This is a genomic window from Chryseobacterium sp. CBSDS_008 (assembly GCF_049959325.1).
Taxonomy (GTDB): Bacteria; Bacteroidota; Bacteroidia; order Flavobacteriales; family Weeksellaceae; genus Chryseobacterium.
The window spans coordinates 1499457-1730142 of the sequence record NZ_CP188202.1 but is presented as its reverse complement, the minus strand read 5'-3'; the positions used below and the strand labels follow the sequence as shown (position 1 = coordinate 1730142).

Below are 230686 nucleotides of genomic sequence, written 5' to 3'. Positions count from 1 at the left end.
TTGCCTGATGAATATTAATTTCTGCAATATCTCCCAATATAACAATACGGTTGCCGTTATTGCTGATCACGAGGTTTTTAAGCTGGTTTTCATTTCGGATCTGAGCATCAGTAAGGGTAAGATAAAGGTATCTGAAATCAGAAGAATATCCGTTTGATTTAATAAAGTTTGTTGTATTAATGGCTTGTTCAACTGTTGCTGAAGTGATTCCCAAACGGGCCATCATCTGCTGGTTCATCAAAACCCGGAATTCCTTATCCTGGCCGCCAATTACCTTTATTTCACTTACACCGGGAACCTGAGAGAGAAAAGGCTTAATGGTATACAGAGCAAGCTGTTTAAGTGCAATAGGATCTTTGATGTCAGAATTCAAAGAATAGCCAATTACCGGAAGAATAGACGGGTTCATTTTTTCTACCGTAATATTGGTCTCCGGAGGCAGCTGATTTCTGACCTCATTAATACTGCTTTCTACCTGTTGTTTCGCGAGGTCTACATTCACCTTCCAGGACATGAAGGCAGAAATTTCGCAACTTCCCCTGCTGGTAGTACTTTTAAGAATCTCTAAACCAGGTACTTTTTTTATAGTGTTTTCCAATACTTTAGTTACTCCTACAGTCATCTGGCTGATAGGCTGCTGGCCCACATCCGCAATAACCTTTATTTTCGGAAAAGTAACCCGTGGAAATAAAGCAGACTGTATCTGGGTATAAGAGTAAATACCTCCTGTAAGGATCAGAAAAATCAGAATCAGCAGGGGACTTCTGTAGGTTACAAAGAATGATTTTTTCATCTGATTAAGGATTTTTGATTTTTACAGTCGCAGTATCGCTCAACCCGAAGTTTCCGGAAATAATAACTCTGTCTTTTGCTGTAAGATTTCCTGATTTGATCTGAATATATTTGTCTGTTTCAGCTCCTTTTACAACAGGTATTTTTACAGCGGTTGTATCATTCGTCATTTTCATCACCCAGAAAGAAGATTGGGTTTCATCACTCAATATTGCCATTTTGGGAACTGACAAACCGTATGCTGTTGTTTTGGAAAAAGTGACCGTTCCAATCAGATTTTCCGGAATACGGCTGCTTCCTGGTACATGGAGTAGGACTTTTACGGTCTGCGATACAGGATCTACCGAAGGCATTACTTTGGCGATTTTGGCAGGCAGGCTGTTTCCATCCGGTAATTTTACCGATAAGGAATTCTGATTTTTTATCAGTTGCAGGTATTCATAAGGAACATCCACAACAAATCCGAAGCTGGAAGCATCCGTAACGGTTGCAAGGATTTCACCATCCTGTACATAATCTCCAATCTGATGATTGAGCATGACCACATATCCTGTTGCCGGGCTTACCACTGTTGTTGTTCCATTGAATCTGAAGGATTTATCCAGCGTATTAATGGTATTTCCTAAAGCCCTGGCTTCTTTAGTCTGCAATCCGAAAAGTACAGATCCCCGGCTTATCCGGTCACCAGGCCTTACATTCATACTGGTGATATAACCTGTACTGTTGGCTTTTGCATCCGATTTCAAAAGGTAAGTTGCAGCAGCATTCAGGGTGACCTCATTATGAAGCTGAATGGTATCGGAAGGGTAGGCAACAGCTACTTCTGTTTTCGGATTTGCTGCGGGTTTTGTTTCTCCGGGAGCGGTAGTGTTCTTACAACTGAATGTAAGGATGCTCACAGAGATCAGATAAAATAACTGTTTCATGGCTATTGGATAATTAGATATTGCATCTGGTTCTGCAGATTGAATAAAGTCGCATTGTACTGAATAATATTACCTTTAAGGCTTAGTAAATTATTAATGGATAAAATAAAATCCACCATTCTTATATCTCCGGTCGGAAGCTGCTTGGCATTGGCTTCAACCAAGGTTCTGGCATAATTGATCTGCTGGTTGGCCATTTCTAACATTTTATGGTATTGCTCCATCTGGTTTTGGATTTGAAAAATTTGTTGCTGATATTGCCGTTTGGTCTGTTCCAGATACTTTTGGCGGGTTTGCAGGGCGAGTTGATTCTGCTGCAGGAGCATTTTTTTCTGGTGACCGTTATAAATCGGAATAGAAACTCCCACACCCATTCCCAATCCGAAGTTTCTGTAAGGGGTCTGTATCAATGAAGATTGATATCCTCCATCAGAAAATCCGGTAATCTTTGGCCTGTAATTGTATTGGATAATCTCACTGTCATTTTTGATTTTCATACTGTCGGCTTCAAAAATCCGGGTATACACACTTTGTTTAAAATCTGTAGCAAAGAGGACTTTATCAAAGCTTGGAGCGTCCAGAGGAGGAAAACGGGTATCCACAATGCCGGACAGATAATTCAGCAGCGCATAATTGCTTTGCCATTCAGCCTGTTGTTGCTGTAGTGTGAGTTCATTTTGTTGTAAGGTGACTTTAAAAGTCAGATAGTCGGTTTGCTTAAAGACAGATTGCCGGGTTAATTTTTTTAAAATCATATCCTCCTGATTGAGCAAGCCAATGATTTCCCGGCTCAATTCATATTTTTGCTGGCTGGTATAGGTGGCAATGTATTGATCTGTGATCTGCTTATTTAAAGTTTGAATACTAAGATTTTTTTGTGCCAGAATCTGGGCGATACCTGCATCATAAGCTTTTAACCTTGTATTGAGATTATTCCGGCTGATAAATTCTTTCACCACTTTTACCCCCGCAAAGAGCGATTGCCCGTTCGTCAGGGCATTGTCATATCCCCAGCCACTAATGTTTGGAGCGTATCCTGCATTGGCTTCTCCGGTGACTATAAAGCCATAGGCGGCTCTTAATTTTGCGCTGTCAATTTTATTGGAAATCACCTGATTATTATAGTCATTCAGCAAAGGACTGTTGGCTTGCGCTGTGGTAGTAAAATAGGAAAGCGTATACTTTGTTTGTGCTTTTACTGAAGAACAAAGGAATAGAGTGATCAGAACGATAAACCATTGCGCAGGATAGGTGTGGGTTGTGTTCATACAGGCTATTTCAAATTATTAAGTCAAAGATGGTATACAAATCTGTTGAAATTCTGAATTTTTTAAGCTGAATAGCCTTTTTATAAAATAAATTATAACTAAAAAACCGGCTGTTTAAGCCGGTTCTTTCAATATTCTGTCTATCTACGATTAATCTTTTTGTATCTTAATAAAATTACCTTTGGAGTCAAAGAGTGCATTTCCTGCCTTTACTTCTGCTTCATATACTATAGAACCATCTGCTTTTGTGATCTTGGCTGCTTCTTTGACTGTTCCTAACTGGTGCTGTGCAACATATTTGGAGACCGCTGCGGGAAGCTTGTCCACTGCAATTTCTGTTTCACTTTCTTCCAATACGCCTGCCGGAGTATATAATTCGCTTACCTGAATTCCGTTTTGCTTGAATCCGGCTTCGTATTTGCCTGCCTCTTTTTCCCATTTTGCCTTACCATTGGGGTGCCTTTTTTGAAAAGCTTTTTCTACAGCTATGGGAATTTTAATATTTCCTCCCTTTTTTTTTTTTTCTTGTGCAAATACCATTGAACCGAATCCTGTCGCCAGCAGCACTATTAAAGTTGTGATTTTCATTGTACACATTTTTTAAATTAACCAGGGTAAAGGTGGGAAGGTATTCTGTAGAGATCCTGAATTTTTTTAAATAGCTGAAAAATTCCCTTACAAATTGGCTGCCTTACTTAAAATAAATAGTAAAGATATGTTGCTGCTGGGCAAAATGATATTGGATTTTATAATCATACAAGTCACATATTTTTTTGCTTATTTCCAATCCTAATCCAGTGCTGCTGGTGTTTTCTGATTGTTTTTTAAACCGTTGGAACAAATCTTTTTCATCCAGCTTTTCTTTTGCAGGATTGGCAATTGTAAGCTTTTGCTGCGATGTTTTTATAGAAATTACTTGGTTGTTTTTAGAATGTCTTATAGCATTTGATAAAATATTTCCAATCAGGATATCAATGAGTATGGGATTGGCCGTCACTTTAATCTCACCAGCCCATCGGATGTCCCACTGGATATTTTTCTGCTGTGCAGGCTCGTCATATTGATCCAGCAGTTTTTGAACTCTGTCCCCGATCTTTAGCTTTTCAATATCCGGAAACTGATTGTTTTCAATTTTGGTCAATAACAAGAGGGTACGGTTGAGTCGTTGTATTTTATTTCCGGCCATGGAAATGTCCTCAATTAAATCTGCCTGTTCTTGGGAGATCGGAATTGTCTGCATGAGTAATTCTACTTTGCTTTGCAGGACAGCTATGGGAGTCTGCAGCTCATGGGATGCATTTTCTGTAAATTCCTTCTGGGTTTTATAAAGCTTTCGGTTGCGTTTTGTAAGGGTTTTAATAGAATTCCCCAGGTTTTTAAACTCTTCAATATGAGTAGGTATGAATTGAATGGCTTCATTACTGTCTACCCGGTAACGATTCAATTTATCAACAATATCATTAAAGGGTTTCCAGAGTTTTTTAGAGAGCTGAAAATTAATAACCATAAGACCCGTCAACAGAAATAGAACCAATCCTGATTGCAGTGCCAATATACTGTTCAGCAGGTCTTCATCTTCTATCATGGATTTTTGAATCCTGATCTCATAAGGCTTACCATTCACAACGGTATTGGAAAGCAAAATCCGGTGCATGACCGTTTCATTGTCATCCGGAATAAAGACGGGCTGGCTGTATATGGAATCAAATACGTTAGGATTATGGCTTGGCCGGACAACAATATTGTTTTCAAAAGAAATAAAATGATCAGGTATTGTTGTTGCTAGCTTTTTTGTAATCCATGTTTTCTGGTGATTCATATTTTCGTCCAGACTTTTCAGCATCAGATATTGCAAAGAGAAATAAAATGCAGGAATAGCTATTAATAAAATAAGAATGGCATAGATGATATATCGGCGCGATATGTAATTGATTAGCTTCACTTAATATTCTATTTTATATCCCATTCCATACACAGATTTAATATAATCATTGCAACCTGCAGCGGTTAGTTTCTTTTTCAGATTTTTAATATGTGCATAGATGAAATCATAGTTGTCATAAATATCGGCATTTTCACCAGAGATATGCTCTGCAATTGCTGTTTTAGAAAGAACTCTGTTTTTATTGATAGTAAAATAGAGTAACAGATCATATTCTTTCCTGGTTACCTCCACAATTCGGCCATTTACAATTACCGTCTTAGCTACTGTGTCTATGGTCATTTCATGAAATACCAGAATATTACCACCATTAAACCTTCTGCGGCGAATTACTGCAGCAATACGTGCACTTAGTTCTGATAAATGAAAAGGTTTTGGGATATAATCATCGGCTCCCAATTGCAATCCGGCTATTTTATCATCAACAGAATCTTTAGCAGAAATAATAATTACACCATCTGTCTTATGATCTTCTTTCAATGCTTTTAAAACATTAAGCCCATTACCGTCAGGCAATGAAATATCAAGCAGAATACAGTCATAATCATAAGAACCAATCTTTTCAAGGGCTACCTTAAAACTGGGCGCAACTTCACAAAGATAATTTTCCTGTTTTAAATAAGTGACAATACTTTTACTCAATGCAGTTTCATCTTCGATAATGAGTATTTTCATTCTGTATTTTTATTTAAAATTAAAACTAAAATCTGAACAAAAACTGAATTTATTAAATTAATATGTTTCAGAACAGAAATGAATTTTTATAATAACGCCGTTAAATACATACAGATAAATTTTATATATTAGAGCTGGCTTCTTTTCGATATACCAATCAACTTTATCCAGCATTAACAATGGAAAAAATCATATTTGCTTTAATCTGTTTACTCTTCCTGACAAGTTGTAAAAAGGAACAGGCGATAGAATTGCAGGATTTTAACTTTAATAATAAGACAGCAACCTATTTTTCACATAAAGATAAGTACAAAACGTATGACAATTATTACCAGATAAAATCTGAGGTTATAGGCGTTGATACTATTTATGACGGAGAGTTTATTGGAAGCGAAAAACCAATACGGATTGAATACAGGCAGGAAATTTTTTCTAATAAAGATGTTCTGGCGAGGTTTGATGATTTTGACTTTAATGCGATTAATTTCGCGACCACTGTTGATGGTAAGATGATGGTTTTTAATGCTGTTGCAGGGGAGATCTCCTTAAAAGAAACTAAAAAATTTATAGCATTATTGGATGAGAAATACGGGAAGTCAAAAATTAGCCAAGAAGCTTTTATCAAACCTTATGATATTTATACCTGGCGTTTAGTAGACCGGATAATTAAATATTGTGTAGTTCCTGACGATGAAAGCAATACATTAAGAATTGAAGCCGGCCAGACAAATAAAAGCACTGATAACGGAAAAAAGAAATCTCACATAAAGGCTTTCCTTTATATTGTAAAAAATGAGTATGCGAACCAGATCATAGGTAAGATGAGTTCCGGTGATCTTCTGTATTGCAGATAATCCGGGTGATCAGAGAAAATTTTAGTCCCGATGACCATCTTGCCAAACACAATATGATTAATGAAAGAAACTTCTTGCTGGAATATATTTAACTTCTCTGATAAAAACTAAATAATGACTACAATTGATAAAAACATTTGCCGGTACTTTATATTCATACTCATTTCAGTCCCGGTGATCCTATTGGCCCAAAATAATAAAAGCAAAGACCACTTTATGTATCAGGTCAGAGAAGAGCATGGAGACTTAAATAATGACGGCCAAATGGATAAAATCACTGTAAAAATGGACACAGTGGACGAAACGAGACCATTAAGATTAGAGATTTTTCTGTCTCAACCCAACGGGAAGCTGGCATTGGCCGTATCTTCAACAAAGATTATCGAACCCCAGTATCCGGTTGAAAACCAGGGGAAATTTAATGGATATCAAATTCCTGATTTCTTTATTGAAAAAGGGATCTTAATAATGTGGAGTGAAATTAAAGGCGGAAATATTGCATACGACTTCAAATATAACAATGGCAATTTTGAATTAATTCATGTCGATAAGCTCACTAATAATGCAACCAAAGGTTATACCGATGAAAAGACAATATTTACAGAAACTAAATTTGATCTGGTCACCGGGATCAGAACCGAAACTGATGAAATATCAGGTTCAGCCAAAGCATTGAAAGTAAGAAGAAAAAGAGTTTTAATAAGACCCCTGCCCAAAATACAAGATTTTAAATTTTCTGATAAAGAATTATATTAAAAAGTGAATAGCTAATATGGGGTTGGCGAATAAACAGAAATCCCGACGTTACAGATCATTACGCTGGCCGCCATACAACTGAAGTGCAGATGAAATTAAAAGTTACATTTTCGGCGGCCATGACACCGGATGTTTCCCAATTAATTGGTCAGGGCAACGTATTGATTGATCCTGGTCGGGTTTTCGGCTTCAGAAATCAGGAATTGAGCAACGTCGGCTCTTGAGATCTTATTAACTTTCATTCCCTTTTGAAGTCCGGTTATAGCTCTAAAAGTAGAGGTAGGACTTCCGTTGGTAAGCATTCCCGGCCTTATGATTTCCCATTTTACAGCACTTTTTGTGATGATCTCTTCCATGTTTGTTTTATCACTATACTGTTCTTTGAGAAATAAAGAAATCACGGTCTTCATAAAAAAGCTTACATATTTTTTACTTTCTCCGGCCCCAAAACCTGTAATGACCAACACTGGCGAAGTGAAATTCAGTTCAAAACTAACTTGTATAAGTGTTTTGGCTATATCTGAAAATAAAGTAACCCCTTTCTTGTTTTTTGTTCCAACGGTTATAAGCACAGCGTCTGACCCTTTTATTGCATTTTTCAAATCTACTGTTGACGTTGCGCTGCCATTGATTTTAATAAGGTTTGGATGGTCAGGGATATGATCGGTATTTCGGGATAATGCCGTAACGTGATGTCCTTTCTGAAGCGCCAGCTCAACAGCTTCCAGCCCAATACCTGCTGCGGCTCCTATAATTGCTATATTCATTTTAATTTATGGATTTAATTTGAAGGTATTTTTCTGTAATATTCTGTTGTGCAACAAGCAGGCTTTCGCTTCCCCATTTCCAGGGCGTTCCATCTGTGGTCAGGATTGCTGCACCCGCTTCTTTGGCTATCAGTAAGCCTGCAATCCAATTATAGGTATCCAGATCTTCCTGAACAAACAAGTCAATTCTACCAGCACCTATATAAGCCAGTTGAAGGCCGTGTGGACCGTAATTTCTGACAATTCCAAAATTCTGAATCAATTTAGTAGCTGTAGTTCCTATTTTTTCATTGAGATTATTACCGGATTTATCCTGATGTCCATACTCAAGAACGGCTAGCATAACTGACATATCTGTTTTATGGCTGATTTCAAGTGGTTTTCCATTCATAAAAGCGCCCTTACCATCCTGTGCCCAAAACATTTCATTGGCCAACGGATCAAAAATTACGGAAAACACAGGTTTGCCATTGCGGATAAGTGCCAGATTTATTGTCCAGCCTGCAATATGCTGAAGGTATTGTATAGCTCCGTCCATAGCATCACAAAGCCAGTATTCTTGTTTTTCTGCCGGGTTTCTTTGCGAATCGGTATCAAATTCGTCGCCAATGTGCCAGGAAATATCCGGATAGTGATTTGATAGATCTTCTTTTAAGGAGCTCATGCACAATGTATCGATTTCTTCTAATTGTTTTACAAGCTCATCCATAGTCTGCGGAACTGCATTTTGCTTATAATCTCTTAAAAAAGAATTTCCTGCTTTTCGTACTGCATCAATAATAATTGGAATGTTGATTTCGTTTTGCATAACATTATATTTTAATTACTATGCAAAATTAGTCAGCTATCGGTCTTAATTGTAGTTTAAATGAAGGGAAGCATAGTCCTAATCACGGAATTTTTTCCGGAATTCAAGAGGAGTAAGGTTAGTTACTTTTTTAAAGAGTTTCCCAAAGTACACAGGTTCATCATAACCAACTTCATAAGCAATTTCCTTTACGCTGTTATCGGTAAAGTATAGCAATCTTTTAGCTTCCAGTATCGATGCTTGCTGAATATGAACGGAAACCGGACTTCCTGTCAATGATTTTACCGTATCATTTAAATGTGCCACGGAAATATTGATAGCCGAGGCATATTGTGCAGGCTGTTTCCAGGTTTTAAAATGCTCCTTTATCAGCTTTATAAAAGTGTCCTTAATGATAATGCTGCGATTTTCTCTGGACTTTTCAAGAGGTAATTTAGAAACCAGCTCCCCTGCAATTAAGCTTAAAAGGGCATTTAATAAGAAATGTATACTTTTTTGAGTATAGTTATTTGTGTTTTCAAGCTGCACTTTTTCAAGTAAGTCCATCAAAACTTTAAGCTGCTGAAAAAAAGAAGATTCTTTTTGGACCAAATAGGGATTATTGATTTTATCTTCTAAAAGCTGCAGTGTTTCCTTACCGATCAGTGACGGATCAAAGCTGATCATCCATCCGTCTGGATCAGTCGCTTCAATCATATGATGTACTTCTTCCGGAAAGACGCAAAGTAACACTGGTCCGGTGCACTCAATAATTTCAAAATCAATATTTAATTTAAACTTGCCGTTTATGGCAAACATCAGTTGACAATGATCATCGCGGTGAGGCCTGGATACATCATGATTCTCTTTGTCTTTATCCATCATGTTCGCAATAATAATTCCTGCCTTTGCAGAAGATGGGAGTTCGAATTGGCTGATTGTATGGGTATGATTTTTCAAAATGATGATTGGAGTATTTACAGATGTTGGGCCGTTCACTGCAAACAAAAATAAAGATAAAAACTCTTACATATTGATATTTCCGTGAGTAAACGCTTTATTTTGATGCATGCATGATGACAAATGATTATCTCCCTAAAGTTTAAATAATTTCAGGCGTTAAATTTAAAAAATGTTAAAAGTTTTTAACCGAATGATTATTCGATTATATTTGTACCGTGAGATTAAAGGATAACAATAAGGAATTGATTATACGGCAGGAAGCCGTTAAGATGATCGTCAACAGCGGTTTTGATGGATTCAGCATGCAGAAACTGGCAAAAAAAGCTAAGATATCACCTTCTACTATCTATGTTTACTTTAAAAACCGTGAAGATCTGGTGAATCAGCTTTATATTGATGTGCATAACAAATTTGAAAAGGATGCATTGATCGGATTTGATGCTCAATTAACATTTGAAGAAGGGCTATGGCTTCAATGGAAAAACCGGCTTGAAAATATTTTGCGGAATCCTTTGGAATATCGCTTCCATGAACAGTTCAGGAATTCCCCGCTCATCAGCTTTCACGGGATGAAGCAAACTGTTTTCAGGAAAACAATGAATGATTTTGTCAAAACCGCAGTGAAGCGTAAGGAGATACCGGATTTGCCTGTTGAAGTATTTTGGACGGTTGCTTACGGGCCGTTTTACATGCTCGTTAAATTCCATCTTGATCAGGCTACGATGGCCGGAAAACCATTTTCGCTTACTGTCGAAAATTTACGTCAAACTTTTGAGCTTGTTGTAAAAGCACTGCGCGTATAAAATTTTTTAACTTTTAATCGAATGAATGTTCGATATTAATAACTTTAAACTAAGATAATGACCATTAATCACTTAAACCTCGTCGTTACCGATGTAATGAATTCGGTTCTTTTTTTTGAAAAATATTTTGGCTTCACTTGTGAAATCGTAAAAGGAGAGCATATAATTGCTGTATTAAGAAACAATGAAAATTTTACACTTGTCCTTATGAGCAGTAAAAATGGAGATACCGTTTATCCAAAAGATTTCCATATCGGCTTTATTTTAGATAGCCCGGATGAGGTAGATCATCTCCATCATAAATTAATTGAAGGGGGCATAGCAATAGGCCAGTCACCCAGAAAAATCAGGAACAGCTATGCTTTCTACTTCTGGTTCGATAACATATTTATTGAAGTAGGACATTACCTTGCATCTTAACACAGGCCGAAAAGCAGAAAAAGCGTTACCAAATTTCTATTCCCTTGATATCCAGATTGGCGGAATCATTTTTGTTGCAGTTCCACGCTTGTTTAAATTCCCTTAATTGTGTCAATGGGCCATTTATCCTGAATCTGAAAGGCACATGAGGGTTGGTTAGTAGTTCATTACGCAAAGCCTCAGTACTGATATTGCCATGCCACATTTGGGCCCATCCTAAAAAGAAACGTTGCTGCCAGGTGAAACCGTTAATGGGTGCAGGCTGCTTTTTTTTATCATAACTTTTTTTAAGTGCATGATAAGCCAGAGTAAGGCCGCCAAGATCTGCTATGTTTTCGCTTATGGTGAGTTGTCCGTTAATGTGTAATCCCGGCTGCCCTTCCATTTGGTTAAAATAATCAATATATTGTTTTGTGAGGTTTTCAAAATTACGTCTGTCTGTTGCCGTCCACCAGTTATTTAAATTACCAGACGCGTCGAACTTCGAACCTCTGTCATCAAAAGCATGGGTTATTTCATGCCCTATCGCTGCAATTATGGCACCATAATTTATAGCATCATCTGCTTTATGATTATAAAAAGGAGGCTGGAGAATACCCGCAGGGAAACAAGCACTGTTGGTATATTGATCGTAAAATGCATCCACGGTTTGCGGTGTTGCATGCCATTCGCCTTTATCAACGGGCCTGTCAATTTTATTGATGTTTTCATTATGATGAAAAACTGCAGCAGAAATAACATTGTCTATCAAACGTAATGGCTGTATGGAGATCCCCGAATAGTCGGGCCATTTTTCCGGATAGCCGATCTTAAAGGTCATGGCGTTTAATTTTTTGTGTGCCGACGCTTTGGTACTGTTACTCATCCAGCTTAAGCTGTCTATACGCTGGTGATAAACCCATCGTACATTTTCAATCATTTCACTTACCTTTTGTTTATCCTGCTTAAGGAAATACTTTTGAACAAAAAGTTTACCTAAAGGCATACCCAGTGCTTGCTCTAACTCTTTAATTGCCGTGTCTGTGCGGCCTTTTTGTTCTTTTTTTCCAGCCATTACCGTTCCGAAAAAAGCAAAGTGAGGGTTGCTGTATTTCTGCGGAAGGTAAGGTGCAAAACGGGATAGAAGCTGCCACCGGGTGTATAATTTTAATAGAGCTAACGGGGTTTTATACAGGAGAGTTGCTAAATTGCTCATGTACGCCCGGTCTTCAATAATAACAGTCTGGGTATTAATTCCCTGTGCTTTTAAAAACGCATCCCAGCTAAATTGTGGCGCTATGCGGCTGAGTTCCGGGACAGACATCTTATTATAGGTTTTTATCTGATCGCGCAGCATCAGGCTGGATAGCTGTAAACGAGCTACACTTTGTTCCAATTCGTAAATTGTGGTACCTGGAGAGGCATCTTTAAAGCCTGCGCTTTTGCCCATCATGTCTATGTGCCGGATCATTTTGTCTTTTAGAGTGGTGTTTTTAGGTTCATTTAGCGCATAATAGCTTTTATCACCTAAAGTTAATCCGCCTTGCCCTAACGAAAGGATATTCATTTCGTTGTTATGAGCATCGGCTTCTACCTTATAACTGATAAAAGTGGGTACACCAAGCTTTTGAAGTTCCCCAGTGATGTTTATCCACTCGGTATAATTTTTAACATGATCAATTCGGTCAAAATAGTTGTCAAGCGGTGAAAGTCCTAATTTTTCTATGGTGGCTGTATCCATATAAGATCTGTAAAAATCAGCTATCTGCTGTGATTCTGAACCTGACTTGAGGGTAGGCAGTTTACTTATGCTGTCTACAATATTTTGCATTTTCGCTTTATTGTCCCGATCAAGAATTTCAAAGGCGCCCCATCTGCTTTCAGTAGCAGGAAGCGGGTTTTTCTTCTTCCAGTTACCATTAGCAAAGCCATCAAAATCTGTACATGGGCTTTTAGTAGAATCAATATTGCTGTTATCAAAACCTGAATTATTGAAAACCGAACTCATGTTCGCCTTCTTTTCACCTTTACAAGAAAAAAGTATCGTTATAATAATTAAAAGTGCCGGCAACTTATGGTTTTTCATACTAAAGAATATAATTATTCAGGCATTTGGTTAAAAGGTTTAGAGGAGTGAGGAAATTTACCATACTCAATTTGCTTTATCATTTAATGATGTACTGGTTTATAGATCATTGGATGAATTCTTAAAATTAAAAAAAATTATGTAAGCCATTGATAAAATTTTATACCGGAATGTAAACTTGCTTTACGATCAGCATTTCATCTTGCCAGATTGGATTGTATTTTCTGTAAATATTATTCGCCAAACGGCTTAATTTTTGCAATTTTTTTAATCACCAAAATATTAATCCTTTAAAACATCAAATCATGGCAGACAACAAAACAAAAAAAGGTATATCCGACAGAAACAAGGTAAGCGGATCAGAGAATTACGAAATTCAATATTTTAAAGACAAAATGGGAGTCTCGTCACAAGCAGTTACCGGTGCGATTCGGGCAACAGGCTCCAATGACCGCAAAGTGCTTGAAAAGTATCTTAAAGACCGCCACGGCAGGTAAGGTATCCTCAGTATAATTTCTGAACTTTAAAAGGTAAAACAATGGGCTTATCTAAATATCGCGAAAAGCGTTCCGCAGAAAAGACCCCTGAACCGTTTGGCGGCAAGCCGGGCGGAAAGGAGTTACGATTCGTTGTGCAGAAACATGATGCTTCACATTTGCATTATGATTTTCGTCTGGAAATGGATGGCGTACTAAAAAGTTGGGCAGTTCCCAAAGGCCCGTCTCTTGACCCGGATATCAAGCGTCTTGCCATGATGGTTGAGGACCATCCGTATGATTACCGTAGTTTTGAAGGTGTCATTCCCAAAGGGCAGTACGGTGGAGGCACCGTTATCGTTTGGGATGAGGGAACCTATGAACCCGTAGATTTTGAAGGCGGAGCTATTGCCAAGATGGAAAAAAGCCTCCTTCATCAGCTCTATTCAGGAAAAATAAAATTTAAGCTCAACGGCAGTAAGCTCAAAGGGGAGTTTGTTCTTGTTAAGGCACATGGCCGCGGCGAAAATGGCTGGCTGTTATTTAAGCTTGATGATAAATATGCCACCAAGGATGATGTTACGCTTAAAGATAAATCCGTTATTTCAAAAAAGACCATTGCCCAGATGGAGCAGGCTCCGGATAGGGTGTATGGCAAAAATATAATCAAAAAGAACACCACAGTAAAGGATAAAAAGGCCACCGTAAAAGAAGCAGCAGAAATTATAACAGATCAATTGCAGGCTGTTCCAGCAGACGGGACTAAAGCATCAAAAAAAATTAGTGATATACTTAAAAAAGCCCCTAAACAAGCTTTTTACACAGGCGTTGAGCCGATGCTCGCCACCCTTGTGAATAAGCCTTTCGATGATGATGGATGGATATATGAGGTAAAATGGGATGGGTACCGGGCAGTCGCTTTTATGAAGGATGGAAAGGTAGAGCTGAAATCCCGGAATGATAAAAGCTTTAATGAAAAGTTTTATCCGATCTACGATACTTTAAAAGATATGAATCTTGATGCCATATTAGATGGCGAAATCGTTGTACTTGGGAAAAACGGGATGGCCAATTTCGGCTCACTCCAAAACTGGCGCAGTGAAGCGGACGGCGACCTTGTATATTATGTATTTGATATTTTATGGTATAAAGGCAAGGATCTTACAGAATTACCACTTTGTGAGCGTAAAGCAATACTGAAAGAAGTCCTGCCTCAAAACAATAGCATACTGATAAGTGAACATTTTGAAACTTCAGGGATTGCCTTTTTGGAAGAGGCTAAAAAGCTTGGCCTGGAGGGCATCATGGCCAAACGCAAGGATAGTATATACCATACCCATAACCGGTCACGCGATTGGCTCAAAATAAAAGCCAATAAACGGCAGGAAGTAGTGATTGGAGGTTATACCCTTAACGACGATTCCGGCAAACTCTTTAGTAGTATCCTCGTAGGCGTCTATGAAGGTAAAAAGCTGATCTATACCGGTAAAGTTGGTACGGGATTTAATGGTAAGATGCAGAAAGAAATGATGGAACTTTTTAAACCTTTAATGATCAAAAAAGCTCCATTCGCAGAGGAACCTGATGTTAATAAACCTTCACGGTTCAGACCCAATCCACCACATGCGACCGTAACATGGCTTAAGCCCGAACTTGTATGTGAAGTAAGCTTTACTGAACTGACAAGTGACGGAATAATGCGGCATCCATCATTTGAGGGGATGCGGGAAGATAAGAATCCCAAAAAGGTAGTCCTTGAAAATGAAGAGCCTGCCGAGGAGATTGTGAAGGAGGATACTTCATCAAACATCATCCATTCGCGTGCAGAAAGTAGCAGAAAGACCTTATTAAACCCTAAAGATAAAACTCAGGTCAGAAAGATCAATAAGCATGAGCTTAAGTTTTCTAACCTCGATAAAATATTCTGGCCCAGGGAAAAGATCACGAAAAGAGATTTGATCAACTATTATTATCAGGCAGCACCATTTATCTTACCCTACCTTAAAGGGCGGCCACAGAGCATGAACCGATTTCCAAACGGAATAGAAGGTGAAGGTTTTTATTTCAAAAATGTCACTGATACAGCTCCTGATTGGGCTGATACTTACCTGTATCACAGTGAAACTGATGATAAAGACCGGCACTACCTTGTTGGAAAAGATGAGGCTACATTGCTTTACATGGCCAATCTTGGCTGTATTGAAATGAATCCATGGAACAGCACGGTCAAAAAGCCCGACCATCCAACTTATTGCATCATAGATTTGGATCCGGATAAGAATTCCTTTGACCAGGTCATTGAGGCAGCGCAGGTCACGAAACAGATTCTTGATGACATGGGGGTGCCGAGCTATTGCAAGACCAGCGGCTCAACAGGTCTTCATATTTATATTCCATTGGCTAATAAATATACCTATGAACAGTGTAAGGAATTTGCACGGGTTGTTGTAACACTGGTGCATCGCGAGCTTCCTGACTATACCAGCTTGGAAAGGGCTGTTAAAGACCGCAAGGGGAAAATGTACCTGGATTTTCTGCAAAACAGGCCGCATGCTACCATCGCTTCGGTATATTCCGTCCGACCAAAACCAGGAGCAACAGTCTCTATGCCCCTTCACTGGGATGAAGTTAAAAAAGGATTAAAAATGACAGATTTTCATATCTTCAATGCCATTGAACGCATGAGTAGTGAAGGTGATATTTTTAAGCCGGTGCTTGGTAAAGGTATTGATCTTAAAAAGGTAATTGATAAATATGCCAGTCAATAAGTTCCAAATTAATTTTTTGAAAGATTATTAAAAACAAAATAAAATAAAAAATTATGAACGTAAAGAGAATTTTTGGCACACTATTAACCGTTCTGGGAATTGGTGGCCTTATTTATGTGGGAAACGGTCTCATCAATAAAGGTGTAGGCACCATGTCTCTTATTGTTGTGGGAGTCATTGGTATAGTTTTCTTTATCGCGGGAATCAGTTTGGTCAAAAATACCAAAGATGAAAGCTGAAAAAAGCTGGCGTTAGGGGTGAAGGGTTTTTTAACCATTTATATTGGATAAGGGTAGTAATACGAAGGTATGAACTTTCGTTTAGTGCCCTGGATACCTCATTGCTTAAGACGGTTGGAGGGTAATCTTTTAGTTGTTGAACTTATATCTTATTTATTTTAATAGTGAATGGCCAACAGTAAAAAATCAATTTACAGTGCACTGGCTGCAAACCTGCTGATTGCATTAACCAAGTTTATTGCGGGAGCATTTACAAACAGTTCTTCGATGATCTCCGAGGGGATCCATTCAACGGTGGACACTACTAACCAGTTGTTACTTTTATATGGATTGAAGAGAAGTAAAAAAGCAGCTGATCAGTCCCATCCTTTCGGATATGGGAAGGAGCTGTATTTTTGGTCTTTTATCGTTTCTATCTTAATATTTGGATTGGGAGGTGCTTTGTCCATTTATCAGGGAATTGCTCACATTATTGAGCCTGAACTGATGAAAGATCCATTCTGGAACTATATTGTTTTGTTTCTTTCACTCATTTTCGAAGGGACTTCTTTGTTTATCGCCGTAAAAGAATTCAATAAAGTCCGTCATGGACTTGGTTGGTGGGACGCGATTATAAAAAGCAAAGATCCCTCAAGTTTTCTTGTTGTTTTTGAAGACGGTGCCGCAGTGGCAGGCTTGATCATTGTAATGATATTGATGTGGTTTAGCCATCAGCTGCAAATTCCGGAATTGGATGGGCTTGCTTCGGTGATTGTTGGATTGCTGCTGGTTTTTGTTTCGTTTATACTGGCAAGAGAAAGCAGGAGCTTATTGATGGGGGAGGGTATTGCGCCAGAAACCAGAGAAAAAATTGCACAGCTGGCAGAAAAGGATGTTGCTGTAGTGAAAACAAAAAACATCCTGTCAACTTACCAGTCGCCAGAGGAAGTGGTATTGATGCTCATTATTGATTTTGAAGAACATCTCGATACTGAAGAAATCACAGAGGCAATACGCCGGATTCGTACGGATATAAAGAATGAATTCAAGTTCGTTCATTTTGTGATTATACAGCCAGAATAAATACCAAAATAATCAATGTTTATTGACATATAAAGTATTGTACCCATCAGGTGAAGTGATCTTCATCATTGCGGTTTAATATGATTTTCAGAATCTTATAGCATCACTGGAAATAACCCATCATGCAGGTCCAATTGAGATCATATTTCATACACTCTACCATTGCCCTCCATTTTTGGGTGGGGGATCATTTATGATGGCAGTTGTACTTTTTAAAAAAGAATGGTTTGCAATGCATATTTTATTGTATCTACAGGATGTAAGTAATATATCTATTAGGATAGAAAAGAAAACTATGATGATCTTTCTCATATGTATTATTTTGAATTCTTTATTAAACTTCCATTTTTAAGACAATAGGTTTTTCATTTACTGGTTGATAATCTTCATTTATTTTTTCAAAAGTTTCTTTACATGATAAAGTTTAATTGTTTATTATATTTCCTCTTAAGGCTATAATTTGTCATTACTCTGATTTAAAATTTATAACAAAGTATATCAATTAATGGGGATTTATAAACATAACTTATATACATAACAATTAATGCAATATTTGCTATGGTAGTATTTTTTAATAAATGAATACTTGTTAATTGGAAAATGGAAATAATTGAGAAATTGAATATTAGCAATAAAATAATTGGCATTTCTCCAATACGGAGAAAATATGGAATAAGCAATAAACAATAAGAGCTTAAAACGATTATAAATTTTGATAAAAAATGTAGTATATATGGAAAACTGTACAGTTTTTCATAAATAAAAGTATTATAAAAATAAGATTTACCTAAGAAAATATCATTAATCTTAGTACTTAATAATAACAGTATTACCAAAATAAAAAGGAAAAAATTCTGCTGTACAAAAAATGAAAGAATCCAAAAGAGAAAAAAAAGGGATAATGATTTATTACTAATGCTAACGCTAAGTAAAAAAAGATCTTTTTTTAGGTAACTAATTAAAGATAAATCTGTTTGATCAATATTAGGTATGCTTTCAATTGAAAAATCATTATTTTGAATATCTTTTGAAGACGTTCTATTAGAATAAACTGAATCATCAATAGTTGTGAAACTTCTTTTAATCCTAATAAAGGACAGAAGATAAGTAGTAACGAGAGCGAAAATTATTACTAATAATTTATAAAAGGTAAAGTTTGGTTTTATAAAATGTTTTACTGTTATTAGATTTAAGACTTTTTCTTTAGAAATAAAACCAATTGCAAAGGTTTTCACAGGAACATTTAGGCTCTTATAGAAAAGAAAAAGTTCTGAATTGCCTGTAATGTATAAAAGTTTATCATCATAAATAATAAGTAGTATAAAAATGGAGTAATAAATAAAATATTTGAGATACTTATTATCTAAAAAATATTCTATAAAATAACAAAGTGTAGAAACAATTAATAAAAATGGAATACAAAAGTATAAAATAGGTGTAATAAATAATACAATATTAATATTTTGAATATTTGCTAAGATCAATGATAAATTTAATACTAAAAGCAACAATAATGAAATTAGATATATTGCTGAAATTTTGTATAAGTTTTTTAAAAAAGGATGTAATGGAGATAAATCTTCATTAATATAGTAACCGGCAACAATATCTTTTTCTTTATCTCCTGCTATGATAAAAAAAAGCAATAAATAAATAATTAGATTACAGAAAACACCTGAAAGATTACCAATCCAATACTCATTACTAACAATTGACGAATTATTGCAATAAAAAGTAACGTAATTTGAATTTTCATTAGGAATTAAAAAAAAGCCTAATATGAGTAATAATATAACACATAATAAAAATGTTTTTTTATTAATTAAGTGTCTGAAATAGATTGTGGTTAATTGTAAAAAAGAAAACAGCATTTAAAAAATATTTTTTTATATCTAAATTTTTCATATTCGCTATACTTTCATTTAATGAAACATTACCGTCTTTCATTACTATGACTTTATCACAATACTTAATAGCCTCATCTATTAAATGGGTTGAAAATATAACGATCGTATTAACGCTTATACTTTTAGCAGTTGATATAACCTATCCCGTTCTATTTCATCTAAATTGTTAGTAGGTTCATCCAATATCAATAATTTTGGATTGTTTATAATTGAAATAATGATTGATACTCGTTGTTGTATTCCTCCAGATAAGTTTTGAACTCTAATATTTTTGAATTGAAGTATACTAAAGGATTCTAAAAGTAAATCTATTTTTGCTTCTATTTCTTTTTTTTTAGCCCCTTTTAGAAGCCCAAAATACATAATATTTTGATAAACGGTTAAGTCTAAATATAAATTAGGCTGTTGGGGCATAAATCCTATATCGTTTTTTATTTGGCGATTTTTTTTTACACTTATCTGATTATACTGATAAATACCGGAAGTTGGAGACGTTAGTGTACTCAACAGCCTTAAAATGGTAGTCTTTCCAGATCCATTACTGCCTACTAATATGTGAAGTCCATGTGATAGTTTAAAAGAAATATTATTTAATATTTTATTATCTTTTATTTTATATGAGATATTATTTAGTTCAATGTTTGTCATTAAATCTATATTTTTTTAAAGGTTTAAAATCAATATTTACATAGTTGCCCCAGGCTATATAGTTTAATAAAATCATTATAGTTCCAAATGTGTAAAATTGCATTGTAATAGCTATCATCAGATGTAACATAATAATACAGTAAAAAGTAAAAATTCTTGTTTGTTTTATATTTATTAATACAGAATATGATGTCTGTAGTAATACTACAAATAAACTGGAAAATAAATAAAACACTGAAGGTAAATTTTTAAAATTAATATGCTCTGCAAAGTAAAGATGTGAGATTTTCCAAAAGGCACTTCCATTGATCCAATCAACACCAAATAGTTTTCCAAGCCCTGCAAAAAAATAAATTATACATAAATGTATTTGTGTTAATCGCTGTATGAAAGATTTTAAAATAATATTGTTTTTCCCTGCATATGAAAAAAAGACAGTACCATCAATTCCTTTTTTATTTTTGATAAATCCTTACTCGGTCTATATGTTAATTCGTAAAAAAAAAACGATTTGCTGTGATTTGCGAGAATATTACTGATGAAAAATTTACTAAAATTATAGTGATAATTTTCAGTGTACCTTTATGAATATTATTCATGGTTCTATCTTTTGTGTTTCTTTAATATTTCTTGTAACCCTTATTACGAGAGGTATAAAAGTAATACATTATTTCATAGTTGCAAGAAATAATTTCATTATCTTTAAAATTTTTGAGTCATTTATTGATATCTAAACTTATGGATTAAAATTTTTCTATTTTTGATTTTAATTACATGCTGTTTGTTAATCAAAAAATAAAATAATCATATTTTTCAAAGTTGTTTTCCATTTGAAGTACTATCAGAAACTTTACGCTTAAAATAGTTATGTATAGAGGAATCAACTAAATCACCAATAATTTCATTGGTAAAATTTAAATAGGATATATTCTTTAAATACTTGCTTCCAACTGATCTTAAATCCTGCAAAACAGGCTGAGATATGTAATCTACTGGGACAGTAAGTTGAAAACAAATTGCTGTCACTCCGATTGAACTTGGGTCGTTAGTAATTGTTGTAAATTTTTGTAAATCAATTAATTATGGAGAAAACTGAAGCAGTAAAGTTCCTAATAAAGCTAATCTCTGCCTGATAATTGCTATTGTCAAGTTTACTAATTTTTGAATCAATAATAAATTCCTATTTGGATTTACGAAGTTTTTCCTCCTTAACCTTTTTCTTATAATCCCTTTGATTACAGGTGAATGTTTTAGCTACGAATGTCTGATTACAATAGCTACAATGCGATTAATTCTGATACTACTGCTCATTGTCTACTTTCCGATTAAGATCATTTCAGTAAACAATAATATCACCAAAGGATTTCCCGCTGGTTCTATAAATTATACCATCTTGAATAAATCTGGTGATTAGTGATGAATTCTTTAAATTTATAGGAAGTATTGCCATTTCATTTTCAAAAATCCAATAATCTGGATCCTTCCAATTACTCGGATGTATTTTGGTGATCATTGCTACACTTACCCGCGTATTCTGACCTTTGTCATTTCTACCTATTAAAAAAAATCCGTCATGCTCCCGAAATTTCTGAAATGCATTTTGGTTGGTATTAGTTACATCTTGAAATTATACGCGCGGCAGCACCTAAACGTTGCCTTCACTTCGTAAGCTGCGTTGTTGGCAATCCATCGGTACCTATAATTACGATTATTTGAAATCAATCACTGCTAATATAAAATCTCAAAAAGATCTTTCGTCCATCTAATTGTAACAGATCTTGTTCTGCCATTTTCTTGATCGTTATGATTACCGTTTCAACTCTCAATCCAGTTAAATTAGCAATTTGTTGTCTTGTGTATGGTATACACCCTCAGAATTTTTTAAGTGTTGTGGGGTTCTCTATTTAAGCCCAATGAGCAATCCTGTAGTGATTTTACTACTTGAACTTCCGTTTTCCACTACAAAGAAACTTTTAGCACCACTATAAATTTGCAGTATACAAAAGAGAATAATTAAGTAGAAATAAAATATTACTGCCATGACAAAACAAATCTTAATCTCAGCCTTAACTATTGGAGCAATCATATTAGGAACTAATAATGTTCAAGCTCAAAATACAACTGCGACCACAACGGTAAACATTACCCTGAACGATGTCATCTCTATTGACGCAGGAAGTACTGCAATAGGTAATACAGTTGACTTTAACTATGTTACTGCAGCAGACTATAATTCTGAACAAACAGTTACTAAAGCCAACTCTTTAAAAGTTACATCCACGAAGAACTTTAATGTAAAAGTAAAAGCAGGGGGTGCTAATTTTATGAATGGAACCAGCCTGATTCCTGTGAATGTTTTGACAATCAAACCTTCTACCACTGCCGGAAGTATGGGCGGAACAAAAACCGCTGTAATTTTATCTGCAGCGGATCAAACTTTAGTAGCTAATGCTCCGCTTGGAAGCGCATTAACATTGAATCTGGACTACATGATTCCAGCGGCGAAATCATCATCTTCTGATATCTTAGGTAAGCCAGCCGGAACTTATACTCAAACAGTAACTTATACAGCAACAGCTTTATAAATAAATTTTCATATTAATATTTTGTGATTTGGTGTTTCGAAGGCTTCCTACGGGGGCCTTTGATTTTGTATGTATTGTACCGATATAGATAAATTCAAAATCCGGGAATAAAGTCTCTGTCAGCTGTAAGGTAGAATCTATGTTTGGAAAGGCAAATTTTCAAATACAAGGTGTAAATTTTTTTTTTAATTCCTACTTTTATAAAACTAATCAATTATGGAAACGAAAGATTATTTTCAAGCCTTATTAAGGCAATGTCTTTACGTATTCCAACGCTGTACATTGCTCATTTTCCAATATCTTCTGACAAATTTCTAAATTAATTTGCTAATATTATAAAATGACCTATTTTTAGTATTTTATTTCAAAAATACTATTCAATGCCGAAAAAAATTATAAGAAATCTTCAGATTGGTGTAGTGATTTCTTTGATACTTCTGATTGCTAGTTCTATAGCATCTTACATAAGCATACATAAGCAGATGGAGAATAGGGAAGAGTTCCTAAAAAGCAAGGAATCTATAAGCTTGGCAAAAGATATCCTAAATACTCTTTTAGATGCTGAAACTGGAAATAGGGGATATCAGCTTACCGGCCGGGAGAATTTTCTTGAACCTTTTAATAATAGTAGAAATGAATATCCGCAGTTTGTTTCTCACAAAGATAGACTTAATCTTAGAGATAAAGATCAGATTAATATCCTAAATGAACTGCTGCACACTTCAGAAATGATGATGAAAGAATATGCCTTGCTTATTGAGAATCGTAGAAAGGGAATATTAATGAGTCCGGAAGAACTTTTACAAAATAAGGAGGCTATGGACAGATGCCGTAGGCTTGTTCAGAAATTTGTAAAACATGAGGAAGTTCAGCTTGCCATAAAAAATGAAGATATGAACAAATCTTCCAACTGGACTGTTTTGTTCATCATTTTTTCTTCCATTGCAGCCATTGGTGTAACCGTTTTTGTTTATTTACAACTAAAATCTGACCTTATTCGTCGTGGTAAGTTAGAAAAAGATCTGTTTTATACTAAGGAAATGCTTGAGGAAACAGGTTCAGTAGCCCAGGTGGGAGGTTGGGAAGTCAATATGAAGACAGGAAAGATCTTCTGGTCTCAAAGTACAAGAGAAATTCACAAATTAAAAGATGGTCTCCAGCCTACTTTTGAAAATGCCTTAGGATTTTACAAAGGAGAAAGTGGAGAAAGAATAAAATACCTGTTTAACAGAGCAGTACAACAAGGAATTCCTTTTGATGAGGAGCTTCAGCTTTTACGGAATGATGGAGTTACAACTTGGGTAAGGGTAAAAGGTATTCCTGAATTTGAAGATGATATCTGCAAAAGGGTTTTCGGAATTATTCAGGACATTGACGCATTCAAAAAAATGTTTCTAGAGGTTTCTCGGAAGGAGGCAATAATGCAATCTTTTGTCACTGATGTTCCTGTTCCTTTGGCCATGTTTGATAAAGACCTTAACTATATTGCTGTAAGCAGCAGCTGGAGAGAGGAATTTAGTATGAATAATGTAGATCTTATCGGCAATAATTTATTCACGGTATCACCTAATATTCCTGAGGAAGTAAAAGATATCTATGATAATGCGCTGTTGGGAAAAACGTATATCAACGGTGACTTTACGCTAAAAGTGAAAGGAAAAGGAGAAATTCAGCATTACGACCTTAAAGTTGGACCATGGTATCTTACAAAAGATGAAGTAGGGGGTGTCATTATTTCCATACAGAATATTTCAAATGCTGTAAAGATAAATGAAGAATTGAAAAATGCAAAAGAAACAGCAGATATTGCCAGCAAAGCAAAATCCGAATTTCTGGCCAATATGAGTCATGAGATCAGAACTCCTTTAAACGGAGTTATAGGTTTTTCAGACCTTCTCCTCACGACACCGCTGAACGAAACACAGACGCAATATCTGAATTACATCAATGAGTCAGGGGAAAATCTGCTTAGCATCATCAATGATATATTGGATTTTTCTAAAATAGAATCCGGAAAAATGGAGCTTTTGATTGAAAAATGTGATGTTTATGATATGTTAAGCCAGGTTATAAATGTGATCATTTATCAGTCCCAGAAAAAAGATATCGAACTTCTTCTCAATATTGAGCCAGGCCTTCCAAAAATACTTTTTATGGATGAAGCAAGGTTAAAGCAGATCTTGATCAATCTTCTGGGGAATGCTGTGAAATTCACAGAAAAGGGAGAGATTGAACTAAAAGTAGAGAAGTTGTATATGAATGATCATACTATCGCTTTGCGCTTCTCAGTAAGAGATACAGGGATTGGGATCCCTGTTGAGAAACAGAAATACATTTTTAATGCCTTTACCCAGGAAAACAGTTCCATCAGTAAACGATATGGCGGCACGGGTCTGGGGCTTACTATCTCCAACAATATCCTGGGATATATGGGAAGCCATTTGTCACTGAGCAGCACAAAGGAAAAAGGGTCTGTATTTTTCTTTGACATTGAGATTCCTTACGAAATCCATCAACTGAGAGAGGAGGAGGACATAACTATTAAAACGGCCTTAGTGGTTGATGATAATGAAAATAACAGGATTATTCTGGAGCACATGCTTACCTACAAAAATATCAAATCTACCTTGGCTTCTAATGGGATGGAAGCCTTAGAGATCCTGTTGAAAGGTGAGAGGTTCGATGTGATCCTGATGGATTATCATATGCCCGTTATGTCCGGATTGGAAACAATAAATAAAATAACAGAGCTGTTCAATCAGCGGAAAGAAACTTCACCATTTATAGTACTTTCTTCTTCTTCTGAAGAACTGGGAATACTTAGTTCAATTAGGAAAATAGAAAATGCACATTTACTTTTGAAACCCATCAAATCACATGATCTATACAAAACTTTAAAAAAGGTAGACCAAAGTTATACAGTAGAAATTAGTAAGGATCATTCTGAGAAAGTTTCGCATGTATTTGCCTCGGAATTAGAAGTGCTTTTGGTTGATGATAACGTAGTGAATATGGTTCTGAATAATAGAATAATGAAATCTCTTGCTCCGAGTATGCATCTAACGGAAGCAGTCAATGGGCTGCAGGCTTTGGAAGAATGCAGGAAAAAACAGTTTTCCATTATCATGATGGATGTACAGATGCCGATAATGAGCGGTATTGAGGCAACACAACATATTAGAATGCTGCCGGGATATGAAAGTATACCTATAATAGGCATTACGGCCGGAAATGTACTAGGTGAAAAAGAAAATTGCCTTGAGGCCGGAATGAACGATTTTCTTCCTAAACCTGTAAAGCAGGCAGATCTTCTTGAAGTACTCAAAAAGTATATTAGTGTTTAGAATCTATGAAAAAGGGATCAATTTTTTGTTAATATTCGGAGACACTATATTTTAAATGTACCAGATATAACCTTTATCTAAAACGATAATTTTAATACAGGGTATGTGTACCTTTGTTTAACTGAATCGTTCATTCCACTGTAAAATCTTGAAAAATTGACTAGTTAATTCTGTTTCAAATTGATCACCCCACTCTGGTGAATCTGGCCATAGTAAAAACTCAAGTAAGGTTACAAGTAAACAACTCGGCTTATCCCGTAATACGATCAAGAAATATATAAGTCTTTTCATGAGCATCGTTTTACTTACGAAGAACTATCAGAGCTTAGCTCAGAAGACATAGAAGATTTATTTGAGACTACTGCTTTAGAACCACCTGATGGAAAGGAACTAATCCTAGAAAATTACTTCCTCTATGTACCAAGGCGCTGAAGAAAACAGGTTACGTTATATGCTCTGAGAAGAATACCGGGAAAAATATCCTGACAGGTATTGTTACTCACAATTCTACCATTGCATTTAGATAAAATATCCAGTATTAATATTTATAAAGATCTTCTTACTAATTTCATAAACATTAAATGAGTAGATTATAGTATATTATTATCTAAATTTCTCCCATTCAAATTCAATTTAATTTTTTCTGAAGCCTCTTTTGTTAACTTATCAACAATTCTCACATAGACCTCTGTGGTTTTAACATCTTTATGGCCTAATAATTTTGAGGCCGTGTAGAGTTACATTCAGCGTCAACCATTTTTTTGCAATTCATTTTTAAAAAGATAGGGCCGGTGCGAATCATCCATAAAAGTCTATAACAATTCCATTTTCTTTTGCTCAAATTTTGTGCTTTAATGTAAAAGGGACAAGAAAAGGGACAAAAATTCTAACATTAGAAACTTAATATTCCCGTAAGTTACATTAAATCAGAGTGTTATAAAAATAACTTCTAAAACAGTAACTTGTTGTATATCAATTGTTTGTAAATTCTATTTCCCGATACAGATAGTTTCTTCTCTCTGTTTATGGGATGTTATAAGTATTTAGTATCCAATTTGTAAAAATCCATTATCTCATTGTAAGTATTTCACCTGATTCTCTACTACGTTTTAAGTATTTAAAATCATATACTATTTCCTCCCAATTGTTATTTTTAACTTTTAAATAAAAATCTTTAAACTCAAATTTCAAAGGAGTTTTCTCATCATCTATATCAATAAGAATCAATTCTTCAAAATTTTCTACGCTATCAAAAATATCTTCAATTGTTTTTATATGAATTTTTCCAACATCATTATCCATACCCCTCTCAATAATTGATTTAATAAAAAACTCAACATTATCATTATCATTCAATACGTCAATAATTTTCTCTTTTACTACATCATATATAGTAAAAACTTTAAATCCATTATCAAGGCTGAGCTTCTTACATAGTTTAAATAATGTCCAAAAACTGTTATTTAAAACAGTAGTTTCATCTAAATATTTTAAAATATAAGATTTCAAAATATTATTTATTTCATCTGTACTTAAAACAAATCTTAATTCTTCTCTAAATGAATTAGAATTTATTGCTGACAGCGTCTGTGATTCAAATATATAAGGATATACAGCGCTGTTGAATAAATTTAAAATAAATTCCTTGAATTCATTTTCATTACGATATAAATCAGTAATTTTTGTATCACCTTCATAGGATTGAATTTTGTATTTAAATCTTTGAAAATCAAAGCCTACTTTTTGAGAATCATTAAAATGAGAATTAGAATGTACCAATTGTATAATTGACTTCATAGTATTTTCAAATTCAACTCTATTTTTGTATTCAATATTACCTAATAAGCGAAAAAGTAAATCTCTTTCCTTTCCTATGTTAATCCATTCATTAATAATTTTTCCTCTCTCTATTTCTGTAGAATTTAACATTTTATAAAATTGTTTTTCAGAAATATTTCCTTTAAAAATTGTTTGTGAAAAATACCTTTCGAATTTATATGTATAAGAAACAGATAGTTTATCATCATCATATTTAGAGGTTAAAAAATTAATTCCTGTTTTATCATATATCCCAAACAGATTTAATAGCAGTAATCTAATCTTTCTTTTCTCTATTTCTATTATATTATTCTCAATACAATATTTCTCTAAAATATTCCATATTACAGTTTCTTTAAATTGAGCTTTTTTCTTTTCAATGAATTTAGATGTGTCTTTTTCATCCATAAATTCTTCGAAAGAGCTTTTCTCTTCTAATTCTCTAAAATATAATCTATTGGATCTTTCTCTTAGTAAGCTATCTTTTTTAGAATACAATAATTTATACAAATACGGATACTTCAATTTTAACAATTCGATATAAAATAAATCGGTGAAATTTATCTCATCAAAAAAACCGTTAAAGTTTATGTAAATAGAATTAACTAACTTTTTTATTTCTCTTATATTACTTATCCAATCATTGAAATTATTAGATACGTTTTCATAATCAAATAGATCAGAATTATCCATACCAATATCTAATGCATAATCAATTTGTTCTTTGTAATCTAAACCTATTTTTTCTACCAATTTTAATCTGAAAATTTCTTTAAGAATATTTCTATCAAAATATGGAAGAGTTAGCTCTGTATTTATAATTTTATCTAAATAATTTACGGAAGCGTACTCATTTATGCCATTGATACTACCAACAACATATTCTCTATCATAAGCCATAATAAAATATGTCCTTTGAAAATTAGCAGTATTTCTTATCAATTTCAATAATTGAAAAATCTCTTCATTGTCTAATCTGTCAATATCATCTACAAAAACAACTATTTTTTTATTCAATAATTTTATTTTGTTGTTGATATTATTGAATAAAGTTTCTAAAGATTTTTCTCTGTAAAAAATATTCTTTATCGTTTTCAAAACAGAATTATCTGTTGCATTAACTAATTCTTCGGAATATTGATAAACTTCATTTGAAATATTATTTTCTGTAAGTGATTCAGATAAAGAATTAAAGAAATCCTTTATCAAAACTTTTTTATCAAATCCCATCCACGGATTAAAATCTACTATAATTTTATCTGAATTCTCTTTTAATTCACTTTTCACCATTTCTAAAATAGTAGATTTACCATTTCCCCATTCACTATTTATTCCAATGGTATAAGAAGTTTCAAAACTATTTTTGTCAATTATATCTTTAATTTTTTCGACAGTTTTAGAAAACAGATTATCTAATTCATCATCATTTCTGTTCTTAATCGGAGAATCTTCTTCCAATGTGTTTCCCTCTTTATTTTTTTTAACATCAAAATATTTTAAATAAGTTCCTAAATAAATTAAGACGATTAAAAAAACAACATCAAAATACACCAATTGAGGTAATGATTCAAAATTTAAAAATTCAAAATGATTATTTATAAATCTTTGGTAGTAATAAAATCCACCAATTAGCAACAATAAAAGTGTTATCCTTTTATTCGGAATTAATTTTATTACTATTAAAATGGAGATTATTACTAACCCTATAATCAAAAAATCTAAAGTGTATGAATTTTTGACATCATTAATTTTAGAATTTTCAATAATATAATCGATGGTTGCTTCCAACAAAGGTGTAAATATTATGATTGAAATTAAACTTACAATAATAAAAAGGATGTCTTTAACTGTTATTTTTTTACTCATAGAATTATATTAAATTTTCTTCGATAAATTCTAATACCTCATAAGTAATTTTTCTAACTTCTATATATTCTTCGCTACCCTTATTAGCAAAAGGAAGTTCTTCGCATCTTTTATAAAAATCTTTTAACTCTTTCTTTTGTTCTGAATCTTTAACTAATGGGATTATATTTCGTAATACTGAAGATAATTTATTATGTAAATGATTGCTCATCAAATCATCAGCAGTTTTTAACTGAGAATAATATTCTTTAATTGTCATATATTGATTTTTACCAAATTTAACTAAAAAAGTCCTCTTATTAAAGAAGACTTTTCCACATTAAAATAGTAAACAATTTAATCAATCTATGATTTCATTTATACTAAAAGTGGTGTTTTCAAGATTTCTAATAACTTTATTCTCACCAACTACAAACGATATATTCATAACATTTCTATCAATTTTAAATGTTTTATATTCTGTTGATTTTACGATTTTCTGTGATTTTTCGTTTAGTAAATATTTTTTCAATTCTTCAAAGTATACTGCTGATTTAGACTTTTCCTTTTCAAAAGAAATTTTCCCTGCTGGTGATGAAGCGTAACGACTTACATCAATTTGTTCAATCAAAATATTTTCTTTATTTTTTTTTACTTTAACATTTATTTTTTTATAGTTAGAAGAACTTTTTATAGAAATTTTAAATGGGTAATAATATGGAATATTTATTTTCTGTTTTTCATTAATAACAAATCCTTTTTCATTAAGTAAAAAACTTTTCAAATTTATTTCTTTACTCTCATTATTTTTCTTATTAAATACACCAACGATTTTACCGAATGAATCCACTTCAAATAACAATGGATATACTAAATCAACAGGTTGTTCATTTCCAAATTCTAAAGACATTACACTGATAATTGACTCAATATCTTTTTGAAGACTACTACTGTCAATAACCATTAATTCTGGTCTGTTTACTAATTCATTTAAAAAAAATAACTCATTATTGGAAATTTTATTTTGGATTTCTTTAAGTTCGTTCAATTTATTTAGTTTCCATTCTTTTTCACGTTTGATACTCAAAATTACGTTATAATATTCAATCAATTTTTCTACATTAGTATTCTTCATTCCCATACTCAGATATTGTTGTTTATCCAAACCTCCACTAACATTGTGAATACTTTCAAAAAATGAATTTTGTAATAATTCATCATTACAAATATTTTTTACCGCTTCGTCCATAGTGTGGGGATCACTAATTCCAATTCTTTTCAATGTTATATTCATTAACGCAAAGAAACTATTCGTTCCATAGAAATAATGATACTTTGCATTTATACAAAAATCATTTCTAACCTCTTTATCTAAAGTTTGCGATTTTATTAATATCGTATTTAATAAAATGTAGATTCCTAAAAAAAGTAATTTTGTTTTCATTTTATATTTCAGTTTTCAATTTTAAAGACTTTTTTTCAACATTCCTTACTGAAAACCATAATCTGATATAAAAACAAAAAACAGGCTTGAGACATTATCTCTACCTGTTTTTGAGGTGGTCGAATACCTATCCACAAAGTAAAGCAACGCTCAAGCCATAGCCTGAACATTTCGCTTAACTTAATTCTGTGGATATTCTGAATTTTCGACCTTTCAAAAACAGATTTCAGTTCGCTAAATGTATTTTTTAATATGTAATTATCTTATTTCTTTCTAATAGTATAATGGTTTTGTGTGGTAAATCTAAAACTTTTGTAGAAGTCTTACAACATATATATGTTCTATTTTAGTTCAAATTGATTTTAAGATTGTTCTCCGTTCGATATTTCTTTTAACGATAATATATTCAGATTTTATTATTAAGTGTTGTGAACATTATTTAAAATTTCTTCTACAAAGAAAAACCTTAGCTTTTAAAATTAAGCTAAGGTTTAAAATTAGTTCGTTTTCTGGATTGAGTTTAACACAGTCATCATTGCTAATATGAGAATATCTTTTTCTCTCTCAGTTTTTAAACTTCCAATGAAATCAGTATATTTTGTCGGAAAAGTTTTACTTAAATCGTCATAATACTGTTGGAAAATCTCATCATCAAAGGTAATATCTTTAGCCATTAATTTTAATGGTTCAGATTTGTTTTCAACTTTTTTTTGTGTTGCCAACCTTTCTTTAACAACTTTATTTAAACGATTTTTCCAATTACCAAATTTATCTGAATTTTTCTCATAGGAGTTTTTAATAGTCAGTGTAATTTCGTATTCGTCAAAATCTTCTTCCACAAATCTGCTAAGGCAAAATTCTAAAGTATCTGATTCTTCAATACCGTGGTTAGAACAGTTCAAACTAAATAGTTTAATAAAATTATTTCTATTACCAATTTTATATTTCTGTCTCTTCTCTGTAAATTCAATCATTTCTTGCATTTCCAAAGCAAAAATATCTTCGTTTCCAATAACAGTATTTACATTGCTTATCTCTTCAAAACTAAAAATTTCAGACTTTTTATTATAATAAATTTCAGGATCAAAAGAATAAAAACACAATCGGGATACATCACATGTTGATGTGTCGAATTCTACATCAAGTTTTTCCTCATAATAATTAACCAATTTTTTATATAGTTCAGTATGTTTGTCTACATCTTTATTATTAGTTTCAATAATTATTTTCATTCCTCCAGAAGGTGATCGAAACGCAACCTTTGTGTATAGAATATTTTTAACTTTTTCAAAAATTATTTGATACGTTTCTTCATCTTTAATTCCATCAATATCAAGAACCATCCAACCGTGGTAAATTCTTAAATTCTCAATTTTCCTACCGAATTTTGAAAACATCCCACTAATTATAAAAGTGGGAATTTTATTTTTTAAATTCTTTGTCTCTTCGGTTTTCCCCTCCTTGTCAAACAGTTTTATATATGGTATAATAGCTCTATGATAAGTACCGGTTTTAATGTCGTTTACAATCTCGTCTAAATGCGTATATCTACTACATCTAAAATCCTCATAAAAATTAAACTTCAAATTCTCCATTTTTTCGAAATCTTAAAGTTCAACATTGATGCTACTTCTCTCGCTTTTTCTACACTACTTCTACGTTTTGATAATAGATACTCATCTAAATCTGAGATTTCAAAATACAGTTTCCCTCCGTTTGGTCGGTGAGATGGAAACACCCCTTTACCTGCTTTTCTTCTCACAGTTATTACACTTAACCCCAAATAGAACGCTGCTTCTTTTGTCGTTAACATTCTTTTTTTGAAGAAATCTAAAATTTCTTCACATTCATTTTTATTACTCATAATTCTAATGATTTTTAAAATTTTGAGCAATTTAAATTTGTGAAATGAACGTGTAATGCACGGTTTGTGCATTAGAAAATCTTTGAAAAAATATCTTCTATTTTTTGATATATTTTATTTGTTCTATTCGGTTTAAAATTATTTTCTTTCAAACGTCTAATAGAACGTGGAATACTATTACTATAATTAAACCCAGTTTCATTTTCATTTTCGGGTTCAAAACATCTTCCAATTTTTTCCGTAAGTAAAGAGATTGTGCTATTGTTCAAATATGTATCAGAAAATCCACATATATTTTTTAGAAAAATTACTAAACTATCCCAATCAATTCCTTTTGTTGATAATGGTAACCACACAATTTTATTTTTAATTTCCTTCAAAGAAGTTTCAGTAAAAATCAGTTTAAAATCTTCAAAATTCATTTTCTGAATAATATTTTCTTCTTCTAATAAAGATTGTATATTCCTTAATTTTGGAATATCATAAGTTGAGTTGAAAGTTTTGTTTTCAGAAAAAACCTCATCAACTGAAATTTCTTTTTTATTTTGTGATTTAAGAAATATCAGATACTTTATGTAATCATACACATAAGACAGTTCAATAGCGAAATATTGTAGTGTTGTAGGAATTACAACATCAATAAAGTTTAAATCTGAGAAAACATTAGGTTCTCTTTCTTTAAACTTTATGTAGTTATATACATCTACACTAACTCCTGTTTCCTTAATTCTATCTTTTGTTGAATTTTCTTCAAATCTTATAAACTTTTCACGACTGACATTTGATTCAAAAAAACGTTTTGTAAGTTGTTCAAAAGGAACTGTTTCAAAATTATATTTCTTCGGATTATTACAGTATTCCTCATAACATTCTTCAATAATAAAGTTTAAATATTGTAGTTTCTCCGTTTTATGTTCTGGAATTAGAGATATAACAGGATTTACTTCCTCATTGTTCTCATTATAGATTGTGAATTCATATTGAAGTTTAAACAGAGAAAGATTATTATTTTTCCAAAATAATAATTTCTCTCCGTAATCTTCAATTTCACAAAATTTATTTTCAATAGATTTAATATAATCTTTAGTCTGTGGTTTACTATTTACTAATTTTAACCAAACTGCTCCTCTATCAAATCTAAGTTTTGATTCTAAATATTGCTGTTCTTCAAAAGAATCCATTAAATTGTATTTCTACAAATATAAATCAGGAATTTTAGATACTGCGTCTATTTTCTTTTTATCAATTACTTTTCCATAGATTTCTGTGGTTTTCAGATGTCGGTGTCCTAACAGTTTACTAACGGTGTAAATATCTGTATTCATTGTTAGTTGTAGTGTAGCAAATGTATGTCGTGAACTGTGATAAGTAATGTGTTTATCAATTCCTGCGTCCTTTACCCATTTGTGTAATTTTTTGTTGTGGTAGGCACTGTACGTTAAATTCTCAAACAATAATACATCATCATCTTTTCTTTCTCCAAGAAGTTTTACAGCCTGTTCACTTATCGGAAGATTCTCTACTGCTTTAGTTTTCTGTTGTGTATATTTTAAAATCCAACCATTTTCAGAATCGTAGTAGAGATTTTTCCACTTCAAAGATTTCACATCAGAAAATCTCAATCCTGTAAGTGAACTAAAAATAAATGATTGTTTCAAAATGGGTATTTCACAATCTGTTTTTACTAACTTTTGTAATTCTTCCAAAGTAAGATACTCTCTATTGGTTTCTTTCTCCTTTATCGTTTTAACTCTTAATATTGGATTCTCAGAAATCATTTTATTTCTATGAGCTTCTTTCAACGCCGTTCTTACCTTATTGAAGTATGATAACGCCGTATTCTGTGATAATCTTCCTCCGTTATTTGAAATTTTTTCTTTCAAAAGATATTCTTTAAAATTCTCTAAGAATGTTTCATCTATTTTGGAAATCTGAATATCTACCCCTTTACAAAAAACGGTTAAATGTTTCAATGTACTAAACCAATTTCCGTGTGTCCCTTTTGAATCATATTTCTTTTCAACCAATTCATTAAAGTAGTTCAGAAATCCAATCTTACCACTCACACTACTTACAAATCCATGTTTTCTCGAATTAAATTCCAACACCTTTTGTGCTTTTATTGATTCAGCAAGTTGCCAAGTTTCCTTGTTGTGGTCTTTTTCTATTATATTCTTAGGTTTATCATAAAGATATAAACTTAACCAATCTGTTAGTCTTTTTTTGTTTTCATCAATATAAAGTAAGTACAGACTGTTCATTTTTACACGTCCTTTCTCAATACTTTTTTTACTTAATTGCCCCTCTCTTGTTCTTAAATAAACTCTCATTTTCTTAGGTTTTGTTACGAATTATGATGTAACATTCCCCCTATGCCAGTTCGGAGACAACAGTAAACGTGCGGTATCAACCTAATTACATAGATTTGTAAATTATTAGTTCACTTTCTATTAGTGAAACTAACCACATTCTAACAGCTGTTAAGTGGGTGTGGTTTGTATTGATTACTTACCTAATTTTAAACACAAAAAAATCCAAACTTATCGTTTGGATTCTCTTTACATTGTTAAATAAATTTTCGACCACCTCAATTGTAAGGTGGTGTAAAGTCCTTACTTTTATTTTTAAATTACAACAATTCTGTAAACTTATTTTTCTCTTTGTTCTCCACATTAAATGAATCTTCGATATAAATTTCATCGTAATTGTATTTTCATCATCGAGAACACATCTAATTTTTTGTTCTATATTATCATTTGATATTTATTATAGTTGATAAAATTGAAAATCAACTACTAAATTTTAAACCTCATAGCAGTAAACTCCTATTCGTATTAAAATCTACTACTTAATTTTCTTTAACCTCCCTAAAAATTAGTGATTTTCGGCTGAATTCCTTTTTTTATCTATGTTATTTGTTGTATTTACTACTATTTTACTGTTTAAATTCACTACTACTACTACTACTACTACTACTACTACTACTACGTATAAAATATCCTCTTTATAATATCTCCTATATTATATATAACATATACTTATATAATATATTCATATTCAATGGTATATATTATATACATATACGCAACTACATTTAACAAAGAATAATTAAGTTAACAACCAACTCAACCAACTATTAAGAAAATAACAGTTAAACACCATTTACGGTTTTTAAAGAAGTTACAACATATTAAATGTGTTCATCTGTATAATTCCATTAAAAATACATTTAAAACCATTTATGAGTTTATAACATTGTAAAATTTGAATGTTTGAAGAATTATCTCAACTGATATTACTCAATTCTGATTTCAAAAGAAAATATTTCTTCCCTACACGGATTGTTTTTAGTTCTCCGTTTTTAATCAATTTTCTGATTGTAGATTCAGAGATATTCATTAACAAACAAACTTCCTTTATAGTGAGATATATTTTCTTCTGAACATCTTCAATAGAAACCACTTTTAGTTGTTTCAGTTTTACCTCCGTTTGGAATTCCTCTTTTGATTTTCGTATTTTTTCTTCCTTTACTTTTTTCTTATAATCTTTTTGATTACAACTGTGAGTACAATACTTTGTAGAGAATGTTTTAGCAATGAATTTCTCTTTACAGAAGATACAAATCTTCTCAATCCTAATGTTACTGCTCATTTGATACTTTCCGATTTTCTATATGTTAATAATCTCTCCCTGTATTTAGCGGTATTTGCGTGTATCTACGATTATTTACCTTTTAAATTTCTCTTAGAGTATCCTAAAATTCATTTTTTTAGAGATTAAAAACAACGGAGTATCACATTTAGTGGTATAAAATATGTCAACAAATGTCAGAAAATGTCAATTAACACTTTCTGTTTTTCCTTTATTAATGCGGGTTGTATTATTGTATTATGATGATTAGAAATCAGCGATTACTTTCCAATGCAAAACTTAGAGAAAATATTTCCCAGCACCTCGTCATTGGTCACTTCCCCGGAAATTTCTCCGAGATGTTCCAGGGCGTTTCTAAGCTCATATGCCAGTAATTCCGTAGAGATCTGGAAAGAGATCGCTTCTTTTACTTTATGAACGGCATCCAGAGACTTTTTCAGAGCTTCGAAGTGACGTTGATTGGTGATGACAACATTATTTTCTTCTGATTTTAAATGCTCAACATAAGATGAAAGTTCATTGGTAAGATCCTGGATATTTTGGTTTTCAACTGCAGAAATCTTAATGAAATCAAACTCGTGAGAAATGGCATTTCTAAAGATGCCCTCTACCGATTCGTATTTTGTAGGAGTAACTTCATCTATTTTTGTAGCACAGATGATCAGTTTAAGATCTTCTCTCAAAAGAGACCGGATCATTTCAATGTCTTCAGAAAAGTTTTCTGTAGCAGCATCTGCCAGATAAACCAGAATATGGGCATTTTCTACTTTTTCTTTAGCCTTCTTTACCCCAATGGCTTCAATTTCATCCACCGTTTCACGAAGTCCGGCAGTGTCAATCAGCCGGAAGGCGTGTCCTTTAATATGGAGCACTTCCTCAATCGTATCTCTTGTGGTTCCTGCAATATTGCTTACAATCGCCCTTTCTTCCTTCAGAAGAGAATTCAAAAGAGTAGATTTTCCGGCATTTGGTTTTCCGATGATGGCAACGGCAGTTCCGTTTTTTATGGCATTTCCGTATTGGAAACTTTCAATCAGGGAGTTTAATTTTAATTCAATTTTATCCAGTAATCCGGTCAGAGCAGTTCTGTCTGCAAACTCTACATCTTCCTCAGCAAAATCAAGCTCCAGCTCAATTAAAGAAACGAAATTTAAAAGATCAGTTCTTAACAGAGATATTTCATTGGTAATTCCTCCTTTCAGTTGATTGATGGCAACCTTTCTTGAAGCTTCATTCTCAGAAGCAATCACATCTGCAATTGCTTCTGCCTGCGAAAGGTCAATTCTTCCGTTGATAAAGGCGCGGAGTGTAAATTCTCCTGCTTTGGCCATTCTCGCTCCGTTTTTAATAAGAGTTTCCAGAATACGTTTTCCGATATGTGGAGACCCGTGAAAAGCAATCTCTACAGAATTTTCGGTAGTGAAACTTTTCGGTGCCAGAAAGATGGAAAGCATTACTTCATCAATAGCCTCTTCCTCATCCATAAAATAACCGTAATGAATGGTATGGGACTTCTGTTTTGCCAGGTTTTTAGCCGGAAAATTTTTCTGAACTACAGATAAAGCCTCATTTCCTGAAACTCTGATGATGCCTAAAGCACCTATTCCATTGGCCGTAGCCAGTGCACATATCGTATCGTTATTCATGCTGCAAATTTACGGTTTTTAATATAAATTCTCATTGAGGTCTGTTATTCAGATTATCTATCGTTTCATCATTTGGATATTTGTACTGTCAATAGGAATGCTCTAAAATGCATTCTTTTATTAAACTATACTTTAATTATTTAGGAAAAGTAATATTTGAATTTAAATAATATGAAATAATTGTTTTAAAATAAAACTACATTTTTAAGTTGTAACAATCTGTTATATAGTATTTTAATTCTGTTTTCGAGGGTGTTGGAAAATACACGGTATGGTGAAGCATTCTGTAATTTTATGAAAATTAAACACATATTTGGTATGTTAATTGTTGCATAGTCGTTCCGTGATATTGAAAATTTAAATATTTTTTATTTAATTAATAATAATCTGTTAAAATATTGTAAATGTACATGAATAATTTATTTTTTTTAAATTTTAATAAAAAAATGGCTTTTTTATTAATGCTTGCCCTGGGTGCTGTGGCCTATGCCCAGTGTATTCCTTATACGGGGCAGGCCATGACAAGTGGAAATACCTATTGTCTAAACGGAACGCTGAGTGTAAGTACGAATATTAGCATTCCGAACGGAGCAGCACTTATCATTCAATCCGGACAGCTGCAGTCTAATAGTATTCAGGTTGATGGGGTTTTAGAAATTGGGGATGGAGCAAGTGTTCAGTCTACAGGGACTGTAAAAGTAGGATCTTTCGGCTCTCAGAAAAATTCAAAAATTAAGCTGGGAACCAAATCATTCTTATCGTTGGTGGGCTCGGTAATTCAGGAAGATCCAACCTTTGGCGGCTTTTTTCCGGGAACAACTTCGGTGATCGAGATGGGAACAAGCAGCGTAGTGGAGATATGCGGAACGTTTACCCAGCAGTCTACCACCTATCCGTCAGTTGAATATGTAGGCGTTCCTACCGGTAAGGCTTACTGTATCGCCAAAGCAGATGTAAGTGGAGGAGGGGGTGCTTCCATTATCAGTGATGACAGTCAGATCGTAACTATTGCTATGGGAACTGTGACAGGTTTGGGAATGGGAAATTCCAGCTTCTGCGGACCGAATGCAACAAAAGCAATGTGCCCGTCTCTCTGGCCTGAAGGCTTGTCGGAAGATAAAACAAGCTGTGGGAACGCTCCGGTAATCATTGATGATATCGACGGAGTATGTACTAAGCCTGCAACTCCCGGAACCCCTGACGGATATACCAGGTTTGGAATTACTGTACAGCAGAAAAGCAATGCATGGCCGGAAAATATCCCTAACGGATTTTTAGCCATGGAATCAAAGAATAAAGGATTTGTTATTACCAGAGTTCAGCATGTCAGTCAGACGCCGCAACCCGGGGATGCCATTGCAGATCCGAAGGAAGGAATGCTTCTTTATGATATTCAGGATAAATGCATAAAGCTTTACAACGGAACTGAATGGAAATGTGTACAAAAAAGCTGTAATGATTAATATAACCGTAAATAGTATGAAAAATATAAAAAATATAAGTATAGCAGCGGCTCTGTTTGTTTTTAATTCATTTTTTGCCCAGGTTGCGATTGGCAAACAGGTAGTGGATGGAACCAGTACTGTCCTGGATTTTGATAATATATCCGGAAATACAAAAGGACTGATTCTTCCGGCTACCTCAGGGCTGCCCACAGGATCTTTGGTGAACGGAACATTCATCTTTGATAAGACAGACAATATCGTGAAAGTATATGAGAATGATACTTGGAAATCCTTATCAGAGGCTGGGAATTCAACTGCGGTTATTGTCAACAATTCCGCGGAGTCGGGTAAAGGAGTGATTATGGGAGAACCTTCAAGTACTGCAGATGGAGTGCTGGTTCTGGAATCTCAGAATAAAGCAATGATTCTTCCAAAAGTGGCAGCACCACATCTTAACGTTAAAAATCCTTATCCGGGTATGATCTGCTATGATACATCCAGTAAAACGCTGGCTGTATTTGATGGCTCAGTCTGGAATTACTGGAAATAGTTAAAATAATAAAAAGAGGCTGTCTCAGAAACCAGATTCAGCTTTTGTTATTGGCTTCGTCGAATCTTCGATTTCTGATGCGGTAAGAATCTTATTGATAATTAATTATAGCAGGTTCTTCACTGCATTCCTGTGCTCAGAATGACACTTTTGAGATAGCCTCTTTTTTATTTCCTGTTTTAAACAATCTGAGCACTTTCCTTAATGCTGTTCATTACAAAAATACTCTTGGTCTGGCCAATTCCTTCAATTTCTGATAGTTTGTTCACAAAAAACTCATGGAACTCATCCATATTGGGAGCCAGGATCTTCAGCATAAAATCAAAATCACCACTGATGTTGTAAAACTCTACAACTTCCTTCAGTTTCCCAACTTCCTCAATGAATTTTCCCGCCGTTTTTTTGTTATGAACATTTAAAGCGATCATACAGATCACCATCATTCCCTTATTGACTTTTTTACGGTCTACCACAGCAGTATATTCTTTAATGATTCCCTGTTTTTCCATACGCTTGATGCGTTCGTGGGTAGGTGTGGGACTCAAATTGATTCTTGCCGAAATATCACGGACACTCATCTTGGCGTCTTTCTGCAGAAGACGGAGAATAGATAAGTCTTTTTCATCGGGGATATAATTTTCAGTTGCCATTTTGTTCTGTTTTTATAGATTGATGTAGGGTGAATCAGGTATATTGTTCTTTTATTTATTGTAATTTTTTTATATCGTTCCAAATTTAAGGTTTAATTTTTATATATGTTCTGTTAATTTTAATTTTGCAGGAAATTTGAAATATGGATACAAGGAAGAATGTAATATTAATTTTAGCATCGGTAGGAACATTTGTGGAGGCTTTGGATATTGCCATTATTAATTTAACAATTCCTTCTATTCAGCAGCAGTTTCAGATTGGAGCAGAGACGGTTCAGTGGCTGCAGACACTGTATGTGCTTTTCTTTGGCGGTTTTCTGATCATTGGCGGGAAACTTTCGGACCAGATCGGAAGAAAGAAAATGTTTTTACTCGGAGCGCTGATTTTTATGATGACTTCATTGGGTGCAGGATTGTCCCACAACTTTGAGGTGCTGGCAATATTCCGGGCTTTGCAGGGGTTGGGTGCTGCATTGGTAATGCCGTCAGCATTATCTATTGTAACGAATACATTCAGAGAAGAGCAGGAAAGAAACCGCGCTATCGGAATTTTCAGTTCGTTTGCTGCAATCGGTTCCGGAAGTGGCCTTTCAGTAGGAGGTATTATCAGTACTTACCTTAGCTGGCACTGGGTTTTCCTGATTAATGTACCCGTTCTTCTCATCACATTGATGCTGTCATATTATTATCTGCCTGCAGATGAGAAAAATGAAACGGCACAGAAAACAGATGTGGTTTCAGGAATATTGATGGTATCCGGGCTTTTAACCCTGACTTACGGAACCCATGAATTGCTTCATATTAAAGAACAGCCTTTCCTGGTAGCAGGCTCTTTAATTCTGGCATTAGTACTTCTTGTTATGGTGTATTACCGCTTGAAAGCAGTTGCGGAGCCTTTGGTAGATTTAAAACTGTTTAAACACATGTCTTTAGTGATTTCCAATGCGGCATTCTTTACTTTGGGAGCCTTTTTTATCGGGTTTTTATTCCTGATTTCACTGATGCTTCAGAAAGATATGGGGTACAGTGCAGCTTCTGCAGGATTAATGCTTGTTCCGTTCAGTATCATATCTGCTTTAACGGCAAAATTCATTCTGCCGCAGGTCTCAAAACGCCTGGGTTCTTCTCAGATGGGTATTGCAGGATGGTCATTCATGCTGGTAGGCGGATTATTATTGCTGATCTCTGTATATACCGGGCATCCGCTGACAATGGTTTTATTGGGAGCGGCATGCATTTCGGGAATAGGAATGACGTTTTGTTTTACCGCGCTTTCAGTAATGGGAATCCAGGATGTAGAACCCTCAAACTACGGATTGGCATCAAGCTTGAGCTCTACAAGCTACTTTTTGGGTGCCGGAATTGGGCTTTCATTTATGACCTTGATGAGCCAGGTTTTTCCCTCAGAATTTTCCGTGGGAAGCCTGAATCTGATAATCTTGATCAGTTACGCTTTGTTGGCGCTCGGCATGTTATTCTATTTTATATTGAAAAGCTTAAAAATAAATAATGCAGAAGTTGCTGTTTCATAATAAACAGTCTTAAAAATATACAAACTATATGGTGAAAGAACCGGTGCTTAGGTGTCGGTTCTTTTTTTTGGTTTTTTTTTACCCGAAATGATAAGGTAAAATTGAATCTGCTTCGTCTGTAATGATGAATCAGGTTTTTAATCCATTATCATTATGAAGACAAATATACAGGAGGGAATCATTCTTATTCCGGATTTCAGCGGATTTACCGAATTTGTATTCAATACAAAATTGTATACAGGTGAGTATATTGTGCGGCAATTATTGTCTACTCTGATTGATGTGAACGATCAGTACTTTGAAATTTCCGAGATTGAGGGAGATGCCATTTTATTTTACCGTTATGATAAAAATCCGTCCTACCAGAGTATTTCGAAAATACTATGGAAAATGAGAAGCGCCTTCAACAGAAAAATAGAGGAGCTGAGTAAGAGTTTAAGCACAAAAATTGATCTGGCTCTCAAGTTTATTGTTCATTATGGCTCTTTTTCGCAATACAATATTGGAAATTTCAGAAAACTCTATGGAAAAACGATTGTGGAAGCCCACCAGCTATTGAAAAACGGCGTGGCAGAACAGCCTTCCTATGCCTTGTTCAGTCATTCTTTTCTGGAAAGCAGTAAAAGACAGAAATCTGATTTTAATCAAGACCCGTTTCATCTTCCTGAAGTAGGTGTTATTCATTATTTTGAAAATGCAAACTAGTATATATTTAATCCTTGTAAATTTGCTATTGCTATCGGACCCGGGTGAAATCCGGTTTTTTTTATTGAAGTTCTCTTTTGAAACCTGATGATGATCAATTTGTTTTCAGATACTGTAAATAAAAGCTTCAGGTACTAACGATGAATTTTAAAGTTTTTCTGTAAAAAAAATAAATTACGGATGCAGAGTGTTTTTAAGAATAATTGGGATCAAAGTGATTTATTTTATCTTGCTTTATTGAAAAATGTGTAGTGTTTTTTAATTTATGTTTGAAAATCGTTCAGGTTATCTTATTGTGAACTAGGTGTTTATTTTATTTTTTTAAATTTTTGATGTAACAAATATGTGAATATAGTGGTCTTATAGAAAAACTATAATTCACATGAAAACAATTATATTTCCAATAGCAATAGTAGCAGGCTCACTAGCAATGGCCCAACAGGCCGCAACGCCGGCTGCAAAAGATACTGTAAAAGGAAATGCAAAAGAAATAGAAGCGGTTACGCTGGTTGCCAGAAAACCGACAGTAGAATCCAAAGTAGACAGAACGGTATTTAATGTAGCGAATAGTGCAATTCTGGCAGGAAATACAACATGGGATGTGCTTAGAATGACACCGTTGGTGAGCATTGATAATAATGATGAGGTAAAAGCTGAAGGACAGATGGTTACGGTGTATATCAATGACAGAAAGTCTGTTTTTACAGGGAAGGAGTTGAAAGAGTATCTTAAAACAATTCCCGCCGATAACCTGATGAAGATTGAAGTGATTACCAGCCCGTCTTCCCGTTATGAAACTTCTGGTTCCGTAATCAATATTGTCCTTAAAAAAAGGGATGATGAAGGATTGAAAGGAAGCATCTCTCTGAACAACAGACAGAGCACCAAAAATTCACAATACACGAATTTTAACCTGAATTACCATAAGAAAAAATTTACCCAGACTTTTATAGGAGGGTATAATAACGGAAATTACGTTCAGAAGATGCAGACCTGGGATAACCGGTATGAAGGGAATAAGCTTACCCAATTCAATCTGGAAAATATCATGAGAAATGAAAGTCCCTCCCTTTCTTCTACTTCGGAGTTTGAAATCAATGATAAAAATAATTTCGGACTTGTTTTGGAATATTCACAGAACAGGAGTTTACTTTCAGCAGAATCTGAAGGAATGACTTCAAAAGACGGAGATCCCGGTGAATCTTTCCGCCAGAGCCAAAACAACTGGGGATTCAGCCGAAATCTGGGTACTAACGCTTTCTATAAATATTATGATAAAGAAAAGAATACAATTTTAGATATTAATATAGGAACCAATTACTCCGGTAATAACAATGATAATTTAATTGATAAGCAAATTGATAAACAGGGAATAAAGACAGATCAGCAGCTTGGAGTGATCAGTTCAAATCAGATGCGTAATTATTACCTGAAAATTGATTATACACAGTCTTTGGGTAAGTCGGGCGGTACTATGGAAGTAGGTGGTAAAACAGAAATTAACAATCATGTTATCCCCAACAGCCTTTATGGATTCAGTATTAATGATCCTGCATCTGAATATTATAATCTATCTAAAAACGACAGATTTCACTATGAAGATAAGCTGAGCTCTTTATATGCCAACTACAGCAAAACTTTTTTTGAAAAGCTGGAAACCAGAATCGGAATCCGTTACGAATATATTGATTATAAAGTAAGACAGGATGTGGCAGGTACAGAAAGAAGAGATTCTTACGGAACTTTTCTTCCCAATCTATTGCTGAAATACAATTTTTCAGAGAAATTTGATCTGAGTCTTACCTATAACCGAAGCATCTGGAGACCATGGTATTCTGAATTTAATCCTTTCCTGATGCCTGAAATTAACGGGACATACTCCAGAGGAAATCTTTATCTGAATCCGAATCCCAATGACCGGCTTTATCTGAAGTTAGGAATTCTGAAGAAGTACTTTATTTCTGCAAGATATATGCACACGAATCAGGATTATTGGACGACTTACGTAACGGAAAACGGAAGGACGGTTTCGTTACCTGGAAACTTCGACGGGAAGGTTGAAAAATACTACCTTTTTGCCAACACGAATCAGAACTTCCTGAAAAATAAACTGAACGTGAATGCCGGATTTGGATGGTACTATATTAATAATAAAGATTTTAATGAGAAAAATAAGTTGGGGGGCAAAGATTATGTCAGTTACTGGGGAGCTTCCGCAAATGTCTCTTACACGAATCTGTTCAATAAAAACATTAATATAAGTGCATGGATGGAGCTTGCCAATCAGAATAACGGAAACTCTTATGCGAATAATACCAACGTATTTCATAATATTTCAGTCACCAAAATATTTCCGAAAACCCAGATGGAGCTGAGCATGCAGCTGATGAACATCTTTAAAAGACCTTATGGTGATAACACCACGTATAGTCCGGACGGAACGTTCAGAGAGTATTCAAAATGGGACTGGTACGGTGTTTCTCTTACTTTTGTAAAACGTTTTGGGAATCAGAAGGTAAAAGAAAATACAAAAACCGATGTAGAGAAAAATGGCGGCGGCGGAAAGTAATTCAAGATTTGTTAGATAAAATAAAAGCAGGTTTCAAATTGAAATCTGCTTTTTTTAGCTTGAGTTCGGAAGTGAAAAGATCCATCTTTAATATTTGTCTTAAAAAAATCTGTGTAATCTCTGTGATCTGTGGGAAAAAAGAATAAATTTTTAACGCAAAGTTTTTATCTGAATTTCTTATTATTTTAAGACAGCAAAGGTTTGAATCAATGAAATTGATTCTTTCTAAGCGTGCGTACAATCAGAGCCTTTCTTAAGTAACAAAGTTGCTTTCATAGCTCCCTAAAAATATTACTTTTTTATTTAAACTTTGCGTTAGAAAAACTTGAACGGATTTAGCAGCTCTCAAGAAATCTGGAAGTAATAAAAAACAGACCCCAATTCGGGATCTGTTTAATTCAACCAAATAAATTATTAAAATATGAGATATTCTTTTTTGAGCGGATACTCTCAAATTGAATTTCCCATTTATTTAAGGGTAAATTTCACTTTCGTTTTAATAGCATCGGAAGAATTTCCAATCAGCGCTTCAAAATCTCCCGGTTCAGCGACCCAATCGTGTTTTTGAGCATCAAAATAGCTTAAAGCCGTTTTATCAATGGTGAAAGTCACTTCTTTTTGCTCTCCAGGATTCAGATACACTTTTTCAAAACCCTTCAGCTCTTTGGCAGGACGCGGAACCGATGATTTTACATCACTGATATAAAGCTGCGCCACTTCAGCACCTGCTTTTTTACCTGTATTTTTAACGGTTACAGTAAAGGTAATTTTACCATCCTGTGAAATCGTGGTCTGGTCTGCTTTTGCTTTTCCGAATTCAAAAGTGGTATAGCTCAATCCATGTCCGAAACTGAACAGCGGCTTTATATTTTTGGTATCATGCCAGCGGTAACCTACAAAAATGCCTTCGTTGTAAGTGATATTGATAGGGTTTTTCTGGTCTTTCCCTTTTCCTGCTGCCAGTTCATCCTTCTGTCCCGGATATTCTCCCAGCTGATGAGCTGAATTGTCCTCAAGCTTTACAGGAAACGTAAACGGAAGTTTTCCTGAAGGATTGGCGTCTCCTGCTAAAATGGCGGCAATGGAATTTCCGGCTTCAGAACCAAGATACCAGGCCTGTACAACCGTTGGGACCTCTTTAATCCACGGCATTGCCACAGCATTTCCGGAAACCAGAACAACGGCAAGATTTTTATTGGCTTTCGCAAGAGAAGAGATTACATGATCCTGATTATATGGAAGTCCGTAGCTTTTTCTGTCGTTTCCTTCACTGTCCTGGAAATCTGCTTTATTCAGTCCGCCTACGAAAATTACATAATCTGATTTTTTAGCCAATTCTACAGCTTCATTCAGTAATTCGGCTTCAGAACGGTTATCTTTTAAATCCTGTCCGGATTTTACTCCGTTGTATTCACCTCCGATATCACCCACATACCCTCTCGCATACTGTACGTCCGCCTGTTTTCCGAATCTGGATTTGATTCCGTCTAAAGGAAGCGTTTCATATTTTACTTTTAATGATGAAGAACCTCCGCCAACAGTCATTATTTTGATGGCATTTTCTCCGATAACGGCTATCTTTTTAGCCTTATTAATATCAATCGGAAGAACATTCCCCTGGTTTTTTAATAAAACGATTCCTTCTTCTCCGATTTCTTTGGCAACCGCCTTATGCTCTTCAGAAGCAATATTTCCGAAAGGCTTGTTGCGGTTCATCGTAGTTTTATAAGCAAGACGAAGCAGTCTTGTTACTTTATCATCAAGTTCTTTGGTTCCTACTTTTCCTGCTTTAATCAGATCAAGGTAAGGTTTTGCCAGATAATAATTGTCATAGGCATTTTTCGTTCCTGCAGAAAGTCCGTTCGTCCATGATCCGAATTCAAGGTCAAGGCCGTTATGAATAGCCTGTTCCGTATTGTTTACAGCACCCCAGTCGGATACTACTACGCCTTTATAGTTCCATTCTTTCTTTAAGATATCATTTAAAAGATACTGGTTCTGGCTGGCATACTGACCTTTGTACATATCATATGCTCCCATGATCGTCCATGAATCTCCCTCTGTTACCGCTGCTTTGAAAGGTGGAAGATAAATTTCATAAAGCGCTCTGTCATCCACATTCACATTACTGGTATGACGGAACATTTCCTGATTGTTTAAAGCATAATGTTTCACAGAAGTTGCCACACCGTTCGATTGTACCCCTTTGATATAGGGCACTACCATTTTTGAAGTCAGATAAGGATCTTCACCCATGTATTCAAAATTTCTTCCGTTCAATGGAGTTCTGTAAATATTCACTCCAGGTCCCAGAAGGATATCTTTTTTTCTGTAGCGGGCTTCTTCACCCAGAGCTTTACCATAGTTCCATGACATTTTTTTGTTCCAGGTTGCAGATAAAGCAGTCAGGGCAGGGTAGGCGATAATAGAATCGTTGGTCCATCCGGCCTGATCCCATTCGTCCCACATTACTTCAGGACGTACCCCGTGCGGGCCATCTGTGGTCCAGAATTCAGGAATTCCTAATCTTGGAACCCCCGGAGAACTGAATTTCGACTGTGCGTGAAGCATAGCTACTTTTTCTTCCAGTGTCATTCTTGATAATGCATCCTGAATACGCTGTTCTACAGGTTTGGATTCATCTAAATAAACGGGTATGGTAGTATTGGTCTGAGCCATATAAGAAGCAGAAATAAAGATGAATAAACTTATAATGACGGTTTTCTTTAACATAATGCCTTTCTGTTTGATTAAAAACAAAAGTAAAGAAAATTTTTATTATCTCAAATTGAGAAAATAAAAATTTAGCAAATAAAAAACTGCCTGATTATTTACAGACAGCTCATTATTCAATTTTTTATTTATAATGAAGAAAAAATAAAGAGAATCTTACGGTGAAAAGTAAAACTCCGAATCCCGAAATCCCGTATCTCAAAATCCTGAACCCCGGAACTCAAATTCTTTCACTCTAAAACTCTCAAGCCCTCCAACTCATCAGTTCCATCCTTTCACAGCACCTCCTTTGAAGATTTCTTTGGCTTTCTTTTCCACTTCCGGAGACTGATAGGCTTTTACAAAGTTTTTTACCTTCTGGCTGTTTTTATTATCCTGTCTGGCAACCACCAGGTTCACATACGGGGAGTCTTTATCTTCAATTAGGATACCCTGTTTTTCCGAGTCTAATCCTGCCTGAGCTGCAAAATTGTTATTGATAATCCCAACCACAACGTCTCTGTCTTCCAAAACCCTTGGAATCTGGGCTCCTTCAATTTCCATGATTTTAAGCTGCTTCGGGTTTTCTGTAATATCCGTTACTTTGGGTAGAAGTCCGACACCGTCTTTCAATTTCAACAAACCACTTTTCTGCAGAAGAAGTAAAGAACGTCCTCCGTTGGTAGGGTCATTGGGAATAACCACTGTGTTGCCTTCCTGCAGCTGACTGATATTTTTAATCTTTTTTGAATAGGCTATAATAGGGTAGACAAATGTATTTCCTACAGGAACAAGATTGTAACCTCTCTGCTTGGACTGTTCTGTTAAATAAGGAAGATGCTGAAAGGCATTGGCATCAATATCTCCGTTAGTCAATGCTTCATTGGGAACGACATAATCGTTGAAAGGGATCAATTCCACTTCCAGATTGTATTTTTCTTTAGCCACTTTTTTTGCCACTTCGGCAATTTCCTGCTCCGGGCCATACGTAATTCCTACACGGATAAAGTTCGGATCATCCTTTCTTCCCGAACAGGAACTGAAAAGCAATATCCCCGCAGCCAATAAACCAAAAATCTTTATTTTTTTCATTCTATTTTTTATTTTAAATGGTATTAAGGTAAAAGATAAATGAACTCTCATACGCTCAAACCCTCAAACCCTCCAACACATTTTCTCTCCAACCCAACTACCTGTGATCAAATCTTTTTGACAACCTGTCGCCCATAAACTGTATGATAAATACCAGAAGCACAAGTAAAATTAAAACCGTATTCATAATGACAATATCATACCCGATATATCCGTACTGGTAACCTACCTGTCCAAGTCCTCCGGCACCTACAGCACCACCCATCGCTGAATATCCTACAAGGGTGATCAGGGTAATGGCTGCATTGTTGATTAAAGAAGGAAGTGCTTCAGGAAGCAAAACCTTTCTGATAATCTGTAATGGAGAAGCTCCCAGAGCTCTTGCCGTTTCTATAAGACCATGAGGAACCTCAATAAGGCTGTTTTCCACAAGTCTTGCAATAAACGGAGCCGCACCCACACTTAACGGAACCAAAGCAGCATTTACTCCGATAGAAGTTCCTGCCAGAATCCTGGTGAAAGGAATCATCCATACGATCAGGATAATAAAGGGAATTGCACGGAAAATATTAACAAGAATAGACAATCCTCTATGATAGGAAGTATTTTCCAGCAGCTGGCCTTTTCTGGTTAAAAACAGCATGATTCCTACCGGAAGGCCCAGTACAAATCCAAAAAATCCGGATAAAAATGTCATATAAACCGTTTCCCAGGTTCCTTTTGCCAAAAGGGCAATTACCGCATCACTAAGCATATCCTTTTACTGTATTTTGAATTTTATTTTGATTGAAATAATAGATCACCTGTTGGTTTTCTTCCGCTTCACCCTGAAGCTGCAGCAGAAGTTTACCGAAATTGGAGTTTCCGAAATACTCTACATCTGCCTTTAAAAGTTTATAAGGGATTTTATATTGGTTATAAAGTGCTGAAAGAATCTGTTCAACATTGATGTTTTCGTTAAGCTCTATTTCGACCAGCGGAAATAAACCGTCTTTGGGTTCTTTCTGCAGTCTGCTAATGAATTCCTGTGGTAGGGTCATGATATCTGAATTGATGAACTGGCGGATGATCGGGTTTTCTTTGTCCGAAATAATCTCGCTTACAGTTCCTTTTGTTAATAATTTTCCTTTGTCGATCACAGCAACATGGTTGCAGACCGCTTTGATGACTTCCATTTCGTGGGTGATTAAAAGGATGGTAATCCCCAGTCTCTGATTGATATCTCTTAAAAGCTGCAGGATAGACTGCGTTGTAGCCGGATCCAGTGCGCTCGTTGCTTCATCGCAAAGCAAGAGGTGAGGATCATTAGCCAGAGCCCTTGCAATGGCTACCCTTTGTTTTTGTCCTCCTGAAAGGCTCTTTGGATAATCGTTGGCCTTATCTTCAAGTCCCACGATTTTCAATAATTCGTTGACTTTTCTGCTGATTTCGTCTTTGCTGGTATCATCCAGTTCCAGAGGAAGGGCTACATTATCAAAAACAGTTCTTGAAGAAAGAAGATTGAAATGCTGGAAGATCATTCCTATTTTTTTACGCTCCTGAGCCAGTTGTTGGGAATTAAGTCTGGTAAAATCTTTTCCGTTAATAATAATATGTCCTTCATCCGGTCTTTCCAATAGATTTACTGTACGGATCAGGGTACTTTTTCCAGCCCCCGAAAATCCTATAATTCCTACGATATCTCCTTTATCTATGGTAAGGCTCACCTTATCCAGTGCTTTGAAAGACTGCTTTTTCTGATGAAATGTTTTTGAAATGTTTCTGATTTCTATCATTCTGATTTTATATACTTTTTAAATAGGCTGATAGCGTCTGCCTGTTCTGTTAAAAAATCTTCTTACTCTTCTGATTTTGACCTTGGACCGTTTTGAAAGTCTGAAATACTTGGTGACATTGGTTAGAAGTACTCCCAGCAATATGATGAATAAACCATACAGCTGACCTCCATTGATGCTTTGGTGGGCAACCATCCAGCCTGCGATCACCGTTACAATAGGGTTGATGTAGGTGTGGGTGCTTACCAGAGCAGCGGGTTTTACGGACAGAAGCCAAATGTACGACAAATAAGCGACTATCGATCCAAAGAAGATCAAAAATAGAACCCCAAACCATGCCGATAACGGAACCGAAGAAACTGAAAAACCAGTCCATTCTTTTCTGAAAAAGGCAATTAGAAAAGCTGCTAATCCTGCTACTATAAGCTGCTGGGCAATATTCATGAAAGTAGATTGTGAAGCCGGATTTTTCTTTGAATATAAAGAACCCAATACCCATGCAATAGAACTGAGTCCCAACACTACAAATGCAGTAATACGCAGATTTTCATTAGCAATTGCATGAGCAGCATTCGAATGTACACTTCCTTTTAGAAACATAATCAATCCTGCAAAACCAATAACCAATCCTATCGGAATAAATTTATCCGAAAAATAATATTTCCAGTTCTTTTTGTCAATTGCAATGAACCAGAATGGTCCTGTTGCAATAGAAATTGCTGCCTCAGAAGCCGTTACATATTGTTCGCCCCAGGCTACAAGCCCGGTTCCGCCGGTAAGAATAAGAATGCCGGTAATTGCATTTTTCTTCCAGTTGATCAGCGAATTTGCTTTTTCTCCTTTAGACAGAAGATACCCGATCATCAGAATTCCGGCAACCAGAAATCTCAACCCCGAAAGAATGAATGGCGGAAAACCTTTTAAGCCAAATGAAATAGCTAAAAACGTAATTCCCCATATCACATAGATGTTTGTAAACGCCAATGGAATCAACCATTTGTTTTTAGAATTGCTCATTTTTATTTTTTAATGTTGTTGTGTCCAATGAAAAAGGCTCTACCGTGTGGTAAAGCCTTTAATAAATATGTCTAAATAAAAGTAAGGTCAACCACAGTATTCTTGATGCACAGGCATACAGATATCCTTCATCATATTTTTGATGGTATGTTTCTTCATTGAACTATTTCTTAATTCTGCCTTCATTTGCTTTATTTCCTGAATACGTTTGCAAATATATAATATAATTTTAATTAGTCTACTAAAAAAGTAGACTTTTTGAATATTAAATTATCGTTAATGATTCAATGTATTGTAAATCATTTTGTTATGTGTTTTGTTTTTTTATTGGTTTAAAACCTATTATCTGTTTTTATACTTTTTAATTTAAATAATAAAGAAATTGTATCGTGATTGAGGTTGTGAAAAAGGTAAAATAAGTTTAGTTTTTTGAGAATTGTGTAAAGTTGGGTTGGAGAGTCTTGCCTGAAACGGAGCTTTTACATTTATTAAACTAGTTAAATGCACAGGATTTCTGCTCACTGTAATTTAGCATCAAAATTAAAAGACATGAACAATAGAATATTAGGTCTGCATCATATTACTGCTATTGCAGACAACGCCAAAAGAAATTTAGGTTTTTACACCAAAGTTTTAGGAGTAAGACTCGTAAAGAAAACCGTGAATTTTGATGATCCGGGAACGTATCACTTCTATTTTGGAAATGAAACCGGAACTCCGGGAACCATTCTTACTTTCTTTCCATGGGAAGGAATAGGAAAAGGAAGCAATGGAAGCGGAATGGCCACTCACATCGGATATTCAGTACCGAAAGGAAGCCTTGAATTCTGGAGAAACCATTTACAAAACTTAAATGTAGCTACAGAAGAAGGGGAAATATTTGGAGAAAAAATGATTTCGTTTAAAGATCCGGACGGTCTTCAGTTACAGTTGATAGAACCATCCGGTGAAGACAACAGAAAAGTATGGACAACAGATGATATCAAGGATGAAAGTGCATTAAGAGGTTTTCACAATGTCACTTTAACCTTAAAAAAAGCAGATCCTACCATCAAAGTTCTGACAGATATTTTAGGATATGATTTCAAAAAGCAGGATGGAGAAAGATACAGACTGGCAACAGATGCCATTGATACCGCTAATATTGTTGATATTATTGAAAACGATGCAATTCCTGCCGGAAGAAATGCAGCGGGAACCAATCACCATATTGCATTCAGAGTAAAAGATGATAATGTTTTGATGGAATATCGTGAGAAAGCTTTATCTGCTGGATTAAGTATCACTCCAAAGATCAACAGAGATTATTTTTACTCACTCTATTTCCGTGAACCGGGCGGTGTTTTATTTGAAATAGCAACCGATAATCCGGGATTCACTGTGGATGAACCTCTGAATGAGTTGGGAACAAACCTGAAACTTCCCGTTCAATACGAAGGAATGCGTGAGAAAATAGAAGGAGTTTTACCGAACTTATCATAGATCATCGGCCATATTTTATAAAGATGCTAATTTTGAATAAAGATTTAAATGTAAAGAATTAAAAGTATGTAAACTTGTTTTAGATAATTATACCAGAGCGCTTCATCGAAACAACTTGTTGATTCAAATCTTAGCCAGCTTACAATATGCTTGATTATCATGAAAACTTTACGTTTAAAAAAATACTATTAAAAAAAATAAAAATGGAAAGAACAGAAATAGTTTTAGCAGGAAGAAAAGGAGAAATTCAACTTTTCTCAAACAATCATAAAGCAGGTAAAATGGACATCTCAGTAATAGGAAAAAAACTGACTGTTTACCATACCGAAGTAAATCCTGAATACGAAGGAAAAGGCTTTGCCAAAATTTTACTGGAAAGGCTGGTTTCCTACGCAAGAGAAAATGATTTAAAAATTCTCCCGCTGTGTCCGTATGTTCACGCTCAGTTCAAACGTCATCCGGAAGAATACAATGATGTGTGGTTGAAGGAAGAGCTATAGTGAGTTTGAGAGTCCGAGGGTGAGAGGGTTTGAGAGTCTTGGGCTAAAAAATAGAAATGAAAGACAAAAGATAAATAAAGCTGTTTCCAGACTTATCAACTCGAATCCCGAATCTCGAAATCTCGCCTCCCATCATAATAACCAATTAAAAATTTCAACACAATGAAACTTATCACAGGACTGCATCACGTAACGGCAATTACCGGCAATGCACAGGAAAATATAGACTTTTATACCGGCGTTTTGGGACTTCGTTTAGTCAAAAAAACGGTCAATTTTGATTACTCGGATGTTTATCATTTTTATTTCGGTGACGAATATGGTACACCGGGAACCATTATGACTACTTTTCCTTATGGTAAAGATCTGATCAATGGCAGACATGGAAAAGGAATGCTCAATACCACTGCTTTTTCAGTTTCTTTAGATGCTTTGGATTATTGGATGAACCGCCTTGAGCAGTTTAATATTCCTTTCAAACAGCCGCAACAAAGATTTTCTGATGAGGTTTTCATTTATCTTGAAGATTTTGATGGGTTGGGACTGGAATTGGTTTTTAACGATAAAGACGAAAGAAAAGGATATTACAACGGCTTTATTCCTAAAGATTATGCCATAAAAGGAATCCATCACGTAGAAATCTGGCAGGATGCTTACGAAAGAACAGCAGCTCTTCTGACCACTCAGATGGATCATCAAGTAATTAAAGAAAGTCCGGACAGACTGAGATTAGGAACAGAAAATGTGCCGGGGAAATATGTAGATCTGCTTTCTATTCCTAACGCCTTGAAAGGATTAGCCGGAAGAGGAACTGTTCATCATGTAGCGTTTGCCACTCCGGATGCGGAATCCCAGCTCGAAATGGTAAAAAGATTAAATGCATACGGACTGGAGCATACAGAAGTGAAAGACAGAAAATATTTTACTTCCGTATATTTTAAAGAGCCTGGAGGTGTTTTGTTTGAAATTGCAACTTCCGGTCCCGGGTTCGATGCAGACGAAGAAGCTGCATTTTTAGGAGAAAATCTAATGTTGCCGCTGCAGTTTGAAAAAAGAAGAGAACGTTTGAATGAAGTTCTTCCCAAAATTGATTATCCAACAGAAAAATTCAGATAAAAATAATGAGTCATATTGTCAATATAAAAACAGCAGGTATACCGTTAAATCATGCAGAAAAAGCTTTGATCATGGTTCACGGACGGGGTGGAAGTGCTCAGGATATCCTGAGTTTATCCCAGCATCTGAATGTAAAGGACTATGCCCTGCTAGCGCCACAAGCTCTGAACCATACCTGGTATCCCTATTCGTTTATGGCACCGGTGGATCAGAACGAGCCCTGGCTGTCATCAGCCCTTGAAATGGTTGAAGAAACAGTGCAAGCTGCTGTAAAAGCCGGAATTAACCCTGAAAATATATACTTTTTCGGATTTTCCCAGGGAGCGTGTCTTACCTTAGAGTTTTTAGCCCGAAATGCTCAGAATTTTGGTGGAGCGGCGGCTATTATTGGCGGTGTGATAGGAGATAAGATCAACCGTGAAAATTACAAAGGTGACTTTGCGGGAACACCAATCTTCTTGGGAACCAGTAATCCGGATTTTCATGTACCTGTAGAAAGAGTATATGCTACAGCCAATATTTTAAGGGAAATGAATGCAGATGTAACAGAAAAAGTATATGCCAATTTCGGACACTCTATTAACGAGGAAGAAATTGAAATAGCTAATACACTGATATTTAAACAGGGTAATATAACCGTAAAAGCCACAAAAGGTTTATAAGTTAATATCAAACTTTTGAGAAAAATGCTTAGTTATAAAAGGTAATAAACATTCAATAGAGCGGGCTTCAGCCCGCTTAAAAAATTAAATATTCCACTGGCTTCAGCCAAACTATACTATCCGTAATCTTATAGAATAAAGAGCTAAAAACCTTTTATTTCAAAAAATTAAATCAACAGTCAATAAACGTTGAACAAAATGAAACCATTACATTTTTTAGTCATTGGAAAAAATCAGGAAATTCTCAATACGTTAAAAAGAATTATAGAGAATAACGAAGGTTGGGCTGCAGAAATACAAAGTGATGAAAATTTCTGCTATGAATACATAAAAAATAATACTGTAGATATTGTTCTTTTAAGCTCCGGCTTAGAAGATGATTTTGAGAAAGATATAAAAATATTTTGTGCCGGTTTAGACAAAGATGTTAAAGTAATCGACCATTATGGAGGAGGAAGCGGACTTTTAAAGAACGAAGTTTACAGTCTTTTTGCTAATTTGCAGGGGTAAACCTGACATCATGTTCGAAAATATCCTCAAAAACATTACACGATTTATCTCAATCACTTCGGAAGAAGAAAAAACTTTTACCGGTCTGCTGGCCTGCCAGTCGTTTCCTAAGAAAACAGTTTTACTGAGAGAAGGAGAAATCTGCCAGTTTGAAGGCTATATTCACAAAGGATGTATAAGAATGTATTGTCTGGATGATGACGGCACAGAAGTCACTCTTCTGTTTGCTATTGAAGATTGGTGGATCAGTGATATCGCATCATTTCAGGAGCAGAAACCCTCGAAAGTATATATTGAAACGCTGGAAGATTCGGAAATCTACATGCTGAATCCTGCGACAAAAGAAAAACTACTGCATGAGGTCCCAAAATTCGAGAGGGTTTTCAGAATGTTAGTTCAACGGAATCTAGCTACTCTGCAAGGCAGATTGGTAGACACAATTTCCAAAACTGCCACAGACAGATACCTTGAATTTATCAAAGTATATCCTTCAATTCCCCAAAGAGTAGCACAGTATTATATTGCCTCCTATCTTGGCGTTTCAAAAGAATTTGTAAGTACCATCAGAAAACGTCTTGCTTCAAAGGAGAAATAGCCCTTTATACGACCTGGCAGAACATTCACATGACCTAAGAAAAATAATTTATAAACCTTCATTCTATAACAGGGTATAAGTATTGACCTGAGAAAATGGAGCGGAAGTTTCCAAGTCTTGAATTTTTGGTTCATTTTGCTTCAAGGCAAAAGAACAAGAAAATATTTACTCATTATAATTAAATCATAACCACATTCCCGGATACAAAAGTATCCGGCATTTTTTTTCTGCAAAGTCATTTATTAAACTAGTTAAATGTGCAGGGTTTCCGGTCTTTCTAAATTTGTCCTATCAAACAAGAACAAATAACAATCTGATATGGACAGAAAAGATTTTTTAAAGAAAGGATTATTGGGAACAGGAATGTTTGTAGCATCAGCTTCTCTGGCGAGTGCTATGAAAAATGACATCGATGAGATCGAACCACTAGAACCGATCGGATACAATCATCTTCCCAATACAGAATCAAAAATAAAAGAAAACTCCGTCATTCACAGGGCAGACTCAAGAGGAAAAGCAGATCATGGATGGCTGTTGAGCCAGCATACTTTCAGTTTTGCCAATTATTACAATCCAGAAAGAATGCATTTCGGAGTATTAAGAGTTCTGAATGACGATAAAGTGGAAGCCGGAAGGGGCTTTGGAACACATCCTCACGACAATATGGAGATCATCAGTATTCCTTTGGAAGGAGACCTTGAACATAAGGACAGCATGGGAAACACAGCGGTGATCAGAAGCGGCGATATTCAGGTGATGAGCGCAGGAACCGGAATCATGCACAGTGAGTTTAATAAAAACAGTGACAGGCTGGTGAAATTCCTTCAGATCTGGATTTATCCGAAAAAAAGAAACGTGACACCAAGATATGACCAGATTACTTTAGACAAAACAAAAAGTCACAATCAGTTTCTACAGATTCTTTCTCCCAATGCTGATGACGAAGGGGTATGGATCCATCAGGATGCATGGTTTCATCTGGGAACTTTTGATAAAAATAAAGAAACCCATTATCAAATCAGAAAAAAAGGAAACGGAATCTATGCTTTCATCCTTAAAGGAAGCGCAGAAATGGGTGGCGAAATTTTAAAAGAACGGGATGGATTCGGAGTTTGGGATATTCGGGAAATTAATATCAAAGCACTTACAGAAAGTACAGAAATCCTTTTGATGGAAGTACCTATGACCCTTTAAGAATAATTTAAAAACCTAAAAAGTATAAAATCATGAAAATCCTAAGCAAATTATATATCACTGTCGGGCTGCTGTTCACAACATTGAGTTTCTCACAAACTACAACAGCCATCGGAACTTCCAAAAACTGGGGAACCGTAGACGGAATCTCCATGGTAGGATTGGTACAGGGACCTTCCACTGCTGATACCCAGCTTCAGGTAGCCTGTGTTTTCGAATATACAGAAGGCGACATCTTCAATGCTCAGGCATTACCGGCAAAACTGAATGGGTTGGTTCACCTTGATGAGGCTTTAAAGGGAGAACTGACCAATATCAGAAAAACAGGACAGTTCCAGGGACATTCTTTAGAAACCATTTTAATTACGCCTCCTGCAGGATCAATGTCTGCAAAGAAATTATTATTGATCGGTTTAGGGAATCGTAACAAATTCACTCCTGATTTAATGAATTCCGTAGGAGAAGTGGCAGCCCGTGAAGCGATGAGATTAGGCGTTACCAATTTTGCCTTTGCCAGCGACCTGAAAGATGCCGGAATAGATTCACCAACCGCTTTAATCGCCGGAAACGTAGTAAGAGGAATTGTTCATGCGAACCGTTCTGAAAATTACCTGAAAGAACATAAATTATCCACCACCAAAAAATTGGAAAAAGTATATCTTCTGGCTGGTCCTGCCTTCTTTGAAACCGCAGGCGGAGGAATTGCCGATGCCATTTCAGAAGTACAAAAAAAATAATGACCTAGTTTCATTACATTGTTGATCCGGCTTCCTTTTTTAAGGGGGCTTTTTGTATGAAATATTTGATTACGATCAAATATTTAACAAGTAATTTATTTTTAAAACACAGGTTATTGTATTTTATTATTTATTTGAAGAAGCAAAGAAACGCAGCTAGGTCGATAACGAAGTTAAAGGATAATCCACAAGCTTAGAAAAAATCAATGAAATTGATTCCATCTTTAGATTAGAATTTTAAAACAACATATTAAACTTTGCGTTTAAATAAATTGATTGAATAGATTGTAATACTTTCCATCTTCAGATTACAAAATGTAATTTCCTTTCTTTCAACTTTAAGCCCTCAACCTTTATCTGAATTTGCAATGTCAAAAAAAATCCCGATTTTTGCACTCCTTCAATAAACCCGAGTTCATGAAATTATGTATTGCCGAGAAACCCAGTGTTGCCAGAGATATCGCCAAAGTATTGGGCGCTACCACGCCTAAACAAGGCTATATGGAAGGGAACGGCTATTGCGTGACATGGACGTTCGGGCACCTTTGTACCCTGAAAGAACCGCACGACTACGGTCCGCAGTTCAAATCCTGGAACCTTTTTTCACTGCCGATTATTCCTGCCAGTTTTGGAATCAAGCTGATCCCCAATAAAGGCGTTGAAAATCAGTTTAAAGTCATTGAAAGATTAGTTGAGGAATGTGATGAGGTCATCAACTGTGGGGATGCCGGGCAGGAGGGAGAGCTCATTCAGCGCTGGGTATTGCAGAAGGCAAAATGCAACAAACCTGTTCAGCGTTTATGGATTTCTTCATTGACGGAAGATGCCATTAAAGAAGGTTTTGCGAGCTTAAAGCCTGCAGAAGATTATAAAAATCTGTACCTGGCCGGAAATGCCAGAGCCATAGGGGATTGGTTGTTGGGGATCAATGCGACCAGACTTTTTACGAAGAAATTCGGAGGAAATAAAGCCGTTCTTTCCATTGGAAGGGTGCAAACCCCCACATTGGCGATGCTGGTACAGCGTCAGAAAGAAATTGATGCTTTCACCACGGAAGAATATTGGGAATTGAAAACCAGGTATCGTGACGTGATTTTCAATGCAGCAATTGACCGTTTAAAAACATTGGAGCGTGCTGAAAAAGGCTTGGAATACCTTAAAGTAAACCCCTTTGAGATTGTTTCTTTCGAAATTAAAGAAGGAAAAGAAAAAAATCCACGGCTTTTCGATTTGACCGGACTTCAGGTAGAAGCCAATAAAAAATATGGATATTCGGCAGAAAATACGCTGAATTATGTTCAAAGTCTTTATGAAAAAAAGCACGTAACTTATCCTCGTGTTGATACCACCTATCTATCCGAAAGTTTATATCCGAAAATAACAGGAATTCTTCAGAAAATGTACCCGTATCAGGATCTGATTGCTCCATTACTGGAAGCTCCGATTCCAAAATCAAAGGCTGTTTTCGATGATGCAAAAGTAACTGATCACCATGCGATCATTCCTACGGAAATTCCACCTTCTCAGAATCTGAGCAGGGAAGAAAAGCTGATTTATGACCTGATTGCCAAACGTTTCATTGCCGTATTCTATCCGGAATGTAAAATTTCCAATACTTTGGTAGAAGGAAAAGTAGGAACCATACCTTTCAAAACCAGCGGAAGACAGGTTCTTGAAGCAGGATGGAGAGCCGTTTATGCGAAGGAGCCCAAAGAAGAAACCACCGATAAGGAAAAAGAAAAAGAGGAAGAACAAACCATTCCTGAATTTATTGTAGGAGAAACCGGACCACACGATCCGATGATTCACCAGGGAAAAACAACACCTCCGAAGCCCTACACCGAAGCAACATTGTTAAGAGCGATGGAAACTGCCGGAAAGCAGGTAGAAGATGAAGAACTGAGGGAAATGCTGAAGAACAACGGGATTGGAAGACCATCCACCCGTGCGAATATCATCGAAACGCTTTTCAAAAGAAAATACATCGAGAAGAAAAGAAAAAATCTGATCGCTACCCAAACCGGGATCCAGCTGATAGATACCATCGAAGACGAGCTTTTAAAAAGCCCGGAGCTGACCGGTGAATGGGAATCCAAACTTCGTAAAATCGAAAAAGGAGAGTACGAAGCCAATCTTTTCAAGGAAGAACTGATCCAGATGGTCACAGAACTTACGGAAAAAGTAGTGTATGGAAAAGGAAAAGTGATTACCCTCCAGGAAGAAGTAAAAGAAGAAGCGAAGGAAAAGAAAAAAAGAGAACCTGCACAGAAAAAAGAGCTTCAGTCCTGGGAAGAAACAAAATGCCCGAAATGTAAAGAACACAACCTGATCAAAGGAAAAACAGCGGTAGGATGTTCCGATTTCAAGAACTGCGGCTTCAAAATTACCTTTGAAATATTTGGTAAAAAATTATCGGATAAACAGCTTTTAGACCTGGTTTTAAAAGGGAAAACATCTAAGTTGAAAGGTTTTACCACACATCCGGAAGAGCTTACAGAAGGGATTCTCTCCTTAACCGATGATTTTCAGGTATCGCTTTCTTAATTGACTTGGATAAAATTTTTTTTAAATATCAAACATTGCACATCCAGATATTGATCCTGCTAAACAAACGTACACCAGCAATCTTATAGGTTTCTAAAACCTATAAGGTTTGGCTCAGCCTATAAAAATTTTCCTCTTTTCATTCATTACTATTTAAATCAATCTTTAAATTTACACGCAAATTCAAAAAGTAATGACTCCAGAGAAAAGAAAACTCATCGAAGACAGCTTCAACCGTTCGGAAACCCTGAAATTCTATAATGCAGAACTGCTGGAAGCAGAAACCGGTTTTATATCTATGAAGATTCCCAAAATGGAAATGATGACCAGAAAGGCAGGAATGTTCAACGGAGCAATGATTGCTTCCTTAGTGGATGTTTCTTCAGGATATGCTGCCGTGAGCCACTATCCGGAAGACTGTTATGTGGTAACAGTTGAATTGAAGGTGAATTACCTGCGTCCTGCGATGGGAGATGCTTTGGTTTCAAAATCCTATGTTATCAAAGGCGGAGGAAAGATCATTGTGGTAAGAACAGAAATCTATGTTCAGACCGAAGGCTCTGATTCCGAAAGTCATGTGGCGACTTCATTGGTAACCATGATGAAAATAAAATAGGAATTTCAGGGACATAAAAGACGAAATATTCCTTCAATAAAGGGTTTCAGAGATTTCTTTTTCCCGGAATGGAATGGCTTTTGCTCCACAAACCCCATAAACATTAAAAAATATTACAATGAACTTAATTATCCGATTATTTATCACGGCAATTGTCGCTTATCTTTTAACCAAAATCTTACCGGGTGTACATTTTGAAGGATTTTCCTCCGCCATTATTTTTGCTATCGTGCTAGGGGTTCTTAACATATTTGTAAAGCCTATCTTAAGTCTTTTTGGTCTTCCTTTAACTATTCTTACCTTAGGGTTTTTTGCCCTGGTAATCAATGCCGGAATTATCCTGATTGCAGACTATTTCATAGACAGCATGGTAGTAGATGGATTCTGGTGGGCATTTATCTTTAGTATATTATTATCAATCGTAACTTCCCTTGCGAACTCAATGTTCTCAGATGGAGAGTAAAATATAAATAACGATCTTATACAATAGGCTGCCCAAACGGGCAGCCTATTCTTTTTTTTAACAGTTCTTTTTAATCCATTTTATACAGTCTTCATAAGTCAGTATCTGGTTGTCTGTTCTCATGTAAGGGGCATTAATCGGTTCATTTTCTGCAATCTTGGCCATGATCTGTTCAAGAGTTCTGCCTGCAAAGTTGACTCTCGTTTCCTTTATAGATCCATATTTGAAATGACCTTCATGGACATGCCAAAGATTGGGCGCGCCTGCGTCTACACGCGTTGCTTTAAAATCGCCTGTGTCTGGTGTACTCATAATGTAAAATTTTAATTAGGTTGTTATTGATTATATCGGACGTCTGATATTGTAAATTTCAGTATTTGAGATAAGCAGAGTAACAGAGAAAATCCCCATATTTAAAAAGTAGGTGTTTTCCCCGAAGAAGCTTATCTATGAAAAAAGAATTTTAATGTTAATTCTTTCGTCCGTTTTTATTTTAAATATTAACTTTGGCAATCTTTGAATGTAATAAAAGGATGCTATGAAATCAGCAGATTCCGTACATCCGTTAAAAAATGAATATCAACATATGAAACTTAAGTACAGTCTGCTGGCTTTGGCAGCTCCGCTTTTAATGAATGCACAACAAGTAATGACGCCTGAAATTCTTTGGACTTTGAAAAAAGTTGGGGTACAGGCAGTTTCACCGGATCAGGGTTCCCTTATCTATAAAGTAGGGCAGGTTGATCTTAAAACAGAAAAAACAAAAAACGAGAACTATTTTCTGAATGTCCTTAACCATCAGTCTTCCAAAATTGATTTCGGGAAAAAAGCCCTTATTCAGTGGGATAAAAACGGAATCTATGCTCAGGAAGGGGACAAGATTTATCTTTCTAAAGATGCCGGAAAAATCTGGACAGAATTTTATACCATCGGTGAAGCTGATAATGTTGTAATTTCTCCGGACGGGAAGAAAATTGCTTTCAGTAAGCAGGTGCTGGTAGAAAAAGTAATGGGGAAAGATAAATTCAGTGATACTCCCAAAACCACCGCTCAGGTATACACAGACCTGAACCACAGACACTGGGATTATTTCAATGAAGGAAAATATAACCATGTATTTGTGGTGAATACTTCTGACAAAGCAGAATCTGCAAAAGACCTGCTGGAAGGAAAAACATGGGATTCTCCTCAGAGACCTTTCGGGGGTGCTGAAGATTTTATCTGGAGCCCGGATTCTGCACAGCTTTTATATGTTACAAAACCTAAAAGTGGCAGAGAGTACGCTACAAGTACCAATACGGATATCTTTGCGTATGATTTGGCATCAGGAACAACCAAAAACCTTACAGAATCAAACAAAGGATATGATATAAACCCAAAATTCAGCCCGGACGGAAAATCTCTGATCTGGCAGAGTATGGCCAGAGACGGATATGAAGCCGATAAAAATGATGTGAAAATCCTGGACTGGAAATCAGGGAAGACTACTAATCTCACTGCAGGTTGGGATGAAAGTGTTTCGGGAGATGTGCTTTGGGGAGCAGATTCAAAAACAATCTACTTTACAGCAGCATTCAGAGGAACAAAGCAACTTTTCGCCTTGGATTCAAAATCAGCAAAAGTACAGCAGATTACTAAAGGAGATTTTGATGTCAACGAAATCTTTACAGACAATAAAGCTTCTCTTTTAGTAGGAAGAACAGACATAAACCATGCAACAGAACTATTCTCTGTAAACGTTAAAAACGGAGAAATGAAGCAGGTGACTGATGCCAATAAAGACACATATGCGAAGCTGGCTCAGGGGAAATCTGAACTTAAAATGGTGAAAACTTCAGACGGTAAGGAAATGGGAGTGTGGTTCCACTATCCACCCAACTTTGACCCTAACAAAAAATATCCTACTTTGGTATACTGCCAGGGTGGCCCACAGTCTGCATTAACACAGTACTTCAGTGTCAGATGGAACTTCGCCCTGATGACAGCCAACGATTATATCGTGGTAGCACCCAACAGAAGAGGGATGCCGGGCTGGGGAACAAAATGGAATGAAGATATCTCAAGAGACTGGGGCGGACAGCCGATGCGAGATTATCTGGCAGCAACAGACTTTGCGAAAACGTTGCCTTATGTAGACGGTGACAGAGTAGCAGCTGTAGGAGCGAGTTATGGAGGATACAGCGTATTTATGCTGGCAGGAATCCATGAAAACAGATTCAAAACATTCATTGCTCATGACGGGTTATTTGATATGAAATCCTGGTACCTGACTACCGAAGAACTTTGGTTTGCCAACTGGGATCTTGGTTCTCCATGGGAAAAGCCGCTTCCAAAAGCATATACGGAATTCAACCCAAGCAATTTTGTAGATAAATGGAATAAGCCAATCATGATTGTTCAGGGAGGAATTGACTTCCGTGTTCCTTACGAGCAGGGGCAGGAGGCTTTCCAGGCTGCTAAATTAAGAGGATTAAAATCTAAACTGGTTTACTTTCCGAACGAAAACCACTGGGTACTTCATCCGCAAAACGGATTGGTATGGCAGAGAGAATTCTTCGACTGGCTGAAGGAAACATTGTAAGACAAATAATATAAAATATCAATAGGAACGGGCTTTATTTAGCCCGTTTTTTTATCATGGATAATCCAACGGCTTTAGCCAACATAGTTAGGGTTAAGAAAATTAAAATTCAGGCTATTGGAAGCTGGAAGGGGGAGGCTGGAATTTACTGTAGCCTTAACATTTTAGAGGTTACCCTATTCATGATATCATTGTTTGAAAGATGAAAATATGGAAAACCTGTTTTCATAACCTCCATAACTTCCTTCTTCAAGCTCCCGGCTTCCAGCCTGATTAAAATAAATAAAATCAATATATTTGAATATGCAAAACCGTATTTCTTCATTTTCACCGATTATTGATGCGCAATCTGAAATTTTAATTTTAGGGTCAATTCCCGGCGTGAAATCATTGGAGAAACAACAGTATTATGCCCATCCACAAAACAAATTCTGGAAAATCATTTTTGAATTGCTGAATGAAGAATTCACTGATGATTATACTCAAAGAATAGAAACCATAAAGAAACATCACATTGCTCTTTGGGACGTCATCGATTCCTGCGAGAGAAAAGGCAGTCTGGATTCCGAAATCAGAAATGAAGAAGCCAATCAGATCGCCGAACTGCTGGAAGAACACCCGAATATCAAAGCCCTGTTTTGTAATGGAGGAAAGTCGTATAAAAACTTACAGAAACTCCTTGGGAAAAATCATAAACTACCCATTTTTCTTTTGCCTTCTACAAGTCCGCTTCATACCGTTTCTTTTGAAAAGAAATTGGAAGAATGGAAGAAGATTCTGGAGTTTTTGGTTTGAGTTTTGTGATTCGTAATTCAGATTAGTGAGTTTGAGAGTTTGAGAGCTGGAGAGTTTGAGAGTGGGAGTTGTAAGGGAATAGATTCCTGCGGAATGGGCAGTTGTGACATTTTATTTATCTATGCACTTTGCCATTCTGCAGGAATCTAAATAAGAATCATAGGGGCTTAGAATCATTTACCTTCTAAATATTCCCTCAGGCCCTTCAATAATTCCAGCTGGTTTTTTGTTCTGTCCAGATTGTGTTCAGGATATTGGGTAGAATAATAAACACTTCCATTCAGATAATCGGTTAAAAAACGAATCTCCTGGATATAAATAGCGACTTGTGCGGCATAATCAAGGTTCCCGGATTCCTCCGGAGTCAGTTTTTCTTTTAGATAAACCAGGAAACCTTCTTTTACAGCCTTATACATTTCAGGGTTGAAATTGTTTTGGGCCCTTCCGTCATCTTCACTTGTTGTATTGGTATAAGACTGGATCATCGTTCCAAAATCATACAAAATTGTAGAAATCATTATGGTATCCAGATCAATTACAGCGAGTGGATTGTGATTTTGATCAAAGAGGATATTGCTGATTTTTACATCTGCATGGATAATTCTTTTGGGAATCTGATTGCTTTTCTCCATTTTGATCCATTGCTCAGGCAAGGACAGAAGCTGGTTGGTGATTTCTATTTCAGCTTTTGCATTTTCTCTTACATGAGGAGCTGCATTTTTTAATGCGTCTTTATAATCTGCGATCCTTTTCTCAAAATCGAGGAAATTGGGAAGGGAATCTTCAATAGCCGGCAGCTTTTCAGTATTTACAGTGGCAAGGAAATAGCTGAAGGTCCTAGCGGCTTCAAAAGCTGTCTGCAGCGATGGAACAGTAAGAAAAGTAACACTGTTTTCTATGAAGCTTAGCATGCGCCATGGCTGATTGTCTTTATCTTTTACCAAAAGCTTATTGGCGAGAGACGGGATGGGCTCTATAATTTGAAACTGATAATTATTTGACCTGAGAAGTTCATTAATCATTAAATGATTGTTGATGATAACCTCCGGTTGTTTGAAAACATGATAATTGATCTTTTGCAGGATAAATTTTTTGCCCTGATCTTTATCTTCCAGAAGATAAGTTGTATTGATCAATCCGTCTGTAATAGGAGTGAGCTCATAATTTTCTGTATTGATAAATTCAGTAACAATATCGTTTAGCGCCATAAATTTTCCGGGTATCTGTTGTTTTTAATCTCTGAAATCAGAAAATCCTTAATCTCTTTCTTGTCATCGGCATAGGTAACTCCCATCCATTGGGCAGGAGACGCTTTTACCTTTACTCTTACTCTTTCCTCGTCCACCATTCTCTGCACAGCGGAAGGAATATAAAACTCCTGATTCGGCAGAGGATTTGATTCAATAAAATCATAGAAATAAGCTTCCAGATAGCAGAAGATGTGGGGATGGAAAATAAAAAAGTTCATCGATACCAGGCTGTCAGGATCTAATTTTATATTTTCTCCGTTTTCAATATAAACAATAGAGTTATTTATTTTTTGAATGGATGTTTGTTCTACCACCTTGATCAGATAATTTTCTGAGTCCAGCGTACAGATCCCCCGGGCTACTGCTCCGTTTTCACTCAATGTTGTGCCCACAGGATAGGCAATCATCCCTAGTTGTGTATCTGTAATATGGTGATGGTCAATTTCATGGGCAGCCAGCTGATAAGCTTCTTTTCCATAAAAATCATCCGCATTGATCATGACAAAGGGCTCCTGTATTGAATATTTGGTACAAAGCACAGCATGAGCGGTTCCCCATGGTTTTTCACGATCGGGATGATCAAATCCTTCCAGCGGAACAGGAATGCTGTTGATTTCCTGATATACCCAGTGCAGTTCAAAATTTTTAGCTTTTGAAATGGTATTGAGTCTCTCAATATAACTTTCAGGAATCAGTTTGTTGACAATAATAACCACTTTCTGAAAACCGGCTTCCAGGGAATCAAAGATAGAATACTCAAGAATCGGCGAGCCGTTATCGAGTATGCCATCTACCTGCTTGAGACCTTTGTACCTGCTTCCTAATCCGCCTGCTAATATGAGTAATGTCTTCTTAGAGCTCATCGGTCATTCCAAATACGGGTTTACGGGTTTTCCATTTTCCATTGGTAAAATCAGGGATATCAACTACCTGGCCGCCTTTGGCAATAGATTCTTCACTCAGTGGCGTAATAGAGTACCATAACGCAAGATCATACACATCCATCGGGAATTCTATATTTCGTTTAATACATTCAATAAAAGTATTCATCACAAAGAAATCCATTCCGCCATGTCCGGCTCCTGCAGCAGTGGTTTCAAACTTCTTCCACATCGGATGATCGTGTTCCTGCATCCATTTTTCAGTATTGTCCCAACGGTGGGTATGGTTCATTGTTTTTTCAAAATAAATATGACCCTGGTTGAAATCTCCCCATCCGAAATCCTGCCACAATCCTTCAGTTCCCTGAACCCTGAAGCCCAGATCATAAGGTCTCTGTAAACTGGTATCATGAGTAAGAAGAATGGTTTCCCCATTGGCACAGGCAATCTGTGTTGTTACCACATCTCCCTGGTTGAATTTTACTTTGGCACTTGGGTGGTTTTCCCCCCCTTTAGGATGTTCAACGATATATTTGTGAAGTCCTACAGATTTTGATGAGAATGAAGACAGTCTTGTTAAGCGGTTTCCTCTGTTGATGTCCATCATCATAGCAACCGGACCTAATCCGTGTGTAGGATAAAGCTCCCCGTTACGTTTTACATAATGCTCGGTTCTCCATTTTGCTTCACTGAATCCTTTTTCTCCGAATTCAGCCCCGGAATTGTAAGGAGTAACCCCGTCATTGAAAAGGACACCTCTCAGATCATGCTGATAACCGCCTCTTCCGTGTACCAGTTCTCCGAACATCCCTTTACGGACCATATTCAGAATGGCCATAATGTCTCTTCGGTAACATACATTCTCCATCATAAAGATAGGAACTTTTGTTTCCTCATATACCTTTACAAATTCCCAGCAGTCCTGGAGTTTTATCGCTCCGGCAACTTCCATGCCCACAATTTTTTTAGCGCGCATCGCTTCCACACCCTGTGTAAGGTGCCATTCCCATGGAGTGGCAATCACAACAGCATCTATTGTTTTTAATTTTAAAAGATTCCGATAGTCATGCTCTCCATTGGAAAACTCCTGAGCAGCCGGTTTATTGTTGTCTTTTAAGATTTTTTGAGAAGCGGAAAGCATTCTTTTCTCCGGATCTGCAAATGCTACAATCTCTACATCGTTCCGTTTTGCCAGTAATTTTACATGTTCCTGTCCACGAAGACCGACACCGATAAAACCGACGCGGACCTTTTTATCTGTTTTAAAATCATTTGTATAGGCAAATAAAGAATTGGGTAAAACCAGTGCCCCAAAGCTTGCTAACGCTGCCGTCTTAATAAAGTTTCTGCGGGAATTGCTATTGTCCATCTATTTTTTTTCTTAAATATATTAAAACTTTTGTAAATCCCGATAAAGTGATGGATAATCGGGGAGCGAGGTGAGAGAACTGGTTTGTAAGAATTTGAGGGTTATAAATTTTAAAGTTGAATGGTTTTGGATTTATTGAAATATAGGCTGATAATTTTCACTCTTTTGCCTTATTTTTTTCATTAATTTTTTTTGCCTATCTGTTTGTTATCTGTATGAAAATTATTGATTGATCCATGCTTTTCTTAAAGCTATTTGTTTTGAATCGGGATTGGGCAGAGAAGTTACTTTTCCGGTCGCTTCATCATAGTTGAAACCTGTTTTTTCCAGATATACTTTCAAGGGAATAGGTTGGGTGCCTTCTATAAAGTCGCTGAAAAATGTACGTATTTCAGGATAGGTCATTTGGGTATTTCATCAAACAGATCATCATCATTGAAATATTTGCCTTCTCCGTATTTTTTCATAAGCTGAAGCATGAGATCCTGAGTTCCCATTTTCCCGTTAGAAAGTTCTCTTAATCTGATGCCCAGGCATAACCCGAGTAATGCTCCCTTCATATAAAAATTCATATACTGATCCTGTCTTTCCATTGCATTTTTGCTTATTTCTGTAAAAGACAGTTTATTGTCAAACTCTTTCATACCCTTTATTTTTTCTTCCAGGCTTTTTTCAAAATCTTCCAGACTGATCATTTTTTGTTTGATAGGCATATGAATGGTAGCATACTCTGTCATACCTTCATACAGCCATAGATGTTTAGACATGACAGGGTTCAGGAAATCATAATGCTGAATTTCTCCTGAATGAATATTGAGAGGGGTAACAATATGAAAAAATTCATGAGAAGCCACTCTGTTTAAGGCATGCGGCAGAAATTTCATATTTCCGGAACGGTACAGGCACCATCCAGCTGTTTTTATCCAGACGTTCAGTGAAGACTTTTTTACCGTTTTTATCAGTCGCAGTGAAATCAGAAACATATTGTCCGAAGTTCATAGCCTGATAAAATCCGGGTACCAGTTTGGGAATAATAAATTTGCCCTGTTTAAGATTATTCTTTGGGGGCGAAAAAGATACCCGGACTTCATCATCAGACATATGAAGAAGATCTACAGCATATTCGTAATTTTTCTTTGAAGTTTGGGCAATCATTACGTTAGGTAGTGTAATGATTACGATAAATAGCTTTATAAGAGTATTCATGGCTGCAAATTTTAATTATTACGAATATTTAAATCACTTCTAAGTTTTATCGGCTTTATTTTTCCATATAGTACACCTCTTCATAAGGCTGGATCAGTACCCATCCATGCCCTGAGAACTTCATCTGGAATTCCTCACCGCTTCCTCTGCCGATAAGGCTTTTGAAAGAAATATTGGTTTTCAGCTCCGGCTTTAGGTTTCCGGACCATGCAACTGTAGCATTGGGATCTGTGAAAACAGGGGTGTCAGGAGTAACCAAAAGGGTAAGCGGATCTCCGTGAGTGGTAATCGCAATATGTCCCGTTCCCGAAAGCTTTACCTGAAAAAGCCCTCCGGACATCATTCCGGCAATACTTTTCAGCATGGTGATATCACTTTTTACGCTTTGTTCATGTGCAAGAACATCATTTCCATTTACACAAACCGCCTCATTATTAAGATATAAAATACGGACTTTCTTCCCGGAATCGGCGACATATAACTTTCCGGTTCCTTCCGCTTTCATCAGCTTACTTCCTTCGCCGCTGATTGCTTTCTTCAAAAGATTTCCAATTCCGCCGGACAGCATTCCCTGTCTCTCAAAATTGATATTCCCCACATAGCTTACCATGCTTCCTCTTTTTGTCCATACAGCCTGGTTATTAAGGTTGATTTCCAGCAGATGTTTCGTTTCCAGTTCAAAATAATCTCTTTGTTGCGGATTTTCTTTTGTTTCGTTGATAAATGCTTCTATCGAATATTTACTCATAATTATATTTTTTTAATGTGTTGGTCTTATTTTAGTTTGTATATTCCATGTGGATTTTAATTTATTCAAAAATAATATTTTTACCCTTAAAAATCCCCGTAAAATCACGGTTTTATATTTCATTGTAAATAATACTTGACAAAGGGGTATTCAATGTCGTATATTTGCACTCCGAAAATTACACCTTGTAATTTCAATAATTTTTAAACCGTAATTTAAAAAATGAAAACATCAGATTTTAATTTTGATCTTCCTGCGGAATTATTAGCAGAACACCCATCAGAGCACAGAGATGAAGCGAGATTAATGGTACTTGACAGAAAAACTCAAACTATCGAGCACAAATTATTCAAGGATGTAGTGGATTACTTTGATGAAAATGATTTATTCATCTTCAACAATACGAAAGTTTTCCCTGCCCGTCTTTACGGAAATAAAGAAAAAACAGGTGCTAAAATTGAAGTTTTCTTATTAAGAGAGCTTGATAAAGAAACAAGAGTTTGGGACGTTTTGGTAGATCCTGCAAGAAAAATCAGAATTGGTAACAAATTATTCTTCACGGAAGATGAGTCTTTGGTAGCGGAAGTTATTGATAACACGACTTCAAGAGGAAGAACATTAAGATTCTTATTCGACGGGTCTTATGAAGAATTCAGATCGAAATTAAAAGAATTGGGAGAAACGCCGCTTCCAAAATATATCAAAAGAGCTGTTGAGCCGGAAGATGCAGAACGATATCAGACAATTTATGCAAAAATAGAAGGAGCAGTGGCTGCCCCTACAGCAGGTCTTCACTTCTCAAAGCATCTGATGAAGAGATTGGAGATCAAAGGGATCAATTTTGCTGAAGTAACCCTTCACGTAGGATTGGGAACGTTTAACCCGATTGAGGTAGAAGATCTATCTAAGCACAAAATGGAATCTGAAGAGATCATCATCGATGAGAAAAATGCTGACATTATTAATAAAGCAGTAGAATCTCACAGAAGAGTTTGTGCAGTAGGTACTACTACCATGAGAGCATTGGAAACTTCTGTTTCTTCAAACAAAAAAATCTCTGCTTTCAACGGATGGACAAACAAATTTATTTATCCGCCTCACGATTTCGGAGTTGCTAACTCAATGATCACCAACTTCCATACACCGAAGTCTACTCTAATTATGATGATCGCCGCATTTGCCGGAAGAGATTTCATAATGCATGCTTATGAAGAAGCCGTAAAGGAAAAGTATAAATTCTACTCTTACGGAGATGCAATGTTAATTCTATAAAAAAGATAATAGGTAAAAGGTGGCAGATAGTAGTTATCCGCCACCTGCCATCTATAATCTGCAACCTTACAATGAAAGATATCCGTACATTATCACTAGACCAGCTTAAAGAATACTTTATGTCTTTAGGAGAAAAGCCGTTTCGGGCGAAGCAGGTCTATGACTGGCTATGGAGTAAAAACCTCCATTCGATTGACGAAATGACGAATCTTTCAAAATCTCTTCGTGAGAAAATTTCGGAAGAATATACCATTAATCCTGTTTCCGTAGATCTTCTTCAAAAAAGTTCTGACGGAACCATCAAAAACGGCGTGAAACTTCATGACGGACTGATGGTGGAATCTGTTCTTATTCCTACAGAAACAAGAACTACGGCCTGTGTCTCTTCGCAGGTAGGATGCTCACTGAACTGCGAATTCTGCGCTACAGCAAGACTGAAAAGGATGAGAAACCTTGAAGTAGCCGAAATTGTAGACCAGGTTGCCCTGATTGACAGCCAAAGCAGAATGTATTTCGACAGACCGCTTTCCAATATCGTATTTATGGGAATGGGAGAGCCGATGATGAATTACAAAAACGTAGTGGAAGCCATCAAAAAAATTACCCAGCCGGAAGGTTTGGGAATGTCACCAAGAAGAATTACCGTTTCTACATCCGGTATTCCTAAGATGATCAAAATGCTTGCGGATGACGAACTGCGTGTGAAGCTGGCTTTATCCCTTCACTCTGCTATCGAGTCCAAGCGTAATGAGATTATGCCTTTCTCTGATAAATTCCCATTAACGGATATTATGGAGGCTCTTCAGTACTGGTACCAAAAGACAGGTTCTGTAATCACTTTTGAATACTGCGTATGGAAAGGAATCAATGACGGAGATGAAGATATCAAAGCTTTAATTAAATACTGTAAACAGGTTCCTTCAAAAGTAAATCTGATTCAATACAATCCGATAGGAGACGGAAAATATGACCAGTGCAACAAACAGGCGGAAGAAAACTATATCCGTCAGCTTGAAAACGCAGGGGTAACTGTAATGGTCAGAAGAAGCCGTGGAGGTGATATTGACGCTGCCTGCGGGCAATTAGCCAACAAAACTACAGATTAAAATTTCCTTAAAAAAAGCCTAAAGCTTTCTTAAAAAATAGGTTAAAACCCTACCTTTGCACAAATTATTTTGTGATGATGGATTTTCTTATGAGCGAGGACGGGCTGGAAAATGTGTATGCATGGGCTATTCCGTTGCATGCTGCTGTTATTTTAGCTGAAATGATTTACAGCCACGTTTCAGAAGCTAAGTTGTATAGTGGAAAAGATCTTGCTACCAATGTTTATCTTGCATTGATGAACTTTGGCCTTGACCTTATCATGAAGGCCTTTGCTATGGGAGTGATGTTTTTCTTTTATCACCACAGGATTTTTTCATGGGACCTTAGTATCTGGTATTTACTGGCTTGTTTTGTAATCACAGACTTTGCTTACTATGTACTGCATTATGTAGACCACCGTTCCAGGGCATTCTGGGCCGTTCATATTACCCATCACAGCTCAGAATATTTTAACCTGACAACAGGCTTCAGAAGTCCTGTATTACAGCCTCTTTACAGGTATTTATACTTTTCGCCGCTTGCATTTTTAGGATTCAATCCGTGGCATATTATGGTAGCTTATGCAATCGGGCAGGTGTATGGAACATGGGTGCACACCCAAACAGTGAAGAGCATGGGGTTTTTGGAATATATTCTGGTAACTCCTTCCCATCACCGTGTACATCATGCATGTAATGTGAAATATCTCGATAAAAATATGGGTATGTGTCTCATTATCTGGGATAAAATATTTGGAACCTTTCAGAAAGAAGATCCAAACGTACCCGTAAAATATGGGATCTATCCAAAAATGCCGGATAACAGACCCGATACTGTTCTTTTTTATGAATGGAGAAAAATCTGGAAAGACCTTAAACAGCCGGGACTAAAGTTCACGGACAGAATTAATTATATTTTCAATTCACCGGGATGGAGACATGACGGAACCGGAAAAACGGTAAGACAATACCAGAAAGAGTATTTTGCCAGACAGGCACAAAAGAAAGAACAACAGCAAAATCAGAAAGAGCAGAAAACGGCTTAACTTCTGATTTAAAATCAATAGAAATCTGAGGGAAAGCGGGCTATTTTAGCTCGTTTTTCTGTTGTAAGAAGATGATAGCAGAAGCTGAAAGTAAAAAGGTAAAAGAGCCATGTAATTTACAAATAAAAGCTCTCACCCTCAAACTCTCAAATCCTCAAACCCTCAAACTCTCAAATGCTCTCACCCTCAAACTCACCAACTCATTATAAAACCTTACTTTTGTCTCATGAAAAAATTCCTTCTGATTGTTTCTCTTATCACCGCTCAATCTGTATTTTCACAGCAGGCCGACTTTCTGAAAATAAAAAAATACAGGATTAATTATCTGAGTGATAAAATTGAAGAAACCTCCGGACTGGATATTTTAAACGGAAAGCTGTATACATTCAATGATAGCGGAAATCCGGCTGAGATTTTTGAAATTGATAAAAAGAGTGGCGAAGTTATCAGAACACTGAAAACCAATTTAATCAATACAGATTGGGAAGCTTTGGCTAATGATGGCGAAAATTTTTATATAGGAGATTTTGGAAATAATACAGGAACAAGAAAGGATCTGATGATTTACAAAGTTCCATACGGGCGTCTTGATACATCTAATGCCATTAAAATTCCCGGTTCAGAAAGGGCTTTTGATGGAACTAAAATTCTATTTTATTATCCCGAGCAGACTGAATTTATTTCTAAAAACACAAAGAACGACTTCGATGCGGAAGCCATGATCTATTTGAATGGAAAGCTGCATATATTTACCAAAGAATGGGCTTCGAAAGCAACCTCTCATTATATTGTAGATCCTGAAATTTCAGAACTTCAAAAAGCAGAAAAAAAAGAATCCTATAAAACCCATTTTGTAGTTACAGATGCTTCTTATTTTGATAAAAAGCTTTATCTGATAGGGTATACCAAGAAAACAGAAATCTTTTTAGATGTCTTCACTGAAACAGAACCTGGACTGTTTTTCAAAGAAAACCCCAAACATTATTACCTTGGAACCGCACTTTCATTATCACAGATTGAAGGTATAAGTGTGGACGAAACAGGAATTTATATTTCAGGAGAAAAATTCCAATCTCCGTTGGGAAGTACAAAACCTTCATTTTATTTTATCCCGAAAGATCAACTCAAAGATTAATTTTATCTTAAAATTGACCGAAAAAAATTATCTTTGTGAGAATTAATAATTATTCACCCAGCATCGCAGATTGTGGCAAACATTGTAGAAGAGATTAAACGACCGATCAATGATGAAATGAAGCTTTTTGAACAGAAGTTTTATGAATCAATGCAGAGTAAAGTAGCTTTATTGGATAAAGTAACCCGTTTTATTGTTACCACCAAAGGAAAGCAGATGCGTCCTATGTTTGTATTTCTTTGTGCCAAACTGGTGGGTGAAGTAACAGAAAAGACCTACCGCGGTGCTTCTATGATTGAGTTGATCCATACCGCAACTCTGGTGCATGATGATGTGGTGGATGAAAGTTTTAAACGTCGTAATTTCTTTTCAATCAATGCTTTGTGGAAAAATAAAATTGCGGTTTTGGTAGGGGATTATCTGCTGTCAAAATCTGTATTATTATCTACCGACCATAAAGACTATGACCTGCTTGGAGTGATTTCAAGAACAATTCGTGAAATGTCCGAAGGAGAACTTCTGCAGCTGGAAAAAGCCAGAAAACTGGATATCACTGAAGATGTTTATTATGAAATCATCCGTCAGAAGACCGCTACTCTGATTGCTGCCTGCTGTGAAATCGGTGTTCTTTCCAACAACGCGGATGAAGCCCTTGCCAAGAAGATGATGGATTTCGGAACCTTTACAGGAATGGCATTTCAGATCAAGGATGACCTTTTTGATTATTTAAGTTCAAACGTGATCGGAAAGCCTGTAGGAATTGATATTAAGGAACAGAAAATGACCCTGCCTTTAATTCATACCCTGAAAATAGCCGCCGAAAAAGACAGAAAATACTATTTCGAAACCATAAAACGTTATAATAACAATCCCAAACGTGTAAAAGAACTCATAGAGTTTGTGAAAAGTTCAGGTGGGTTGGAATATGCCATTACGGTCATGAAAGATTTCCATCAGAAGGCGAAAAATATTCTGAATGAATTTCCTGATTCTGAAGCTAGAACATCATTATATAATATGCTGGATTATGTCATTGAGCGAAAATTCTGATATACACACCCTTTTTAGCAGTTCTGCTTTTTTTGTTCTCTTATTTAATCGGATATAGAGTCCCTATTATTGGAGAGATGAAGCTATCTTTCAGTAATTCAATGAGTTGTGATTAGTTTTTTTTGTGTTAGTAAATTACTGTAAACTAATATTTTGCATAATTCAAGTAAAGTGCTTGTTAACAATTCATTGGGTTTCAAAATAATTGTTGTTAATTTGTCGTTACAAAAAACAACAAATAATGAAAAAAACTAACAAATTGGCAGTTATTTTTGCCGTCGGTTTAAGTTCCGGTATGTTTTCGCAAGTTGGAATAAACACCCAAAATCCCCAGACAACTTTTCATATAGATGGAAGCAAAGACAATCCTGTCACTGGTGCTCCTTCTGTGGTTCAGCAAGCTAATGATTTTGTAGTAACACAACAGGCTAATGTTGGGATAGGAGTAGCTGCTCCAACAGAAAAACTGGATATAGCTTCAGGTAATGTGCGCATTCGTGATATTAACTCAAATGTGGGTGTCGGAGGAACAGACAGGATCGTTGTAGCTAATGCCAGCGGTATTCTGAAGACTATAGATTTTACGGCGTATTCACTGTTTCATACGCGTTTAGCAGCTAACCAGAACGTCAGTGGTTCTATAATTACCACTTTATTATTCGTTACACCGATAGCTACTTCTCCTTTCTATTCCTATGATACCGGAACTGGTGTGATGACCTTCAATCAGCCTGGTAATTATCTGATTACATTACAAGCTAGCTTCACTGGTATGGCGGCAGGGGCTCAGCTGCTTTTAGGAATAAGGTCGGTACCTGATGCTAATTATTTGGGAAGGGCCAGCCACTATAATGCTGTAGCTCCCGCGGTAGGTGTTGGAGAGCTGATGAGTTATACAACTGTAATTGTTGTTCCCTCAGAGGGATATCAGATCCGTTTTACAGCATTTGCAAACCAAAATGCTACGGTTTTAGCTACAGAAACAGGATCTACAGGAAGTGGGAATGTTACCAATGTAACTGTTCAGAAGATCTAATTCTATCTTTACTCTAATTAAGACTAAAGTGTTTTGTATATGTTTTCGGGAAACAGGAAATGTATACAGAACACTTTCTCTTTTTATATCCAGAATCTCATATTAATTTAGGCTAAAAAATAGAAAATAGCTCTTTAATGAATTCTCGGGTTTTTATACGATTATCCTTATATATTTCCCTAAAATAGGCAATTCTGTGAAAATTTTAAATTAAATGATTTTCAGGGTTACAATAATAACGGCCAGAACTATACAAAATAAAGCGATTAAAAATAAATAATCCGCAATGTTCTCAAACGTGTATTCCCGCTTTATATTTCTTGTTCTGATGGCCAAAAAAGAAAAGAAGCAGCTGCAGGCAAAAAGAATACATGCAAATCCTGCAAATTCATCCAGATATGTATGCTGACTGATCTTAGTGATTTTCAATGAGGTAATAATAACCAATGAAAACCCTAAAAGATTGCTTGAAGCATTCAGAATATGAGGTGACTTTTTTTCCATCTTTTACAGTTTTTATCAAAATAAAGCACAATTTTTTTTATTATCAAATTTTTAAAAAAGATTATTAAAAATTAAAATTAATTTAAAAAGTGTATATTAGCAAAATACTTGAAGATTAAAAAACTTTTTTACTTAGCTATGCAAACAACCTACATTGAAACACAGCAAATATCCTTTCAAGATTTTAAAAATCAGATACTTGAAGATTACAGGTTAGGAAGGATTTCCCGTGAAATGTCTTATCTCGGAAGGAGAGAAGTACTCACTGGAAAAGCTAAATTCGGAATTTTTGGGGATGGAAAAGAACTTCCTCAGCTTGCCATGGCGAAAGTTTTCAGAAATGGAGACTTCCGTTCAGGATATTACAGGGATCAGACTTTTGCATTGGCAATAGAGGCCTTAACAGTAGAAAGTTTCTTTGCACAAATGTATGCCGATACAAGCGTGGAAAGAGAGCCTGCTTCAGCGGGAAGACAGATGAACGGGCATTTCGCAACAAGAAGTTTAAATGAAGACGGAAGCTGGAAAGATTTGACAGCTCAGAAAAATATTTCTTCCGATATTTCTCCTACAGCCGGGCAGATGCCGAGATTATTAGGATTGGCTCAGGCTTCAACTATCTATAAAAGTGTAAAATTTGACGGATCAGAAAAATTCTCAAAAGAAGGAAACGAAATTGCTTTCGGGACAATCGGGGATGCTTCTACAGCAGAAGGACATTTCTGGGAAACATTGAATGCAGCATGTGCTCTTCAGGTTCCTATGATTGTTTCTATCTGGGATGACGGATACGGAATTTCAGTTCCTACAAAAAATCAGAGAGCCAAAGCTGACATCAGTGAAATGCTAAGCGGTTTCCAGAGAAAAGAAGGCGAGAATCAGGGATGCGAGATTATCCAGGTAAAAGCCTGGGATTATCCGGCATTATTAGAAGCCTATGCAAAGGCTGAACATTTTGCAAGAACAGAAAGTGTGCCGGTGGTAGTGCATGTGGTTGATGTTACCCAGCCTCAGGGACATTCTACATCCGGATCTCACGAAAGATATAAAAACGAAGAACGTCTGGCCTGGGAAGCTGAATATGACGGACTGGCAAAATTCAAAGAATGGATTCTGAACTATTCTATCGAAATTGATGGCCAGGAAGAAGTAATTGCTACTGCTGAAGAGCTGGAAGCTATTGATGAGGAAGCGAAAAAGACAGCTAAAGCAGGACAGAAAGCAGCCTGGGAAAACTATCAGAAAACAATCTCAGAACTTATTCAGTCTATTTTACCTTTAGTGGAAAACATTAAGGGGCAGAATGCTGAAGTGGAAACATATATTGCTCAGTTCAATAAACTGGTTTCAAAAGCTAAGAAAGATATCTTCCATTTGGTAAGAAAGGCTTTACTGGCTACAAGAGGTACAAACTCAGCAGAAAGAACTCAGCTGATGCAGAAATACAATGAAGTAGCTGCTGTTGAAAAAGATAATTATTCTTCTCATTTATACTCTCAGTCTCTATGGAAAGCTGAAAACATCGAGGAAATTAAACCTGTTTATTCTGACAGTTCAGAAGAGGTGGACGGAAGAGTGGTTATCAGAAACAATTTTGATAAAATATTTGAAAAATATCCTGAAACCTTAATCTTTGGAGAAGATACCGGAAACATCGGTGACGTAAACCAGGGATTGGAAGGAATGCAGGAAAAATACGGTGCTTTACGTATCGCTGATACAGGAATCCGTGAAGCAACGATTCTTGGACAGGGAATTGGTATGGCCATGAGAGGTTTGAGACCAATCGCTGAAATCCAGTACTTAGATTATGTTCTTTACTGTTTACAGGGAATGAGTGATGACCTGGCAACGGTACATTACAGAACCAAAGGAGGTCAGAAAGCTCCGTTGATCATCAGAACAAGAGGCCACAGACTAGAAGGGATCTGGCATTCGGGTTCTCCAATGGCGGGTATTCTTAACCTTTCAAAAGGTATTTTGGTATTGGTGCCTAGAAACCTTATGAAAGCTGCAGGATTTTATAATACGATGCTTCAGGCGGATGAGCCTGCAATTATTGTAGAATGTCTGAACGGTTACAGGTTAAAAGAAAAACAACCGGATAACTTAGGTGAGTTCACAGTTCCTGTAGGAAAAATTGAAGTTACGAAAGAAGGAAAAGACGTTACTTTGGTTACTTACGGCTCTACCTGGAGAATAGTAATGGAAGCTGCCACTGAATTGGAAAAACTGGGGATTTCTGCAGAAGTAATTGATATTCAGTCATTGATTCCTTTTGACTTATCCCACGAAATTGCTGAAAGTGTTAAGAAAACCAACAGATTGGTAGTGATTGACGAAGATGTGGAAGGAGGAACTACAGGGTTCATCTTACAGCAGATCCTTGAAAAGCAGAAGGCATTCAGATATCTGGATTCAGACCCGCTGACAATCGCTGCAAATGACCACAGACCTGCCTATGCAAGTGATGGTGATTACTTCAGTAAGCCGTCTGCAGACGATATGGTAGAAAAGATCTATGCTATGTTTAACGAAACAAACCCTCAGAAATATCCTGCGATATTCTAATTGGGATTTAAATAAATTTTGAAACCGCTTCCTTTTGGGAGCGGTTTTTTGTTTATATTACTTGAATCCTTCAGTGATAAACCATGAAAATTAGACTCTTATATTTGATCTTAATACTAATAATTATAGGTTGTAAGAAAGCGAATAAAAAAGAAGTTTTACTGGCAGACAGAGAAGCTCCTTTAGGCTGGATTTATTTGAAAATGTATGATGATAAAAGTTTTGAATTCATTTCTCAGGGAATTATGCGGGATAAAGATGTGTACAGCGGAAGTTATAGATTAAAAAATGATACCCTTTATTTTAAATACAAAGATTCAATTCCTAAAGCAGGTTCAAAAGCTGTGATAGAGAAAGAGTGGGTGAATTATGTTAATGGCAGTTATCCTGAAAGTGTTCAGATAAAGCTAATAAAGTGACCATCAAATAACAATCTTTTGTATTTTCTTACTTTCCATAATCATTTTACAATCCTTCTCTTTTTCAGGATCATAAACATGATATTTCGTTTCCCATTCTTCTAATTGGTACAAAATAGGCAACAAGGCCAATCCTTTTTCTGTAAGAGAATATTCTACTCGGGGAGGAAGTTCCTTAAACTCTTCACGGATGACCAGTCCATCGGCTTCCATTTCTCTCAGCTGATCAGTTAATACCTTTCTGGAAATGACATTAATGCGTACTGCCAGTTCCCCAAAACGTAACTTTCTGTCTTTAATGACCAGCACAATAATAGGCTTCCATTTGCTTCCCAAAGCGGCCATGGCCTTGCCCAGAGGACAGCTGTATTGCATTAATTCATTCTTTTTCATAAGGAGAAATTTATTTTAAATAATCGCATGAAATTAGAATTTCATACGTTACTTTGATGTTACTAATGTAAGTTACTGCGAAGTTACCACTATTTTTTTAATAAAAGATACAAAAATGAACTATTATTAGTTACTTTGTGTAACAATTATAAAATATAAATTTAAATATGAGCACATCATCATTATTTAAACCGTTTCAATATAAAAATTTACAGCTTAAAAATAGAATTGTAATGGCTCCAATGACCAGAGCACAGTCTGACAATGGAGTACCTACACAGAGTATTGCAGACTATTACGGAAGAAGAGCTGCTTCAGAAGTAGGATTGATCCTTTCTGAAGGAACTGTGATCAACAGACCGGGATCAAAAAATATGCAGAATATTCCAGATTTCTATGGAACAGAAGCTTTAAACGGATGGAAAAACGTCATTGATACCGTTCATCAGAATGGTGGCAAAATGGGACCTCAGATCTGGCACGTTGGAGACACAAGAACATCAGAAGATTATCCTTTGGTTCCTATGGAAAAAGCTTCAACGATGACCATTGAAGATATTCAGGATACGATTGCGCAGTTTGCAGCATCTGCAAAATCAGCGAAAGATCTTGGCTTCGACTGTATTGAAATTCATGGGGCTCACGGCTATCTTATCGATCAGTTTTTCTGGGAAGTAACCAATACAAGAACTGACGAATACGGCGGTAAAACACTAAAAGAAAGAAGCAGGTTTGCTGTGGAAGTAGTAAAAGCAATCAGAGCAGCAGTAGGAGAGGACTTTACGATTATTATCCGCCTTTCCCAATGGAAGCAGCAGGATTATAAAACCAGGCTGGCATTCACTCCAAACGAAATGGAAGACTGGTTATTACCATTAAAAGAAGCTGGTGTGGATATTTTCCACTGCTCACAACGTCGTTTCTGGGAACCGGAATTTGAAGGTTCAGATTTAAATTTTGCAGGATGGGCAAAAAAAATTACCGGGCAGCCAACCATTACCGTAGGGTCTGTAGGATTGAACGGGGATTTCCTTAATGCGTTTGCAGGGCAGGGAACTGAGAAATCAGACCTTACAGAGCTGATCAGAAGACTCGATAATGAAGAATTTGATCTGGTTGCCGTAGGAAGAGCTATTCTTCAGGATTATCAGTGGGTACAGAAGATCAAAGAAGGAAATACAGAAGCTCTTCTTGACTTTTCAGCAGAAAGTATGGGCGTTTTATTTTAATATCATAATGAATCCTGAATTTGCTTCTCTGTCAATTTTTAACAGTATATTGTATTCTTGCGAAGCAAAATTGACTATTCAGCCTGGTATTAAATCAGCATAATTCACTTTATTTTATATTTAATTTTCACCTATTTATTAAAGAACCGGCTTTCAGGATTTCCTGAAAGCCGGTTTTGTAAGTTTAAGGACATCCCACAGAATCGGGTACACATTTCCAACGTGGAGGAACGCCATTACTGCCAGGGATATAGCAAGCAGTACTTCCTTGTGGACATTCAGGTGCATTTCCACCATTAATTTTTTTGAGTTCTGATTTTGATAATTTTCTTGAATTTTTCATATGTAATAATTTGTCGATTCATACAAATATAATATTTTTTGAAAATGAAACAATACTTAATATTTAAATGTGAATGTATTATATAAAATAGCGGTATAAAACAACCCCGCTTCCGGAATTTCCAGGAGCGGGGTTTAACAGATTTAAATATCTAAAACTGCCGTTAAACCGGCAGAAATGATTTCTTTATCTTATAAACCAATATTTTTAGCTGGCTTCAATTGTTTTAAGATGCTTTTCGGAATGGCATTTTTGTGAACAAGAATGGCTGTTGATTTGTATTCAACGTAAGGTCTTGTTACATACAGGTATCCTGCAAAATCATTGGTTACTCCCCATGAGTTTTTCACCATATAATATTCTTTACCCGTCTGGTCTTTTGCCAAACCTACAATATGCATACCGTGGTCATCCGTTGTAGAAAGGTTGTTAAGCGCTTTCTGACGCATATCTTCAGTAATGGTTTTATCCTTTTTAGGCTCTGTAAACAAAGTCTGTTTATTTTCTGCAGTAATCTGATCAAGCTCCATATCCGGAACATAAGCTACCCCGTTTTTATAAGAAAAATAAGGCTCAGAAACGTCAGTTGCCCAACCTACAGAATATCCTTTGTTTACTGCATTGTCAATGATCGCCGTAAGATCTTTCATCGGAACGTTCCAGTCAGAATCATGGCTCCAGTTATCAGGAATCGGAACTACAAATTTCTCATAATAAGAATAATCTTTATAAGAAGATAATTCTACATAATCTTCAGGATTGATTCCTACTACCTCTTTGGCAAATGTTTTCGGAGTATAGTTTTTCCCTTCATAAGTAAAATTAGCGGGCACTTTTCCTAAATATTCATCAAGAATAGCATTTACAGAATCCATCCAGTTGTCTGTAAGCTTTCCCTTTGAAGAAGCCTGAACAAGGCTGTCAAGAACCGGCTTCAGTTTCCCCTGCATTTCCTTGAAGTTGTTGGTAGTCTGTCCGGTCTTTAATCCGGTATAAACATCCTGAGGAACTGCTCCGTATTTCTTGTACATATTGATTACGTCGTGAAGTTCACCTCCGTCACCCCAGTTGATAGCGCCATTATTCAAAACATATAATTTCGCTTTATCGTGGTAAGAGTTTCTCGCCGTAAAGATTTCGGCAAGATCTACAGGTTTTTTGCCCATTCTCTGCATTTCAGATTCAAGGAAAGAGTTTCCGGAATAGCTCCAGCAAGTTCCTGATGAACCCTGGTTCTTTACAGAAGTTGCACCAACGTCCTTTAGCGCTGTGAACTGAAAATTAGCATTTTGTGACTGGTTGTTTTTTAACTTGTTGATTAAGTCATCTTGGGCAAACATCATACTTCCTGCAGACAAAACAAAAAGTAATGATGCAATTTTGGCATTTTTCATTACTATAAAAAGATTAGTTATATTAAGAGTCGTTGATAATAGAGATTTGTTACAGAAGGAAAAGTTAAATTTGAAATTAAAATAAATGCTGAAAACTCGTTTGCCGTTTTGCGTTTCGTCATTTATCCAAAAAATTTTGATCATGTTTCCAACCCTTTTAAAAGTTTCTGCATCTATATTCATATAACTCCTGATATGGAACAAGAATTATTATTGGAATGTCAGCGTAACAGCCGCAACGCCCAGCGGAAGGTTTACGAGAAAATGGCTGGCAGGCTTTACGCAGTCTGCAGACGCTATTTGAAAAACGACGAAGATATAGAAGAAGTATTAGCCGATACATTCTATAAAATTTTCACGAAAATCACCCAGCTTCAGAATCCTGAAACCTTTGAAGCATGGGCTAGAAAAATTGCGGTAAACGAATGCCTGCAGAAATTAAGATCCAATAAAGGACTGTTTATTTCCCTGGAAGAAAAAGTTATCGATCATTCTGAAGGAACTGCAGAAAACCTTTCCCTGGAAAAGGATATTCTGAATTTACTGAATTTTCTTCCTGAGGGCTGCAGAGCGATCTTTAATCTTTTCGCTATTGAAGGATATCCTCATAAGGAAATAGCTATCATGCTTTCCATCAGTGAAGGAACTTCAAAATCCCAGCTCAATTTTGCAAGGAAAAAACTGCAGGAACTTTTAGTGAATCAAAACATTTAAACGTTTACAACAATGGAAAATAATCATATAGATCAACAATTCAATGAAGCCTCTAAGCTTTCAGAAGAACCAACAGTTTTTCCTGGTTTTGAAAAAGTATGGGAAAAAATTGAAGAGAAATTAGATAAAAAAGAAGGAAAAAAGAGAATCATGCCACTTTGGCTGCCATATGGTATTGCTGTAAGCCTGGTGATTGGCCTGGGAGCTTTTTATTTTATGAATAAAAAAGAAGTTCCGGAACCTTTAAAGCCTGTAATAGCAGAGAATACAAAGTCAAAAGGCCCGGTTAGCAACGCAGATGTTGCAAAAATAGACAGTACAGTAAAAGAGAATATCAGAAAAGAAGAATTACCTGGATCTGTACCTCTTCCTTTGGCACATCAATCTTTACCGGTTGTAGAAACAGATCTATACAAATCTCCGCCTGCCTATAATATTCCACCAGTAAAAGCTCCCGATAGAATAATTTCATCTTTACCCGAAATATATAATGATACTTTAAAAACACAACGTATTGAAGAAGTTGTGGTAATGGGGTATTCAAAAACAGTTAAAAGTGAGATTACGTCATCTTCAACAGCAATGATTGCTTCTGCAGATAAAACTTTTGTACGCCCCCACGCTGCAGTATCTTCATTGGCAGGAAGTGTTGCAGGGATAGAAGTAGCGAGTGGGATTAAAAGAGGTGGTGAAATAGTAATCAGAGGAACAAGAAGTGTAGATGGACGTTCTGCGAGCCCTTTATACATCATTGATGGGGTTATATCAGGCCGGAAGTCTGAAATCCTGGATATCCTGGATCCTAAAAAAATAAAAGAAGTAAAAGTGCTGAAGGGTCTGGAAGCTGCTGCCCTTTATGGAAGCAAAGCTAATAACGGAGTTATTGTAATCACTACAAAAGGATTATCCGCAACTGAAATAGAAAGCTTAAAAAAAATAGCTTCAGACAGTGTAAAAGAAGCTGAAGAATCAGAAACAGCACTTCCTAAGGCAGGACAGCAGGGGAAGTAAATGACTTTTCGAAATGGGATTATTGGAAAGATATTGCAGTTCCCACGCTGGATCAGTATAAAAATACCTGGAAATTCTTCCCTGATAAAAGAATTTCAGTTCAGCTGGTCAATAGAGATAAAAGGGCGGTAATAGGTGAAAAAGTAAAACTGTTGGATGATAAGAAAAACATTATTTGGGAAGCCGTTTCAGATAACCTGGGCAATGTAGAACTATGGATATCACCACTGACAGATAACAGCCCGGATTCAGGAAGATATTATTTATCTGATGGTTCAGGACAGGTAATCAGCAGTAATCTCAGAACCTTTAAAAATGGACAAAATCTGATTATTATGGATAAGCCCTGCCTGCAAAAACGTATATTGGATCTTGCTTTCGTAGTGGATGCAACAGGTTCTATGGGGGATGAAATTTCTTATCTTCAGTCTGAACTTTTGGATGTGTTGAAAAAGATCGAAGGACAGCTTAACAATACAAAGGTAAGATACGGATCAGTTTTTTATAGAGACCAGGGAGATGAATTTGTGACCCGGAAATTTGATTTTTCAGATAAAGCGGAAGACCTTGTTGGATTTATAAAAAAACAAAATGCTGGAGGTGGCGGAGATACTCCGGAAGCTGTTGTAGAAGCCCTGAAAGTTTCTGTTGACGAACTGGAATGGAGTAATGAAAACTCAACCAAAATCATGTTTTTGATTCTTGACGCACCGCCACACCATTCAGAACAGAATATAAAAGAACTTTATAATACAATAAAAGCTGCTGCAAGGAAAGGCATTACCATTATTCCATTGGCTGCCAGTGATACGGATAAACAAACCGAATACCTGATGCGGACATTTGCCTTACTTACAAATGGTACCTATACTTTTCTTACCAATGACAGCGGGATAGGAAATAACCATATTAAGCCAACTATAGATTCTTATGAGGTTGAAAAACTAAATGATTTATTATTAAGATTAATCTTGCAAAGATCCGTTTTACCGGAATGCAGCGCAGGCATTTCAAATGATCATACCAATAAAAAAATGGAGAAAGAAATTGACAGCCAGGCTGATAGCAAGACTGTAATATTTCCGAACCCAACGACAGGACTTCTGCAGATAAAAACAAGGAAATCAGTCGGGGAATTATTTGTTTATGATCTTGCCGGAAAGATTATTATGAGAAAAGAAAAACTGCCGGAAGGTAAAAATACAATTGATGTAACATCTTATCCTCAAGGGATTTATCTTCTGCGTATTCATACCAATGACCTGTGGGAAACATTTAAGATCATTAAAAAGTAATATTCATAAAAAAGAAATTTCCCCGTAAATTTCTTTTTTTATATTTTTAAGCATACTAATAACCGATGAAAAAGAATTATCTGCTGTTACTGCCATTTACCATTACCATTTTACAGGCACAAAACTCCCAATTATATTATTCCGGAAAATTTTTATCATCTAAAAATAAAGAACAGAATTTTTTAAAGGTTTCTAATAAAAACAGTGGTATTTATGAACTGACTGATGAGAAAGGATTTGCTATTATTGCGGCGAAGCCTTATGATACACTCATATGGAATCAAGGGAAAAACACCCATGTTATTGCAACGTATGAACTCCAGGAATTAAAGGCCATCCTGGAAAGCCAGACAGAAAAGAAAAATGTAGAAAATATTTACAGCAAAGCTTATGACAGTCTGGTTTCAAAAGAAGCCAAAGATGAATTCAGTATTGAAAAAGCAAAGACATTTTTAAGCAAAAAGTCCAACAATAATTTTTACCGGATAAGAAAATTAAAGCAAAAAAATGATAGCCTTTATATCTTAAAAGGTCTTAATGAGAGGACTTTGTCACTCAATGGAAGCTTTACGACATCTTTTGACATTAAAAGCAGCAATGCAGTTCCAGGAACCCAAAATAAATACGTACAGGGAAGATCGGAAAACGGAAAACTTATCTGGAAAGGTCCGGAAACTAATGAAATGTTCAGTTTCGGACCTGAGATTTCTACATTAGGATTTGATGGACTGGCTTATGAATACGACCGTAATGGAAGATTAATTCCCTGGATTGATGGACTTCAGCATGCACAAAAATATAATAATAACCTTTTTAAAACTACGGTTGGGTACAACAATCAATTAAATGTAAATGCTTTTATAAAAGAAGGCTACAACGAAAAAATAGGACTTTCATTGAATCTTGGTCAGCAGAAAAACCAGATGTATTTCATTGATCAATTTGATATTGCCAACACCTTTAAAACAAAACTGAATACCAATTTTGCCGGATATTTTATTACCCTTGCTTTTAGTTACGAAGAAGATAAAGCAACCAATACCAACAGAACTGGCCTGTTCAACAGAGCCTATCAGAATTCATTGCTGACACCCGTTTCTTTCTCAAACGAACAGAATGTCTTCCTGAGCAACGGCGCACAGAGAAGTTACAGCCAATATGCCGACAACCCTTCATTTCTTTTTGAACAGGATGGCAAATATCAATATCAGAACCGGCAAAGACAGGTTAGCCTTAATCTTGTAAAAACATGGGGAGATTTTAGATTGAATCTCAGCCAGTCTTATGAAAACAACAACATCCGGAACCGGGATCAGTTTAAACCTTCAACCTATGGCTTTGCTAATGGAATATTGAATGAAAGAATGCAAAATAACAGCTTATACCATTCTAATGTATTGGGTTCCTATACATTGGGAAGCTATGGATTTAAAAATGCTTTCAGTTTGAATTTTATATTAAATGATAGAAAATCAGATGTTTATAACAGTTTTGCCAGTCAAAAGTATTTCTATCAGAGGATTTCACAGGATCATATTTTTAATTATAATATGGAGATCAATGATTATGATTTTGAAGGAGGGTTTAATCTTGGAAATTCATTTTATATTTCTAATACTTCCCTTAAAAACAATTACTGGCTTCCAAGAGCTAACTTCTATATCAAATTCAAAGAAATTTTTGATTGGAATAATTACAGTTTTAAACTATTGGGAAGCTATACACAGCTAAGCTCCGAACCGGATATTACAAGGTCATATGCATCATATGCGGCTACTTTATTGAATGCAGAAAATTATAATCAATTTTTTCCTCTGCAGGAAGCGGAAAGCTACAGAGGTTTATCCAATATCAATACTAAAGAATGGAAAATAGGAGCTAAACTGAATCTTGGTTATAAAATAAGTGTTGAAGGAGAATATTTCAACAGAAAAAATACAGACGATATCTTCCCTGTCTTTGAAAATAATCAGTTGAAGCTAAAAAATATTGCGGATCACACGTATAGCGGATATGAATTCAATCTTGCCTTTGAAAGAATCAATCTGGGATATGATATGCATACAACTCATAAAATTTCCTTTTTCAAATATAAAGATATAACAGACCGTATAACTCCCGGATACCAGAATCTGGCGGTGTCGGGATTTAAGGATATGTATAAAACACTATCAGAAGGGCAGGTTCTGGGCGCTGTAATGGGAAGCTATTTTGAAAGGAACGCAGCCGGTCAATTGATTATTGATGAGTTCGGTTTTCCTAAAAAGGCCGCCGGAATGAAAATTATTGCAGATCCTACACCGGATTTTGTGATGAAGTTTAACCACAGCTTTGGTTATAAAAACCTTTCCTTAGATATCAATTGGGAATGGAAAAAAGGTGGTCAACTCTGGAACGGAACCCAAGCTGTTCTCGATTATTACGGACGTTCTTACGGCTCGGGAGAAGACAGGAATATTAAAAACTATGTTTTCGAAGGTGTACATGCGAATGGAACTGCCAATCAGATTCCTGTAGATTTCTATGATCCCAACCGGAATGTTCAGGAAAACAGGTGGTCGAGATATGGCTATCTTGGGGTAGCGGAAAACTATATCCAAAAGGCAGATTATATAAGAATCAATACTATTTCACTGTCTTCCGGTTTTCCGGTTAATTATGGAAAGCAAAACCTTAAACTCACTTTTTATGTGAATAATATACTGCTTTGGCAGGCCAATAAAGGGGCGGATCCCAATCAGAGTTTTTATGATACGGATAACGGAAGAGGCCTGGATTTTTTCAACCTTCCATCCTTTAAAACATTCGGATGTATTGTTTCACTCAAATTTTAACTCATGAATCTCAAGTTTATATCAACCTATGCTGTCCTTCTGACCCTATTATTGTCAGCAGTTTTGGTGAAAGCCCAGCAGCCATTTAAGGATTTTGAAAAAGAAAAAACATACATTCAGACCAATCATGTTTTTTATAAGCCTGGTGAGGAAATGTATTTTAAAATATATGTGCTGAAAGGAAATAATAACCTTCCTGCAGAAGAAAGCAGGATCATTAATTTTGAAATCATTGATCCGGCAGGAAGCGTTGTGAAAAAATTGAAATATGAAATTACCAACGGATATGCCCAGGGCTATTTCTATTTTGATGAAGATATGAAAGGCGGAATTTATAAGATCAAAGCTTTTACCAACTGGATGCAGAATGAAGACGGAAAAAATGCTTTTGAAAAAGAAATTACCCTTCAGAAAATAGTATCGCCAAGGATTTTAATGAAACTGGATTTTCCTAAAAAAGGATACGGGCCGGGAGATGAGGTGGCTGCCGATTTTTCAATGAGAAGTCTGGCTAACCTTCCTATCCCTTTTTATGAAGCAGATTATACCGTAATGCACAACGGGGAAACTGTTTCAACAGGGAAACTTATTACCGATAAAGAAGGGAAAAAACGGGTGTCCTTTAAACTTCCTGAAGTGTTGAAATCCGCTGATGCCCTTTTAAATATTAAAGTAAATTTCGACGGGTTTACAGAATCTGTTTCCCGGAATATCCCAATTGTTCTGAACAATCTGGATGTGAAATTCTTACCAGAAGGAGGCACATTTATCAACGGAATAGAACAAAATATAGCCTTCAAAATCCTTGATGAGTTTGAAAAACCTGTGGATGCTGTTTTAGCGGTTTACAATCAGAATCATGAGAAAGTAAAAGAATTTTCAGCCTATAATTTCGGGATGGGAAGCTTTCGTTTTACTCCTGAAAAAGGAATAACGTATTATGCAAAAGTTGTGAAGCCGGAAAATATAGCCCGGACTTTTAATTTTCCGGCGGCAAAAGATGAAGGTCTGGTTTTGAATGTTCAGAATGAAAACAAAAAGCTGAGCCTCATCATCATTTCAACAGAAGAAAAAACAGTCACGCTGAAAGGAAATTTTCGCGGAAAAGAAGTGTATACCAATGTTCTTTCGCTAAAAAAGGGAATCAATTCATTGGAAATTGGTGAAAAAGACTTTCCTGTAGGAATCTGCAGATTTACAGTGCTGGAAAACAACATCCCCCTTGCAGAGCGTATCGTTTTTACCAATAAACAGAAGCAGCTGAATATAAAGGTTATCCCAGTAAAAAAGCATTATCAACCCAGAGAAAAGGTAATGCTGGATATTGAAACTACAGACGAAAACAATAAACCGGTTTCTGCCAACCTGGGAATGAGTGTAGTTGATGATAAACTCTGGACCTATGCGGATGATAAGCAGAATCATCTCATATCATGGCTTCTGATAGATTCTGAGCTGAAAGGAAAAATAGAAACACCACAATTTTATTTCGATAAAAAAGAAGAAAAAGCAGATAAAAGCTTAGATCTTGTTATGCTGACAAACGGCTACAGATATTTCGAGTTTATCCCCGAAATTCTAAAGACCAATAAATACAAATACCTTCCCGAAAAGAAAAACACCATCTATGGAGTGGTAGAAGATGAAAACAAAAAGCCTGTGAAAGCGGATGTTTTTCTTTTAAATACGGACAACAAAAAAATTCTTAAACAGACTGTTGCAGAAAACGGGAAGTTTTATTTTGCGGATTTAAGTGCTGATGATTCCTATAAAATTATTGCCAGATCTTTTCAGCCTAAACATAAGGTGAAAATCAGAATACTATCTTATAATCTGGATATTAATCCTTTAGTAAAACAGAAACTTTCCAGTATAGATGTAGAAGAAGTTGTAAAAGAGGCAGAAAGAAAAGAAAAAATAAAGACCGAAAACAGAAATAATACCCAAACGGTAAACAAACATCTCTTTTCAAGATCTGACACAATCAGAAATAAAGGTATCGAAGAAGTAGTGGTTATAGGTTACAATATAAATAAAGATAAAACAGCGGTTGCCTCTAAAACAATAGCATCTTCTATCGAAATGCAGAATCCCAGCGTCACTTCTCTGTTGAATGGTAAAGTGGCAGGTTTAGTAATTACAGCTGCCGGACAACCGGGAGCGGGAGAACAGATCAATATCAGGGGAACTGCTTCTGTTACCAATAAAAGACCATTGTTCATCGTAGATGGTGCTCCGGTAGAAATTTTCAATACCAACATAAATCCTAATGATATCAATAGTATTACCGTGCTGAAAGACGCTGCTGCTACGGCTATTTACGGAAGCAGGGCCGCAAATGGAGTAGTGATCATAAACTCGAATAAAAATAGCAGCTCAAAAATCAATTTTGATATTACCCCAAAATCCTGTATTGCTGTAGAAACGTTACCGTATGGGAAGCTTGTATCATATGCCGGATCAAGAAAATTTGCCTATCCGGAATATAAAACAACCAACACTTCTTACAGATTCGATTACCGAGAAACACTGTACTGGAATCCGGTAGTAGAAACCGATAAAAACGGAAAGGCAAAAGTGGAGTTTTATAATTCAGATGCCAGTTCCGCTTTTAGAGTGATAACAGAAGGTATTGCTGCAACAGGCCTTCTGGGCAGAGATGAAACCACTTATGCTGCACAGAGCCTTATTTCGCTGGATGCTAAAATCCCGCAATATCTGACGAGAACAGATCAGATGACGATTCCCGTGGTGGTTAAAAATAATTCTCCTGAAACCCGTAAAATGACTATGGATGTGATTGTTCCCAATCATGTAAAGCTGATTCGTTATGATAGCCTTATTACGCTCAAACCATTAGAATCCGGAAGATTATTTGTCAGAATACAGACCGATGAGATTGTGGATTCCCATATTCAGTTTGCCATAAGATCCGGAGATTTCAGAGAGACAATGATCCTTCCGTTTAAAGTAGCAGAAAAAGGTTTTCCGCATCACTTTTCTATCATTAATAATAAAACAGAAGACATTAAAATCAATATTCCGGAGTATATCAACGGAAGCCTGTATTCATCATATTACGTATTTGAAAATACTGCTCTGAAGATGTTTGAAGACCTGGAACAGCTGAAGAAAGAACCTTATGGATGCTTTGAACAGCTTTCCTCCACGGTATATCCGAATATTTTTATTCTGGATTATTTAAAATCAAATAAAAAAATAGATACAGCAACAGAAGATCAGGTGATTAAAAATCTTAAAAAAGGATTTCAGAAAATGCTGAGCTATAAAAATAAAGACGGAGGTTTCGGATATTTCAGCTCGGAAGAATCCGATGTCGCAATTTCTGCATTTGCCTTATTGGAATTTACAGCATTAAAAAAATATGTGAACCCGGATGTTAAAATTATTCAGGGACTTTCATCATTTATTTTATCCAGAAAAACAGGAAATGGATTATTTGAAGTAAGAAAACCTTATGAATCAAAAAAAGACTTTTCAGACTATTTCTGGTCGAGAAATATGTATGTCGTATATGCTTTATCCAGGTTGGGCTTTAAAAATGAAATCGAAGATTCCTTTACAGTCATGATGAAAAGAGCATTGGCTACGAAAGATTCCTATCATCTTGCCTTGCTTGCCAATGCTGCGGCTCATCTCGGAAAGCAAAATGAGTATGATCATCTGATGAAGATTCTGAACCAGCAGTATGAAAAAAATAATGTAAAATCAAAAATGACCTTTACAGGTTCATGGGGAATGTCTGCTGATGCGGAAACTCTTTCATTATACATCATGGCTCTTCAGAATGATGAAAAACTGAATCAGCTTAAAATTGCAGAATCTGTAGATCAGCTTATTGGTTTCAATGGGTATTATGGATTTGGTTCTACTCAGGCAACTACACTGGCCATACAGGCACTGTCAGGCTTCTTCTCTAAAAATGAGAAATTGTATGGAAGTGAAAAGCCGGTTATCACAATTAATAAAGCAAATACTTTTCCTGGCATAAGCCTGTCATCAGCATATAAAGCTGGAGAAAATAATATCAGTGTCCATTACCCCGTTAAAAATGGATTGCCTTATAAACTTGAATGCCAATATTACACCCTTCAGGCTCCGGAAAGTAAAGATATCCCTCTTACCATGGAAACAAAATTAAAATTGGAGACTTCGAAAGTAGGAGAGACCAACAGACTGACCATTACTGTTAAAAACCAAATAAACGGAAAACTCCCAATGACCATAGCAAAAATAGGTATTCCGGCAGGACTGACCCTCCAAAATGCTTTACTGAAAGATCTGATTGATAAAAAACAGGTTTCTTACTATGAAATTTTTGACAATTATCTGGTGCTGTACTGGGAACACTTTAATGCTGAGGAAACGAAAACCATTAATCTTGATCTCAAAGTAGAGTTCGCAGGAACCTATACCGGAAAATCAAGCAATGTATATCTGTATTATATGCCTGAAGCCAAGTACTGGAACCAGGGAATAACCACAACAATAGAACCTTGATTTAAATTTTATAACCATATACGGTATTCTCACATAGCTCTGTTTATATTGATCCTTGTCAAGGTTTCAAACCTTGACAAGGATCAAATAAGATAAAATGAGAATTAAAATACTTCTAAAACTGAAATCCATCACACTTTTAAAATTAATTTTCAAAAATTATTGAAAATTCAAAAAATATAATTACATTTGTTACAGAAATTAAAAACGAAAATACAATGCAGCTTTCAGAAGCAAAAGAGAAATATATTCAGACCTGGGGAACCTTTGCTACCAACTGGGGAATCAACCGTACGATGGCACAGGTGCATGCACTTCTTCTGGCAAGTGGAAAACCTCTTTCTACTGATGAGGTAATGGAACAGCTGGAGATTTCAAGAGGCAATGCCAATATGAATCTTCGTGCTCTGATAGATTGGGGTATCGTGAAAAAAGAATTTGTGAAAGGTGACCGTAAAGAATATTTCGTGGCAGAAAAAGATGTCTGGTACTTATTTAAACAAATTACGAAAGAACGAAGAAAAAGAGAAATAGAACCTGTCATTTCTTTTCTTGAAGAATTAAAAAATATTGAGGATAAAGATTCGGATGAAGCTCAGGAATTCATCAAGCTGATGAACGACTTCAGTTCTGTAACAGGAAAAATCAATAATATCATGGATCTGGCGATAAAAAGCGATGACCACTGGTTGGTAGGGAAGATCACCAATCTGCTGAAATAGAAATCAAAAGAGGATGAAAATCCTTTTTTATTTCTATTTAATTTTCAAAAATTACTGAAAATATAAAACTTATAATATCATGAAGAATTTTTTTAAACAATACCTCTATTTAAGTCTCTTTTTGACTGTTGTTTTAATTGCCGCCATATGGTTTTTTCTGATTTCCAAAGGAGAATATGGAGTTACCATGTTCTTTACCATTCCGGGTTCAATTGGATTTATCATCGGATATGTAAAATATTTTAAGGAAATCGGACTGATAAATGTTCTGAAGACAATCTTGAAAATAGCATTAGGATTAGTCATTTTCTCTGTGATCTTAATAGCAGCCGGAACAGAAGGAGCTATTTGCATTATTATGGCTATCCCATTTATTGGCTTTGCCATGTTTGTGGGTTTTACGGTTGGTTTTATTATTGGGGTTCTTGATGAAAAAAGGCATACGGGAAGTGTTATAGTATTTATCCTTTTCATCAATCCGGCATCTTATATTTTTGATACTTATACAAAGCCTATTGAAGAGACTATTACTACAGAAATGGTCGTGAATTCCTCCAGCGGAAAAGTATGGAGACTTTTAAATACACAAATCAATTTCAATGCACCCGATTTTATCCTGTTTGAAAAAGGAGTCAGTTATCCAAAGAATATAAAACTGGTAGATAAAAACGGAGAATTAGGGTATAGCTGCCAGACCAATAATGATGAATTACAACTTAATATTGATGAGTTTATAGAAAATAAAAAAGTGAAATTCTCCCTGGAAAATCAGACTGTTCCAATGAAAGAAATAACACCTTATGAGGATATTGATGCCAAACATTTACATGATTATTTTATCGTGAAGTATGGTGAAATTACTTTAGACAAACTGTCAGAAAATAAAACAAAGATAACAGCAAAAACGAAATACAATTACAAAATAGCACCCGCTTGGTACTGGAAAAAATGGTCCGGCTATATCATTGATAAAATGCAAAACCATGTATTACAATCTATAAAAAAACAATCTGAAAATGAATGATCTGCAACAATATTTTGACAACCTGCAACCCAGATATTATATTAATGAAATTGCATCTTTAGGCTTTACCAGACTGTTCAGAAAGATGGCTGTCCAAAAAGTGAAAAGCTATGGCGACAAAAGAGTTTTGGACCTGATGAGCGGACAGGGAGAAAATTTAAAATTTATACAGGCACACAATGAAAATACAGAAATTGTAGCACTGGATTTTTCTTCGGCAATGCATATAAAGCTGGCTGCAACATTCAAAAGTAAACTCTCAATACAGCAAATACAGAAAGATTTTTTTGAAAGCCAAATTCCGGATCATTCTATGGACATTATCCTTTGCTCTTACGGAACAAAGACGATAGAAGAAGATCAGAAACCGATTTTTGCCGACAGACTGTCAAGAATCATTGATGAAAAGGGGGAAATCATCATCGTAGAATTTGTAAAACCGAAAACAGCATGGAGATCCGCCTGCGTAAAATGGTATATCGAAGTGTTTGTTTCAAAGCTTTTTGGAAACGAATTTGGAAAATTATTTCATTACATCAATAAAAATGAAAGCCTTGAAGATCTGAAAAATCAGTTTATTAATAACAGACTTTCCATCATATCTCACAAAAGATATCTGGACCTGGTTGAAATTCTTCATGTGAAAAGAAACTAGTTTTTATTTTGAACTTACATTCAAAAATTACTGAAATTTTAAATGAATAATAATGATGAAAAATATAATCATTCACCTATTCCTGATTATTTATTTCAGAAAAAAGGATCACTTTAAACTATAGCTATCATATTCCTTAAAAGTTATTGAAAATTAAAATCTAACCACTTTAAAACCTTTTAAAAAATGTCAAAAATCTATTTAAACACAGTTATCAATGCAGATATCCACTATGTTTTTGATCTGGCAAGAAATATTGATCTGCATCAGCAGTCCACCTCAAAATCTCATGAGAAAGCAATTGCAGGACGTACCTCAGGACTGATTGAAGAAAATGAAACCGTAACCTGGCGGGCAAAACATCTGGGGGTCTATCAAAACCTCACTACAAAAATTGTCAGTATGGAAAAACCGGTTCAGTTTATTGACGTGATGCAGAAAGGTGCTTTCAAATTTATGCGTCACCACCATATTTTTAAAACGGTAAACGGGAAAACATTGATGACAGATATTTTTGAATTCGAATCTCCGCTGGGCATTATAGGAAAAATATTCAATGCCATTTTTCTCAGGGAATATCTCAAAAAATTCCTGATTAAAAGAAACGAAATGATCAAAACCATTGCCGAATCTTCTATCCGGGACGGAATAGCCATTTTCTAACCTACAAACGCACAGTCATGAATTTTTTAAAAGCAGAATGGCGAAAGCTGGCCATCATTAATTACGAAATTGATCCCTATACCTTATTGCCCTATCTTCCAAAAGGTACAGAGCTCGATTTTTATAACGGTAAATGTTATGTAAGTCTCGTAGGGTTCATGTTTTTAAATACTAAACTCTTGGGACTGCCAATCCCTTTTCACCGGGACTTTGAAGAAGTGAACCTAAGATTTTATGTAAAGAAAAAAGAAAACGGAATCTGGAAAAGAGGAGTGGTATTTATCAAAGAGATTGTTCCAAAACCTGCATTAAGCCTTGTTGCGAATTCCATTTACAAAGAAAATTATCACACCATGCCGATGAAAAATCAAATTCATGAAAAAGACGGTGAACTGCTGATCCGGTATTCCTGGAAAGATAAAAGCTGGCATTCCATTCAGATTATGGCTGAAAATACGGCGAAATCTATGGAAGAAAACTCAGAATTTGAATTTATCACGGAGCATTATTTTGGCTTTACAAAAAAAGAAAATACAACTTCCGAATACGAAGTATGTCATCCAAAATGGGACTGCTATACCGTAAAAGAACATCATTTAGAAATTGATTTTGAAAAGATCTATGGAAATGATTTCGAATGCCTGAATCACCAGCAACCTATTTCTGTAATGTTGGCCGAAGGTTCAGAAATTCGAGTCAAAACCAAAAAATACATCAGCTGAAAAATAAGCGCAAAAACAAAAAATGTTCTATCCTCACATCTGTGAAATCTGCGAAATCTGTGGGAAACCTTAAATATTGAACCCCAAACTTTAACCTCAAAAACAATGAAAATAATCATAGCCGGAGGCACCGGATTCCTCGGCGAAAACTTAGAAAAATACTTTACAGAAAAAGGCAGCGAGGTCTATATTCTTACCCGTAACCCTAAACGTAAAAATGAAATCTATTGGGACGCTCAGACCATAGGCGAATGGAAAAGCAGTCTTGAAAAAGCAGATGTTCTGATCAACCTGACAGGAAAATCTGTCGATTGCCGCTATCATGAGAAAAATAAAAATGAAATCTACTCCTCAAGAATCGACAGCACAAGAATAATACAGAAAGCCGTAGATCAATGTTATGAAAAACCGAAAATCTGGGTGAATGCCAGCTCTGCAACCATTTACGTTCATTCAGAAAAAAATCTCAATACAGAAGAAAATGGAATTATCGGAGATGATTTCTCCATGAATATCTGCAAAAGCTGGGAGAAAGAATTTTTTGCAGTTAAAAATGAAGGAATACGGAAAGTAGCCCTTCGTACCTCTATTGTTCTCGGGAATAACGGAGGCGCTTTTCCTAAGCTGAAAATGGTTACAAAGCTTGGTTTGGGAGGAAAACAGGGACGAGGTAATCAAATGGTAAGCTGGATACATATCGAAGATTTCTGTAAAGCAGTGGATTGGATTATTCAGCATGAAAATATTTCAGGGGTTATCAATATAACCGCTCCGGATCCGGTTTCCAATGAGAATATGATGAAAAAGCTTCGAAAGAAACTGAAAGTTCCATTTGGATTGAATGCTCCCGTCTGGCAGCTGGAAATAGCGTTAATATTCCTGAAAACAGAAACCGAATTGCTCTTAAAAAGCCGCAATGTTTACCCTGAAAAGCTCATAAAAAGCGGATTTCAGTTTTCATATCCCGGATTTGATGAAGCAATTCTTAATCTCTTGGAATCCTAATGTTTGCGGGTTTACCAAAGGATAATTAAATTAGCGGAAAACTATTCCATATGCTGGTTACATCCAAAATAAAACCCTTTTTCCTTTCATCCCTTTTGATAAGTTCAGTCGCATTTTCGCAGGCTCATAATGTGTCTGACGGATATCAGCAACCTACAGATCCTCTGGTTGCCCGGAATCTTGAACAGTGGCAGGATATGAAATTCGGGCTCTTTATGCATTGGGGAACCTACAGCCAGTGGGGAATTGTTGAAAGTTGGAGCTTGTGCCCTGAAGATGAATCCTGGACCCAGAGAAAACCTGAACACGGGAAATCTTACTATGAATATGTCAAAAACTATGAAAATCTTCAGACGACTTTCAATCCAACACAGTTCAATCCGCAAAAATGGGCTGATGCCGTAAAAAAAGCTGGCATGAAATACGTGGTTTTTACCACCAAGCATCATGATGGTTTTGCCATGTTTGATACCCAACAGTCAGGTTATAAGATCACTTCTCCTAAAGCACCGTTTTCAAAAAATCCCAAATCCGATGTAACAAAAGAAATCTTTAATACGTTCAGAAAAGAAGGATTTAAAATAGGCGCTTACTTTTCAAAACCTGACTGGCATTCCGATGATTACTGGTGGTCTTACTTTCCACCCAAAGACAGAAATGTGAATTATGACCCGAAGAAATATCCGGAAAAATGGGAAAACTTTAAAAAATTCACTTTCAATCAGCTGAACGAGATCACTTCCAATTACGGGAAAATTGATATTCTTTGGTTGGATGGAGGCTGGGTGCGCCCTTTTCACACCATAGATCCTAAAGTAGAATGGCAGCGCACCATCAAAGTAGAACAGGATATTGATATGGATAAAATAGGAATGATGGCGAGGAAAAACCAACCGGGAATTATCATTGTGGATCGTACAGTTCCCGGCAAATGGGAAAACTATGTAACTCCTGAGCAGGCTGTTCCGGAACACGCACTTTCCATCCCTTGGGAAAGCTGTATCACAATGGGAGATTCATTTTCCTATGTTCCGAATGACAACTACAAAACTCCTCAAAAGATCATTGAAACCTTGATTAAAATCATTTCAAGAGGAGGAAATTACTTAATGAATATTGCTCCCGGACCTAACGGAGACTATGATCCGATAGTCTATGAAAGGTTACAGCAGATTTCCGGCTGGATGGAGAAAAATCAGCCTGCCGTTTTTGCAACCAGAAGCATCGCACCCTATCACGAAGGAAATTACTATTATACCCAAAGCAAAGATGGGAAAACAGTGAATATTTTTCACTTAGATGAAAAAACAAATTATGAGTCTCCATCAACATTAATTTTTACAATTCCTGATAATTTTAAACCAAAATCTTTAAAAATTTTAGGGTTATCGAACAAAATTCAATGGAAAAAAACAGGGGATTCAATTGAAATTAATTTACCTGAAAAAAGAGCTCAGCTAAAATATTCAACTGTAATTCAAATAATGCAATAGTTGAATTTGTGACTGGTTCTTTTGCTTCAAGGTAAAAGAACAAATTTTAAACTAAATTATTCTTGAGATGTGTTTTAAACTTCGATTTAAAATTATAGGAATTTTCTTGTTGAGTTCAGTATTTATTTCGGCTCAAAAACCTTTATATAAAGATCCGAAACAACCTGTTGAAGCAAGAGTTCAGGATCTGCTGAAGAGAATGACACCGGAAGAAAAGTTCTGGCAGTGCTTTATGATCCCCGGAGATTTGGATAACGTTCCGAAAGGCCAATATTCCCATGGGATTTTTGGATTACAGGTAAGCGCAGGAAATCAGGGAGGTGGAGCAGCAGGACAGTTATTGAAATACAATGCCAATGAAGATGCAGAGAGACTGGTAAAAAAAATCAATGCCATTCAAAAATATTTCGTGGAAGAATCAAGACTGGGAATTCCCATTATTCCTTTTGACGAAGCGTTACACGGACTGGTCCGGGAAGGAGCTACGGCCTTTCCGCAGGCAATAGGTCTGGCCGCCACTTTTAATCCTGAACTGATGGGCAAAGTATCTGCCGCGATTGCAGAAGAGTCCAGATGGAGAGGAATCCGTCAGATTCTGACACCTGTAGTAAACCTGGCTAATGATGTAAGATGGGGCCGGACAGAGGAAACCTATGGTGAAGATCCCTTTTTAACGTCTGTAATGGGAGTCAGTTTTGTCAGTTCCTTTGAGAACAGAGGGATCATTACCACACCGAAACACTTTTTAGCCAATGTAGGAGAGGGTGGAAGAGATTCATATCCTATCCACTGGAGCAGAAGATACCTGGAAGAGACCCATTTAATCCCTTTTAACAATGCATTTACAAAAGGAAAAAGCCGGTCCGTGATGACTTCCTATAACCTGCTCGACGGAAGACCTTCAACTGCAAATCATTGGCTGTTAACAGAAAAATTAAAAAAAGACTGGAATTTCAAAGGCTTCGTTATCAGTGATGCAAGTGCAGTTGGGGGAGCCAATGTACTTCACTTTACAGCAAAAGATTATGATGATGCATCTGCTCAGGCGGTTAATGCCGGGCTTGACGTGATTTTTCAGACAGAATATAAACATTACGCGCTTTTTATTCCTCCTTTTTTGGATGGAAGAATCTCAAAAGAAAGAATTGATGATGCTGTATCAAGAGTATTGAGAACCAAATTTGAGCTCGGATTATTTGAAAACCCTTATGTTTCATCTAAAGAAATTGAAGAATTAAAAAAACTTACGCATAAACCCGTGGCAGAAAAAGCGGCCACAGAGTCCTTTGTATTGCTTCAGAACAATAACCATACGCTTCCTGTTCCTGAAAATATAAAAAAGATATTAGTGGTAGGTACAGATGCTGTAGATGCAAGATTAGGCGGTTATTCAGGACCTGGAAACAAAAAAGTAAATATTCTGGATGGCCTTAAAAGCTATGTGAAAAATAAAGATATTGAAATCATTTACTCAAAGGGCATAGATTGGAATGTAAAAGATTTTGCCACAGTTACCAATACGTATTTATCTTTTGAAAATAAAGCAGGATTAAAAGGAAGCTATTTTTCCAATACCGATTTAAAAGGAAATCCAGCCTTAGAAAAACAGGATGAGCAGCTTAATTTCAAATGGACCTTATATTCACCCGATCCTGAAAAGCTTCAGCCTGATAACTATAGTGTCCGCTGGACTGGAAAACTGGAAGTTCCGGATTCCGGGAAATATCAATTGGGATTGCGCGGAAATGATGGTTTCAGACTGTATCTGGACGGGAAATTAATGATTGACCAATGGGAAAAACTGAGCTATTCCACAAAAACATTTGATGTAGATTTTGTAAAAGGAAAAAAATATGATCTTAAGATTGAATTTCATGAAAACCGTGGTGAAGCCAATCTGGAGCTGATCTGGAACTATGGTCTCCATGATTATCAGAAAGATTTTAAAGAAGCCTTGGATCTCGCCCAGAAAGCTGACTATATTATTGTTACTGCCGGAATTCATGAAGGAGAATTTCAGGATCGTTCATCACTGAGTCTGCCCGGAAATCAGGAGTCATTTATTCATGAAGTTTCAAAATTAAATAAGCCAACAACAGTAGTTCTGGTAGGAGGTTCAGCCATAAAAACAACGGCCTGGAAAGATAAAGTGGGAGCGATCTTAGACATTTGGTATCCCGGCGAGGAAGGAGGAAATGCTGTTGCAAAAGTACTTTTCGGCGCAGCGAATCCATCCGGGAAGCTGCCTATCACTTTCCCGGTTGAAGAAGGGCAGCTGCCTTTATCCTATAATCATCATCCGACAGGACGGGGAAATGATTATTACGACCTGAGTGGGGAACCGTTATATCCTTTTGGTTTCGGACTAAGTTATACTACTTTTGAAATCACTGACTTGCAGCTGGATAAGATCCGGTATTCGGAAAATGAAACCATTATTGCTAAAGTCAATGTGAAAAATACAGGCTCAAAAGCTGGAAGTGAAGTCGTTCAGCTCTACGTGAAAGATGTGCTTGCTTCAGTTTCAAGACCTGTTATTGAGCTCAAAGGATTTCAGAAAATAGAACTGCAGCCCGGAGAATCAAAATCCGTGACCATCGAAGTTCCTGTAAAACAACTGCAGTTTTTAAACGAAAAAATGGAATGGATTGTAGAAAAAGGAAAATACAGAATTATGATGGGAAATTCATCCAAGAACCTTCCTTTAAAACACAATATGGAAGTATTGTAGGCGCCGAATTTATACCGGTCAAATCAATCTGCATGGAACTTCAAGGTCTTCCGTAAGATAATAGCTGCAGCATAGCCTGTGATAGCCATCTGCGATAATAAGTTCATGTTCACCCCTCACCAGCAATATTGGTGAAAGCTTTTTGTTTTTTTCGACCTTTTTCAGGTTTTCTTTAACATGAATGTTGGTTTGCGGAAGTAGGGTAAGCTTACTTGCCCTTAAAATATCTTTTGACTTTTTTATGATGGTAGGAGCAGCCTTTAATTTTTCAACCATTTTTTGTGCATCACTCGGTTTGAAAAGAAGTTCCAGGTAATCCTGTGCTGCAGGAAAATCATGAGATTCAGGTTCCTTCAGCCATATAGAATCTTTAGTCAGATTATTTTTTTTCACGGTCTTCATAAATATGCTTTAAAAGATGAATAAATGTATGAAAAATAGATCATTATCCATATTTTTTATTTCAAATGAATCCTGGATTTGACAGGCTGGAAAAAATAAAGGTACAACACATTTTAATTCCTTTATAAAAAAATATTGGTACGATATATGCAAGATTCATATCGAACCTGAATGTTTTTAATCAATGCTTTATTCATTGGTGAAATTCATTTTTAAAATATAAATATCATGAGACAGTTTTTAATTTCAACACTATTAGTATTAGGTTTATCAATGAATGTTTCTGCCCAGAAACGTCCGCCAGCTCCTCCTCATCCTTCAAAAAGTGAGTTGGTAAATATTAAAATGCAAGAGCTTACCAAAAAATACAATACTGAGAAAAAATTGATTCTCAATCATCCTCTTGCGACCAAGCAGATGAAGAGAGATCAGATGAAAGCCTTAAATGAACGATATGCGGCTGAAAAACGTTTACTGAGACAGGCAAAATAATACAGAATTTTTGCAGTTATTAAAATTTGAAGAGCCGTTTTTTATAGATTGGGTTTTGAGAATTTTTAATTTAAAATAGAATTTATTGAAAGAGAATACATTTTGTATTCTCTTTTTTTATTTAAAATTGAATAAAAATGGCTTTATTGATGCATTTTAAGAACCATTTGCAGAACCATTAAACATCCAATATTTTTCCTTAAATTCGCATAAAAATTTTTAAAGTAATGAATTACGATATTATTGTCATTGGAAGTGGTCCTGGTGGATATGTTACTGCGATCAGAGCAGCGCAATTAGGTTTCAAAACCGCAATTATCGAGAAAGAAAATTTAGGAGGAATCTGCCTTAACTGGGGATGTATTCCAACTAAAGCTTTATTGAAATCTGCTCAGGTTTTTCATTATATCAACCATGCTGAAGATTATGGTTTGAATAAAGTGGAGGCAAGCTTTGAATTCCCGAATGTAATTCAGAGAAGCCGTGGTGTTGCCAGCAAAATGAGCAAAGGAATCGAATTCTTGATGAAAAAGAATAAGATTGACGTAATTCTTGGTACTGCAAAAGTGCAGAAAGGTAAAAAAGTTTCTGTGACAGATAAAGAGGGTAAAGTAACTGAATATACAGGGACTCATATCATTATTGCAACGGGAGCCCGTTCAAGAGAATTACCAAACTTGCCACAGGATGGTAAAAAAGTAATCGGATACAGACAGGCATTATCTCTTCCTGAGCAGCCAAAATCTATGATCGTTGTAGGTTCAGGAGCTATCGGGGTAGAATTTGCTGACTTCTATAACACAATGGGAACTAAAGTAACTGTTGTTGAATTTATGCCAAACATCGTACCTGTAGAAGACGAAGAAATCTCTAAACACTTAGAGAAATCTCTGAAAAAATCAGGAATTGAAATCATGACAAACGCTTCTGTAGAAAGCGTTGATACAAGCGGTGAAGGGGTAAAAGCTACTGTAAAAACAGCTAGCGGAAACGTTACTCTTGAAGCTGACATCTTATTATCTGCTGTGGGTATTGCTGCTAATATCGAAAACATCGGATTAGAAGAAGTAGGAATCCAGACAGATAAAGGGAGAGTATTGGTAAATGAATGGTACGAAACTTCAGTACCGGGTTACTATGCAATCGGAGATATTATCCCAACTCAGGCATTAGCCCACGTTGCTTCTGCAGAAGGAATCACTTGTGTGGAGAAAATAAAAGGAATGCACGTTGAAAAAATCGATTATGGCAATATCCCGGGATGTACTTACTGCCACCCTGAAGTAGCTTCTGTAGGTCTTACTGAAAAGCAGGCTAAAGAAAAAGGATACGAAATCAAAGTAGGTAAATTCCCTCTTTCCGCAAGTGGTAAAGCTACTGCAAACGGAAACACAGACGGATTTATCAAAGTGATCTTCGATGCTAAATATGGTGAATGGTTAGGATGCCACATGATCGGTGAAGGAGTAACAGATATGGTTGCTGAAGCTGTGGTAGCTAGGAAATTAGAAACTACAGGCCACGAAATCATCAAGTCTATCCACCCGCATCCTACAGTTTCTGAAGCCATTATGGAAGCTGCTGCAGCTGCTTACGGTGAGGTGATTCACATTTAATATATTATTGGCTGTCATCGATCAGATTGACATCAATTAAATGATAAGAAGACCGGAGAAACAATAGTTTTTCCGGTTTTTTAATAATTAAAATTATCCCTGCGCATTTATTGAGGCCAAGTAAATAATCTTATATTAAGCTGTTCAGAAAAAAAGCGGTTATTAAACCTAACAGGTTTCAAAAACCTGTTAGGTTTAATGCATATCTAATTGATAAGAAGACAGTAACTCCGGGAATAATCATACAACAACAGATAAAAATCTGTGGTTTTTTAGAAATATCTTCATTTAGTGTTTTTTCAGGGCAATAAACTTAGTAAATAGCCTAGTAACGCCCCTCCAATGACAACAAAAACACTGTTGAGTTTTTTAAATCCGAATACAACAACTATACTTATACAGGCAATAAGAGTGGTTTTCCAGCCGGTAATGCTGTCAATTCCCATAGTGATGCATACAGACAGAATCAGAGCTATAGAAGCCACGTTTACACCGTTAAGAAAAGAAGAAAATGTTGAAGAATTTCTCATTTTATTAACAAAAGGACCAGATAAGGCAACCCATATAAAAGAAGGAAGGAATATAGCTAAAGTAGATACCAGAGCTCCCGAAAATCCATTGATCTGATACCCGATAAATGTCACTGAAGAAAATACAGGACCTGGCGTAAACTGACCTACGGCAATAGCATCAATAAGTTGCTGGCGTGTAATAATCCCTCTGGAAACAAGCTCCGTATCCAGAAAAGCAAATAAAACATATCCACTGCCGTATAATAGGGCTCCGACCTTTAGAAAGATCCAGAATAATTTTAAATTGAGCAGAGAATAAGAATCGGATAGTAAAAACTGAAGTGGGCTAATAAAAATAAAATTGTTCAGTTTTTTATTTCTTTGCTGATACTCTATTATCAATATTAAAAATCCGGCTCCGAACATCAATCCGATCTCATTGATTTTTAAAAAAGAGCATATCAGAACAATTCCTCCCACAGCCGCTAATGGGAAAGTTTTTACTGATTTTTTTACCAATGGGAATACAGCACCTATTATAATCGCTATAATGGCAGGTTTTATTCCATAAATAAAAGGAGATACTTCGGGAAGCTGGCCATATTCTTTGTATAGCCATGCAAAAATACCGGTAATAATAACTGCAGGAAATATAAAACAAAACCCGGCAACTATAAGTCCTTTCCAGCCTGCTCTTTCACGTCCTATATGAATGGCCATTTCGGTACTGTTAGGCCCCGGGATAAGGTTAGTAGCGCCAATAAGATCCAGAAATTCCTGCTCTTTCAGCCATTTTTTTTCAACCACCACTTCTTTCTGCATCATCGCTATATGGGCTGCAGGTCCTCCAAAGCCAATGATTCCCAGTTTCAGAAATAGAAGGGCAAGTTCTTTTAAATCCTTATTGCTGCTCACTTCGTTGTATTTGTTTTATAAGTACTACTTCCTATGTATGAATTGGTAAAAATAAAAAACTATACTAAATGTCTTATTAATGCTATTATCTTTTTTACATTAATTTTTTGAAAAGTAAATTGGAAAAAAAATCAGACGGCTTAAATGCTTGAAGCTGTTGGTGTTTTTTGATTGAATTATTGATCGAATTATAACGGATTTTATTAAAATAATTTTAAAATCAACATATTTCTAAAAATTAACTTAATTATATCACGCTGTTTTCTTACATTTATTCTATGAATTTTGAGAGAGTAGGACTTGTTTTATCAGGCGGCGGTACCAAAGGAATCGCTCATGCGGGAGTATTAAAATTCTTACAGGAAAAAGGTATTGAAATTGATATCCTTTCCTGCTGCAGCGCCGGATCTATCGTAGGCTGCCTTCATGCCATTGGAAAAACACCGGAAGAAATCCTTGAATTTTTCAATTCCGTATATTTTTTTAACTGGAAGCATTTTACATTCAATCAGCCGGGACTGGTTTCTTCAGTAATCTTCAGGAATTATCTGAAACCCATTTTCCAGAAATGAAATTGAGAGATCTGGATATTGAAGTGAAAATTGTGGCAACAGAATTAGTGGCCGGAACCCAGAAAATTTTTGATAAAGATTTTGAGATCGTTGATGCTGTCATTGCTTCATGTTCTATTCCGGGGATCACTACTCCTTATATTATTGGAGAGGAAATGTATTGTGACGGAGGAGTGCTGAACAATTTTCCTGCAGATATCATCAGGGATGACTGTGATAAGCTGATTGGCGTGTTTGTATCACCGCCCAATGAAGCTAAGATCAAAGATCTGAATTCAATCAAAGCAATTGTTTCCCGTTCGTACGATCTCCTTTCCTACAGGATTGAAAAAATAAAATTTGAGTACTGCGACTGGTTTATTTCTTCCCAGAAACTAGCGGCTTACGGAACTTTTGAACGCAGAAAAGACAGGCTTGAGGAGATCTTTAATATCGGATACAAAGCCGCAAAAGAAAGCTATGAAGAAAGCAGCTTTTTTACAGAACTAAGACAAGCCGGAACATAAAAATCCCGCACCAGTGCAGGATTTTATTATATAAGAAAGGAAAACGATTTTGAGTTCTTAAAAAGAAGTTATGGACAAACTATAATAACTTCCTGCTTCTCTCTTCCAGCTTAATTTTTCACTACATATCCATCCTGACGAACAATTTCACGGTCATTAGCATCATTTACAACCAACGTGTAAGGCGCTTTTTTCGCAGAATCTGTAAGATAATTTCTCCATACCTGATAGCTGTGACCCTCATTGCTGAAATTGATATAGTAATTTCCTCCTGTTCCGTCGGGAATCAGTTCACCATCGCTGATAATCATGCTTGGTTTTGCCGTAATTTTTGCATTGGCGTTCCATGACTGATAAAGGTACTTGCCATTCGGCTGTTTATCAATTCTGATCTTAAACTTTTTAGTTTTAATAATAACCGTTTTGGGTACCTGCTGAAGGGTAACAGAGGTTATAAAACGGTCTGTTTTGGGATTGGGAACTTCTTTGGCGTAAACGAAAGAAAACTGAGCTAAGCAGAAAGTTCCTAATAAAATATGCTTTATCATATTAAATGGTTATTGGTTAACATTTCAGATGCTATCAAATATGGAGCCATTTTTCATTAAAGAGAGTGCTTATAGTTCTGGAAAAGAAGTTCTTAAGGCCTTTGTATATCGGTTCTGAAAAAATAATAATATTGATTTTCAGTTGATTATCATTTTGTTGGTGAAATATTATCAAATTCTGAAACAACTGAATACTTTTCTTGTGTACATTTGTACCATCAAAGGATCTCGTTCCTTTATTATCAAAATGAAACTCATTAACTTTAAGTTTTTTCTATTAAGAGTATCAGAAATCATCTTTACGATTTTTAATACATCTCCTCCGGCAACTTCTTAATTTTTTCGACAGAATTATCATATAATTCGTACTCTGGTTTCTCGTATTCCGAAGAATCAGAGCGCAACCCCTGTTTTCAAATTTAATCAAAAAACAAAAAAACAAATTATGGAATTAGCTTTTCATGGCTGGATGGTTCCGGCCGTAATTGCGCTTTTGTGCGTACTTTTTTACAAATTCATTTTAAGAATTTTCTTTGGATTAATCATTGTTCCCCAGGACAAAATTGGTTTGGTTACCAAAAAATTCGTGTTGGTAGGTAAGCAGGAGCTTCCGGAAGGAAGGATTATCGCAACTAATGGAGAAGCGGGCTTTCAGGCTCAAACATTAGCTCCGGGAGTCTATTTCGGAAAATGGATATGGCAGTATTCTATCGATTTTCAACCTTTTATAGTGATTCCGACCGGTAAAATAGGGTTATTACTGGCAAAAGATGGTGTAGAGCTGGAAACAGGAAGGATTTTAGCCAGAAAAGTGGACTGTGATTCTTTTCAGGATGCTGAAGCCTTTTTAAAAAACGGAGGAAGGAAAGGCCGCCAGACCGCGATTATTGCACCGGGATCTTACAGAATCAATACATTGTTGTTTGAAATAGAATTAACGGATATGACCCAGATTCCTGATAATGCGGTGGGAATTATCACCACAATGGAAGGAAGTCCCTTGGAAGAAGGGCAGATTGCAGGTAAAATTATCAGTGATCATAATAAGTTTCAGGATGTTGATACTTTTTTGAATAGCGGGGGATACAAAGGTCTTCAGGAGCAGGTAATCCTTGCCGGGTCTTATTTTCTGAATCCCTGGTTTACAAAAGTTGAAATGGTAAAAATGACGGAAATCCCGATCGGGCATGTGGGAGTCATTATCAGCTATGTAGGAGAGGACGGAAAAGATTTGAGCGGAGTTGATTTTAAACATGGAAATATTGTTGAGAAAGGTCATAAAGGAGTTTGGGCTGAACCTATTGGCCCTGGAAAATATCCGATTAATCCCTACATTATGAAGGTTGAGCTTGTTCCTACCACCAATTTAGTATTGAACTGGGCATATGAAAGAAGCGAATCTCATCAGCTTGATAAAAACCTTTCAACCATTACGGTAAGAAGTAAAGACGGTTTCCCTTTCAACCTTGATGTTTCGCAGATTATTCATATTCCTACTTATGAAGCTCCAAAAGTGATCGCCCGTTTTGGAAATATGATCAATCTTGTCAGTCAGGTTTTAGAGCCAACGATTGGAAACTATTTTAGGAATTCGGCACAGGACAGTGATGTGATTGCATTTTTAGGAACCCGAAAAGAAAGACAGCAATCTGCCAAAGACCACATCAGCAGTGTGTTGGAACAATATAATGTCAACGCTGTTGATACTTTAATTGGTGCGATTGTTCCTCCGGAAAGTTTAATGAAAACTTTAACAGACAGAAAATTGGCGGAAGAACAGAAAATTACTTACGAAACTGAAATGCTGGCTCAGGAGACACGTCAGGCGCTGGAAAAAGAAACGGCTGTTGCTGATATGCAGAAAGAAATTGTAAAAGCGGATCAGGGCGTTTTAATCGCGGAAAGAATTGCAGATGCTTCGGTGAAAAAAGCAACGGGAGATGCCAACTCAGTGAGATTGCAGGCGAATGCGGAAGGAGACAGATTGCAGCTTTTAGCAACAGGTGAAGCAGAGAAAACAAGACTTCTTGCAAAAGCCGAAGCCGAAAAAATAGAGCTGCTGGCAAAAGCAAGTGCTGAACAAATTTCATTAACCGGTAATGCTGAAGCGGAAAAGATTCTGGCAATCGGTAAATCTAATGCAGAATCCTATAAACTATCTGTAGAAGCAATGGGCGGAAATAACTTTACCCAATTAAAAATCATGGAAAATATAGCGAGTCAGAATGTAAGAATAATGCCTGAAGTATTAATCGGGGGAAGCGGAGATTCGGCAAATGGCGGGATCAGCGGGCTTTTGGGACTTCAGCTGTTGGAGCAGATTCAGAAGAAAAATGTGGAAACGGTTTCTATAGTGGATGAAAAAACGGATAATAACTCCTAACTATCATTTAAAATTTAATAAAAGCTACAAAAACGCCCGAAAATATTTCGGGCGTTTTTGTTTTATGCGGTATAACTTGCAAAAGCATCTTCCAGGCTTTCAAATTTGCCTTTAAACTCATCAATAGGGCAGTCCTGAAGGATATTCCCTTTATGAATAAGAATAACTCTTGAGCAAAGCGCTTCTACTTCCTGCATGATATGGGTAGAAAGTAAAACCGTCTTTTGCTGCCCGATTTCTTTTACCACATTACGGATTTCAATAATCTGATTTGGGTCAAGACCATTGGTAGGCTCATCCAGAATCAGTAGATCCGGCTGATGAATAATGGCCTGTGCCAATCCTACACGCTGTTTGTATCCTTTAGACAGCTGCCCGATTTTTTTTGATTTTTCGGGAGTAATTCCCACCAGTTCAATAACCTCATCTACCCTGGATTCAGAGATTTTGTGGATATTGGCAACAAACTGAAGGTATTCTTTTACATACATTTCCAGATAAAGTGGATTATTCTCGGGAAGAAAACCTATTTTCTTTTTGCTTTCAATTTCCCGTTCCGAGATATTCATCCCGTTAAAAATAATCTCACCCTGATCAATTTTCAGTGCACCGACAATAGATTTCATCAGAGTGGATTTTCCGGCACCATTCGGGCCAAGAAGACCAATGATCTCATTTTTATCAATAGAAATGTTGATATTGTCAAGAGCGGTCTGCTCACCAAATTTTTTGGTTAAATTGATTATCTGAAGCGGCATACGTTTTAATGTCTTTCTGCAAAAATAAAATAAAAAAACTCATCCGATAGAATGAGTTTCGCAATATTTGTAAAATATAATTATTTTCTTGATTTTTTCTTAGCTCCGCCTGATGCCGGAGTAGCTGTAGAGGCCGTGTTTGAAGTTCCTTTGGCCGCTGCAGGATTGATGCTGGCAGGTTTATCATACATCGTATATTTTCCATTGGTTCTTCCGAAGATTTTCTCCACTTGTTTTTGAGTTAAAAACTGTGATTTTCCAATGTATTTCCGGTTCTTATTGATCACCTGGATAAACTGCATGGTTTGTTGCCCGTAGTTCTTTTCATAATGAAGTTCGATGATATCATTAGGCAGTTCCAATATAACATTCTCGTCAGGAGCGGTGACAAAACCGTCCATAATAAGCTTAAATAATCCGGCAACATCGCCATTAAGATTCTGGAATGAAAAAGATCGGATTGTATTCAGGTTGCTGGTGTTCAGATCCTGGTAGTTAACTGTAAATTTATCTTCCTTTTTATATAGACCAACGGAATTATCTTTACCAATTTCCACCAAGCTTTCATTTTTCAACACTTTGATCTGTGAGAAAACTGAAATACCGAACATACATGTAATAAGTAGAATTATTTTTCTCATGGAATGAATTTTAATGTTTTATAAATTGGTGCACATAAACTTAACCATAAAAAAGCTAAAAAGCAATTTTATTTATTAAAGCAAAAGTACCACTTTTTTTTAATATGTATAGGAGATCATCTGCCGATGCTATGGACTTCATTGTTTATATAATAAATTGATAATCAGTTTTTTTTATTGGTATTCATACATGAGTGGCAATTTTCATTGAACCGGATTTATCATATATAATGAAATATAATCTGCTGAAATACAGATGGAATGTAGCCTGAACCTGTTGAATTTTAAAACTAATTTGAAGTATATGTTAAAAATACAACTTACAGATTATTACTAGAAAGAAGGATTGCTGTTAACAGCTTATAACAGTTTATTTCTGGAAACTGTAAATATCAGGGCATCAAATTCCTGCCTGTAGCTTCTTCCAGCGGGGATATGATGATTGCAGACAACAGCCTCATTATTACTGAAGGCGGTCACAAAAACAGAATTGATGATGAAAGACCTGTGAATTCTTACAAAACCTTTACCGGACAGCATTTTTTCCAGATCAGCAATCTTATTTTTTGAAATAAGGCTTTCCCCGGTAATGAGTACTATTTTGATATCATTACCCTGGCTTTCAAAATAGCCAATCTCCGAAAGGAAAATTTTTTGGTGCATTCCTTCAATCTTGACGATGATAAAATCTTTTTTACCGTCTGAAGTATTTCTCAGTATACGTTCTACAGATTTGAAGAACCGTTCAAACGTAATGGGTTTCAGGAGGTAATCTGCTACTTCCAGCTCAAATCCTTCAATGGCAAAATCCCGGTAGGCAGTGGTAAAGATGGTTTTAGGTTTCTGGGGTAGTGATTTTAGAAAATCAATTCCATTGAGATGAGGCATCTGTATATCGAGAAACATCAGGTCCACAACCTGATTCTGCAGCATTTTGTAAGCCTGCATTGCATTATGTGCTTTCCCTGCCAGCTTTAAATCGCTGATTTTGGAGATATGATGTTCCAGTAATGAAGCAGCCAGAGGTTCGTCGTCTACAATAATACAATTAATCATAATGCGAAGGAGTAGTTATTTCAACTTTAAAAATATTGTTTTCCTGCGAAATCTGGAAAGTAAAATTTCCCTGGTAATAAAATTGTAATTGCCTTTGTACATTCTGCAGTCCTATTCCTCTTTCATTATTCGCCGGGCAATCAGAAAACGTATTTTCAATTTTAAAAACAGAAAGATGTTGATTCGTTTCCGCTATAATTTTTATTTCTGTTGTTTCGGAACTTTTTCCTGCTCCATGTTTAAACGCATTTTCTACTAAAGTAAGATACAGTAGTGGTGGAATGGTATTTGGCGAGTTTAATGCAATATATTTCTGAATATGTAGTTTATCATTATGATACCGAAGGCTTTCCAGTGCGATATAATCATCAATAATATTCAGCTCATCAGCAACTGCTGCCCATTTCTTCTGCGCTTTATGTAAAATATAATCCAGTATATCTGAAAGCCGGCTGATAGATTGTGGCGTTTTATCAGAATGGCTGATAGACAGAGAATAAATATTATTCAGGGTATTAAAGAGAAAATGAGGATTGAGCTGGGATTTGAGAGACTGCAGTTCCAGTTCGGTCTTTTCTTTCTGAAGTTTGATGGTATATTCTTTTTCATCCTTATAGCGTATGATAAACATGATTGAAATAAAGATAAATGCACCACTGATAATCGGAAATGTATAATGGAGCAAAAGATAAGGTATATCCGTAAAAATATCAAAAACACTATCCTTGAATTCCTGAATGAAAAGGGGTTCAGCCATATAAACAATAAAAAATCTGTTAATAACTGAAATTATATAAAGACTGAGGAGAAGAGACAGTGAAAATTCAACATATTTTTTTCTGTCAAAAAAATGAAGGATCAGGACAAAATAAATAAAATTGGCTGCGGTAATCTGGAAAATCCAGTGACAAAAATTGTAAATGATCAGTTCCTTAAAAGCTTCTCCATGATATTCACCATACATCCTTACTGTTCCGAATAAAAATAAAGCAGTCCAGAAAAGCAGCTGGAAGTATAGAGTTTGTCTGATCTGAATTTCTGACAAGGTTTTCATTATCTTCAAAAATATAAAATCTTAACTGAAATCAGAGGAATGTCATGTTAATGCTTTTAAAGTAAGTGCAGATTACATGATTTATAGTGTAGACTGCATATTTTACTGTTGGACCTGAATAAGCAGCTGTCTGCACTCTATAGCCGAAAGCTATCAGAAATTAATCAACATTTGCATAAAAAAATAATGACGGAACGTTCTGAAAAGCTTTACGGATTGGATCATCTGAGAGCTGCAGCTATTCTACTTGTGCTCATGTATCATTATCGTGCGTTTAAACACCCCGGCTGGATCGACAGTTTCGGAAGGTTTGGCTGGACGGGTGTGGATCTCTTTTTTGTTTTAAGTGGTTTTCTGATCTCAGGCCAGCTCTTTAAAGAAATACAGGATAAAAATAGAATCAGCCTGAAAACATTTTATATAAAAAGGTTTTTCAGGATTATTCCGGCATACCTTTTTACCCTTTTTCTGTATTTCGCATTTCCTTTTTTCAGGGAGCGGGAAGCTTTATCAGCTTTATGGAAATTCGTTACTTTTACTCAAAATTACGGATTGGACGTTATCAGCCGTGGAACATTTTCCCATGCGTGGTCCCTGTGCATTGAAGAACAGTTTTATCTCATTCTGCCTTTGTTTCTTTTAATTCTGATACCATCAAAACTATTTAAACATCTGGTATTTCTGATAGCTGCCATCATTGGGTTTTCTATTGTATTCAGGGTGATGGCATGGAATGAATTTGTTGCAGAAATTGATATTGCTTCCCCGGATTTCTGGAAATTATGGTACATGAAAATTTATTATCCCACTCATACACGGCTGGACGGACTTGCAATAGGCGTTTTGATCGGATATTTGATACAGTATTCATCAGTCTTTAAAAAATGGGTTGAAGCCCATGGAAATAAACTATTCTTTCTTGGGATAATGATGCTGGGAGTTTCTTTCTGGGTTTGTGATGAGCAAGCTTCAAAAACAGCTTCAATATTCGGGTTTACACTTGTGGCAGTAAGCTATGGGTTTATCCTTATGGCAGCAGTTTCCCCATCGTCTTTCCTGTATCGTACAAAGCCGTATGTTACCGGCCAGTTAGCCTCTCTGTCGTATGGGGTTTATCTTTCGCATAAAGGAATTATTCATATGGTGCAGGAAGGTCTTACTTATTTAAAATTTGAAACTTCAGATAATATGAGTCTTCTTCTTTGCCTGTTTGCCTGTATCTTGGGTGGCTTGTTCTACAGGTTTGTTATTGAAAAACCATTTTCTATTGTTAAATATATTATTTTGAAAGGAAAAGATAGCTAATGACTTATTCAATTTTACCGGCTGTTAAAAAATCAGGAATTATCAAAAACTTTTAACAGAAAAATTAATCTTATTTTTGAAATAGCTTTATTCTGCACAATTTTTGCTGTAGCAAGCTATTTTAATCGGTTAAAGCATAACTGTAGTACAAACCTATTCCAATATTATGATGAAAAAATACCTTATTTATATATCGCTTTTAGCAGCACCTTTATTTTGGGGACAGAATAAAGTGACTGAAAAATCTGCTTACCAGCAGAACCTTACGTTATCAGAGAAAGAAAATGAAGCAATGGCATTTGATGCTGATATCAGATTATCGGACGCAGAAACAGCTCTGGATAAAAAAATATTCCAGCTGCGTAAGCAATTTCTCAACGAAACAGAAAAGCATAAAATAGCTTTATATAACAGCTCTTTTAATGAAATTAAGCCTCTGATAGAAAACAGTAAGCTGTTTGAAATCCTTCAGACCATGCCGAAAGGAGGTTTGCTGCATACCCACAGCGGAGGAATAACTGATGTAAAATGGATCATTTCGGCAGCGAGAAAATATAAGGAGTGTTATGTTTATGATCAGAAAGATAATGACCAGTTCATTTTCGGGCAGCTGGCCTTTTTTGAAAAAGGAAAAGTACCGTCAGGATTTGTGAGCCTTGATCAAAAGCTAATTTCAAACCCTGAATTCGAAAAACAGCTCCAGGAGCTTCTTACGCTGAAACGGGACAACTTGTGTTCCTATACGGATTACTGGATTGAATTTGAAAAACGTTTTAAACGTATTAATCTGCTGCTTCCTTATCGCCCTTTCTTTAAAGAATACTATTTGAAAGGATTTCAGGATCTGATCAAAGCCAATGTACAACATGTAGAAATCAGGTATATCTTTGATGAGCTTTACGATTTCCAGCATGGAAAATATCCTTTGAAAACTTCCATCACAGATCTGCAGGATATTCTTAAGGAAGTACACCAGTCAGATCCGCAGTTCACCCTGAAACTGATCTATTCAAGCTTTAAATTCCTGGATAATGAAAGTGTCGGGAAACAGCTGGAAAAGGCGTTTGAAATGAAGAAAGAATTTCCGGATATGATCACAGGCTTTGATCTTGTAGCAGATGAAGCGGCAGGGCATAATATCGGGTTTTTTGAGAAAAGCTGGGCAGAACTGAATGCGCTTAATAAAAAATACGGAGTGGAAATGCCTCTTTTCCTTCATGCCGGAGAAAGTAATTCTGTTCTGAATAAAAATGTTCTGGATGTCGCTCTGCTCAACAATAAAAGAATTGGGCACGGCTTGAATCTGATTTATTTCCCCAATACAATGGAACAGATCAGAAAACAGGATAAGCTGGTTGAAGTAAGCCCGATCAGCAATCAGGTTTTAGGATATGTAAGTGACCTGAGAAACCACCCTGCAAGAGTATTATTAAGCAATGGAATACAATGTTCGATCAGCAGTGATGATCCTTCCGTATATGGCTATACAGGGTTGAGTTATGATTTCTGGGTAGCGCTGGTATATTGGGAGCTGGATGTGAAGGCATTGAAAAAACTGGTCTTCAATTCCATTCAATATTCTTCTTTAAGTGAAAACGAGAAAAAGAAATCTACCGCTTATCTGAATCAGCAATGGAATGATTTTGTTCAGAAAACAAACCAGAAATTAAACTAATTCAGGATTTTCTACAAATACAATCGCATTATTGACTTCAATAATGCGATTTGTTTTTATTAAAAGTATATCATTACTTTTTAAACTTTAATCCGGATAATTCTTTTTTTATGGGAGTACCTAGTTTTGCAGGGCTTACTTTTGTAAGAACCAACGATTCACAGCCATTAAAGACTGCAAAACGTTTTATGGTTTCTATAAATGGTTTAAGCCATAATTCAGGGGCCGGCATTGTATGTTCAACGTGCAAATGAATAAGCTCAAACTTTTTTTCTTTCCTGTGGGCTTTACAGTCAACCCTTCCGATAAACTGATCTCCAAACAGGATGGGCAGACAGAAATATCCATACTTCCTTTTTTCTTTTGGAGTATAGCATTCCAGGCGGAAATCAAAATCAAAAATCTGTTTGATCCTGTCCCGATGGATAATGGAATTGTCAAACGGAGACAGCAGCCATACATTTGAATCTGTCAGATCAAATGTTTTTTCCAGTATATCATTCTGCACAAAAACAGAAGTTCCTCCCTCAACACTGACCTTTGAAATGCGATCTTCTTCGAGCATCATCTGTAAGACTTTATTGACATTTTTCTTTAATTCATTTCCTTTCCGGAGGTGGGTGATTTGCTTTAATGTCGTAAATCCATAAGCTCTTAGATTGGTTTTTACCAGATATTCCGCCAGTTCAAGCGGAGTAGGCTCTGTGGTAGTAATGAAAGAAGGTAAAACTCTCTCAGCGAGATCATATGTTTTCTGCATTCCGGAACGGCCGCTGATCATCAGATCTCCCTGCATAAAAAGTCTTTCGAGGGCTAGTTTAGCAGGTTTCCAATTCCACCAGCTTCCCGGGTTATGGCTTTCATTTTCAAAATCCCTTGCTTTTTTAGGTCCTTCATTGCGGATGGTTTCTGTCACATATTTCATCACTTTAGGATCAGCATTATAGTAACGGGATTCGCCTCTTTTGATTGTAAGCATCTGAGGCAACACATAACGGAAATCCTGCATAGGAAGATAGGACGCGGCATGAAACCAGTACTCAAATACTTTACGTTCCTCTACCAGTTCTTCCAGATAAGCAGCTTCAAAATCAGGGATTCTTGTCCAAAGCGTATGGTGATGGGCACGTTCCACTATGGATAACGTATCAATCTGTATATATCCCAGATGCTCTAAAGCATTCAAAACTGCAGTTTTTCCGGTTCCGAACGGGGTGTTTTGTGTTAATCCCTGACTTTCCAATGTTGCCAGTTTTAAGTGCTCCGGTGCCAACTTCTTTTCCATATTTTAATTTGATGAAAACAGGTTTTGTGATGTCTCTTTCAAATATAGTAATTTGTTCCGGAACGGATCTATAACGTGTTGGCAGAATGTTTTTTTTTCCAAAAAATGATACGATAGTCAGTAGTATAAGACTAGTTGTTTTGGAGGTTATCTCTTTTTAACTCCCTTTCAATTTCATCTACATATGGCAAGGGAATAAGAAAACTTTCTTCAATGTATTTTGTGATATTTTCATCCGTTTTTTTATTGACCTTCCTGATAAAAAGCTGATTGCTGGATTTTAAAGCCTGAATATAATTGAATGTATTCTGTGTATTTTGAAAAATAGATTTCTCAAGGACCGCTCTTTTATCATCATTAATAATAATATCACTAAATGATGTATTCATAAGCACAGTCTGGAAGAAAGATTCCGCAGGTAAAAAAGTATGAAGATAATAATCTTCAAAATCCATTACCATTTTGTTATTGGTTAAAAATGCGCAGGTTTCCCTTGTGAAGATAAACCATTTTCCGCCAATATAAGGGATTACTCCTTTCATAAACGATCTTTTGTAGATGAAAGAGGAGATAATATAAGCTAGTTCTGTAAAATGATTTTGTATTCTTTGGAGCGTATCCGGTCTGTAAAATTTCTGATCATAATAGAAAAGATAATTCCGGCCTTTATTGGCGGTAAGAAATTTTCTGATAATATTTTGTGATTTCAGGGGATAATCTTCACCGCTAAGATTAATAAAATAATCCCATTCTTTGCTTACATTGAGAAGAAATTCCATCGCATTCAGCTCAGCCTGAACCATGTTGAAGCCTCCCGAAACAATATTCATGCTGTCCAGAATGTAGGCGTTGGGAAACTGAACCAAATAGAGTTGTATTTCTTCAATGAAATCCGGTTTAGCTTTTCTGTCAATATGGATAAGATAAAACTGGTCCCTTGTATAAATCTTCTGAAACATGTCTTTGAAGATTTCAGGTTTATGGTGCACCAGGATAAAATAAGCAATTCTTATATGCGGGGATGTGCGGGATGCTAACGTTTGGGGACAGGGTTGTGCTATGGGGGAAGAAGCTTGCATGTTCAGGAGTTTAAAATCATCCGCGGCAGCAAACAATTCGATTAATTGGCAGAAGGTACGAATATATTTGTGATAATCAATAAATTAAATGAAGTTATGTTTGTTTTTTTTGTTGTAGGTTTGCAGAACATTTATAAAAACAGGTCACTGCCTTTGCTATTCTGTAATAGTTTAAAATCACAATTTTTTCTTTCAGTTTTGCTTTTTCAGCTACCAGTTTATAGTCTTGGTTTCCATAATGGAGCCGGATTATAAAGTTCTATTGTAGATAAGAGCGATGCGTCATTGCTGGATCATCCGTAATATACTAAGGATATTATGGCTGCTAAAGCAAGAAAAAGATGAACAGAGAAAATATTCTTATTTGTTTATCCATATCATATACCAATTCAAATTCTGATCAACAGATTTGCTTACAAAATACCGGGAAACCGGGTTTATAATGAGTTTTAAAAATTTAAATCTAATCAATCCTATTATCCGTGCAGTGACAGAAGCAGGATATTCCAAACCTACTGAAATACAGTATACTGCAATTCCGCATATTTTAGCGGGGAGAGATATTGCAGGATGTGCACAAAAAGGTGCCGGGAAAACGGGAGCATTTGCCATGCCTATTTTGCAGCTGTTGAAAAGACATACTCCGGATCATAAAGAGATAAGGACTTTAATACTTACCCCAACAGCAGAACTGGCGATACAGATAGAAGAAAATTTTAAAATTTACAGCAAATATTTACCATTATCTCAGCTTACTATTTACGAAGGTGTTTCAATCGGAAGTAAACTTGCTGCGCTGAGAAAAAGAGTAGATATTCTGGTGGCAACACCCGGAGGACTGCTTGATGTAGAGAATCAAAGACATATTGATCTTTCTAAAATTGAAATATTTGTTTTAGATGGTGCTGATAAAATGCTTGAAATGGGGTTTATAAACGATATTAAAAAAATCTTAAATCTCATGTCCTATAAAAGACAAAACCTGTTTTTTTCTGCAGTAATGCCTGGGAGTTTAAGACATTTTGCCGGAACGGTCCTGAATAATCCTGTAGAGATTATTGTAAGTCCCGGTTCTTCAGCAGTTCAGCCCATTATTAAGCGCCAACATCTAAAGAATATTCAAAAAATGGCAGGAGCTACAATGCCTGTCAGCATTTCATAAATAAAATCTGTAGCGTTTACAGATCATAATACACAATTTTTAATACAATTACAATGCAAGAAGGCACCGTAAAATTTTTCAATGAAGCAAAAGGCTTCGGTTTTATTACTCCAGCAGACGGGAGTAAAGACATATTTGTACATTCTTCAGGACTAAACACAAGAATGGTCCGTGAGAATGATAAAGTAGTTTTTGATGTACAAAAAAGTGATAAAGGTTTAAATGCTGTTAACGTACAGTTGGCATAATTAAAACCTTATTATAAGTATGTTAAAATAACATTCTTTGCCATATCAAGTCTCATATTTTTTATATTTTTTTACAATTTAAAATCCATGAAACTTTGGTATCTGGATATATTGTTTGAAAGGACATTGATGTAATGTAGATACTTTTTATTTTCATTATGTTCATTAGCCTCTTACTTTATGTGAGAGGTTTTTCAGGGATTTAAGAAAATGACAGCTATTGACCGCTTCACATGAATGTTTCAAAAATAAATATGCAGACTTGATCTACAATTATACAGCACTGATTATAGCAGCTGTATATATTTAATTCCGGAAAGCTTCAGAAAAGAATATGATTATTATTAATAATTTTAATGAATATAAGTCTCTTGAAGGACAAATGATCGGAGATTCTGCCTGGCATACCATAAGCCAGGATCAGATCAATAGATTTGCAGATGCTACTTTAGATTATCAGTGGATTCATATTGATCAGGAAAAAGCAGAAAAGGAAGGCCCTTTTAAATCAACCATTGCTCATGGTTATTTAACCTTATCATTGATTCCTTATCTGTGGAAACAGATTGCAGAAGTTCGGAATGTAAAAATGGAAATCAATTATGGCATAGAAAACCTGAAATTCGGAGAAGCTGTTCCGGTAAATAGTGATGTAAAATTGCAGGCAACTGTAAAATCAGTGATTAACCTCAGAGGAACTGTAAAAGCAGTTGTGGAGGCCAAACTGCTCATTAAAGACCATGCAAAACCCGCATATACAGGTGATGTGATTTTTCTTTATCATTTCTACTAAAGAATAATTTATTTTCAGGCATATAAAAACGTTGATCTGTTAATTTTCAATGTTTTATAAATAAAGCATCATTGTTCTCAATGGTGCTTTTAAATTTTTGTGTGATTTTGGACTTTCTTGTTTCAATATTTTGTGGTTTGTTATTTCCCACAGATGCCACAGATTTAGCACTTAAGACGTTTTGAAATAATACACCAAAAAAGCTTACCTGACAAAAAATCATAGATTTTTTAAAAAGACTTAGATGAACTTATTCTACATCAGCATATTTCTTACTTAACTTAAGTATTTAAAATCTTTTGTGGTTTGTTATTTCCCACAGATGCCACAGATTTAGCACTTAAGACGTTTTGAAATAATACACCAAAAAAGCTTACCTGACAAAAAAATCATAGATTTTTTAAAAAGACTTATGTGAACTTATTCTACATCAGGATATCTCTTACTTAACTTAAGTGTTTAAATTTTGTGGTTTATAAATTCTACACGTACAAATGCCTATGCGCTACAGTACAAATACTTAGCTTTAAAATCAGAGATTTATACCCTAAAATTCATTCTCTTTTTGCCGTTACTTTGGTATGTTCAAAAGAAGCTTCGAAACCCTGAACAAAGGCAGCATCCGAAAAGCCGACAAAAGAGTAGGAACAATACCAAATAATATTAATCATGAAAAATCCAGAAAGTGTTGCTCCCTTTGTAGAAGCATCACAAATTATTACAGAACTGAAAGACAGAGCCAATGATATCCTGTCAAGTGTCTTAAGTACAGACCTGTCTGCCATCAATATTATCGGTAAAGGAAATTTTCCATATTACTGGCAGGACCCGGCCAACCTGAAGTTTAATAAAAAAACATATGACTGGATAGGCTGTAACCTGAGAGCCAATACGGAGCCGGTACAGCTGGATCAGGTATTTACCAATTATTTTATTGATGTTTTCTCAAAAGTCAATTATTCCTTATCTGAAGAAGATACAGCCGTACTGAATGATGCCCATTCAAGAGCTACAGACCAGCAAATGGCTTTACTCACTGCCTGGGTGGGAGCGTATGGGACACTTCCTCCTGCTACTGACACCATGCAGCCTATTGATATCATTATGGATAAAATCGCTACAGAATGGGCGGATCCTGCTACCACCTTATACCAGATTCAGAAAAGTGATAACCTGGATGCTTTACTGAACAAAACCCCCGCGAGCGGAAAACCTATTCTTCCTGTTTTAGCCAATTACCTGGATGCGCTGGGTGCCACCATATCTTTACAGAATAATGTGACGATGAATAACGGTTACTTATCTAGAGCTTTGAAAAATGTACAGTATCCTAAAAAAGAAAACGGAGGACTGCTGCTGAATGACGACAGGATTTTACCTGCCTTTGAGGTGACAACGTCGCTCAACCAGATTTTAAACGGCCTTAAAAACACCTCCCAGGCAGCCCAGATCGATATGGAGATCAATCGTGAATCCGAAAGCCGGTTCCGTGTTTCCGTAGAGGGAAAAACGGGTTTTTCTATTCCTATCTTCGATTTCTTTACGCTCGGAATTGGCGGCAATGCCAATTATTTCAGTGAAAATATTGCTGTCAGCAAAAACTCCATCAAAATATCGATGTCTTTTACGGGCGTTACCCTGGTCAACTTTGGTCCGAGAGATTTTAATATTGCCAGCAATTTGTACTGGGCATGGTTTGATCCTATCCGTAAGGCGCAGATAAACAGCAGCGATAAGCAGGAAGAAAAGCATATTTCCGGATACAAGTTTTCTCCGGATCCAGGTATGAAATTCGGACCGGAAGGACCTTTTGGCTTACTGAACGGAGTGGCTATTTCCAATTATCCTAGTGTAGAAATTACAGTAACCGGTGAAGATTATAAAAGTATCCAGAAAACTTTTGAGCAGTCAGCTTCTGTAACGCTCTCTTTCTTAGGAATTCCGCTGGCAAGTGCTAAGGAATCTACCTATTCTTCTTCCTTCTCTGTAGACCACTCAAAATCAACAATTAAAATCACGCTAAGTCCACCTCCAAGTTTAGTGGCCGGTAACAATATAGATTCCATAGCCTGGGTTCTTGGCGCTATTGTGGATTATCCTGCCCAGAACAGTGAAAGTGTTGAGCTCCTTAGTGATGAAGAGCTAGTGGCTAAAGGCGCCTATCCCAATTACCAGCTGTATGAAGATAATAATGAAACGACTTATTGCTCTGTAAAAAAAGTAAAGTCCCACGCAGTAGGGAGTGAATGGATACGCGAATGCCTTGCTGCACACCCCGGAACAAGCGTTTCCGGAAAACCATGGACAAGCCCTAAACAATCAGGGGTGATCTGGCCATAATAAACAAAAACAATTCATAAACTAGACTGTCTTTCGAGGTAGTCTAGTTTGTTATTGTATTGTAAGATGTTATTATGTCTTATATTTGTCAGTTTTTTTGTTGGTTTGAAACAGAATCCCCTATGTCGGGAAGATTTGGAGAGTCTTATAAAAATAAAAGAGATTGTAAACTAATGAACAATGATCTTACCATTATACCTTTTACCAACTTTTGCAATTACATCATTATTTTTAATACTGAAATCTATGAGAGCTTCTTCAAAACCTTTTTCCGTTTCCATATAAAATATTCCATTTGGATTTTTTATTCCGTGCTTTTTGTATTTGATTATAAATGTCAATTCTTCGTCAATTTCAAGCCAGTCATTTCTTTAATGATTTGAATATATTCTTTTGGAATAAATAGAGATAAGATCGATCCTGTTGTGCCTAGTAATATACTTACAAGGCTTATATTTGATGCCAAGCTATTTATATCATAAGTGTAGATTGTTGCGACTATTCCACATAATAGAAGTGAAATGGAAAAATATAATATAGTTTTATTTTCATACTTTAAAAAAGGAGGACATGAAATATTTAAGAGAACTAGCGGACAAGAAGATATATTCCGACCCCAATGGCGGAATACGCAGTCACCGTAAGAATATCAGCGATAGGCTGCGAAAAACGTTTTTCTGCAATTTTCTCACTATTGATCTGGTTCTTATGGAATTTCAGATTTTTTTTGGCATTATGAACCGGATGTACTACCAGACTGTCACCTTCCCATCGGTCAACAATTACTTTGTAACTCCTGCCATCAACGTCAATTTTAACATTTTTGCCAGCAGCCAGTTTCTCCTGAATATTGACAGGAGCAGGCGGCTGTTGTACGGTCAGATTTTGAGATGCAGCGGCTGTATTTTGCATTTGTGAAGAAGTCTTGTTGGCAAGCTTATTGTCAGCCGCCGGATTAGCCGGCTTTTTTACCTGGTACGTATAGCAGCTGGTAAGAGAACATAATATAATGATTAAATAAAGATTCTTTCGCATGAGCCAAATTTAAGAATTAAACGGAATATTTGGAATTTTCTTTTGGAAGGTGCCGTTTTTTTGAAAACATCCAGAGTTTCTGATGCAAAAAATCTCCTGAAATCATTATTTGAGGTTCCTGATGCTGCAACTGAAAGTTGAACTTTATTTGGGTTCTGAAATGCTCCTTTAAGGTCTTCAGGTTCTGCTGATAGTTTCGTGAGATAAAATTTCCTGTTGATGAACCAAATGGAAGGACTTTGTATAGATCCGGATGGGCTTGGAGCTCGAAAATAATATTTAAAACCATTAAGTAGGACTAAAGTAAAAGATAAAGTGCTGTTTTTGTCTGTACAGTGTAAGTTTAAGCCAAAGGACTACTTGGTCTAGCATCCTTGTCAAGGTTTTAAACCTTAACAAGGATATCTAACTTTTAAATAGTATTGTTGTTTTTAATTTATAATACTAAACCCCACGAAAGGATTCGTGCGAAAAAAATAAATCTGGAACAGAAACAGATCTGTACCACTTCTTCAAGATTTATAAAACGGACCATAAATGCATTCCACTCATATGAAGATATAGAAGAAAAATGTACTATTGATGTATAAATGATATGCCCAAAATGCATTTTTGATGTACCTGCATATTGTGGGTATAGCTCTTCTCTCCTTTACATTTGCACCAACAAAATGATCAGATAATGAAAGGAAAATTTCTATTACTTGGAAGCATTCTAGTCAGTTTTCAGGTGTTCTCGCAAGTAGGTATTAATACGCCAAATCCCCAGGCCAGCCTGGATGTAGTAGGCAAGCCCGCATCTACAAATGTATTTGATGGTATTATTGCTCCCAGAATTACGGGAGCACAACTGAGAGCAAAGACATATACCAAAAACCAGCAAGGGGCACTTGTATATATAACCGCTGCTGATACGGCTCCCAGCGGTCAGACAACAGAGGTAACCAGCACAGGGTATTTTTATTTTGACAGCGACCTGAACCGGTGGCAAAAGCTGAACTCTGGAGCTGTTACCATGGGAGATCCTACAACCGATGCTTTCATAGATGATCCCGCCAATACAATGGTGAAACTGGGAGCAGCCTCTACCGGCACTGCCAGATCTTCAAACACAGACTTCGTTATTAAAGACAACGGACGAGTGGGAATAGGGACGGACTTACCTGATACAGCCCTGCACATAAAAGAAAACGGAAATACTAACAGTAACCAGTTGAAAGTTCAGGCAACCAATAGTTCTCCATTGATTACTCTGGAAAGAACAGGAAGTAATAACTTATCTTCCGGAGCAGAGCTTGGAAAATTAACCTTTAATGGAAAGATTGCAGGAGCTAATTTTTCATTAGCAGGGATAAAAGCCAATTACTGGGGAACCGGGACAACCAATTCTTCAAGTCTTACATTTTCTACCAGTGACCGGCCGGCTGTCGTAATTAACGAGAGCGGAAATATGGGAATAGGGCGTTCTGATACCAATTATGCAATGTCTCCCACACAAAAGCTGGATGTAGATGGAAATGTAAGATTCAGAGATGTCCCATCATCCACATTGAATAGCACAGACATGTTAATGGCATTGGATAATAACGGGGTTGCTAAAAAAGTAGATATCACAGCACCCACAAGTGTTTTGGTTGCTACAAGAACAGGACCGTCAGCAAAATCGGGAGATGGTTCTTCTGCCATTATGTGGTTTGAAAATACCCATCAGTCTAATAATACCTATCTAACAAGAATTGATAATGGTACTTTTCAGGCAAACAAAACAGGATTATACACAATAAATATTACAGCCCACTTTGACCAGGTTCCTGAAGGCACAGTGGAAGAAAGCCATTACAGAGGAGTCTCAGTTGGGGTAAGGACTACCACAGACAAGCTTACCCAGCATTATGGATCTAATTATTTAGGAGATGGATACACCAATATTACTGCTGTTTTTGTATTAAATGCGGGAGAACAATTTCATGCATACAGCCAATGTAATAAAGGTGGAACATACAGACAGATGGAAGCTACTATGTCTGTTGTTTACACACCGTTCTGATAAATAAGTATCATGAAGAATCATACTATTAATAAATTTTCTACAGCACCAATTTTTAATATTTTAAGATTGAGTATCGTAGATTACAAGTTTTTATATGAAAAAATAAACAGCTGGTCTGATAATCTTTACAGCTATTTTCTTCCAGCCTCAAAACTAGAAAGAGGCTGTCTAAAAAGTCCAAAAAAATATCCCCGTTACTTAAAAAAGTTTCGGGGATTTTTTTGTTGTTTGTCCTTTAAGATTTATCTTTAAGGTGCACCCAAACAAACATTGATATGAAAGTACGGTTTAAATCTTTACCCACCAATACTCCCAGCTTATTTCCTGAAGATATTTTTGATAAGATAGGTGCTAATCATCCGGTACGTCTTATCAATGAATTAGTGGATAACTTGAATATCGATCATATTATAAGTGAATATAAAGGCGGTGGAACGACAAGTTTTCACCCCCGGATGATGATCAAAGTTTTATTCTATGCCTATTTCAACAATATTTATTCATGCCGTAAAATAGAAAAGGCACTTGGAGAAAATATTCATTTCATGTGGCTTTCCGGCAACAGTAAGCCTGATTACAGAACCATCAATTACTTTAGGAGCAAACGGCTTAAAAACCATATTCACCGTCTTTTTGCAGATGTTACCGTTGTTTTGCAGAATTTGGGTTACGTAAGTTTAAATGTTCAATATATAGATGGTACAAAAATAGAATCATCTGCCAACCGATACAGCTTTGTATGGAAAAAATCTGTAGAAAAGAATAAATTAAAACTGGAAGCTCAAATTCATTCCGTACTTGAAGATATTGAATCCCAAATCAAAGAAGAGCGTTATGAATCCCATGAAAAGCCCCTTCCAAAATCTATTGACAGCAGAGAGCTTCAGGATAAAATAGCAGAACTTAATCACTCTTTGGCACAGGACAATAAAACCGGTAAGAAGCTCATTAAAAAGCTTCAGCATCAGGACCTGCCCAGATTACAGAAGTATGAAGATCAATTAAAAATACTCTCAGGCCGCAACAGTTATAGTAAGACAGATCCCGACGCCTGCTTCATGCGGCTCAAAGACGACCATATGAAAAATGGGCAGCTTAAGCCAGCCTATAATGCACAGATCAGTACTGAAAACCAGTTTATCACCCATTACAGCATTCATCAGACTCCTGGAGATACCACTACATTGAAGGATCATCTTAACGGCTTTGAAAATCAGTACCACAAACAAAGTAAAGAGGTAGTAGCAGATGCCGGATATGGAAGTGAAGAGAATTACGAAATGATGGCAGAAAAAGCTATAGAGGGCTATGTAAAATATAATAATTTTCATAAAGAACAGAAGCGCAGTGAGAAGAACAATGCGTTTGCTGTACAGAACTTATATTATAATGAGGAAAATAACTTCTATGTATGTCCCTGCGGACAGCAAATGAACTTTATCGGTAAAGGCAAAAGGATCAGCAGTAACGGATATGAATCTCAGGTACATTATTATCAGGCTTTCAGATGTCAGGGTTGTCCTCTTAGAGAAAGCTGCCATCAAAGCCAGGATAATCGATTAATCGAAGTGAATTATAATCTGAACCATCACAGAATGAAAGCCAGGCAAAGGCTGATATCTGAAAAAGGGCATTACCACAGAAGTAAACGGCCTATAGAAGTAGAAGCTGTATTCGGGCAATTAAAAAGCAATAATAAATTTTCAAGATTTACTCTAAAAGGACTTGAAAAAGTAAATATTGAATTTGGATTAATGGCATTGGCACATAATCTTAGAAAATTAGTGAAAAACAGAAAACTTAACCGTAAAAATTGGCTAAATACACTTAAATGCAAACAACATATGCATCTTTTCCATAAGTATATGGAAATCCAAAAGTATAAAATTGCTGCATAACTATACGCAGTCTCAAAACAAAATAAAGAGGCTGACCTTTTTGGACAGCCTCTTTCTAGTTATTTTAAAATTTGCTGGTCATAAAGAAGGTTATCATCTTCATCAAAGCTTATGATCAGTACCTTATATTGTTTTGCGCTGTCGTTATTGAAGAATTTAATTCTTGGCGGGACGTAATCGCTGTCGAATAAATTGGGGTTCCAGTAAAGAGTTTCGCGGGTATCATTTTCAATTTTTTCCGGGGCATCATTATCAATCATTTCTATAGGGAATTCCGAAGGTTTATCATATCCTTTGAGGATGGATGAGTTGTTCTTCTGCACTTCTTTTTCATTGCTTTTAGATTTCATATTGCCTTTCATTGTGTAGATGGCTACGGCATCACCTACCAATCCTGATCCCTTAATGATTTTTACCATCGCTATATTATTGACAGGAAGGCTGGCAATCATGGCAGGATCAGCAGGTATTTCATCTAAATAAAGCTTAGCCTGCTGGCCGCGGATGTAGGGTACGTTTACTCCTGTATTATTTCTCTGAAACGTCAGGCCGGCGACTTTTCCCTGGAGCCAGTCTAATATATTGGTTGATGCTGAAGTGTGCTGGTCTTCATTCACAAAGTCAAATACGGTAGAATTGACAGAACTGAACATTCCGCTGGAAAGCTGTTTGTCCAGCTCTTCTTTCGGGTCTTTCTTTTTTCCTACTAAGGCTACTTCCTGAATCTCTATATCGTTACTCTCTGTTTTTTTGTTGTTTTTTTGAGTGTTGATGGCTCTGGAAATTGTAGGGGGAAGGGTTTTATTTTTATCGGCTTTTATCAAGGTATATTGGGTAGCCGGGAAATTGCCTTTGAATGTTGTGGGGGTTACTAACGGTTCTATAGTGACAAACAAATCATCATTTCCTGATTCTTTATTTTCTGAATTGACAAATGCTGAGATATCCAGCGGTTCATCATTGTTGAGGTTATTTAAATAGATGTAACCGTTTTGATCAGTTTTGAACTGGCTGAAAACAGGTTGGTTTTTGCCTGCCCTTGATACTAAATTTACATTTGTATTGATCAGCAGGGCATTGTTTTTAATAGGCTTTATCCTGTAAGAAAGATACTGCTGGGAATTGGTTTTAATGGAAGGTGCTGATCCGCTGAGTACGGAATTCCAATCGAATCTTTTCCAGTTTTCTGAAATAAGCAGTGCATCTAAAGCTTCACTATTGGCATTTTTAGAAAAATATTGTGCCGGACTGTCTATTCGTGTTGTAAAATCTCCTGTCAGCCAAAGTCTGCTCAGTATATTTTCTTCTTCCGGGATTTGGGTACCGTCATCTTCACTTACCAGGACTGTATAATTTTTGAAATAAGATTCCGGAGAAAGATCAATACTGTTGAACGCTCTCGGCGTTGGTTTTAAGCTCTTGCCAATAATTTCTGCTTTCTCAATCTTTAAATTACCGGGTTTTATAAAGCAAAGTCTTTGGGCAACAACATTATCCTGTTCATCAAAAATGACTAATTGTAAAATACCGTTCGCACCATTACTGATTTTTGTAGGAATAAGACTTGACGCTTCATTGGTTAAATGGTTGATGTTTGCTCTGTAAGCAAGATGATTATTGATCATTCCCACAATTTTATACCCCTGAAGCTGCTGTTTAAGATTAATGCCTTTTAAAATATATTTAATTCCTTCTTTAGAGCTGGAAACTTCCATGGCAAGACCAGTGTCTGCAGCCTGTGGCAGATCTATTGTTAGACTTTTTCCTGTATTGTCCTGAATGACGGCCTGATATTTTTTTCCGGAAACCGGGGTTATTTTAAAAGAAGCAACATTTTTATCAAAGGATTTAAATGTTGTAACCGGAGTATTGGGGTTTTGAACGTCTATTACTTTTCCGGTCCAGCTTTCCGGCAAAGAAGATTTTCCGGATAATCTTACAGCAAATTTGGTGGGTATGCCGTTAACGAAAGTTCCGCCTTCCGGGAAGGTTTTTGCTGACCAGTCGGATTTTTTGGCGGTCACTAATGATTCTGCAGAGTTTGGATTGTAAACCGGGATCGTTTTAACAATTTGAAAATCCTCGTTAAAATTGGTCATGTAAGGAGTATAGGCTCTTACAAAATACACCTGCTCAGGAAGGTCTTCTTTCAGCTGGAAATCTCCGCTGCCCTCACCATTGGTAAGGAGTACCGTCTTCCAGTCTATTAATTTTTTATCAGAATTATATAGTTCAACAAATAGGGTAGTAGATAATGCAGAACGGTTATATCCATCAAATACAAAACTTTTAAACCATATTTTGTCACCTGCTGCATATTGTGATTTGTCGGTAAGCAGGTATACTTTCTCCTGCTCGTAGTTATTCTCAAGATTGGTAATTGCTTTTTCCAGTTTAGTTTGTGCCAGCACAGGCTGTATCATTGATATCAGCAATACACAGAATATGTTTTTCATAGAAATCTCAGCGCATTTTAATTCTTCGCTAATGTAATCATTTAAAGACTTCGGGAATTGATATTTAATTTCTTATTTCAGAAGAAATGATAAAATTGATGACCTCTTCCAGTCGAAAATTCTGAGATATAATGCTATGTGACGCACTGAAAAGTACATGTTGTAAATGTAAATTAAACAGAAACCTGCTGTAAATTAAAATATTAGAAGTTTAAATAATAGGTATTTAGTGATAAAATATTTTTTATTGTTATAAATAAAATAAACATAAAAATGATGAATTTATTCACATATCAAAGTACCTGAATGTAATTTAAACGTTGTAATTTAATTTTATATGTCAAAACCAGGCTCGTAAGGATTTTTCCAGAAAGGTCTGATCTTTAGCAGGATCAGTCAGTGCTGCCAAGCAAACAAAATACGTATTATTAAGGTTAAAATTAAACTTTGAAATATCATATGAAAAAATAAGGATAGTTTTTGTTTCTGGTCTTGGAGAAATAGTTCTGGATTGCTCCTTTTATCAAAAAAGGTTTCTGAATAGCTATTTTGCGCCAAAATTGAAGGAACAACGATATTGTCTGTTATTTTAGTTTGCGATTAATATTTACATTACTGTAGTGCAATGTCTACGGACTAAATTATTTAATACATCAGTTTTTAAATAGTTTTGCAAATAATTCAAACAATATTTTAATGATTAAGATTAAAAAAATTATTGGAATTCTATTAGGGGGCTATAGTCTATTTCCAGCACAAACAACAACAATTACTAAATCATTTAATGATCCTCTTGTAGGAGATGTAGTGAATAATTACAGTGTCAATGGGACAGTAGATAATTCTGCAATTGGAAACAATGTAACCTTTAATAATATAAATTTAACACAAGGGGGGGGAAGTATTACATCATACACAGCAGTAACACCTGCGGAATTCATCACTTATCCTGGATCAACAATAAAAATGAATAGTTTGGGAAATACTATTTTTTATAAATCAACGGATTCAAAACTTGAAATAGCTGGAATAGTAACTTCACAGGCCACATTGAATTTTAATTCTGATAACGGAACCTTTATATCATATCCTACTGCTTATGGATCTGAAATAACAGATGCCGTGGCTGGAACATTCTCTTCAGCAGCAGTATCCGGATTTTGTAAAGGAACAATTACAACTTCCGGTGATGCTTATGGAACTTTAATGATAGGATCTCAAGTGTATAATAATGTTTTGAGGATCAAATCAGTACAAAATATTATTTTGTATTCTTCTTCTGATACTTCTTATTTTATACCCCTTGGAGTTATTACAAATACTATCTATTCTTATTATGATGGTAACCATAAGTTTCCTTTATTAACCTCTATCAGTGGAGCTGCCAATATTCCCCTTCTTAGTACTAATCAATCGGTTAATTATACACAGGTGTTAGATGAAGTTTATTTATCTACTGCCAGTTTTACGCCAAAGAAAGATTTTAAAATCTACCCTAATCCAGCACACGATTTTATCCATTTGACTGGGGATACAAGAGCACAATCTTCTGTCAGCATTTATACAGCCGGGGGGAAATTAGTGAAAAGGCTTAACAATATTCCTGATACAATTGATATATCAGAGCTTCCAAAAGCTTGCTATTTTATAGAAATTTCCAAAAAAAACGGAAAATCAGAAAAGTTGAAATTGATCAAAGAGTAAGATATACGGTAGCAATAATTTAATAAATTAAAATAAAAACAAATATGTCAATTAAATTAGGTGATATTGCACCAAATTTTCAGGCCGATTCGTCTGTCGGTAAAATAGATTTCTATAATTATCTTGGAGATTCATGGGGAATTTTATTTTCTCACCCTGCAGATTATACACCTGTTTGTACTACGGAGTTGGGGATGACAGCAAAGTTGCAATCGGAATTTAATAGCCGCAATACTAAAGTAATTGCGTTAAGTGTTGATAGAGCAGAAGATCATCAGAATTGGATAAATGACATTAATGAAACTCAAATGACTTGTGTTCAGTTTCCAATCATTGCCGATCATGATCTTGCCATTTCAATGCTTTATGATTTCATCCATCCTAAAGCATCCACAACAGCAACAGTTCGTTCCTTGTTAATACTTGACCCCAATAAAACGATTCGTTTAATTATTACTTATCCGGCATCTACGGGGCGAAATTTTGATGAAATCATACGCGTTTTAGACTCGTTACAGTTAGTGGATACCTGTACTATAGCAACTCCGGTTAATTGGAAAGCTGGTGATGATGTGATTATTCCTCCCAGTATTTCTATAGAGGATGCAAGAAAATTATATCCAAAAGGAGTTAGAGAAATTAAATCTTATTTAAGATTTACGCCTCATCCTAATAAATAAGAAACAATTATTAAGGGTATTTAAAGACAAATTAAAAACACATCACATTATGAATATGAAAAAAATAATTTTATTAAGTCTATTAGTATGTGGAATGGCAATTTCATGTAAAAAATCAGAAAATAGAAAGACCCAACCAAAGATTTCTTCTCATGTAATGACAAAAGAACAACAGGATAAATTAACCGGTGAAGAGGTTCTGAAAGATTTTATTGAGGGAAATAAAAGATTCCAAGATGGAATCGCAACTATGAGAGATCATACAAAACATACAAGACCGCCTGTAACTGGCCAGTTTCCTAAAGCCGTTGTTATAAGCTGTATAGATAATAGTGTTCCCGTAGAGGATATTTTTGATCAGGGTTTGGGAAATATTTTTGTTGGAGGTGTAGCTGGAAATTTTGTAGATGAAGATGTATTGGGAAGTATTGAGTTTGCTTGTGTAGTAGCGGGTGCCAAACTTGTCATGGTAATGGGGCATCAACAATGCGGCGCTGTAAAAGCAGCAATTGACAATGTTAGGCTAGGTACTATTTACAAAATAAGACCAGCAGTGAATATAAGCCTAAGTTTTACAGGAGATAAGAATTCAAAAAACAGTGAGTTTGTAAAGTTCGTTTCTGAAAATAATGTTAGAATAGCACTGAACGATATACGAAAAAAAAGTCCGATCCTTAAGGAAATGGAGGATAATGGAAAGATAAAAATTGTTGGAGCATTTTGCAGTCTTACAGATGGAACACTGGAGTTTATAAAATAATTCAGCTTGTTAATTTGTTTCGAACTCATGTTATTCAATATACGGAGTCGCCCCGAAATAAGTTGGCCATTTAAACAATATTAAATCCGGAGAACTGTTTTCTTCGGATTTAATATTGTTTGAGCTTCACTACTGTAGCAATTAACAACATAGATCCCGAAAAGAAAAAATAATCAATAATACCAGATGAAAAAAAGCAGATGTAAGCTAACCCTTGCTAAAAATTACAGGTTTTTCACAAGCAAAATATGAAGTAGGTTTCCAAACTGATAATGATTCTTATTTAGGCAATGGTTCAGACCGATATTATACCAATGGACTTCTTTTTTATTACCGCCAGGCATTGGAGGTAAAAAGTAAAGAAGGCAGCAACCTTGTCAATAAAATATTTGAAATGGAAGCCGGACAAAAAATATATACCCCGAAATCCGGATATATTTTGTCCCAGGAAGATATTGACCGCCCTTTTGCCGGTTATCTTTATATTGCTTCTCATCTTAATTTATTATACAATAATGAAAGTAACCTGAAGCTATCATTACATTTGGGGGGTATTGGTAAAGATTCTGGTGCTGAACGTATGCAAACGTTGTTACATAAAAAATTAGGCTTATATATTCCTAGCTATTTGATATGAAAAGAATATCTATAAAAAATATTCATTTTTAATACAAAAGTGATTTTTTGATGAGTTTAAGCAAATGGTTACCATTGTAAGGTGAAAATGAGTAACTATAAAACTATATGTATGACGTTCTTACTGTTTTTTTATTGTTTTATATAGTTAAGTATAAATAAGGCTGTTCGTTGTGTTGCTATAGTCAAAGCTTCAATTTCTAAGGTTTCGGCTTCTGTATGGGCACCTTTGCCCCAAGGTCCTAATCCATCTAATCCGGCTTTTATATAGGGGGTTGTGTAAGATATATCGGCTCCTCCTCTCAGTTCAGGCGATGCTGCTTTTATTGCTGAGTGCCCTAGCCTTTGATTAATAATACTATATAACGCCAGGAGGTCATCATTGGATTTTGTTGCCTGCATTGGGGGAATGATAGGTTTAAAACTTATGCTGCTATTGGTACCTTGTAATGAATGTGTTAAAATTTGTACCATATTCTTCTGTGCTTCATTTCGTTGTTGATCAGAAAGAAACCGCATATCGCCATGTGCATAAGCTATAGCAGGAACAATGGTTTTACGCCCAGTAGCAGAACCTGTTCCTGTTTCAATATTTTCATTTATCTTTTGTCCTCCTAAAAGCAGACCTGCATTAATGGTTAGTCCCGGAGTAGTAGAAAGGTTTTGTCGAATCTCATTAAGCACACGGGCTATTTCATATACCGCCCCAAACCCTGTATCGGGTTGAAAGATAGCTGCTGAATGCTGGGATTTGCCCGTTGAGTTCAAAAACCATTCATCAAGGCCTCGTCTTCCCACAATGAGTTCATTTGGTGAAAGCGCAAATTCAAACCCTAAGGCAATATCACTATCATTAGCAATGTCGATGAGTGTTTTTCGTGATATGCTTGTTGGCTTTGCAGCCAGTTCCTCATCGCCAGTGAAAACGATTGTAATATTGGCATTTTTAAGTTCTCCAATATGATGCAGGGCCTTCATTGCATATAAAATGGTAACAGTTCCTCCTTTAGCATCAATAACCCCAGGTCCGGTAGCATATTTATGATCAGGAGAAAGTATGAAACGCTGAAAAGGGCTGTCAATAGGGAAAACAGTATCCAGGTGTCCGATGATCAGTATTTTTTTACGCGAACTACCTTTGATCGTAGCAACTAAGCTTCCGGCATGATGCATTTCTGAAGGAAGATCGTGCCAGCTTACATTAAAGCCTATGGCTTCCAATTCTGATTTTATAAGCTCCCCATTTTTTTTAACGCCTTCAACATTAGATGTTTCACTATTGATATTAACTAGCCTCTCCAGGAGTTTTAATTGATCCTGTTTATTTTTAATAATAAAATCAATTATTTTTTTTTCTGTTGGAATTTTACCAGAAGGTTGATTAAAGGAAAGGAGTATGCCAACTATAATAAAATATATAAGGTGTTTAATCATGTTTGTAATAAAATAAAATTTTTTCTTTTGAAATTTTTCTGATTATCGAAGCAAGGAACCACTTGGTCTATCGATTTTGATCTTTTTGAAAATATTCTTGCCATTCCTGAGATTTCCTTTTAAAAAGAATATGCAATACTTTCGTTTTGCTTGCCACCATTTGTATGGGTTGGAATAATAGTTTTCCTAATGAATTGTTGCTGGTCTTCAAACTAATGATCAAAAAACAGGAAGCAATAATAGATGCAGTTATAATTGCAATAGTAAGTAAATCGTTCATGATATCTTTCTTATTTTTTGCCAGTTTGAATAATTGTATTTATTCCAGATTAGCAGCTTATTATATTTGGGGGTAAAATTATTGATTAAATGATTGGTATACTGTTGATTAATTGTAGTTATTAAGCTACTTGGATGAAAACATATATTGTGTTTTTGTACATAGATTAAACTAATTGCGAATGATATAATATTACAGATCTGGTAATTTGTATGAGTTCTTTTTACTTATCTTTTCTATGTACTTAGATTTTATATTAAAAAGTGATTTGTAGTTAATTTACCCTGTTTTTTAAACTCGTAGAATATTTACCAATTTGAATCATGTAAATGCGTTTGATAAGGTTGCTGTCATTTACAGATCTGCTTTGAATTGTTCCTGAATCAATTAGTTTCCAACCCTATTGAAGATTTATTAAATTCATAGTTATTAACTGTGTGTGGGTAGCCGCAAGTATGGCCATCCATTTTTTACAGAGAATTTGTTAGTAATAGCCATACACCGGAGATAGTGTGATTTTTTACTTATTAACACGAATAAAAACTACAGGCCTGGCGGTTTATTCTTACAGTCTTATTTTCTTGTGAATTATTGAATCAATTAATTTTGCAAATTATTAATAGTTAAACAAATATGGCATTTTAATTATATGCTGTGCAATGCATAGATTACTTAGAATACATTTTTGGAGCTATTATCAACACTTTATTATCAGCTTAAAAAATTAAATGAAAATTTGAAATTTAATAGAATGAATTTAAAAAACAAAAAAATGAAAAAAAATGTATTAGTTTTAACAACTTTTCTTAGCTCAATGATGTATTCTCAGGTGGGAATTAATACCCCGAACCCTCAAGGTATGTTTCACGTAGACGGAGGAAAAGATAACCCAATAACAGGAGTCCCAACGTCTGCTCAGCAATCCAATGACCTGATGATGTCAGCTGCCGGAAATGTAGGACTGGGTACAGTAACTCCGCAAACCAAGCTGCATGTAGCAGGTGAAATTACTGTAGATGTAACAAAAAACTCAAGTATACATTCTGTTACAGTTGACATGTCAAGAATTCGTGCTTCGGCCGGGACTACCTGGCATTTGCCAATGGGCTGGCAGGCAGACGGAAGTCTTGCTGTCTTGCCAGGACAGTTAGAGACAGCTGTAAATGTGAATGAATCAAATAATGGTACAGTGCTAATTATTCCTTCTACTTTATGGGGAGTAGGCGTAACAGATACTCTTATGTACAGTTTGATGATTGAAGGACTTTATAGTAACCACTGTATTGGTTCCAACAATGCAATAATGACGATTTATATTACTCATGGAGGTATGAATGTAACGCTGAATGGTGTCGAACAGGGGACATTATCCAATCCTTCTACTGATGTAACTACATGGACTTCTCCCGCTGCCTGTAATCGTAATGTGACTTTTAGTTATAATTCAACTACAAGAGTTTTATCATATGCCAATTCTGATACTGCCGGAAGAATTACCTTAAACGGGACAGCAACACTATATGGCTGGATTATAAACTAAAAGGCTTAACTCATTTAAAGGATATCTGAAAAAGATCACATTTGTATTATCAATCCATTTGTTATACTCAAAAAAATAAATGAAAATTTAAAATAATATAGAGGGAATTTTAAAAACAAAAAAATGAAAAAAAATATATTGGTTTTAACAGCTTTTCTTAGCTCAATGATGTATTCTCAGGTGGGAATTAATACTCAGAACCCTCAAGGTATTTTTAACATAGACGGAGGAGGAGATAATCCAGTAACGGGAGTTCCAACACCTATTCAGCAATCCAATGACCTGATGATGTCAGCTGCCGGAAATGTAGGACTGGGTACGGTAACTCCGCAAAGCAGGCTGCACGTAGCAGGTGAAATTACTGTAGATGTAACAAAAAACTCAAGTATACATCCTGTTACAGTTGACTTGTCAAGAATTCGTGCTTCGGCCGGAACTACCTGGCATTTGCCTATGGGCTGGCAAGCAGACGGAAGTCTTGCTGTCTTGCCGGGACAGTTAGAGACAGCTGTAAAGGTGGTTGCATTAGGTAATGGTACAGTACTAACTATTCCTTCTTTTTTATGGGGGACAGGAGCAACAGATACTGAGTTTTACGGTTTGAAGATTGAAGGGTTTTATTTTGACCACTGTAATAATTTTCAAACTATTGGAGTAATAAAGATTTATATTACTCATGGAGGTATGAATGTACTGTTGAATGGTAGGACACAAGGTACATTAACAAATCCTTCTCCAGGTGTATTTACTTGGCGTGCTCCCGCTAGTGGATGTAATGGTGTTAAGACTTTTAGTTATAATTCGGCTACAAGAGTTCTATCATATGGTTCCACTGCTGGAGCTACTACTTTAAGAGCGACAGCAACACTATATGGTAATACAGCTCCGTAAGTATATATATAGGTCTGTATATCCTTAGGCGGATGCGGGCAAGAACAATAGCATTACTGCTGTTACCACTTATTCCTCAGTTACGTTATAAGGCAGCCAGCCTATTCTATATAGTGCTGCTTCTGGCATACATTAACCTATACTAGCGGCCAGCTAAGCGTTACTTTTTAGATAAATCCACTTATTTTTCTAATGCAGGACTATTGATAGTATTGATAAGGTAAAGCAGGCCAACTAAAATAGAAATTGAGATAATAACAAAAGGATCACCAACTATAGCAGCAGTAAGAATTAAGTATAAAAATGAAAACAAAAACAAATGTCTTTTTAGACTTCAATAACACACAGTTTGATGGCCACCTTCATAATAGTGTGATGAGTTTTATAGAAGAGTACAAGGATAATAATATTGCTGGGTTAGCAAAAGATCAGTTAATGAGGGAGCTTATGGCTAAAGATCCTCTTACACCAGAGTCTAAGCTGGCAGTACAGCAGGCCTTAATGGATTCTAAAAAAAAATCAAATAAAACGTTTGATTTTTTTGATGCAAAGGGTTTGAATGAGTTTGTAAAAAAAAGTAAAGATCAATATGTTGATGTTATTGTATTAACCGCTTCTAGTTTTCCGAATGCGATTAAAGCAGTATATGAACTAAAAGGCTTAACCCATTTAAAGGATATTTCAATGATTTCTGTTCCAATTCAGTATGGTGTTGCTGTAATGGCAGAAAGTAAGAGCGCAGAAATACAACAATATGAAAGAGAGCAAAGATTAAGAATTAAAGGGTTGGATACTGTTCATAATATTTTTGTTGATGATACTAAAATAAATATTGATGTATTTAAAAAAAGCAGCAATCCGGCTACCAATATTGGGATTTTAGTAACCAGGGGGATTAATTTAAAGCAGCTTAATGGCGAGGTAGATAAAACACTTACTCATCTTGGTAAAATAAGGAAATCCAGGCGGCAAAGTGAAATTGATCCTGTTTATGAGAATGTTAATCCACGTAAGCGTAATGAAAATCAAGATACAGAAGGGGGCTTTCTCTGGAAAACAATTCAAAAGATGCTTCGTATGTTTATTCTAAGGTGAAAGATATAAAGCTGACCTTTAAAGTTTACTAATGATGTATTATCAGGCGGAAATTATGAACTTCGCCCAATAATTCCTGTAATTATAATCGGACTTTTAGTTATAAATTCCGGTACAAGCGTTTTATCATATGGTGATTCCTCAGGATCAACCAGAAGATGATGTAATTTTTTTCAGCTTATCAACACGAATAAAAACTACATGCCTGGCGGTCTATTCTTACGGTATTCATTTTTTGTGGATTATTAAATCAACTATTTTTGTAAATAATTAATAGCTAAGCAATAAGGATGTTTTAATTGCATTTTGTGCAATAGATGAACCTCTTAAAATAGACTTATTTGGAGCTGTTTTCAATGGGTTGTCTATATATTATAAGTTAGTCTCTGTTGTTTCTCCAATCTTGTATAAGCATATTTCTTTTCTATTTAAATAATATAACATATTGACTGTGAGTATTTAAAAAATGTTTTTTTTCGTCTGGATGTCAAAATCTTATAGACCGCAATAATATAAATAACTAGTTTTAAAAATAAGTATAAAAATGAAAACAAAAACAAATGTCTTTTTAGACTTCGATAACACACAATTTGATGGTCATCTTCATAATACTATGATGAAATATTTTTATAAATCTGATGACATTTTTCATAAATTACAAAATGTTGAGCCTGAATTAACAAAAGAGCAGTTAATGAAAGAGCTTAAGGGCGAAGTCCCTCTTACAGCAACTTCTAAGTATGCAGTACAGCTTGCATTAATGAGTGCTAAAAATGACGCTGAAGAAGCAAATAAAAAACTTAAAGCAGAAGGAAAAACTGAAAAACCTGTACACACATTTGATTTTTTTGATGGAAAGCGTCTGCATGAACTTGTTAAAGAACGTAAAGATCAAGGTGTTGATTTTGCTATATTAACAGCCTCCATGTTTCCAGGTGCAATTAATGCAATAAATCAAATAAAGGGCTTAATTCATTTAAACGATATTCCAATGATTGTTGTTCCTATTGCTAGTAATGGTACTGCCAAGGAAAATAAGCTTAAAATGGCTAAGGATAAATATAAAGAAATACAAAAATATGAAAGAGCACAAAGAACAAGTAATGAAGGGTTGATTGATGTTCAAAATATTTTTGTTGATGATAGTAAGGAAAATATTGAAGTATTTACCAAAAGTAAAAATCCGAATAATACCGGGATTTTAGCAACGGAAGGGCTTGGTAAGGAACTTTTGAAACAGCTTAATAATGAGATTGATAATGTGCTTAAGCAGCAAGCAGAGAAATCTAAGCAACATAGTAAGGAAAGCGCATCATCTATAGAAGAAGGTATATATGCAAATGCAAGTGAATTTAGAAAGGAAAGTGTATCAAAAGAAGAAGATATATATGCAAATGCAAGTGAATTGAGATCAGGTAAAAATGACCTTTCACAGTTTACAAAAACACAGAATAAACCTGAAGTACCACCAAGACTTTCTCCTACAGCATCACCAAAACTTCATCCTAGAGCTGCTAAAGTAGAGGCTAGCACTACACCTACACTTCCTCTGAAATCATCAAAGCTGCGTTAGAAAACATTTAATCAATAAACAAGCAAGCAAATACTACAAGTAGCATACTTAGGGATTGAAAAAAATATTACAGCTGTTTCTGTATGGTCAATCAATTTGTTACATGTTCAAAGGATTAATAGCAGGACAGCAAAAAGCCGGATGGATAGAACTATGAAGTAAATCTGTCGCTGCTTAATCTGACAAGTTTGCAATTCTGAAGACTTTAGTATTCATTTCAATATAGGTTAGGGTAATGAGCAGGCTGAGAAAATAGTATATTTTTCCAATCGGCCTGCCATCCTTTTACTGTCAAAACTTTCCCTTAGGTGAATTTTTGTAATGATAAAGAACTTTTTCGGGTAAAAATAAATACAATTTATATGGAATATAAAACCCCCAAAACTTTAGAAAGAACTCCTTTAATCTTTGGTTATCCCGTAATTACGGCTATGATAGTTGTTATATGTTTGATGCTGTTTCTTTTTATTGTATTTAAAAAGGTACTGGTATCATTAGTGTTTTTAGTAGTTCCCATACTGTATTTATACATCATAAAAAAGTACCCTAGAAAAGGTGAGTTTAAAGAATTCTTTTTTGATTTTAAGATGGGAGTGCAATGTATCAGATTTGATGAAAAATTAGAAAATTTGATTAATATAAACTCAAAAGATAACAGAGAAATTTAAAAAAACTGATTCATTATCAGATTATTAATTGATATAAGTTGAATTATCGGGCTTTAATCCAGTTAGAAATAAAACATAAACAAAAAATTAAAATTTAGTTTTAAAATAGAGTAGAAATGAAAAATTTGAAATTTAACAGAAGGAATTTAATTGCATTATTATTACCAATAGGTAGTTTATTATATTCTCAAACAGGAGGCGGAGGAACAATTGATGCAAAAATTGCTGGGTGGACAACCACTCTAAAAACATCATTAAATGCAGGAGTTGGTGCTTTTGCAGTGGTGGGTGCTTTTCTAATATTTGTTCAGTATATGCAGGGTAACGAACAGGCTCAAAAGAATTTTGTCCGTTTTGTAATAGGCTTAGCTATTTTTGGTTTGGTTGACGTTATTGCTAATGTGTTTATCTAGAATATATTAGTTAGATGTTAAGCTAACTCCAATCTAAATCAACACTACCTACCTCCGCAAGAATATTGAATACTTTCAAAGCATAACATTATTCAATATCATCTTTTTGCAATTTTTCCCTAAAATTTTGTTTGTGGCATGTATTCTAATAGTATGTCCATTAAGAACGTCTTTAATTTAACTATGGAATTTAAATTTTTTCTTGAACCTTCAATTATTGAAGTAGAAAGAGCGAAGCTAGCTTCAGCAAAAGTTGGGAATAATGCATTGACAACTAAAATTAACTTGTTGAATAACAGTAATATGTTGTGTGTAAAGTGTAAAGGTGACCAGAATGTTAAGGTGGTTAATATTGCGCCTATATCAGAAAATAAAGATGAAAGTCAATATCCCTTATGTGAAAACTGTAGAAAAGCTTCTTTTAAGGTTAAAATATTCAGATAGAATGCTTTTCGGTTATCTGTATCATAATTTATCAATTTAAATAAAATGGATTTAAAAAAACTACGTGAGATTCCTTCTACTTATTCTTTAGTTAAAAAAGCATTATTTCTTAGCTTTTTTATTACAATAATAGCTATCGTTTCTAGTTCAATCTGGGCTGTTTATGTAAGTAAAGTTTTTACTAAAAAGATATATGTTATCACTGAAAAAGGACAGGCCGCAATTGCCAATTCTATGAATAATGAACAGGACTATGAAAATTACAGACTGCCTGAGATTAAGAATCATATTAAAGTGCTTCACAGATTATTTTTTGGATATGATCAGTTTAGCTATGATAAGAATATCAATGAGGCTCTCTATCTGATTGGAAACTCTGGAAAACAATTGTATTTATCTCTTAAAGCAAACGGGCATTTTGCGAGGATACAATCTCAAAATCTGGTTCAAAAACTAGAGATAGATTCTATAAAAGTTAATGATAAAGAATATCCTTACCACGCATCTGTTTATGGAAAACTCAATGTCTCCAGAGTTGATCAGAATGTGAGTACAAAAAACCTGTTCTATGCCTCATTTGATTTATATAATGTGGCAAGAACTGAAAATAATCCTCATGGTTTACTTATTGAAAACTACCTATTTAAAAGTGAAGGGTTTGAAAATGCTTCAGCTCAGAATGCTGGCAATGTTAGACAAGAGGAAGCACAAGATTCTCAGAGTACAGAGGATAATTGATACGATATAATATTTTAAAATCCTTTTGATTGCTAAGTATTGATGATAATTTGGAATTTCAACAATGGGATTCTGTTATAATTTATGTATAATGAAAAATGATAAATATTCTTTAGATATTTTAATTATATTTTCCTTTTTAATAAGTATACTATTGGTTTTAGTAGATATTTATTATTCTAAATATAGTTATGTAGCTGAGAAAGGATTGGGTAACGAATATATCAATATATTCATAATAAAGCTATTTGGAATTTTCCCACTCATTAAGAATCCTTTATTATTACGAACTATTAGCCTTGCCATTGTTTCCTTTTGTTGCTTTGGGTTTGAGGTTAAGAGAGAAGTAGGGGAAGATTCTTCTTTTATGAGGAATGTTATAGTAGTAGGATCATCTCTTGTCATTTTCTTAAGCATATCGGTTTTGAAGATTGAGATTATATCTTATACAATCATATCTTTTGTTGCTTATATTGTTTATATAATTGGTTTTTTAAAATTTAGAAAATTCTTCAATTTTTATGATAAGAAGGATGAATTTAATGATAAAAATCAAATTTTTGAACAAGAGAAAATAGTTAAAAAAAATCCCTACTCTGTGAATTTTAAAACAGAAAATGGGGTTATTAATGTGGTGAACCCCTTTAGAGCTACTATGGTTTTGGGTACTCCGGGATCAGGAAAGTCTTACTCTGTGGTTGAAGAGTATATACGGCAGCATATTCAAAAGCAGTTTTCGATGATGGTGTATGATTTCAAATTTCCTGCACTGGCAAAAGAAACATTTGCTTTTTATGAATACTATAAGGAGAAATACAAAATTGAACCGCGTTTCTGTGTGGTTTCTTTAGATGATTTGGAGAAATCTAATTTTGTGAATCCTCTGGATCCTCAATTGATAAAGAAAGCGGCAGATGCCATCGAAGCATCACAAACCATCTTATTTAATTTGAATAAAGAATGGATTACTGAAAAAGACTTCTTTGCTCAGTCCGCTATTTCTTATTTCGCTGCCTGTATTTATTTCCTGAGAATTTATGAAGACGGGAAGTTCTGTACGTTACCTCATGCAATATCTTTAGCTTCTTTGCCGGATGAAAAAGTATTTAAAGTTTTTGGTAAGTACTCAGAACTCAGATTCTTTATGACACCTTTTGCAGATGCCTTAGCCAAGCAGGCTTATGAGCAGCTTTCAGGTCAGACAGCATCTGCGAGAATACCCCTGTCTCAGCTGGCAACAAAGGAATTGTTTTGGGTAATGGGTAATAATGTATTTCCTGAAGAGAATATTTCATTAAGCATCAATAATCCCGAAAGTCCATGCATATTAATTATTGCCAACTCACCGAGTACCCAAACAACTAATTCTCCTGCTTTAGGACTTGTGGTTACCCAGCTTCTGAAAGAAATCAATCAGCAGGGAAGACAGCCTTGCTCAGTCATATTGGATGAGTTGCCCACCATGTATTTTATGGGGTTGGATAACCTGATTGCAACCGCCAGATCCAACAAAGTTTCTACAACCATTGGAATGCAGGATCTTGAACAGCTGAAGCGTGATTATGGCGATAAAGTAGCTGAAACAATATTCAACATCGTAGGTAATATTTTTAGTGGTTCAGTAAGAAGTGAGACGGCCAGTAAGCTTCAGGAAATATTTGGAAAGAAAAAGCAAAAATTAAAAAATGTAACCATTGATACCAATAACTCATATTCTATCAATGAGAATTTAGAGTATGCCATTCCGGTATCTACTATATCTCAGCTTTCTCAGGGAGAGTTTGTAGGGGTGGTTGCCGATAATTTCGGAGAAGAAATTAACAGAAAGATTTTCAGAGGAAAAATAAAAGTAGAAAAACGTACTGATCAGATAAAGAAGGAGATACCCACAATTATAGAAAGAGAAATGATCAATGAGGTTTTAAATGGAAATTTTGAAAGAATTGTAAAAGAGGTAGATATTCTTATTGAAAACGAATTATATAGAATTTCCCAGGAGGAAGAAGCTGATATGGACAATGAGCCATCGTCCCATGGGGAAACTGAATAGAATTGATTGTTAGTGATTGAGAAAATGTAAATGATGTAACTTCTTATGTATATATTACTTAGTAAAAGAAATAGGATACTTCCTGTATGTTTTATTTTTTTTATCGTATTTCCTTATCAAAGATTAAAATCACAAAAGATAATGCCGCCGGTTGATTCCTATAACAAAATTGTGTCATCAAATTATGGGTATAGAAAGCATCCTATTGACGGAATACTTAAAAAACATCAGGGCGTAGATTTTTCTGTACCTACAGGAACTGCAGTATTTTCTACCTATTACGGTATTGTATTAAGCTCAAAGTACGAAAGAGGATATGGGAATACCATCTTAATAGATAACCACGGAGGTTTTAGAACCAGATATGGACATTTAATGTCCTTATTTGTTGGAAAAGGTGAATATGTAACACCTGGACAGTTGATAGGGTTAAGTGGAAATACAGGACATTCTACTGGTCCTCATCTACATTATGAAATAATAGTTGAAGGTAAAAAAATTGACCCTCTGCTGTTTCTGAATATTATGTGTAAAAATAGTTTATAAAATATGTTTGCAAATCTGGACAAAAAAAAGAAGATCATTATTGGGGTCGTTTTCGTGGCTGCTTTAGGGATTCTTACTTTGATTATGAGTCTGATACTATTCCCAAAAATGAAGGAGTCAGATGACAAGTTAATTATAACTCCTAATGTTGATGAGAAACAGCTTGAAGAAAAATCAAAATTAGAAATCTATAATCAGGATGAGAGGGATTTAAAGAAGTACTTTTCAAAAGATGGAAAGTATGGCATAGATACAGAACTTCCTGAAGATGAAAAATTATTGCAGGAACAGCTTCAGAACTTTGATGGCAGAGCTGAAGAAAATAATTATGCCAAAAGGCAGGAACGTTATATGAAGGCTTTATCCAATATTTCTTCACAAGAAAGAAGTTATCCTTCCGGTTCTGGTAACCGTTCCGGTTATGATCTTGGCTCCGAAAATAGTCTGAGCAAAATATTTGAGCTTCAGGATAAAATCCGTTCAGGATTAACGGAAGGTGCTGCCTCTCGTAATTCCCCGGATTCAGAGGATACTTTAAAAAACAAGGAAAGTAAAAAGGATTTGGTTAAAAATGAAGCTCGTGACCAAAAGAATTTTTTCCAGGGAACAACAGGAGGAAGTAATAAGAAGATTTTACAGCTGATTCCTTCAGAAACCATAGAGCAGAAGAGAATATTGGATAAAAATATTATTCCTATCAGAATAAAAGAAGATATGAGGCTTTCAGATACCCCGGGTGGACTGGTAATTCCTAAGAATACAATTGTTTATGGAAGGATATCGTTAAAGGAAGACCGGATCAGTATTGATATTGAAAGTTATAAAAAAGATAATATGCTGTATCTGTTAAACTTTAGAGTTTATGACTATGATGGAAGAGAAGGCATTCATATGAATAATCATTCCTGGCTTAAAATTCCATCAACAGTATCGCAGGATGTCTTTGATTACGCCATTCAAAGAGGAACAAATTCCGGCAGTTCTGTTTTAGGTGGCGGTGCCAATACCGGGATAGATTTAAAAGAGGCCAGAAACCTGGCCATTTTATCAGCAGGAAAAGAAATAAGCAAAGAAGTTTTTGAGAAAAAGAGAGTGTATTTACCTAAAAAATACCAATTATGGATCAATATAAGATCCTCAAATAATGCCTCTGGTTCTAATTAAAGCGCTCTTATTGCAGAAGTGAAGTAAAATGATTTAATAATTATTTAATAATTATTTTCCTAAGATTATGAAAGATATAGATATCAAAACAACTTTTAACATATTAGCAGTAGATGATGATTTGTTAATCAGTAAAAAAGGAGATGTTGGCTTAGTGTATAAGGTTATGCTTCCTCAGATATATTCGCTTGATAGCGAACAGATTGAGCAGATTAGTGTTATTTTTGATAAAGTAATCAGATCTTTACCTGCCGGAACAATCTTGCAAAAACAGGATTTCTTTTTTGTAGACTCTATCAAAGAGCATGTATCTGACAGCCCTAATTTTCTAGCAGCAAGCGATAATAGGTTTTTCCATGAAAAGCCAACAATGAGTCATGAGTGTTATATCACTATAATAAAGGACTCCAAAAGTAAAGTAAGTATACTTAATAATTCCAGCCAATATCATAAGTATTTAGATGGAATAGATGATTTTATCAAGGCCGTAGAATCCAGTCTTTCATTTTTAACGAAAGAAAGCTTTTTCGCCGTAGAAAGGTTGAAAAATGAACAGATTATTACTCTTTTAGGAAAATATTTATCTCTTTCGAAAGAAGGGGAAACTAACCTGAGAGATATGTTTTTTGATAAGAACTTACAGATAGGAAATAAATTTGCAGAATTGTATACCATATCTTCTAATAATCAACTTCCTATTACCATTAATAGTACCATCAAAAGCATTGAATATTCTACCCCTAAAACTGATTTTAGAATTCCTTTTATACAGCCGGTATCAACAGGGCTGGATGTAAACCATATCTACAATCAGGTGATTTTTATTGAGGATTCAGAAAAAGTTTTTTCTTCCCTGAAGACCAAAATGAATCAATTTAAAAGTATGGCGATACTTTCAAGAGAAAATCAGGTTACTTATTCTCAGGTGGAAGATCTTGTTGAAGATGTATTGGAAAGGGAATTAACATTTGTTTATCAGCATTTTAGCGTAATTGTCTGGAATGTTTCACAAAGGAAATTGGAAAATGATGTCAACTTGTTGGAAAATGCTTTCAGGGATTTGGGAATTACTCCTTATCAGGTGAAGTATGCTCTCAATGAATTATATATGAACAATTGTCCTGGGGCATCTGCTTATATTTCAGAGAATCATAAATTTATTGGTATATCCGAGCAAACCTCTTCATTACTGAATTTTGAATCCTATTACGAAAGCAATAAAGATGGGATTCTTTTCTGTGACCGCAAAAACGAATCTCCTTTACGTCTTGACTTATGGGACGAGCCTGTTAAAAAGGGAATCATTGTGAACAGGAACAGGTTAATTTTCGGGCCTTCAGGAACCGGGAAATCATTTTTGATCAATCATATTGCGAGTCAGTATTATGAGCAGGGGCACCATATTGTAATGATAGATATAGGAAACTCTTATAAAAAGTTATGCGAATTGGTGGATGGTGTTTACTTTACTTACGATTTAAACTCTCCATTACAATTTAATCCTTTCTATTACTATGATGAAGATGAAATTAACATAGATAAGAAAACCTTTCTGCTTTCATTGATCTTTTTCTTATGGAAAGGAGAAGAGGGAGCTTCAAGAGAAGAAAAACAAATACTATCCAGTTATCTGGACCTTTATTATGATCACGTCGTCAATAATGATGTTTTTCCTTGTATGTCTACTTTCTATGAATTTATATCAGAAAATACCGCTGTTGAAGAAGAGTCAAGTTATTTTGACAAGGTCAGCTTTAAACTCTCTCTTAGAGATTTTTACGACGGACACTATAAAGATATACTCAATGCAGCAGAACCTGCCAACCTGATTCACGAGCGTTTTATTGTATTCGAAATGGACAATATCAAAGACCATCCTATACTGTTTCCTTTAGTTACGATGCTGTGTATTAATCTGGTAATGACTAAGATACAAAAGATTCCCGGAGAAAAAAAATCAATATTTATAGACGAATGCTGGAAGCCTATTTCTAAAGGCGAGATGGCGGAGTTTATTAAGTATTTGTATAAGACGGTTCGTAAGTTTTATGGAGAGGTGGCTATTGCGACCCAGGATTTGGAAGATATTTTAGATACTGCTGCCGGGCCTGCCATGGTGAATAATACAGATACTTTGATTATGCTTTCCCATAAAAAGAAAATGGCATCTAAAGATAAATTTTCTAAATATTTATCATTGAGTGAAGCTGATCTTCAAAAACTTTATTCTACAGACAAAGGAGAGGTGTATGTTAAAGTAGGAAGTATGTCTAATGTATATAAAGTAAAAGTATCTCCTGAAAGGTATGCTTGTTATTCTTCCAATGCTGATGAAAACAAAGTAATCCGGGGCATATATGAAGCTAAAGGAAACATGTCTGTGGCCATTAATGATTTTATTGATTTAAATTCTCAAAAGAAATGAAAAAACACATTATATTATTTATTCTATTTTTTATCTGTTCTCAGGGATCTTTCGCCCAGGAAATATTGGAACCCTTATCTCAGCGCCAGGCCATTGACGTTTCAGATGTGAAGACCACCCACATTATTTTTGATGAAAAAATAAAGTATGTGGATGTAGGATCTACTTATTTCGTTGCCGATACCATTGGTAATATGCTCAAATTAAAGCATACGGGTGAAGAGTTGGAGGACTTAAAGAGCCAGCAGGCGAATCTTACCGTGATTAATGGTAAAGGAAGCTATTATTCTATTGATATGGAATATAATAGAAATCCGGATGTCACAACGTATAAGGCGGTTGAAACCATTACTACAATAGATTATTTTGCAAAGGAGAATATCTATAAAATTGAAAAGGAAGAAAGGACAGCACAGGATCTCCAGGAATTGTGTATGTTATCTGAAAGTGCTCCTTCTACCGTAAAGATTAAGGATAATAATGATGGATTGAACCTGACTTTAAATGGAATCTATTACAGAAACTTTCAGAATAAAATTGTCTTACGCGTAGAAATTTATAATACCTCTAAAATCACTCTGGATATAGACCAAGTTCTTTTCAGATCAAAACTTAAGAATAATAATGCTGCAAAAAAAGACTATGTATATCAGGAGAGAATACTGACCCCCGTAAAATCCTGTGGCGAGCAGCGAAATATTAAACTGGGGGAAACAAGGGTTCTTACCTTCATCTTTGATAAATTCACATTAAATGAAGATGAGATATTGACTCTTGAAGTAGGTGAATATGCCGGAGGCAGAAGCGTAAATATCCGCATTCCCAGAAAGAAACTTTTATTTCCGGAATATATATAAACATATTTAACATATTCAGTTATGAAATATATGATTCTGCTATTGCTGTTTTTTTCACTGCAATATAAGGGACAGCTACCCTACATTGATCTTATAGGTTTAGTGGAAAGAATTTTAGAGAAGAATGCCACTGATGATTATGAAAAAGCTGCCAAAAAAAGCTTGGATGAACTGGGGCAGATTGCGGCCGTCAATGAAGCTGAAAACGCATCGAGGACTACCGTTTCTAAAAAGAACCTTATCAACTTTGCCAGGTACTCCAACGTTTGCAACCCTTATTTTAATCCCATTAAAAAAAGCAAGTGCAGAAAGAAACTGGCATATATTAAAGCTGCGAATAGCATATTGGAAAATGCCTTTATAGCAGGGCTAGGGATAAACATTAACCGTGGGAACAGAGAAAAGCTGGATGCAGGATTTATGAATACGTTAAATTTTCTGATTCAGGAATTGGAGGAAATGAAATATGCGGCAGAACAAAGTAATCTATTCTACAAATTAGGTCTTATACCCAAGTAACATCAATATTTATCAATAAAGTTGTTTACACTTTACAAAACCACAAAAGGTTTCATTTTAAAACACTTGAGTTCACTTAAGTAAGTTTAATATGATACCGCAGAAAAGTTCACATAAGAGGAAAATCAAAGATTTTCACAAAACTTAGGTGTACTTATTACGCATAAGGCTTGGTTCTCAAAAAAACTTAAGTGTTTAAAACTTTTATGCCTTTTGTAGTTAAATAATGAATATAAAAGTTTAAACAACCTCAATATATAATAAGTTTAATAATACAGTATTATGAGAGCACTACCATTTTTGTTTTTTTTAACATTTCAGCTATTTTCAGCTCAGTTTGTACATGTTGCTATTCATTTGAATAATACCGATTCAGATACAAGACAAAAACTTGCAGAAGTTCTTTTACATACCGGTGCAAGAGCGGCACAGCTAAAGCTTCAAAATGATTACCTGGAAGAAATGATTAAGAATGATGAAGAATTTTTAGAAAGGAATTATAAAAAGTCAGCTCAATTTGATAGGCAAAATAGCTTTATTACTAAGTCTATAAAGACCGGGGCTTTAGGTGCAGGGCCGGTTATATTGAATAAGTTTAAAAAACTTCCCTATATAACCAATGTTAAGAGTGATTATTTACAATCTCTGGCACTGGATAAATTAGTACTTCTTTCCCTCCAGAATGTTGATGCCTCCAAAATAAAGGCGTCTGAGAGACAGGAAATTTATAGAATCCGCGACCAGCTGGTAAGAGTATATTCGAAAAATGATAAGGGAGTTTTCGGTGTAATGGCTTTGCCTGCTTTGGCATTTCTGATACAGAGCAGTCCGGAACTCATCCAGTTGATCAAGAAACTTGAAATTATATTCTAGCTTTCGATACTATTTTGTTTGTAACACAATCATAAATTTATTTCAATATGTTTAGATTTCTGACACTACTGTTAATACTTACTTCAATAAGAGCTTACTCTCAACCTTTTGCCAATAATCCTATTGGTCCCATTTCGGATGTTCCGTCCAATCTTGGATCAGCTGCAATTATTATTGAAAAATATGCTTTGAAGGGAAGAGAAGAAACAACAGAGCAAAGGACTCAGGATTTTTTAAAAGAGTATAGAAAAAGGCTCCTGTATTACGGTGGTGTTGCCTGGCTGTCTACGGTAAATGATATTATCAATAATGTCAAAGACAGATCCCGTCAACTCAGGCAGGATAATGAACAGCTTTCTTTCCTGTATTATTCAAAAAAGAAAGAGAACAGGGTGTATTTACTTTCAGCGGACAGCCAGATTGAGAATATGTCTTCCCATTTTTTAAGTGGTGAAAAAATTACCATCCTGGGAGAAAAATTTAACCTGTATGAAGACCTGAGAACCTCACTGTCTGCGATTAACCGGAAGCTTGATAGGGTAGAAGATAATATCAAAGGAAGTACCCTCAAGAGGAAATTAGTGCAGCAGTTTGCTAAATAGTTAATCTAAAATTTTTAAAATCATGAATAAGTTATATACCAAATCATTTGGTGCTAAGATATTTTTCGTAGGATTATTATTGTTTTCCGTAATCTTCAAAGCTCAGATTGTAATTAATTGGACATGGAACTGGTCAGCCAATGATTTCCTGTCAAAGAGATATTACAAGGATATGGCTTCAGTGCATAGAAAGCTAAATGGGTATGCCGTATTAAAAACAGGTCTTATGAAAAGAACAAAAGATATTTATATAGAGCCTAATCAGGAGCTTACCCGTATATCATCTGGTTTAACGTCAAAAAAAGGCGATATACTGAACTTTGTATCCCAAACAAGCTATGATTATATAAAGTATAAATATCCGATAGTGGCTGCTTCCCCGCTTTCAAGTGGTAAAGTTTCAAATCTTTTGGTAAGAAGAAGATTCTCAAAGAAATTTGATTCTGAGAAAGAAAACATCACCAATTATATGGATACTACCAACTATATTCCTGAAGGAGAGCGGCTGCGCTTAATTCAGCAGGCATTAGATAAAGTAATAAGAGTAACACTGGAAGATGAAACATATTAAATCAATATCCACACTCTTGCTTTTTTTTAGCTTTAGTTTTTTTTATGCACAGACCTGGTCTTTTGATATTAATGATTATACCGTTGCAGGAAGCAAGGCTTTAATTATTACAGGCTTAGGAGGAGAAATCTATCTAAAGGACGAACAAAATAAGTTATTTGAAAAACTTATCAAGCTGGAAAAAGAAATTGATGACAAAAAAAGTATTAAAAGCGTAAATAGCCTTGTACTTGCTTCCACTTCTCTTATTATGATTGAAGATACCAAAAAAGATATAAGAAATATCAGGAATGTTATTAATATCATAAAATACAATCCATTATCTGTTAAACATTCACTGACAAAGAAATCTGAGGATCTGGTCACTGAAAACAGATACTTAGATGAAGCCCAATCTGACTATTACAGATATTTGGCATCAGGAATTCTTTCCGGAGGGCTGGGACAGGTTTATACAGTTTTTGGAAAGCTGCTCATAAGGGTTTTGAAAATCAGAGCCACTGTTTTGTCTATAAAGAGAGATCTACAATCCATATCGGTGATCAATAAGTTCTTAATTAAATAATACATAGTAAGATTAGCAAAATGCAAAAATCAGTGATGTTTAAAATATAAAGTAAATGACAATACAAGAAATTCTAAATCAATATAGATCAATACTGCAAACCAGATTTGACCTGTTTATTAATGAGTCGAGACCGTATGTTCTTCTCATAGCTGTTACATTTACTTTTGTTTTCGTTGGGTATAAAGTAATGAAAGCTATGTCTGATCCCGATGAAAAAATTGGAAGAGATGCTCTTTTAAGACCTATCCTGACTCTTATGGCTATCACATTATACATTCCTTTGGTAAAATTATTATTATTTGATACCGTAGATATTTTATCAGAGATCGTAAAGCACGGTGCCTATAAAGTGACAGGACGTAGCCCCGGTGATTTTGAACAGGCTTTTCAAAGGGGTATCACCCATGTGCAGGGAACAGGAGCCGACGGAAATGGAGTGTATGATTTGCTGCAGGTCAATCCTTTTTTAGAATTTATCCACATCATTATTTATTTTGTTGCTTCTGTTGTTGGGGGATATATATTAATGAGACAATTATTGATGATATTTATCTATTATATTTTGGGAATATTTGTTTTACCGTTTTCACTTATTATATCTAATGAAAGAATTCTGAAGTCATGGTTTTTTGGATTCTTATCGATACTGCTATGGGAACCCATATTAACAATTATGAAAGTGATTATCGTTCTTTTGCCTGTTGGGAATACAGCATTTACTAATGTTCTCCTTTCTGTTGCTTTTCAAGTGATTATGATACTTATGATCTTAAAAGTTCCACAATTCGCTAATCTTTTGGTAGATCCTGAGTCAGGTAACAGATTTGGTAATAAGGCCGGCTCTGTTCTAAGAGGTGCACCTGGAACAGCTTATAATACAGCTGGAAAAATTATTAATAAAATAAGAGGAAAATAATAAATCTGAAAAGAGATGTATCAGTTAATTGAGAGATTTTTTGCTTTTAAGTATCAGACTCACAAACCTGTATAAAGGCTGTTTTCAGTGGCTATTTATTTAGTGCTTGCTGTGTACAAAATTCTTATTGGAGGGGGTCATGGTACTACCTGTAATGTTTTATGATAATGTACATACAAGAAATGATTATTTGACAGTCGACATACAACAATTATATAACAATACAAAAAACACTACTCTGAGATGACAGAGAATACTTTTAAAAATAATGCCTGCGAAATATTATACTCAGTGATTCAGGCCAGGCTTTCAGAAGCCCAGATGGATTGGATGAAAACGGTTATGTTATTTGAAAATGAAGTCCTTTTCTTTCAGGACTTCGGACTGATTTCCCGAATGATTTCACCTGCTTCACCAGAATGGAGCTCATCTGAAAAAATTACCATTGAACAACTGTGTCCAGGCTCCGGCCAATGGAATCTTCAGCAGTTCTGCCGGTGTTTATTGATGGTTTATATACCTGAAGATCAGAATGTAGCAATAATAAAAAAACTAACGCAGTCAGCTGATATCGGTGAATTGATCAGTATCTACAAAGGAATCTTCTTCCTTGAAAATGCCTGTGAGTTTGTTCCTCTCGTTGAAGAAGGTATCAGAACTAATATCACTTCTATTTTTGATTCCATAGCTCTTTTAAATCCTTTTGCAGCTAAATACCTGCCTTTGGATTCCTGGAATCAGCTGGTTCTTAAGGCATTGTTGATGGGCTGTCCGCTTTATAAAATCACCAATCTGGATCTGCGTAAAAACGAACAGCTGGCTTTCATCGCCATCGAATATATTCATGAAAGATGGTCTTCGGGAAAAACAGCTTCTCCGGAGATCTGGCGTTTGATGGACGGATTTGTCAATAAAGAGGTAACAGCATGTCTATTGAAAGTTATCGAATCTGGTGACCAACTGTCAAAGCACGCAGCCATCATTGTACTCAGAGAAAATGCTTCCAACACTTGCAATAATATATTAAGACCTAAAAATACTACTTTATGGAACTATATCGGAGAACAATATTACATCCAAAATAAAGAATTATAAAGATGTATCAAACGATGAGTATTAAACTGTTACTTTTGCCATTAATTTCAACTATTTATAAATAAATGTATTTTTAGCTTATTTTTTTGCAAGTTAACATAGAATATAAAATTTTAAAGAACTGTTTATTAGCGTGGGATTTTTGCTTTGAGTAAGGAAACTGTTGAATTTTCAAATTAAGCCTTTCCAGATCTCATTTCTGACCTCCTGTATATTTTTAATGGTCCTTAATGATTGATTAAGATTACATCGGTATCATGATGAAGATTGGGGATGAAAAAAGGAAGATGGGCACGCCCATCTTTCTTTGTATACTTAATAATAATACGCTATATCCTTAAAAGTTATTGGCTTATATCCGACTTATATACTTTAAAGCTTAAAAAGAAGAAATTTAATATTATGAATAATGTTATAGTATAAAAATCGGAAATTGCCCTTGTAAATATAGTTTTATACTCAAAGATGTTCTCTTAAATTTTATTTACCTTCAGTATTAATAGTAAGTATACATACACAAACAGTTTAATGATGACAAACTTATTAAAATAACTTAAGTAATAAGAAATATAGGTTGTAGATATTAAACCACATCAATGAAGCTATAGGTTATTATATGATGTAGTTTTTTATTTTATGGAAGCATAAAGAAAAAGATGAGCTCAATGAGCCCATCTTAATCCTGTATCATCGTAAAAATACAGGTAATTAAATAGAATGAATGTTTAATGAATTCTTATTTAAAACAAGTCAATAGAAATAGCTATAAGCAAATAACTTTTTAATATTATTTTTTCATGAAGCAAAGCTATACAATAATGTAGCTTAAAAAGCTATCAGAGCTGTAGTTATTTAATGACATGTATGAAGGTTTTTATTGTGATTTTTAAGGGTCTAAAGTTGCTAAAAGTCCTGCAGATTTTAAAAACAAGGCTTTATTATGAGTCTGTCAAGCTATTATTACTAAAAAGGATAAGTCAATACATTTTATTATTTAATAAGGTCTTTATTGGGATAATTAAGGCATAGCTGCAGTTGCTTTTTGTCCAGTTGATTCTCCCAGTTAGCTACAACAATAGTAGCCACAGAATTGCCAATAACGTTTGTGATAGCTCTGCATTCACTCATGAATTTATCAATTCCTAAAATCAAAGTCATTCCGGCAATAGGAATTCAGGTACAACAGCCAGCGTTGCGGATAAAGTAACGAAACCAACTCCTGTTACTCCTGCAGCTCCTTTAGAGCTTAGAATGGCAACCAGAACGAGAGCCAGCTGTTTTTCGATGGGAAGTTGGATATTGAGAGCCTGGGCAATAAAGAGTGAAGCAAGAGTCATATAAATATTGGTTCCATCAAGATTAAAAGAATAACCGGTAGGGACTACAAAACCCACAATAGTTTTTGAACAGCCTGCTTTTCAAGCTCCTCCATAATCCCAGGCAGTGCAGATTCTGAAGAACTTGTTCCTAATACCATAAGGACTTCTTCTTTAAGATAAACGATCAGTTTGAAAATATTGAATCCATTCTACCAGGCTACGGCTCCTAAAATGATTATAACAAACAGGATAGAAGCGATGTAAAAGTACCCGCCAATGATAGCAATAACAACTTGAAAGTAAAGCTGCTAATATATTTTTTTTGATTTCATAATGATTTATATTATTGTCAATACTATATATGTCATCTTCCCATAAATGACTGGCGATGGGCTGTTTGGTCAGCATTCTGTTTCGGTTGTTAATACCGAGAGGTTCAATTCTTTAAAAACATCGTGTTTTAGAATGAGCACGAGGATTTTAATTATTTTTATGGGTTTGATTTCGGTCTCCCAACCTAACCAGATCAACTGCATTTTTAATATTCAGTTTTTTATAAATTCTTGCTTTATAAGTACTCACAGTGGAAAGGTGGAGATTTAGCTCATTCGATATTTCAATATTCCCATAACCTTTCACCAGCAGATCAAATATTTCCTTTTCTCTTTCTGATAATGTTTCCAATGGATTTATAGGAGTATCTTTTTTAGCCGAAGAAACCAGCTTTTTTATAATATCCGGAGAGTAATACGTTCCCGTTTCAAATATTTGCTGAACTGCTTCCAGGATATTATTTTCATCCGACAATTTATTAATGTATCCGTCAGCCCCTTCAATGATATATTGTACGGCAATATCATTGTCATACACTGAAAAAACCAGGATTTTAAGATTGGGCTGTACTATTTTTATTTCACCAATCATACTTAAATATTTGCTTTCCGGCATATTAATATCCAGGATTAATAAATCAAACTGTTCAGCGTATAGCTTATCCGTGAGTTCCGTGTAAGACTCGGCATATGAAATTTTCACATCTTTGTAGTGGGATTCCAAAATCAGAGTAGTGCCTAATCTTACTACGAAGTGATCATCTGCAATAATAATTTTTTTAATCATATTTTTTTTTAATTTTAATGGATACAACAGTTCCCTTAGGAATATTGTTTTTAAACTCAATTTTACCATTGATCATCATGAGCAGTTGAAGAATAAGATGCAATCCTAAACTGTATTTTTGCAAAACCAGTTTTTCATTTTCAATATTATCCTGAAGTTTCTCATAATAGATCATTTGTTCCTTGCTCATCCCTTTACCTGTATCTTTTACCTCCAGAAAAAAGGTGCTGCTGTCCTCAATAGTAGAAAGCTCTATCATTCCATTGGTGGTATTTTTAATCGCATTGTCTATGAGATTATGGATGATGACAGCAATCACATTCTGATTGTTTTTTGAATAAGTGGGATCTTTAAGATTGTTAACAATAAGTGTATTTTGCTCTTTGGCAGCGACCTCAAAGAGTGTTTTTTTAGCTTCCACAACTTCGTATACGTTATACTTCTCATTTTTTTCAGAAACGTTATAAATCTCTGCATATTCCTTTAATGTTTTTACGAAGTTGTAAAACTCTACAGAAGATTTGTAGAAACTTTCAAAATGTTTCTTTTGTATGTAGCGGTCGTGTTCGTCTGTTTCATAGAGTTTTTGGGCTGTAATGGATAGAAACTTTATGGGGGTGATGATATCATGACTTATCGTTTCCAATAGTTTTTTTTGTTGCACACTCTCTTTTCGGAGCTGTTCCTTGGTATATTCCAATTTTGAAACTGTTTTTAATAGTTTCTGGGTTCTTATGGCAATAATTTTTTCCAGTTCTCTTTTTTTCTGTTCCTGCCTTTTTATTCTTATTTTAAAGAGTGTAAATACAATAAAAGCTAATACTAAGACAATAAGGAATTTAAAAATAAGTGTTTGATAAAACAGGTGTTTTACATTGATATTTAGTGTTTTATAGATGTATTTCCCTTTTGGAGAAGCCAATACCCTCACCATAAGCTGATATTGGCCTGGCTCCAGGTTTGAGATATAATATTTGCCATCATTGCCAACCCTTTCCCATTTTTCATTCTTGGAGCCTTTCAGTTTTCCTTCAATAACCAAATTAGCTCTGTTAGCATAATAGGGGACATCTATTAAAATTATTGTTTTATAAAAATTGTTTTCCAGATGAATATTCTGTTCTCTTATGCTGCTTTTGGAGTCATAGAATATAACTCGTTCCAAAAAGAAGTTTTTAGGATAATAGCTTCTTATTTTTTCAGGATCAAAAAATACGAGGCCTTTGATAGAAGGAAATACAAAATTTCCATTTTTGAGCACTGCAGCACTTGGAGAACATCCTCCATTGAACTCATTGGTATTAAAGCCATCTTCCTTGCTGTATCTGTAATAGTTGGGTAAAGTTTTTCTGTCTTTAGAATATTGCAGCAGGTTATCTTTCAGTATCTTGAATAAGCCATTATTGGTGCTGATCCATACAAACCCGTTTTTGTCTTCCAGAATAGTATGTGAAAATAAAAGATATCCGTTTTTATCTTCAGGCATTTTAATGAGTTGGCCTTTTTTATAGAGAAAGAAACCATTTCCCTGAGTCATGATCCAAACATTTCCATCCTTAGTTTTTGTAATTTCTCTTACATGTAATGAGGCGGCAGATATTTTTTTAAGACTAAAAGAGGGTGATTCTATTAAATACAAAGCATCTCTGGTTCCTACCAGCCATTTATCATGGTCATATTCATAAACAGTGGTTACAATATTAGGAATGGAAAACTGTAAAAAAGGATTTTTAAAGTCGGTATCTTTATAAAAGGAAAGAGTAGATTTTAAAATAGGTTTGTGAAACGTTGCAATAAAATAATTTCTCAGTTTCCAGGCATGAGAGGGCTCATTTTTAAAAGCAAGATTTTCTTTTTTAGAATAATTAGACTTTTTAAAAAAACGGAGTAAGCCAGATTCCCGCTGGACAAGAATATTCTGTTGATTATCATACAGTAAAAAAAAATGATTGGTTGTGTTAAAATGATACTGTTTTACCAGTCCGTCTTCATTGTATACATCACCTAAGGAATTAATTACCTTATCATTTCCAAAAGGAAGTATTGAATAAAAAATATTTTCATAAGATTTATCTGATTTGTTGGAAACATGAAAATTGTTGAATTTTATGACATTCAATCCATCAGATAATGTACCCAGGTACAGCTTATTGTTCACTTCATCATGATAGATGGAAGATAAGGAATTTTTATTAAGGTCGTAATCTGCTAATTTTTTTAAACCAAAGATATTGCACTCATAATGTATTCTATATAACGTATGATTCTGGATAATAAAAGATTGATTGTTTATCTGGCTCCAGTATACTTTTATATCATTCTTAAAAAATATTTCAGGTGCATTCAGATAAGTTATTTGGGTTGGAGAAATTTTAATTATTTTTTTTAAAGATCTGGAAATGATAAAAATATTCTGGTCAAAACAAAATGTATCTGAGATATAGCTTTTACGCAGATTTTTCAGCGTTGTAATTTTTTGATCTTTGTATTGTATTGTTCCATCGTGTAACAAATGATAATAGTTTTTCTTATCAAAATAAACAAAGAAATCTGTGCCTTCAAGTGGTTCTGGTATTGCATTCTTGGTGAAAATAAAGTTCGATTTGCTTTCACGTAATACTCTTTGCAGACAACCTGATTTATGACTTAGAATACTTGCATTCCTTTTAGATATTAATGCGGTATTTTCATCATAAGCTGTTGTATTGTAAATAGTGTCTTTCTTAGCGCTTCCCAAAAAAGAGGTAAATCTGTTATTCTTAAAGTTGAGATGATTATAGGTGACAAAATTATTTCCGTCATAACGTACCAATCCATTTTCTGTACTGATCCAGATAAATCCGTACTTGTCCTTGATAATATCCTTTACACTGTTCTGGGGAAGTCCTTTATCTGTATCATACCATACCGATGCCGGTTGCTGGCTGTAATACAATTGAATATTTATGAAAAATATAAATAAAAGCTGTTTATAAAACATTTTTAATACTTGTATTATAAAGTATTCATGGTATATAATTAAATTAGCAAATTTTAAAAGCTAATAGAAGTATTGAGTGTCATTTTACAACTACATGTTTTTAATTTAAAATGAAGCCGCATCGGTTTTTAAGACTTTTAGATGGCTTATTTGTTTTGATATCGTGTTGAATGGTTTTTGATAATAATGATAAGATAAAAGCATTTGTTATATTTGTAATAAATAAGTAAATATCAGGCGAATATAAAAAGCTGGTTTTTATATTTTAAAGCTGCCAAGAGTTTTTAAAGATATCATCAGAAATATTATGGCCAGAAAGGAATTCGTGATTTAATTTGTAACTGATTAAACAGAATAACAAGAATGATAAATCATCAATAACCAAAAGAGTAGGCTTAAAATCTATTTCTTTATGATAGTTTTTTCAATGGTTGTGTTTTTCTGCTAAAGAAATTTTTTAATTGTTGATTATCAGAATTCTGCATTTATTTTTCTTTGTTGTAAGTTTGTTCAATGTTAGATTTAAAATTTCCCACTAAAGGTAAAATAGTTAAACATTTATTATCCAGTTTTTTGATTAGCAGTGTGTCAATATCACTAGAAACTTGTCTTATGTCTTCGGTGTGATACCATAAAAATAATGTATCGTGAGAAACCTCCCATTGCTCATACAGTAAAGTGTGCATATTTATTGATGTTGCAACACCATTGTCATGAAGTTCAACACCTTGCTTATCGTTTTTTTGTCCTGGAATAGGTTGAACCCATTTTCCTACAAGTTCATCCATTTGGATATTAGCGTCTGATACTGTCTCTGAATTTACTTTTGTATTTTCTTTTTTCGGGGAAGTACATGCTGCCAAAATACTAAGGATCATTAGTGAAAGGACCTTTTGCATCATAATTCTATGTTTTTTATATATCTGTAAGTTTTTGACATTTATATTGTTTTATATGTAAGCCTGTTATCTGTAATTGCTAATGAATATCTATATAAAGAATGATCCTGTAAAGTAGCTGCCAATGTAAATGATAAGTTGAATTCTATTAAAAATTGATAGGGGGTTTCTCTATTATTTTTGTCAGTATAATGTCAATTACATATTATCCGCAAAAGTACATAAATGTTCCCTATACGAGTTTTTTAGACCTGTAGTTATAAAACTACATATAATACAATTTTAATTGCCATCTATTAATATATGTTGAGTTTGTTGCAGATGCTGATTTTTCTAATGTGACAAGGGCTGATTTTTTATCAAAGGCTGGGTAGGAAATGTTTGTTGTTGATTTCCCATAAGGTCAACATAAACATCAAAATTATAATGATGCAAGGGCTCTTATCTATACTGTTGTTTTTGCAAGAATCATAAACTGTTCTTAGAAAATGGGGCAGATAAAAATGTTAAGGATAATAGCAGCATGCTGCGATGCAAAATAATGAAAAGGCGGTAAAATTGCTTCAGTGTTTATAATTTCAAAAAATAATTTTTATTATCTGCTAACTTCCGCATCCTTCTGCTAATCTGATAGGGAGATTTTTTAGAATGTGCTATCAGGCTGTATAACAGTTGCTGTTGGTTTATCTATATTTTCACAATCTACAGGGTTATGTAGTTTTTAAACGACGCAAGTGAGATACAATACTACATATATGGCAATTTATTTTTACATAGTAAACTTAAGTTTTTTATATTCTGTAGTTTAAGTTTGCACTATCAAAATGAATGGGTTCAATTCTTAACAATAAGAGAACTTTAATTCAATAATGATAAAAATGCAAATAAAAAATAATAAATATCTAAACTCTCAAAAAGTAGTTACAAAATCTTATCCATAGAACAATACATTTATCTCAGGTTATACAGCCTCTATAAAAATTTTTAATGTACTTTTTGTTTTCCTTAAACAAAACCTCATTTTTTCTATTCCACTTTTAAGTAAAGGGATATTTATTAGTCTTGTGCTAGTATTGCCCAGGTACATATTGGAGTCTATTTATTAGTCCTGTATATCAATTCAAAAGTTTAACACAAAAATTAAAGTAATGAAAAAAAATTTAACAACTTTATTAACAGCAGCCCTATTGGCGGCTTCTTCTGGCATTCTTGCACAGACGGCAGGTATAGGAATTAATACTACAACGCCTAATTCCACATTGGATGTTAATGGAAAACTAGGGATTACTGATCTTGACGGACTTCAGGCACCGAGACTTACCCTTGCACAGCTTTCTGCTAAAGGAGATGCTCTTTATGGAGCTAATCAAAAAGCAACATTGGTCTATATTACAGATATTTCAGCGGGTAACAATACCGGACCAAGAGTGAATATTGACGGTATTGGATATTACTATTTTGATGGTACAGTATGGCAGAAACTGATCTACAGTAATATTTATAATGCAGATGGTACTCTTACCAATAGTAGAACAGTTACCCAAAATGGAAATAATCTGAAATTCGTGAATCAACAAACTACAACCATTAATAATAGTGTAGGTTACGGTATTGTCCAAGATTCCGGATCTGGTATGAGATCAGTAATTTCCTTAACGAATGGAGGGGATCCAAGTCTTCATATTTTTACAGATACCAATGCAGGAGCACAGATTAGGGCTGTAGGAAACAGTACAGGTTTATCAATAGGGACAAGCTTTACTTCGGCACCCAGTGGTGTTTCATTTGTAACAACACCTACGGGTGGATCTAATGGTACTCCAAAATTCAGTATTGCACCGGATGGAAATTCTTTTTTTGTAGAAAATGTAGGCATCGGTTATGCCAGTACTACTTTTGCGGCGGATGAGAAGTTAAAAGTAAGCGGAAGTATTACGACAGCAACAACTACCTATCCTGATTATGTATTTGAAGAGTATTACACTGGAAAATCTTTATTGAATTCTAAATATAAATTTTTAAATATTTATGATACGGAAAAATTTATTAAAGATAACAATCATTTACCTGGCGTAACTTCTATTAATGATTTAGCAAAAACGGAAAATGGACTCTACTCATTTAATTTATCAAAACTCTCAACCCAGACATTAGAGAAAGTAGAAGAACTTTACTTGCATGTTATAAAACAACAAATGCAGATCGACTCTCAAAAAGAACAAATTAATAAACTAATTGACTTAACCCAAAAATTACAAAAGAAAATTAAATCAAATAAACATTAATAAAATAGATGATTAAAAAAAACGGAATATTTATTCCGTTTTTTATTTTACATATTTTCAGTATGTGCTCCAACAGCGTAATTTTTGACGAGACTAAACATCGGGAGTTTATTTATGTTTGTGTGTCTGGTTTTTATCGTCTAGCCTAACCAGATCAACTGCATTTTTTATATTTAATTTCTTGTAAATTCTTGTTTTATAAGTGCTTACCGTAGAAAGATGAAGGTTAAGTTCGTTTGATATTTCAATATTTCCATACCCTTTAACCAGCAGATTAAATATTTCCTTTTCTCTTTCAGATAATGTTTCCAGTGGATTTATGGGCGTGTCTTTTTTAGCTGAAGAAACAAGCTTTTTTACAATATCCGGAGAGTAATACGTCCCGGTTTCAAAGATTTGCTGAACAGCTTCCAGGATATTATTTTCATCTGACAATTTATTAATGTATCCGTCAGCCCCTTCAATGATATATTGTACGGCAATATCATTGTCATACACCGAAAAAACCAGGATTTTAAGATTGGGCTGTACTATTTTTATTTCACCAATCATACTTAAGTATTTGCTTTCCGGCATATTAATATCCAGGATTAGTAAATCAAACTGCTCGGCATATAGCTTATCCGTGAGTTCCGTGTAAGACTCAGCATATGAAATTTTCACATCTTTGTAGTGGGATTCCAAAATCAGAGTAGTTCCTAATCTTACTACGAAGTGATCATCTGCAATAATAATTTTTCTAGTCATTTGTTTGTTTTTTTATTTTAATTGATACGATAGTTCCGTGGGGTATATTATTCTTAAACTCAATTTTACCATTGATCATCATGAGCAGTTGAAGAATAAGATGCAATCCTAAACTGTATTTTTGCAAAACCAGTTTTTCATTTTCAATATTATCCTGAAGTTTCTCATAATAGATCATTTGTTCCTTGCTCATCCCTTTACCCGTATCTTTTACCTCCAGGAAAAAGGTGCTGCTATCTTCAGTGGTCGAAAGCTCTATGACCCCATTGGTGGTGTTTTTAATCGCATTGTCTATGAGATTATGGATGATGACAGCAATTACATTCTGGTTGATTTTTGAATAAGTAGGATCTTTGATATTATTGACAATAAGTGTATTTTGTTCTTTGGCGGCACCTCCAAAAAGGGCTTTTTTGGCTTCTATTAGCTCATAAATATTATAAGTTTCATCCTTTTCGGAAATATTATAAATCTCTGCATATTCCTTTAAGGTTTTTACGAAATTGTAGAACTCTACAGAAGATTTGTAGAAACTTTCAAAATATTTCTTTTGTATATAACGGTCATGCTCATCAGTCTCGTAAAGTTTTTGGGCTGTAATGGATAAAAATTTTATGGGGGTGATGATATCATGGCTTATTGTCTCCAATAGTTTCTTCTGCTGTACACTCTCTTTTCGGAGCTGTTCCTTGGTATATTCCAATTTTGAAACTGCTTTTGATAGTTTCCGGGTTCTTATGGTAATAATTTTTTCAAGTTCTCTTTTTTTCTGTTCCTGCCTTTTTATTCTTATTTTAAAGATTGTAAATACAATAAAAGCTAATAGTAAAACAATAAAAAATTTAAAAATAAGTGTTTGGTGAAATAAGTATTTTACATTGATATTTAGTTTTTTATAGATGTATTTTCCTTTTGGAGAAGCCAATACCCTCACCATAAGCTGATATTGGCCTGGCTCCAGGTTTGAGATATAATATTTGCCATCATTGCCAACCCTTTCCCATTTTTCATTCTTGGAGCCTTTCAGTTTTCCTTCAATAACCAAATTAGCTCTGTTAGCATAATAGGGGACATCTATTAAAATTATTGTTTTATAAAAATTGTTTTCCAGATGAATATTCTGTTCTCTTATGCTGCTTTTGGAGTCATAGAATATAACTCGTTCCAAAAAGAAGTTTTTAGGATAATAGCTTCTTATTTTTTCAGGATCAAAAAATACGAGGCCTTTGATAGAAGGAAATACAAAATTTCCATTTTTGAGAACTGCAGCACTTGGAGAACATCCTCCATTGAACTCATTGGTATTAAAGCCATCTTCTTTGCTGTATCTATAATAGTTGGGTAAAGTTTTTCTGTCTTTAGAATATTGCAGCAGGTTATCTTTCAGTATCTTGAATAAGCCATTATTGGTACTGACCCATACAAACCCGTTTTTGTCTTCCAGAATAGTATGTGAAAATAAAAGATATCCGTTTTTATCTTCAGGCATTTTAATGAGTTGGCCTTTTTTATAGAGAAAGAAACCATTTCCCTGAGTCATGATCCAAACATTTCCATCCTTAGTTTTTGTAATTTCTCTTATATGTAAAGGCTTAGTAGAAATTTTTTTAGGACAAAAAGAGGGTGATTCTATTAAATACAAAGCATCTCTGCTTCCTACCAGCCATTTATTATATCCAAGTTCCTGTACTGTAGTGACAATATTAGGAATGGAAAACTGTAAAAAAGGATTTTTAAAACTAGAATCTTTATAGAAGATGAGTTTAGATTGTAATGAAGGCAGATGAAACGCTGTAACATAGTAGTGGTTGATATTTAAAACATAAGATGTTGTTTTTGTGAAATACAGAGATTCATTTTTTGAATAATTGGAATCGCTGAAAAAGCGAAGTAACGAAGTACCGTTTTGAACAAGAATATTTTTTTTGCTGTCATAAAATAAAAAATATTTGCTTGTTGTATTAAAATGATACTGTTTTATTAGTCCGTTTTCATTATAAACATCTCCTGAAGAAGTAATTACTTTATCATCTTCAAAAGGAAGTATGGAATAAAAAATATTTTTATATGATTTATCTGATCCGTTGGCCACATGAAAATTATTAAATTTCACCACATTCAGCCCGTCTGATAATGTTCCCAGATATAACTTATTATTAATCTCATCATAATAAACAGAAGCTAAGGAGTTTTCATTAAGATCATAATGTATCATTTTTTTTAAACCGACCACATTGTTTTGATAGGAAACTTTGTACAAAATATTATCATGAAGGATAAAACATTGATTGTTAATTTGGCTCCAGTATACTTTGACATTATTCTGGAAGAAAATCTGTGAAGTGCCTAGGCAGTCAACTTTTCCTGACGAAATTCTGATAATTTTTTTTAATGCCTTGGAAATGATAAAAATATTTTGTCCCAAACAAAAAGTATGGGTTATATAATTGTTGTGAAGTCCCTTTATAGGTGCTATCTTTTTATCATTATATTGTATGGTTCCATTATTAAATAGGTGATAGGAGTTCTTCTTATCAAAATAAATGAAGAAGTCTTTATGATCTATCTTTTCCGGAGTTCCATTTTTTACAAATAATCCATATAGCTTGCTTTCATGCAATGCTTTTTTTGTACAACTAGTCTGATGATTTAAAGCGCTTACGTTTCTTTTGTTAAGTAACACTATGTTTTCAGTATAAGCAGTAAAATTATAAATGGAATCTGTTTCAACATTTCCAAAAAATACAAGAAACCTGTTGTTTTTAAGATTAAGATGATTATAAGTAACAAAATTATATCCATCATAACGCACTAAGCCGTTTTCTGTACTCAGCCATATAAACCCATATTTATCTTTAATAATATCTTTTACACTATTCTGTGGAAGGCCGTTATCTGTGTCGTACCATACAGAAGCTGCTTGTTGGCTATAACAAAGTTGTGCCCAGAATAGTAATAGCAATATGAATGCTTTAAAAAACATTGGTATAAGTTAAGGTAGTTGATATATTTTTGTTTACTCCCTTCAATTAATATAAATGTAGTGAAAATTAATCATTGTTTAAAGAATTAAATGACATTTATAAATTACATGAGACCAGATTAAAAATGACAAAATTAGTAATCTATCTTTACAACAACTATTTCATGTTTTTTACAGATTATCAGATATTTGCATTGTTAATTTTTTACTTTATTTTAATTATTTAGGCTGATTTTATTCCAAAATAATTATAGCTGAAATTTTAATTTTATTTTACTTATTTGTGATAGTTTATTCTTTTGTTTAATATAAAATAACATGTTTATAGATTAAATTATTGATTAAATAGCTTTATCTAAAAAAAACAAAATATGAATAATAAGTAAATAATTTTTTTACTAAGTATGACTAAAAACTGCATCTTGGACAGCAACGTTATAGGAATTTTGCTGTTTCCCATTTCATTTAAAGATATACAGATAGAAAATAAATTTTAATAATTGAAGGTTAATGAAAATGAATAATAAGAAAAGAGTAATTCATTATATTACTTTTCAGTTAGTTTTATTGACACTGCTTTTTTTGACTATTACTATCCTCATGTATTTGGGGTACACTTTTGTTTTAGGAATTTTTTTCTTGCTAGCTTTACTGGTACTAGTATATGGACTGTTAAAAAAACAATTTATATTCGAATATGAGAACTCTGGACGGGTGATTTTCATTAAAAGTTATCAATGGCTTTTAAGTGGGGAAAAATTTTCGGTCTTTAAATTACCACAAAAAAAAATTGTAAGGGTAGAAATAAAGGAACGGAACTTTCGAAAATATTTAATAATTCTTTTTTTTAATTCTTCAGGGAAGATATTAAGAAGAAATATTGATATTACGTTTTGTAGTGAGAATGAAATTTACCAGCTTTTAGGAGATATAGGTGACAATTTAATAAAGGAAAAGTCAGGAGCTTATTTCTTATAAAAGATCTGGTTTTTTGAATACAGATAAATTAGTTTAAGAAGGAAAATTTGAAAGATCTATTACTATTTTCGGATGTCCTTTATTGCTGTACATAGTATTTTATTATTGTCTTATTAACATAATATCTTTACACCTGAGGGTTCTTTACCTCAGTCTTACAGAATCTATAAATTACTGCATTTTGTTTGTTAGCGTAACAGCTGTTTCAATAAGGACTTTAAATGAATCAGAGCGTATTGGATTACCAAAAAAATCCTTAAAGTTGGAAAGTATATTTTCATTTCTGTTAATTTTCAAAGGAAGCAGACGATCGAAAGTCACTGTAAAAGCAGGCCATCAAGCCTGGCTTGTTCGGGAAGATCCGGATTAGCCGGACGCTATGTTTCGCGAGCTCCGGACTGTGCAACCTTATTCGGGGAGATGACCGAGCTTACATCGGTTATCCTTAGAATAGCGAGATCAGAGTTATAAACAAAATGAACCATCAAAAAATAGCCCTGAAGAATCATTTAATTTCTTAGGGCTGTTTAGTATTTGTTATCTGTTTTACAAATCCAAAGTCGGTGCTTTCCCGAATTTCTTCTTGAAAGCGTACGAAAAATGGGATAGACTTTCAAATCCAAGGTCGAGGTAGATGGAAGATGGCCTTTTATTCTTATTTTCAATTAAATGCCGTGCCTCATTCAGCCTTTTGTCCTGTAGCCATTTCCGTGGCGGCATTCCAAACGTTTTCCGGAAATCCCTTTTAAATCCTGAAAGGCTTCTCCCTGTGAGTTGTGCAAACTTTTCTACCGGAACATTGAACTGATAATTTCTGAGCATAAATCTTTCAAGATCGATCTTATAGGCCTCCGAGAAATCGAACAGAAAATTGAGAAGTTCCGGAACAGCAAGCAACATTAACTTGATGCCTTCCTTCACCTTTAAAAGTCCCATTTCGTCTGTCATTTCAGCACCAGAGCTCCTGGCGTAGGGAACAATCGACTGGAAATAGCCTTTCAGAAAATCATTATTGGGAAGACATAGATTCGGGAGTCCGCTGTATTTACCATCAGCCTCCATTTTTTCTTCCAGGGCTATCTTGCGCATCAGATCCTCCTGGAGCGATATGACAATCGTCTCATAATGGCCGCCCGGCTCAGGAGTTTTTGTGAGCGTTCCCAACTGATTTTTGTGGATCAGTAAAACATCTCCGGCACTAATGATGAGATTCTGCTCTGAAGTTTCCAGAACCATCCGGCCCGAAACCTGCATTACCAGCGTGTGGTGATTCCAGATGCAGGCTTTTTCTTTCCGTTCTGATGAAAGGTAAGAGTAAAATATCACGCCGGGAAGGATCTCTGCTGGACTTTCCATTATCTCTGTAGGTAGGTTCCGCCTTTGATGGCACCTGGTGCAAATGTAGTGTTTAAAATGTTCATCTCCTCAGGGGTAAATGTAATTTCCATAGCAGCAATATTCTCAGGGAGTCTTGATCTGCGGCTCATACTCACCAACGGCATAATGTTATCTCCCTGTTCCTTTACCCAGGCGATTGAAAGCTGCGTTGGGGTGCAACCTTTGCTGTTAGCCATTTGTTTCAGCACCTCAACTTTTTTAAGATTATGAACGAGATTATCACCCTGAAAACGGGAGAAGTGATTTCGGTAATCCTCCGAAGGGAGTGGTGCTTGCAGGTTTCCCATAAGAAGACCTTCGGCTGTATTGGTGAAAGCTACTACGCTGATCCCTAATTCCTTAGCTGTAGGTAATAGATCGGCTTCGATCTGACGATCTGCCAAAGAGTAACCAATTTCCAATGCACTGATCGGATAGACGCTGTTAGCCGTTTGAAGCTGCTCAGCAGTTATTTCCGACACACCAATATGGCGCACTTTACCTTCTTCCACAAGGCCGGCAATCGTTCCGATGATGTCCTCAACCGGTATACTGCCATCCATTCTGCTGGGCTGATAAAGATCGATGGTCTCAATTCCCAATCGGGTAAGAGAGTAATTAACAAAGTTCTTAATGGCAACAGGACGAAGATCCATCCCGATCCATTGTCCATTGTGAAAAATGGCGCCGAACTTGACGCTGATAAAGGCATCATCCCGTCTTCCTTTGATCGCTTTCCCAATAAGCATCTCGTTGTGGCCTGCGCCATAGAAATCTCCGGTATTCAGGAAGTTAATCCCGTTGTCCAAAGACTGTTGGATGGTAGCTATGCTTTCTGTTTCATCCGGTGTTGATCCTCCCCAGATGGATGACATCCGCATACATCCCAAACCAAGCTTTGACAACTTTGGTCCATTCTGACCCAATTGAATTTTTGTAATTTTTGACATTTGATTGATTTAATTTGATAGGACAAAGGTCTTTATTTATTCACCAGGTTACTTTCTTCTATGGTTCAATTTACTTGCCTGTATGGTCCAATAGAGTGATGGTAGAATGAAGTTATTTATATGATCTGCAATGATGATAAATGTGATATTTTGCCCGGACCTGTTTGGACTTCTCTTGTTGTTGATATATCCGAATAATTTAGAATATTCTTTGTTTATGGCCTGGATAAATAAATTATTATTGGAAAATATTAATAATAATACTGTAACAATATTTAATCAATCATGAAAGCTTTGGTAATGTCGGATAATGTTATTAGATTTATAATTAGTTCCGAATGACAATATTTTATTACACCTCTTTAAATTTATTAATCATGAAAAAACAAATCTTTATCGTTGCGCTGTCTCTGGGAGCCTTAGGAACCAAACAGGTTATGGCACAAAATTCAGGGCAGATGAGTACATCAGTTAATATTATTTTATCAGACGTTATTGCAATGGACATTGGCTCAGTTGCTTCAGAAGGCACTGTAGATTTTAATTATGGGAACACAAAAGACTATAATTCATCAAAAAATGTGACCGTTCCCAATAGTTTAGTCATTATTTCCTCTAAAAATTTTGATGTAAAAGTAAAATCTGAAGGGGCACACTTTGTAAGCGGTGCAAACGTAATTCCTGTAGATATATTACAGGTAAAAGCAATACCGGGCGGAAGTTTGGTAGGAACCCTGAATGAGGTCACTTTATCTGCAAATGATCAGGTGCTGGTGAGTAACGCAAGTTTAGGTACCAAACAGTCTTTAAATATTGCCTATTCTATTTCGGCGGAAAAAGCCTCAAAGGTGCTTCTGGGAAAACCTCAGGGAACTTATACACAAAAAATAACTTATACTGCTACTGCATTGTAAGTAATACCAATTTTTAAATAGAAAAGCCCTCAATGCTGTCAAAGTATTGAGGGCTTTTCTATTTTATCATATGAATAAGCCGTGTAGTGATTTTACTACATGAACTTCCGTTTTCCACTACAAAGAAACTTTTATCGCCGCTGTACATTTGTAGTGTTCAAAAGAGGACAATTAAACAAGAATAAAAAATAAAACAATATTATCATGACAAAACAACTTGCAATCACAGCCTTAACTTTTGGAGCTATCATATTTGGAACTAATAATGTTCAGGCTCAAAATACAACCGCAACCACAACTGTAAACATCACCCTGAACGATGTCATTTCTATCGATACAGGAAGTACTGCCATTGGTAATACGGTTGACTTTAACTATGTTACTGCAGCAGACTATAACTCTGATCAGACAATTACTAAAGCCAACTCTTTAAAAGTGACTTCCACGAAGAACTTTAATGTTAAAGTAAAAGCAGGAGGTGCTAATTTTATGAATGGAACCAACCTAATCCCTGTCAATGTGTTGACGATCAAAGCAGCTACAGCTGCCGGAACAATGGGCGGAACAAAAAGCGCTGTTGTTTTATCTGCAGTGGATCAAACTCTGGTAGCAAACGCTCCGCTTGGAAGTGCATTGACACTGAATCTTGACTACACCATTCCAGCGGCAAAATCATCATCTTCTGATATCTTAGGTAAACCGGCCGGAACTTATACGCAAACAGTAACTTATACAGCAACAGCTTTATAAATAAATTTTCATATTAATATTTTGTGATTTGGTGTTTCGAAGGCTTCCTACGGGAGGCCTTTGATTTTGTATGTATTGTACTGATATAGATAAAATTCAAAATCCGGGAATAGTTATCTATCAGCTGTAAGGTGGAATCTATGTTTTTGGGCATTTAAATCTATTTAATACATCAGACCAAACATTCAGTAAATTTATTAAGCCGTTTTATATCTTTTTTAAAGTTATCAAATCTCAAAAACGATGATAACAAATTTATCAACCTATAAATATTTTTTGTGAAAACCTAAAGAAAAATTATCTGCAAACAGTAACTTATACTGCGACTGCTTTATAATAAAAAACACATCAATATATATGCCCTCAGCACTTTCCAGGTATTGAGGGTTTTTCTATTTAAGGCAAATGGGTAATCCTGTAGTGATTTTACTACATGAACTTCCGTTTTCCACTACAAAGAAACTTTTATCGCTGCTGTAGATTTGCAGTATACAAAAGAGAACAATAAATAAAAATAACAATAAAATATTACCATCATGAAAAAACAAATCGTAATCACAGCCTTAACTTTTGGAGCTATCATATTTGGAACTAATAATGTTCAAGCTCAAAATACAACCGCAACCACAACCGTAAACATCACCCTGAACGATGTAATTTCTATCGATACAGGAAGTACTGCCATTGGTAATACGGTTGACTTTAACTATGTTACTGCAGCAGACTATAACTCTGATCAGACAATTACTAAAGCCAACTCTTTAAAAGTGACTTCCACGAAGAACTTTAATGTTAAAGTAAAAGCAGGAGGTGCTAATTTCATGAATGGAGTCAACTTAATCCCTGTCAATGTTTTGACGATCAAAGCTGCTACAGCAGCCGGAACAATGGGAGGAACAAAAAATGCTGTTGTTTTATCTGCAGTGGATCAGACTTTAGTAGCCAATGCTCCTCTTGGAAGTGCATTAACACTGAATTTAGACTACACCATTCCAGCGGCAAAATCATCATCTTCTGATATCTTAGGTAAACCGGCCGGAACTTATACCCAAACAGTAACGTATACTGCGACTGCTTTATAATAAAAAACACATCAATATATATGCCCTCAGCACTTTCCAGGTATTGAGGGTTTTTCTATTTAAGGCAAATGGGTAATCCTGTAGTGATTTTACTACATGAACTTTCGTTTTCCACTACAAAGAAACTTTTATCGCTGCTGTAGATTTGCAGTATACAAAAGAGAACAATAAATAAAAATAACAATAAAATATTACCATCATGAAAAAACAAATCGTAATCACAGCCTTAACTTTTGGAGCTATCATATTTGGAACTAATAATGTTCAGGCTCAAAATACAACCGCAACCACAACTGTAAACATCACCCTGAACGATGTAATTTCTATCGATACAGGAAGTACTGCCATTGGTAATACGGTTGACTTTAACTATGTTACTGCAGCAGACTATAACTCTGATCAGACAATTACTAAAGCCAACTCTTTAAAAGTGACTTCCACGAAGAACTTTAATGTTAAAGTAAAAGCAGGAGGTGCTAATTTCATGAATGGAGTCAACTTAATCCCTGTCAATGTTTTGACGATCAAAGCTGCTACAGCAGCCGGAACAATGGGAGGAACAAAAAATGCTGTTGTTTTATCTGCAGTGGATCAGACTTTAGTAGCCAATGCTCCTCTTGGAAGTGCATTAACACTGAATTTAGACTACACCATTCCAGCGGCAAAATCATCATCTTCTGATATTTTAGGTAAACCGGCCGGAACTTATACCCAAACAGTTACGTATACCGCAACTGCTTTATAGCAGCTGTAGATTTGTAATGTTCAAAAGAGAACAATTAAACAAGAATAATAATTAAATCGTACTGCCATGACAAAACAAATAATAATTACAGCCTTAACTATTGGAGTAGTTATATTAGGAACTGATCGTGTTCAAGCTCAAAATACAGCCGCAACCACAGCTGTAAACATCACCCTGAACGATGTGATCTCTATCGATGCAGGAAGTACAGCAATTGGTGGTATAGTTGCCTTTAACTATGTTACTGCAGCAGACTATAACTCTGATCAGACAATTACTAAAGCCAACTCTTTAAAAGTTACCTCAACGAAGAACTTTAATGTAAAGGTAAAAGCAGGGGGACCGAATTTCATCAATGGTTCAAACTCAATCCCTGTAGATGTTTTGACAATCAAAGCTGCTGCAGCTCCTGGAAATATGGGCGGAACAAAAACCGATGTGGTTTTGTCTGCAGGAGAAAAGACTTTAGTAGCAAATGCTCCACTTGGAAGCGCATTAACACTGAATCTGGACTACATCATTCCAGCAGCAAAATCCTCATCTTCTGATATTTTGGGTAAACCGGCCGGAACTTATACCCAAACAGTAACGTATACTGCGACTGCTTTATAAAAAAACACATCAATATATATGCCCTCAGCACTTTCCAGGTATTGAGGGTTTTCCTATTTAAACCAAATGAGTAATCCTGTAGTGATTTTACTACATGAACTTCCGTTTTCCACTACAAAGAAACTTTTAGCACCGCTGTAGATTTGCAGTATACAAAAGAGAACAATAAATAAAAATAACAATAAAATATTACCATCATGAAAAAACAAATCGTAATCACAGCCTTAACTTTTGGAGCTATCATATTTGGAACTAATAATGTTCAAGCTCAAAATACTACGGCAACCACAACCGTAAACATCACCCTGAACGATGTAATTTCTATCGATACAGGAAGTACTGCCATTGGTAATACAGTTGACTTTAACTATGTTACTGCAGCAGACTATAACTCTGATCAGACGATTACTAAAGCCAACTCTTTAAAAGTTACTTCCACGAAGAACTTTAATGTAAAAGTAAAAGCAGGGGGTGCGAATTTCATGAATGGAGTCAACCTAATCCCTGTCAATGTTTTGACGATCAAAGCAGCTACAGCAGCCGGAACCATGGGCGGAACAAAAAGCGCTGTAGTTTTATCTGCAGTGGATCAGACTTTAGTAGCCAATGCTCCTCTTGGAAGTGCATTAACACTGAATCTTGACTACACTATTCCAGCGGCAAAATCATCATCTTCTGATATCTTAGGTAAACCGGCCGGAACTTATACGCAAACAGTTACGTATACTGCAACTGCTTTATAATAATTTTTTAGCTTGTAAAGGTTCCTTTTGTTACGTTTTTTAGTAGTTTTGGGAATCTTTATAAAAAATTTACACCATGCGCAAGTTTATTTACCTTTTCATTTTCTTTATCCTTACTTGGTCTTCTTCGATTCTGGCACAAAGTATCTCTATGTCGCCTACACGTTTGTTTTTCACCGGTAATCCAGGAGAAAAAGTAACAAAGACAGTTACGCTTCAAAATAGCTCGGATAAGGATTATGTTTTTAATCTCAACTATAAAGACTGGGTTAGAGAAGAAGACGGAAATAAGGTTTATCTTGAAGCAGGCAGTTCAAAAACTTCCAATGCTTCCTGGGTGTCCACCTTAGAAAACGCTGTCACAGTTCCTGCGAAAAGTACAAAGGAGATTGTAGTGACTATGCAGATTCCGGCAAACGCATCACAATCTGCCGTTACGAACAGCATGTTGTTTTTCACGCAACTTCCTCAGCAGGCAGATAAAGCACGTATTCAGAATGGTATTGGTATTATCACCTTATTTGAGGTGGGACTTCACATCTTTTATACTCCACCGGGAAACCATGTAAAAAGTTTAGATATTACCAATATTTCAGAGGTGAGCAATGAGAATACAGCGAACAGAAAAGTTGCAGTAAGCATCCATAATGATGGAAACACCATCAATGATGCCACTGTTGAGTTTGAACTTACCAACACAGACAGTGGTAAGGAAATGAAGCTACCCGCAATTTCTATCTCCATGCTTCCGGATACCAATCAGGTTGTTCAGTTTTCTTTACCAGAGAACATTTCGGGGAACTTCCTTGGCGTGGCTATTATCAAAATGGCAGAATCCAATGATATACGTGTAGGCGAAAAAAACTTTAAATTTTAAAATTAAGTCTTGAAACCACAGAATGGAATATCGATATCAGTCCTAAGAAGAACAATCTTATTTTTTGTATTTGTTCTTCTGCACTTTTCGTTGGCCTATGCGCAGGAAAAGAAGGATATCCAAATCCATTTTGAAAATGACAGTGTAGCTGTTGAGAAGGGTTCTACTTTTACTAATTTCCTGGTCATTGAGAATAAAAGTTCTGAAGAGATTATCATTCAGAATATCATACCTCAGGAAAAATATCCGGGATTGCTTTTCTATCCCAAAAATGGCTTTACCTTAGGCGCAGGTCAGTCTAAAAATCTTCCTGTAAAACTGATCGCTAACGTGGATTTTATGAAATTGAGATCCAATGAAATCCAATTCCAGGTTTCGTACGCCAGCCCAACGGCCACCAGAACTGAAAGCGCCTCGTTCTTTGTTGCTAAAGGCGAGAACAAAAACATCGCAATTTATACGGCCACATATGAAAATTTCATTAACCCTGCTTTGCCCCAATCCTCAATTCTGCTGACTGTAGAAAACCAGGGTTACAGTAAACGAACCGTTAAGATTGATTTGCAATCTATTCCTGATGGTTTGGAAATGATGCCCAAACAACAAACCGTATCGCTGGAAGGTTTAGAAAAACAAACGGTTGAGATTAAAATTGCAGTCAGAAAACAGAATACACTTTATCCGGAATTTAATATTAATGCAATCGTCACAGACCTGCTTGACAATAAAATCGTGGGAAGCAACACGCTCTACCTGGTTATTTTATCGCACAACAGACAAATTGCCCGGGGAAACGAAGCGGTGGGCGGAAGTAATTTTGCGGAAATGAGCTATAATGAAAACAGTTCAGGTTTCAATTATCTCCAATTGAGGGGAAACACAGCATTCCGGGTGACTGAGAATTTGAAATCGCGCTTCAATATCGGGGCAGATTACTATCTTGAAGACGGCCTTTATAACCTGTATGATACCTGGCTGGAACTGGAGAGAAAAAATACGGTATTACGGGTGGGAAATGTTAATAGCAGTGATTACGATTACCCGGTTTTCGGAAGAGGAGGGAAGGTTTCTACCAAATTTGGTAAAGATAATCAGATTGAAATTCTTGCACTGGAAAATAATTATAATCTGTACGGTACTTATTTCCAGCAAACACAAGGATCTACTATGGCGGGGGCAAAATATGCTTTTGGAAATGCTAAATCTTTCAATGGGAAAGTGTCCTATATATTCGACCATGATCCACGCTTTAACGTGGATACGCAGGTAGCGAATGCGGTAACATCCTTATTAATTAACGATAAGCACACCATCCGCACGGAGGTGGGTCTGAGCCACGAAAAAGGCCTTTATAACAAAGATGAAAACGCAGGAGCTTCAATGGGAGCCAATTACGAGGGGAAAATAGGGAAATGGGATATACAATCTGTCAATTCCTTTGCCACCAAAAGTTATGCAGGGATCAAACGGGGATCTTTTTTCTCAAATCAGCGTATTGGCCGCCAATTTTCGGCTTCTCAGCGTGCTTTTATACAATATCAGAATTCGCAGGTAGAGCCTGAGTTCCTGAGCTTCCAGAGTGAGCCAGCCCAACCTGGCAACACCTCTAATTTACGTTATTATTTCAACAGTACAGAAGCTTTGGGATTAGGGTATCAGCTTTCTTTAAGGAAATGGAATTTTCTGCTTTCTCCAAAGGTTGAAAAGCAAAAAACAGCTAATTTTTACACATCGCAGGAACTTTTTTCTTACCGGCTGGAAGCCAACATCAGCACTACATTAGGTGCCCACGGATTGAACCTGACGGCGGAATATTCTTATTCAAAAGAAAACAATAAACCAGACTGGTTCAACAGTCTGAAAACAACTTTATCTTACAGGTATAAATCATTCTCCCTCAACGGAACAGCCCAATGGAACGCAATCAGTGTCTTTGATTTAAATTCTTATTATGATGGAAACCGTAATTTCGCCAACTATAATGTTTACGCCTCGTATAATTTCCAGATGCTTAATCATAATCTGACCGGATCTTTTTCCGCCGGAACCTTCTATTCGGAACTTTATAAAAATTTAAACAGCAATATCACCGGTAATCTGGAATATAAGATTTCACCTTCATGGTCCACTACAGGTTATTTTAATCTTTCCGGTTATAAATCTACGGCTGAATATACAAGCAGCGGCAGTTATTACCAGTTCAGAGTGGGGATTAAAAAATATTTTACTGCAGCTACGGCTCTCGGAAATCATAAAGTGGCTTTCCAGTTTTTTGAAGATAAAAATTTCAATGGACTTCTGGAATCCGGCGAATCGGTACTTGCTAATGAAATTGTAAAACTGGACAATTATGTAGCGATGACGGATAAGAATGGAAAAGTAGTTTTTCAGAACGTGCCCGAAGGTACTTACACACTGAAGGTGAACGAAAGTGCGGGTGCCCGGTTGATGATGGATCCTGTTATTATGGTACATAGCAATATGAACCGCAAAGTGGGCTTGGTAAAAAATATCAGGGTAAGTGGGAAATTAACAGAGATCAGGCAGGCTTACGATGTTTTGGAAACGGATGTAACCGGAATAGTGGTGTATGCAAAAAGTGAAGATGGCACGATCTATACTGCCGTGGTTAACCAAAAAAATGAGTTTGAGTTTTTCCTTAAAGATGGAAAATACACCCTCTATATTGAAAATGACAAATACAGCTATACACAACCCACTCAAACTATTCAGGTGACAAAAGAAGGGTACTCAAAGCCCGTGGTTTTTGAATATAAGAAGAAAGACACCACCATTAAGGTGAAAAAGTTTTAAATTTAAAAGTATGAAAAAGATGAGGGCTTTTCTAATAGGAATTTTTACCGTGTTCTGCGGGTCTGCAGCCCTGAAAGCTCAGGATGTGTACCTGTCGGTTCCTGACAATAATATTTTTAACAGGACCGAATTTACCTCAGTACCTACAAGGGTAATGACGAACGCCAACAGAACAAACTGGGATTATAACTTTTTGGGATTATTCCCAACAGCTCCTACATTTACCTCTGTTTCCGGGCCAACTTTTACTCACTCTTCTTCCTCACTTACTTTACCCGGTTCCGCTCTTCTGTGGCAGTTGGAAAGTATGGGCGGGCAGCTGCCATATACCGGACTCTCAGGTTATTTACCAGGTTTTCAGTCGTTCAGTACAAGCGCTGTAAAATGGTTTGAACCGCCATCGATCAGTCTCGCGGGAGGATTCAACCGGGGAAATATCAATTTTACATTTAAGATTCCTGCCTCACAATTTACGGCCAATGCCTTCCGTGCCGGGAATTACTCCATGGATATCACTCAGAATTATTATGACTTCACACCCCGTAATTTTAAAACAATTTTAGTCATTCCTTCATCTATACGATGGGTCACAAACTCTTTAACAAAATACATAGAGATATCTTCTTTGAATGATTACCGCAATACAAGCACGCGGGTGTGGGATTTGGGGAATACGGAAATCGCACATACGGTTGATTTTAATTTTTGGGCGAAAGCTGCTGCCACAACCGTTCAGTTCACGTCGTCTAAAGGCGTTCCGGGAACCAGAAATATAGCTAGCATTAAATTGGGTAGCAACGGATCTTCACTCACAACGAAAGCCTTATCTTCTGATTTTCAGAATTTTTCGGCTGCTAATTTCAGTGTTGTAGCGGGAAACAGAACCAGCTTCATTCCGGAGCTTTATGTATCTGCGGAAGATTTTAAAAACTTTTTTTTTGAAGCCGGCACGTATACGTTTGAATTGAACTTCAATGCGAGAAGTACAGATAACTCAATTAACAGTTTGCAAAATACGGCTGTTCAGTTAAAGGTGCTTCCGCTGTCAGAGATTACCATCCCCAGCTCAGGGCGGAATGTAAACTTCAATTTTAATACCGCTGCCCATTACACTGATGGCCAGTCACAAATGATTCCCAACCAAATTATGTTGTCCAATAATGAAAATTTTGAGCTCTATGTAAAATCGGACGAAAATTATTTCAAGAAAGGCGGCCTGCAGACCGACATCAATTCCAATATATTACAAATTGGCGTGGATGGAAGTTCTGTAAATGCTCCCTTATCCAAAACTCCTCAAAAGCTTCTCTTTAACGGAGCACCGGTTTTGGACCGGGCACTGAACGTAAGATATACCATATCACCTGCAGGTGCCCAAAGTTTGGTAGGGAAGGAAAATACCACTTACTCTATCAATGTTTATTATAGCTTTACGGCCATATAACAATTTTTTCTTATAAAAACTTCTTTATCGATCGTTTAATGGCAATAACCAATCGCTGGATCAAAACTATATTGATAAATTAAAAAGTATTCAAAAATATGCCGATGTTTTTGATTTCTTTGTGTTCGCGGTTGCTAAGGTGATCAAACATATAACTTCGTATCATGAGTACTACGAAGAACAAGCCTATATTTCTATTCCAGTTATACGTCCATACCTTAAAATTATTCTCATAAGCTTCACTTCCTCCTGGATGATCAGACTTTTCCGATTTCTGTGGTATTAAAAACAAAAAAAGGGTCTTGTAAAAAACAATCGAATTACCTATTATTGCATTAACGGCATTAAGTCTTCCTGATGAGAAATAAAAATGTCTGCAAGCCTGAATGTCAGACATTTTATTTAACCTTAATTATAATGTCTGATGATTCAAGAATGGTTTGGCATAGAAATCGAAAAAATAAATAGTAAACTATGCTAAAAAATACTGTAGTGATTTTTTTTTAGCATTAATACTAAATGTATGAACAACGTTATCAACGAACTACAATTAAAAATCGAAAGACTTGAAAACGAAATCAATTTCAAGAACGGACTGATCTCGATATTGTCTCATGACTCAAAAGAACTGTTTGGAATTTTTCTGTGGCTTATAGAAGCGCTAGAGGAAAAGACCATAAGTGAGGAAGATTTTTTTAAGTTGTTGCCACAGATAAAAAACGATGCCCAGAAGAATCTGCAAACTATCCAGGACAGCATTGCCTGGCTAAAAACACAATACGGGGAATTTAAGATTAAACCCGTTAAAATCATGGTGATGGATCTTTTTCACTATTTAGAAGAAAAATATGCTGCTCAATTAAAAGAAAAAAACATCAAATTTTACTTTAAAGGAGATCAAAATGCATTTCTTACAAGCGATCGCCTGTTGCTCGAATATGTTTTAGACAAAATTTTTAATAATGCGGTAAAATATACTTTTCCAGGACAAGATATTTATTTACAGGTAATTACAGAAGGTGATCAGGTTGTACTTTCTGTGGTTGACTTCGGAACGGGAATAAATGAAAAATATTTACCCGCAATCTACACCTATGATAATCCTGTATTCCTGGGAACTGCCGGCGAGAAAGGAGTTGGATTAAGTTTGAAAATTGTAAAAAATTTTATATCCTTGCTGTATGGAAACATCCAAATCATTTCCGCTGAAAATGAAGGCACTACGGTTTCCCTTTTTTTACGTAAATTTATAGAATGATGGGTTTAAAAGTAAATATTCGCATTGTTGTAGCAGATGATCATGGTATCGTCCGGATGGGTTTGATACAAACAATCAAACGATTAAGACCCGATGCCATAATTTCAGAAGTTGAGGATTATAAATCGCTGTACAAATTAATTCTGAAAGAAGAATTTGATCTGGCCATTATGGACGTTAATATGCCTAATGGCACTGTTCAGGAAGCAATAGATTACATAAAAATTCACCAGCCTGAATTAAAAACTTTAATATTTTCTTCACAGGATGAAGCGTTGTATGGAATGCGTTATCTAAAAATGGGTGCTGGTGGCTATCTAAGTAAGCTAAGCTCCACCGAAGTAATTGAGACCGCTTTAACGTCGATGCTCAGTAAGGGTCGATATATCAGCGATAATATAAAAGAAGCGATTTTGTTAGAATCATTAACTGGCGCGGCAAAAAATTCTCCCTTTGAAACGCTGTCAGACCGCGAACTGCAAATTGCCAATAAGCTTGCAGAAGGCCTTCCCCTCAAAGAAATTTCTAATCAGCTGAATCTCCATTCATCAACGATCAGCACTTACAAAAACAGGTTGTTTGAGAAGCTGAAAATACGGTCTATACCCGAATTGGTGGAGATTCTCAGGCTGTATAATCAGTAAATATTCTATCACAAAACATTGGATTGTGATTTAATGAAATTCTTACAGCAGATTATGATGCACTTCAGAATAACTCATTATTTAAGAAATCACCATGTCACCATATGCCTATACATGGAATGATCCTGTCAACTATACAGACCCTACAGGAATGATGGGGGAAAGGATAGGAGAACCTGGAGGAAAAAATCCTGATAGTTTTTGGCATATTATTTTTTGGACTAAAGCACGGAGAAATGCAGAACGATATGCCAACTCTATGCGCTTTGGAAATAATGATGTTAATGTATATAAACATGATGATGGTGACTGGTCAGTAAATACTATTATGGAAATGGAACCGGAAACAGAGCGACATTCTCAAGAGATGGGATGCGATATAATAGGGACTGGGGAGTTTATACGGGTGATATCCAAAGTCAGATGGAAGGATCTAACGTTATTAATAATTATCCTGCACCAGCTCCGAATCCTTCGGGACCAACTATAGGACCTGTTCCAGATAATCCATATGCAAATCCTTCATCTCAGCTAGCATATACAACATTGATCGCGTTACAGGAAGCGCCATTGACAGTCCTTCCTGAACTGATTCCTGTAAAGTATTTAAATGCGGCCAAAGGTATTGTTTGCGTTCCTGTAAGGCAGTTAACAAAGGGATTAATAAACATATGTTTTGCAAAAGGAACTTTAGTTGCCACAGAAAAAGGAAACAGAAAGATTGAAGAGATCCGGAAAGGTGATGTGGTATGGAGCTATAATGAAGAAACAGGTACAAAGGAACTGAAAAGAGTCCTGGAATTATCCCGTAATATTTCCTCTTCATTGGTGAAAATCTCTGTAAATGGTACGGAAATTATATGTACTCCGGAACACCCATTCTATGTAAACGGACGCTGGATAGAAGCCAAAGAGCTTGCCAAAGGAATGTATTTAACTACTTTAGATGGTAAAACTTCTTTGTCAGAATCTATTAATTTCTTGGATGAGAAAGTAGAAGTCTATAACTTTGAAGTGGAAGATAACCATAATTATTACGTTTCTGAGAAAGGTATTTTGGTGCACAATACTTGTTGGCTTGAACGACTTGCAAAGTTTATGGAATATGCGGCAAGTATTGAAACAAAAACTCTTATGTCTCAAGAAGCTACTATTAATCATTTAGAGAATGTATGTAAAGCATTAGATAAAACGAGAACAGATGAACGAATTTTAAAATTAATTGGAGAAAATAATGTAATCGTTCAAGATGGAGTTAAAACAATATATCAGGCTGGCAGCAAAACAGCAAGTAATTATACTAAAGTGTATCCAGATGGAGGTTTTCAGGTATTTATAGATCACAAAATAACGGAATATATAATAAAGAGATAAGATTCAAATCTTCTACATTCCCAACATTGCAAAACCATATAAAATAATATAAATATAATGATAAATAATGTTTTTTGTTGTGATGGACTTTCTACAGCAATCAATAATGCTGGACAAAGTGGATTTTCAATTTTAATTAAAATGGATAGTTATGATAAAACTTTTTTTTTCGTACAACAATATAGAAATAAGGACACTAATGATAAGACAGGAGTTTTGCATATTGGACAGGTAGGAATAATGTATTGCCCATGGTGTGGATGTGAATTTGATACAGTTATAAGTAATCATCCACAATTAATAAAAGAAATGTATGAGAGAAATAAAGAATTTTTATTAGAGTTTTAAATATCAAAAAATATGGTAATTCAAAAAATAAATGCAAAAAGAATTTGGATTTTGGAAAGAATATGGAAATAGATATAAAGATTATCCATCTGTTAATTTGTATGAGTGGTACCAATTGATATTAAAAAATGATTATAAAATATTAGATAAAGTTAAATTTCAGCAGAAAGATGTAGACTGGATTCGTTAATAATAAATATAGAATTCCGATGCTCCCTGCTGGGAGTAGTGTCGGTAGATGACAATAACCCACTGCAATTGCGGTGGATTATTGTTTTAAGTGGGGTTTGAATTGAATGTAATGAAAATGGATTTATAGCGATTATGCTATTTTAGTGACAGATATTATAATCAGCAAAGAAGCTTCTGGCTATCGGTAGATCCATTGGTAGAAATCACCATGTCACCATATGCCTATACATGGAATGATCCTGTCAACTATACAGATCCTACAGGAATGATGGGGAAAAGGATAGGGGAACCTGGAGGAAAAATCCTGATAGTTTTGCATATTATTTTTTGGATTAAAGCACATAGAAATGCAGAACGATATGCCAACTCTATGCGCTTTGGAAATAATGATGTTAATGTATATAAACATGATGATGGTGACTGGCCAGTAAATACTAATTATGGAAATGGAACCGGAAACAGAGCGACATTTCCTATTCATTGGTGAAAATCTCTGTAAATGGTACGGAAATTATATGTACTCCGGAACACCCATTCTATGTAAGCGGTGGCTGGATAGAAGCCAAAGAACTTACCAAAGGAATGTACTTAACTACTTTAGATGGTAAAACTTCTTTGCTGGAATCTATTATTTTCTTGGATGAAAAAGTAGAAGTCTATAACTTTGAAGTGGAAGACAACCATAATTATTACGTTTCTGAAAAAAGTATTTTAGTGCATAATACTTGTTGGCCTGAGCGACTTGCAAAGTTTATGGAATATGCGGCAAATATTGAAACAAAAACTCTTACGTCTCAAGAAGCTACTATTAATCATTTAGAGAATGTATTTAAAGCATTAGACAAAACGAGAACAGATAAACGAATTTTAAAATTAGTTGGAGAAAATAATGTAGTCGTTCAAGATGGAGTTAAAACAATATATCAGGCTGGTAGCGAAACAGGAGGTAATTATACTAAAGTGTATCCAGATGGAGGTTTTCAGGTATTTATAGATCACAAAATAATAATTAATAAATTAAAATAATGGATTTTGAAAATTTAAAAATAACACTTTTTAATTTATATTGTAGTACAGGTGTTAATCCTTTCTTTGAATTTCTGTATGTTCAAAATGGAAAAATAATAGCAAAGAATAGAAATGTTTGCATTGAAGGAAATGAAAAAGAAATAATTGTTTTTTTTGATGAAAGTTTATATTTATACCCCAAAAAAATACTATACCTTAAAAAAGAGAATACATATCAAACGTTTCAATCAATTAATTTCGCGCTTGAATATTTTCAATACCTTATTAGAGCAACTAATGATATCAGATTTGAGTTATATCATTATTTCTTATATAGATTACAAAAAAATGGAATTACAAATGATTCCTGGAATTTTCATTATACAAATAATGAAAATATGGAAAGTATAATACTTAATCTTAGTATTTTTGGTTTAACAAAAGGAGATAAAAAATTATTTTTTAACATTGAAGTGTTATTTTTTAAAGAAAACATGTGTAAATTAAGATTTATTCCGGAACAACCAGCTTGGAATGAAGGAAAAACATGTCCCGAAACAGATGTTGATAAAATAATAGCATATGTTTTAAATCTCAGAGTTGATAATTATAAAGATATTCCATTAATAGAATCATGATCTTGCCAGCCGATATAGATAAAAAATAAAATGTATAAAGAATTTGGATTTTGGAAAGAATATGGAAATAGATATAAAGATTATCCATCTGTTAATTTGTATGTTAATAAAGAAATTAATCAGTCTTATAACAAGAATAAGTTAATTTCATATTTAAATTCGGGAGGTATTATCGCAGTGTCTAGTAAAATTTTCCTCATTTATTTAGAGATAATGATAAAAAAACAGTTGAATTTTTATTATTTACTGATGGTTTTTGGATATGGCCAGAAGATCTATCGGAATATGTATCTGATTTTAATGTGATTTTGCCTGATGAGTGGTATCAATTGATATTAAAAAATGATTATAAAATATTAGATAAAGTTAAATTTCAGCAGAAAGATGTAGACTGGATTCGTTAATAATAAATATAGAATTCCGATGTTCCCTGCTGGGAGTAGTGTCGGTAGATAACAATAATCCACTGCAATTGCGGTGGATTATTGTTTAAGTGGGGTTTGAATTGAATGTAATGAAAATGGATTTATAGCGATTATGCTATTTTAGTGACAGATATTATAATCCGCAAAGAAGCTTCTGGCTATCGGTAGATCCATTGGTAGAAATCACCATGTCTCCATATGCGTACACATGGAATGATCCTGTCAACTATACAGACCCTACAGGAATGATGGGGGAAAGGATAGGGGAGCCAGGAGGACCGAACACTAATAAAGTATATGATGGCGGTGTTATAGAAGAGATTGTACTTAAAGGTAAAAGATTGAATTGGCTGCAAAGAGTTGGTAGATTTTTGGGCTTCGGAAATTCACCCTCCAGAAATGCAACGGCAGGGGAAATAAAAAGCAGTAACAAATTACCATGGTATCTTAATAATAGTAAATATGGAGGGAAGCCAGTTTTGACATTAGGGGCTCATAATATTGAATTTCCGTATATTGAACGAGAAGAATATGGAAATAATATCTTTGAAAATGGAGATGCATTTTTAAAGAATACTGCTGGTGCAATGTACAATGGTCTTGCTTCTACATGGAATGATGGAATGGCAGGAAAAGAAGGGTGTAGTTTTATGTATGAGGGAGATAGTGATATTGAGTCTACTGTTAGGCATATTTCTAGAGGAAATATAAATGCAATAGAAATGGAAGGTATAGCAGCTGCAGTTATTTTTCATAAGGTAGGAGAATTTGGAGAGTTAAGAGGTTCGGGCCCAGTACCTGGAGTATTAGAAGTTAGTGATAGAGTAAAGTCCGTAGGTCAATTTAAAAATTATTTTCCAAAAGAAGGTACAATGATAGAGTTTGTATTTGATGCTGATTCAAATACTTTTGTAGTAGGAAAGCCTCATGGTAGAGAAGCGGGGGCTTCCCCCCATCAAAGGCTAGTTCTTTCATTAAATAAAAAAGGGAATTATGTGGGAGGAATGTTTAAAAGACAAGGAAACACAATAATTACAGATGAATATTCTGGACATTATGGACATAAATGGAATGATCAAATCAGAAAGCAATTTGTAAACTACATGGAACAGAAAACAGGTCTAAAAGTTAATCATACAATATGGAAATGAGAATAATATATATATCAGAGATTAATTATGAGTGTTATTTTTACGATAGTTGTTGGAAAGTAGTTTACGAAGGTAAAACCATAAATATTAATATGAATAATTTCTATGGTTATCCTTTTTATATAATTTTTGAAAATATAGAAACGGTGAGTAAACAGTTAACAATGCTAATCAATAAAAAGAATATATTGCTTTCCGATATTTTTCCAATAGACCTAATCTTGAAAGATATTATTGATCACGACCAAGGTTACTGGTTAAATTTATGTTTATATTTTATTATTAAAATGGAATGCTTAGACAGTAATATTATACAGCTTTTGATTACAACTCAAAATAATAAAAAATTTAGTCAAGAATTAAGGCATAAAATAAGAAAAGTTATACTTCTTAATAATTAAGTATAATGTACTTGTTTCTAATGACTTAAAAGAATATGTAGATGTTCATGAACTCTTAAAAATATGTTGTCCCATTTTTACGGAGTATCATCAAAAAGTTTAAATAATATGATGAAAATTAAAGATGTATTACAAACAAAGCCTGATAGCGAATTTTTATACGAAGAGTTAGTAGAGTTAAATGAAGGATGGAGTTTTTACACATTACTAAAATTGAACTCATCTATTCTCATAGGATGGTTAACAAATGATGATCTTTTAATTGTAAATGGTGATGGTATTTTTTTATATGATATTAAAAATAAAAATATTACTATGGAAGATTATGAGTCAAATTTTAAAAAAAATCTTTCCGCAGATAATTTAAAGTATTCATTAAAAGAAAGAGATGAGATTGTAGATGTTTTTGGGTAAGAGGCGGAGGAGGAAATTTATTAACTTTAGATAGTGAATGGAAATTAGAAATCAATCATATCCATAATAATTTCAAGATACCGAGATTAATGAATTATAAAACAAGAAAATCATGGTTTTTTCAGCTTCATGATATGAGCTATGAAGGATATATGTATTGTGGATTTTCAAAAACACAAAAGTATTTTCTAATTATGGGTGACCAGGGAATAAATATTTATAAAAAGGATTTTTAAGATAAAAATCTATTTCAGCAAAGTATGAAATGTTGCTGATTTAATATTTGTGAAAACGATAACGATTGATTTTAATTATTTACAAATTGTGAAATATTTATTATGAATTATATATCATTGAATTTTCGGGGCATTTCTTTCTTTAAAGAGGAATTTATTCACTTTAATGGTAATAATAACGAATTTCCATCAATAAAAGACTTTCAACAAAATGGAGTTTATACATCAGAAGTTAGAAAGAAATTGTGTAAGTATTTAGAGAATTGTCCAGAAATTGTTTCAACTTCTTACAAGCGACTAAATGCTTACACTCTTGAGCCAATATTTTCTTTAACGTATTTTACAGATGGAGATTTTATTTTTACTAATTTATTCCAAGAATATATTTATAATAACAATTTTGTTTTGCCTCAAAAATGGTATGAACTAATTAAAGCTCGAAATTATATTAATGACAATTTTGAATTAAACTATGAAAAAATTTCGTCAGGAGAAATTAATGTATTTAGTAATTTTGAAAGAAGTTTTGATGATAATAGTATTATTAGTGATGCAGTTTTATAAAGAAGAAGATATAGACCGGATTTGTTAATAAATATAGAACTCAATATTCCCCACTGTCAGGAGCATGTAGCTCGTGTCAGTAGATACCCCCCCCCACTGCAATTGCGGTGGGGGGATACTTTAGGATATTTCAGCGTTTTTTTAGTGAGTTTTGAACCGAATGTAATGAAAATGAATTTGCAGCGATTATGTTATCTTAGTGGCAGATATTATAATCCGCAAAGAAGCTTCTGGCTATCAGTAGATCCATTGGTGGAAATCACTATGTCACCAACGATGAATTACAGATGAGAATTCTGGATATAGATGGAATGGATGATCAAATCAGAAAACAATTTGTAGACTACATGGAACAGAAATAGGTCTAAAAGTTAATCATGCAATATGGAAATGAGAATAATATATATATCTGAGATTAATTATGAATGTTATTTTGGTGGTAATTGTTGGAAAATAGTTTACGAAGGTAAAACCACAAATATTAATGTGAATAATTTCTATGGTTATCCTTTTTTTATAATTTTTGAAAATATAGAAACGGTGAGTAAACAGTTAACAATGCTAATTAATAAAAATAATAAAAAGTTATTTCCGAAAATTATTTAGAATTTTATCAACGGTTGCAGTCGAGATTGAGGCCCCATATACACGTTTTATCTCACTGACTAAAAAACCATCTATTATTTAATAGATTTTCTAATCTTATAATATTTCTTCCATTTAGTTATTGTGTTTTTGCTCAAATTAAAATGAGCGGCTACTTCGCTGTTGTTCAAACCTTTTTTGCTTTGATAATTAAGAATTTCAATAATCGTTTCTGAATTATAGGCCTTATATCGTTGATTAACGCTAAAAGAATTGTGTTCAGCTTCAAATATTAAATTGTTGAGCTTAATAATATCCAAATGTGAAAGTTTATTTTTTTTTAATATTTTGAGACAAACCTCCTTTTTATTGGGAAATTTTATTTCTAAAATATCTTCAAAAATTTTCCTGTAGTTTGGTTCCTTCATTTAACAAATTTTTTATAATTATCGCATTGTTTTCGATTCTGCCATTTAAATTTCATAACTCCATATTATGAATTGTTGCTATCTGCATGTTTCTTGATCCATTTATATAAGGTTGTCTTTGGTATGTTATATTCTACTATTATTTCATTTTTAGTTTTAATTCCAGTTGTAATCATCTCTAAAATAAAGTCTACAATATCTTTTGAATAGATATTTTTACGAAACTGAGGAAGCCCCGATTTTTTTTCGTTCACAAAACTCTTTTCATTAGATACAGGTGAGTAAAAAATAAGGTGCTGTGTATAAAGTCTAAAAAAGTCATACTGCAGTAATTTGCTCCACTTTAATAATAATTCACAATCCAAACTGCTACATTTTAACATTTCAGCTAGCTCTTTTTCAGAGCATTCAAAAAACTTTGAAATCCTAATTGTTTCAATGTTTAACTCTAAAATTCTTATTTGAATTAGTTCACCTATATGTATTTTTTTGAAATTGTAAATCATTAACTTTAATATTTAATTTTTCATAACAATCATTTTGAATCATTAATTTACAACCAAGCCTCTTGCTAAAACAAGAAGCTAAGGTTGCAAATTTTCAGTTTGTGCTTTTAGAATCAGTAATTAATTTTGTTCGCATAGAGCTTAAAATGATTAACTTTTGCAAATCTATTTTTATTTAGCCAGAGAAAATAATTTAATCAATACAAAGATTCTTACAGCTATTGTAGAAAAAGTTCTATTATTACTCGAATCTATTTGGCTGTAAATCTTTTCTTTACTACACATTAGGATTTTGCCCTTAATAGCAAATAAAAGTTTGCATTGTGTGTTGTATTTGAGATGCCTTAAAAGATACCATTCAAGGCTTGATTCTTGTTAAATAAAGCTACTGACTACAGTAGCTTTTATTATATATTTTCAATATACCTATCGAGCCTAGTGTCCACTAAAAATCATAGTTATAGGGTTCGACCAGACATATTTATTGGAAAATTTTTATATGTGTATAGTTTCTCTAACTATATTCACATTGATCTCAAATTTTTTCTTATGATTTGTAGAACTAATTTTTATCTGTTATAAACTCTTTCTACTGTTTAACTACTAGCTAAGTAAAAGCGAAGCGATAATTTTACTATTATTAAATTTATTGATTATGAAAAAAAATTTAAGTAGTGTTATCCTGTTATTTGTTTTCAACTTTGCAATATCTCAGGTGGGTATAAACACTTCAAACCCGCAGGCTATCTTTCATATTGACGGCGGAAAAGACAATCCTTCAGCCGGTGTTCCCACTCCAACCCAACAAGCCAATGATGTAGTGGTAACACAACAAGGACGGATTGGAGTTGGCACTAACACCCCGTCCAGTAGTCTTGAAATAAATTCTTTCCAGGCTAACAGATCGGGTTTAAAGTTTACCAATCTTACTACAGCTTCTCCTTTGTCTTCTGGAGCTACTTTAGGTGTTGATGCTTCTGGAAATGTTATTACCGTACCTGGAAGCGCATTTGTCCCAGCTTATGGGAGGGCTGTATTAGGCGGTTCTGCGAACATTGCAGCAGGAACAACAAACTATAATCTGATGAGCTTTACATTACCTTCTGCAGGAACATACCTTGTTACATATAGTGTCCGTGGAGAGATCCAGGTCGTAGGAGGATACGGCGCCCTGGTCGGATTTTTAAGCAGTGCAGCTTCCGCCGGTTCTGTTATTCCCAATACAGAAATTCTAATTGTATCATCATTTGATGCCAGCAGACAAGTTATTGGAGGTACGGGAACAGGATCTTTAGTGGTAACTGTTAATGGACCCACTACCTATTATGTAGGTATAAAGTCTAATCAGCTTGCAGGAATAATATTTGACAATGCTGATGGAAGAACATCAGTTAATTACGTTAAAGTTACTCCATAAGTTAAAGTATTTATCTAGTATTCAAATTACTACTCAAAACTGAATGTCAAAAATTAAAAACCAGAACAAACTATTTTTTGTTCTGGTTTTTTATAGGTGTCTTTTTTATTTCGGTTGTTTATTTATTTGATTTAGTGTTAACTATTGTACGGATTAATTGCATTCTCATAAGATAAATATAACCTTACAGAAGTTAATCATTTCAGTTTCACACCGCTGATTAATAGATGATTCTAAAAACGCAAAACTCAAACTTTTGCATCTGTACTTCTTCATAGAAAAGGCTTGCCAGTAAAATGCCGATATTAAGAAATATTTATTACTAAAAATGGTACTACATTGAAACATGTTGATAGTCATCATTCTCACATATCGACTTATAAAATTTAAAGATAGTCAGTCCATAACAATTCTATGATTAATAGATGAATAAAGCAAAAACTCATGAAGCTCTTTTATAAAATCTTGTTAACTGTACTGATATAGCCCATGAGTGTATAAGTATATATATTCTTGTTCGCACAATACCAATAAAACTGATATAAAACTTTTAGCAAAGATAAAGAGTTAGTATTCATCTCAGAATTAGCCAATATTCATCAAAGTAATTTTGAAAAAGATAATTGACCTCTGTTATAAGGAAACTAATTACATTATTACATTAACATAATTTTTTAATTGAGGCAAAACTTAATTCTGTAGGAGTGTGCTAAAAAATTCTATTGTCTGCAAACTGTTTATGGTTTAAAATGCTGAACTACCTGTATTTACGAATGTAGTAATATTTCGATCTGTTTGTAGTAGTATTTAGCTGGAGATTTACATCATTGTGCATTCCTACTGTATATCTTTACCAAAATTATTCTTTAAAGGTACAATATATGTTAGTTAATCTATCTGAATTAAATCACTAATTGGTGACTTAAAATAGCGTTCAGCTATCAAGTTTGGTCTTTAAATTTAATTTGTCGTACATCAAAATTCTAACCTACCATTAACATATTTAAATATTGCAATGAATTTTAAAACTTTTAATGAACATGAATCACACAGTAATTCTGCTGGCCGCCAAATCGTAAAAAATAATCAAATCAATGTAGAGGAAATTTTAAAGGAAATTATTGGTGAAATTCTGAATATTTCGAGTGCATCGATAAATACGGCCCTACCATTTCTTGAGTATGGATTACGGGGACAAGCAGCAGAAGTGTTTACCAATCATATTAATGAAAGACTGAATATACAACTAAAGTTGGTCGATCTTTTCAATTATCCTACGATTCTTTCTTTATCGAATGTTATTTCTCAGGGTAATTTTGCTGAAAAAGCATTAAGAGAAGAAGCACAGAAATTAAGTCTTTCGCCTAACAATAATGGCGACTTAATCGCTATTATAGGGATGAGCGGAAAGTTTGGATCAGCTGATTCTGTGGATAAATTCTACGATATTTTAAAAAATGGGGAGAGCCTTATCGAAGAAGTTCCTGAAAATAGGTGGAACAGTTCAGAATGTTACACTAGTCGTAATAATGATGATGCTCAAAAGACCTATTCCAAGTGGGGATCTTTTCTTAAAGATATTGATAAATTTGACCCTGCTTTTTTCCATATTTCGGGGCGTGATGCAGAAGTAATGGATCCTCAACAGAGAATGTTTTTAGAGGAAACATGGAAGGCAATTGAAGATGCAGGCATAGATTCTGATCAACTTAAAAATCTTCGTTGCAGTGTATTTGCCACTTGTGGACTTAGTGATTATGAAGGTGCTAAATCTCCAGAAGCATCATCATGGTGGGGGAACGATCCGGCGATTTTTGCCGCAAGAATGTCTTATTTCCTGGATATAAAAGGGCCTGCCATTTCTGTCGACACAGCATGTTCAAGTTCGTTAACTGCAATTCATTTGGCATGTAATAGTTTAAAATCGGGAGAAAGTGATATCAGTATTACTGGAGGAGCTTGGGTGCAGTCTGGTTCGTCTTTTTATAAAAAGGCATCCAGGGCTAAAATGCTTTCCGCAGATGGGCAGTGTTACACGTTTGATACCAGAGCAAATGGCTTTGTACCTGGTGAAGCGGTAGGAGTCATTATTTTAAAACGACTTGAAGACGCTGAAAAGGACGGCGATAGAATTCACGGAATCATAAGAGGGACATATATCAATCAGGATGGCTCTACAAACGGGATTACCGCACCTAGTGGTTTGGCACAATTAAACCTCTTGAAAGATGCCTTTAAAAAATTCAGTGTAAATCCCCAAACTATCGGATGTGTGGAAGCCCATGGAACAGGAACACGTCTCGGGGATCCAATTGAATTTGAAGCGTTAGATACCGCTTTTAAAAGCTTTACAACAGAAAAGAAATTCTGTAGTCTGGGAAGTGTCAAAACAAATATGGGGCATGCAGTAATGGCTGCAGGTATATCGGGAGTTATTAAAATGGTCTTGGCCATGAAAAACCAGCTGCTCTTTCCCACACTGAACTTTCAAACTCCTAATAAACTTATAGATCTTGATAATAGTCCATTTAAAATACAAAACTCTCTTGAGACATGGAGCCACCATGGAAATGAGCCAAGAAGATCTACGGTAAGTGGCTTTGGCTTTAGCGGAACTAATGTAGTTGTAATTTTAGAAGAATACCAGAAACTTCCTAAAAATATCTTCATAGAAGGCCCAGCTCTTATCATATTATCAGCTAAAACCCAAGACCAGCTGAAATTAATCATTGAAAATTTAAGAGCACATTTAGAAAATTTTCCGCAGACACATCTTCACGATGTGGCATACACGCTACAAACAGGCAGGAAAGTTATGGAAGAGAAATTTTACTTTGTCGCAGAAAGTATCTCAGATTTAAAATATCAATTAGAACAAGAAATAAATTTTTCAAAGAGTACTTATTATACTCACTTGACTGATAAACAGATTCGGGCAGCTTTTACTAATAAAAATTGGAATATGATAGGAGAAGCTTGGTTAGCAGGACAAAAGATCAACTGGCAGGAATTGTATGTTGAAAACCGCCCCTCGAAGATCAGCTTACCATCTTATCCTTTTACAAAAAATTCCTATTGGTTTGTTTCGGAAAAGATTGCAAAAACACAACTATTACATCCTCTAATACATATCAATACATCGGATTTTTCGGGACAGCAGTTTACAAGTTCTTTCAATGGAAAAGAATTCTTTTTCTGTGATCATAAAATACATGGTCACCCTATACTTCCTGGTGTTGCTTATTTAGAAGTAGCACGCGCTGCGGCAACTTTAAGCCAGGAAAAAAAAATAGTGGGAGTACGAAATGTTAATTGGATAAGTCCCATTGCTGGTGATGAAAAAGAAATTGAAATTAAAATAAGTCTAAAACAAAACGGACCTGATATTTATTATACGATGGAGTCAGGAAACGGAAACGATAAACTAAAGTCCAACGGGATACTTTTTTCAGAAAAGCAAATAGCCGATCCAGTGGACCTTGCTTACCTAAAAACGCAATTCAGTAGTGGTTGGAACAAAGAAACCTGCTATACTAATTTTAAAAGTATAGGTCTGGATTATGGAACAGCTTTTAAAGGAATAGAATTTCTTTTCATGAAAGAATCAGAGGCACTTGCACAGATATACATGCCTTCGGTAAAAGATATTCAATGGAATGTGGGAGCATTGGATTCGGTACTTCAATGCTGTTTGGGATTAATGGTTTCGGATGGCAAGCGAAATTTAACATTACCATTCCACCTTGGAGAAATGATACTTTATTATGAATTACCCGAAAAGTTCTGGTGCCATGTTGAGAAGCAGAATAAAAGTCATAATGATAAACTAACTGTTTTTGATATTGTCCTGCTTACTGAAGAAGGAGTTGTAATTGGTTCACTTAAAAATTTGAAATTGGCACAGGTAGAAGCTTTGGTACTTCCGAATAATGCTACAGAAACTATTGAGTCTGTATCAAATACAAAATCTCCGTCTATTCAATCACAACATGCTACGCTTAAAGAACTGGTAACTGACCTCATTCGGCAGTTCGTAGCCGAAATTGTTAAGTTTGAAAAAAAATCGATTAAGGCTGATAAGGATTTTATGAGTTTTGGCTTTGATTCAAATATGCTGGTCAGACTATCTTCCGAACTTAATAACTTTTATGGTATTCAATTAACTCCCGCACTATTTTACACTTATACATCAATTAATGAGCTGGTAGATTTTCTTCTTGAAGATCATAGTGCCGAACTTCAAAATCAACACGGCATCATTGAATCTTCTACGGAAGGGCATACTGTACCTCTAGAAAATGAAATCAAAAGTTCGCCTTCGTTTAAAGAAACAATAGCTGAATATGATGACAATGCAATAGCAATAGTAGGAATTTCCGGTCGTTTCCCCGGATCAGAAAATCTCGAAGATTTCTGGTTAAAGCTATGTAATAAGGAGAATATGATTTCTGAAATTCCGCAGGATCGCTGGGATTGGAAAGCCATACACGGAGATCCTATGGTTGATTCATCTAAAACGACGGCAAAATGGGGCGGCTTCATATCTGACATTGATAAATTCGATGCTTTATTTTTTGGCATCTCACCTGCTGAGGCTGCTTTGATGGACCCGCAACAAAGAATTTTTATAGAAGCTGTTTATACTGCCCTTGAAGACGGCGGAATAAAGCCATCAGATCTGAAGGGAACAAATACTGGTGTTTTTGTGGGAGCTTGGACAAACGATTATGGAATGCTACTGCAGGAATCTGAAGACTTATATCTTCAAGGACATATTGCCAGTGGAACAATGCATTCGATATTGGCTAACCGCATCTCATATTTACTGGATATTCATGGTCCGAGTGAACCAATTGACACTGCATGTTCTAGTGCCCTTATTGCAATTCACAGGGCAGCGGAAAGCATTCGTTCAGGGAAATGCACGATGGCCATTGCTGGCGGAGTGAACGCATTACTTTCGCCCGAAACTACTTTATGCATCAGTAATGCGGGTATGCTCAGTGATGATGGTAACTGTAAATCTTTTGATATATCAGCAGATGGTTATGTTAGATCTGAAGGAGTAGGGGTAATTATTTTAAAGACACTTCGCGAAGCTCAAAAAGACAATGATCAGATTTATGCAATTATCCGTGCAAGCGCAGAAAACCACGGTGGATCTGCAAATACATTAACCTCTCCCAATCCCTTAGCACAAAGAGATTTATTATTAAAAGCTTACCGGTCAGCGGGGGTAGATCCGTCCATGGTAACTTACATCGAAGCGCATGGTACTGGGACTTCGCTTGGAGACCCCATAGAAACGGAGGGTCTTAAAATGGCTTTTGATATTCTTTATAAAGAATGGAACAAAACGGCTCCCGTAAAGGCAAACTGTGGAATAGGCACTGTTAAAGCCAATATCGGGCACCTGGAATCTGCTTCCGGAGTGGCAGGAGTTATTAAAGTATTGTTAGCCATGAAGTATAGAATGCTACCAGGAAACCCTCTCCTTCAAAAGCCTAACCCTTATTTGAGACTTGATGACAGTCCATTTTATCTTCAAAAAGATACATCACCATGGCTGCCAGAAAACAATGTTCCGAGAGTTGCAGGGATAAGCAGCTTTGGTTTTGGAGGAGTAAATGCCCATATTGTGCTTGAAGAATACAGACCGAAATACGATAATTCTATGAGGATATCTGGTAAGAAGATTGTCCCTCTTTCAGCAAAAAACACAAGCCAGCTTCAGAAATATGCCAGCGGATTATTGAGTTATCTTGAACTGAACCCAGAATTAAATTTCCATGATGTTGCTTATACCTTACAGATTGGAAGAGAACCTATGGAAGAAAGAATGGCTGTGATTGCTGAAAATTTACAGGAATTATGCCATTACCTTGGAAACTTTTTGAATAAGGACTACAGCAATATTTTCATAGCTTTTGAAAATAAAGGCGCAGAAATATTTGAAGATCACATTATCATATCATCCAATATAAACGGTGACCAACTTAAAAATGTGGCGCAACTCTGGGTGGACGGCGCAGATGTGGACTGGAAAAAACATTATTCACAGGTATTTCCTTCGAAATTAAGCTTGCCAACTTATCCGTTTGATCGCAAAAGACATTGGTTTCAAGCTTATCAGAGTAAAGAAAAAACTCATTCCGTTTCTTTTTCACACCCAATGCTTCAGCACAATAACTCAACGGAAGAATTTTCTGATTTTTCATTCCGATTTACAGGAACTGAATATTATTTAAAAGACCACCAAGTCGAAGGAAGAGTTTTATTTCCTGCAGCGGCCTATTTGGAAATGATGTATATGACCTTAAGAAAGACCGCTCAAGCAGAAGCTTTTGAGATAACTGATGGAAAATGGTTGTTACCCTTATATGCTCAGCCTGAAGCGGCAGATTTGTCGCTTACTATCAATAATTATTCAAATAAATGCAATATCCAATCGCCAGTTGGAATCCATTTTGAAGGAAAAATAGATGTTAAAGAAGTTTTATCTTTTACTGAAAAGAAAAAAATACATGAACTTCAAGAGAAACTTAGTTTTCAACAAGAGGGGCAGTCTTACTATTCAATGTTGAATCAGTATGGATTACAATATGGCCCGGATTATCAGGGAATCAAAAAAATATACTATGATAGAGATGTAGTTTTAGCTGAAATTAACCATGAGCACAGATCAGAATTTTTTATTGACCCTGCTCTGTTAGACAGTGCTTTGCATTCTGTTGTAGCTGCGCTGATCCGGGATAATGATTGCAAAATGTTGGTTCCTTCAGGTGCTAGACTAATTAAAATATACAATGCATTTCCGTCAAAAATATGGAGCTATGCCAAAAGAAACAAGTCTCACCAATCCGTTTATTCTTTTGATATTACAGTTACTGATCAAGATGGAAATATTTTAGCCGAATTTTTTGAACTTATTCTTCTTCCCCTAAATAAAAAAGAAACAGTGAACAAAACTATGATTGAACAAAATCAGACTTATACGAGAATGTATAATTACACCTGGCGGCCAAAGCCTTTTTCTGATCGAAAGGGTACTTCGTCAATTTTCCATGAAGTAATAATTTTGGGAGCAATCAATGAAAGGATAGCCCATCTAATAAAAGAGGAGATGGATACTGAAGCTACTTTGGTTCAAGAAAAAAATGCTGAAGATATATTTATTCTCCTCTTGGAAAAAGTAAAAAAAATTAAGAAGGGAAAAATAGCATTAATATATGATTATAGGGATTATACGCAATATGCATATCTGTCCGGATTGTTAAAAACACTTCGTTTAGAAAATCCGTATGTCTCAGGAACAATAATAGGTATTGAAGATTTGCAGTCTACAGATGATTTTAATTCCATCTTAAATAATCTTATGCAAGAACAAGCAGTTGATACGGAAGTAATGTATTCTAAGGGATTCCGCTTTGTAAAACAGCTTATTCCGCTGCAGAATGATATACTCTCCGCTTCACTTGCTAAAACAGGAGGTGTTTATCTTGTTACAGGTGGAGCAGGCGGAATTGGAAGAATTGTAGCTGAATACCTTGCTCAAACTGAAGGTGTAGAGATCGTGACCGTTGGGCGTACACCTGCAAGTAAATTACAAACTTCCAAGCCTAATATTCACTATTTTTCATGTGATATTTCAAAAAAAGCCGAAGTGGCTGCCTTAATGAAGACAATAAAACTAAAATTCGGCAAGCTAACAGGGATTATTCATGCGGCGGGAGTAGTTCGTGACAGTTATATAGTTAATAAAACGAGATCAGAAGTTCATGACGTTTATACACCCAAAGTTGAAGGATTAAAAAATTTAGATCATGAAACTATTGACGAGGATCTCGATTTCTTTATCTTAATGTCATCCATTTCTTCGGTAGCCGGAAATACCGGCCAGGCCGATTACTCTTCAGCCAATGCATGGATGGACAATTTTGCTTCTTATAGAAATGATCTTACGGTAAAAGGCTTGAGATCAGGTGACACCATTAGCATTAATTGGCCTCTTTGGGCCGAGGGTGGAATGCAAATCACCGAAGAAACGGCAGAGATCCTTTATAAAAAGTGGGGAATGTTGCCTATGCCCAGCTCCGAAGGTATACAAGCCATGGAAGCAATACTTTCGTATAATAATATCAGCCAGGCCGTTGCCATTTACGGAGACAAAGACTTTTTGCCTGATGGTGATGTTATTTACGAAGAAAAGGCACATCATTTAACAAATACAAGTATCAGTGATGATAATGCTTTAGTTAAAACAAAAGTTTCGGATCATGTTCTCACTTTAATTGCAGAAATTTTAAATTATGAAAAAGAAGAATTAAGTACTGATTCTGCATTAAGCCAGTATGGCTTTTCATCTTATTTATTGGTAAAATTTTCTAATACGTTAAATACTTATTATGATATTAATGAACCTCCTAGTATTTTCTATAGCTATCAAACTATAGATGAGCTTGTTAACTTCTTATGGGAGGTACATAGAGATAAGCTTACTGCCAGACATGAAGACCATTCAAATGTAAATATCGAAGAAAATGAAAGTTCCGGGACCATTGATAAGTCCTTATTTGTACATCACGAAAGTCCTATCACAGAAAGAGAAACTGACGTAAAAGATATTGCCGAAACCCCTGTCATTATGCATGATATTAGAAGAATACCAGGAAACGTTAAGGAAAAAGAAACGCAAAACATAGAAAAGCATAGTAATGATGTCGCTGTAGTAGGAGTAGCGGGTCGTTTCCCAAATGCGGAAAATATTGAAGAATTTTGGGAACTCCTTCATAATAACGAGGATGTGATTACAGAAATCCCTGAAAGCCGATGGGATTGGAATAAATATTATGGCACCCCAGGTGAAGACCTTACCAAAACTAATGCAAAATGGGGAGGCTTTATTTCTGATATTGACAAATTTGACGCTGAATACTTTAATATTAATCCTAAAGAAGCTGAATTAATGGATCCCCAGCAAAGAATTGTTCTTGAAACGGTTCATACTGCCCTTGAAGATGCAGGAATAGCTCCTTCATCATTAAAAGGCAGTAATACGGGAGTTTTTATCGGAATCATGAATAATGACTACGCAGTTATGCTCCGCAGAACGCCTGCTGTGGCGAATCAGGCATACACTGCAATAGGAAATACGAATTCTATTTTGGCAAATCGAATTTCTTTTCTCTTGGGCCTTCATGGTCCTAGCGAGCCTGTAAAAACTGCTTGTTCAAGTTCTTTGATAGCTATTCATAGAGCTGCACAGAAAATTAAGAATGGAGACTGTGACGTTGCGATTGCGGGAGGAGTAAATGCAATTATGATTCCGGATACTACTCTTATGATAAGTAATGCTGGAATGTTGAGTAAAGACGGCCGATGTATGTCCTTTGACCAAAGAGCTAACGGGTATGTGCGTTCAGAAGGAGTAGGAATTGTTATTCTTAAATCACTGGAGAAAGCCAAAGAAGACGGAGATTTAATTTATGGCGTCATCCGCGGGAGTGCTGAAAATCATGGTGGAAAAGCAAGCTCCTTAACCGCTCCTAATCCGAAGGCGCAGAGAGATTTATTGGTTGAAGCTTATCGTGCGGCCGACGTTCATCCTTCCGAGGTAAGCTACATTGAAGCTCACGGAACGGGAACAGCTCTTGGCGACCCGATTGAAATTGAAGGCCTGAAAATGGCTTTTGAGACATTATACAAGGATAAAGCTGCGGTAAGACCAGCAACGGCTTTTTGTGCTATCGGAAGTGCAAAAGCTAATATCGGGCATACAGAATCAGCATCAGGAGTTGCTGGTCTTATAAAGGTATTAATGGCATTTAAATACCGGACCTTACCGGGTAATCCTCAATTAAAAATACCTAATCCTCACCTTAAACTCAATAATAGCCCATTTTACCTTCAAAACCAAACTTCTCCCTGGAGTGTAGATTCTGATAGTCTGAGAGTTGCGGGAATCAGCAGTTTTGGATTCGGAGGTGCCAATGCCCATATTGTACTTCAGGAATATAATAGTATACGGGACAAAGCTATTGAGGATGGGCCCGCAGCCATTGTATTATCGGCTAAAAATAAACAGCGCTTGAAAGAGTATACACAAAAATTAAAACGCTATATAGTATCAGATGCTTCACTAAATATACATGATATAGCCTATACTTTACAGACTGGCAGGGAATTTCTGGAAGAAAGAATAGGCTGGATAGCAAAAGATATACAAGAGCTGATCGAGCAAATGGAGAGCTATATAAAGGGGAATGAACCACTTTATAGCGGAAATACCACCCAAAACAAATCTTCATTAAAAATCCTAAATGAAGCTTTTAATGATCAAAAGAAAATAACATTGCTTAAAGAAGAAAATTATAACGAACTTCTAAGCTTATGGTGTATAGGAGTTAGTATTAATTGGAAACAGTTGTATGCCGGAAAAAAGGTTACAAAAATAAGGCTTCCCACTTATCCTTTTGAGAGAAAAAGTTTCTGGTTTAGCAATACGTATAGTGAAAGAGCCAAAGACGGAATGTCACAGCACGGAATGTCCACGTCTCTTACTGAGAAATTGCGTGAAATCGTAGCAGATACGGTTAAAAAACCTATAAATGCAATTCAGATAAATGATGATTTCTTTGATTTCGGACTAGACTCGATTTCCGGGTCTGAATTAATCCGAAAAATTAATATAGAATTGAAAATGAAAATAGATTTTCCAGTTTTATACACCTATACTACCATAGAACATTTAGCTGAATTTTTGAAGCAGGCAATATCAATAAGTGAATAACCCATCATATTTAAATCGTATAGAAATGAAGACAATAATGTTTCCTGGTCAGGGTTCACAATTTAAAGGAATGGGAAAACATCTTTTTGACAGATACCCGGAAGAAACTGCGCTAGCTTCCGAAATTTTAGGCTATGATCTTAAGCAATTATGCCTTGCAGATCCAGATAAGAAGCTTAATTTAACACAATACACACAACCTGCATTGTTTGTAGTAAATGCTTTGGCATATAAGGAGTTTCTTAAAAATGAAACACCTCCGGACTACCTGATTGGCCATAGTCTTGGAGAATATAATGCTTTACTCGCATCAGGAGTGTTTGACTTCGAAACGGGTATAAGACTTGTTAAAAAACGAGGTGAAATTATGGCGGAAGCTAAAGGAGGAGGAATGGCAGTTGTTTTAGGCATTACTATTCAAGATATCAAAAATGTTTTACGTATTGGAGGATATGATCAGATCGATATTGCAAATTATAATACTCCGACACAAACCGTTATTGCTGGCCCGTCGGATGATGTTACAAGAGCAATAAGGGATTTCGAAAAAATGGATATAAAGATTATTGCCTTGAATGTGAGTGCGGCTTTTCATTCCCGGTACATGAAAAATGCTTCTCAATTATTTACGTCATTTTTAAAGCAGTTTCGTTTTTCTTACATGCAAATACCTGTTATTGCCAATAAAAATTCTCAGCCGTATAAGAATGAACAACTTATAGAAATACTTGGAGGACAAATTGATAGTCCGGTTTTGTGGACTGATACTATTTGTAGTTTAATTGACAAAGGGGTTAATCAATTTAAGGAAATCGGAGGAACTTTTTTAACAAAAATGGTGGAAGATATTCAAGCTTCTGTTAAATCTGGAAATGCAATTAAACCAACAATCAACGGCCAGCAAAATTATAGCTTAAAAAAGAGGCGGATATTTCTTTTGCCGTTTGCGGGCGGAAATCGGTATTCCTATCAGTTCTTATTGCCGCATCTGAAACATTTTGAGGTAAGATCTTTAGAATTACCAGGCAGGGGCAAGCGAAGTAACGAACCTCTTGTATATTCTTTTTTTGATGCTATGGGAGATATTTACCGACAAATCAGCAAAGAAATTGAGCCTAATTACGACGTAATTTATGGTCATAGTTTAGGAGCAATTTTGGCCTATTGGGTCACCTACCGGTTGGAAAAAAATCAAAAAAACCCTGCAAGTCTTGTTGTTAGCGGTGTTCCTAGGCCAACAATTATTCAGACGGATTCGCTTAAAGCGGTTCATAAGCTTCCTCGCAAAGAATTTGTGGAAAAACTGGTTCGAATGGGGGGAATGCCAAAAGGATTTATAGAAAGCGAAGAATTTTTTGATTATATAGAACCTATCCTCAGGGCAGATTTTAAATTGCTTCATTCTATAAGTGATTGTAAAGTAGGTAGCATACAAACTCCTATTATTGCTGTAATGGGAACTAAAGAATCAAAAGCCAATCAGATTGAAGAATGGAGGAATTTTACTGAAGGGCATCTGGAATGTCATCATCTCGAAGGCGATCACTTTTTCATAAATAATCATCCACAAAGAATTGCAGAATTAATTTCAAAATCATTATAATGAATAACATAAAAACTTTACTACCCCAAACTTTTCTCGCACTTGAAGACCTTAGGAAAAATGATATCTATCTTCCACAAATGGATCGGGATACAATAGTTGTGGATTTTTTTCCTGAAACCATTCCTCAGTTAGTTCAATGCTTATCTGATATTACCGCAGCGTTCTATGGCGGAATGTTGAAACAAGCAGGCGACCTTTTTGGACCTGAAGCAATTAATCAACTTTCAACGTCTTTTTTTTATAATTTAGGGGCTACTAATGCTATGAATAACCTTAGCAAGAGGCCCGAATTAAAATCTGGTCTGCCTGACACTGCAAAAATACTAATAGCAACAATTTTTACTTCAAGTCCTGAATACAGCTTTGAATTTATTGAGCTTGATGACCAAAAACTTGTTATGCTGATCAAAGGGCAAGATCGATATCATAGAATTGCCCGGAGTTTTAATATCGAAAATAATTTAACATGGCCTGTAATAAAGCCTTTTATAGAAGGTATTTGCGCTGGAATGAAATTAAATACTTCCTGCAAAATGGATGTATTGAAACTTAAAGAAAACAGTACCTGTCTTTATAAATTATCAATTACGTTAAATAACTAGTGTGCCTGAAAGAACAGTCATCTTTCCTATAGCAAGGGAAAAGGAAATTTTTAAGATCGCCTTTTGCTTTTCGGAATATTCATTTCCTGAGTTATTAACCGTAAAAAATGAATTTCTTCATCCTAACGAGTTATCTGTTTTTGACAGTTTTGAAGTTAAAGAGAGACAATATTCATTTTTACAAGGAAGGTATGCGGCTAAAAAAGCTTTGGCAAATCTTAAGAATTACTTTTTGTTAAAAAATATATTAATTGAGAAGGGAATATTTTATCAGCCTATTGTCAAAAATATTCTTTTTCAAAATATAAATATTAGTATATCCCATAGTGACCGTTTTGCAGCTGCGTTAGCATTTCCTGAAGATCTTGTAGCTGGTATTGACATAGAACTTATCGACGACGAAAAAGATTGGTGTGCTATTTTCCAATGGAACGATTGTGAGAAAGAATGGATTAAGGAATTCAACAAAATTGAAGTTGTAATGTGGTGTAGTAAAGAAGCTTTAGCCAAAGCACTTAAAACAGGCTTCACTGCTGCATTAGATATTTTTGAAATTTCACATGTAGAACAAGGTATGGCGCACTGGATCGTAAAATTTAAGTATTTTCCGCATTTTACAGCCTATAGTTGGCAAATTAATGCCTGTTGCTTTTGTATTGTTTTACCAGCCAACTTAGAGATTAATCTTCCGATATTGATGGCATCAATTCAAACTAGATAAATTAATTGTAATAAAGACTAGATATGTAGCCAAGAGATAATGGTATAATTAAACCAAAGCAAACAAACTTTGCTTTGGTTTTGTTTTATTGATCTTTTCGCCACTTGTAAAACGGATCACGCAATACTATTTCTTCTATTTTCTAAAGCCGTCAAAGTCTTTTCGAAACAAAATAGGTTATGCCTAGCTGTTTAGATTTCTTCAAATAGCTTAATGACAGCAACGTTCTTAATAGTCTTTATTGTTATCTCAAATATGTTCAATTACCTATGATTAATGAAAGTTGGTAATGATCTCCACCTGGAGGAAGTATATAAAATTTGCAGTGGTATTTCAATTACTATCATTAGTAAGTTGCTGATCCATTTATTATGAACATTATCTGCAAAAGCTATTTGCTCTGTAGTTGTTCTGTCTGAGGTCATATTTTGGAAAATAAAATAAGTAGTTAATTGTTAGCAGTATTTTTATCCAGCCGCTCGTTGCAATTATTTTGTCAAACTTCATTGGCGCTGCCATTGCTATCGCTGTTGGATTGATGTTACCAAGAACAAGAGCAGAATTACCGTTTGTTAAAGAGCATCCAGATTTACCGGCAGACGAGAAACTTCAATTTAAGCTGTATTGCACGATAATGATCCTCCAGTTAATGTGAAAATTATGATACAACTCTGAAGATCAGGTGCATGTGCATTATTGACGATTCAATAATAACAATTGCCTTTTTATTTGAAATTTAAATTCATAGTAATTATTTAATATTATTAAATTTGCCATATTAAACAAATATTAAAAAATATCTTTCCAGGAACTAGATGTTATTATTGTAAAGGGTAAAATACCCTAATGAACTGTGGATTATGAGAGAACTGATAGTTATAACGGCACTTTTTTTCACTTTGCAGCTTTTTGGCCAAAAATATACCTCGGAATGGTATAATAATGCTAATGGCTTGCCACAAAACAGTGTCAAGGATATTGTTAAGGATAAGTTTGGATTTTTATGGCTTTCTACAGAAGATGGAATTGTTCGGTATGACGGTTTGGATTTTATAACTTATAAGGACCCACATCTTTCTAACTTTAATTTTTGGAATTTTTCAGGAAATGTAAATGATGATAACATTTATGCTTATAATTTACAGGAGCAACAACAGGTAACAATAAATAAACGAAGAATCACTGTCCAAACTCCTTCCCCTGAAGATCTAAATAAATTGGGGGTCCATAGAAAATATGATAAAAATGATTATCTGCTGGTTAATAAAAACACAGTCTTTGAACGATCCCTGTCGAGGTTTTTCATTCGTGTTTCATCAGGTGTCTATTTTATTGACCTAAAAAAACAGACAATATATTTAGGAAACAAGACTTCACAGCCTAAAATAATCCCAGTTTCAATCGACAATATTAACGATGTTTTTGTACATAATAATTTTCTCTTTGTCCGTGACCCAAAAAATAAAAGGGTAGTCAAAATAGAAAATGGAAATTTAACTACTGTAACTGCAAATGATCTTATTTTTAGTCCTCACATCAAAATTTACTGGCAACAACTTTCTGGTCAGATAATATTGATCAACCGAAATACGATTTACACAATAAAATATATAAATGGTACTTTACAGTCTACATTATTGTGTAGACTTCAAGATACGGATTGGCCTGCTGTTTCTTCTATCTATTATGATGAGCAGTTTAAGAAAATTTATTTGGGTACGGTGAATAAAGGATTGCGCACGATTAATCTCGTACCTTTTTATACGCCAAGAAATTCCTCCTTTACGAACGAAATTTATTATACAGCCCTTCCTTTTGGTTACCATACAATTATCAATACTCAAGGTCGGGTATATAATCAACATCACTTGGTACAAGACTTACATTTTTCAGATTCCAAGGATAGTTATACAATGATTTCTGATGATTCACATAACTTTATATATGTAAACAATAACAAGGTTTATACAAGATATTTCGCAACTAATTACCAAACGGCTTCAGTCCGTAAGTTTGGTTCTAAGGTAACAGCTGTTTATAAGGATCAGAATAAATATGCCCTAACCTTTTATAACGGATCAAGCTATTCTTTAAATTTATATCATGATTCTTCGTTTCAAAAACTGTATTTTTCTATAGTACTTAGTAAATCAATTAACTGTATAAGGTTTTTTAGCTCAGACCAAATTTTGGTGGGATGTTCTGACGGTCTATATTTAATTTCAATATCCAGAAAAACGATCCAAAAAATCAAATCAGTATTATTGGATATTAAGAATATAACTTCAACAACAGATGGTAGCTTTTGGATTATATCAAGAGGTAAAGGCTTTTACTTATTAAAAAATCTTCAACTTATAAAAATGCCTGATGACCCGCAAAAATATTTGTCCTCCTTACATACCATTTTGGAAGATCAGTATGGTTATTTATGGATTCCAACCAATAATGGATTATTTAAAGTGTTGAAAAGGAGTCTTACCGAATATGCTAAAGATCGGTCCGGAAAGGTTTACTATTATCGCTATACACAAAATGACGGCTTTTACACCAATGAATTCAATGGAACAGGTTCTTCTTCTAATACTGTAACATTAAAAGACGGTAATATTGTCCTGCCGTCAATGGAAGGATATGTTTTTTTCAATCCGTCAGCTATTCCCAGCTATTATCCAAAGGCAAAAGATTTCTATATTGAAAGAGCAGTACTGAAAAATTCTAAATTAGTGCAATTTAAGGATCGTCTATCTTTAGATAACAATTTTGGGCGCGCTGAAATCCTCATTGATATCCCTTATTTTGCTAATAATGAAAATCTCTATATTGAAGCTGCCCTCCAAAGTAACAGTAAAGGTATGAACTGGGATGTAGTGAAAAACCGGAAGTACAGCATCGACAACCTTAAACCGGGAGCTTATACTCTTAATATCCGTGTGTTAATTTCACCTACCGGAATTTTTGCATATAAAAAAATAGGTATTTCAATACACCCAGCCTTCTATCAGACTATTTGGTTTAAAGCTTTAATAACATTGTTGTGTGTAGCTTTAATAATATTTTTCGTTGCAGTAAGAACAAAGTTGCTCACCACTAAAAATAGTCAATTAAAAAGGATTGTACATCATAAAAATAATGAATTGAAAACCACTCACAATAAAATGAGAGATGAGGAAGAATACCAAAAAAAATTAATCCAAACAATTAACCATGATATTAGCACACCGGTCAAGTACCTTTCCATTATGTTACGACATCTACCTGAAATTGATGACCCAAAAATGCAAAAGGAAGTCTTTACAAGGTTGTCAAAATCCTCTGATGAACTTTACAAATTCACTCAGAATCTTAAGAATTATAGTGAGTTGTTTTTAATACACTCAGAAAAGCACCAAGAAAAATATTTCAATATTAATGATATACTTGAAGAGAAAAAAAGATTGTTCGAGGAAATAGCTTGGCAAAAAAATTCATTTATTTTAAATGCAACTCAGGGTAATATAAAAACGAACATTAATGAAACGATCATATCTGCAATCATTCATAATGTTTTGGATAATTCAGTTAAAAATACGGCAGACGGTAAAGTGCACTTATGTGCTGAAGAATCAGCAGACATCATTACAATAATCATTTCCGATACAGGTTCTGGAATAAAGGAATCATTGGCAGAGTATTATAATGCACTGAGCAAAGATGATGGAAATAGTAAGTACTTTTTGAAGCCTTATGGAATGGGGCTTTATCTTGTCATATATTTGTTAAAAAAAATAGACGGCCAACTTTATATAAAGACGAATAAATCTCATGGGACTGAGGTCGTTATTACATTAAAAAAATAAGTTATGCAAAAAAGAATTCTTATTGCTGATGATCATTATGTAGTACTAATGGGAGCAGCGTTCAATTTGAAATCAGTTTATAAAGATCTGGAAATTGATTTTTCAGAAACTTACGAAGATGTAAAAGTGAAAATTTCAAAAAATAAATATGATCTTTTATTGCTTGACATAGGCATTCCCGGTAGCCTCTTCCATTTTATGATTAAGGATTTGAGAGAAATTTCTCCTCTTTTGAAAATATTGATGTTTACTGCACATGAAGAAAAAAAATCTCTAAAATATATTGACGAAGGGGCTAATGGTTACCTGAATAAAAGAAACAGTGAAGATATTATAGAAGCGGTACAAGAAATATTTCAAAACGGATACTACTATCCGCAAAGTTTGATTCGATTTATGATTAACAAGGAAGATCATACAGCTTTTAATTTGTCCAGAAGAGAATTTGAAATTTTAAGACATGTAGTCACTGGAGAAAGTACAACGAAAATATCGGATCAATTGAATATAAAAGCTTCGACTGTAAGTACTGTGAAAAAAAGAATACTTGCTAAATTCAAAGCAGCTAATTTAGCGGAGCTGATCAAAAAATATAATGAGACTTTTTAGCCTTTCTTCTATACATTATATGTGGGATAAGAGATGTTGTCTTACTATTTAATTGATAGTCAGTTCAATCACCGATCCAGTTGTTAGTTGATTTGAACTGGATTTTGTGTATATGTAATTATTTAAATTCCTCTGATTGAAAACCTTATAATCAACTTACTAATAGTGGATATTCTTGGGAATAATTTATGAATAATACGCAGTAACTTGTGATTCAAAGCATTGATTCATAATTGATAAGTCTAATTGATGACCCCTTTCTTTTCTCTTGTCGAAGGAGTGGTAATGCTGCTTATACCATTTTTAATCTGGTAATGAAACGCTCTAACCTCCTGTTTCAATGGATGGTTTAAGCATTATTCTGTATCCAATATTCCAATAGTACAATTTTTAAGAAAATCAGTAATAACTTGTATTGTGAGCTTTATAAAAACTTTTTGGAGGTATGCCATTAAGGGGTTTATTCTTTATTAAAATACAGTAGCATTTTTATATAAAGTTTAATCTATGGGGCATGTGTACTTAAATACCATAGCAATAGGGTTGTAACTTCGATATATACAGTCGAAATTGCCGACATTTGTGAAATTCCTTCTAACCAAATTCATATTAATATCAAATTTTTTTCATATATTTTGTAGAACTAATTTTCGTTTGTAATAAACTTTTTCTACTGTTAACTTTCTGCCAAATAAAAGCGAAGCTATAATTTTACTCTCATTAAATTATTGATCATGAAAAAAAGAATAAGTAGTGTTATCCTGTTATTTGCTTTTAATTTTGCAATATCTCAGGTTGGTATAAACACCACAAACCCGCAGGCTATCTTTCATATTGACGGCGGAAAAGACAATCCTTCAGCCGGTGTTCCCACTCCAACCCAACAAGCCAATGATGTAGTGGTAACCCAACAAGGACGGATTGGAGTTGGAACTAGCACTCCGTCCAGTAGTCTTGAAATAAATTCTTTCCAAGCTAACAGATCGGGTTTAAAATTTACCAATCTTACTACAGCTTCGCCTTTGTCTTCTGGAGCTACTTTAGGTATTGATACTTCTGGAAATGTAATTACCGTGCCTGGAAGCGCATTTGTTCCAGCTTATGGGAGGGATGTATTAGGCGGTACAAAGAACATTGCAGCAGGAACGGCAAACTATAACCTGATGAGCTTTACATTACCTACTGCAGGAACATACCTTGTTACATATAGTATCCGTGGAGAGATCCAGGTACTTGGAGGATACGGTTACTTGACAGGATTTTTAAGCACTGCAGCTTCCGCTGCTTCTGTTATTCCCAGTACAGAAGTTCTAATTGTGTCATCATTTGATGCCAGCAGGCAAGTTATTGGAGGTACGGGAGTTGGATCTTTAGTGCTAACTGTTAATGGACCTACCACCTATTATGTTGGTATAAAGTCAAGTCAGCTTGCAGGAATAATATTTGACAATGCTGATGGAAGAACATCAGTTAATTACGTTAAAGTTACCCCATAAGTTAAAGTATTTATCTAGTATTGAAATTACTGTGGAAATCAATGGTAAAAATTAAAAAAAACAGAGCAAATTTATTTTTGTTCCGGACCCTTACTTTATTAGTGATTTTTAATTTCTCATGATTAGTAATATAAATTCACTGTACAGCATATTCAGATTAATCCTCTGATTCTACCATAGATGCGAAAATTACTGTTACTAGTGTTCCCGCGATTGTCATGATAGTATATGCAGCACTAACTGTCAAACCTAAGTACTCCATAGCCATAAAATATTTATCTCCGTATAGTAACACTCCATTGTTGATTCATCGGTGTATCGGTTTTTGAAAATCTTCTATGTGCAGTAAAATAACTTCCTTTGTTCACTGGAATGGCTATAATGGAACAAATGTTATGAGATTTAAATAAATCAGAGTTGCTAAATGGTTAATTAGTACTATTTGAATTAAAGAATAGAAAATGGTTATTCTTTATGAGGTACATCATAGATAATTATTACAATTAGCTAGTTGGTTTTATTGAGTATTGTTAAGTTGCTATTTCAAACATCAATAGATGATGATGAATAGCTGTTTTTATGATACCAATCATAAAACAGCCACTGTTGTTTATTATAATTTTGTATGACACACCACAAAATATAATATTATGAAATTCGTATTAATAACCGTACTTATGGGTTGCTTTGTTATAAGTTGTAAAAAGCAACCCCAGCCTCAACCTAGACATATTGACAGTCTCAATACCGGAGATAGTATGGTTACCGGTTCAGCGCAAATTACACCTGATTCCGGTGACAGCACTCTTCCTATGGACAGTACTGCTTATGATGTAGATTCTATTAAAAAGAGTAAATAGTTTAATTGTAAACTACGTTTCACACACACACAGAATCAACTGTATAGATTTCTGTGTATTGATTATCTTCATTGCATTTCACTGGAACTATAACCCTAAATTTTTATTATGGGAGAATCGTCATTACTTAATCAGACGGGTATTCAGGTAACATTATTACTGATGTTGATCGTAATTATTGCCGTCCTGGTAGTTCTTATCTTCAAATTCTTATCCATTTACGCTAGGATATTAAGACATAGAGAACTTTTGGAAGCTCAGAAAAAAATTGAGAATATGTCTGCAGAGGAGCGTAAAGAATACGAGCAGAAAGAAAGACAACTTAATTTTCAGCCTGAAGAAAACCAGCTTACCGGCAGTTTGCCGCCTTATGATGAAAAGGGAATTATTCAAAATATCAATTCTGTTGAAGAATTGCGGGTATTCCCAACGAAAAGAAGAACATCCTCATTTTTGCAGTATATAAGCCCTGAACTCAGCAGACTTATTCTTTACTTTTTAGGGACAGCTATTCTGTGGCTGATCATAGGAACTACTTTTGGGCTCTATGCCGGTATCAAATACGTTGCACCTGATGTTGAGCATACCAGTTGGCTTAGTTTTGGACGGTTGCGGCCAGCCCATACCAATGCTGTATTTTGGGGGTGGGCATCTTTAGCTATGGTAGGATTGTCATACTATGTTGTTACGAGGGTCAGTAACGTTGAAAACTACAATATTAGGCAGGGCTATATTTCTTTAGTTTTGATCAATACCGCAGTGTTGGCCGGAACAATATCTTTATTAGCGGGAGTCAATAATGGAGGAGGGGAATACAGGGAATATATATGGCCTATAATGATTACTTTTGGAACAGGTGTAGCACTTTCTTGCCATAATCTTTTTAAGCCTGTTGCCAAAAGAACAGTGAAAGAAATTTATATCTCAAACTGGTATATTATATCGGGGTTTATGTTTATTGTCGTTGTTATTTTGGTCGGATATATTCCGGTATGGCAGGATGGTGTAGGAGAAACCATTACACAAGGATATTATATGCATCAGGCGATTGGGATGTGGTTTATGATGATTAATCTTGGATTAATGTATTACTTTCTCCCTCAGCAGCTTAACAGGCCTATTTATTCTTATAGTTTGGGAGCACTGGCCTTCTGGACCCATATATTATTTTATACTTTAATTGGCACTCACCATTTTATTTTCAGTGCCATTCCTTGGCGGTTGCAAACTACAGCAATTGTAGCCAGTGTAGGAATGTTAATTCCAGTGGCGGCCGGAACAACCAACTTCTTACTTACCTTTAAAGGCGCATGGTATCAATTACAACATAGCTATACACTTCCGTTCTACTTTATGGCTATTATTTTTTATTTTACAGGATCCTTTCAGGGAACTGTGGAAGCATTCAGATATACCAATCTGCTTTGGCATTTTACTGATTTTACAGTTTCACATTCGCATCTGACCATGTATGGAATTATTACTTTTATGCTTTGGGCATTTTCATACACTCTTATTCCAAGGCTTACCGGATATGAACCTCCGAAGTTACTGGTAGGAGTGCATTTTTGGCTGGCTTTGATAGGTTTACTTTTTTACGTAATAGCATTGATGATCGGCGGAACACAGACTGGGCTGATGTGGATGAAAAAAAAGCCTTTCATAGATGGTGTTATTAATATGTTTCCTTTCTGGTTATGGAGAGCAATCGGGGGAACTATGATGTGGGCGGCCCATCTTATTTTTGCCTATAATTTTTATAAAATGGTTAGTCAAGATAAGGATGTGCGAACTCCTCAGACACCTGCAGAGATTCTGAGATAAAAGAAACAACATAGACGTACAGAGTTTAATCCTTAAAGAAATGAGTTATGATATTACTAAATAACCATAAAATACTTTTCGGCTCGGCACTTTGCCTCTTTATATTTCTGACACTTTATATAGCTGTTCTTCCTGCTCTTGATAATCAGAGGATTAATAAACCCTTACCGAGGCAGGCCAAAATACTGACAAAAGAGGAAAGAGCAGGTAAGATGGTATATATTGAGAATGGATGTGTCGCATGCCATACCCAGCAGGTAAGAAATGTTGAGATGGATAATGTTTTTGGCAAAAGACCAAGTATTCCTGCTGATTTTGCTATCAATAGAAGAACGGATTTCTGGAGAAATACAGCCAATCTGATGGGAACACAAAGAGCTGGGCCAGATCTTACCAGTGTAGGAGAGAGGCAGCCTAGTGCTGAATGGCATCTGATTCATCTTTACCAGCCAAGAGCTGCTGTAGAAGCATCCATAATGCCTTCCTATGAATTTCTTTTTATAGAAAGAGACTACCTGCAGCCAGGTGATGTTGAAGTTAAAGTACCGGAGAAGTTTATCAAAAATAAAAGAAAGAAAATAGTAGCCACACAAAAGGCTCTTCAGTTGGTGGCCTATTTGAAATCACTTAAACAGACAGATTATACTGATAAATCTATTGTTCCGCCATTCCTTTACAAGCAGATAAAAAAAGAGGATGAAGGGGCTGCCGGTTCATCTAATCTCCCTGATGGTGGAGAACTTTTTACCACAAACTGCGCTTCCTGCCATCAGGCAAATGGAGAAGGGGTTCCCGGGGCATTTCCTCCGCTCAAGGGCAGTCCGGTAGTGACAGGTGGTGATCTGGAACTCTATGTAACAATTATTATGAAAGGATATGATCCTAGACCTGAATTCGCGACAATGCCGGCGGTAGGAACCAACGCTAATTTTACCGCTGAAGATGTAACCGCTATCATGAACCATGAAAGAACGAGCTGGGGGAATAATGCAAAAAAAGTGACCCTGGAAGAAGTAAAAGTAATCTATGATAAAATAAAGCAACAATGAAAAAATTAATAGTAAATGCAGTGAATGTAATTTTGACCTTATGGAGTAGTTATGCATGGGCGTGTGATGCATGTCAGCTGCGCCAGCCCGAAATTACTAAGGATCTTACACATGGCACTGGTCCAGAGAGCAACTGGGACTGGTTTATTGTAGGAATTGTTATCCTGATAACAGTTTTGGCTTTTATATTTTCAGTTAAATATCTGGTAAAACCGGGTGAAAAAGATGAAAAACATATTAAATATTCGGTTTTTTCAGATGAAAATATCATGTTATGACAAAAGACAGAAGTAAAGTGTTTCTCTTCATAGATAGTGATCCACATCCTATTGCAGAGCTGGAAACTCCTATCGTTTTCGATCTAGATACCAAAAAACTACCTGATGGCGACCATGTATTGAAAATTGTCAGTCGGTCTCCATCAGGAAAAGAGGGAATCAGAAAAATAAATTTTACGATCGCCAATGGTCCTACCATAAAAATTGAAGGCCTGAAAAATAGAGATGTGGTAGATGGTACGTTATCACTTATGATCAATGCTTATGATAAAGGAAACCAGAAAAGCTTTCTCATTACAGGTAGCGAAACTCCACAAACAATACCATTTTGGATATGGATTCTTATTATTCTATTTGCAGGATGGGCAGTTTATTATGAAATAACAAGTTCAGCGGTACAGTGATGTTTAGGATTGGAAGTGGATGCCGAAGTCTCATTTCAGCGGTTCCTGAGAACTTTCACATTATATTACCTTACTGAATTGTCTGCACTTCCTAAAGTGTCCAAGGGAATAATCGAAATATGCACAAAGTGAAAATTTTAGCTAGTTGTTATGCTTATGCTAAAATAATTTCAGGGTTTAAAACAGGCTCACTATAGCAATGGCCAATCTAACCACAGATGATATGGCTGCCCACAGGATGGGAGAAATGCAAAAACCAGTAACTGATTAACTGATGAGAAGACTTACGATTAAAGAATAAATATGTTTAGATCACGGGTGACCATTATAAGAAATATATGAAAGCAATTATTTTATTAGCAATATGCACAGTAAGTCTTACAGCCTGCCGTTGTGATTTACCTGATGAGGAAAACAAAAAGAACGAACAGAAACTAATAAGTGAAACATTAAAAAGTAAATAATATGAACAGGGATGGAGCCAGAAAAAGCATATGGCAAGAGGAAACTAAAAGGTTTTCTCAAGATCCGGCTTTGGAAAAAAGATACGATATTGCAATCGTTGGGGCTGGTATTACAGGTATTTCTACTGCGGTAAGACTGCAGAAGGAGGGACAAAAATGTATTGTTCTTGAAGCTTCCAACATAGGCTTTGGAACAACCGGTGGAACAACTGCTCACTTAAATGACTTCTTTGATACAACCTATGCCCAGGCTATCAAGGATTTTGGCCTGCATAATGCCAAACTTCTGAAATATGTGGGAATAGAAGCAAAAAATATCATCCGCAACAACATCCACGAATTTAATATTTCCTGCGATTTTGAAAGAAAACATGGATATTTGTTTGCGTTAGACGATGAACAGGAAAAAAGGCTGGATGCTATTCTCAAAGGAGCTTCTCAAGTAGGACATCCGATGGTGCAAACTGCTGATACTCCTTTCCCTTTTGCTTTTAAAAAAGCAGCTGTTATTCCTGACCAGGCACAATTCCATCCCATAAAATATATCAGAAGTCTTGCAGAAGCCTTTATTCGTCTTGGCGGGGTTTTAGTGGAAAACTGTTTATGTGAAAGCCATGATGAAAATGAAGACGTTGTCGTATTACAATCTACAAAAGGTAATATTATTGCAGGGTCTGTCATTTATGCTACCCACATTCCTCCAGGTGTTAATATGCTTCATTTTATGAATGCTCCGTACCGTAGTTATGCTATTGCTTTCAGGCTGAAGGGTGATTATCATCCCAAAGAGCTGGGCTATGACCTTGCTGAGCCTTATCATTATTACAGAACACAGCAGATAAACGGTGAAGACCTGCTGATTGCAGGAGGTGAAGACCACAAGACAGGGCATGCCGATGATACCGGTGAATGTTTTTCAAGACTGGAGAATTATGTACGGGAGCATTTTGACGTTGATACAGCAGTTTACAGTTGGTCCAGTCAATATTATGAACCTGTGGATGGCCTTCCTTATATCGGGATATTGCCCGGCAGCAAAGGGAAAGTATATACAGCGACAGGATTTCGCGGGAATGGGATGATCTTCGGGACTATTACATCGCAAATTCTTGGGGATTTAATTTTAAAAGGCTCCAATAAGTATAAAGACCTTTTCAATCCTGAAAGAATAAAGCCAATAACAGGTTTTACCAATTTTGTAAAGGAACAGGCTACCGTAGTTCTGGATTTTGTAAAGGACAAGGTATTTGCTGAAAAAGTGAGTTCACTGGCCGAGCTTTCTGAAGGAGAGGCAAAAGTGGCTAAGTACGAAGGAGAATCTTATGCCGTATATAAAGAAAAAGGAGGTACATTACATCTTCTCAAAAGTACATGCCCGCATGCAAAATGTGAAGTCCGATGGAATAGTGCGGAAATAAGCTGGGACTGCCCGTGTCATGGATCCAGGTTTAATGTGAACGGTAAAATGCTTAATGGCCCCACAGTTAAAAATCTTCAGAGAATCGAACTGTAAAAAAAACTAGATCTAAAACCAGTAAATAGAGCAAAAGACGAACCCAGAGAATGAAAAAAAAGCATATCACACCTTTTCTGCAGGGACTGTACTTTATAATAACAGGTATATGGCCTATTGTTCATATTGAAAGTTTTCTGTACATAACCGGTTATAAAACTGATATATGGCTTGTGAAAACTGTAGGCATATTGATTTTACCATATAGTGTTTTATGTTTTTATACAATAGCAAATGCTAAAAGGAATACTGCAATTGCTATAGTTAATATCATGTGCTGTTTTGGATTGGCAGGGATAGATCTCTATTATTACCTCAAAGGTATCATCAGTTGGGTGTATCTGATTGATTTTGCTTTGGAAATGATATTCTTTATATACTGGATTTTTTACCTGCTTTATTTTAAAAGACCTGCATAGGCCTTAATGTAATTCTAACAATACCATAAAATATGAAAATCAAAGAAATTCCTGGAATTCCACGGCAAAGAAAAGGCAGCTTTCATAATACAGAAAGTATAAAGAAATTCGATAATCCTGAAATGGCAGTTCAGGAGTTTATCATACTTAAAAACAGGTTGTATTCGGTGAATGAGTGGAAAGATTTTTGCGGGGACGGTTTCGCTGGTTTTAAGCTTTATGATTCATCGGGTAACCATGTCGATCGTATTCCGGAAAAAGGGGATTTTATAAGGATTGACATTCCGGGGCCTGGCACGCTGCGGAGCGGTTTTGACTGGGCTAAAATTACAGATATCAGTGATCAGTATACAAAAGAAGATGAATTTGAAAATATATCGATTACCTGCAGTCCTTCAAAAGAACCGGGTAATTCCAGTAAGAAATATATTGCTCACTTTTATTCCTCTGGTGCCACTTCAACTTTCATGATTTCGAGAGGAAACACCTATATCAAAGCTGCAGTTTACGGAAGGAACGAAACAGCGAATCTGGATGCTGATTTTTTGGATTGTATAAGAAATCTGGTGATTGCTCTGGGAGGAATGGTAGGGATTTCCAAAATTCAGTGGAAGAGACTTACCGATGCTCTGTTAGATTTTTAAAAGCAAAGTTTTCTTACGAAAAATAATTTTGCCAACCTCACTGATCAGGCTGTTCATTACAGCAGGAGCTGCTGCTTTTATTATCGCTGCTTTGGTAGGCACTGTTTGGCAGCTACGGGACCTTTATTAATTTTCTGAAGAATACCCGTTGCCAATATCGGAGTCACTGCTGCCACCTTTCTAATGCTTTTTTAATCCGGAAAGACAAAATAAAGATGCCGAGCTATTCGACATTCAGAATAGTCACCAGCGAATCGTGCACTGCAAATGGACGGATAAGAGACCATAAGCAATGTTCAATCGCCTGCATTCCTGAAATTATGACATATGTATGGAGGTAGCATCTTACAAATCGGAAAGTGACAAATTATTGCTCACTTCTAATTGATGTCTTTTTTTACAATACTAATTTCCCCATTTCGCTCCATGTAGATCAATTTAATTTTAGATAAATCATCAGTTGATGCTGTCTGTCTAACCTCCTGCATAATATCCTCTCTATGAAGAAGTGCCTTATCCATACCTTCCTGGATAAAATGGCCGTTTTTAAAGAGCAAAATTTTTTCACCTTCGACTATATGACTGAATCGGCTGCTTTTTATTTTATACCAACTGAATAACCTGTGCAGTAAAACTATGGCAGTACATGTTATGATGACAGGAATAAAAGGTGAAGCTCCGACCACGGTACGGCTTAACACTGCCCCCAACAATATAACAATAATGTTGTCAAGTGGGGAACCCATACCAAATGATCTTCGGCCCGATATCCGGATCAGCAGGAGAGTAAGTATAAAAACTGTAACACCCCGACATGTCATCTGCAGAACATTCAAGGATGTTCCGCTTCCCCATAATTCCTGTAAGATATGCATGATTATTATATTTAATCAAAAATAGTAAAAACTCTTTTCCATATCAAAAGTAGCGTAAATTTAGAAAGCCCCGAAGGAAGTCAACTTTACGCCCTTGATTTAGTTATTTTGCAGCGGATCTGTTGAGCTCTATAATTATGAATATTAATTTCCATAACTTCTCATTTCTCCATTATTTAAGTTTACACTGCAGCCGTCCGTTAACAGATTAACTTTTAAATTCTCCGCATATATGGGATCACCTTTTTTCACGGAATTAATATTTGTGTGTTTTATATCTTTTGCATTGATCATCACTACCATTCCTGAACCTTTACATGTTGCCTTACAACCATTTTCAATAAGTAACGCAGTATCTTCCCCAAGTCCAATGCCCCAATGCTGCCGGTGAAGTATTGTGGCATGAGCTAATCGGCCAAATCTTCCTCGGTGTACAAAATGGGTATCAACAATACAGTTATTAATAAGTTGTAACCCGGTTCCAAATTCAATATCGTGGTCCAGCATTGCTTCTCCGTTTACTGCATCGCATATTACAATTTCCGGCAGGCACATTGCCCCGGCACTTGTTCCTGCAATCATAAAATTTTCATCTTCTATATATTTTTTTTTCAGAATATCTACCAAAACGGATTGCTGTAAGCTTTCGCAGATCTTGTTCTGATCACCTCCTGTAAAAAATATAGCTTTGGCTGCCTTCACTCTTTTTAGATGATAATCAGTATGACAATGATCATCATTCAAATCAAGAAAATCAAAGTTTGTATATCCTATTTTTTCAAATGTTTTCGTGTAAGTCTCCTTTGCGTCATCTGGATCAGAAGTTGCCACTGTGATTACTTCAATCCGATCACTTTTAGATTTTACCAGTAATTTAAGAATTTCATTGGGTGAAAAGTCGTTATTCTTTTCCTCCATTTCCGGTTTGTTGCCGTGCCTGTCTTCTTTACCGCCTATTATTAATAATTGTCCTTTTGGAATCATAGTTTAATCTTTTTTTTAATTATTGTATTGTATTTCTGCTTGTAAAATTTAAGTTGCAGTCGAATAAATGATTTCTAATAAGATTTCCATTAAATAAATTAAGGATAGAACCTTGAGTAAGAATATGACCCTTCAGGTTTTTTGTGTAAACTGAAGCCCCACTTCTCAAGCGGTTCTTTTTTACATTCTTTGCATTGACAACCATTACCGAACCGCCTCCAAAGCATGAAGCTTTATAGCCTTTTTCGATGAGCAATGCCATTCCTCTGTTTAAACCTATGCCGAGGCATTCAGGATGTGAGATAATAGCATTTACCATATTCTTAAATCGTGTTCCATGATTGAATTTAGTATCAATAATACAATTACTGATAAACCCAAAACCACCGGCTATTCCGGTTTCGTTTAAAAAAAATCTTGGGATGTACATTGCTCCTGCGTTGATTCCTACGATTGTAAAATCCTCATCCTCCAGATATTTTTTATGTAAAAGTTTCATCAGCAGTGAATTTTTCAATACTTCGTAAAATTGAGGTTCTTCTTCGGCAAGCAAAACTATTTTAGCATCAAATATTCTCGAATAATAATTATCTACATCTTGTTTTTGGTCGATGTGAATAAATCCGAAATTACAATATCCTTTCTTTTGGAACGCAGTAAAATATTTCTCTTTAATATTTTGCGCAGGATCTGACGCCGTGAGAAATTCAATACGAGCATCTTTTTGCTGTAATAATAGAGTGAAAATTTCGTCTGGAAAATCGTGAATCATTGCCTTTTCAATAGTTTCAATTCCACTCCCTTTTTCAATGCTTCTACCGATGACAAGTTTTCCTTTTGGATTCATATAGAAAAATTATAATTATTAATAATCAGTTACTACATGATGTTGTCTATCCGACTTCAAAGTATCGGATAAATTATTGGGAAATCTAAGTGTATGGGAGATTTTGCCGTTTACGTTTTCTCTTTTATTGTTCTGATCAATATATGAGTATCGGGATTGTACATTTCCAGAGAATGCGTCAAATACATAGGTTACTTGTTTTTTCATAATAATTGATTTGGTTAAACCAAACTTAGTTATTGAAAAACCAAAGTTTTATGACATCGATCACAATATGAAAAAAAATTATTACAATTCTACTGTCTTCTTGAGTGTCTTGATAGTGATCAATAATTTCCCATGCAAAATGAACCTTATTGATACTCAATTAATTGATTAATTTGAGAGGCATTTAAAGGGCAGCTGCTTCTGTTTTCTTGTATTTTAGACCCTAACGCCACGATCTAACGGCCTAATAAGTAAGCACAGTCAAACTATGAACTATTATTTTAGACGTAACGCTAGGATAAGCTTTTGACAAGAACAAGATTTAATTGAGTTTTTGAAAATTATATTATATTCGTACATCTTATATTTATCAATTAGATAGGTTAAATAGTTGACGTGGAGAAAATTAAAAATAAAATTATGTGGCAATATTATATAATCCTAGGGCTGGGATTAGTTTTCCTTTTATTGGCAGGCTACAGCTTCCGCAATACAATGATATTTTTAAAAAACGGAGAGAAAGCTATTGCTACAGTCTCCGACTTACACAAATTCGAGTCGGAGGGGGAACTGTTCGCACCTATTTTTACGTTTCAGACAAAAGATAAATTATCAGTTACATTTGAGTTGCGTGAAGGTAACGATCCCCCTGCTTGGGAAATAGGGGAAACCACAACAATAATCTATGATCCTTCCGATCCATCAAAAGTATCTTTATATAGTTACCTTCGCATTTTTATATGGACTTTAGTGCTGCTTTCAATAGCTCTTCCTTTAATAGTGGTTGGTGGTGGATATTTTATCGCGTCAAGATTTCTTCTTTAATTAAAATGTTCCTTTCCAAAGTGACATTTTAATCTAGAATTTTAAAAAGCTGTTGGTCGGCTGGCATAGTAAATCTGATATAATTGCTTGTTAGCACGATGATAAAGTCAAAGAAACCTATGACGCTCTCAATTTTTTTAGTGTTGATCCCTACTAAGAGCCGAACCATCTTTCTAAAAATATTATTAGTGCTCTTTTTTAATCCTTTCAATTTGCTGCCATGACTTAGTTAATGAATTTATGGTATGCAGTTACCGTTACCAATTTACAGAATAGTGGACTAAGGGAAAATGAAAAACTCCATCCTTCGCCTCAATAGAAGATTTAAATGAAGTTGGAGTAATTGATTACTATTACAATAATTCTACAATACTTCAATAGCCGGGTCAAAGTAGAATGCCAAGCAACATTGTATTCTGTATTTTTGAAGTTGCGAAAAGACTATTTATTCTTTTTAACCGCAATGCATTCAATTTCGATATGGGCATTTCCGGGTAAAGCCGCCACTTGAATGGTGCTGCGGGCAGGAAAGTGATTTCCAAAGTATTGTCTGTAAATTGTATTAACCGTGTCAAACTGCTTTATATCGGTCATAAAAATGGTTGTTTTGGTGACATGTTCCAGATCCGAATGGTTGTCATGGAGAATAGTTTTCAGGTTTTCGAAAGTCTGAACGGCTTGTTCTTCAATTCCCGGTTTTAAACTGTTTGTTTTTTGATCTAATCCTATCTGGCCAGAAACAAATATCAGCTTACCGTAGCTTACTGAATGGCTGTATGGGCCTATTGGCGCCGGCAGATTGGCATGTTTTGCCTTTTCTAGTTCCTGTGTGACGGTACATGATGTGAAAACTGTCAGTGAAAGCAGGAATAATAAAATCTTGTTCATTGTAGTCGGTTTTTAGGAGTAAGCAAAAGGCTGGCTTTTGCAAACCAGCCTTTTTTGCTTTTTTTATTTTTTGATGAAGTTTAATAATTCGGTGTTGAATTTTTCAAGTTCTTCAATAAATAGGGCATGCCCACTTTTTTCGAAAGGAACTAAGGTTGAATTTTTAAGCAGGGCATTCATCTGTTCTGCAAGTTCATATGAGCAGATTTTATCCAGTTTCCCATGCAGGATCAATGTTGGGATTGTTATTTTTTTCAGGTCACCGCGCAGATCGCTGTCACGTAACGTTTTAAGACCTTCAGCCATTGCATAAGGGGATGCCTGAGCCTGGATATTTCCTAACCATGCACCATGCCCCGGAGATACGCTTGTTTCATTTGCCGGAAAGATTTTACCGAATGTAGCAAACAGTTCAGGACGGTTCGTATTATTAAGATTGATCAGTCCGTTAACATCATCTTTGGTCCATAAACCATAATTAAAGTCAGCACGTTTAGTCCACACAGGAGCTGCCGCACCAAACAATGCCATTTTGGAAACGTGGGCAGCATTGTATTTGGCTACATAATGAATGACTGTTGCACCGCCCATGGAAAACCCTCCGATGGTTGCGTTTTCAATCTTTAATTTGTCTAAAACCACTTTGATATCATCTGCAAAGACATCATAATTATACTTTCCCCCAGGTTTATCAGACAATCCAAAACCTCTTAACGTAATTCCAATTACGCGGTATCCCTTTTGAATAAAATCGGCGTACTGATATTCATACATCGCATCACTTAATGGCCATCCATGTATCAAAACAATCGGCTGTCCTTCACCAAGGTCGGTAACATGAAGCTTTACATTTTTTTCAACTTCGATATATTCTTCTCTTCCAAGCGATGCCGGAGTTCTTTTGGTTTGTGAAAATGCAGTAGTTGAAAGTAATGTTGTAAATAAACTGATTGCTAAAATTAAATGTTTCATGATCTTTAAATATGTATTTGTTAATGTTGTTATTGTTATTTTGATAGGGCAAAGTTGGGGTAATTCTTAGGGCGTTACAATGGACGGTTTTCGCTTTGAATTGCACTTTTTTCTCCCGCTGAAAAATGTAATGATGCGGGCTTAAGCAGGTATTTTCAAATGCTCATATCGTTTTACAAAAAAAGAACGCACAAACTGTTGAATGTGCGTTCTTTATTGAGTGATTAAAGCGTTCTCTTTATCTTGGCCTCGGCATGATAACTTTGATATAAGCTTGCTTCTTTTTTTTAATTTCGGGACGTGCCAATTCCCGTTAGGCGGTTATTTTTTGAATATAAGTAATGGCTTATCCTTTCTGACAATATATGTTGCGAGTTCAGCAGCCTGAACCTTACCAATATTTTTTGCAGAGTGATTTTTTCCGGCCGGTATAAAAAGGACATCGCCGGCTTTAAGAACAACAGGCTGATCACCTTCTATTTGATACTCAAATAAACCTTCGAGTACATAAATAACCTCTTCTCCGGGATGGGCGTGCATGCCGACGGCTGTGCCAGGTTCCAGATCTATGCGGGCCTGAATAGTCTCATATCCGGGGATGCCAATATCATGCTTCTGGAGGTCTGTACGCTTGATCCCTGATTGCTGTGCATATGCACCGGTAGAAATTAATGTCGTAAATAATCCAACTGTTAAAAGTAAATTTCTCATGTCTTTAAATATTATTTGATTGTTATTATTTGATATGACAAAGTTGGCGTAATACTTAAACCGGTACAATGGACGGCTTTCGCTTTGAATTGTACATTTTACTTCTTAATTTTATTCGGAGTCTCCTTGCTTACCAGGCTTATTTTTTACTCAGGTTTTTTGGCGTAATGCAGAGCAGGTAGGGTAGCAACTTCATTATGATAATAATCATTAAAATAAAATACCTTTTACTCTTTTATTTGGGAAATTTGCTTTACTTTTGTCACATAAAAATAACAGAGAATGTTTTCCAAAACCTGTGAATACGCCATCCGTGCACTTATATATATCGCGCAGAAGTCTAAAGACGGAAGCAGGATTGGGATTAAAGATATTGCATCGGGAATTGATTCACCAGAATATTTCATAGCAAAAATTCTTCAGGATTTAAGCAGAAAGGGCTTTGTGCAATCAGCCAAAGGACCTAACGGTGGTTTTTATATGGATGATAACAATTTGGGGTTATCCGTTGCCGATATTGTGAGGGAAATTGATGGCGATAAGCTGTTCTCAGGTTGCGGTTTAGGATTAAAGGAATGCTCGGAAACTCATCCCTGTCCTATTCATAACGAGTTTAAACATATCAGGCAGGCCATACAGGTAATGCTGGAAGGATCTAAAATTCAGCTGTTTGTAGAAAACCTGGATTTGCAGCTTACTTTCCTTAAAAAATGAAAAAAAAAATTAATTTAATAAAATACTAAAAGGTGTTTTTATCTTATTAAAATATAAACTGATACAATAAAAACCTCCTAAATTAAAATTACTATAAATAATTCCATCATGAGAAAGTTACTGTTCATCGCCGCTATTTTGTCAGCATTCACCAGCCTGATTTCCTGTAGGCAAAATGCTTCCGACAACTCCGAAAATAATACCGATACTGAAAAAATAAAAACAGACGGAACAACAGAAATCCAGCAGTCTGTTGCTCCGCCCAATGTCCCCGTATCGGTTGGCAGCCGTGCTGCGAAAAAAGTGATCGTAAAGCTGGAAACTATTGAAAAGACAGGAGAGCTTGCAGACGGAACACAATATCACTTCTGGACCTTCAACGGAACTGTTCCAGGTAGCTTTATCCGCGCCAGAGTGGGGGATGAGATTGAGCTTCACCTAAAGAATAATGAAAACAATACCTTTCCGCATAATATTGATCTTCATGCGGTAAATGGTCCTGGTGGAGGGGCAGAAGCTACTTTTGTTGCTCCGGGTACAGAAAAAATATTCAATTTTAAAGCGTTGAATCCGGGGCTTTACGTATATCATTGTGCAACAGCACCTGTAGGAATGCACATTGCCAACGGGATGTACGGCCTTATTCTGATCGAACCTGAAGGCGGGCTCCCAAAAGTAGATAAAGAATTCTATATCATGCAGGGAGATTTCTATACCAAAGGAAAATTCGGAGATAAAGGTTTGCAGGAGTTTGATATGGACAAAGCAATTGCTGAACATCCGGAATATGTCGTTTTTAACGGAAAAACGGGTGCCCTGCTGGGAGATGGAGAATTGCAGGCAAAAGTTGGGGAAACCGTTCGTTTCTTCGTCGGGAATGGCGGGCCCAATCTTACTTCATCATTCCACATCATCGGAGAAATTTTTGACAGAGTATATATCGAGGGAGGTAGCAAGATTAATGAAAATGTACAGACCACTGTAATTCCTCCGGGCGGAGCTTCTATTGTAGAGTTCAAAGCAACTGTTCCGGGAGAA

General features: G+C 35.4%; 197 protein-coding genes and 1 pseudogene (2 of these 198 only partly in view). 128 read left to right on the top strand and 70 right to left on the bottom strand.

All coding sequences use genetic code 11. From position 1 onward, the window contains the following. The 6 genes from ACP3T3_RS07680 to ACP3T3_RS07655 all read right to left on the bottom strand — a co-directional run. Nucleotides 1–793, bottom strand: the 5' end (the start) of a protein-coding gene (locus ACP3T3_RS07680) for an efflux RND transporter permease subunit (protein WP_426479321.1). The gene continues 2237 nt to the left of window position 1, outside the view; only the first 793 of its 3030 coding nucleotides appear in the window; it begins with the start codon at nt 791–793; the stop codon falls past the left edge of the window. Nucleotides 794–797: 4 nt separating this feature from the next. Continuing rightward, nucleotides 798–1718, bottom strand: a complete 921-nt coding sequence (locus tag ACP3T3_RS07675) for an efflux RND transporter periplasmic adaptor subunit (protein WP_426479320.1) — start codon at nt 1716–1718, stop codon at nt 798–800. Between the two features lie 2 nt (nt 1719–1720). Then, a complete protein-coding gene (locus tag ACP3T3_RS07670; RefSeq protein WP_426479319.1) occupies nt 1721–2986 on the bottom strand; it encodes a TolC family protein in 1266 nt (421 codons plus the stop codon). 150 nt (nt 2987–3136) lie between these two features. Further along, nucleotides 3137–3574, bottom strand: a complete 438-nt coding sequence (locus ACP3T3_RS07665) for a PepSY-like domain-containing protein (RefSeq protein WP_426479318.1) — start codon at nt 3572–3574, stop codon at nt 3137–3139. Nucleotides 3575–3677: 103 nt separating this feature from the next. Further along, nucleotides 3678–4928, bottom strand: a complete 1251-nt coding sequence (locus tag ACP3T3_RS07660) for a sensor histidine kinase (RefSeq protein ID WP_426479317.1) — start codon at nt 4926–4928, stop codon at nt 3678–3680. Next, nucleotides 4929–5603 carry a response regulator transcription factor gene (locus ACP3T3_RS07655; protein WP_426479316.1) on the bottom strand — a complete coding sequence of 225 codons (675 nt, stop codon included), beginning with the start codon at nt 5601–5603 and terminating at the stop codon, nt 4929–4931. A 179-nt stretch (nt 5604–5782) separates the two neighbouring features. Here ACP3T3_RS07655 and ACP3T3_RS07650 point away from each other — a divergent pair, with 179 nt between their 5' ends. Both ACP3T3_RS07650 and ACP3T3_RS07645 read left to right on the top strand, forming a co-directional pair. Further along, nucleotides 5783–6457 carry a hypothetical protein gene (locus tag ACP3T3_RS07650; protein ID WP_426479315.1) on the top strand — a complete coding sequence of 225 codons (675 nt, stop codon included), beginning with the start codon at nt 5783–5785 and terminating at the stop codon, nt 6455–6457. Nucleotides 6458–6571: 114 nt separating this feature from the next. Then, nucleotides 6572–7213 carry a hypothetical protein gene (locus ACP3T3_RS07645; RefSeq protein WP_426479314.1) on the top strand — a complete coding sequence of 214 codons (642 nt, stop codon included), beginning with the start codon at nt 6572–6574 and terminating at the stop codon, nt 7211–7213. 140 nt (nt 7214–7353) lie between these two features. Here the strand turns inward: ACP3T3_RS07645 and ACP3T3_RS07640 are convergent, their stop codons facing one another. The 3 genes from ACP3T3_RS07640 to ACP3T3_RS07630 form a co-directional block, all read right to left on the bottom strand. Beyond that, nucleotides 7354–7980 (bottom strand): NAD(P)-dependent oxidoreductase, encoded by a 627-nt coding sequence (locus ACP3T3_RS07640; RefSeq protein ID WP_426479313.1) that lies wholly within the window; start codon nt 7978–7980, stop codon nt 7354–7356. Between the two features lies 1 nt (nt 7981). Then, entirely contained in the window at nt 7982–8788 is an 807-nt protein-coding gene (locus ACP3T3_RS07635) for an inositol monophosphatase family protein (RefSeq protein ID WP_426479312.1), read from the bottom strand. A 78-nt stretch (nt 8789–8866) separates the two neighbouring features. Beyond that, complete coding sequence (locus tag ACP3T3_RS07630; protein WP_426479311.1) at nt 8867–9727, bottom strand: AraC family transcriptional regulator; 861 nt, start codon at nt 9725–9727, stop codon at nt 8867–8869. A 218-nt stretch (nt 9728–9945) separates the two neighbouring features. Between ACP3T3_RS07630 and ACP3T3_RS07625 the strand changes: the two genes are divergently transcribed. Next, the gene (locus tag ACP3T3_RS07625) at nt 9946–10533 is read left to right on the top strand and encodes a TetR/AcrR family transcriptional regulator (protein WP_426479310.1); all 588 of its coding nucleotides are present in this window, start codon (nt 9946–9948) and stop codon (nt 10531–10533) included. A gap of 57 nt (nt 10534–10590) precedes the next feature. Further along, a complete protein-coding gene (locus tag ACP3T3_RS07620; protein ID WP_426479309.1) occupies nt 10591–10953 on the top strand; it encodes a VOC family protein in 363 nt (120 codons plus the stop codon). A gap of 25 nt (nt 10954–10978) precedes the next feature. Here ACP3T3_RS07620 and ACP3T3_RS07615 read toward each other — a convergent pair whose 3' ends face one another. Then, nucleotides 10979–12940, bottom strand: a complete 1962-nt coding sequence (locus ACP3T3_RS07615; RefSeq protein WP_426479308.1) for a M13 family metallopeptidase — start codon at nt 12938–12940, stop codon at nt 10979–10981. 383 nt (nt 12941–13323) lie between these two features. Between ACP3T3_RS07615 and ACP3T3_RS07610 the strand changes: the two genes are divergently transcribed. The 4 genes from ACP3T3_RS07610 (at nt 13324) to ACP3T3_RS07595 (ending at nt 17563) form a co-directional block, all read left to right on the top strand. After that, nucleotides 13324–13515: a DUF3606 domain-containing protein gene (locus ACP3T3_RS07610; protein WP_426479307.1), complete on the top strand. Its 192-nt coding sequence runs from the start codon at nt 13324–13326 to the stop codon at nt 13513–13515. Nucleotides 13516–13556: 41 nt separating this feature from the next. Continuing rightward, the gene (ligD, locus tag ACP3T3_RS07605) at nt 13557–16262 is read left to right on the top strand and encodes a DNA ligase D (RefSeq protein ID WP_426479306.1); all 2706 of its coding nucleotides are present in this window, start codon (nt 13557–13559) and stop codon (nt 16260–16262) included. A 53-nt stretch (nt 16263–16315) separates the two neighbouring features. Next, nucleotides 16316–16501, top strand: coding sequence for a hypothetical protein (locus tag ACP3T3_RS07600; protein ID WP_426479305.1), 186 nt, complete (start codon nt 16316–16318; stop codon nt 16499–16501). Between the two features lie 168 nt (nt 16502–16669). Further along, nucleotides 16670–17563 (top strand): cation diffusion facilitator family transporter, encoded by an 894-nt coding sequence (locus ACP3T3_RS07595; RefSeq protein ID WP_426479304.1) that lies wholly within the window; start codon nt 16670–16672, stop codon nt 17561–17563. A 476-nt stretch (nt 17564–18039) separates the two neighbouring features. On the opposite strand, the gene ACP3T3_RS07590 is transcribed toward ACP3T3_RS07595, so the two are convergent. From ACP3T3_RS07590 to ACP3T3_RS07580, 3 genes are all read right to left on the bottom strand, one after another. Further along, nucleotides 18040–19434: a hypothetical protein gene (locus ACP3T3_RS07590; protein WP_426479303.1), complete on the bottom strand. Its 1395-nt coding sequence runs from the start codon at nt 19432–19434 to the stop codon at nt 18040–18042. Between the two features lie 150 nt (nt 19435–19584). Further along, on the bottom strand, nt 19585–20118 hold the full coding sequence (locus ACP3T3_RS07585) for an ATP-binding cassette domain-containing protein (RefSeq protein ID WP_426479302.1): 534 nt from the start codon (nt 20116–20118) through the stop codon (nt 19585–19587). Nucleotides 20119–21836: 1718 nt separating this feature from the next. Then, on the bottom strand, nt 21837–21944 hold the full coding sequence (locus tag ACP3T3_RS07580) for a hypothetical protein (protein ID WP_426479301.1): 108 nt from the start codon (nt 21942–21944) through the stop codon (nt 21837–21839). 213 nt (nt 21945–22157) lie between these two features. Here ACP3T3_RS07580 and ACP3T3_RS07575 point away from each other — a divergent pair, with 213 nt between their 5' ends. After that, entirely contained in the window at nt 22158–22703 is a 546-nt protein-coding gene (locus ACP3T3_RS07575) for a peptidoglycan-binding protein LysM (protein WP_426479300.1), read from the top strand. A 380-nt stretch (nt 22704–23083) separates the two neighbouring features. Then, nucleotides 23084–26047: a response regulator gene (locus ACP3T3_RS07570; protein WP_426479299.1), complete on the top strand. Its 2964-nt coding sequence runs from the start codon at nt 23084–23086 to the stop codon at nt 26045–26047. Between the two features lie 1068 nt (nt 26048–27115). Here ACP3T3_RS07570 and ACP3T3_RS07565 read toward each other — a convergent pair. The 9 genes from ACP3T3_RS07565 to mnmE form a co-directional block, all read right to left on the bottom strand. Beyond that, on the bottom strand, nt 27116–29731 hold the full coding sequence (locus tag ACP3T3_RS07565) for a KAP family P-loop NTPase fold protein (protein WP_426479298.1): 2616 nt from the start codon (nt 29729–29731) through the stop codon (nt 27116–27118). Between the two features lie 4 nt (nt 29732–29735). Continuing rightward, nucleotides 29736–29990 (bottom strand): hypothetical protein, encoded by a 255-nt coding sequence (locus ACP3T3_RS07560; RefSeq protein WP_426479297.1) that lies wholly within the window; start codon nt 29988–29990, stop codon nt 29736–29738. An 81-nt stretch (nt 29991–30071) separates the two neighbouring features. Continuing rightward, nucleotides 30072–31154: a hypothetical protein gene (locus ACP3T3_RS07555; RefSeq protein ID WP_426479296.1), complete on the bottom strand. Its 1083-nt coding sequence runs from the start codon at nt 31152–31154 to the stop codon at nt 30072–30074. 497 nt (nt 31155–31651) lie between these two features. Next, complete coding sequence (locus ACP3T3_RS07550; RefSeq protein WP_426479295.1) at nt 31652–32749, bottom strand: BT4734/BF3469 family protein; 1098 nt, start codon at nt 32747–32749, stop codon at nt 31652–31654. Then, nucleotides 32737–33018: a helix-turn-helix domain-containing protein gene (locus ACP3T3_RS07545; protein WP_426479294.1), complete on the bottom strand. Its 282-nt coding sequence runs from the start codon at nt 33016–33018 to the stop codon at nt 32737–32739. The genes ACP3T3_RS07550 and ACP3T3_RS07545 overlap by 13 nt, the downstream gene beginning before the upstream one ends. A 71-nt stretch (nt 33019–33089) precedes the next feature. Next, the gene (locus ACP3T3_RS07540) at nt 33090–34199 is read right to left on the bottom strand and encodes a hypothetical protein (protein WP_426479293.1); all 1110 of its coding nucleotides are present in this window, start codon (nt 34197–34199) and stop codon (nt 33090–33092) included. Between the two features lie 12 nt (nt 34200–34211). Continuing rightward, complete coding sequence (locus ACP3T3_RS07535; protein ID WP_426479292.1) at nt 34212–35348, bottom strand: tyrosine-type recombinase/integrase; 1137 nt, start codon at nt 35346–35348, stop codon at nt 34212–34214. 955 nt (nt 35349–36303) lie between these two features. After that, nucleotides 36304–36669, bottom strand: coding sequence for a helix-turn-helix domain-containing protein (locus tag ACP3T3_RS07530; protein WP_426479291.1), 366 nt, complete (start codon nt 36667–36669; stop codon nt 36304–36306). A gap of 260 nt (nt 36670–36929) precedes the next feature. Next, nucleotides 36930–38315 (bottom strand): tRNA uridine-5-carboxymethylaminomethyl(34) synthesis GTPase MnmE, encoded by a 1386-nt coding sequence (gene mnmE, locus ACP3T3_RS07525; RefSeq protein WP_426479290.1) that lies wholly within the window; start codon nt 38313–38315, stop codon nt 36930–36932. Between the two features lie 446 nt (nt 38316–38761). Between mnmE and ACP3T3_RS07520 the strand changes: the two genes are divergently transcribed. Together ACP3T3_RS07520 and ACP3T3_RS07515 are read left to right on the top strand one after the other, a co-directional pair. Beyond that, entirely contained in the window at nt 38762–39778 is a 1017-nt protein-coding gene (locus ACP3T3_RS07520; protein WP_426479289.1) for a hypothetical protein, read from the top strand. 16 nt (nt 39779–39794) lie between these two features. Then, nucleotides 39795–40310 (top strand): hypothetical protein, encoded by a 516-nt coding sequence (locus tag ACP3T3_RS07515; protein ID WP_426479288.1) that lies wholly within the window; start codon nt 39795–39797, stop codon nt 40308–40310. A gap of 179 nt (nt 40311–40489) precedes the next feature. Here the strand turns inward: ACP3T3_RS07515 and ACP3T3_RS07510 are convergent, their stop codons facing one another. After that, the gene (locus ACP3T3_RS07510; protein ID WP_034696927.1) at nt 40490–40960 is read right to left on the bottom strand and encodes an Lrp/AsnC family transcriptional regulator; all 471 of its coding nucleotides are present in this window, start codon (nt 40958–40960) and stop codon (nt 40490–40492) included. A 143-nt stretch (nt 40961–41103) separates the two neighbouring features. Between ACP3T3_RS07510 and ACP3T3_RS07505 the strand changes: the two genes are divergently transcribed. The 3 genes from ACP3T3_RS07505 to ACP3T3_RS07495 all read left to right on the top strand — a co-directional run bounded on the left by ACP3T3_RS07505 (nt 41104) and on the right by ACP3T3_RS07495 (nt 45766). Continuing rightward, the gene (locus ACP3T3_RS07505) at nt 41104–42492 is read left to right on the top strand and encodes an MFS transporter (protein ID WP_426479287.1); all 1389 of its coding nucleotides are present in this window, start codon (nt 41104–41106) and stop codon (nt 42490–42492) included. A 153-nt stretch (nt 42493–42645) separates the two neighbouring features. Further along, nucleotides 42646–43197 (top strand): DUF2652 domain-containing protein, encoded by a 552-nt coding sequence (locus tag ACP3T3_RS07500; protein ID WP_426479286.1) that lies wholly within the window; start codon nt 42646–42648, stop codon nt 43195–43197. A 382-nt stretch (nt 43198–43579) separates the two neighbouring features. Continuing rightward, nucleotides 43580–45766 carry an outer membrane beta-barrel protein gene (locus ACP3T3_RS07495; RefSeq protein ID WP_426479285.1) on the top strand — a complete coding sequence of 729 codons (2187 nt, stop codon included), beginning with the start codon at nt 43580–43582 and terminating at the stop codon, nt 45764–45766. 468 nt (nt 45767–46234) lie between these two features. Here ACP3T3_RS07495 and ACP3T3_RS07490 read toward each other — a convergent pair whose 3' ends face one another. From ACP3T3_RS07490 to ACP3T3_RS07470, 5 genes are all read right to left on the bottom strand, one after another. After that, entirely contained in the window at nt 46235–48445 is a 2211-nt protein-coding gene (locus tag ACP3T3_RS07490; protein ID WP_426479951.1) for a glycoside hydrolase family 3 C-terminal domain-containing protein, read from the bottom strand. Between the two features lie 315 nt (nt 48446–48760). Continuing rightward, nucleotides 48761–49570: a methionine ABC transporter substrate-binding lipoprotein MetQ gene (gene metQ / locus ACP3T3_RS07485; RefSeq protein ID WP_426479284.1), complete on the bottom strand. Its 810-nt coding sequence runs from the start codon at nt 49568–49570 to the stop codon at nt 48761–48763. Nucleotides 49571–49667: 97 nt separating this feature from the next. Beyond that, nucleotides 49668–50324: a methionine ABC transporter permease MetI gene (metI, locus tag ACP3T3_RS07480; RefSeq protein ID WP_426479283.1), complete on the bottom strand. Its 657-nt coding sequence runs from the start codon at nt 50322–50324 to the stop codon at nt 49668–49670. Further along, nucleotides 50317–51345: a methionine ABC transporter ATP-binding protein gene (locus tag ACP3T3_RS07475; protein WP_426479282.1), complete on the bottom strand. Its 1029-nt coding sequence runs from the start codon at nt 51343–51345 to the stop codon at nt 50317–50319. The genes metI and ACP3T3_RS07475 overlap by 8 nt, the downstream gene beginning before the upstream one ends. Nucleotides 51346–51363: 18 nt before the next feature. Beyond that, complete coding sequence (locus tag ACP3T3_RS07470) at nt 51364–52362, bottom strand: EamA family transporter (RefSeq protein ID WP_426479281.1); 999 nt, start codon at nt 52360–52362, stop codon at nt 51364–51366. A gap of 549 nt (nt 52363–52911) precedes the next feature. Here ACP3T3_RS07470 and ACP3T3_RS07465 point away from each other — a divergent pair. The 11 genes from ACP3T3_RS07465 to ACP3T3_RS07415 all read left to right on the top strand — a co-directional run bounded on the left by ACP3T3_RS07465 (nt 52912) and on the right by ACP3T3_RS07415 (nt 62781). Further along, nucleotides 52912–53844, top strand: a complete 933-nt coding sequence (locus ACP3T3_RS07465; RefSeq protein ID WP_426479280.1) for a ring-cleaving dioxygenase — start codon at nt 52912–52914, stop codon at nt 53842–53844. Between the two features lie 203 nt (nt 53845–54047). Further along, a complete protein-coding gene (locus ACP3T3_RS07460) occupies nt 54048–54344 on the top strand; it encodes a GNAT family N-acetyltransferase (RefSeq protein WP_426479279.1) in 297 nt (98 codons plus the stop codon). A gap of 162 nt (nt 54345–54506) precedes the next feature. Then, entirely contained in the window at nt 54507–55460 is a 954-nt protein-coding gene (locus ACP3T3_RS07455; RefSeq protein WP_426479278.1) for a VOC family protein, read from the top strand. Between the two features lie 5 nt (nt 55461–55465). Beyond that, nucleotides 55466–56122, top strand: coding sequence for an alpha/beta hydrolase (locus tag ACP3T3_RS07450; RefSeq protein ID WP_426479277.1), 657 nt, complete (start codon nt 55466–55468; stop codon nt 56120–56122). A 198-nt stretch (nt 56123–56320) separates the two neighbouring features. Next, the gene (locus ACP3T3_RS07445; protein ID WP_426479276.1) at nt 56321–56632 is read left to right on the top strand and encodes a hypothetical protein; all 312 of its coding nucleotides are present in this window, start codon (nt 56321–56323) and stop codon (nt 56630–56632) included. A 10-nt stretch (nt 56633–56642) separates the two neighbouring features. Then, a complete protein-coding gene (locus tag ACP3T3_RS07440; protein ID WP_426479275.1) occupies nt 56643–57227 on the top strand; it encodes a Crp/Fnr family transcriptional regulator in 585 nt (194 codons plus the stop codon). A 318-nt stretch (nt 57228–57545) separates the two neighbouring features. Then, the gene (locus ACP3T3_RS07435; protein WP_426479274.1) at nt 57546–58421 is read left to right on the top strand and encodes a pirin family protein; all 876 of its coding nucleotides are present in this window, start codon (nt 57546–57548) and stop codon (nt 58419–58421) included. 32 nt (nt 58422–58453) lie between these two features. Then, on the top strand, nt 58454–59158 hold the full coding sequence (locus ACP3T3_RS07430; protein ID WP_426479273.1) for a M17 family peptidase N-terminal domain-containing protein: 705 nt from the start codon (nt 58454–58456) through the stop codon (nt 59156–59158). 417 nt (nt 59159–59575) lie between these two features. Then, the gene (locus ACP3T3_RS07425; protein WP_426479272.1) at nt 59576–61702 is read left to right on the top strand and encodes a DNA topoisomerase 3; all 2127 of its coding nucleotides are present in this window, start codon (nt 59576–59578) and stop codon (nt 61700–61702) included. A gap of 193 nt (nt 61703–61895) precedes the next feature. Further along, nucleotides 61896–62318, top strand: coding sequence for a PaaI family thioesterase (locus ACP3T3_RS07420; RefSeq protein ID WP_426479271.1), 423 nt, complete (start codon nt 61896–61898; stop codon nt 62316–62318). A gap of 118 nt (nt 62319–62436) precedes the next feature. Further along, complete coding sequence (locus ACP3T3_RS07415; RefSeq protein ID WP_253317585.1) at nt 62437–62781, top strand: phage holin family protein; 345 nt, start codon at nt 62437–62439, stop codon at nt 62779–62781. A gap of 57 nt (nt 62782–62838) precedes the next feature. Here ACP3T3_RS07415 and ACP3T3_RS07410 read toward each other — a convergent pair whose 3' ends face one another. Further along, nucleotides 62839–63093: a hypothetical protein gene (locus tag ACP3T3_RS07410; protein ID WP_426479270.1), complete on the bottom strand. Its 255-nt coding sequence runs from the start codon at nt 63091–63093 to the stop codon at nt 62839–62841. A gap of 274 nt (nt 63094–63367) precedes the next feature. Here ACP3T3_RS07410 and ACP3T3_RS07405 point away from each other — a divergent pair, with 274 nt between their 5' ends. Then, a complete protein-coding gene (locus ACP3T3_RS07405) occupies nt 63368–65362 on the top strand; it encodes a S9 family peptidase (RefSeq protein WP_426479950.1) in 1995 nt (664 codons plus the stop codon). Between the two features lie 303 nt (nt 65363–65665). Further along, nucleotides 65666–66157: a DNA-deoxyinosine glycosylase gene (locus ACP3T3_RS07400; RefSeq protein WP_426479269.1), complete on the top strand. Its 492-nt coding sequence runs from the start codon at nt 65666–65668 to the stop codon at nt 66155–66157. Between the two features lie 173 nt (nt 66158–66330). Here ACP3T3_RS07400 and ACP3T3_RS07395 read toward each other — a convergent pair whose 3' ends face one another. From ACP3T3_RS07395 to ACP3T3_RS07365, 7 genes are all read right to left on the bottom strand, one after another. Continuing rightward, on the bottom strand, nt 66331–67365 hold the full coding sequence (locus ACP3T3_RS07395; RefSeq protein ID WP_426479268.1) for a phosphotransferase enzyme family protein: 1035 nt from the start codon (nt 67363–67365) through the stop codon (nt 66331–66333). Next, nucleotides 67356–68270, bottom strand: coding sequence for a sugar phosphate nucleotidyltransferase (locus ACP3T3_RS07390; protein WP_426479267.1), 915 nt, complete (start codon nt 68268–68270; stop codon nt 67356–67358). The genes ACP3T3_RS07395 and ACP3T3_RS07390 overlap by 10 nt, the downstream gene beginning before the upstream one ends. Further along, the gene (locus tag ACP3T3_RS07385; RefSeq protein ID WP_426479266.1) at nt 68260–69657 is read right to left on the bottom strand and encodes a Gfo/Idh/MocA family protein; all 1398 of its coding nucleotides are present in this window, start codon (nt 69655–69657) and stop codon (nt 68260–68262) included. Before ACP3T3_RS07385 ends, ACP3T3_RS07390 begins: the two co-directional genes overlap by 11 nt. Before the next feature lie 222 nt (nt 69658–69879). Then, on the bottom strand, nt 69880–70062 hold the full coding sequence (locus ACP3T3_RS07380; protein WP_426479265.1) for a hypothetical protein: 183 nt from the start codon (nt 70060–70062) through the stop codon (nt 69880–69882). Next, nucleotides 70059–70541 (bottom strand): hypothetical protein, encoded by a 483-nt coding sequence (locus tag ACP3T3_RS07375; RefSeq protein ID WP_426479264.1) that lies wholly within the window; start codon nt 70539–70541, stop codon nt 70059–70061. Before ACP3T3_RS07375 ends, ACP3T3_RS07380 begins: the two co-directional genes overlap by 4 nt. Further along, nucleotides 70498–70863: a hypothetical protein gene (locus ACP3T3_RS07370; protein ID WP_426479263.1), complete on the bottom strand. Its 366-nt coding sequence runs from the start codon at nt 70861–70863 to the stop codon at nt 70498–70500. Before ACP3T3_RS07370 ends, ACP3T3_RS07375 begins: the two co-directional genes overlap by 44 nt. A 55-nt stretch (nt 70864–70918) precedes the next feature. Further along, entirely contained in the window at nt 70919–71611 is a 693-nt protein-coding gene (locus ACP3T3_RS07365; RefSeq protein ID WP_426479262.1) for an AIM24 family protein, read from the bottom strand. Nucleotides 71612–71833: 222 nt separating this feature from the next. Here ACP3T3_RS07365 and queA point away from each other — a divergent pair, with 222 nt between their 5' ends. From queA to ACP3T3_RS07335, 6 genes are all read left to right on the top strand, one after another. Further along, nucleotides 71834–72883: a tRNA preQ1(34) S-adenosylmethionine ribosyltransferase-isomerase QueA gene (gene queA, locus ACP3T3_RS07360; protein WP_426479261.1), complete on the top strand. Its 1050-nt coding sequence runs from the start codon at nt 71834–71836 to the stop codon at nt 72881–72883. Nucleotides 72884–72954: 71 nt separating this feature from the next. Next, nucleotides 72955–73989, top strand: a complete 1035-nt coding sequence (gene rlmN, locus ACP3T3_RS07355; protein WP_426479260.1) for a 23S rRNA (adenine(2503)-C(2))-methyltransferase RlmN — start codon at nt 72955–72957, stop codon at nt 73987–73989. A gap of 74 nt (nt 73990–74063) precedes the next feature. Beyond that, nucleotides 74064–75014, top strand: coding sequence for a sterol desaturase family protein (locus tag ACP3T3_RS07350; RefSeq protein WP_426479259.1), 951 nt, complete (start codon nt 74064–74066; stop codon nt 75012–75014). Between the two features lie 226 nt (nt 75015–75240). Further along, the gene (locus ACP3T3_RS07345) at nt 75241–76149 is read left to right on the top strand and encodes a hypothetical protein (RefSeq protein ID WP_426479258.1); all 909 of its coding nucleotides are present in this window, start codon (nt 75241–75243) and stop codon (nt 76147–76149) included. 72 nt (nt 76150–76221) lie between these two features. Beyond that, on the top strand, nt 76222–77199 hold the full coding sequence (locus tag ACP3T3_RS07340) for a polyprenyl synthetase family protein (RefSeq protein ID WP_426479257.1): 978 nt from the start codon (nt 76222–76224) through the stop codon (nt 77197–77199). Nucleotides 77200–77440: 241 nt separating this feature from the next. Next, the gene (locus tag ACP3T3_RS07335; protein WP_426479256.1) at nt 77441–78235 is read left to right on the top strand and encodes a hypothetical protein; all 795 of its coding nucleotides are present in this window, start codon (nt 77441–77443) and stop codon (nt 78233–78235) included. Nucleotides 78236–78445: 210 nt separating this feature from the next. On the opposite strand, the gene ACP3T3_RS07330 is transcribed toward ACP3T3_RS07335, so the two are convergent. Continuing rightward, the gene (locus tag ACP3T3_RS07330; RefSeq protein WP_426479255.1) at nt 78446–78739 is read right to left on the bottom strand and encodes a hypothetical protein; all 294 of its coding nucleotides are present in this window, start codon (nt 78737–78739) and stop codon (nt 78446–78448) included. A 138-nt stretch (nt 78740–78877) separates the two neighbouring features. Here ACP3T3_RS07330 and ACP3T3_RS07325 point away from each other — a divergent pair, with 138 nt between their 5' ends. Both ACP3T3_RS07325 and ACP3T3_RS07320 read left to right on the top strand, forming a co-directional pair. Further along, nucleotides 78878–81310 (top strand): alpha-ketoacid dehydrogenase subunit alpha/beta, encoded by a 2433-nt coding sequence (locus tag ACP3T3_RS07325; protein ID WP_426479254.1) that lies wholly within the window; start codon nt 78878–78880, stop codon nt 81308–81310. Between the two features lie 83 nt (nt 81311–81393). Beyond that, on the top strand, nt 81394–81729 hold the full coding sequence (locus tag ACP3T3_RS07320; RefSeq protein ID WP_426479253.1) for a hypothetical protein: 336 nt from the start codon (nt 81394–81396) through the stop codon (nt 81727–81729). A 3-nt stretch (nt 81730–81732) separates the two neighbouring features. Here ACP3T3_RS07320 and ACP3T3_RS07315 read toward each other — a convergent pair whose 3' ends face one another. Next, entirely contained in the window at nt 81733–82122 is a 390-nt protein-coding gene (locus tag ACP3T3_RS07315) for a winged helix-turn-helix transcriptional regulator (protein ID WP_110366981.1), read from the bottom strand. Between the two features lie 167 nt (nt 82123–82289). Between ACP3T3_RS07315 and ACP3T3_RS07310 the strand changes: the two genes are divergently transcribed. Further along, nucleotides 82290–83351: an NADH:flavin oxidoreductase gene (locus tag ACP3T3_RS07310; RefSeq protein WP_426479252.1), complete on the top strand. Its 1062-nt coding sequence runs from the start codon at nt 82290–82292 to the stop codon at nt 83349–83351. A 184-nt stretch (nt 83352–83535) separates the two neighbouring features. Here the strand turns inward: ACP3T3_RS07310 and ACP3T3_RS07305 are convergent, their stop codons facing one another. Continuing rightward, entirely contained in the window at nt 83536–83694 is a 159-nt protein-coding gene (locus ACP3T3_RS07305) for a bacteriocin-like protein (protein ID WP_426479251.1), read from the bottom strand. A gap of 191 nt (nt 83695–83885) precedes the next feature. Continuing rightward, nucleotides 83886–85088, bottom strand: coding sequence for an aminopeptidase C (locus tag ACP3T3_RS07300; protein WP_426479250.1), 1203 nt, complete (start codon nt 85086–85088; stop codon nt 83886–83888). Between the two features lie 195 nt (nt 85089–85283). On the opposite strand from ACP3T3_RS07300, the gene ACP3T3_RS07295 reads away from it, so the two are divergent. From ACP3T3_RS07295 to ACP3T3_RS07235, 13 genes are all read left to right on the top strand, one after another. After that, the gene (locus ACP3T3_RS07295) at nt 85284–85802 is read left to right on the top strand and encodes an RNA polymerase sigma factor (RefSeq protein WP_426479249.1); all 519 of its coding nucleotides are present in this window, start codon (nt 85284–85286) and stop codon (nt 85800–85802) included. A gap of 12 nt (nt 85803–85814) precedes the next feature. Then, a complete protein-coding gene (locus ACP3T3_RS07290; RefSeq protein WP_426479248.1) occupies nt 85815–86813 on the top strand; it encodes a TonB-dependent receptor plug domain-containing protein in 999 nt (332 codons plus the stop codon). Between the two features lie 152 nt (nt 86814–86965). After that, nucleotides 86966–88108, top strand: coding sequence for a T9SS type A sorting domain-containing protein (locus tag ACP3T3_RS07285; RefSeq protein WP_426479247.1), 1143 nt, complete (start codon nt 86966–86968; stop codon nt 88106–88108). A gap of 65 nt (nt 88109–88173) precedes the next feature. Further along, nucleotides 88174–90942 carry a hypothetical protein gene (locus ACP3T3_RS07280; RefSeq protein ID WP_426479246.1) on the top strand — a complete coding sequence of 923 codons (2769 nt, stop codon included), beginning with the start codon at nt 88174–88176 and terminating at the stop codon, nt 90940–90942. 3 nt (nt 90943–90945) lie between these two features. After that, nucleotides 90946–95463: a TonB-dependent receptor plug domain-containing protein gene (locus tag ACP3T3_RS07275; protein ID WP_426479245.1), complete on the top strand. Its 4518-nt coding sequence runs from the start codon at nt 90946–90948 to the stop codon at nt 95461–95463. A 218-nt stretch (nt 95464–95681) separates the two neighbouring features. After that, nucleotides 95682–96185: a GbsR/MarR family transcriptional regulator gene (locus ACP3T3_RS07270; RefSeq protein ID WP_426479244.1), complete on the top strand. Its 504-nt coding sequence runs from the start codon at nt 95682–95684 to the stop codon at nt 96183–96185. Nucleotides 96186–96264: 79 nt separating this feature from the next. Next, nucleotides 96265–97209 (top strand): hypothetical protein, encoded by a 945-nt coding sequence (locus ACP3T3_RS07265; protein ID WP_426479243.1) that lies wholly within the window; start codon nt 96265–96267, stop codon nt 97207–97209. Further along, nucleotides 97202–97864 (top strand): class I SAM-dependent methyltransferase, encoded by a 663-nt coding sequence (locus ACP3T3_RS07260; RefSeq protein ID WP_426479242.1) that lies wholly within the window; start codon nt 97202–97204, stop codon nt 97862–97864. The genes ACP3T3_RS07265 and ACP3T3_RS07260 overlap by 8 nt, the downstream gene beginning before the upstream one ends. A gap of 186 nt (nt 97865–98050) precedes the next feature. Continuing rightward, on the top strand, nt 98051–98527 hold the full coding sequence (locus ACP3T3_RS07255; protein WP_426479241.1) for an SRPBCC family protein: 477 nt from the start codon (nt 98051–98053) through the stop codon (nt 98525–98527). Between the two features lie 17 nt (nt 98528–98544). Beyond that, on the top strand, nt 98545–99249 hold the full coding sequence (locus ACP3T3_RS07250; protein ID WP_426479240.1) for a YqjF family protein: 705 nt from the start codon (nt 98545–98547) through the stop codon (nt 99247–99249). A 105-nt stretch (nt 99250–99354) separates the two neighbouring features. Next, nucleotides 99355–100254: a TIGR01777 family oxidoreductase gene (locus ACP3T3_RS07245; protein ID WP_426479239.1), complete on the top strand. Its 900-nt coding sequence runs from the start codon at nt 99355–99357 to the stop codon at nt 100252–100254. A 50-nt stretch (nt 100255–100304) separates the two neighbouring features. Further along, the gene (locus tag ACP3T3_RS07240) at nt 100305–101747 is read left to right on the top strand and encodes an alpha-L-fucosidase (protein WP_426479238.1); all 1443 of its coding nucleotides are present in this window, start codon (nt 100305–100307) and stop codon (nt 101745–101747) included. A gap of 109 nt (nt 101748–101856) precedes the next feature. Next, complete coding sequence (locus ACP3T3_RS07235; protein WP_426479237.1) at nt 101857–104478, top strand: glycoside hydrolase family 3 N-terminal domain-containing protein; 2622 nt, start codon at nt 101857–101859, stop codon at nt 104476–104478. An 18-nt stretch (nt 104479–104496) separates the two neighbouring features. Here the strand turns inward: ACP3T3_RS07235 and ACP3T3_RS07230 are convergent, their stop codons facing one another. Next, nucleotides 104497–104880, bottom strand: coding sequence for a hypothetical protein (locus tag ACP3T3_RS07230; protein ID WP_426479236.1), 384 nt, complete (start codon nt 104878–104880; stop codon nt 104497–104499). A 228-nt stretch (nt 104881–105108) separates the two neighbouring features. Between ACP3T3_RS07230 and ACP3T3_RS07225 the strand changes: the two genes are divergently transcribed. Next, on the top strand, nt 105109–105372 hold the full coding sequence (locus ACP3T3_RS07225; protein ID WP_426479235.1) for a hypothetical protein: 264 nt from the start codon (nt 105109–105111) through the stop codon (nt 105370–105372). A gap of 227 nt (nt 105373–105599) precedes the next feature. Next, nucleotides 105600–106988 (top strand): dihydrolipoyl dehydrogenase, encoded by a 1389-nt coding sequence (gene lpdA, locus ACP3T3_RS07220; protein WP_426479234.1) that lies wholly within the window; start codon nt 105600–105602, stop codon nt 106986–106988. 299 nt (nt 106989–107287) lie between these two features. On the opposite strand, the gene chrA is transcribed toward lpdA, so the two are convergent. Continuing rightward, entirely contained in the window at nt 107288–108415 is a 1128-nt protein-coding gene (chrA, locus tag ACP3T3_RS07215; protein ID WP_426479233.1) for a chromate efflux transporter, read from the bottom strand. Nucleotides 108416–108693: 278 nt separating this feature from the next. Between chrA and ACP3T3_RS07210 the strand changes: the two are divergent. Beyond that, nucleotides 108694–109493: pseudogene (locus tag ACP3T3_RS07210) on the top strand (patatin-like phospholipase family protein). A 110-nt stretch (nt 109494–109603) separates the two neighbouring features. On the opposite strand, the gene ACP3T3_RS07205 reads toward ACP3T3_RS07210, so the two are convergent. Next, on the bottom strand, nt 109604–110041 hold the full coding sequence (locus ACP3T3_RS07205) for a hypothetical protein (protein ID WP_426479232.1): 438 nt from the start codon (nt 110039–110041) through the stop codon (nt 109604–109606). 445 nt (nt 110042–110486) lie between these two features. Here ACP3T3_RS07205 and ACP3T3_RS07200 point away from each other — a divergent pair, with 445 nt between their 5' ends. After that, complete coding sequence (locus ACP3T3_RS07200; protein WP_426479231.1) at nt 110487–112424, top strand: SPFH domain-containing protein; 1938 nt, start codon at nt 110487–110489, stop codon at nt 112422–112424. Between the two features lie 62 nt (nt 112425–112486). On the opposite strand, the gene ACP3T3_RS07195 is transcribed toward ACP3T3_RS07200, so the two are convergent. The 4 genes from ACP3T3_RS07195 to ACP3T3_RS07180 all read right to left on the bottom strand — a co-directional run bounded on the left by ACP3T3_RS07195 (nt 112487) and on the right by ACP3T3_RS07180 (nt 115933). Next, nucleotides 112487–113182 (bottom strand): ABC transporter ATP-binding protein, encoded by a 696-nt coding sequence (locus tag ACP3T3_RS07195; protein WP_426479230.1) that lies wholly within the window; start codon nt 113180–113182, stop codon nt 112487–112489. An 80-nt stretch (nt 113183–113262) separates the two neighbouring features. Then, entirely contained in the window at nt 113263–113823 is a 561-nt protein-coding gene (locus tag ACP3T3_RS07190) for a hypothetical protein (RefSeq protein WP_426479229.1), read from the bottom strand. Nucleotides 113824–114183: 360 nt separating this feature from the next. Further along, nucleotides 114184–114879, bottom strand: a complete 696-nt coding sequence (locus ACP3T3_RS07185; protein WP_426479228.1) for a LytR/AlgR family response regulator transcription factor — start codon at nt 114877–114879, stop codon at nt 114184–114186. After that, nucleotides 114872–115933, bottom strand: coding sequence for a sensor histidine kinase (locus ACP3T3_RS07180; protein WP_426479227.1), 1062 nt, complete (start codon nt 115931–115933; stop codon nt 114872–114874). The genes ACP3T3_RS07185 and ACP3T3_RS07180 overlap by 8 nt, the downstream gene beginning before the upstream one ends. 186 nt (nt 115934–116119) lie before the next feature. Between ACP3T3_RS07180 and ACP3T3_RS07175 the strand changes: the two genes are divergently transcribed. Both ACP3T3_RS07175 and ACP3T3_RS07170 read left to right on the top strand, forming a co-directional pair. Next, nucleotides 116120–117238, top strand: coding sequence for an acyltransferase family protein (locus tag ACP3T3_RS07175; RefSeq protein ID WP_426479226.1), 1119 nt, complete (start codon nt 116120–116122; stop codon nt 117236–117238). Nucleotides 117239–117404: 166 nt separating this feature from the next. After that, nucleotides 117405–118913, top strand: coding sequence for an adenosine kinase (locus ACP3T3_RS07170; protein ID WP_426479225.1), 1509 nt, complete (start codon nt 117405–117407; stop codon nt 118911–118913). Nucleotides 118914–118986: 73 nt separating this feature from the next. Here ACP3T3_RS07170 and ACP3T3_RS07165 read toward each other — a convergent pair whose 3' ends face one another. Both ACP3T3_RS07165 and ACP3T3_RS07160 read right to left on the bottom strand, forming a co-directional pair. Continuing rightward, nucleotides 118987–120198, bottom strand: a complete 1212-nt coding sequence (locus tag ACP3T3_RS07165) for a winged helix-turn-helix domain-containing protein (protein WP_426479224.1) — start codon at nt 120196–120198, stop codon at nt 118987–118989. A gap of 131 nt (nt 120199–120329) precedes the next feature. Next, on the bottom strand, nt 120330–121157 hold the full coding sequence (locus ACP3T3_RS07160) for a beta-1,6-N-acetylglucosaminyltransferase (RefSeq protein ID WP_426479223.1): 828 nt from the start codon (nt 121155–121157) through the stop codon (nt 120330–120332). A gap of 562 nt (nt 121158–121719) precedes the next feature. Here ACP3T3_RS07160 and ACP3T3_RS07155 point away from each other — a divergent pair. The 4 genes from ACP3T3_RS07155 (at nt 121720) to ACP3T3_RS07140 (ending at nt 125820) form a co-directional block, all read left to right on the top strand. Further along, the gene (locus ACP3T3_RS07155; RefSeq protein WP_426479222.1) at nt 121720–122439 is read left to right on the top strand and encodes a DEAD/DEAH box helicase; all 720 of its coding nucleotides are present in this window, start codon (nt 121720–121722) and stop codon (nt 122437–122439) included. A gap of 53 nt (nt 122440–122492) precedes the next feature. Next, nucleotides 122493–122687: a cold-shock protein gene (locus ACP3T3_RS07150; RefSeq protein WP_426479221.1), complete on the top strand. Its 195-nt coding sequence runs from the start codon at nt 122493–122495 to the stop codon at nt 122685–122687. Between the two features lie 334 nt (nt 122688–123021). Then, nucleotides 123022–123480, top strand: coding sequence for a MaoC family dehydratase (locus ACP3T3_RS07145; protein ID WP_426479220.1), 459 nt, complete (start codon nt 123022–123024; stop codon nt 123478–123480). 669 nt (nt 123481–124149) lie between these two features. Continuing rightward, nucleotides 124150–125820 carry a lamin tail domain-containing protein gene (locus ACP3T3_RS07140; RefSeq protein WP_426479219.1) on the top strand — a complete coding sequence of 557 codons (1671 nt, stop codon included), beginning with the start codon at nt 124150–124152 and terminating at the stop codon, nt 125818–125820. Nucleotides 125821–125990: 170 nt separating this feature from the next. Here ACP3T3_RS07140 and ACP3T3_RS07135 read toward each other — a convergent pair whose 3' ends face one another. Together ACP3T3_RS07135 and ACP3T3_RS07130 are read right to left on the bottom strand one after the other, a co-directional pair. After that, nucleotides 125991–126161, bottom strand: coding sequence for a hypothetical protein (locus ACP3T3_RS07135; RefSeq protein WP_426479218.1), 171 nt, complete (start codon nt 126159–126161; stop codon nt 125991–125993). 247 nt (nt 126162–126408) lie between these two features. Beyond that, on the bottom strand, nt 126409–126855 hold the full coding sequence (locus ACP3T3_RS07130) for a hypothetical protein (protein ID WP_426479217.1): 447 nt from the start codon (nt 126853–126855) through the stop codon (nt 126409–126411). A gap of 682 nt (nt 126856–127537) precedes the next feature. Between ACP3T3_RS07130 and ACP3T3_RS07125 the strand changes: the two genes are divergently transcribed. Continuing rightward, on the top strand, nt 127538–128902 hold the full coding sequence (locus tag ACP3T3_RS07125) for a hypothetical protein (protein ID WP_426479216.1): 1365 nt from the start codon (nt 127538–127540) through the stop codon (nt 128900–128902). Between the two features lie 278 nt (nt 128903–129180). After that, nucleotides 129181–130803: an IS1182 family transposase gene (locus ACP3T3_RS07120; RefSeq protein WP_426477848.1), complete on the top strand. Its 1623-nt coding sequence runs from the start codon at nt 129181–129183 to the stop codon at nt 130801–130803. Nucleotides 130804–130862: 59 nt separating this feature from the next. Here the strand turns inward: ACP3T3_RS07120 and ACP3T3_RS07115 are convergent, their stop codons facing one another. Further along, nucleotides 130863–133259: a TonB-dependent receptor plug domain-containing protein gene (locus tag ACP3T3_RS07115; protein ID WP_426479215.1), complete on the bottom strand. Its 2397-nt coding sequence runs from the start codon at nt 133257–133259 to the stop codon at nt 130863–130865. Between the two features lie 696 nt (nt 133260–133955). Between ACP3T3_RS07115 and ACP3T3_RS07110 the strand changes: the two genes are divergently transcribed. The 4 genes from ACP3T3_RS07110 to ACP3T3_RS07095 all read left to right on the top strand — a co-directional run bounded on the left by ACP3T3_RS07110 (nt 133956) and on the right by ACP3T3_RS07095 (nt 137040). Next, a complete protein-coding gene (locus ACP3T3_RS07110; protein WP_426479214.1) occupies nt 133956–134963 on the top strand; it encodes a T9SS type A sorting domain-containing protein in 1008 nt (335 codons plus the stop codon). A 44-nt stretch (nt 134964–135007) separates the two neighbouring features. Then, the gene (locus tag ACP3T3_RS07105; protein WP_426479213.1) at nt 135008–135643 is read left to right on the top strand and encodes a peroxiredoxin; all 636 of its coding nucleotides are present in this window, start codon (nt 135008–135010) and stop codon (nt 135641–135643) included. 49 nt (nt 135644–135692) lie between these two features. Then, nucleotides 135693–136403 (top strand): carbonic anhydrase family protein, encoded by a 711-nt coding sequence (locus ACP3T3_RS07100; protein WP_426479212.1) that lies wholly within the window; start codon nt 135693–135695, stop codon nt 136401–136403. Between the two features lie 214 nt (nt 136404–136617). Beyond that, the gene (locus ACP3T3_RS07095; protein WP_426479211.1) at nt 136618–137040 is read left to right on the top strand and encodes a lipid A-modifier LpxR family protein; all 423 of its coding nucleotides are present in this window, start codon (nt 136618–136620) and stop codon (nt 137038–137040) included. A 131-nt stretch (nt 137041–137171) separates the two neighbouring features. Here the strand turns inward: ACP3T3_RS07095 and ACP3T3_RS07090 are convergent, their stop codons facing one another. Next, nucleotides 137172–138473: a M20/M25/M40 family metallo-hydrolase gene (locus tag ACP3T3_RS07090; protein WP_426479210.1), complete on the bottom strand. Its 1302-nt coding sequence runs from the start codon at nt 138471–138473 to the stop codon at nt 137172–137174. A gap of 1052 nt (nt 138474–139525) precedes the next feature. Between ACP3T3_RS07090 and ACP3T3_RS07085 the strand changes: the two genes are divergently transcribed. The 20 genes from ACP3T3_RS07085 (at nt 139526) to ACP3T3_RS06990 (ending at nt 158301) form a co-directional block, all read left to right on the top strand. Then, complete coding sequence (locus tag ACP3T3_RS07085; RefSeq protein WP_426479209.1) at nt 139526–140293, top strand: hypothetical protein; 768 nt, start codon at nt 139526–139528, stop codon at nt 140291–140293. A gap of 123 nt (nt 140294–140416) precedes the next feature. Beyond that, nucleotides 140417–141184 (top strand): hypothetical protein, encoded by a 768-nt coding sequence (locus tag ACP3T3_RS07080; protein WP_426479208.1) that lies wholly within the window; start codon nt 140417–140419, stop codon nt 141182–141184. Between the two features lie 303 nt (nt 141185–141487). Beyond that, a complete protein-coding gene (locus ACP3T3_RS07075) occupies nt 141488–142279 on the top strand; it encodes a hypothetical protein (RefSeq protein ID WP_426479207.1) in 792 nt (263 codons plus the stop codon). A 544-nt stretch (nt 142280–142823) separates the two neighbouring features. Further along, entirely contained in the window at nt 142824–143852 is a 1029-nt protein-coding gene (locus ACP3T3_RS07070) for a hypothetical protein (RefSeq protein WP_426479206.1), read from the top strand. Nucleotides 143853–144214: 362 nt separating this feature from the next. Further along, entirely contained in the window at nt 144215–144520 is a 306-nt protein-coding gene (locus tag ACP3T3_RS07065) for a hypothetical protein (RefSeq protein WP_426479205.1), read from the top strand. A gap of 116 nt (nt 144521–144636) precedes the next feature. Beyond that, the gene (locus ACP3T3_RS07060; protein WP_426479204.1) at nt 144637–144933 is read left to right on the top strand and encodes a hypothetical protein; all 297 of its coding nucleotides are present in this window, start codon (nt 144637–144639) and stop codon (nt 144931–144933) included. 183 nt (nt 144934–145116) lie between these two features. Continuing rightward, a complete protein-coding gene (locus ACP3T3_RS07055; RefSeq protein WP_426479203.1) occupies nt 145117–145377 on the top strand; it encodes a hypothetical protein in 261 nt (86 codons plus the stop codon). A gap of 45 nt (nt 145378–145422) precedes the next feature. Then, complete coding sequence (locus ACP3T3_RS07050; RefSeq protein ID WP_426479202.1) at nt 145423–146115, top strand: hypothetical protein; 693 nt, start codon at nt 145423–145425, stop codon at nt 146113–146115. Nucleotides 146116–146179: 64 nt separating this feature from the next. Next, complete coding sequence (locus ACP3T3_RS07045) at nt 146180–148165, top strand: type IV secretory system conjugative DNA transfer family protein (protein ID WP_426479201.1); 1986 nt, start codon at nt 146180–146182, stop codon at nt 148163–148165. Between the two features lie 171 nt (nt 148166–148336). After that, entirely contained in the window at nt 148337–148711 is a 375-nt protein-coding gene (locus tag ACP3T3_RS07040) for a M23 family metallopeptidase (protein WP_426479200.1), read from the top strand. A 3-nt stretch (nt 148712–148714) separates the two neighbouring features. Next, nucleotides 148715–149875, top strand: a complete 1161-nt coding sequence (gene traM, locus ACP3T3_RS07035) for a conjugative transposon protein TraM (RefSeq protein ID WP_426479199.1) — start codon at nt 148715–148717, stop codon at nt 149873–149875. A 67-nt stretch (nt 149876–149942) separates the two neighbouring features. Continuing rightward, entirely contained in the window at nt 149943–152300 is a 2358-nt protein-coding gene (locus ACP3T3_RS07030) for a TraG family conjugative transposon ATPase (protein ID WP_426479198.1), read from the top strand. After that, complete coding sequence (locus ACP3T3_RS07025; RefSeq protein WP_426479197.1) at nt 152297–153157, top strand: DUF4138 domain-containing protein; 861 nt, start codon at nt 152297–152299, stop codon at nt 153155–153157. The genes ACP3T3_RS07030 and ACP3T3_RS07025 overlap by 4 nt, the downstream gene beginning before the upstream one ends. 21 nt (nt 153158–153178) lie before the next feature. Continuing rightward, nucleotides 153179–153676: a hypothetical protein gene (locus tag ACP3T3_RS07020; protein ID WP_426479196.1), complete on the top strand. Its 498-nt coding sequence runs from the start codon at nt 153179–153181 to the stop codon at nt 153674–153676. Between the two features lie 282 nt (nt 153677–153958). Then, nucleotides 153959–154549, top strand: coding sequence for a hypothetical protein (locus ACP3T3_RS07015; protein WP_426479195.1), 591 nt, complete (start codon nt 153959–153961; stop codon nt 154547–154549). Nucleotides 154550–154596: 47 nt separating this feature from the next. Next, nucleotides 154597–155151, top strand: a complete 555-nt coding sequence (locus ACP3T3_RS07010) for a hypothetical protein (RefSeq protein ID WP_426479194.1) — start codon at nt 154597–154599, stop codon at nt 155149–155151. A gap of 22 nt (nt 155152–155173) precedes the next feature. After that, nucleotides 155174–155722: a hypothetical protein gene (locus ACP3T3_RS07005; RefSeq protein WP_426479193.1), complete on the top strand. Its 549-nt coding sequence runs from the start codon at nt 155174–155176 to the stop codon at nt 155720–155722. Then, nucleotides 155709–156287: a hypothetical protein gene (locus tag ACP3T3_RS07000; protein ID WP_426479192.1), complete on the top strand. Its 579-nt coding sequence runs from the start codon at nt 155709–155711 to the stop codon at nt 156285–156287. Before ACP3T3_RS07005 ends, ACP3T3_RS07000 begins: the two co-directional genes overlap by 14 nt. 55 nt (nt 156288–156342) lie before the next feature. Then, nucleotides 156343–157206, top strand: a complete 864-nt coding sequence (locus ACP3T3_RS06995) for a hypothetical protein (protein WP_426479191.1) — start codon at nt 156343–156345, stop codon at nt 157204–157206. Between the two features lie 243 nt (nt 157207–157449). Beyond that, complete coding sequence (locus ACP3T3_RS06990; protein WP_426479190.1) at nt 157450–158301, top strand: EboA domain-containing protein; 852 nt, start codon at nt 157450–157452, stop codon at nt 158299–158301. Nucleotides 158302–159291: 990 nt separating this feature from the next. Here ACP3T3_RS06990 and ACP3T3_RS06985 read toward each other — a convergent pair. The 5 genes from ACP3T3_RS06985 to ACP3T3_RS06965 all read right to left on the bottom strand — a co-directional run bounded on the left by ACP3T3_RS06985 (nt 159292) and on the right by ACP3T3_RS06965 (nt 164621). Continuing rightward, complete coding sequence (locus ACP3T3_RS06985; protein WP_426479189.1) at nt 159292–159459, bottom strand: hypothetical protein; 168 nt, start codon at nt 159457–159459, stop codon at nt 159292–159294. Continuing rightward, nucleotides 159456–159695 (bottom strand): cation:dicarboxylate symporter family transporter, encoded by a 240-nt coding sequence (locus tag ACP3T3_RS06980; protein WP_426479188.1) that lies wholly within the window; start codon nt 159693–159695, stop codon nt 159456–159458. Before ACP3T3_RS06980 ends, ACP3T3_RS06985 begins: the two co-directional genes overlap by 4 nt. A 405-nt stretch (nt 159696–160100) precedes the next feature. Continuing rightward, a complete protein-coding gene (locus ACP3T3_RS06975) occupies nt 160101–160739 on the bottom strand; it encodes a response regulator (RefSeq protein ID WP_426479187.1) in 639 nt (212 codons plus the stop codon). Next, nucleotides 160732–163719 (bottom strand): ligand-binding sensor domain-containing protein, encoded by a 2988-nt coding sequence (locus ACP3T3_RS06970; protein WP_426479186.1) that lies wholly within the window; start codon nt 163717–163719, stop codon nt 160732–160734. The genes ACP3T3_RS06975 and ACP3T3_RS06970 overlap by 8 nt, the downstream gene beginning before the upstream one ends. Before the next feature lie 485 nt (nt 163720–164204). Beyond that, nucleotides 164205–164621, bottom strand: coding sequence for a lipocalin family protein (locus ACP3T3_RS06965; RefSeq protein ID WP_426479185.1), 417 nt, complete (start codon nt 164619–164621; stop codon nt 164205–164207). Nucleotides 164622–165766: 1145 nt separating this feature from the next. Between ACP3T3_RS06965 and ACP3T3_RS06960 the strand changes: the two genes are divergently transcribed. Beyond that, a complete protein-coding gene (locus ACP3T3_RS06960) occupies nt 165767–166903 on the top strand; it encodes a hypothetical protein (protein WP_426479184.1) in 1137 nt (378 codons plus the stop codon). 108 nt (nt 166904–167011) lie between these two features. Here ACP3T3_RS06960 and ACP3T3_RS06955 read toward each other — a convergent pair whose 3' ends face one another. Together ACP3T3_RS06955 and ACP3T3_RS06950 are read right to left on the bottom strand one after the other, a co-directional pair. Beyond that, nucleotides 167012–167650 (bottom strand): response regulator, encoded by a 639-nt coding sequence (locus ACP3T3_RS06955; protein ID WP_426479183.1) that lies wholly within the window; start codon nt 167648–167650, stop codon nt 167012–167014. Further along, nucleotides 167643–170633 carry a ligand-binding sensor domain-containing protein gene (locus tag ACP3T3_RS06950; protein WP_426479182.1) on the bottom strand — a complete coding sequence of 997 codons (2991 nt, stop codon included), beginning with the start codon at nt 170631–170633 and terminating at the stop codon, nt 167643–167645. The genes ACP3T3_RS06955 and ACP3T3_RS06950 overlap by 8 nt, the downstream gene beginning before the upstream one ends. Nucleotides 170634–171143: 510 nt before the next feature. Between ACP3T3_RS06950 and ACP3T3_RS06945 the strand changes: the two genes are divergently transcribed. After that, complete coding sequence (locus ACP3T3_RS06945; RefSeq protein WP_426479181.1) at nt 171144–171611, top strand: hypothetical protein; 468 nt, start codon at nt 171144–171146, stop codon at nt 171609–171611. A gap of 546 nt (nt 171612–172157) precedes the next feature. Here ACP3T3_RS06945 and ACP3T3_RS06940 read toward each other — a convergent pair. Both ACP3T3_RS06940 and ACP3T3_RS06935 read right to left on the bottom strand, forming a co-directional pair. After that, complete coding sequence (locus ACP3T3_RS06940; RefSeq protein WP_426479180.1) at nt 172158–172967, bottom strand: helix-turn-helix domain-containing protein; 810 nt, start codon at nt 172965–172967, stop codon at nt 172158–172160. Next, entirely contained in the window at nt 172967–173863 is an 897-nt protein-coding gene (locus ACP3T3_RS06935; RefSeq protein WP_426479179.1) for an aldo/keto reductase, read from the bottom strand. Before ACP3T3_RS06935 ends, ACP3T3_RS06940 begins: the two co-directional genes overlap by 1 nt. 452 nt (nt 173864–174315) lie before the next feature. Here ACP3T3_RS06935 and ACP3T3_RS06930 point away from each other — a divergent pair, with 452 nt between their 5' ends. The 22 genes from ACP3T3_RS06930 (at nt 174316) to ACP3T3_RS06825 (ending at nt 192572) form a co-directional block, all read left to right on the top strand. Continuing rightward, a complete protein-coding gene (locus tag ACP3T3_RS06930) occupies nt 174316–174852 on the top strand; it encodes a peptidoglycan-binding protein LysM (RefSeq protein ID WP_426479178.1) in 537 nt (178 codons plus the stop codon). Nucleotides 174853–175056: 204 nt separating this feature from the next. Next, the gene (locus ACP3T3_RS06925) at nt 175057–175602 is read left to right on the top strand and encodes a peptidoglycan-binding protein LysM (protein ID WP_426479177.1); all 546 of its coding nucleotides are present in this window, start codon (nt 175057–175059) and stop codon (nt 175600–175602) included. Nucleotides 175603–176138: 536 nt separating this feature from the next. After that, nucleotides 176139–176684 carry a peptidoglycan-binding protein LysM gene (locus ACP3T3_RS06920; RefSeq protein ID WP_426479176.1) on the top strand — a complete coding sequence of 182 codons (546 nt, stop codon included), beginning with the start codon at nt 176139–176141 and terminating at the stop codon, nt 176682–176684. A 199-nt stretch (nt 176685–176883) separates the two neighbouring features. Beyond that, on the top strand, nt 176884–177429 hold the full coding sequence (locus tag ACP3T3_RS06915) for a peptidoglycan-binding protein LysM (RefSeq protein WP_426479176.1): 546 nt from the start codon (nt 176884–176886) through the stop codon (nt 177427–177429). Nucleotides 177430–177495: 66 nt separating this feature from the next. After that, nucleotides 177496–178041, top strand: a complete 546-nt coding sequence (locus ACP3T3_RS06910; protein WP_426479175.1) for a peptidoglycan-binding protein LysM — start codon at nt 177496–177498, stop codon at nt 178039–178041. A 197-nt stretch (nt 178042–178238) separates the two neighbouring features. Further along, nucleotides 178239–178784, top strand: a complete 546-nt coding sequence (locus tag ACP3T3_RS06905; protein ID WP_426479174.1) for a peptidoglycan-binding protein LysM — start codon at nt 178239–178241, stop codon at nt 178782–178784. A 76-nt stretch (nt 178785–178860) separates the two neighbouring features. Beyond that, on the top strand, nt 178861–179661 hold the full coding sequence (locus tag ACP3T3_RS06900; protein WP_426479173.1) for a hypothetical protein: 801 nt from the start codon (nt 178861–178863) through the stop codon (nt 179659–179661). Nucleotides 179662–179670: 9 nt separating this feature from the next. Next, entirely contained in the window at nt 179671–182475 is a 2805-nt protein-coding gene (locus ACP3T3_RS06895) for a hypothetical protein (RefSeq protein ID WP_426479172.1), read from the top strand. A 10-nt stretch (nt 182476–182485) separates the two neighbouring features. Beyond that, nucleotides 182486–183919: a hypothetical protein gene (locus ACP3T3_RS06890; protein ID WP_426479171.1), complete on the top strand. Its 1434-nt coding sequence runs from the start codon at nt 182486–182488 to the stop codon at nt 183917–183919. Between the two features lie 523 nt (nt 183920–184442). Further along, nucleotides 184443–185177, top strand: a complete 735-nt coding sequence (locus ACP3T3_RS06885; RefSeq protein ID WP_426479170.1) for a sensor histidine kinase — start codon at nt 184443–184445, stop codon at nt 185175–185177. Then, a complete protein-coding gene (locus ACP3T3_RS06880) occupies nt 185174–185821 on the top strand; it encodes a response regulator (RefSeq protein ID WP_426479169.1) in 648 nt (215 codons plus the stop codon). The genes ACP3T3_RS06885 and ACP3T3_RS06880 overlap by 4 nt, the downstream gene beginning before the upstream one ends. A 94-nt stretch (nt 185822–185915) precedes the next feature. Next, nucleotides 185916–186311, top strand: coding sequence for a hypothetical protein (locus ACP3T3_RS06875; protein WP_426479168.1), 396 nt, complete (start codon nt 185916–185918; stop codon nt 186309–186311). Then, a complete protein-coding gene (locus ACP3T3_RS06870; protein WP_426479167.1) occupies nt 186245–187195 on the top strand; it encodes a polymorphic toxin-type HINT domain-containing protein in 951 nt (316 codons plus the stop codon). Before ACP3T3_RS06875 ends, ACP3T3_RS06870 begins: the two co-directional genes overlap by 67 nt. A gap of 57 nt (nt 187196–187252) precedes the next feature. Further along, nucleotides 187253–187543, top strand: a complete 291-nt coding sequence (locus ACP3T3_RS06865) for a hypothetical protein (RefSeq protein WP_426479166.1) — start codon at nt 187253–187255, stop codon at nt 187541–187543. 31 nt (nt 187544–187574) lie between these two features. Next, the gene (locus ACP3T3_RS06860; protein ID WP_426479165.1) at nt 187575–187733 is read left to right on the top strand and encodes a hypothetical protein; all 159 of its coding nucleotides are present in this window, start codon (nt 187575–187577) and stop codon (nt 187731–187733) included. 210 nt (nt 187734–187943) lie between these two features. Further along, a complete protein-coding gene (locus ACP3T3_RS06855) occupies nt 187944–188222 on the top strand; it encodes a hypothetical protein (protein ID WP_426479164.1) in 279 nt (92 codons plus the stop codon). Continuing rightward, nucleotides 188219–188761, top strand: coding sequence for a polymorphic toxin-type HINT domain-containing protein (locus ACP3T3_RS06850; RefSeq protein WP_426479163.1), 543 nt, complete (start codon nt 188219–188221; stop codon nt 188759–188761). Before ACP3T3_RS06855 ends, ACP3T3_RS06850 begins: the two co-directional genes overlap by 4 nt. Beyond that, a complete protein-coding gene (locus tag ACP3T3_RS06845; RefSeq protein ID WP_426479162.1) occupies nt 188761–189381 on the top strand; it encodes a hypothetical protein in 621 nt (206 codons plus the stop codon). The genes ACP3T3_RS06850 and ACP3T3_RS06845 overlap by 1 nt, the downstream gene beginning before the upstream one ends. Nucleotides 189382–189994: 613 nt before the next feature. Further along, complete coding sequence (locus ACP3T3_RS06840; protein ID WP_426479161.1) at nt 189995–190957, top strand: polymorphic toxin type 43 domain-containing protein; 963 nt, start codon at nt 189995–189997, stop codon at nt 190955–190957. Continuing rightward, entirely contained in the window at nt 190948–191358 is a 411-nt protein-coding gene (locus ACP3T3_RS06835; RefSeq protein ID WP_426479160.1) for a hypothetical protein, read from the top strand. Before ACP3T3_RS06840 ends, ACP3T3_RS06835 begins: the two co-directional genes overlap by 10 nt. Before the next feature lie 108 nt (nt 191359–191466). After that, nucleotides 191467–191772 (top strand): hypothetical protein, encoded by a 306-nt coding sequence (locus ACP3T3_RS06830; RefSeq protein ID WP_426479159.1) that lies wholly within the window; start codon nt 191467–191469, stop codon nt 191770–191772. A gap of 338 nt (nt 191773–192110) precedes the next feature. Continuing rightward, nucleotides 192111–192572, top strand: coding sequence for a hypothetical protein (locus ACP3T3_RS06825; RefSeq protein WP_426479158.1), 462 nt, complete (start codon nt 192111–192113; stop codon nt 192570–192572). 680 nt (nt 192573–193252) lie between these two features. On the opposite strand, the gene ACP3T3_RS06820 is transcribed toward ACP3T3_RS06825, so the two are convergent. Then, a complete protein-coding gene (locus tag ACP3T3_RS06820) occupies nt 193253–193585 on the bottom strand; it encodes a helix-turn-helix domain-containing protein (protein ID WP_426479157.1) in 333 nt (110 codons plus the stop codon). Nucleotides 193586–193650: 65 nt separating this feature from the next. Then, a complete protein-coding gene (locus ACP3T3_RS06815; RefSeq protein ID WP_426479156.1) occupies nt 193651–194091 on the bottom strand; it encodes a transposase in 441 nt (146 codons plus the stop codon). Nucleotides 194092–194746: 655 nt separating this feature from the next. Here ACP3T3_RS06815 and ACP3T3_RS06810 point away from each other — a divergent pair. From ACP3T3_RS06810 to ACP3T3_RS06740, 15 genes are all read left to right on the top strand, one after another. After that, nucleotides 194747–195508: a hypothetical protein gene (locus ACP3T3_RS06810; protein WP_426479155.1), complete on the top strand. Its 762-nt coding sequence runs from the start codon at nt 194747–194749 to the stop codon at nt 195506–195508. Between the two features lie 1015 nt (nt 195509–196523). Beyond that, nucleotides 196524–206297, top strand: a complete 9774-nt coding sequence (locus ACP3T3_RS06805) for an SDR family NAD(P)-dependent oxidoreductase (RefSeq protein ID WP_426479154.1) — start codon at nt 196524–196526, stop codon at nt 206295–206297. Nucleotides 206298–206322: 25 nt separating this feature from the next. Further along, nucleotides 206323–207900, top strand: a complete 1578-nt coding sequence (gene fabD / locus ACP3T3_RS06800; RefSeq protein WP_426479153.1) for an ACP S-malonyltransferase — start codon at nt 206323–206325, stop codon at nt 207898–207900. Next, nucleotides 207900–208505 carry a hypothetical protein gene (locus ACP3T3_RS06795; RefSeq protein ID WP_426479152.1) on the top strand — a complete coding sequence of 202 codons (606 nt, stop codon included), beginning with the start codon at nt 207900–207902 and terminating at the stop codon, nt 208503–208505. The genes fabD and ACP3T3_RS06795 overlap by 1 nt, the downstream gene beginning before the upstream one ends. Nucleotide 208506: 1 nt before the next feature. Beyond that, nucleotides 208507–209226: a 4'-phosphopantetheinyl transferase family protein gene (locus tag ACP3T3_RS06790; RefSeq protein ID WP_426479151.1), complete on the top strand. Its 720-nt coding sequence runs from the start codon at nt 208507–208509 to the stop codon at nt 209224–209226. A gap of 860 nt (nt 209227–210086) precedes the next feature. After that, the gene (locus ACP3T3_RS06785; RefSeq protein WP_426479150.1) at nt 210087–213065 is read left to right on the top strand and encodes an ATP-binding protein; all 2979 of its coding nucleotides are present in this window, start codon (nt 210087–210089) and stop codon (nt 213063–213065) included. 3 nt (nt 213066–213068) lie between these two features. Continuing rightward, a complete protein-coding gene (locus ACP3T3_RS06780) occupies nt 213069–213674 on the top strand; it encodes a LuxR C-terminal-related transcriptional regulator (protein WP_426479149.1) in 606 nt (201 codons plus the stop codon). Nucleotides 213675–214408: 734 nt separating this feature from the next. Beyond that, a complete protein-coding gene (locus ACP3T3_RS06775) occupies nt 214409–215170 on the top strand; it encodes a hypothetical protein (RefSeq protein WP_426479148.1) in 762 nt (253 codons plus the stop codon). 650 nt (nt 215171–215820) lie between these two features. Further along, a complete protein-coding gene (locus tag ACP3T3_RS06770; protein WP_426479147.1) occupies nt 215821–216030 on the top strand; it encodes a hypothetical protein in 210 nt (69 codons plus the stop codon). 108 nt (nt 216031–216138) lie between these two features. Beyond that, nucleotides 216139–217854: a cbb3-type cytochrome c oxidase subunit I gene (locus ACP3T3_RS06765; protein ID WP_426479146.1), complete on the top strand. Its 1716-nt coding sequence runs from the start codon at nt 216139–216141 to the stop codon at nt 217852–217854. A 47-nt stretch (nt 217855–217901) separates the two neighbouring features. Beyond that, a complete protein-coding gene (locus ACP3T3_RS06760; RefSeq protein ID WP_426479145.1) occupies nt 217902–218903 on the top strand; it encodes a cbb3-type cytochrome c oxidase subunit II in 1002 nt (333 codons plus the stop codon). Next, on the top strand, nt 218900–219181 hold the full coding sequence (locus ACP3T3_RS06755; RefSeq protein WP_426479144.1) for a hypothetical protein: 282 nt from the start codon (nt 218900–218902) through the stop codon (nt 219179–219181). Before ACP3T3_RS06760 ends, ACP3T3_RS06755 begins: the two co-directional genes overlap by 4 nt. After that, nucleotides 219178–219585, top strand: a complete 408-nt coding sequence (locus ACP3T3_RS06750; protein WP_426479143.1) for a cytochrome C — start codon at nt 219178–219180, stop codon at nt 219583–219585. Before ACP3T3_RS06755 ends, ACP3T3_RS06750 begins: the two co-directional genes overlap by 4 nt. 465 nt (nt 219586–220050) lie before the next feature. Continuing rightward, nucleotides 220051–221562: an FAD-dependent oxidoreductase gene (locus ACP3T3_RS06745; protein WP_426479142.1), complete on the top strand. Its 1512-nt coding sequence runs from the start codon at nt 220051–220053 to the stop codon at nt 221560–221562. 451 nt (nt 221563–222013) lie between these two features. After that, nucleotides 222014–222625 (top strand): hypothetical protein, encoded by a 612-nt coding sequence (locus ACP3T3_RS06740; protein WP_426479141.1) that lies wholly within the window; start codon nt 222014–222016, stop codon nt 222623–222625. Nucleotides 222626–223005: 380 nt separating this feature from the next. Here ACP3T3_RS06740 and ACP3T3_RS06735 read toward each other — a convergent pair whose 3' ends face one another. The 3 genes from ACP3T3_RS06735 to ACP3T3_RS06725 form a co-directional block, all read right to left on the bottom strand. Continuing rightward, entirely contained in the window at nt 223006–223500 is a 495-nt protein-coding gene (locus ACP3T3_RS06735; RefSeq protein ID WP_426479140.1) for a DUF421 domain-containing protein, read from the bottom strand. 144 nt (nt 223501–223644) lie between these two features. After that, complete coding sequence (locus tag ACP3T3_RS06730) at nt 223645–224484, bottom strand: cyanophycinase (protein ID WP_426479139.1); 840 nt, start codon at nt 224482–224484, stop codon at nt 223645–223647. A gap of 19 nt (nt 224485–224503) precedes the next feature. After that, nucleotides 224504–225331 (bottom strand): hypothetical protein, encoded by an 828-nt coding sequence (locus ACP3T3_RS06725; RefSeq protein ID WP_426479138.1) that lies wholly within the window; start codon nt 225329–225331, stop codon nt 224504–224506. Nucleotides 225332–225934: 603 nt separating this feature from the next. Between ACP3T3_RS06725 and ACP3T3_RS06720 the strand changes: the two genes are divergently transcribed. Further along, a complete protein-coding gene (locus ACP3T3_RS06720) occupies nt 225935–226363 on the top strand; it encodes a DUF3592 domain-containing protein (RefSeq protein ID WP_426479137.1) in 429 nt (142 codons plus the stop codon). Between the two features lie 441 nt (nt 226364–226804). On the opposite strand, the gene ACP3T3_RS06715 is transcribed toward ACP3T3_RS06720, so the two are convergent. From ACP3T3_RS06715 to ACP3T3_RS06705, 3 genes are all read right to left on the bottom strand, one after another. Further along, a complete protein-coding gene (locus tag ACP3T3_RS06715; protein WP_426479136.1) occupies nt 226805–227251 on the bottom strand; it encodes a Rid family detoxifying hydrolase in 447 nt (148 codons plus the stop codon). 63 nt (nt 227252–227314) lie between these two features. After that, nucleotides 227315–228223, bottom strand: coding sequence for an alpha/beta fold hydrolase (locus tag ACP3T3_RS06710; protein WP_426479135.1), 909 nt, complete (start codon nt 228221–228223; stop codon nt 227315–227317). Nucleotides 228224–228544: 321 nt separating this feature from the next. Beyond that, the gene (locus tag ACP3T3_RS06705; RefSeq protein WP_426479134.1) at nt 228545–228934 is read right to left on the bottom strand and encodes a cupin domain-containing protein; all 390 of its coding nucleotides are present in this window, start codon (nt 228932–228934) and stop codon (nt 228545–228547) included. 282 nt (nt 228935–229216) lie between these two features. Here ACP3T3_RS06705 and ACP3T3_RS06700 point away from each other — a divergent pair, with 282 nt between their 5' ends. Next, nucleotides 229217–229648, top strand: coding sequence for an RrF2 family transcriptional regulator (locus ACP3T3_RS06700; RefSeq protein WP_426479133.1), 432 nt, complete (start codon nt 229217–229219; stop codon nt 229646–229648). Nucleotides 229649–229756: 108 nt separating this feature from the next. After that, nucleotides 229757–230686, top strand: the 5' portion of a protein-coding gene (gene nirK, locus ACP3T3_RS06695; protein ID WP_426479132.1) for a copper-containing nitrite reductase. The gene runs 108 nt beyond the window's last position; 930 of the gene's 1038 nt are visible here — the first part of the coding sequence; the start codon lies at nt 229757–229759; its stop codon lies beyond the right edge, outside the window.

Bases quoted from the DNA above. Each gene is read 5' to 3' on its own strand.
- ACP3T3_RS07075 (WP_426479207.1), top strand. From the start codon at position 141,488: ATGAAAACAAAAACAAATGTCTTTTTAGACTTCAATAACACACAGTTT.
- ACP3T3_RS06725 (WP_426479138.1), bottom strand. From the start codon at position 225,331: ATGAATCCAAAAGGAAAACTTGTCATCGGTAGAAGCATTGAAAAAGGG.
- ACP3T3_RS07120 (WP_426477848.1), top strand. From the start codon at position 129,181: ATGAAAGTACGGTTTAAATCTTTACCCACCAATACTCCCAGCTTATTT.
- ACP3T3_RS07675 (WP_426479320.1), bottom strand. From the start codon at position 1,718: ATGAAACAGTTATTTTATCTGATCTCTGTGAGCATCCTTACATTCAGT.
- ACP3T3_RS07450 (WP_426479277.1), top strand. From the start codon at position 55,466: ATGAGTCATATTGTCAATATAAAAACAGCAGGTATACCGTTAAATCAT.
- ACP3T3_RS07590 (WP_426479303.1), bottom strand. From the start codon at position 19,434: ATGCTGTTTTCTTTTTTACAATTAACCACAATCTATTTCAGACACTTA.
- ACP3T3_RS06925 (WP_426479177.1), top strand. From the start codon at position 175,057: ATGACAAAACAACTTGCAATCACAGCCTTAACTTTTGGAGCTATCATA.
- ACP3T3_RS07535 (WP_426479292.1), bottom strand. From the start codon at position 35,348: ATGAGAGTTTATTTAAGAACAAGAGAGGGGCAATTAAGTAAAAAAAGT.
- ACP3T3_RS07250 (WP_426479240.1), top strand. From the start codon at position 98,545: ATGAATTTTTTAAAAGCAGAATGGCGAAAGCTGGCCATCATTAATTAC.
- ACP3T3_RS07310 (WP_426479252.1), top strand. From the start codon at position 82,290: ATGAGCACATCATCATTATTTAAACCGTTTCAATATAAAAATTTACAG.
- ACP3T3_RS06760 (WP_426479145.1), top strand. From the start codon at position 217,902: ATGATATTACTAAATAACCATAAAATACTTTTCGGCTCGGCACTTTGC.
- ACP3T3_RS07070 (WP_426479206.1), top strand. From the start codon at position 142,824: ATGAAAACAAAAACAAATGTCTTTTTAGACTTCGATAACACACAATTT.
- ACP3T3_RS07280 (WP_426479246.1), top strand. From the start codon at position 88,174: ATGAAAAAGAATTATCTGCTGTTACTGCCATTTACCATTACCATTTTA.
- ligD (WP_426479306.1), top strand. From the start codon at position 13,557: ATGGGCTTATCTAAATATCGCGAAAAGCGTTCCGCAGAAAAGACCCCT.
- ACP3T3_RS07520 (WP_426479289.1), top strand. From the start codon at position 38,762: ATGGCTTTTTTATTAATGCTTGCCCTGGGTGCTGTGGCCTATGCCCAG.
- ACP3T3_RS07470 (WP_426479281.1), bottom strand. From the start codon at position 52,362: ATGAGCAATTCTAAAAACAAATGGTTGATTCCATTGGCGTTTACAAAC.
- ACP3T3_RS06910 (WP_426479175.1), top strand. From the start codon at position 177,496: ATGACAAAACAAATAATAATTACAGCCTTAACTATTGGAGTAGTTATA.
- ACP3T3_RS07640 (WP_426479313.1), bottom strand. From the start codon at position 7,980: ATGAATATAGCAATTATAGGAGCCGCAGCAGGTATTGGGCTGGAAGCT.
- ACP3T3_RS06750 (WP_426479143.1), top strand. From the start codon at position 219,178: ATGACAAAAGACAGAAGTAAAGTGTTTCTCTTCATAGATAGTGATCCA.
- ACP3T3_RS07325 (WP_426479254.1), top strand. From the start codon at position 78,878: ATGCAAACAACCTACATTGAAACACAGCAAATATCCTTTCAAGATTTT.
- ACP3T3_RS07145 (WP_426479220.1), top strand. From the start codon at position 123,022: ATGATTATTATTAATAATTTTAATGAATATAAGTCTCTTGAAGGACAA.
- ACP3T3_RS07430 (WP_426479273.1), top strand. From the start codon at position 58,454: ATGAAAATCCTAAGCAAATTATATATCACTGTCGGGCTGCTGTTCACA.
- ACP3T3_RS07020 (WP_426479196.1), top strand. From the start codon at position 153,179: ATGAAATATATGATTCTGCTATTGCTGTTTTTTTCACTGCAATATAAG.
- ACP3T3_RS07205 (WP_426479232.1), bottom strand. From the start codon at position 110,041: ATGATAAAGCATATTTTATTAGGAACTTTCTGCTTAGCTCAGTTTTCT.
- ACP3T3_RS07240 (WP_426479238.1), top strand. From the start codon at position 100,305: ATGCTGGTTACATCCAAAATAAAACCCTTTTTCCTTTCATCCCTTTTG.
- ACP3T3_RS07330 (WP_426479255.1), bottom strand. From the start codon at position 78,739: ATGGAAAAAAAGTCACCTCATATTCTGAATGCTTCAAGCAATCTTTTA.
- ACP3T3_RS07465 (WP_426479280.1), top strand. From the start codon at position 52,912: ATGAACAATAGAATATTAGGTCTGCATCATATTACTGCTATTGCAGAC.
- ACP3T3_RS06965 (WP_426479185.1), bottom strand. From the start codon at position 164,621: ATGATGCAAAAGGTCCTTTCACTAATGATCCTTAGTATTTTGGCAGCA.
- ACP3T3_RS07175 (WP_426479226.1), top strand. From the start codon at position 116,120: ATGACGGAACGTTCTGAAAAGCTTTACGGATTGGATCATCTGAGAGCT.
- lpdA (WP_426479234.1), top strand. From the start codon at position 105,600: ATGAATTACGATATTATTGTCATTGGAAGTGGTCCTGGTGGATATGTT.
- ACP3T3_RS07495 (WP_426479285.1), top strand. From the start codon at position 43,580: ATGAAAACAATTATATTTCCAATAGCAATAGTAGCAGGCTCACTAGCA.
- ACP3T3_RS07345 (WP_426479258.1), top strand. From the start codon at position 75,241: ATGAAAAAATTCCTTCTGATTGTTTCTCTTATCACCGCTCAATCTGTA.
- ACP3T3_RS06820 (WP_426479157.1), bottom strand. From the start codon at position 193,585: ATGAAGGAACCAAACTACAGGAAAATTTTTGAAGATATTTTAGAAATA.
- ACP3T3_RS07045 (WP_426479201.1), top strand. From the start codon at position 146,180: ATGGGATTCTGTTATAATTTATGTATAATGAAAAATGATAAATATTCT.
- mnmE (WP_426479290.1), bottom strand. From the start codon at position 38,315: ATGAATAACGATACGATATGTGCACTGGCTACGGCCAATGGAATAGGT.
- ACP3T3_RS07005 (WP_426479193.1), top strand. From the start codon at position 155,174: ATGAATAAGTTATATACCAAATCATTTGGTGCTAAGATATTTTTCGTA.
- ACP3T3_RS07170 (WP_426479225.1), top strand. From the start codon at position 117,405: ATGATGAAAAAATACCTTATTTATATATCGCTTTTAGCAGCACCTTTA.
- ACP3T3_RS07370 (WP_426479263.1), bottom strand. From the start codon at position 70,863: ATGAATACTCTTATAAAGCTATTTATCGTAATCATTACACTACCTAAC.
- ACP3T3_RS07655 (WP_426479316.1), bottom strand. From the start codon at position 5,603: ATGAAAATACTCATTATCGAAGATGAAACTGCATTGAGTAAAAGTATT.
- ACP3T3_RS06740 (WP_426479141.1), top strand. From the start codon at position 222,014: ATGAAAATCAAAGAAATTCCTGGAATTCCACGGCAAAGAAAAGGCAGC.
- ACP3T3_RS07600 (WP_426479305.1), top strand. From the start codon at position 16,316: ATGAACGTAAAGAGAATTTTTGGCACACTATTAACCGTTCTGGGAATT.
- ACP3T3_RS07245 (WP_426479239.1), top strand. From the start codon at position 99,355: ATGAAAATAATCATAGCCGGAGGCACCGGATTCCTCGGCGAAAACTTA.
- ACP3T3_RS07455 (WP_426479278.1), top strand. From the start codon at position 54,507: ATGAAACTTATCACAGGACTGCATCACGTAACGGCAATTACCGGCAAT.
- ACP3T3_RS07390 (WP_426479267.1), bottom strand. From the start codon at position 68,270: ATGAGCTCTAAGAAGACATTACTCATATTAGCAGGCGGATTAGGAAGC.
- ACP3T3_RS07505 (WP_426479287.1), top strand. From the start codon at position 41,104: ATGGATACAAGGAAGAATGTAATATTAATTTTAGCATCGGTAGGAACA.
- ACP3T3_RS06795 (WP_426479152.1), top strand. From the start codon at position 207,900: ATGAATAACATAAAAACTTTACTACCCCAAACTTTTCTCGCACTTGAA.
- ACP3T3_RS07060 (WP_426479204.1), top strand. From the start codon at position 144,637: ATGAAAAATTTGAAATTTAACAGAAGGAATTTAATTGCATTATTATTA.
- ACP3T3_RS06875 (WP_426479168.1), top strand. From the start codon at position 185,916: ATGTCACCATATGCCTATACATGGAATGATCCTGTCAACTATACAGAC.
- ACP3T3_RS07560 (WP_426479297.1), bottom strand. From the start codon at position 29,990: ATGACAATTAAAGAATATTATTCTCAGTTAAAAACTGCTGATGATTTG.
- ACP3T3_RS06940 (WP_426479180.1), bottom strand. From the start codon at position 172,967: ATGGAAAGTCCAGCAGAGATCCTTCCCGGCGTGATATTTTACTCTTAC.
- ACP3T3_RS06805 (WP_426479154.1), top strand. From the start codon at position 196,524: ATGAATTTTAAAACTTTTAATGAACATGAATCACACAGTAATTCTGCT.
- ACP3T3_RS06995 (WP_426479191.1), top strand. From the start codon at position 156,343: ATGACAATACAAGAAATTCTAAATCAATATAGATCAATACTGCAAACC.
- ACP3T3_RS07150 (WP_426479221.1), top strand. From the start codon at position 122,493: ATGCAAGAAGGCACCGTAAAATTTTTCAATGAAGCAAAAGGCTTCGGT.
- ACP3T3_RS07400 (WP_426479269.1), top strand. From the start codon at position 65,666: ATGCAAAACCGTATTTCTTCATTTTCACCGATTATTGATGCGCAATCT.
- ACP3T3_RS06985 (WP_426479189.1), bottom strand. From the start codon at position 159,459: ATGACTTTGATTTTAGGAATTGATAAATTCATGAGTGAATGCAGAGCT.
- ACP3T3_RS07530 (WP_426479291.1), bottom strand. From the start codon at position 36,669: ATGAGCAGTAACATTAGGATTGAGAAGATTTGTATCTTCTGTAAAGAG.
- ACP3T3_RS07230 (WP_426479236.1), bottom strand. From the start codon at position 104,880: ATGAAGACCGTGAAAAAAAATAATCTGACTAAAGATTCTATATGGCTG.
- ACP3T3_RS06880 (WP_426479169.1), top strand. From the start codon at position 185,174: ATGATGGGTTTAAAAGTAAATATTCGCATTGTTGTAGCAGATGATCAT.
- ACP3T3_RS07270 (WP_426479244.1), top strand. From the start codon at position 95,682: ATGCAGCTTTCAGAAGCAAAAGAGAAATATATTCAGACCTGGGGAACC.
- fabD (WP_426479153.1), top strand. From the start codon at position 206,323: ATGAAGACAATAATGTTTCCTGGTCAGGGTTCACAATTTAAAGGAATG.
- ACP3T3_RS06975 (WP_426479187.1), bottom strand. From the start codon at position 160,739: ATGATTAAAAAAATTATTATTGCAGATGATCACTTCGTAGTAAGATTA.
- ACP3T3_RS07375 (WP_426479264.1), bottom strand. From the start codon at position 70,541: ATGAAATTTCTGCCGCATGCCTTAAACAGAGTGGCTTCTCATGAATTT.
- ACP3T3_RS07255 (WP_426479241.1), top strand. From the start codon at position 98,051: ATGTCAAAAATCTATTTAAACACAGTTATCAATGCAGATATCCACTAT.
- ACP3T3_RS07080 (WP_426479208.1), top strand. From the start codon at position 140,417: ATGAAAAAAAATATATTGGTTTTAACAGCTTTTCTTAGCTCAATGATG.
- ACP3T3_RS07575 (WP_426479300.1), top strand. From the start codon at position 22,158: ATGACAAAACAAATCTTAATCTCAGCCTTAACTATTGGAGCAATCATA.
- ACP3T3_RS07650 (WP_426479315.1), top strand. From the start codon at position 5,783: ATGGAAAAAATCATATTTGCTTTAATCTGTTTACTCTTCCTGACAAGT.
- ACP3T3_RS06865 (WP_426479166.1), top strand. From the start codon at position 187,253: ATGATAAATAATGTTTTTTGTTGTGATGGACTTTCTACAGCAATCAAT.
- ACP3T3_RS07155 (WP_426479222.1), top strand. From the start codon at position 121,720: ATGAGTTTTAAAAATTTAAATCTAATCAATCCTATTATCCGTGCAGTG.
- ACP3T3_RS07570 (WP_426479299.1), top strand. From the start codon at position 23,084: ATGCCGAAAAAAATTATAAGAAATCTTCAGATTGGTGTAGTGATTTCT.
- ACP3T3_RS07665 (WP_426479318.1), bottom strand. From the start codon at position 3,574: ATGAAAATCACAACTTTAATAGTGCTGCTGGCGACAGGATTCGGTTCA.
- ACP3T3_RS07295 (WP_426479249.1), top strand. From the start codon at position 85,284: ATGGAACAAGAATTATTATTGGAATGTCAGCGTAACAGCCGCAACGCC.
- ACP3T3_RS07490 (WP_426479951.1), bottom strand. From the start codon at position 48,445: ATGGCTCAGACCAATACTACCATACCCGTTTATTTAGATGAATCCAAA.
- ACP3T3_RS06780 (WP_426479149.1), top strand. From the start codon at position 213,069: ATGCAAAAAAGAATTCTTATTGCTGATGATCATTATGTAGTACTAATG.
- ACP3T3_RS06845 (WP_426479162.1), top strand. From the start codon at position 188,761: ATGGATTTTGAAAATTTAAAAATAACACTTTTTAATTTATATTGTAGT.
- ACP3T3_RS06745 (WP_426479142.1), top strand. From the start codon at position 220,051: ATGAACAGGGATGGAGCCAGAAAAAGCATATGGCAAGAGGAAACTAAA.
- ACP3T3_RS07015 (WP_426479195.1), top strand. From the start codon at position 153,959: ATGAGAGCACTACCATTTTTGTTTTTTTTAACATTTCAGCTATTTTCA.
- ACP3T3_RS07050 (WP_426479202.1), top strand. From the start codon at position 145,423: ATGGATTTAAAAAAACTACGTGAGATTCCTTCTACTTATTCTTTAGTT.
- ACP3T3_RS06930 (WP_426479178.1), top strand. From the start codon at position 174,316: ATGAAAAAACAAATCTTTATCGTTGCGCTGTCTCTGGGAGCCTTAGGA.
- ACP3T3_RS07410 (WP_426479270.1), bottom strand. From the start codon at position 63,093: ATGAGTACACCAGACACAGGCGATTTTAAAGCAACGCGTGTAGACGCA.
- ACP3T3_RS07420 (WP_426479271.1), top strand. From the start codon at position 61,896: ATGACTCCAGAGAAAAGAAAACTCATCGAAGACAGCTTCAACCGTTCG.
- ACP3T3_RS07435 (WP_426479274.1), top strand. From the start codon at position 57,546: ATGGACAGAAAAGATTTTTTAAAGAAAGGATTATTGGGAACAGGAATG.
- ACP3T3_RS06950 (WP_426479182.1), bottom strand. From the start codon at position 170,633: ATGTTTTTTAAAGCATTCATATTGCTATTACTATTCTGGGCACAACTT.
- ACP3T3_RS06735 (WP_426479140.1), bottom strand. From the start codon at position 223,500: ATGCATATCTTACAGGAATTATGGGGAAGCGGAACATCCTTGAATGTT.
- ACP3T3_RS07475 (WP_426479282.1), bottom strand. From the start codon at position 51,345: ATGATAGAAATCAGAAACATTTCAAAAACATTTCATCAGAAAAAGCAG.
- ACP3T3_RS07385 (WP_426479266.1), bottom strand. From the start codon at position 69,657: ATGGACAATAGCAATTCCCGCAGAAACTTTATTAAGACGGCAGCGTTA.
- ACP3T3_RS06915 (WP_426479176.1), top strand. From the start codon at position 176,884: ATGAAAAAACAAATCGTAATCACAGCCTTAACTTTTGGAGCTATCATA.
- ACP3T3_RS07105 (WP_426479213.1), top strand. From the start codon at position 135,008: ATGTCAATTAAATTAGGTGATATTGCACCAAATTTTCAGGCCGATTCG.
- ACP3T3_RS07550 (WP_426479295.1), bottom strand. From the start codon at position 32,749: ATGGAGAATTTGAAGTTTAATTTTTATGAGGATTTTAGATGTAGTAGA.
- ACP3T3_RS06960 (WP_426479184.1), top strand. From the start codon at position 165,767: ATGAAAAAAAATTTAACAACTTTATTAACAGCAGCCCTATTGGCGGCT.
- ACP3T3_RS06900 (WP_426479173.1), top strand. From the start codon at position 178,861: ATGCGCAAGTTTATTTACCTTTTCATTTTCTTTATCCTTACTTGGTCT.
- ACP3T3_RS06935 (WP_426479179.1), bottom strand. From the start codon at position 173,863: ATGTCATCCATCTGGGGAGGATCAACACCGGATGAAACAGAAAGCATA.
- ACP3T3_RS07315 (WP_110366981.1), bottom strand. From the start codon at position 82,122: ATGAAAAAGAATGAATTAATGCAATACAGCTGTCCTCTGGGCAAGGCC.
- ACP3T3_RS07195 (WP_426479230.1), bottom strand. From the start codon at position 113,182: ATGCCGCTTCAGATAATCAATTTAACCAAAAAATTTGGTGAGCAGACC.
- ACP3T3_RS06830 (WP_426479159.1), top strand. From the start codon at position 191,467: ATGATGAAAATTAAAGATGTATTACAAACAAAGCCTGATAGCGAATTT.
- ACP3T3_RS07180 (WP_426479227.1), bottom strand. From the start codon at position 115,933: ATGAAAACCTTGTCAGAAATTCAGATCAGACAAACTCTATACTTCCAG.
- ACP3T3_RS07350 (WP_426479259.1), top strand. From the start codon at position 74,064: ATGATGGATTTTCTTATGAGCGAGGACGGGCTGGAAAATGTGTATGCA.
- ACP3T3_RS07100 (WP_426479212.1), top strand. From the start codon at position 135,693: ATGAATATGAAAAAAATAATTTTATTAAGTCTATTAGTATGTGGAATG.
- metI (WP_426479283.1), bottom strand. From the start codon at position 50,324: ATGCTTAGTGATGCGGTAATTGCCCTTTTGGCAAAAGGAACCTGGGAA.
- ACP3T3_RS07010 (WP_426479194.1), top strand. From the start codon at position 154,597: ATGTTTAGATTTCTGACACTACTGTTAATACTTACTTCAATAAGAGCT.
- ACP3T3_RS07110 (WP_426479214.1), top strand. From the start codon at position 133,956: ATGATTAAGATTAAAAAAATTATTGGAATTCTATTAGGGGGCTATAGT.
- ACP3T3_RS06945 (WP_426479181.1), top strand. From the start codon at position 171,144: ATGAAAATGAATAATAAGAAAAGAGTAATTCATTATATTACTTTTCAG.
- ACP3T3_RS06770 (WP_426479147.1), top strand. From the start codon at position 215,821: ATGAAATTCGTATTAATAACCGTACTTATGGGTTGCTTTGTTATAAGT.
- ACP3T3_RS07185 (WP_426479228.1), bottom strand. From the start codon at position 114,879: ATGATTAATTGTATTATTGTAGACGACGAACCTCTGGCTGCTTCATTA.
- ACP3T3_RS06785 (WP_426479150.1), top strand. From the start codon at position 210,087: ATGAGAGAACTGATAGTTATAACGGCACTTTTTTTCACTTTGCAGCTT.
- ACP3T3_RS07065 (WP_426479205.1), top strand. From the start codon at position 144,215: ATGGAATATAAAACCCCCAAAACTTTAGAAAGAACTCCTTTAATCTTT.
- ACP3T3_RS07165 (WP_426479224.1), bottom strand. From the start codon at position 120,198: ATGGAAAAGAAGTTGGCACCGGAGCACTTAAAACTGGCAACATTGGAA.
- ACP3T3_RS07645 (WP_426479314.1), top strand. From the start codon at position 6,572: ATGACTACAATTGATAAAAACATTTGCCGGTACTTTATATTCATACTC.
- ACP3T3_RS07515 (WP_426479288.1), top strand. From the start codon at position 39,795: ATGAAAAATATAAAAAATATAAGTATAGCAGCGGCTCTGTTTGTTTTT.
- ACP3T3_RS07585 (WP_426479302.1), bottom strand. From the start codon at position 20,118: ATGACAAACATTGAACTAAATAATATCTCATATAAAATAAAAGATAAT.
- ACP3T3_RS06730 (WP_426479139.1), bottom strand. From the start codon at position 224,484: ATGATTCCAAAAGGACAATTATTAATAATAGGCGGTAAAGAAGACAGG.
- ACP3T3_RS07440 (WP_426479275.1), top strand. From the start codon at position 56,643: ATGTTCGAAAATATCCTCAAAAACATTACACGATTTATCTCAATCACT.
- ACP3T3_RS07635 (WP_426479312.1), bottom strand. From the start codon at position 8,788: ATGCAAAACGAAATCAACATTCCAATTATTATTGATGCAGTACGAAAA.
- ACP3T3_RS07225 (WP_426479235.1), top strand. From the start codon at position 105,109: ATGAGACAGTTTTTAATTTCAACACTATTAGTATTAGGTTTATCAATG.
- rlmN (WP_426479260.1), top strand. From the start codon at position 72,955: ATGAAAGATATCCGTACATTATCACTAGACCAGCTTAAAGAATACTTT.
- traM (WP_426479199.1), top strand. From the start codon at position 148,715: ATGTTTGCAAATCTGGACAAAAAAAAGAAGATCATTATTGGGGTCGTT.
- ACP3T3_RS06755 (WP_426479144.1), top strand. From the start codon at position 218,900: ATGAAAAAATTAATAGTAAATGCAGTGAATGTAATTTTGACCTTATGG.
- ACP3T3_RS06710 (WP_426479135.1), bottom strand. From the start codon at position 228,223: ATGAAACATTTAATTTTAGCAATCAGTTTATTTACAACATTACTTTCA.
- ACP3T3_RS07445 (WP_426479276.1), top strand. From the start codon at position 56,321: ATGAAACCATTACATTTTTTAGTCATTGGAAAAAATCAGGAAATTCTC.
- ACP3T3_RS07610 (WP_426479307.1), top strand. From the start codon at position 13,324: ATGGCAGACAACAAAACAAAAAAAGGTATATCCGACAGAAACAAGGTA.
- ACP3T3_RS07320 (WP_426479253.1), top strand. From the start codon at position 81,394: ATGAAAATTAGACTCTTATATTTGATCTTAATACTAATAATTATAGGT.
- ACP3T3_RS06905 (WP_426479174.1), top strand. From the start codon at position 178,239: ATGAAAAAACAAATCGTAATCACAGCCTTAACTTTTGGAGCTATCATA.
- ACP3T3_RS06700 (WP_426479133.1), top strand. From the start codon at position 229,217: ATGTTTTCCAAAACCTGTGAATACGCCATCCGTGCACTTATATATATC.
- ACP3T3_RS07620 (WP_426479309.1), top strand. From the start codon at position 10,591: ATGACCATTAATCACTTAAACCTCGTCGTTACCGATGTAATGAATTCG.
- ACP3T3_RS07335 (WP_426479256.1), top strand. From the start codon at position 77,441: ATGAAAAAAACTAACAAATTGGCAGTTATTTTTGCCGTCGGTTTAAGT.
- ACP3T3_RS06870 (WP_426479167.1), top strand. From the start codon at position 186,245: ATGGAAGGATCTAACGTTATTAATAATTATCCTGCACCAGCTCCGAAT.
- ACP3T3_RS07160 (WP_426479223.1), bottom strand. From the start codon at position 121,157: ATGTTTCAGAAGATTTATACAAGGGACCAGTTTTATCTTATCCATATT.
- ACP3T3_RS07405 (WP_426479950.1), top strand. From the start codon at position 63,368: ATGAAACTTAAGTACAGTCTGCTGGCTTTGGCAGCTCCGCTTTTAATG.
- ACP3T3_RS07030 (WP_426479198.1), top strand. From the start codon at position 149,943: ATGAAAGATATAGATATCAAAACAACTTTTAACATATTAGCAGTAGAT.
- ACP3T3_RS07500 (WP_426479286.1), top strand. From the start codon at position 42,646: ATGAAGACAAATATACAGGAGGGAATCATTCTTATTCCGGATTTCAGC.
- ACP3T3_RS06815 (WP_426479156.1), bottom strand. From the start codon at position 194,091: ATGATTTACAATTTCAAAAAAATACATATAGGTGAACTAATTCAAATA.
- ACP3T3_RS07545 (WP_426479294.1), bottom strand. From the start codon at position 33,018: ATGAGTAATAAAAATGAATGTGAAGAAATTTTAGATTTCTTCAAAAAA.
- ACP3T3_RS07565 (WP_426479298.1), bottom strand. From the start codon at position 29,731: ATGAGTAAAAAAATAACAGTTAAAGACATCCTTTTTATTATTGTAAGT.
- ACP3T3_RS06920 (WP_426479176.1), top strand. From the start codon at position 176,139: ATGAAAAAACAAATCGTAATCACAGCCTTAACTTTTGGAGCTATCATA.
- ACP3T3_RS07365 (WP_426479262.1), bottom strand. From the start codon at position 71,611: ATGAGTAAATATTCGATAGAAGCATTTATCAACGAAACAAAAGAAAAT.
- ACP3T3_RS07305 (WP_426479251.1), bottom strand. From the start codon at position 83,694: ATGAAAAATTCAAGAAAATTATCAAAATCAGAACTCAAAAAAATTAAT.
- ACP3T3_RS07595 (WP_426479304.1), top strand. From the start codon at position 16,670: ATGGCCAACAGTAAAAAATCAATTTACAGTGCACTGGCTGCAAACCTG.
- ACP3T3_RS06715 (WP_426479136.1), bottom strand. From the start codon at position 227,251: ATGAACAAGATTTTATTATTCCTGCTTTCACTGACAGTTTTCACATCA.
- ACP3T3_RS06955 (WP_426479183.1), bottom strand. From the start codon at position 167,650: ATGACTAGAAAAATTATTATTGCAGATGATCACTTCGTAGTAAGATTA.
- ACP3T3_RS07540 (WP_426479293.1), bottom strand. From the start codon at position 34,199: ATGGATTCTTTTGAAGAACAGCAATATTTAGAATCAAAACTTAGATTT.
- ACP3T3_RS07200 (WP_426479231.1), top strand. From the start codon at position 110,487: ATGGAATTAGCTTTTCATGGCTGGATGGTTCCGGCCGTAATTGCGCTT.
- ACP3T3_RS07510 (WP_034696927.1), bottom strand. From the start codon at position 40,960: ATGGCAACTGAAAATTATATCCCCGATGAAAAAGACTTATCTATTCTC.
- ACP3T3_RS07670 (WP_426479319.1), bottom strand. From the start codon at position 2,986: ATGAACACAACCCACACCTATCCTGCGCAATGGTTTATCGTTCTGATC.
- ACP3T3_RS06885 (WP_426479170.1), top strand. From the start codon at position 184,443: ATGAACAACGTTATCAACGAACTACAATTAAAAATCGAAAGACTTGAA.
- ACP3T3_RS07300 (WP_426479250.1), bottom strand. From the start codon at position 85,088: ATGAAAAATGCCAAAATTGCATCATTACTTTTTGTTTTGTCTGCAGGA.
- ACP3T3_RS06990 (WP_426479190.1), top strand. From the start codon at position 157,450: ATGACAGAGAATACTTTTAAAAATAATGCCTGCGAAATATTATACTCA.
- ACP3T3_RS06765 (WP_426479146.1), top strand. From the start codon at position 216,139: ATGGGAGAATCGTCATTACTTAATCAGACGGGTATTCAGGTAACATTA.
- ACP3T3_RS07125 (WP_426479216.1), top strand. From the start codon at position 127,538: ATGAAAGGAAAATTTCTATTACTTGGAAGCATTCTAGTCAGTTTTCAG.
- ACP3T3_RS06705 (WP_426479134.1), bottom strand. From the start codon at position 228,934: ATGAGAAATTTACTTTTAACAGTTGGATTATTTACGACATTAATTTCT.
- ACP3T3_RS06810 (WP_426479155.1), top strand. From the start codon at position 194,747: ATGAAAAAAAATTTAAGTAGTGTTATCCTGTTATTTGTTTTCAACTTT.
- ACP3T3_RS07130 (WP_426479217.1), bottom strand. From the start codon at position 126,855: ATGCGAAAGAATCTTTATTTAATCATTATATTATGTTCTCTTACCAGC.
- ACP3T3_RS07260 (WP_426479242.1), top strand. From the start codon at position 97,202: ATGAATGATCTGCAACAATATTTTGACAACCTGCAACCCAGATATTAT.
- ACP3T3_RS06835 (WP_426479160.1), top strand. From the start codon at position 190,948: ATGGAAATGAGAATAATATATATATCAGAGATTAATTATGAGTGTTAT.
- ACP3T3_RS07000 (WP_426479192.1), top strand. From the start codon at position 155,709: ATGAAACATATTAAATCAATATCCACACTCTTGCTTTTTTTTAGCTTT.
- ACP3T3_RS07380 (WP_426479265.1), bottom strand. From the start codon at position 70,062: ATGACCTATCCTGAAATACGTACATTTTTCAGCGACTTTATAGAAGGC.
- ACP3T3_RS06860 (WP_426479165.1), top strand. From the start codon at position 187,575: ATGCAAAAAGAATTTGGATTTTGGAAAGAATATGGAAATAGATATAAA.
- ACP3T3_RS06970 (WP_426479186.1), bottom strand. From the start codon at position 163,719: ATGTTTTATAAACAGCTTTTATTTATATTTTTCATAAATATTCAATTG.
- ACP3T3_RS06855 (WP_426479164.1), top strand. From the start codon at position 187,944: ATGTCACCATATGCCTATACATGGAATGATCCTGTCAACTATACAGAT.
- ACP3T3_RS07085 (WP_426479209.1), top strand. From the start codon at position 139,526: ATGAAAAAAAATGTATTAGTTTTAACAACTTTTCTTAGCTCAATGATG.
- ACP3T3_RS06775 (WP_426479148.1), top strand. From the start codon at position 214,409: ATGAAAAAAAGAATAAGTAGTGTTATCCTGTTATTTGCTTTTAATTTT.
- ACP3T3_RS07615 (WP_426479308.1), bottom strand. From the start codon at position 12,940: ATGAGTTCGGTTTTCAATAATTCAGGTTTTGATAACAGCAATATTGAT.
- ACP3T3_RS07395 (WP_426479268.1), bottom strand. From the start codon at position 67,365: ATGGCGCTAAACGATATTGTTACTGAATTTATCAATACAGAAAATTAT.
- ACP3T3_RS07140 (WP_426479219.1), top strand. From the start codon at position 124,150: ATGAAAAATCCAGAAAGTGTTGCTCCCTTTGTAGAAGCATCACAAATT.
- ACP3T3_RS07090 (WP_426479210.1), bottom strand. From the start codon at position 138,473: ATGATTAAACACCTTATATATTTTATTATAGTTGGCATACTCCTTTCC.
- ACP3T3_RS07025 (WP_426479197.1), top strand. From the start codon at position 152,297: ATGAAAAAACACATTATATTATTTATTCTATTTTTTATCTGTTCTCAG.
- ACP3T3_RS07415 (WP_253317585.1), top strand. From the start codon at position 62,437: ATGAACTTAATTATCCGATTATTTATCACGGCAATTGTCGCTTATCTT.
- ACP3T3_RS06890 (WP_426479171.1), top strand. From the start codon at position 182,486: ATGAAAAAGATGAGGGCTTTTCTAATAGGAATTTTTACCGTGTTCTGC.
- ACP3T3_RS06825 (WP_426479158.1), top strand. From the start codon at position 192,111: ATGAATTATATATCATTGAATTTTCGGGGCATTTCTTTCTTTAAAGAG.
- ACP3T3_RS06840 (WP_426479161.1), top strand. From the start codon at position 189,995: ATGTCTCCATATGCGTACACATGGAATGATCCTGTCAACTATACAGAC.
- ACP3T3_RS07275 (WP_426479245.1), top strand. From the start codon at position 90,946: ATGAATCTCAAGTTTATATCAACCTATGCTGTCCTTCTGACCCTATTA.
- ACP3T3_RS07265 (WP_426479243.1), top strand. From the start codon at position 96,265: ATGAAGAATTTTTTTAAACAATACCTCTATTTAAGTCTCTTTTTGACT.
- ACP3T3_RS07115 (WP_426479215.1), bottom strand. From the start codon at position 133,259: ATGAAAAACATATTCTGTGTATTGCTGATATCAATGATACAGCCTGTG.
- ACP3T3_RS07290 (WP_426479248.1), top strand. From the start codon at position 85,815: ATGGAAAATAATCATATAGATCAACAATTCAATGAAGCCTCTAAGCTT.
- ACP3T3_RS07460 (WP_426479279.1), top strand. From the start codon at position 54,048: ATGGAAAGAACAGAAATAGTTTTAGCAGGAAGAAAAGGAGAAATTCAA.
- queA (WP_426479261.1), top strand. From the start codon at position 71,834: ATGAAAACATCAGATTTTAATTTTGATCTTCCTGCGGAATTATTAGCA.
- ACP3T3_RS07055 (WP_426479203.1), top strand. From the start codon at position 145,117: ATGGAATTTAAATTTTTTCTTGAACCTTCAATTATTGAAGTAGAAAGA.
- ACP3T3_RS07555 (WP_426479296.1), bottom strand. From the start codon at position 31,154: ATGAAAACAAAATTACTTTTTTTAGGAATCTACATTTTATTAAATACG.
- ACP3T3_RS07425 (WP_426479272.1), top strand. From the start codon at position 59,576: ATGAAATTATGTATTGCCGAGAAACCCAGTGTTGCCAGAGATATCGCC.
- ACP3T3_RS07190 (WP_426479229.1), bottom strand. From the start codon at position 113,823: ATGAGAAAAATAATTCTACTTATTACATGTATGTTCGGTATTTCAGTT.
- metQ (WP_426479284.1), bottom strand. From the start codon at position 49,570: ATGAAAAAAATAAAGATTTTTGGTTTATTGGCTGCGGGGATATTGCTT.